Source organism: Priestia sp. TGN 0903 (genome assembly GCF_050846855.1).
Lineage (GTDB): Bacteria > Bacillota > Bacilli > Bacillales > Bacillaceae_H > Priestia > Priestia zanthoxyli.
Genome location: NZ_JBOZGL010000002.1, coordinates 459,809 through 685,638 on the forward strand (window position 1 = coordinate 459,809; position 225,830 = coordinate 685,638).

247 protein-coding genes, 10 pseudogenes and 2 riboswitches (1 of these 259 cut by a window edge) are annotated in these 225,830 nt (G+C 37.0%); of the genes and pseudogenes, 183 read left to right on the plus strand and 74 right to left on the minus strand.

The features are described from left to right. The 7 genes from ACRPLY_RS08735 to ACRPLY_RS08765 all read left to right on the plus strand — a co-directional run. Window positions 1-332, plus strand: the 3' portion of a protein-coding gene (locus ACRPLY_RS08735; RefSeq protein ID WP_274862864.1) for a DUF2642 domain-containing protein. The gene continues 16 nt to the left of window position 1, outside the view; 332 of the gene's 348 nt are visible here — the last part of the coding sequence; its start codon lies off the left edge, out of view; it ends in the stop codon at window positions 330-332. An 18-nt stretch (window positions 333-350) separates the two neighbouring features. Further along, window positions 351-551, plus strand: coding sequence for a hypothetical protein (locus ACRPLY_RS08740; protein ID WP_337050545.1), 201 nt, complete (start codon window positions 351-353; stop codon window positions 549-551). Between the two features lie 2 nt (window positions 552-553). Further along, window positions 554-2,080, plus strand: coding sequence for a glycosyltransferase family 2 protein (locus ACRPLY_RS08745; protein WP_337050888.1), 1,527 nt, complete (start codon window positions 554-556; stop codon window positions 2,078-2,080). Then, window positions 2,073-3,296, plus strand: a complete 1,224-nt coding sequence (locus ACRPLY_RS08750; protein ID WP_432231739.1) for a nucleotide sugar dehydrogenase — start codon at window positions 2,073-2,075, stop codon at window positions 3,294-3,296. The genes ACRPLY_RS08745 and ACRPLY_RS08750 overlap by 8 nt, the downstream gene beginning before the upstream one ends. Before the next feature lie 44 nt (window positions 3,297-3,340). Further along, complete coding sequence (locus tag ACRPLY_RS08755; RefSeq protein WP_165636152.1) at window positions 3,341-4,762, plus strand: glycosyltransferase; 1,422 nt, start codon at window positions 3,341-3,343, stop codon at window positions 4,760-4,762. Window positions 4,763-4,918: 156 nt separating this feature from the next. Next, complete coding sequence (locus ACRPLY_RS08760) at window positions 4,919-5,314, plus strand: DoxX family protein (RefSeq protein WP_013058570.1); 396 nt, start codon at window positions 4,919-4,921, stop codon at window positions 5,312-5,314. Window positions 5,315-5,482: 168 nt separating this feature from the next. After that, complete coding sequence (locus tag ACRPLY_RS08765; protein WP_165636153.1) at window positions 5,483-6,697, plus strand: cytochrome P450; 1,215 nt, start codon at window positions 5,483-5,485, stop codon at window positions 6,695-6,697. A 23-nt stretch (window positions 6,698-6,720) separates the two neighbouring features. Here ACRPLY_RS08765 and ACRPLY_RS08770 read toward each other — a convergent pair whose 3' ends face one another. Further along, a complete protein-coding gene (locus ACRPLY_RS08770; protein WP_013084552.1) occupies window positions 6,721-7,089 on the minus strand; it encodes a winged helix-turn-helix transcriptional regulator in 369 nt (122 codons plus the stop codon). Between the two features lie 242 nt (window positions 7,090-7,331). Between ACRPLY_RS08770 and ACRPLY_RS08775 the strand changes: the two genes are divergently transcribed. The 4 genes from ACRPLY_RS08775 to ACRPLY_RS08790 all read left to right on the plus strand — a co-directional run bounded on the left by ACRPLY_RS08775 (window position 7,332) and on the right by ACRPLY_RS08790 (window position 11,660). Next, window positions 7,332-7,847, plus strand: a complete 516-nt coding sequence (locus ACRPLY_RS08775; RefSeq protein WP_033579937.1) for an enoyl-CoA hydratase/isomerase family protein — start codon at window positions 7,332-7,334, stop codon at window positions 7,845-7,847. A gap of 139 nt (window positions 7,848-7,986) precedes the next feature. Then, window positions 7,987-8,112, plus strand: a complete 126-nt coding sequence (locus ACRPLY_RS08780; protein WP_016765178.1) for a hypothetical protein — start codon at window positions 7,987-7,989, stop codon at window positions 8,110-8,112. 243 nt (window positions 8,113-8,355) lie between these two features. After that, the gene (gene helD, locus ACRPLY_RS08785) at window positions 8,356-10,674 is read left to right on the plus strand and encodes an RNA polymerase recycling motor HelD (RefSeq protein ID WP_049166018.1); all 2,319 of its coding nucleotides are present in this window, start codon (window positions 8,356-8,358) and stop codon (window positions 10,672-10,674) included. A gap of 395 nt (window positions 10,675-11,069) precedes the next feature. Beyond that, window positions 11,070-11,660, plus strand: a complete 591-nt coding sequence (locus tag ACRPLY_RS08790; protein ID WP_028414990.1) for a CPBP family intramembrane glutamic endopeptidase — start codon at window positions 11,070-11,072, stop codon at window positions 11,658-11,660. A gap of 101 nt (window positions 11,661-11,761) precedes the next feature. Here the strand turns inward: ACRPLY_RS08790 and comJ are convergent, their stop codons facing one another. Together comJ and ACRPLY_RS08800 are read right to left on the minus strand one after the other, a co-directional pair. Then, window positions 11,762-12,169 carry a competence protein ComJ gene (comJ, locus tag ACRPLY_RS08795; RefSeq protein WP_224980481.1) on the minus strand — a complete coding sequence of 136 codons (408 nt, stop codon included), beginning with the start codon at window positions 12,167-12,169 and terminating at the stop codon, window positions 11,762-11,764. A gap of 35 nt (window positions 12,170-12,204) precedes the next feature. Continuing rightward, on the minus strand, window positions 12,205-12,645 hold the full coding sequence (locus ACRPLY_RS08800) for a NucA/NucB deoxyribonuclease domain-containing protein (RefSeq protein WP_028414988.1): 441 nt from the start codon (window positions 12,643-12,645) through the stop codon (window positions 12,205-12,207). A 378-nt stretch (window positions 12,646-13,023) separates the two neighbouring features. On the opposite strand from ACRPLY_RS08800, the gene ACRPLY_RS08805 reads away from it, so the two are divergent. Both ACRPLY_RS08805 and ACRPLY_RS08810 read left to right on the plus strand, forming a co-directional pair. Further along, the gene (locus ACRPLY_RS08805) at window positions 13,024-13,284 is read left to right on the plus strand and encodes a metal-sensitive transcriptional regulator (protein ID WP_013058561.1); all 261 of its coding nucleotides are present in this window, start codon (window positions 13,024-13,026) and stop codon (window positions 13,282-13,284) included. A 156-nt stretch (window positions 13,285-13,440) separates the two neighbouring features. Beyond that, window positions 13,441-15,390: an FUSC family protein gene (locus ACRPLY_RS08810; protein WP_432231740.1), complete on the plus strand. Its 1,950-nt coding sequence runs from the start codon at window positions 13,441-13,443 to the stop codon at window positions 15,388-15,390. A gap of 35 nt (window positions 15,391-15,425) precedes the next feature. On the opposite strand, the gene ACRPLY_RS08815 is transcribed toward ACRPLY_RS08810, so the two are convergent. Then, on the minus strand, window positions 15,426-16,244 hold the full coding sequence (locus ACRPLY_RS08815) for a squalene/phytoene synthase family protein (protein WP_028414986.1): 819 nt from the start codon (window positions 16,242-16,244) through the stop codon (window positions 15,426-15,428). 325 nt (window positions 16,245-16,569) lie between these two features. On the opposite strand from ACRPLY_RS08815, the gene ACRPLY_RS08820 reads away from it, so the two are divergent. From ACRPLY_RS08820 to ACRPLY_RS08845, 6 genes are all read left to right on the plus strand, one after another. Beyond that, window positions 16,570-17,241: a response regulator transcription factor gene (locus ACRPLY_RS08820; RefSeq protein WP_028414985.1), complete on the plus strand. Its 672-nt coding sequence runs from the start codon at window positions 16,570-16,572 to the stop codon at window positions 17,239-17,241. A gap of 1 nt (window position 17,242) precedes the next feature. Continuing rightward, window positions 17,243-18,277, plus strand: a complete 1,035-nt coding sequence (locus ACRPLY_RS08825) for a sensor histidine kinase (RefSeq protein ID WP_432231741.1) — start codon at window positions 17,243-17,245, stop codon at window positions 18,275-18,277. A gap of 87 nt (window positions 18,278-18,364) precedes the next feature. Then, on the plus strand, window positions 18,365-18,721 hold the full coding sequence (locus ACRPLY_RS08830) for a YxeA family protein (protein ID WP_028414983.1): 357 nt from the start codon (window positions 18,365-18,367) through the stop codon (window positions 18,719-18,721). After that, a complete protein-coding gene (locus ACRPLY_RS08835; protein WP_223546221.1) occupies window positions 18,718-19,485 on the plus strand; it encodes an ABC transporter ATP-binding protein in 768 nt (255 codons plus the stop codon). The genes ACRPLY_RS08830 and ACRPLY_RS08835 overlap by 4 nt, the downstream gene beginning before the upstream one ends. Continuing rightward, window positions 19,472-21,382, plus strand: coding sequence for an FtsX-like permease family protein (locus tag ACRPLY_RS08840; protein ID WP_432231742.1), 1,911 nt, complete (start codon window positions 19,472-19,474; stop codon window positions 21,380-21,382). The genes ACRPLY_RS08835 and ACRPLY_RS08840 overlap by 14 nt, the downstream gene beginning before the upstream one ends. A gap of 126 nt (window positions 21,383-21,508) precedes the next feature. Next, window positions 21,509-22,441 carry a patatin-like phospholipase family protein gene (locus tag ACRPLY_RS08845; RefSeq protein WP_028414980.1) on the plus strand — a complete coding sequence of 311 codons (933 nt, stop codon included), beginning with the start codon at window positions 21,509-21,511 and terminating at the stop codon, window positions 22,439-22,441. 11 nt (window positions 22,442-22,452) lie between these two features. On the opposite strand, the gene ACRPLY_RS08850 is transcribed toward ACRPLY_RS08845, so the two are convergent. Continuing rightward, window positions 22,453-22,818 (minus strand): DUF3221 domain-containing protein, encoded by a 366-nt coding sequence (locus ACRPLY_RS08850; protein ID WP_028414979.1) that lies wholly within the window; start codon window positions 22,816-22,818, stop codon window positions 22,453-22,455. A 173-nt stretch (window positions 22,819-22,991) separates the two neighbouring features. Between ACRPLY_RS08850 and ACRPLY_RS08855 the strand changes: the two genes are divergently transcribed. From ACRPLY_RS08855 to ACRPLY_RS08865, 3 genes are all read left to right on the plus strand, one after another. Beyond that, window positions 22,992-23,600, plus strand: coding sequence for a hypothetical protein (locus ACRPLY_RS08855; protein WP_047750010.1), 609 nt, complete (start codon window positions 22,992-22,994; stop codon window positions 23,598-23,600). Window positions 23,601-23,735: 135 nt separating this feature from the next. Then, window positions 23,736-23,996 (plus strand): hypothetical protein, encoded by a 261-nt coding sequence (locus ACRPLY_RS08860; protein WP_016765166.1) that lies wholly within the window; start codon window positions 23,736-23,738, stop codon window positions 23,994-23,996. Between the two features lie 290 nt (window positions 23,997-24,286). Beyond that, complete coding sequence (locus ACRPLY_RS08865; protein WP_432231743.1) at window positions 24,287-24,622, plus strand: hypothetical protein; 336 nt, start codon at window positions 24,287-24,289, stop codon at window positions 24,620-24,622. A 43-nt stretch (window positions 24,623-24,665) separates the two neighbouring features. Here ACRPLY_RS08865 and ACRPLY_RS08870 read toward each other — a convergent pair whose 3' ends face one another. Next, window positions 24,666-25,139 (minus strand): YtxH domain-containing protein, encoded by a 474-nt coding sequence (locus ACRPLY_RS08870; protein WP_013058548.1) that lies wholly within the window; start codon window positions 25,137-25,139, stop codon window positions 24,666-24,668. A gap of 327 nt (window positions 25,140-25,466) precedes the next feature. On the opposite strand from ACRPLY_RS08870, the gene ACRPLY_RS08875 reads away from it, so the two are divergent. Together ACRPLY_RS08875 and ACRPLY_RS08880 are read left to right on the plus strand one after the other, a co-directional pair. Beyond that, window positions 25,467-26,945 (plus strand): glycoside hydrolase family 32 protein, encoded by a 1,479-nt coding sequence (locus ACRPLY_RS08875; protein WP_154992279.1) that lies wholly within the window; start codon window positions 25,467-25,469, stop codon window positions 26,943-26,945. Between the two features lie 132 nt (window positions 26,946-27,077). After that, window positions 27,078-27,269: pseudogene (locus ACRPLY_RS08880) on the plus strand (hypothetical protein). Window positions 27,270-27,309: 40 nt separating this feature from the next. Here ACRPLY_RS08880 and ACRPLY_RS08885 read toward each other — a convergent pair. From ACRPLY_RS08885 to ACRPLY_RS08895, 3 genes are all read right to left on the minus strand, one after another. Continuing rightward, window positions 27,310-27,591, minus strand: coding sequence for a hypothetical protein (locus tag ACRPLY_RS08885; RefSeq protein WP_028414975.1), 282 nt, complete (start codon window positions 27,589-27,591; stop codon window positions 27,310-27,312). A 199-nt stretch (window positions 27,592-27,790) separates the two neighbouring features. Then, window positions 27,791-29,035 carry an MFS transporter gene (locus ACRPLY_RS08890; RefSeq protein ID WP_432231744.1) on the minus strand — a complete coding sequence of 415 codons (1,245 nt, stop codon included), beginning with the start codon at window positions 29,033-29,035 and terminating at the stop codon, window positions 27,791-27,793. Then, window positions 29,032-29,769: a MerR family transcriptional regulator gene (locus ACRPLY_RS08895; RefSeq protein WP_432231745.1), complete on the minus strand. Its 738-nt coding sequence runs from the start codon at window positions 29,767-29,769 to the stop codon at window positions 29,032-29,034. Before ACRPLY_RS08895 ends, ACRPLY_RS08890 begins: the two co-directional genes overlap by 4 nt. 83 nt (window positions 29,770-29,852) lie before the next feature. Between ACRPLY_RS08895 and ACRPLY_RS08900 the strand changes: the two genes are divergently transcribed. After that, window positions 29,853-30,533: a CPBP family intramembrane glutamic endopeptidase gene (locus tag ACRPLY_RS08900; protein WP_432231746.1), complete on the plus strand. Its 681-nt coding sequence runs from the start codon at window positions 29,853-29,855 to the stop codon at window positions 30,531-30,533. Between the two features lie 227 nt (window positions 30,534-30,760). Continuing rightward, window positions 30,761-31,723: pseudogene (locus ACRPLY_RS08905) on the plus strand (aldo/keto reductase). Window positions 31,724-31,759: 36 nt separating this feature from the next. Here ACRPLY_RS08905 and ACRPLY_RS08910 read toward each other — a convergent pair. After that, complete coding sequence (locus ACRPLY_RS08910; protein ID WP_432231747.1) at window positions 31,760-32,146, minus strand: MerR family transcriptional regulator; 387 nt, start codon at window positions 32,144-32,146, stop codon at window positions 31,760-31,762. A 187-nt stretch (window positions 32,147-32,333) separates the two neighbouring features. Between ACRPLY_RS08910 and ACRPLY_RS08915 the strand changes: the two genes are divergently transcribed. Then, complete coding sequence (locus ACRPLY_RS08915; RefSeq protein WP_432231748.1) at window positions 32,334-32,504, plus strand: hypothetical protein; 171 nt, start codon at window positions 32,334-32,336, stop codon at window positions 32,502-32,504. A 62-nt stretch (window positions 32,505-32,566) separates the two neighbouring features. Continuing rightward, the gene (locus ACRPLY_RS08920; RefSeq protein WP_432231749.1) at window positions 32,567-32,725 is read left to right on the plus strand and encodes a hypothetical protein; all 159 of its coding nucleotides are present in this window, start codon (window positions 32,567-32,569) and stop codon (window positions 32,723-32,725) included. 18 nt (window positions 32,726-32,743) lie between these two features. Here the strand turns inward: ACRPLY_RS08920 and ACRPLY_RS08925 are convergent, their stop codons facing one another. Next, entirely contained in the window at window positions 32,744-32,938 is a 195-nt protein-coding gene (locus tag ACRPLY_RS08925; RefSeq protein WP_048407606.1) for a hypothetical protein, read from the minus strand. Window positions 32,939-33,164: 226 nt separating this feature from the next. Here ACRPLY_RS08925 and ACRPLY_RS08930 point away from each other — a divergent pair, with 226 nt between their 5' ends. From ACRPLY_RS08930 to ACRPLY_RS08945, 4 genes are all read left to right on the plus strand, one after another. Then, window positions 33,165-33,686, plus strand: coding sequence for a hypothetical protein (locus tag ACRPLY_RS08930; protein ID WP_432231750.1), 522 nt, complete (start codon window positions 33,165-33,167; stop codon window positions 33,684-33,686). Window positions 33,687-33,750: 64 nt separating this feature from the next. Further along, a complete protein-coding gene (locus ACRPLY_RS08935; protein ID WP_154973229.1) occupies window positions 33,751-34,269 on the plus strand; it encodes a GNAT family N-acetyltransferase in 519 nt (172 codons plus the stop codon). A 2-nt stretch (window positions 34,270-34,271) separates the two neighbouring features. Next, window positions 34,272-34,754, plus strand: coding sequence for a DinB family protein (locus ACRPLY_RS08940; protein ID WP_432231751.1), 483 nt, complete (start codon window positions 34,272-34,274; stop codon window positions 34,752-34,754). After that, window positions 34,738-34,905, plus strand: a complete 168-nt coding sequence (locus tag ACRPLY_RS08945; RefSeq protein ID WP_167387332.1) for a hypothetical protein — start codon at window positions 34,738-34,740, stop codon at window positions 34,903-34,905. Before ACRPLY_RS08940 ends, ACRPLY_RS08945 begins: the two co-directional genes overlap by 17 nt. A gap of 11 nt (window positions 34,906-34,916) precedes the next feature. Here the strand turns inward: ACRPLY_RS08945 and ACRPLY_RS08950 are convergent, their stop codons facing one another. Continuing rightward, window positions 34,917-35,558 (minus strand): pyridoxamine 5'-phosphate oxidase family protein, encoded by a 642-nt coding sequence (locus ACRPLY_RS08950; RefSeq protein WP_028414967.1) that lies wholly within the window; start codon window positions 35,556-35,558, stop codon window positions 34,917-34,919. A 123-nt stretch (window positions 35,559-35,681) separates the two neighbouring features. Beyond that, window positions 35,682-35,927 (minus strand): hypothetical protein, encoded by a 246-nt coding sequence (locus ACRPLY_RS08955; protein WP_014458723.1) that lies wholly within the window; start codon window positions 35,925-35,927, stop codon window positions 35,682-35,684. A gap of 286 nt (window positions 35,928-36,213) precedes the next feature. Between ACRPLY_RS08955 and ACRPLY_RS08960 the strand changes: the two genes are divergently transcribed. Together ACRPLY_RS08960 and ACRPLY_RS08965 are read left to right on the plus strand one after the other, a co-directional pair. Next, window positions 36,214-37,224, plus strand: coding sequence for an aldo/keto reductase (locus tag ACRPLY_RS08960; RefSeq protein ID WP_028414966.1), 1,011 nt, complete (start codon window positions 36,214-36,216; stop codon window positions 37,222-37,224). Between the two features lie 485 nt (window positions 37,225-37,709). Further along, window positions 37,710-37,813, plus strand: a riboswitch (purine riboswitch). Window positions 37,814-37,969: 156 nt separating this feature from the next. Continuing rightward, on the plus strand, window positions 37,970-38,848 hold the full coding sequence (locus ACRPLY_RS08965) for a 5'-methylthioadenosine/S-adenosylhomocysteine nucleosidase (protein ID WP_098626193.1): 879 nt from the start codon (window positions 37,970-37,972) through the stop codon (window positions 38,846-38,848). A 139-nt stretch (window positions 38,849-38,987) separates the two neighbouring features. Here ACRPLY_RS08965 and ACRPLY_RS08970 read toward each other — a convergent pair whose 3' ends face one another. From ACRPLY_RS08970 to ACRPLY_RS08990, 5 genes are all read right to left on the minus strand, one after another. Beyond that, a complete protein-coding gene (locus ACRPLY_RS08970; RefSeq protein WP_432231752.1) occupies window positions 38,988-39,722 on the minus strand; it encodes a class I SAM-dependent DNA methyltransferase in 735 nt (244 codons plus the stop codon). A gap of 250 nt (window positions 39,723-39,972) precedes the next feature. Continuing rightward, window positions 39,973-40,698 carry an AbrB/MazE/SpoVT family DNA-binding domain-containing protein gene (locus ACRPLY_RS08975; RefSeq protein ID WP_221817758.1) on the minus strand — a complete coding sequence of 242 codons (726 nt, stop codon included), beginning with the start codon at window positions 40,696-40,698 and terminating at the stop codon, window positions 39,973-39,975. 481 nt (window positions 40,699-41,179) lie between these two features. After that, the gene (locus ACRPLY_RS08980) at window positions 41,180-41,335 is read right to left on the minus strand and encodes a hypothetical protein (protein WP_014458731.1); all 156 of its coding nucleotides are present in this window, start codon (window positions 41,333-41,335) and stop codon (window positions 41,180-41,182) included. 142 nt (window positions 41,336-41,477) lie between these two features. Next, complete coding sequence (locus tag ACRPLY_RS08985) at window positions 41,478-41,678, minus strand: hypothetical protein (RefSeq protein WP_014458732.1); 201 nt, start codon at window positions 41,676-41,678, stop codon at window positions 41,478-41,480. Window positions 41,679-41,700: 22 nt separating this feature from the next. Continuing rightward, window positions 41,701-42,222 carry a ferritin gene (locus ACRPLY_RS08990; RefSeq protein WP_432231753.1) on the minus strand — a complete coding sequence of 174 codons (522 nt, stop codon included), beginning with the start codon at window positions 42,220-42,222 and terminating at the stop codon, window positions 41,701-41,703. Window positions 42,223-42,515: 293 nt separating this feature from the next. Here ACRPLY_RS08990 and pgaC point away from each other — a divergent pair, with 293 nt between their 5' ends. From pgaC to ACRPLY_RS09010, 4 genes are all read left to right on the plus strand, one after another. After that, window positions 42,516-43,772 carry a poly-beta-1,6-N-acetyl-D-glucosamine synthase gene (pgaC, locus tag ACRPLY_RS08995; protein WP_034328181.1) on the plus strand — a complete coding sequence of 419 codons (1,257 nt, stop codon included), beginning with the start codon at window positions 42,516-42,518 and terminating at the stop codon, window positions 43,770-43,772. Further along, window positions 43,730-44,191, plus strand: a complete 462-nt coding sequence (gene pgaD, locus ACRPLY_RS09000; RefSeq protein ID WP_028414958.1) for a poly-beta-1,6-N-acetyl-D-glucosamine biosynthesis protein PgaD — start codon at window positions 43,730-43,732, stop codon at window positions 44,189-44,191. Before pgaC ends, pgaD begins: the two co-directional genes overlap by 43 nt. Further along, window positions 44,188-45,054: an intercellular adhesin biosynthesis polysaccharide N-deacetylase gene (icaB, locus tag ACRPLY_RS09005; protein WP_335576906.1), complete on the plus strand. Its 867-nt coding sequence runs from the start codon at window positions 44,188-44,190 to the stop codon at window positions 45,052-45,054. The genes pgaD and icaB overlap by 4 nt, the downstream gene beginning before the upstream one ends. Before the next feature lie 380 nt (window positions 45,055-45,434). Further along, window positions 45,435-47,150, plus strand: coding sequence for a putative bifunctional diguanylate cyclase/phosphodiesterase (locus ACRPLY_RS09010; RefSeq protein ID WP_432231754.1), 1,716 nt, complete (start codon window positions 45,435-45,437; stop codon window positions 47,148-47,150). Between the two features lie 256 nt (window positions 47,151-47,406). Here ACRPLY_RS09010 and spoIIP read toward each other — a convergent pair whose 3' ends face one another. Continuing rightward, window positions 47,407-48,591, minus strand: a complete 1,185-nt coding sequence (spoIIP, locus tag ACRPLY_RS09015; RefSeq protein ID WP_098113609.1) for a stage II sporulation protein P — start codon at window positions 48,589-48,591, stop codon at window positions 47,407-47,409. Between the two features lie 190 nt (window positions 48,592-48,781). Here spoIIP and ACRPLY_RS09020 point away from each other — a divergent pair, with 190 nt between their 5' ends. Next, complete coding sequence (locus ACRPLY_RS09020; protein ID WP_432231755.1) at window positions 48,782-48,928, plus strand: hypothetical protein; 147 nt, start codon at window positions 48,782-48,784, stop codon at window positions 48,926-48,928. 10 nt (window positions 48,929-48,938) lie between these two features. Here the strand turns inward: ACRPLY_RS09020 and ACRPLY_RS09025 are convergent, their stop codons facing one another. Further along, the gene (locus tag ACRPLY_RS09025; RefSeq protein ID WP_274862845.1) at window positions 48,939-49,118 is read right to left on the minus strand and encodes a hypothetical protein; all 180 of its coding nucleotides are present in this window, start codon (window positions 49,116-49,118) and stop codon (window positions 48,939-48,941) included. 123 nt (window positions 49,119-49,241) lie between these two features. After that, window positions 49,242-49,628: a glyoxalase gene (locus tag ACRPLY_RS09030; protein WP_274862844.1), complete on the minus strand. Its 387-nt coding sequence runs from the start codon at window positions 49,626-49,628 to the stop codon at window positions 49,242-49,244. A gap of 172 nt (window positions 49,629-49,800) precedes the next feature. On the opposite strand from ACRPLY_RS09030, the gene ACRPLY_RS09035 reads away from it, so the two are divergent. Next, window positions 49,801-50,328 carry a YcxB family protein gene (locus ACRPLY_RS09035; protein WP_034271281.1) on the plus strand — a complete coding sequence of 176 codons (528 nt, stop codon included), beginning with the start codon at window positions 49,801-49,803 and terminating at the stop codon, window positions 50,326-50,328. Window positions 50,329-50,390: 62 nt separating this feature from the next. Here the strand turns inward: ACRPLY_RS09035 and ACRPLY_RS09040 are convergent, their stop codons facing one another. The 3 genes from ACRPLY_RS09040 to pruA form a co-directional block, all read right to left on the minus strand. Then, on the minus strand, window positions 50,391-51,194 hold the full coding sequence (locus tag ACRPLY_RS09040) for a YwqG family protein (RefSeq protein ID WP_049165992.1): 804 nt from the start codon (window positions 51,192-51,194) through the stop codon (window positions 50,391-50,393). Between the two features lie 173 nt (window positions 51,195-51,367). Then, a complete protein-coding gene (locus tag ACRPLY_RS09045) occupies window positions 51,368-52,282 on the minus strand; it encodes a proline dehydrogenase family protein (protein ID WP_033579975.1) in 915 nt (304 codons plus the stop codon). A 72-nt stretch (window positions 52,283-52,354) separates the two neighbouring features. Next, window positions 52,355-53,923, minus strand: coding sequence for an L-glutamate gamma-semialdehyde dehydrogenase (gene pruA, locus ACRPLY_RS09050; RefSeq protein WP_028414951.1), 1,569 nt, complete (start codon window positions 53,921-53,923; stop codon window positions 52,355-52,357). 528 nt (window positions 53,924-54,451) lie between these two features. Here pruA and ACRPLY_RS09055 point away from each other — a divergent pair. From ACRPLY_RS09055 to ACRPLY_RS09065, 3 genes are all read left to right on the plus strand, one after another. After that, window positions 54,452-55,846, plus strand: a complete 1,395-nt coding sequence (locus tag ACRPLY_RS09055; protein WP_028414950.1) for an amino acid permease — start codon at window positions 54,452-54,454, stop codon at window positions 55,844-55,846. A 41-nt stretch (window positions 55,847-55,887) separates the two neighbouring features. After that, window positions 55,888-57,276 carry an amino acid permease gene (locus tag ACRPLY_RS09060; protein ID WP_432231756.1) on the plus strand — a complete coding sequence of 463 codons (1,389 nt, stop codon included), beginning with the start codon at window positions 55,888-55,890 and terminating at the stop codon, window positions 57,274-57,276. 189 nt (window positions 57,277-57,465) lie between these two features. Beyond that, window positions 57,466-57,579, plus strand: coding sequence for a YjcZ family sporulation protein (locus ACRPLY_RS09065; protein WP_080754474.1), 114 nt, complete (start codon window positions 57,466-57,468; stop codon window positions 57,577-57,579). A gap of 41 nt (window positions 57,580-57,620) precedes the next feature. Here the strand turns inward: ACRPLY_RS09065 and ACRPLY_RS09070 are convergent, their stop codons facing one another. Further along, window positions 57,621-58,295 (minus strand): hypothetical protein, encoded by a 675-nt coding sequence (locus ACRPLY_RS09070; RefSeq protein ID WP_165636177.1) that lies wholly within the window; start codon window positions 58,293-58,295, stop codon window positions 57,621-57,623. 99 nt (window positions 58,296-58,394) lie between these two features. Between ACRPLY_RS09070 and ACRPLY_RS09075 the strand changes: the two genes are divergently transcribed. The 5 genes from ACRPLY_RS09075 to ACRPLY_RS09095 all read left to right on the plus strand — a co-directional run bounded on the left by ACRPLY_RS09075 (window position 58,395) and on the right by ACRPLY_RS09095 (window position 61,279). Next, complete coding sequence (locus tag ACRPLY_RS09075; RefSeq protein WP_432231757.1) at window positions 58,395-58,955, plus strand: histidine phosphatase family protein; 561 nt, start codon at window positions 58,395-58,397, stop codon at window positions 58,953-58,955. A 327-nt stretch (window positions 58,956-59,282) separates the two neighbouring features. Next, a complete protein-coding gene (locus ACRPLY_RS09080) occupies window positions 59,283-59,483 on the plus strand; it encodes a cold-shock protein (protein WP_013058502.1) in 201 nt (66 codons plus the stop codon). Between the two features lie 77 nt (window positions 59,484-59,560). Further along, window positions 59,561-59,716: a DUF3934 family protein gene (locus tag ACRPLY_RS09085; RefSeq protein ID WP_162837669.1), complete on the plus strand. Its 156-nt coding sequence runs from the start codon at window positions 59,561-59,563 to the stop codon at window positions 59,714-59,716. A 385-nt stretch (window positions 59,717-60,101) separates the two neighbouring features. Next, a complete protein-coding gene (sigH, locus tag ACRPLY_RS09090) occupies window positions 60,102-60,752 on the plus strand; it encodes an RNA polymerase sporulation sigma factor SigH (protein ID WP_013058500.1) in 651 nt (216 codons plus the stop codon). Window positions 60,753-60,901: 149 nt separating this feature from the next. Then, window positions 60,902-61,279, plus strand: coding sequence for a hypothetical protein (locus ACRPLY_RS09095; protein WP_430078213.1), 378 nt, complete (start codon window positions 60,902-60,904; stop codon window positions 61,277-61,279). 14 nt (window positions 61,280-61,293) lie between these two features. Here ACRPLY_RS09095 and ACRPLY_RS09100 read toward each other — a convergent pair whose 3' ends face one another. Further along, entirely contained in the window at window positions 61,294-61,722 is a 429-nt protein-coding gene (locus tag ACRPLY_RS09100; protein WP_033579981.1) for a hypothetical protein, read from the minus strand. Window positions 61,723-61,975: 253 nt separating this feature from the next. Between ACRPLY_RS09100 and ACRPLY_RS09105 the strand changes: the two genes are divergently transcribed. The 3 genes from ACRPLY_RS09105 to ACRPLY_RS09115 all read left to right on the plus strand — a co-directional run bounded on the left by ACRPLY_RS09105 (window position 61,976) and on the right by ACRPLY_RS09115 (window position 65,026). After that, window positions 61,976-62,428, plus strand: coding sequence for a MarR family winged helix-turn-helix transcriptional regulator (locus ACRPLY_RS09105; protein WP_013058498.1), 453 nt, complete (start codon window positions 61,976-61,978; stop codon window positions 62,426-62,428). Then, window positions 62,397-63,596, plus strand: coding sequence for an MFS transporter (locus ACRPLY_RS09110; RefSeq protein WP_033579982.1), 1,200 nt, complete (start codon window positions 62,397-62,399; stop codon window positions 63,594-63,596). Before ACRPLY_RS09105 ends, ACRPLY_RS09110 begins: the two co-directional genes overlap by 32 nt. A gap of 179 nt (window positions 63,597-63,775) precedes the next feature. After that, a complete protein-coding gene (locus tag ACRPLY_RS09115; RefSeq protein ID WP_063247163.1) occupies window positions 63,776-65,026 on the plus strand; it encodes a C40 family peptidase in 1,251 nt (416 codons plus the stop codon). Between the two features lie 39 nt (window positions 65,027-65,065). Here the strand turns inward: ACRPLY_RS09115 and ACRPLY_RS09120 are convergent, their stop codons facing one another. Beyond that, window positions 65,066-65,605 (minus strand): DUF2199 domain-containing protein, encoded by a 540-nt coding sequence (locus tag ACRPLY_RS09120; RefSeq protein ID WP_098113615.1) that lies wholly within the window; start codon window positions 65,603-65,605, stop codon window positions 65,066-65,068. A 152-nt stretch (window positions 65,606-65,757) separates the two neighbouring features. Between ACRPLY_RS09120 and ACRPLY_RS09125 the strand changes: the two genes are divergently transcribed. From ACRPLY_RS09125 to ACRPLY_RS09140, 4 genes are all read left to right on the plus strand, one after another. Continuing rightward, window positions 65,758-66,423, plus strand: a complete 666-nt coding sequence (locus ACRPLY_RS09125; RefSeq protein WP_028414942.1) for a sigma-70 family RNA polymerase sigma factor — start codon at window positions 65,758-65,760, stop codon at window positions 66,421-66,423. Window positions 66,424-66,452: 29 nt separating this feature from the next. Then, window positions 66,453-67,034 (plus strand): ATP-dependent Clp endopeptidase proteolytic subunit ClpP, encoded by a 582-nt coding sequence (gene clpP, locus ACRPLY_RS09130; protein ID WP_028414941.1) that lies wholly within the window; start codon window positions 66,453-66,455, stop codon window positions 67,032-67,034. Window positions 67,035-67,179: 145 nt separating this feature from the next. Next, window positions 67,180-67,824: a Bax inhibitor-1/YccA family protein gene (locus tag ACRPLY_RS09135; protein WP_014458757.1), complete on the plus strand. Its 645-nt coding sequence runs from the start codon at window positions 67,180-67,182 to the stop codon at window positions 67,822-67,824. Window positions 67,825-67,963: 139 nt separating this feature from the next. Further along, window positions 67,964-68,098: a hypothetical protein gene (locus ACRPLY_RS09140; protein ID WP_255256922.1), complete on the plus strand. Its 135-nt coding sequence runs from the start codon at window positions 67,964-67,966 to the stop codon at window positions 68,096-68,098. An 85-nt stretch (window positions 68,099-68,183) separates the two neighbouring features. Here ACRPLY_RS09140 and ACRPLY_RS09145 read toward each other — a convergent pair whose 3' ends face one another. After that, window positions 68,184-68,426: a hypothetical protein gene (locus ACRPLY_RS09145; RefSeq protein WP_028414940.1), complete on the minus strand. Its 243-nt coding sequence runs from the start codon at window positions 68,424-68,426 to the stop codon at window positions 68,184-68,186. A 200-nt stretch (window positions 68,427-68,626) separates the two neighbouring features. Here ACRPLY_RS09145 and ACRPLY_RS09150 point away from each other — a divergent pair, with 200 nt between their 5' ends. Together ACRPLY_RS09150 and ACRPLY_RS09155 are read left to right on the plus strand one after the other, a co-directional pair. Then, window positions 68,627-69,079: a hypothetical protein gene (locus ACRPLY_RS09150; protein ID WP_028414939.1), complete on the plus strand. Its 453-nt coding sequence runs from the start codon at window positions 68,627-68,629 to the stop codon at window positions 69,077-69,079. 148 nt (window positions 69,080-69,227) lie between these two features. After that, window positions 69,228-69,905, plus strand: a complete 678-nt coding sequence (locus ACRPLY_RS09155) for a hypothetical protein (protein ID WP_028414938.1) — start codon at window positions 69,228-69,230, stop codon at window positions 69,903-69,905. A 333-nt stretch (window positions 69,906-70,238) separates the two neighbouring features. Here the strand turns inward: ACRPLY_RS09155 and ACRPLY_RS09160 are convergent, their stop codons facing one another. Together ACRPLY_RS09160 and ACRPLY_RS09165 are read right to left on the minus strand one after the other, a co-directional pair. Then, window positions 70,239-71,555 (minus strand): CitMHS family transporter, encoded by a 1,317-nt coding sequence (locus tag ACRPLY_RS09160; protein WP_432231758.1) that lies wholly within the window; start codon window positions 71,553-71,555, stop codon window positions 70,239-70,241. A gap of 295 nt (window positions 71,556-71,850) precedes the next feature. Further along, complete coding sequence (locus ACRPLY_RS09165) at window positions 71,851-72,711, minus strand: LysR family transcriptional regulator (protein ID WP_432231759.1); 861 nt, start codon at window positions 72,709-72,711, stop codon at window positions 71,851-71,853. 184 nt (window positions 72,712-72,895) lie between these two features. Here ACRPLY_RS09165 and ACRPLY_RS09170 point away from each other — a divergent pair, with 184 nt between their 5' ends. The 3 genes from ACRPLY_RS09170 (at window position 72,896) to ACRPLY_RS09180 (ending at window position 75,622) form a co-directional block, all read left to right on the plus strand. After that, entirely contained in the window at window positions 72,896-74,023 is a 1,128-nt protein-coding gene (locus ACRPLY_RS09170) for a 2-methylaconitate cis-trans isomerase PrpF family protein (RefSeq protein WP_432231838.1), read from the plus strand. Window positions 74,024-74,117: 94 nt separating this feature from the next. Next, window positions 74,118-74,783: a cyclase family protein gene (locus ACRPLY_RS09175; RefSeq protein ID WP_432231760.1), complete on the plus strand. Its 666-nt coding sequence runs from the start codon at window positions 74,118-74,120 to the stop codon at window positions 74,781-74,783. After that, entirely contained in the window at window positions 74,780-75,622 is an 843-nt protein-coding gene (locus ACRPLY_RS09180; RefSeq protein WP_432231761.1) for a GNAT family N-acetyltransferase, read from the plus strand. The genes ACRPLY_RS09175 and ACRPLY_RS09180 overlap by 4 nt, the downstream gene beginning before the upstream one ends. Window positions 75,623-75,649: 27 nt before the next feature. Here ACRPLY_RS09180 and ACRPLY_RS09185 read toward each other — a convergent pair whose 3' ends face one another. Continuing rightward, the gene (locus ACRPLY_RS09185; RefSeq protein ID WP_432231762.1) at window positions 75,650-76,234 is read right to left on the minus strand and encodes a YjgB family protein; all 585 of its coding nucleotides are present in this window, start codon (window positions 76,232-76,234) and stop codon (window positions 75,650-75,652) included. 334 nt (window positions 76,235-76,568) lie between these two features. On the opposite strand from ACRPLY_RS09185, the gene ACRPLY_RS09190 reads away from it, so the two are divergent. Both ACRPLY_RS09190 and ACRPLY_RS09195 read left to right on the plus strand, forming a co-directional pair. Further along, a complete protein-coding gene (locus tag ACRPLY_RS09190) occupies window positions 76,569-78,179 on the plus strand; it encodes a putative polysaccharide biosynthesis protein (RefSeq protein ID WP_028414931.1) in 1,611 nt (536 codons plus the stop codon). A 19-nt stretch (window positions 78,180-78,198) separates the two neighbouring features. Continuing rightward, window positions 78,199-78,567, plus strand: a complete 369-nt coding sequence (locus ACRPLY_RS09195; RefSeq protein WP_028414930.1) for a hypothetical protein — start codon at window positions 78,199-78,201, stop codon at window positions 78,565-78,567. Between the two features lie 90 nt (window positions 78,568-78,657). Here the strand turns inward: ACRPLY_RS09195 and ACRPLY_RS09200 are convergent, their stop codons facing one another. Then, entirely contained in the window at window positions 78,658-78,819 is a 162-nt protein-coding gene (locus ACRPLY_RS09200; protein WP_155017469.1) for a hypothetical protein, read from the minus strand. 333 nt (window positions 78,820-79,152) lie between these two features. Continuing rightward, window positions 79,153-79,259, plus strand: a riboswitch (SAM riboswitch). Between the two features lie 75 nt (window positions 79,260-79,334). Between ACRPLY_RS09200 and ACRPLY_RS09205 the strand changes: the two genes are divergently transcribed. From ACRPLY_RS09205 to ACRPLY_RS09225, 5 genes are all read left to right on the plus strand, one after another. Then, entirely contained in the window at window positions 79,335-80,345 is a 1,011-nt protein-coding gene (locus tag ACRPLY_RS09205) for a BMP family lipoprotein (protein WP_098113621.1), read from the plus strand. 81 nt (window positions 80,346-80,426) lie between these two features. After that, window positions 80,427-81,959, plus strand: a complete 1,533-nt coding sequence (locus ACRPLY_RS09210) for an ABC transporter ATP-binding protein (protein WP_028414928.1) — start codon at window positions 80,427-80,429, stop codon at window positions 81,957-81,959. Next, window positions 81,934-83,001, plus strand: a complete 1,068-nt coding sequence (locus ACRPLY_RS09215; RefSeq protein WP_028414927.1) for an ABC transporter permease — start codon at window positions 81,934-81,936, stop codon at window positions 82,999-83,001. The genes ACRPLY_RS09210 and ACRPLY_RS09215 overlap by 26 nt, the downstream gene beginning before the upstream one ends. Next, window positions 82,988-83,905: an ABC transporter permease gene (locus tag ACRPLY_RS09220; protein ID WP_028414926.1), complete on the plus strand. Its 918-nt coding sequence runs from the start codon at window positions 82,988-82,990 to the stop codon at window positions 83,903-83,905. Before ACRPLY_RS09215 ends, ACRPLY_RS09220 begins: the two co-directional genes overlap by 14 nt. A 24-nt stretch (window positions 83,906-83,929) precedes the next feature. Then, the gene (locus ACRPLY_RS09225) at window positions 83,930-84,592 is read left to right on the plus strand and encodes a sulfite oxidase-like oxidoreductase (protein WP_028414925.1); all 663 of its coding nucleotides are present in this window, start codon (window positions 83,930-83,932) and stop codon (window positions 84,590-84,592) included. A 33-nt stretch (window positions 84,593-84,625) separates the two neighbouring features. Here ACRPLY_RS09225 and ACRPLY_RS09230 read toward each other — a convergent pair whose 3' ends face one another. Then, window positions 84,626-85,138, minus strand: coding sequence for a MogA/MoaB family molybdenum cofactor biosynthesis protein (locus ACRPLY_RS09230; protein ID WP_047750056.1), 513 nt, complete (start codon window positions 85,136-85,138; stop codon window positions 84,626-84,628). Between the two features lie 12 nt (window positions 85,139-85,150). Then, a complete protein-coding gene (gene moaC, locus ACRPLY_RS09235) occupies window positions 85,151-85,639 on the minus strand; it encodes a cyclic pyranopterin monophosphate synthase MoaC (RefSeq protein ID WP_033580001.1) in 489 nt (162 codons plus the stop codon). 114 nt (window positions 85,640-85,753) lie between these two features. Between moaC and ACRPLY_RS09240 the strand changes: the two genes are divergently transcribed. Then, window positions 85,754-87,019 (plus strand): molybdopterin molybdotransferase MoeA, encoded by a 1,266-nt coding sequence (locus ACRPLY_RS09240; RefSeq protein WP_432231763.1) that lies wholly within the window; start codon window positions 85,754-85,756, stop codon window positions 87,017-87,019. A gap of 14 nt (window positions 87,020-87,033) precedes the next feature. Here ACRPLY_RS09240 and ACRPLY_RS09245 read toward each other — a convergent pair whose 3' ends face one another. Then, window positions 87,034-87,165 (minus strand): YvrJ family protein, encoded by a 132-nt coding sequence (locus tag ACRPLY_RS09245; RefSeq protein ID WP_205689793.1) that lies wholly within the window; start codon window positions 87,163-87,165, stop codon window positions 87,034-87,036. Window positions 87,166-87,594: 429 nt separating this feature from the next. Then, entirely contained in the window at window positions 87,595-88,026 is a 432-nt protein-coding gene (locus ACRPLY_RS09250; protein ID WP_165636185.1) for a terpene synthase, read from the minus strand. Window positions 88,027-88,175: 149 nt separating this feature from the next. Here ACRPLY_RS09250 and ACRPLY_RS09255 point away from each other — a divergent pair, with 149 nt between their 5' ends. Further along, window positions 88,176-88,958 carry a GNAT family N-acetyltransferase gene (locus tag ACRPLY_RS09255; protein WP_165636186.1) on the plus strand — a complete coding sequence of 261 codons (783 nt, stop codon included), beginning with the start codon at window positions 88,176-88,178 and terminating at the stop codon, window positions 88,956-88,958. Between the two features lie 255 nt (window positions 88,959-89,213). Beyond that, complete coding sequence (locus tag ACRPLY_RS09260) at window positions 89,214-89,399, plus strand: hypothetical protein (RefSeq protein WP_033580005.1); 186 nt, start codon at window positions 89,214-89,216, stop codon at window positions 89,397-89,399. A 124-nt stretch (window positions 89,400-89,523) separates the two neighbouring features. Here ACRPLY_RS09260 and ACRPLY_RS09265 read toward each other — a convergent pair. Next, window positions 89,524-89,718, minus strand: a pseudogene (locus ACRPLY_RS09265) (winged helix-turn-helix transcriptional regulator); the annotation flags it as partial. Between the two features lie 326 nt (window positions 89,719-90,044). Here ACRPLY_RS09265 and ACRPLY_RS09270 point away from each other — a divergent pair. Further along, window positions 90,045-90,614, plus strand: coding sequence for an MEDS domain-containing protein (locus ACRPLY_RS09270; RefSeq protein ID WP_028414918.1), 570 nt, complete (start codon window positions 90,045-90,047; stop codon window positions 90,612-90,614). 249 nt (window positions 90,615-90,863) lie between these two features. Next, window positions 90,864-91,736 carry an AraC family transcriptional regulator gene (locus ACRPLY_RS09275; protein WP_049165969.1) on the plus strand — a complete coding sequence of 291 codons (873 nt, stop codon included), beginning with the start codon at window positions 90,864-90,866 and terminating at the stop codon, window positions 91,734-91,736. 240 nt (window positions 91,737-91,976) lie between these two features. Here ACRPLY_RS09275 and ACRPLY_RS09280 read toward each other — a convergent pair whose 3' ends face one another. After that, window positions 91,977-92,321, minus strand: a complete 345-nt coding sequence (locus ACRPLY_RS09280) for an SPW repeat domain-containing protein (protein WP_335577273.1) — start codon at window positions 92,319-92,321, stop codon at window positions 91,977-91,979. 189 nt (window positions 92,322-92,510) lie between these two features. Here ACRPLY_RS09280 and ACRPLY_RS09285 point away from each other — a divergent pair, with 189 nt between their 5' ends. Beyond that, window positions 92,511-92,783: a DUF3973 domain-containing protein gene (locus ACRPLY_RS09285; RefSeq protein WP_049165968.1), complete on the plus strand. Its 273-nt coding sequence runs from the start codon at window positions 92,511-92,513 to the stop codon at window positions 92,781-92,783. Window positions 92,784-92,826: 43 nt separating this feature from the next. Here the strand turns inward: ACRPLY_RS09285 and ACRPLY_RS09290 are convergent, their stop codons facing one another. Next, window positions 92,827-93,468: a DUF1232 domain-containing protein gene (locus ACRPLY_RS09290; protein ID WP_028414916.1), complete on the minus strand. Its 642-nt coding sequence runs from the start codon at window positions 93,466-93,468 to the stop codon at window positions 92,827-92,829. Window positions 93,469-93,587: 119 nt separating this feature from the next. Here ACRPLY_RS09290 and ACRPLY_RS09295 point away from each other — a divergent pair, with 119 nt between their 5' ends. The 10 genes from ACRPLY_RS09295 (at window position 93,588) to ACRPLY_RS09340 (ending at window position 99,547) form a co-directional block, all read left to right on the plus strand. Beyond that, window positions 93,588-94,169 carry a manganese efflux pump gene (locus ACRPLY_RS09295; RefSeq protein WP_165636189.1) on the plus strand — a complete coding sequence of 194 codons (582 nt, stop codon included), beginning with the start codon at window positions 93,588-93,590 and terminating at the stop codon, window positions 94,167-94,169. 324 nt (window positions 94,170-94,493) lie between these two features. Continuing rightward, window positions 94,494-94,988, plus strand: coding sequence for a DUF3267 domain-containing protein (locus ACRPLY_RS09300; RefSeq protein WP_432231839.1), 495 nt, complete (start codon window positions 94,494-94,496; stop codon window positions 94,986-94,988). A gap of 489 nt (window positions 94,989-95,477) precedes the next feature. Beyond that, window positions 95,478-95,882 (plus strand): hypothetical protein, encoded by a 405-nt coding sequence (locus ACRPLY_RS09305; protein ID WP_047750070.1) that lies wholly within the window; start codon window positions 95,478-95,480, stop codon window positions 95,880-95,882. Between the two features lie 621 nt (window positions 95,883-96,503). Then, window positions 96,504-96,689, plus strand: a complete 186-nt coding sequence (locus ACRPLY_RS09310; protein WP_367076895.1) for a hypothetical protein — start codon at window positions 96,504-96,506, stop codon at window positions 96,687-96,689. Window positions 96,690-96,770: 81 nt separating this feature from the next. Beyond that, window positions 96,771-97,052: a DNA-binding protein gene (locus ACRPLY_RS09315; protein WP_432231764.1), complete on the plus strand. Its 282-nt coding sequence runs from the start codon at window positions 96,771-96,773 to the stop codon at window positions 97,050-97,052. 210 nt (window positions 97,053-97,262) lie between these two features. Further along, window positions 97,263-97,562, plus strand: a complete 300-nt coding sequence (locus ACRPLY_RS09320; protein WP_251469557.1) for a DUF2089 family protein — start codon at window positions 97,263-97,265, stop codon at window positions 97,560-97,562. After that, the gene (locus ACRPLY_RS09325; RefSeq protein WP_432231765.1) at window positions 97,562-97,852 is read left to right on the plus strand and encodes a hypothetical protein; all 291 of its coding nucleotides are present in this window, start codon (window positions 97,562-97,564) and stop codon (window positions 97,850-97,852) included. Before ACRPLY_RS09320 ends, ACRPLY_RS09325 begins: the two co-directional genes overlap by 1 nt. Window positions 97,853-97,879: 27 nt before the next feature. Further along, window positions 97,880-98,155, plus strand: a complete 276-nt coding sequence (locus ACRPLY_RS09330; protein WP_063247136.1) for a hypothetical protein — start codon at window positions 97,880-97,882, stop codon at window positions 98,153-98,155. Between the two features lie 218 nt (window positions 98,156-98,373). Then, the gene (locus ACRPLY_RS09335) at window positions 98,374-98,907 is read left to right on the plus strand and encodes a hypothetical protein (protein WP_367076896.1); all 534 of its coding nucleotides are present in this window, start codon (window positions 98,374-98,376) and stop codon (window positions 98,905-98,907) included. A gap of 121 nt (window positions 98,908-99,028) precedes the next feature. Further along, on the plus strand, window positions 99,029-99,547 hold the full coding sequence (locus ACRPLY_RS09340; protein ID WP_098999659.1) for a YfiT family bacillithiol transferase: 519 nt from the start codon (window positions 99,029-99,031) through the stop codon (window positions 99,545-99,547). Between the two features lie 204 nt (window positions 99,548-99,751). On the opposite strand, the gene ACRPLY_RS09345 is transcribed toward ACRPLY_RS09340, so the two are convergent. Both ACRPLY_RS09345 and ACRPLY_RS09350 read right to left on the minus strand, forming a co-directional pair. Next, entirely contained in the window at window positions 99,752-100,222 is a 471-nt protein-coding gene (locus tag ACRPLY_RS09345; RefSeq protein ID WP_028414910.1) for a hypothetical protein, read from the minus strand. 4 nt (window positions 100,223-100,226) lie between these two features. Then, the gene (locus ACRPLY_RS09350) at window positions 100,227-101,015 is read right to left on the minus strand and encodes a hypothetical protein (protein ID WP_224980457.1); all 789 of its coding nucleotides are present in this window, start codon (window positions 101,013-101,015) and stop codon (window positions 100,227-100,229) included. Between the two features lie 265 nt (window positions 101,016-101,280). Between ACRPLY_RS09350 and ACRPLY_RS09355 the strand changes: the two are divergent. Further along, window positions 101,281-101,382, plus strand: a pseudogene (locus ACRPLY_RS09355) (esterase); the annotation flags it as partial. Between the two features lie 221 nt (window positions 101,383-101,603). Here ACRPLY_RS09355 and ACRPLY_RS09360 read toward each other — a convergent pair. Then, window positions 101,604-101,762, minus strand: a complete 159-nt coding sequence (locus ACRPLY_RS09360) for a hypothetical protein (protein ID WP_165636196.1) — start codon at window positions 101,760-101,762, stop codon at window positions 101,604-101,606. Window positions 101,763-101,845: 83 nt separating this feature from the next. Continuing rightward, a complete protein-coding gene (locus ACRPLY_RS09365; RefSeq protein ID WP_047750082.1) occupies window positions 101,846-102,055 on the minus strand; it encodes an alpha/beta-type small acid-soluble spore protein in 210 nt (69 codons plus the stop codon). Window positions 102,056-102,568: 513 nt separating this feature from the next. Between ACRPLY_RS09365 and ACRPLY_RS09370 the strand changes: the two genes are divergently transcribed. From ACRPLY_RS09370 to ACRPLY_RS09415, 10 genes are all read left to right on the plus strand, one after another. Beyond that, entirely contained in the window at window positions 102,569-102,775 is a 207-nt protein-coding gene (locus ACRPLY_RS09370; protein WP_028414907.1) for a hypothetical protein, read from the plus strand. A gap of 132 nt (window positions 102,776-102,907) precedes the next feature. Further along, entirely contained in the window at window positions 102,908-103,090 is a 183-nt protein-coding gene (locus ACRPLY_RS09375; RefSeq protein WP_028414906.1) for a hypothetical protein, read from the plus strand. A 223-nt stretch (window positions 103,091-103,313) separates the two neighbouring features. Next, window positions 103,314-104,057 carry an HAD family hydrolase gene (locus ACRPLY_RS09380; protein ID WP_432231766.1) on the plus strand — a complete coding sequence of 248 codons (744 nt, stop codon included), beginning with the start codon at window positions 103,314-103,316 and terminating at the stop codon, window positions 104,055-104,057. A 158-nt stretch (window positions 104,058-104,215) separates the two neighbouring features. Next, the gene (locus ACRPLY_RS09385; protein WP_432231767.1) at window positions 104,216-104,374 is read left to right on the plus strand and encodes a hypothetical protein; all 159 of its coding nucleotides are present in this window, start codon (window positions 104,216-104,218) and stop codon (window positions 104,372-104,374) included. A 183-nt stretch (window positions 104,375-104,557) separates the two neighbouring features. Next, entirely contained in the window at window positions 104,558-104,896 is a 339-nt protein-coding gene (locus ACRPLY_RS09390) for a CotD family spore coat protein (RefSeq protein ID WP_028414903.1), read from the plus strand. 201 nt (window positions 104,897-105,097) lie between these two features. After that, entirely contained in the window at window positions 105,098-105,205 is a 108-nt protein-coding gene (locus ACRPLY_RS09395) for a YjcZ family sporulation protein (RefSeq protein ID WP_081213975.1), read from the plus strand. Window positions 105,206-105,489: 284 nt separating this feature from the next. Further along, complete coding sequence (locus tag ACRPLY_RS09400; protein ID WP_013058439.1) at window positions 105,490-105,642, plus strand: YjcZ family sporulation protein; 153 nt, start codon at window positions 105,490-105,492, stop codon at window positions 105,640-105,642. A gap of 191 nt (window positions 105,643-105,833) precedes the next feature. Further along, a complete protein-coding gene (locus ACRPLY_RS09405) occupies window positions 105,834-106,247 on the plus strand; it encodes a helix-turn-helix domain-containing protein (protein WP_033580018.1) in 414 nt (137 codons plus the stop codon). Between the two features lie 1,398 nt (window positions 106,248-107,645). Beyond that, window positions 107,646-109,004, plus strand: a complete 1,359-nt coding sequence (locus ACRPLY_RS09410) for an SLC45 family MFS transporter (protein WP_367077840.1) — start codon at window positions 107,646-107,648, stop codon at window positions 109,002-109,004. A gap of 166 nt (window positions 109,005-109,170) precedes the next feature. Next, window positions 109,171-109,728 (plus strand): sugar O-acetyltransferase, encoded by a 558-nt coding sequence (locus ACRPLY_RS09415; RefSeq protein ID WP_098112455.1) that lies wholly within the window; start codon window positions 109,171-109,173, stop codon window positions 109,726-109,728. Window positions 109,729-109,859: 131 nt separating this feature from the next. Here the strand turns inward: ACRPLY_RS09415 and ACRPLY_RS09420 are convergent, their stop codons facing one another. Further along, window positions 109,860-111,029 (minus strand): MFS transporter, encoded by a 1,170-nt coding sequence (locus tag ACRPLY_RS09420; RefSeq protein WP_432231768.1) that lies wholly within the window; start codon window positions 111,027-111,029, stop codon window positions 109,860-109,862. An 81-nt stretch (window positions 111,030-111,110) separates the two neighbouring features. Then, complete coding sequence (locus ACRPLY_RS09425) at window positions 111,111-111,620, minus strand: cyclophilin-like fold protein (protein ID WP_432231769.1); 510 nt, start codon at window positions 111,618-111,620, stop codon at window positions 111,111-111,113. A gap of 178 nt (window positions 111,621-111,798) precedes the next feature. Between ACRPLY_RS09425 and ACRPLY_RS09430 the strand changes: the two genes are divergently transcribed. Next, window positions 111,799-112,701 (plus strand): LysR family transcriptional regulator, encoded by a 903-nt coding sequence (locus ACRPLY_RS09430; protein ID WP_432231840.1) that lies wholly within the window; start codon window positions 111,799-111,801, stop codon window positions 112,699-112,701. 969 nt (window positions 112,702-113,670) lie between these two features. Here ACRPLY_RS09430 and ACRPLY_RS09435 read toward each other — a convergent pair. Next, window positions 113,671-113,829 (minus strand): hypothetical protein, encoded by a 159-nt coding sequence (locus ACRPLY_RS09435; protein WP_156830711.1) that lies wholly within the window; start codon window positions 113,827-113,829, stop codon window positions 113,671-113,673. A 113-nt stretch (window positions 113,830-113,942) separates the two neighbouring features. Beyond that, window positions 113,943-114,707: a COG4705 family protein gene (locus tag ACRPLY_RS09440; protein WP_228123018.1), complete on the minus strand. Its 765-nt coding sequence runs from the start codon at window positions 114,705-114,707 to the stop codon at window positions 113,943-113,945. 497 nt (window positions 114,708-115,204) lie between these two features. Between ACRPLY_RS09440 and mreC the strand changes: the two genes are divergently transcribed. The 12 genes from mreC (at window position 115,205) to ACRPLY_RS09500 (ending at window position 126,422) form a co-directional block, all read left to right on the plus strand. Next, window positions 115,205-115,996, plus strand: a complete 792-nt coding sequence (gene mreC, locus ACRPLY_RS09445; RefSeq protein WP_221817746.1) for a rod shape-determining protein MreC — start codon at window positions 115,205-115,207, stop codon at window positions 115,994-115,996. Between the two features lie 181 nt (window positions 115,997-116,177). After that, window positions 116,178-116,873 (plus strand): response regulator transcription factor, encoded by a 696-nt coding sequence (locus tag ACRPLY_RS09450; protein ID WP_028414892.1) that lies wholly within the window; start codon window positions 116,178-116,180, stop codon window positions 116,871-116,873. A 261-nt stretch (window positions 116,874-117,134) separates the two neighbouring features. After that, a complete protein-coding gene (locus ACRPLY_RS09455) occupies window positions 117,135-117,818 on the plus strand; it encodes a response regulator transcription factor (RefSeq protein WP_154989921.1) in 684 nt (227 codons plus the stop codon). Then, on the plus strand, window positions 117,819-119,237 hold the full coding sequence (locus ACRPLY_RS09460) for a HAMP domain-containing sensor histidine kinase (RefSeq protein WP_432231770.1): 1,419 nt from the start codon (window positions 117,819-117,821) through the stop codon (window positions 119,235-119,237). It begins immediately after the preceding gene. Window positions 119,238-119,377: 140 nt separating this feature from the next. Beyond that, window positions 119,378-120,046 carry a phosphatase PAP2 family protein gene (locus ACRPLY_RS09465; RefSeq protein ID WP_155007743.1) on the plus strand — a complete coding sequence of 223 codons (669 nt, stop codon included), beginning with the start codon at window positions 119,378-119,380 and terminating at the stop codon, window positions 120,044-120,046. Between the two features lie 492 nt (window positions 120,047-120,538). Beyond that, window positions 120,539-120,694 (plus strand): hypothetical protein, encoded by a 156-nt coding sequence (locus ACRPLY_RS09470; protein WP_432231771.1) that lies wholly within the window; start codon window positions 120,539-120,541, stop codon window positions 120,692-120,694. A 281-nt stretch (window positions 120,695-120,975) separates the two neighbouring features. Then, complete coding sequence (locus ACRPLY_RS09475) at window positions 120,976-121,305, plus strand: PadR family transcriptional regulator (RefSeq protein WP_034267458.1); 330 nt, start codon at window positions 120,976-120,978, stop codon at window positions 121,303-121,305. Then, the gene (locus ACRPLY_RS09480) at window positions 121,292-121,855 is read left to right on the plus strand and encodes an HAAS signaling domain-containing protein (protein ID WP_432231772.1); all 564 of its coding nucleotides are present in this window, start codon (window positions 121,292-121,294) and stop codon (window positions 121,853-121,855) included. Before ACRPLY_RS09475 ends, ACRPLY_RS09480 begins: the two co-directional genes overlap by 14 nt. Continuing rightward, entirely contained in the window at window positions 121,845-122,708 is an 864-nt protein-coding gene (locus ACRPLY_RS09485; RefSeq protein ID WP_432231773.1) for a DUF4097 family beta strand repeat-containing protein, read from the plus strand. Before ACRPLY_RS09480 ends, ACRPLY_RS09485 begins: the two co-directional genes overlap by 11 nt. 334 nt (window positions 122,709-123,042) lie before the next feature. Continuing rightward, window positions 123,043-124,209: an alanine dehydrogenase gene (locus ACRPLY_RS09490; protein ID WP_432231774.1), complete on the plus strand. Its 1,167-nt coding sequence runs from the start codon at window positions 123,043-123,045 to the stop codon at window positions 124,207-124,209. 21 nt (window positions 124,210-124,230) lie between these two features. Continuing rightward, window positions 124,231-125,649 (plus strand): sodium/glutamate symporter, encoded by a 1,419-nt coding sequence (locus ACRPLY_RS09495; protein ID WP_033580029.1) that lies wholly within the window; start codon window positions 124,231-124,233, stop codon window positions 125,647-125,649. A gap of 386 nt (window positions 125,650-126,035) precedes the next feature. Further along, window positions 126,036-126,422, plus strand: coding sequence for a hypothetical protein (locus ACRPLY_RS09500; RefSeq protein WP_325075075.1), 387 nt, complete (start codon window positions 126,036-126,038; stop codon window positions 126,420-126,422). A gap of 131 nt (window positions 126,423-126,553) precedes the next feature. Here the strand turns inward: ACRPLY_RS09500 and ACRPLY_RS09505 are convergent, their stop codons facing one another. Continuing rightward, the gene (locus tag ACRPLY_RS09505) at window positions 126,554-127,666 is read right to left on the minus strand and encodes a type II asparaginase (RefSeq protein ID WP_432231775.1); all 1,113 of its coding nucleotides are present in this window, start codon (window positions 127,664-127,666) and stop codon (window positions 126,554-126,556) included. A 448-nt stretch (window positions 127,667-128,114) separates the two neighbouring features. Here ACRPLY_RS09505 and murQ point away from each other — a divergent pair, with 448 nt between their 5' ends. The 3 genes and pseudogenes from murQ to ACRPLY_RS09520 all read left to right on the plus strand — a co-directional run. Then, complete coding sequence (gene murQ / locus ACRPLY_RS09510; RefSeq protein ID WP_432231776.1) at window positions 128,115-129,005, plus strand: N-acetylmuramic acid 6-phosphate etherase; 891 nt, start codon at window positions 128,115-128,117, stop codon at window positions 129,003-129,005. A gap of 32 nt (window positions 129,006-129,037) precedes the next feature. After that, window positions 129,038-130,444 (plus strand): annotated as a pseudogene (locus tag ACRPLY_RS09515) (PTS transporter subunit EIIC); the annotation flags it as partial. Window positions 130,445-130,564: 120 nt separating this feature from the next. Continuing rightward, a pseudogene (locus tag ACRPLY_RS09520) lies at window positions 130,565-131,005 on the plus strand (PTS sugar transporter subunit IIA); the annotation flags it as partial. 111 nt (window positions 131,006-131,116) lie between these two features. On the opposite strand, the gene bioC reads toward ACRPLY_RS09520, so the two are convergent. The 3 genes from bioC to bioF are packed head-to-tail and all read right to left on the minus strand — an operon-like array spanning window position 131,117 to window position 133,852. Continuing rightward, the gene (gene bioC, locus ACRPLY_RS09525) at window positions 131,117-131,938 is read right to left on the minus strand and encodes a malonyl-ACP O-methyltransferase BioC (protein WP_432231777.1); all 822 of its coding nucleotides are present in this window, start codon (window positions 131,936-131,938) and stop codon (window positions 131,117-131,119) included. Then, on the minus strand, window positions 131,931-132,677 hold the full coding sequence (locus ACRPLY_RS09530) for an alpha/beta fold hydrolase (protein ID WP_165636215.1): 747 nt from the start codon (window positions 132,675-132,677) through the stop codon (window positions 131,931-131,933). Before ACRPLY_RS09530 ends, bioC begins: the two co-directional genes overlap by 8 nt. Continuing rightward, entirely contained in the window at window positions 132,674-133,852 is a 1,179-nt protein-coding gene (gene bioF / locus ACRPLY_RS09535; RefSeq protein WP_432231778.1) for an 8-amino-7-oxononanoate synthase, read from the minus strand. Before bioF ends, ACRPLY_RS09530 begins: the two co-directional genes overlap by 4 nt. Before the next feature lie 855 nt (window positions 133,853-134,707). Between bioF and ACRPLY_RS09540 the strand changes: the two genes are divergently transcribed. Together ACRPLY_RS09540 and ACRPLY_RS09545 are read left to right on the plus strand one after the other, a co-directional pair. Then, a complete protein-coding gene (locus tag ACRPLY_RS09540) occupies window positions 134,708-135,628 on the plus strand; it encodes a type II CAAX endopeptidase family protein (RefSeq protein WP_028414875.1) in 921 nt (306 codons plus the stop codon). Between the two features lie 43 nt (window positions 135,629-135,671). Next, window positions 135,672-135,818: a hypothetical protein gene (locus tag ACRPLY_RS09545; RefSeq protein WP_014458831.1), complete on the plus strand. Its 147-nt coding sequence runs from the start codon at window positions 135,672-135,674 to the stop codon at window positions 135,816-135,818. Window positions 135,819-135,871: 53 nt separating this feature from the next. On the opposite strand, the gene ACRPLY_RS09550 is transcribed toward ACRPLY_RS09545, so the two are convergent. Continuing rightward, window positions 135,872-136,585 (minus strand): hypothetical protein, encoded by a 714-nt coding sequence (locus ACRPLY_RS09550; protein ID WP_014458832.1) that lies wholly within the window; start codon window positions 136,583-136,585, stop codon window positions 135,872-135,874. A gap of 608 nt (window positions 136,586-137,193) precedes the next feature. Here ACRPLY_RS09550 and ACRPLY_RS09555 point away from each other — a divergent pair. Both ACRPLY_RS09555 and ACRPLY_RS09560 read left to right on the plus strand, forming a co-directional pair. Next, the gene (locus ACRPLY_RS09555; protein WP_028414874.1) at window positions 137,194-137,577 is read left to right on the plus strand and encodes a hypothetical protein; all 384 of its coding nucleotides are present in this window, start codon (window positions 137,194-137,196) and stop codon (window positions 137,575-137,577) included. Window positions 137,578-137,773: 196 nt separating this feature from the next. Next, on the plus strand, window positions 137,774-137,941 hold the full coding sequence (locus ACRPLY_RS09560) for a hypothetical protein (RefSeq protein ID WP_165573610.1): 168 nt from the start codon (window positions 137,774-137,776) through the stop codon (window positions 137,939-137,941). Window positions 137,942-138,343: 402 nt separating this feature from the next. Here ACRPLY_RS09560 and ACRPLY_RS09565 read toward each other — a convergent pair whose 3' ends face one another. After that, the gene (locus tag ACRPLY_RS09565; protein WP_034267423.1) at window positions 138,344-138,535 is read right to left on the minus strand and encodes a hypothetical protein; all 192 of its coding nucleotides are present in this window, start codon (window positions 138,533-138,535) and stop codon (window positions 138,344-138,346) included. Between the two features lie 411 nt (window positions 138,536-138,946). Between ACRPLY_RS09565 and ACRPLY_RS09570 the strand changes: the two genes are divergently transcribed. Next, the gene (locus ACRPLY_RS09570) at window positions 138,947-139,456 is read left to right on the plus strand and encodes a GNAT family N-acetyltransferase (RefSeq protein ID WP_432231779.1); all 510 of its coding nucleotides are present in this window, start codon (window positions 138,947-138,949) and stop codon (window positions 139,454-139,456) included. 80 nt (window positions 139,457-139,536) lie between these two features. Continuing rightward, complete coding sequence (locus ACRPLY_RS09575; protein ID WP_432231780.1) at window positions 139,537-140,739, plus strand: iron-containing alcohol dehydrogenase; 1,203 nt, start codon at window positions 139,537-139,539, stop codon at window positions 140,737-140,739. 79 nt (window positions 140,740-140,818) lie between these two features. Here ACRPLY_RS09575 and ACRPLY_RS09580 read toward each other — a convergent pair whose 3' ends face one another. From ACRPLY_RS09580 to ACRPLY_RS09595, 4 genes are all read right to left on the minus strand, one after another. Continuing rightward, a complete protein-coding gene (locus ACRPLY_RS09580) occupies window positions 140,819-141,412 on the minus strand; it encodes a hypothetical protein (protein WP_432231781.1) in 594 nt (197 codons plus the stop codon). A gap of 111 nt (window positions 141,413-141,523) precedes the next feature. Further along, entirely contained in the window at window positions 141,524-141,757 is a 234-nt protein-coding gene (locus tag ACRPLY_RS09585) for a hypothetical protein (RefSeq protein ID WP_028414869.1), read from the minus strand. A gap of 150 nt (window positions 141,758-141,907) precedes the next feature. Continuing rightward, window positions 141,908-142,168, minus strand: coding sequence for a hypothetical protein (locus tag ACRPLY_RS09590; RefSeq protein WP_115654627.1), 261 nt, complete (start codon window positions 142,166-142,168; stop codon window positions 141,908-141,910). Between the two features lie 1,060 nt (window positions 142,169-143,228). Further along, window positions 143,229-144,458 carry an MFS transporter gene (locus tag ACRPLY_RS09595; protein WP_289578226.1) on the minus strand — a complete coding sequence of 410 codons (1,230 nt, stop codon included), beginning with the start codon at window positions 144,456-144,458 and terminating at the stop codon, window positions 143,229-143,231. 390 nt (window positions 144,459-144,848) lie between these two features. Here ACRPLY_RS09595 and ACRPLY_RS09600 point away from each other — a divergent pair, with 390 nt between their 5' ends. From ACRPLY_RS09600 to ACRPLY_RS09615, 4 genes are all read left to right on the plus strand, one after another. After that, window positions 144,849-145,841: a LacI family DNA-binding transcriptional regulator gene (locus tag ACRPLY_RS09600; protein WP_325077540.1), complete on the plus strand. Its 993-nt coding sequence runs from the start codon at window positions 144,849-144,851 to the stop codon at window positions 145,839-145,841. A gap of 319 nt (window positions 145,842-146,160) precedes the next feature. Continuing rightward, window positions 146,161-147,870 (plus strand): glycoside hydrolase family 13 protein, encoded by a 1,710-nt coding sequence (locus tag ACRPLY_RS09605; protein WP_394508720.1) that lies wholly within the window; start codon window positions 146,161-146,163, stop codon window positions 147,868-147,870. A 54-nt stretch (window positions 147,871-147,924) separates the two neighbouring features. Further along, window positions 147,925-149,439 (plus strand): glycoside hydrolase family 32 protein, encoded by a 1,515-nt coding sequence (locus ACRPLY_RS09610; RefSeq protein WP_028414865.1) that lies wholly within the window; start codon window positions 147,925-147,927, stop codon window positions 149,437-149,439. A gap of 152 nt (window positions 149,440-149,591) precedes the next feature. After that, window positions 149,592-149,789 (plus strand): ChaB family protein, encoded by a 198-nt coding sequence (locus ACRPLY_RS09615; protein WP_033580050.1) that lies wholly within the window; start codon window positions 149,592-149,594, stop codon window positions 149,787-149,789. Between the two features lie 231 nt (window positions 149,790-150,020). Here the strand turns inward: ACRPLY_RS09615 and ACRPLY_RS09620 are convergent, their stop codons facing one another. Then, the gene (locus ACRPLY_RS09620) at window positions 150,021-150,215 is read right to left on the minus strand and encodes a hypothetical protein (RefSeq protein ID WP_028414863.1); all 195 of its coding nucleotides are present in this window, start codon (window positions 150,213-150,215) and stop codon (window positions 150,021-150,023) included. 286 nt (window positions 150,216-150,501) lie between these two features. On the opposite strand from ACRPLY_RS09620, the gene ACRPLY_RS09625 reads away from it, so the two are divergent. From ACRPLY_RS09625 to ACRPLY_RS09700, 16 genes are all read left to right on the plus strand, one after another. Continuing rightward, window positions 150,502-151,128, plus strand: a complete 627-nt coding sequence (locus tag ACRPLY_RS09625; RefSeq protein WP_325077543.1) for a TetR/AcrR family transcriptional regulator — start codon at window positions 150,502-150,504, stop codon at window positions 151,126-151,128. Window positions 151,129-151,196: 68 nt separating this feature from the next. Next, on the plus strand, window positions 151,197-152,894 hold the full coding sequence (locus tag ACRPLY_RS09630; RefSeq protein ID WP_325077544.1) for an MFS transporter: 1,698 nt from the start codon (window positions 151,197-151,199) through the stop codon (window positions 152,892-152,894). Between the two features lie 201 nt (window positions 152,895-153,095). Next, window positions 153,096-153,602 carry a DinB family protein gene (locus ACRPLY_RS09635; protein ID WP_028414860.1) on the plus strand — a complete coding sequence of 169 codons (507 nt, stop codon included), beginning with the start codon at window positions 153,096-153,098 and terminating at the stop codon, window positions 153,600-153,602. A gap of 473 nt (window positions 153,603-154,075) precedes the next feature. After that, window positions 154,076-155,521, plus strand: a complete 1,446-nt coding sequence (locus ACRPLY_RS09640) for a DHA2 family efflux MFS transporter permease subunit (RefSeq protein ID WP_432231782.1) — start codon at window positions 154,076-154,078, stop codon at window positions 155,519-155,521. Between the two features lie 280 nt (window positions 155,522-155,801). Further along, complete coding sequence (locus ACRPLY_RS09645) at window positions 155,802-156,167, plus strand: DUF2089 domain-containing protein (RefSeq protein WP_028409887.1); 366 nt, start codon at window positions 155,802-155,804, stop codon at window positions 156,165-156,167. Between the two features lie 11 nt (window positions 156,168-156,178). Beyond that, entirely contained in the window at window positions 156,179-156,568 is a 390-nt protein-coding gene (locus tag ACRPLY_RS09650; RefSeq protein ID WP_165636226.1) for an SHOCT-like domain-containing protein, read from the plus strand. A 10-nt stretch (window positions 156,569-156,578) separates the two neighbouring features. Further along, window positions 156,579-156,860 (plus strand): hypothetical protein, encoded by a 282-nt coding sequence (locus ACRPLY_RS09655; RefSeq protein ID WP_028409889.1) that lies wholly within the window; start codon window positions 156,579-156,581, stop codon window positions 156,858-156,860. Between the two features lie 455 nt (window positions 156,861-157,315). Continuing rightward, window positions 157,316-157,549 carry a hypothetical protein gene (locus ACRPLY_RS09660; protein ID WP_165636227.1) on the plus strand — a complete coding sequence of 78 codons (234 nt, stop codon included), beginning with the start codon at window positions 157,316-157,318 and terminating at the stop codon, window positions 157,547-157,549. Between the two features lie 730 nt (window positions 157,550-158,279). Beyond that, window positions 158,280-158,960, plus strand: coding sequence for a transaldolase family protein (locus ACRPLY_RS09665; RefSeq protein ID WP_165636228.1), 681 nt, complete (start codon window positions 158,280-158,282; stop codon window positions 158,958-158,960). Between the two features lie 90 nt (window positions 158,961-159,050). Next, window positions 159,051-159,722, plus strand: a complete 672-nt coding sequence (locus ACRPLY_RS09670; protein ID WP_165636229.1) for a DUF4867 family protein — start codon at window positions 159,051-159,053, stop codon at window positions 159,720-159,722. A 38-nt stretch (window positions 159,723-159,760) separates the two neighbouring features. Beyond that, on the plus strand, window positions 159,761-161,542 hold the full coding sequence (locus tag ACRPLY_RS09675; protein WP_165636230.1) for a solute:sodium symporter family transporter: 1,782 nt from the start codon (window positions 159,761-159,763) through the stop codon (window positions 161,540-161,542). A gap of 29 nt (window positions 161,543-161,571) precedes the next feature. Next, window positions 161,572-163,611, plus strand: coding sequence for an alpha-glucosidase (locus ACRPLY_RS09680; RefSeq protein WP_432231783.1), 2,040 nt, complete (start codon window positions 161,572-161,574; stop codon window positions 163,609-163,611). Between the two features lie 123 nt (window positions 163,612-163,734). After that, the gene (gene sftI / locus ACRPLY_RS09685; protein WP_325078029.1) at window positions 163,735-165,075 is read left to right on the plus strand and encodes a sulfoquinovose isomerase; all 1,341 of its coding nucleotides are present in this window, start codon (window positions 163,735-163,737) and stop codon (window positions 165,073-165,075) included. A gap of 84 nt (window positions 165,076-165,159) precedes the next feature. After that, window positions 165,160-165,894 (plus strand): GntR family transcriptional regulator, encoded by a 735-nt coding sequence (locus tag ACRPLY_RS09690; RefSeq protein ID WP_325078028.1) that lies wholly within the window; start codon window positions 165,160-165,162, stop codon window positions 165,892-165,894. 30 nt (window positions 165,895-165,924) lie between these two features. Next, window positions 165,925-167,358, plus strand: a complete 1,434-nt coding sequence (locus tag ACRPLY_RS09695; protein ID WP_325078027.1) for an aldehyde dehydrogenase family protein — start codon at window positions 165,925-165,927, stop codon at window positions 167,356-167,358. A 91-nt stretch (window positions 167,359-167,449) separates the two neighbouring features. Next, the gene (locus ACRPLY_RS09700; RefSeq protein ID WP_325078026.1) at window positions 167,450-168,352 is read left to right on the plus strand and encodes an AEC family transporter; all 903 of its coding nucleotides are present in this window, start codon (window positions 167,450-167,452) and stop codon (window positions 168,350-168,352) included. Between the two features lie 375 nt (window positions 168,353-168,727). Here the strand turns inward: ACRPLY_RS09700 and ACRPLY_RS09705 are convergent, their stop codons facing one another. The 3 genes from ACRPLY_RS09705 to ACRPLY_RS09715 all read right to left on the minus strand — a co-directional run bounded on the left by ACRPLY_RS09705 (window position 168,728) and on the right by ACRPLY_RS09715 (window position 172,172). Beyond that, on the minus strand, window positions 168,728-168,937 hold the full coding sequence (locus ACRPLY_RS09705) for a hypothetical protein (RefSeq protein WP_165636234.1): 210 nt from the start codon (window positions 168,935-168,937) through the stop codon (window positions 168,728-168,730). A 139-nt stretch (window positions 168,938-169,076) separates the two neighbouring features. After that, window positions 169,077-170,258 (minus strand): cation:proton antiporter, encoded by a 1,182-nt coding sequence (locus ACRPLY_RS09710; protein WP_325078024.1) that lies wholly within the window; start codon window positions 170,256-170,258, stop codon window positions 169,077-169,079. A gap of 411 nt (window positions 170,259-170,669) precedes the next feature. Beyond that, window positions 170,670-172,172 (minus strand): BCCT family transporter, encoded by a 1,503-nt coding sequence (locus ACRPLY_RS09715; RefSeq protein ID WP_325078023.1) that lies wholly within the window; start codon window positions 172,170-172,172, stop codon window positions 170,670-170,672. Between the two features lie 545 nt (window positions 172,173-172,717). On the opposite strand from ACRPLY_RS09715, the gene ACRPLY_RS09720 reads away from it, so the two are divergent. Further along, window positions 172,718-173,317, plus strand: coding sequence for a MurR/RpiR family transcriptional regulator (locus ACRPLY_RS09720; RefSeq protein ID WP_432231784.1), 600 nt, complete (start codon window positions 172,718-172,720; stop codon window positions 173,315-173,317). Between the two features lie 586 nt (window positions 173,318-173,903). On the opposite strand, the gene ACRPLY_RS09725 is transcribed toward ACRPLY_RS09720, so the two are convergent. After that, window positions 173,904-175,286: a TrkH family potassium uptake protein gene (locus ACRPLY_RS09725; protein ID WP_430078100.1), complete on the minus strand. Its 1,383-nt coding sequence runs from the start codon at window positions 175,284-175,286 to the stop codon at window positions 173,904-173,906. Window positions 175,287-175,549: 263 nt separating this feature from the next. Here ACRPLY_RS09725 and ACRPLY_RS09730 point away from each other — a divergent pair, with 263 nt between their 5' ends. From ACRPLY_RS09730 to ACRPLY_RS09780, 11 genes are all read left to right on the plus strand, one after another. Next, window positions 175,550-176,818 (plus strand): glycosyltransferase, encoded by a 1,269-nt coding sequence (locus tag ACRPLY_RS09730; RefSeq protein WP_432231785.1) that lies wholly within the window; start codon window positions 175,550-175,552, stop codon window positions 176,816-176,818. A 184-nt stretch (window positions 176,819-177,002) separates the two neighbouring features. Continuing rightward, window positions 177,003-178,043 (plus strand): FUSC family protein, encoded by a 1,041-nt coding sequence (locus tag ACRPLY_RS09735; protein ID WP_432231786.1) that lies wholly within the window; start codon window positions 177,003-177,005, stop codon window positions 178,041-178,043. Window positions 178,044-178,391: 348 nt separating this feature from the next. Continuing rightward, on the plus strand, window positions 178,392-178,790 hold the full coding sequence (locus tag ACRPLY_RS09740) for a DoxX family protein (RefSeq protein WP_028414851.1): 399 nt from the start codon (window positions 178,392-178,394) through the stop codon (window positions 178,788-178,790). A gap of 142 nt (window positions 178,791-178,932) precedes the next feature. Beyond that, on the plus strand, window positions 178,933-179,871 hold the full coding sequence (locus tag ACRPLY_RS09745; RefSeq protein WP_432231787.1) for a ring-cleaving dioxygenase: 939 nt from the start codon (window positions 178,933-178,935) through the stop codon (window positions 179,869-179,871). Between the two features lie 155 nt (window positions 179,872-180,026). After that, window positions 180,027-180,593, plus strand: a complete 567-nt coding sequence (locus tag ACRPLY_RS09750; protein WP_034267358.1) for an NADPH-dependent FMN reductase — start codon at window positions 180,027-180,029, stop codon at window positions 180,591-180,593. A 172-nt stretch (window positions 180,594-180,765) separates the two neighbouring features. Continuing rightward, window positions 180,766-181,410 (plus strand): isochorismate family cysteine hydrolase YcaC, encoded by a 645-nt coding sequence (ycaC, locus tag ACRPLY_RS09755; protein ID WP_033580062.1) that lies wholly within the window; start codon window positions 180,766-180,768, stop codon window positions 181,408-181,410. A gap of 256 nt (window positions 181,411-181,666) precedes the next feature. Beyond that, window positions 181,667-182,758, plus strand: coding sequence for a low temperature requirement protein A (locus ACRPLY_RS09760; RefSeq protein ID WP_432231788.1), 1,092 nt, complete (start codon window positions 181,667-181,669; stop codon window positions 182,756-182,758). A 36-nt stretch (window positions 182,759-182,794) separates the two neighbouring features. Continuing rightward, entirely contained in the window at window positions 182,795-183,631 is an 837-nt protein-coding gene (locus ACRPLY_RS09765) for an alpha/beta fold hydrolase (RefSeq protein WP_432231789.1), read from the plus strand. 336 nt (window positions 183,632-183,967) lie between these two features. Beyond that, the gene (locus ACRPLY_RS09770; protein ID WP_432231790.1) at window positions 183,968-186,010 is read left to right on the plus strand and encodes a BglG family transcription antiterminator; all 2,043 of its coding nucleotides are present in this window, start codon (window positions 183,968-183,970) and stop codon (window positions 186,008-186,010) included. Beyond that, window positions 186,010-186,291, plus strand: coding sequence for a PTS sugar transporter subunit IIB (locus ACRPLY_RS09775; RefSeq protein ID WP_025753109.1), 282 nt, complete (start codon window positions 186,010-186,012; stop codon window positions 186,289-186,291). The genes ACRPLY_RS09770 and ACRPLY_RS09775 overlap by 1 nt, the downstream gene beginning before the upstream one ends. A gap of 21 nt (window positions 186,292-186,312) precedes the next feature. Next, window positions 186,313-187,692, plus strand: a complete 1,380-nt coding sequence (locus tag ACRPLY_RS09780) for a PTS ascorbate transporter subunit IIC (RefSeq protein WP_432231791.1) — start codon at window positions 186,313-186,315, stop codon at window positions 187,690-187,692. 234 nt (window positions 187,693-187,926) lie between these two features. Here the strand turns inward: ACRPLY_RS09780 and ACRPLY_RS09785 are convergent, their stop codons facing one another. Further along, window positions 187,927-188,826 (minus strand): alpha/beta hydrolase family protein, encoded by a 900-nt coding sequence (locus tag ACRPLY_RS09785; protein WP_432231792.1) that lies wholly within the window; start codon window positions 188,824-188,826, stop codon window positions 187,927-187,929. A 133-nt stretch (window positions 188,827-188,959) separates the two neighbouring features. Next, window positions 188,960-189,403 carry an Lrp/AsnC family transcriptional regulator gene (locus ACRPLY_RS09790; protein WP_257043017.1) on the minus strand — a complete coding sequence of 148 codons (444 nt, stop codon included), beginning with the start codon at window positions 189,401-189,403 and terminating at the stop codon, window positions 188,960-188,962. Window positions 189,404-189,540: 137 nt separating this feature from the next. Between ACRPLY_RS09790 and ACRPLY_RS09795 the strand changes: the two genes are divergently transcribed. The 7 genes and pseudogenes from ACRPLY_RS09795 to ACRPLY_RS09825 form a co-directional block, all read left to right on the plus strand. Beyond that, window positions 189,541-190,125 carry a DJ-1/PfpI family protein gene (locus ACRPLY_RS09795; protein ID WP_432231793.1) on the plus strand — a complete coding sequence of 195 codons (585 nt, stop codon included), beginning with the start codon at window positions 189,541-189,543 and terminating at the stop codon, window positions 190,123-190,125. A gap of 240 nt (window positions 190,126-190,365) precedes the next feature. Beyond that, window positions 190,366-190,593 (plus strand): helix-turn-helix transcriptional regulator, encoded by a 228-nt coding sequence (locus tag ACRPLY_RS09800; RefSeq protein ID WP_028414839.1) that lies wholly within the window; start codon window positions 190,366-190,368, stop codon window positions 190,591-190,593. A 1-nt stretch (window position 190,594) separates the two neighbouring features. Further along, window positions 190,595-190,945, plus strand: coding sequence for a DUF2178 domain-containing protein (locus tag ACRPLY_RS09805; RefSeq protein WP_014458864.1), 351 nt, complete (start codon window positions 190,595-190,597; stop codon window positions 190,943-190,945). A 1,016-nt stretch (window positions 190,946-191,961) separates the two neighbouring features. Next, window positions 191,962-192,513: an SF0329 family protein gene (locus ACRPLY_RS09810; protein WP_028414837.1), complete on the plus strand. Its 552-nt coding sequence runs from the start codon at window positions 191,962-191,964 to the stop codon at window positions 192,511-192,513. 19 nt (window positions 192,514-192,532) lie between these two features. Next, entirely contained in the window at window positions 192,533-193,159 is a 627-nt protein-coding gene (locus tag ACRPLY_RS09815; protein WP_028414836.1) for a hypothetical protein, read from the plus strand. A gap of 114 nt (window positions 193,160-193,273) precedes the next feature. Continuing rightward, window positions 193,274-193,465, plus strand: a pseudogene (locus tag ACRPLY_RS09820) (tautomerase family protein); the annotation flags it as partial. 66 nt (window positions 193,466-193,531) lie between these two features. Next, a pseudogene (locus ACRPLY_RS09825) lies at window positions 193,532-193,702 on the plus strand (carboxymuconolactone decarboxylase family protein); the annotation flags it as partial. An 85-nt stretch (window positions 193,703-193,787) separates the two neighbouring features. On the opposite strand, the gene lepB reads toward ACRPLY_RS09825, so the two are convergent. Then, the gene (gene lepB, locus ACRPLY_RS09830; protein WP_432231794.1) at window positions 193,788-194,342 is read right to left on the minus strand and encodes a signal peptidase I; all 555 of its coding nucleotides are present in this window, start codon (window positions 194,340-194,342) and stop codon (window positions 193,788-193,790) included. Window positions 194,343-194,746: 404 nt separating this feature from the next. Continuing rightward, complete coding sequence (locus ACRPLY_RS09835) at window positions 194,747-195,094, minus strand: DUF2834 domain-containing protein (protein WP_224980442.1); 348 nt, start codon at window positions 195,092-195,094, stop codon at window positions 194,747-194,749. 130 nt (window positions 195,095-195,224) lie between these two features. On the opposite strand from ACRPLY_RS09835, the gene ACRPLY_RS09840 reads away from it, so the two are divergent. The 10 genes from ACRPLY_RS09840 (at window position 195,225) to ACRPLY_RS09885 (ending at window position 204,350) form a co-directional block, all read left to right on the plus strand. Beyond that, the gene (locus ACRPLY_RS09840) at window positions 195,225-195,764 is read left to right on the plus strand and encodes a TetR/AcrR family transcriptional regulator (RefSeq protein WP_432231795.1); all 540 of its coding nucleotides are present in this window, start codon (window positions 195,225-195,227) and stop codon (window positions 195,762-195,764) included. A gap of 679 nt (window positions 195,765-196,443) precedes the next feature. After that, window positions 196,444-196,653: a hypothetical protein gene (locus ACRPLY_RS09845; RefSeq protein WP_432231796.1), complete on the plus strand. Its 210-nt coding sequence runs from the start codon at window positions 196,444-196,446 to the stop codon at window positions 196,651-196,653. A 342-nt stretch (window positions 196,654-196,995) separates the two neighbouring features. Then, on the plus strand, window positions 196,996-198,174 hold the full coding sequence (locus ACRPLY_RS09850) for a DUF418 domain-containing protein (protein ID WP_432231797.1): 1,179 nt from the start codon (window positions 196,996-196,998) through the stop codon (window positions 198,172-198,174). Window positions 198,175-198,305: 131 nt separating this feature from the next. Beyond that, window positions 198,306-198,593, plus strand: coding sequence for a 3-isopropylmalate dehydrogenase (locus tag ACRPLY_RS09855; protein ID WP_432231798.1), 288 nt, complete (start codon window positions 198,306-198,308; stop codon window positions 198,591-198,593). A 434-nt stretch (window positions 198,594-199,027) separates the two neighbouring features. Beyond that, window positions 199,028-199,951: an ABC transporter ATP-binding protein gene (locus ACRPLY_RS09860; RefSeq protein ID WP_165636256.1), complete on the plus strand. Its 924-nt coding sequence runs from the start codon at window positions 199,028-199,030 to the stop codon at window positions 199,949-199,951. Between the two features lie 95 nt (window positions 199,952-200,046). After that, window positions 200,047-200,751: an ABC transporter permease gene (locus ACRPLY_RS09865; protein WP_034267320.1), complete on the plus strand. Its 705-nt coding sequence runs from the start codon at window positions 200,047-200,049 to the stop codon at window positions 200,749-200,751. Window positions 200,752-200,788: 37 nt separating this feature from the next. Next, window positions 200,789-201,658, plus strand: coding sequence for a DUF4097 family beta strand repeat-containing protein (locus ACRPLY_RS09870; RefSeq protein ID WP_034267317.1), 870 nt, complete (start codon window positions 200,789-200,791; stop codon window positions 201,656-201,658). Window positions 201,659-201,936: 278 nt separating this feature from the next. Further along, on the plus strand, window positions 201,937-202,653 hold the full coding sequence (locus tag ACRPLY_RS09875; protein WP_034267314.1) for a response regulator transcription factor: 717 nt from the start codon (window positions 201,937-201,939) through the stop codon (window positions 202,651-202,653). A gap of 2 nt (window positions 202,654-202,655) precedes the next feature. Further along, window positions 202,656-203,591: a sensor histidine kinase gene (locus ACRPLY_RS09880; RefSeq protein WP_430053490.1), complete on the plus strand. Its 936-nt coding sequence runs from the start codon at window positions 202,656-202,658 to the stop codon at window positions 203,589-203,591. 345 nt (window positions 203,592-203,936) lie between these two features. Beyond that, the gene (locus ACRPLY_RS09885; protein WP_014458901.1) at window positions 203,937-204,350 is read left to right on the plus strand and encodes a DUF6892 domain-containing protein; all 414 of its coding nucleotides are present in this window, start codon (window positions 203,937-203,939) and stop codon (window positions 204,348-204,350) included. A 228-nt stretch (window positions 204,351-204,578) separates the two neighbouring features. Here ACRPLY_RS09885 and ACRPLY_RS09890 read toward each other — a convergent pair whose 3' ends face one another. After that, window positions 204,579-205,400 carry a MerR family transcriptional regulator gene (locus ACRPLY_RS09890; RefSeq protein ID WP_224980433.1) on the minus strand — a complete coding sequence of 274 codons (822 nt, stop codon included), beginning with the start codon at window positions 205,398-205,400 and terminating at the stop codon, window positions 204,579-204,581. A 198-nt stretch (window positions 205,401-205,598) separates the two neighbouring features. On the opposite strand from ACRPLY_RS09890, the gene ACRPLY_RS09895 reads away from it, so the two are divergent. Next, window positions 205,599-206,474, plus strand: a complete 876-nt coding sequence (locus ACRPLY_RS09895; protein ID WP_258524460.1) for an ABC transporter six-transmembrane domain-containing protein — start codon at window positions 205,599-205,601, stop codon at window positions 206,472-206,474. A 105-nt stretch (window positions 206,475-206,579) separates the two neighbouring features. After that, entirely contained in the window at window positions 206,580-207,149 is a 570-nt protein-coding gene (locus ACRPLY_RS09900) for a GNAT family N-acetyltransferase (RefSeq protein ID WP_033580100.1), read from the plus strand. Window positions 207,150-207,413: 264 nt separating this feature from the next. On the opposite strand, the gene ACRPLY_RS09905 is transcribed toward ACRPLY_RS09900, so the two are convergent. Further along, window positions 207,414-208,040: a DJ-1/PfpI family protein gene (locus tag ACRPLY_RS09905; RefSeq protein ID WP_165636262.1), complete on the minus strand. Its 627-nt coding sequence runs from the start codon at window positions 208,038-208,040 to the stop codon at window positions 207,414-207,416. Between the two features lie 70 nt (window positions 208,041-208,110). Here ACRPLY_RS09905 and ACRPLY_RS09910 point away from each other — a divergent pair, with 70 nt between their 5' ends. From ACRPLY_RS09910 to ACRPLY_RS09930, 5 genes and pseudogenes are all read left to right on the plus strand, one after another. After that, window positions 208,111-208,425, plus strand: a complete 315-nt coding sequence (locus ACRPLY_RS09910; protein WP_165636536.1) for an isochorismatase family protein — start codon at window positions 208,111-208,113, stop codon at window positions 208,423-208,425. 243 nt (window positions 208,426-208,668) lie between these two features. Further along, window positions 208,669-208,989: a PadR family transcriptional regulator gene (locus ACRPLY_RS09915; protein WP_028414817.1), complete on the plus strand. Its 321-nt coding sequence runs from the start codon at window positions 208,669-208,671 to the stop codon at window positions 208,987-208,989. 70 nt (window positions 208,990-209,059) lie between these two features. Beyond that, on the plus strand, window positions 209,060-209,413 hold the full coding sequence (locus ACRPLY_RS09920) for a DUF1048 domain-containing protein (protein ID WP_013058327.1): 354 nt from the start codon (window positions 209,060-209,062) through the stop codon (window positions 209,411-209,413). Between the two features lie 189 nt (window positions 209,414-209,602). Beyond that, window positions 209,603-210,363 (plus strand): annotated as a pseudogene (locus tag ACRPLY_RS09925) (ABC transporter ATP-binding protein). Further along, entirely contained in the window at window positions 210,364-211,113 is a 750-nt protein-coding gene (locus tag ACRPLY_RS09930; protein WP_310877666.1) for an ABC transporter permease, read from the plus strand. 305 nt (window positions 211,114-211,418) lie between these two features. On the opposite strand, the pseudogene ACRPLY_RS09935 reads toward ACRPLY_RS09930, so the two are convergent. After that, window positions 211,419-211,583 (minus strand): annotated as a pseudogene (locus tag ACRPLY_RS09935) (helix-turn-helix transcriptional regulator); the annotation flags it as partial. Window positions 211,584-211,718: 135 nt separating this feature from the next. Between ACRPLY_RS09935 and ACRPLY_RS09940 the strand changes: the two are divergent. The 6 genes from ACRPLY_RS09940 to ACRPLY_RS09965 all read left to right on the plus strand — a co-directional run bounded on the left by ACRPLY_RS09940 (window position 211,719) and on the right by ACRPLY_RS09965 (window position 217,020). After that, window positions 211,719-212,477, plus strand: a complete 759-nt coding sequence (locus ACRPLY_RS09940) for an IclR family transcriptional regulator (protein WP_224980436.1) — start codon at window positions 211,719-211,721, stop codon at window positions 212,475-212,477. Window positions 212,478-212,494: 17 nt separating this feature from the next. Continuing rightward, window positions 212,495-213,448, plus strand: a complete 954-nt coding sequence (locus ACRPLY_RS09945; RefSeq protein WP_432231799.1) for a sugar kinase — start codon at window positions 212,495-212,497, stop codon at window positions 213,446-213,448. Window positions 213,449-213,465: 17 nt separating this feature from the next. Continuing rightward, the gene (locus tag ACRPLY_RS09950) at window positions 213,466-214,128 is read left to right on the plus strand and encodes a bifunctional 4-hydroxy-2-oxoglutarate aldolase/2-dehydro-3-deoxy-phosphogluconate aldolase (RefSeq protein WP_432231800.1); all 663 of its coding nucleotides are present in this window, start codon (window positions 213,466-213,468) and stop codon (window positions 214,126-214,128) included. Continuing rightward, window positions 214,115-215,263 carry a galactonate dehydratase gene (gene dgoD, locus ACRPLY_RS09955; protein WP_013058319.1) on the plus strand — a complete coding sequence of 383 codons (1,149 nt, stop codon included), beginning with the start codon at window positions 214,115-214,117 and terminating at the stop codon, window positions 215,261-215,263. The genes ACRPLY_RS09950 and dgoD overlap by 14 nt, the downstream gene beginning before the upstream one ends. A 93-nt stretch (window positions 215,264-215,356) precedes the next feature. After that, complete coding sequence (locus tag ACRPLY_RS09960; RefSeq protein ID WP_432231801.1) at window positions 215,357-216,676, plus strand: MFS transporter; 1,320 nt, start codon at window positions 215,357-215,359, stop codon at window positions 216,674-216,676. 107 nt (window positions 216,677-216,783) lie between these two features. Further along, a complete protein-coding gene (locus tag ACRPLY_RS09965) occupies window positions 216,784-217,020 on the plus strand; it encodes a hypothetical protein (protein WP_432231802.1) in 237 nt (78 codons plus the stop codon). A gap of 271 nt (window positions 217,021-217,291) precedes the next feature. Here the strand turns inward: ACRPLY_RS09965 and ACRPLY_RS09970 are convergent, their stop codons facing one another. From ACRPLY_RS09970 to ACRPLY_RS09980, 3 genes are all read right to left on the minus strand, one after another. After that, window positions 217,292-217,723, minus strand: a complete 432-nt coding sequence (locus ACRPLY_RS09970) for a branched-chain amino acid ABC transporter substrate-binding protein (protein ID WP_432231803.1) — start codon at window positions 217,721-217,723, stop codon at window positions 217,292-217,294. After that, window positions 217,724-217,927 (minus strand): helix-turn-helix transcriptional regulator, encoded by a 204-nt coding sequence (locus ACRPLY_RS09975; RefSeq protein WP_098315342.1) that lies wholly within the window; start codon window positions 217,925-217,927, stop codon window positions 217,724-217,726. A gap of 1,067 nt (window positions 217,928-218,994) precedes the next feature. Beyond that, entirely contained in the window at window positions 218,995-219,330 is a 336-nt protein-coding gene (locus tag ACRPLY_RS09980) for a winged helix-turn-helix transcriptional regulator (protein ID WP_432231804.1), read from the minus strand. A gap of 143 nt (window positions 219,331-219,473) precedes the next feature. Between ACRPLY_RS09980 and ACRPLY_RS09985 the strand changes: the two genes are divergently transcribed. Together ACRPLY_RS09985 and ACRPLY_RS09990 are read left to right on the plus strand one after the other, a co-directional pair. Beyond that, a complete protein-coding gene (locus tag ACRPLY_RS09985) occupies window positions 219,474-219,968 on the plus strand; it encodes a lactoylglutathione lyase family protein (protein WP_047750190.1) in 495 nt (164 codons plus the stop codon). A gap of 298 nt (window positions 219,969-220,266) precedes the next feature. After that, window positions 220,267-221,307: a zinc-binding dehydrogenase gene (locus ACRPLY_RS09990; RefSeq protein ID WP_367076932.1), complete on the plus strand. Its 1,041-nt coding sequence runs from the start codon at window positions 220,267-220,269 to the stop codon at window positions 221,305-221,307. Between the two features lie 51 nt (window positions 221,308-221,358). Here ACRPLY_RS09990 and ACRPLY_RS09995 read toward each other — a convergent pair whose 3' ends face one another. After that, a complete protein-coding gene (locus ACRPLY_RS09995; RefSeq protein ID WP_154973990.1) occupies window positions 221,359-221,526 on the minus strand; it encodes a gamma-type small acid-soluble spore protein in 168 nt (55 codons plus the stop codon). A gap of 259 nt (window positions 221,527-221,785) precedes the next feature. On the opposite strand from ACRPLY_RS09995, the gene ACRPLY_RS10000 reads away from it, so the two are divergent. From ACRPLY_RS10000 to ACRPLY_RS10010, 3 genes are all read left to right on the plus strand, one after another. Further along, window positions 221,786-222,277 (plus strand): hypothetical protein, encoded by a 492-nt coding sequence (locus ACRPLY_RS10000; protein ID WP_053001464.1) that lies wholly within the window; start codon window positions 221,786-221,788, stop codon window positions 222,275-222,277. A gap of 437 nt (window positions 222,278-222,714) precedes the next feature. Next, complete coding sequence (locus tag ACRPLY_RS10005; protein ID WP_432231805.1) at window positions 222,715-223,902, plus strand: CynX/NimT family MFS transporter; 1,188 nt, start codon at window positions 222,715-222,717, stop codon at window positions 223,900-223,902. A 235-nt stretch (window positions 223,903-224,137) separates the two neighbouring features. Continuing rightward, entirely contained in the window at window positions 224,138-224,557 is a 420-nt protein-coding gene (locus ACRPLY_RS10010; RefSeq protein ID WP_302892949.1) for a MarR family winged helix-turn-helix transcriptional regulator, read from the plus strand. Window positions 224,558-224,736: 179 nt separating this feature from the next. Here ACRPLY_RS10010 and ACRPLY_RS10015 read toward each other — a convergent pair whose 3' ends face one another. Next, a complete protein-coding gene (locus ACRPLY_RS10015; RefSeq protein WP_186807059.1) occupies window positions 224,737-225,615 on the minus strand; it encodes a LysR family transcriptional regulator in 879 nt (292 codons plus the stop codon). Window positions 225,616-225,830 lie beyond the last annotated feature (215 nt).

Below are 225,830 nucleotides of genomic sequence, written 5' to 3' on the forward strand. Positions count from 1 at the left end.
ACCGTCGCTATGTAGAAAAGATAAAACACCTGTTGTTTTCAAATCGATTTGCTGAATTTATTCAGGAAAACACAAAAAAAGCAGTAGAAGACGTTGTTTATTCCGACACGTTTAAAGAATATGTGATCAGTATTATTAAAGAAGCTCAAGAATCACCTTTTAAAGAAATTGCCAATCAGTATATCGGACAAGAAGTTGTAATTGAAACAACGGCTGGTCCGCTTGAGGGCGTCGTGACGTTTGTTGGGGATAACTATTTAGAATTGATAGAGTCTTCCACATCAACGGTATTACTGCCATTTACAAGCATCGTCACCATTCAAAGTGCTTAAACGAAAGGAGAGAAAAGTATGTTTCAAGATGCATTAAGAGAAAATGTGGGTTCATTTGTGCAAATCATCACAGCTATTGACGTTATTAATGGAACACTGCTTGCTGTTACGGACGCATCGGCTGTTGTACGTACATCAAGCTCATATGGTGAGCCAACGGATGTAACCATTCCACTAGTATCCATTACGTATGTTCGAATTTTTAGCGGAGTTGAGTGAGTTTGAAAGTATCAGTGATTATTCCAGCCTGTAACGAGGCCGATTCTTTGTTACCTGTCATTAAAGAAGTTCAAAAAATGAAGCCGTTTGAGATTATTGTCGTCGTAAATGGATCCAGTGATACAACAAAGGAAATAGCCGAGGATGTAGGCTGCCGCGTTGTTTATTATGAAGAAGCTCTTGGTATTAATATTGGAAGAGCCATTGGGGCTAAAAAAGCAAAAGGAGATATTTTGCTTTTTTTGGACGGAGATATAGCGGTTCCTCATGAGGAGCTGATGAAATATACTCAAGCTATAGAAACCGGTCATGATATCGCTTTAAATAATCTAACATGGATTATGAAACGAAAGGTGCGTCCTCATCCTGTTTCTGTTGCAAAATATATGCTGAACTTGTGCTTACAGCGTGAAGATTTATCTGTTCAAGCCTTAACAGCTATTCCTCATGCCATCAAAAAAACATCAGCAGCTAAAATCGGATACGAGAATTTAGCTCATCCGCCCCTCGCTCATACGATTGCTCTTTTAAAAGGAATGTCAATTGTTGCACCGTGTTCTTCAGACGTTATTTATACAAACAAGATTCGAAACACTCATAAAACCATTCCTACCAATTCCCCTTTTCCTATTTCCACTAACTATATCATTGGAGATCACATTAAAGCGTTAGCTCATCTTATTGAAGAAAAAGGAATAAGAGGCGGATTAACAGACGGCAATCGAAACCGAGAAGTTGTTTCCGCTTATACACCAAGCGTGAAGCGGAAAGCAGGCGTTAAGTACAGTGCCGTTATTCCAGTAGGTGAAGAAAAAGAAACGATTGCAAGCGTGATCCAAGAAGTGAAAAAAGCAGGAGTGGAAGAAATCATCGTGGTTGCTAACGGAGCCGATGAAGTGACGGTTAAGCGAGCAATTGAAGCGGGTGCTACTGTTCTTCATTACAAGCAGCGGCTTGGACATAATGTACCTCGAGCAATCGGTGCCATGTACAGCAGCGGTGAAGTTTGCTTGTTCGTAGATGGGGATATCGTCATTTCTGCAGAAAATTTACGTCCGTATCTAGAAGCAGCTGATCAAGGAATTGATGTAGCGCTTAATAATTTAGAGTGTCTGCTGGATGAAGTGCATCCTATTCACTCTGTAAGTGCGGCGAAATATTTTCTTAATATCATTTGCAAACGTCCCGATTTGACAATCAATACAACGACGGCGATTCCGCATGCAATTAAACGGGATGTAATGGAGAAAGTTGGCTACGAATCTCTTATTATTCCACCTTTATTTCAATTAAAAAGTATTATGTACGGCTTTATGGTTCAGCCCGTTCATTTTGTTGATGTGGCGCGAACGAACCGGATTCGAAAGGAGCACATGAAAGTCAAAGGTTTGGCGGCATCAACGCAGCGCATTCTAGGAGATTATGTTGAGGCCCTTGCATACTATATTAGCCAAACAAGTGAAAGAGGCGAGTTTCTTCCGGACATACGAAGACATGATATCTTGTTTGAGGTGTTGAAGAATGAATAAAAAAGTTGCTGTTATTGGTCTTGGCTATGTTGGATTGCCGCTTGCTCTTTTATTTGCAAAGAAAAACTATAGCGTCGTTGGTCTTGATATTGACGCACGAAAAATTGACGCGCTAAAACAAGGGAAAAGCTATATTCCAGATGTACGTAATGATGTGATTCAAACCCAGAAAAATTTTCAAGCATATGAATTACAAAAAGGTATCTCTGCATTTCAAGCATGCGATTATGTAGTTGTGACCGTGCCAACTCCTATTACAGAAAATCATAACCCCGATCTAGGACCAGTCATTAGCGCATCTAAATTTTTGAAAGAACATATGGTAAAAGGGCAAACCGTTATTTATGAAAGCTCTACTTACCCAGGCACGCTTGAAGAAGTCGTTTTGCCTATTTTGAAAGATTCCAACTTACAGGCAGGTAAAGATTTTTATCTAGCTTATTCTCCAGAACGAGTTGATCCGGCAAACAAATCATACGATATTGAGCATATTCCAAAAGTGATTAGCGGCTACAGCAAAGACTGCCTTTATCACGTGCAGACGTTTTATGAAAGTATTTTTCAGCAGGTGGTGCCTGTTTCTTCTCCAAAAGTAGCGGAAATGTGCAAGCTGTTTGAAAACATTCAGCGCCTTGTTAATATTTCGTTGGTGAATGAAACAAATGAATTGTGCGAGGAATTAGGGATTGATTTTCATGAGGTATTACAGGCGGCATCTACTAAGCCGTTTGGGTTCACACCGTATTATCCAGGACCCGGAATTGGAGGGCACTGCATACCCGTTGATCCGCTTTATTTTTTATGGAAACTAAAGCAAAATGGGTTAACGAGCGAACTTATTGAAGCTGCTCATCATATTAATGAAGAAATGCCAAATAAAGTAATTAGACGTGTTGAAAAGCAGCTCGCAGCAAATGAGAAACGCGTGTTTGTTGTAGGCATCGCGTATAAAAAAGACGTAAATGATATGCGTGAATCGCCGGCGCTGACGGTATGTGAAGGTCTTTTAGCCAAAGGATATGAGCTGACGTATCATGACCCTTACATTGACTCCGCTATATTAAATAAGCAAACGTATTTCTCTGTCCCGCTGACAAAAGAAGAAGTTAAAAAAAGCGATGTTGTACTTGTGTTAACCGATCACAGTCAAATCGATTGGTCGATTGTAAAATACGCAAAAAAAGTTGTCGATACAAGAGGTATTTTAAACAAATGAAGCCGCTGAATTGTTCAGTGGTTCTTTTTTTAGGGGTGATATCAATGAAAACTCTTTCTGTCGTGCTGCCCGTTTACAATGAAGAAGAAACGCTAAAAAGCGTGCTTAAACAAATTAAAAAAGTGAACGTGCTTGAGATTATCATAGTTGCAAACGGCTGTACCGATGCTTCAGTTAAAATAGCGAAAGAAGAAGGGTGCACGGTAAAAGTAATAGAAAAGCGTATGTCTCCACATGAAGCGAGAATGGAAGGGGCAAAGGCTGCTAAAGGAGATGCCGTCTTATTTGTAGACGGAGACATTATCCTTTCGTCTTCTGAGATTGAGCGTTTTGTGCAGGCGCTGTTATTTGGGCATAGCGATGTGGTGCTAAACAAGTGGGAAAAAACAAAGATGAATACTTTTAACCGCAGCGAGCTTACGTGGAGTACGGTTTTGCATCATGCACTTGGAAAGCCTCATCGTGCCAACGCTTGTTTAAAAGCGCCTTACGGTGTGCTAGTAAGCGTATTAAAGAACCACTGGGAGTTGCCGCCTCTTTCTTTATTTGTGACGTTCTTAACACAGTATCGTGTAAGCTCGCATATTACGATTGAAACGCAGGGAAAGGGAAGCTTTCGTCCGTTTGATCGCCCGCTGCGTAGCAGAGAACGAATTCAATCCTACCAGCAGCTTCTTCAAGCATACTATACGCTTGCGTCAAATCGTAAAAGGCGAGTGGATATGCTCGCACAGCCTCTTCCAGTTGTGGAGCACGGCTGGGGGAAATTATCTTCTTTTTATGGAGGCAAACAGCTTTCTGTTATTGTTCCGGTTTGCAACGAAGAAGGAACAATCAAACAAGTGATTGCAGAAGCAAGAAAACTCGAGCCATTAGAAATTATTGTCGTGATTAATGGTTCTACTGATCAGTCCGAGGCGTATGCCAAAGAACAGGGTGTTAAAACCCTCGTCTACGATGAGCGGTTAGGGCATGATTGCGGAAGAGCTGCGGGGGCCCTTGCAGCAACGGGAGATATTCTTCTCTTTATAGACGGGGATTTTGTTCTTTCAGCTCAAGATTTGTATCCATTTGCTTCAGCGGTAGCGAGCGGTGTTGATGTAGCTTTAAACGTATGTGAAGATGAAGCCAAGCTCACGCATGTTGTGCAGGGGTGGAAGTACGTGTTAAATGAGACAGTAGGAAGAAAAGATTTATTAATGAGCTCGATGACAGCTGTTCCTCATGCCATAAGCAGAGAGTGCCTGCAAAAAATTGGAGCTGAATCTCTTGTGATGCCGCCTTTTGCTCAAGTAAAAGCAATAATAGAAAATTTTCATGTGCAGGCCGTTCATCATGTTGACGTAAATAAATTCAATCGGTTTCGATATTCTGAACACCTATCATTGAAGAACCATTCTCCTACAGCAGAACTCATTGTTCACGATCATATTTTTGCTTTTCTCTCTTATCTTCAGCGTGACTGAGCAGGGAGTAATGCCTTATTCTCAAAAAAAAACGTTTAAAATGAGATAAGAAAATTTGCTGATATCTTGTTTTTCTGTTCTAACCCCTTGAATTTGTTCACAGTTGTAACTAAAATTGTTACATGTGCAGACAAAAGTAAAAAAGGAGGAAAAGAAATGAAAAGCTATCAGCTTGGAACGTTTTTACTTCGTCTTATGTTAGGGCTAACGTTTTTTATTCATGGTCTTGGCAAATTCCAAAGCGGTATTGATAATACGGTCGGTTTTTTCCACAGCATGGGCATTCCTGCGTTTTTCGCTTATGCGGTTGCGGTTATTGAATTCGTAGGGGGAGCCGCTATGATTCTTGGGTTTCAAACGCGTTTAATAGGTGTTCTGTTTGCGATTGTGATGATTGGCGCTATTTTTACAGCGAAAAGCGGTGCTGGTTTTACAGGTGGCTATGAGCTTGAGGTTGCCCTTTTTGTCGTTTCGCTTCATATGATTCTAGCAGGAAGCGGCGCGTACGCGTTAGACAACCGATTACAAAAACCAGAAGAACATTATTCTTAAAAGGTAGGCGCTATGCGCCTACCCTTTTTTGTAAAATATATCCTTCTATCGATTCATTTTTACTAAAATATACAGCTATCCTTTTTAAGAAAATTCGTATATATGGTACTATTTGGTCATAGATGACTATACAGTCATTCTATTTGAACGATACGGGGAGGTTTTAACATGAAAACCGAAAGAGAAAACGGAATCGTCCGTCAAGTGAATACGATTCAAACAAAAGAAGAGCGCTTTAATCCTTTTTCATGGTATGAAGAGATGAGAAACAGCGCGCCTGTGCAATGGGATGAAGAAAGGCAGGTATGGGATGTTTTTCACTATGACGGGGTCAAAGAAGTGCTGGAACAAAAAAATATTTTTTCTTCTGATCGAAGACCTCCACAAAACCAAAGACAAACTGCTCTAGGAACGAGCCTAATTAATATTGATCCGCCTAAGCATGCTGAAATGAGAGCGCTTGTTAATAAAGCTTTTACGCCTAAAGCAATGAAAGCATGGGAGCCTAAAATTGCGCGCATTACCGCTGAATTATTACAAGAAGTTGAGCATCTTGAAGATATTGATATAGTCGAGCATCTTTCCTATCCGCTTCCGGTTATGGTAATTGCCGATATTTTAGGCGTCCCGATAGAAGATCAGCGCCAGTTTAAAGACTGGTCGGATATTATCGTAGCGGGTCCATCGAATAATGAACGTGAAACGCTCGAAAAATTGCAGCAAGAGAAAATGAAAGCAAACGATGAGTTAGAAACTTACTTTTATCGAATCATTGAAGAAAAGCGCACGCAGCCAGGAGATGATATTATTTCCGTACTTCTTCAGGCAAAAGAAGAAGGGAAGCAGCTAACGGATGAAGAAATCGTCGGGTTTTCCATTTTGCTGCTGATTGCAGGAAACGAAACAACTACGAACTTAATTTCAAATACAATTTATTGTTTAATGGAAGATAAGGCTTCTTTTGAACACCTCAAACGTGAGAAAGAGCTTTTGCCTTCTGCGATCGAAGAAGTTCTTCGCTATCGTTCACCCGTTCAGGCTCTTCACCGAATCGTAAAAAAAGATGTGACTCTTGCAGGTCAAAAACTAAAAGCGGGCGAACACGTTATTCCATGGATGGGATCCGCGCACCGAGACGCGCAGTACTTTGAAGACCCGGATGTATTTAAAATCGACCGAAAGCCAAATATGCATATGGCATTTGGAAGAGGGATTCATTTTTGCTTAGGAGCACCGCTTGCTCGAATCGAAGCAAAGATTATGCTGGCTGAGCTGATTGACCGCTATCCGCATATGGACTGGAGCCCGGCATTTGAGTTAAAGCCGATTGAAAGCACGTTTGTATACGGGTTAGAAGAATTATTGATTCGTAAACATGTATAAAAAAAGCACGCTTTGCGTGCTTTTTACTCTTTCTCTGCCTGAATTCTCGCTTCAGCAATTTTATCCGTATGATCATATCCCCATTTAAACATCAGCTCGATAATAGGAATGAGAGTTTCTCCAAAAGGCGTTAAATAATATTCTACTTTAGGCGGAACTTGTTTGTAGACTTCGCGGTGGATAATTCCGTCGCGCTCAAGTTCGCGAAGCTGCAGCGTGAGCATTCGCTGCGTCACGCCTGGAATGAGTCTGCGCAGTTCATTAAAGCGCCGGCGTTCCTTCGATAATTGATATAAAATGACGCTTTTCCATTTGCCTCCGACTACATCAACGGCTGCTTCCACAGGGCAAGAATAGCCGTGAGGCTCCCATTTTGTTAAGTCGTATTTCATAGTGATTACTCCTTTTATCCGTGAGTTCAGCTGCATTTGTGCTGTTTATACTATAGCACGTCTTATTTGATAAAAACATGGAAATGATTCATGGAATTATTGACGGAAAATTAAAAAAGTAATGGAAATAATTATGAGTTTGTTGTATGATGAAACTATGAAAATAACTTTTCTATTAAAAAGCGAAATATTTTGAAAGCGCTTTATTTATAAAGAACGACAGGGGAAAGGGCGGAGGAACGATGAAAAGATTTATCAAAGTAGAAAAAAGAAATCACGTGGCGGTTGTACGAATGAATCAGTCGATGCTTAATCGTTTGAACAGTGAAGTTATGTATGAGCTGCAAGAAACGATGAATGAGCTGCAGCACGATGCGTCGGTTGGATCTATTGTATTTATGGGAGAGTACTATAAAATGAACGGCGATCATAGAACAACTTCTTTCCTACGTGAAGAAACAGGAAGGCTTTATCAGCCGATTCATGCAGTAACAGCTCGAGCGATTTTTCAGCGCATTTCATGCAGCTCCAAACAAACGATTGCGCTTCTTACAAACTTTACGTTTGGCGGAGGGTATGAGCTAGCTTTAGCATGCGACGTACGAATTGCAGAAGAACCTGTGCAGCTGAAGTTAACAAACGGCATGACCGTTAGTGCGCAAGAAGCATGCAACATGGGTAAAGTGCAGCATATTGTGCAAAAAGGAAAAGGGTTGGACTATTCGCTTGCGCTGAACGCATTAGAAAAGGAAGCTTAAAAAACGCTTTCACTTTATTTTTATAAAGTGAAAGCGTTTTTATTTTATTTTGTTGATAAAAAGGTATTGAAAATTCTGAAAAAAGGAGTAGAATGATAACAAATCTACTTATTTTAAATAAGCAAAGGAGCTGGTATCAATGCCATTCATTTTTAAAGAAGCGGTAGTCGGATTGTTTACAGCGGCAGCAGCAGGTTTACTGGCGTTTCAAGGGGTAGAAGTGGTGTCAGCCATCATTCATCTGCTAACTTTTTGGAAACAGTAATAGCTAATAAGTAGAGAAACAACTTATAAAGATAAGGGGCTTGAGACTTTCTCAGCCCTTTTTGTTTTGGAGCTCATTATTTTTCAGTATACTAACGGTGGAAATTAAGACATAATATGGTTACATAGCAGGGATTTACGAACTCAGTAGGGAAGTATGTAGACTCTGAAAAAATAAACAATGATCGCTTTTACCCGGTAACAAGTTTTGTTATCGGGTAACGTGTGTAAGGGGTGTGGATAAGTGAAAGATAAAAATTTAACAGAAGAACAGCAGCGAGTTGATTGGGTAGTCGAAGAAATCAGCCAAAAAGCTGAAAAAATAGGCAAAAGCGTAGGAAGCGTAAAAGGCGAAATTGTCGATTTGCGAAGCACGTTTTGGGACGATGTCACGGTTAATATGGATGAGCCGGATGACGTGATTGAGACATTTACGAGCATTAAGCAGCAGGCAGAACTTTTAGCTGAACGTGAAATTACCCATAGACAAGCGTATGATCAATTAAAAACATTAAAAAAGCTAACGCAATCCCCTTATTTTGGACGTTTTGATTTTATAGAGAATGGTGAAAAAGAAGCGGAAGCTATTTATGTGGGCGTAGGCTCTTTAATGGATCAAAAAGATGAAGAGTTTTTAATTTATGATTGGCGTGCGCCTATTTCGAGTCTTTATTATGATTATTCACCGGGAAAAGCGCAGTACGAAACGCCAGGTGAAGCGATAAAAGGCGAGATGAAGCTAAAGCGTCAGTTTATTATCGAAAATAGCGTAATTAAAAGCATGTTTGATACAGGAATTACCATTCGAGACGAGCTGCTTCAAGAAGTGCTCGGACATAACGCAAGCAGTCAAATGAAAAGTATTGTAGCGACCATTCAAAAAGAACAAAACCAAATTATTCGAAATGAAAAAAATAAAGTGCTGATCGTCCAAGGAGTAGCAGGGAGCGGTAAAACGTCTGCAGCTCTTCAGCGGGTGGCTTATCTTCTCTATCATCATCGAAAGCAGCTGACTGCAGAAAACATGATGCTGTTTTCGCCAAATCCGCTTTTTAACAGCTACGTCTCAACTGTTCTTCCGGAGCTTGGAGAAGACAATATGAAACAAACAACGTTTCAGCAATATGCCGACGGACGGTTAGGAAACGAGTTTGACGTGGAGGATTTGTTCGTTCAAATTGAATATTTACTAACGGAAAAAGATGCTGCGGCAAAAAAACAAAAAATGCAGGAAATCCGCTACAAAGCAAGCCGTGAATTTAAAAAGCAGGTAGATGCGTATATCGAAGAGCTGTCTACTAAAGACATCATTTTTAAAAATATTAAGTTTCGCGGCGAAATCGTGTTATCTGCTCGGCGTTTGTTATCTTATTTCTATTCGCTTGATAAGGGAATTTCCATTCCTAACAGAATGCAGCTCGTAGCCGAGTGGGCGCTTAAGCTCATCAACCAGCTTGAAAAACTTGAACGTAAAAAAGATTGGGTTCAAGAAGAAATTCAGCTTTTAGAAAAAGAAGATTATGTCGAGGCCTATCAGCATCTGCAGAAAAAGGAAGGCTATACGGAAAGCTCATTTGATGACTTTGACCGGGAACAAGCGTATTTAGCCAAAGCCGTTGTAGCTAAGAAAATGAAATTTATTAAGCAGGCCATCAAACAGCTTAAATTTATCGATATTCGCCGTATCTATATGCAGCTGTTTGAAAGACATCACCTTTTTTCACATGTAGAAGGATGGGACGAAACAGCTAAAAACACGGTGGAAAGAGTTATGAACATGAGGCTGTCTTATGAAGATGTAACGCCTTACTTGTATATAAAAGATCAAATTGAAGGGCGAAAAGCCAATCCTGTCATTCGCTATTTGTTTATTGATGAAGCACAAGATTATTCACCGTTTCAGCTAGCGTTTTTAAAAGAGCTGTTTCCGCATGCTAGAATGACGCTGCTTGGAGACTTGAATCAAGCGATTTATGCGCACGCCTTGAACGCACCGACCATTCTTTCAAGCGAACTGTACGAAGAGAAAGAAGCAGAAACGCTGACTCTTACAAGAAGCTATCGATCAACGCGTCAAATTGTCGAGTTTTCAAGGGATATGGTGGCAAACGGCCATTTAATCGATCCGTTTAATCGAGACGGAGCGAAGCCGACCGTGACGGCTGCAGGTAACGTCAAAGATCTGCATGAGGCAATTATACACAAAATTAATGAATTGAAGCAGCAAAACTATAAAACAATTGCTGTGATTGCCAAAACTGCTGAAGAAAGCCGAGAAGCATTCAAAGCACTGCCTGATTCGATGTCTGCAAGGCTGCTGACAAAAGAAACAAGTTCATTTGAAAAAGGCATGCTTGTCCTGCCAGCCTACTTAGCAAAAGGAATTGAGTTTGATGCAGTCATCATTTACAATGCCTCGAGTGAATGTTATCAGGATGAATATGAGAGAAATTTATTTTATACAGCATGTACAAGAGCGATGCATGAGCTGCACTTGTTCTCACTTGGTGAAATCAGCCCGTTTATATCAAATAAAGAAACTTATGAATACCAAGCACAATAAAAAGAGAACGGCCAGTGGCTTGAGTATCTGAGAAAGTGGAGAAGTAGTAGTACGGAAAATCGAGGGTGAAATCGCAAAGGTTTTCCCCTCGATTTTTTATTTATATGGATTCAGCTCCTGTTCATTGCCAAAATAAAAATTGTTTGATTAAGTTTCCACTACTATAAAACGAATTAGAAAGACAGTGAAAGGAGGATTTTTATATCCAATATTTACGAATAAATGTATTACTCATCTTTATAATAAGTTTATTTTTCTCGGGTATTATTCTTTTTTCTTATAAGTTATTTGCTGCGGGACTGTTGCCTATCATAGGCTTGCTTTTTATCTATGCTTTAACCTTTAAATATCGTTCAACGGTTTCTCTGTTTCTATTCTTTTTAGTAGGGACATGTATGTTTCAAGTAGGAAGCAATTATTTCATTGAATGGGATCTATCTAAAGAGATGAAAATCATTGTAAACAGAGTTTTACTTTTGTTTATCATAGGTGGACTATTGCTTTCAATTTTATTGTCCAAGCAAAAGGTATTTCTTTTTGCATCATTACCAGACTGGCAGAAACGTATAGTGATGCCACATCATTCAATTAAGCTAACGTATTTTTTACTGTTTGGTCTAATTGGTTCGGCTACAATTTTTGTACCTTTACTATTCGCTGAAGATATAAGCTATACAAAATCATTCGTCATATACGGTATAGTATTCTCAATCATAAACGCTATTTTAGAAGAGGTGCTTTGGAGAGGGATCATGTTATCTCAATTAAAAAGTAATCTATCAACTTTTTACGCTGTTTTTATTACGAGTATTGGATTTGGTCTCTTGCACATATCAATAGGAATTCCTGTGGTAACAAGTTTACTTTTTTCTTTTGGTGGACTTTTCTATGCATTTGTCGTTTTAAAGACGAAAAGCATATACCCAGCCGTAGTTTTTCATTTTATTATTAATTTAGGCATGGTCTTTAACGGATGGATATTTTAGTATCTTGCACCAAAAAGCTCAGAGCTATATATCGCTCTGAGCTTTTTATGAGTTATTAGTATTGTATATTACCTGAACTGTCTACAGTAGGTCGTCTTTTTTTATTGACTTTCAAAATGCAGCAAATACTTCACTAAGTAAAGGCCTGAGTTTGTTTTTTCTTGAAGAGGAATGGTCAGGCATGTAACGTAATAATATCCTTTTGGAATATCATAGCTTAAGGCTTCAGATAGGACGCTTTTGATTTCAATCCCATCGCTTTCGACGTGAAAAGGAAGGCGAGTGGTCTTTTCAGCCTTTGATGCGTCTGGAGTTTCGTTTACCCACACTTCGACAATGGCTTTTGTGTTCGACACGGCTTCAAATGAAATAGCTTTATCGTCTGCGACATATCCTTTTTGAATATCTTCATCACTCCAGTCGTGATGGGGCTTTGGCTGTCCTTTTTGAAACAGCGTAAACTGATGATATGACATTGTTAGCTCTTGTTCTTTCCATTTTGTTTTCATGATTTCACCTCTTCAAAGTAAAGCTTGTTCAGCTATTATTGCACGATAAATTGTACGCGTGTACCATCTGGGTACTGTTCTAACTGATTTCCAACCCATGAGCCGGCTCCGCGGTTATCAGAAGGTGAAATATAGCGAATATCAGCTCCTGCTCCGCCTTCTTCGCACATAGCCATTGGCCATTCATCACGGTCATATCCTGTTTTTGTTGGGTATCCTTTCAGCGATTCTTCTCGGTTTGCTTCAGCACCATCGCGATCAATTGTGCAAACGGAAGAGTGACCAGCAGTAATTGCGTCGCGAATATGATCGCCGGTTTCAGGATATCGGTCCAGTGGAAAATAAAGCGTTGCATCATAGTTTGCTTCGGCTTCCGTTTTTTCAGGAGCTAAAAACGCCGCATGTCCTATAAACCCTAAAACGCATGCAATGATAATGAATAGACTTGCCATTAATTTTTTCCCGTATGTACTCATCTCAAACCTCCAGTGTAGTCGTTTTTACAGCTTAACTATACTCTCAGATTGCTAAGTTTAGATTACAGGACAATAAATACGGTGTAAACAAGTATTAACAATTATGTAAAAATGATCATTTTGTCTTATCTGTAAGATGTAAAAAGCCCCCATAATATTCTGAGAGTTATACTTTCTGATGTTTATCTACTTACGATTCAGATTAAATGGAGTGTGAAGTGTCTATTTGCATGTGGGTGAGTCCTAGGTGAAAAAAAGAGTCAATTTCCTTTACTTGACATCATACCCTAATAGGTATAAAGTTGTGTATACATTTACTTCTTGCGTATAGCTTAAAAGCAAGAAACGCAATCATGCATGAGCGGAGGTAGTAGTATGATGGAATATGATAAGCAAGTTAAAAATCGCTTGAAACGAATTGAAGGTCAGTTAAAAGGCGTCTTGAATATGATGGAACAAGGAAAAGACTGCCGCGACATCGTGACACAGCTCTCAGCAGCCAGAAGCGCAATTGATCGCACGATGGGTGTTATTGTCAGCACAAACCTTGAACAATGCGTAAGAGAAAGCATTGAAAAAGGCGAGAATACCGAAAACTTAGTAAAAGAAGCAGTAGAGCTGTTAGTAAAAAGCAGATGAGACATTCGTTTCATCTGCTTTTTGTTTTTTCTGTACGCTGCTTAAAAGGATAAAAAGCGCTGTTCCTAAACACAATACGGATAGGAACAGCGGTTTTTTAGGTTTATCTCGTTTTAAGAACAGGAAAGATATATGAAGAGAAAGGAGGAGGGCAAGGTGAATGATGACAAAAAGTCACCAACATATAATCATACGGAAATTCATCATAAAATTGAAGCTTCTCCAAAAGCGCCGGGAATCAAAGCTGCTTTTCGCTTTAACCACGCTTCTTCTCCGTGGGTAAGAGGAATCAGCTCGGGCTTGTCTTCAAGTTTGCCGATTTTAATAGGCATTTTGTTTGGTCATTTGCAGTACGGACTCATTGCAAGTATTGGCGGCTTTACATATTTGTATACAAAAGATGAACCTTACGCGCAGCGTGCCGTTAAGTTATTTTTAGCTTTGCTTGGCGTTACGCTGTGCTTTACACTCGGCTCTTTATTTGCTGACGTGGAGTGGATGAAAACTATTTTATTTGGTGTGATTGGAGCCGTATCGGTTTATATCTTCGGAGCTTTAAAAATTCCGGGACCTTCCGCGATGTTTTTTGTCCTTTCATTTGCAGTGAGTACAAGCATTCCAGCTCCGAATTTACAGGCAGTTTTTTTGCATGCAGGCCTCGTTTTTTTAGGAGGAGCACTATCTTGGTGTATTAGCATGAGCGGCTGGCTTATTAATCCGCGAGGGCCTGAAACGGCCGCTGTGGCGAAAGCTTATAGGCAGCTAGCTTCATTTGTTGGATCACTTGGCACGGAATCGTTTCACGCTGAGCAGCACAAAACGGTTGTAGAGCTTCGGGCAGCGGAAACAGCGATGAAGCAAGCGAAAATTAATCGAAAAAAATCATCGTTTTCTCACCGGCTGTTTTTATTAAACCAAAAAGCTGAAGGGCTGTTTATTTTTGTGATGGCCGCTGCGAATGATTTTAATCCGGCTGTTTCGAAAAAAGCACAAGCGGTAATTGAAACGTTCGCATCCGAAATGGCCACGTTAAAAAAACATAAAAAAATTCGAGACGTGCGAGAAGAAATTGAAGAGCTGTCCATCAAAGAAGAGCTGCGCACATTATTACTAGATGTAAACGACGTTCTTCAAATGAAGGAATTAAAAGAAACGGAGTATATTCAATTTTCACAAGGCAGCGTAAAAGCACGGTTAAAAGCTGCTTTTCACAAACGTTCGTATGTACTTAAAAACGCTTTGCGCTACGGAATTATTATGATTATCGCCGCAGCTGTTGCCTACACGACAGACATTCCAAGGTCTTACTGGGTTCCTCTCACGTGTGCAGGAGTGATGCTTGGGGCAACCGTTCGTGCAACGGTTCAGCGAGGTATTCAACGCTCTGTCGGAACCATTTTAGGTATTTTAATTGGAACCGGGATTCTCATGCTTGAACCAACGGGAATTGTCATTGCGCTCATTGTCTTTGTGCTTCAGTCAACGATTGAAATTGTGATTGTTAAAAACTACGCGCTCGGTACGCTTTTTATCACACCGAATGCTCTTTTAATTGCTGAAAGCGGTCATCCGGACAAAGCGATTAGCTATTTTACGTCCGCTCGGGTGATTGATATTGTTATTGGTTCTGTTATTGGAGTGGTCGGTACGGTATTAGTTTTTAAACGAGCTTCTTCGCTTCGTCTGCCGTATTTACTTGGAGATGTCATTCGAAAAGAAGGACAATTTTTAGAAATGCTAAGCACTGAACAAGATGAAGAAAGAATTAAACAAGAAAGAAATAAGCTTCAAGGGGAACTAGTTAATCTTCGGGCGCTTTATGATAATGTGATTGGAGAATATTCTAAAACGGCCGTCAAGCTTGAAGGACTGTGGCCGGCAGTTGTCGCTACGCAGCAGTTAGGTTATATGCTTCTTGCGTCGTATGAAGGATATGAGCTGTCAGAAACGGAAAAGCGAGAGCTTCAAGAAACGTTTGCTCAGCTAGCCGTAGCAGCAGAGCAAAAGCGAGCGCCAAAGCTTTCAAGTGTTCCGACCCTGAAACGCTACCCCATTATTCAAGGGGAAATCACTGCTTTATATGAAAGTCTGCAGGTAGAAATATAAAAAGCACGGAACCAATGGGCTCCGTGCTTTTGCTTTTACATATCCACAACTTCACTTACCGTTTTATTTACATCGTCACGCGTCATTTTTTCTTTTCCTTTCATTAAGGCGTTTAACGTTCCATCGGCAAGCGCTAACGGAATTTTACAGAAATGAAGAATCGGAAGCGATTTGACATCTTCTAAATATTTCTTTCCTAGTGACAGATTGCGGCGAGCATAGGCAAACATATCTTCTCTGCTCCAGTTGTTAGGGAAGAAGCTGACTCCACGCTCTGAATCTTCCGAGGTATTGCGCAGAATATTTACAGACTGCAAGCCGCGTCCAAATGCAATGGCTAATTCTTTGTCTGTATCCGTGCCGTCATACCATTTCCAAATGTCGTTAAGCATCACGCCTACTAGACCAGCTACATAGAACGTATAGTCATCTAAATCCGCTTCATTTTGAATATGCCAGTCTTTTTCTACCCAATCGGCCATTCCTTTGGCCATAATAGAAGTTGCATCTAATACTTGATCTGCAACTCCAGTCGGACAAAGCGCAATCCAGTTGCCGAGCTGAAGCGTTACGTCAGGTAAATCAGCTTGATAAGGACCTACTAATGCCATGTAGTCGTCTTCGTTAAAAGACTTTTTTAACAGGTCACTAATGGCGTAAAGCAAGCGGCTTTTTACACCGGCTTCTAGCTCAGGGTGATCTTCAATTTCATCAATTGCCCTCATACATAAGTAAGCAGATCCTACTGCATCTTGCAATTCTGCCGGCAAGTGGCTAATTGGAATAAAAAATGTTCGGCTTGTCTCTTTTAACATCACCATTGCGTTGTCGCGTAATTTGTTGGGTACACTCATTGATAACTAGCTCCTTTTTACATATCCACATGTCAAATTAGTTTAAGTTTTCATCTTATATACTATAGTAACAAAAAATGAGCATTTAATGGAGTTTAAAGATTACTTATTAACGATATTGTCATTATTTTGTAGTATTTAAACAGAGATACTTGTATCATGCACAAGTTTACACTACGATAATACTCGTTCATTCTTCATTTTACAGACATAAAAAGTTTATTTTTAAGAAAATTGCCGTCATGCTAATGGGTTAGATGAACTTTTAAGAAAACCCTCAACAGTCGGGTATACATAATACATAGGAGAATACAGAGGTGAAGGTATGAAAATTTTAATTGTAGAAGACGATAGCAAAATATATGAATTAGTGAAAGAAAAATTCGAACAGTGGTCATTTGAAGTGGCTGGAGTAGAAGATTTTCAAAAGGTGATGGAAGTATTTATTGCAGAAAGCCCAGAATTGGTCATTTTAGACGTGAATTTACCTGTATATGACGGGTTTTACTGGTGTCAGCAAATACGTACAGTTTCAAAAACTCCTATCGTATTTCTGTCGTCTCGTGAACATCCAATGGACATTGTTATGGCAATGAATGTTGGGGCGGATGACTATATCCAAAAGCCGTTTAACTTGGATGTTCTTATTGCTAAAGTGCAGGCACTTCTGCGCAGAACGTATTCGTATGGAGACACGATTTCAGACGTTATCGAGTGGAACGGCGCGGTGCTAGACTTAAAAAAAGGAAGTTTGCATTATAACGATCGAGAAGTTCATTTAACGAAAAATGAATTTTTTATTTTACGGCTTCTTTTGGAAGAGCGAGGCAAGATTGTATCGCGAGAAGAGCTTATGCGAAGATTATGGGAAGATGAGAAATTTGTAAGTGACAATACGCTTTCAGTCAACATCACACGCATTCGTACCAAGCTGGAAGAAATCGGGCTGAATGATCAAATCGTGACCAAAAAAGGTCAAGGATATCTGGTGAATTAAAATGTGGAAAAGTTTTTTAAGAGAAAGGCTAAGCTGGATTCTATTCGTTCTTCTATGGCTGAGTGTAATCGATGCTCTGCTGCTTCTCGAGTATGATATTAAGGTATCGTCTACTTCGTTTTGGTACTTGAATCTTTTAACGCTGTGTATGCTAATTCTGTTTCTTTTATGGAGAGGAGTAAAAGAAAGAAGATTTATAAAAAGATTAAGTTTAATGCTGCAGAATGACGCGTACGATTTACAAGAAATGCATTCATACGTGCGAACGAAAGCAGATGAAGACATGCTGAGTCTGCTGCAGCGTATAGATCGTGTCTATCGCAGACAAACTCACTCTCTTCACGTACAGCAGCGAGAACAGCAGGAATATATAACGACGTGGGTTCATGAAATCAAAACGCCGCTTACTGCTATGAAGCTGCTTATTAACGCTCGTCGTACAGAGCTTTATAAATGGCCTTGGCTTAAGGATATTGAAGATGAATGGATGAAAATTGATGGGTTAGTAGATCAGAATTTATATGCCGCACGTCTGCGTCACTTAGAAAAAGATTACCAGGTGCAGGCAGTGTCGCTAAGCGAACTTGTTTTTCCAAACGTTGCGTATTTCTCGAAATGGTGTATTGAGAAAAGACTGTATATTGATGAAAAGAATCTAGATACGTTAGTGCACACTGACCCAAAGTGGATGCAGTTTGTTGTGAAGCAAGTGTTATCCAATGCAATTAAATATAGCCCTCTAGAAGGAAAGCTTTCTTTTTTTAGTGAAGAAACGCCGAAGTATGTGAAGTTATTTATCGTTGACCAAGGGGAGGGCATTCCACCACAAGACCTTCCGCGCATATTTGAAAAAGGATTTACAGGAAATGTCGGAAGAAAATCGAAAGGAGCTACGGGGCTAGGGCTGTATTTTTCAAAAAAAATTACAGATGCTCTTGGCCATCGAATAGAGGTACATTCACTTTTACACGAGGGAACCACGGTAATTTTGACCTTCTACAAACCGAATTCTTTTGATAACCTTTCAAAAATGTAAGGTTGAAAGCCGAGATTGTCATCTGCTTCAAACGAATCTTTCCTTGTTAAGAAGTAAGATAGAGCTATACACAAGGAGGGAACGTACATGAAGCGAAAGTGGATTAGTCTTTTAGCCCTGATTTTTATTGTGGGAGCATGTATAGGAGGAGTAAAGATTTATCAAAACGCCGCAACGGAGCATCAATACGGGATCATCCCAAAAGAAGCAAAAAAAGTGGACGACTATGGACGAGTTCAATATACCATTTCAGTAATAAACGAAAAAGGACAAACAACGTTTCAAACGTTTACGACGATTAAACAGTTAAAAGAAGGAACGGTTATTGACCTTTTTGTTCGAGGTAACGAAGTTCGGAAATATGACATTATAACAAAAAATGAGCTGCCGCAGCGGGTGAAAAGCGTGTGGCCTACAAAAGAACGAAAGGAGGAAGGGAAATGAGTATTGTCCTTGAAGGGAAAAATGTAACCAAAACGTTTGGATCAAGAGGAAACGTATACGAAGCGCTACAAGGAATTGATTTTACAATCGAAGAAGGAGAGTTTGTCGGTATTATGGGACCATCTGGAGCGGGAAAAACGACGCTGATGAACATTCTTTCAACGATTGACCGTCCCACAGATGGCGAGGTATGGATTCAAGGAGAAAACGTAGCGCTCATGAAAGATAAGAAGCTGTCTGCTTTCAGACGCAATCATCTAGGATTTATTTTTCAAGATTATAATTTACTGGATACGTTAACAGTAAAAGAAAATATTCTTCTGCCGCTTACGGTTACAAAAATGTCTAAGAAAGAAATGGAAGCGAAGCTGAAAGACACCGCAACGCGACTAGGCATCTATGAGCTGGCGGGTAAGTACCCGTATGAGATTTCTGGTGGACAAAAACAGCGCGTTGCAGCAGCGAGAGCAATGATTACGAATCCAGCCGTTATTTTCGCCGATGAACCTACCGGAGCTCTTGATTCCAAGGCCGCTTCAAGCCTGCTTGAAAAGATGTCCCAGTTAAATCAAGAAGACCGTGCCACCATTATTATGGTGACGCATGATCCGCTGGCTTCAAGCTACTGCAGCCGCGTGCTGTTTATTAAAGACGGACAAATTTACACGGAGCTGTTTAAAGGCGAACAAACGAGACAAGAATTTTTCAAACGAATTATGAACATTCAAGGCGCATTAGGCGGTGAAGGCTATGACCGTATTTGATCTTGTTAAAAAGAATATGCGCAAAAATATTAGTCGGTACAGCCTTTATTTCTTTTCAATGATTTTTAGTATTGTTGTGTACTATGTGTTTGCTACGCTTCAGTACGACCAATCGATTTCAAAAGTGATTGGAGAAGAGATGAGGCTGCAGGGCATTTTTAATGCTTCAAATTACGTTTTGCTTACTTTTATTGTTGTCTTTATTTGGTACACAAACTCATTTTTTATCAGACAGCGTAAGAGAGAGCTCGGACTGTATCATTTAGTCGGTATTGAAAAACGTACGATTGGGAAAATGATTTTCTACGAGAATATGCTGCTGGGGATTTTTTCTTTGGTGGTCGGTATTTTACTAGGTACCGTGTTTTCAAGGCTGTTTGTGCTGTTTTTACTAAAGCTTATGGGACTGTCGTTTTCTATTACGCTCACATTTTCTCTTCAAGCGGTTTTGAAAACAGCCGTAGTGTTTTTGATTGTTACCATTTTTATCTCGTTTCAAGGCTATTTTATTATGTACCGCTATACGCTATTAGATTTGTTTCAAGCAGAAAGCAAAAGTGAACGCGTAAATAAAATGAATTCGAAACGCTCAATTGCAGTGGGAGGACTGGGTATCTTACTCGTTGGCTATGGGTACTACCTTTCATCGGGAAACATTGTGACGCCTAATTTTTTTCTAATTGTAGCCGTTGTACTGTTCTCGGTCATTTTCGGTACATTTTTACTTTTTAAAGCCACAATTGAGTGGCTGATGGGACTTTACCGAGAGCATGCAAGCCGATATTATTCGTTTGCAAATATGCTAAGCGTTTCTACGATGATGTATCGCATTAAAGCAAATGCACGAGTGTTAACCCTAATTACGATTTTGTCGGCTACTACACTTGTAGCAGTTGGTGTGACGTATTCCTCGTACTATAACACAAAAGCCGATGCCAGAAGCATGCAGCCTTATGACTATACGCTGCACAGTAAAAACGCAGCGCAAGGCTTTATAGATGTACTGCGTGAGTTAGATATCCAATCAAATCAGTATGTCTATCATATCGTGAAGCATTCCGCTGATTTATCGGATTTTCGATTTATTACATCGGGCTACTATAAAGATAGGGAACAAATCAGCTTTTTAGATGAAGAAGAAGTGCGGAAAAATGGCGTTTCGGTTCCTGCGCTAAGCGCAAATGAAACCGTTATTTTTGATTCAATGGCAAAAGGAAAAGTGTTTAAGCCTAGTACAGGTAAAACCGCAGCTGTGCAGCTGAACAAATCAGAAGAGCTTGCTTTAAAAGTCGTTAAATCCGAGCCTTTGCTCATTCTTGATTCTGACAGTGCCGGCTATCAGTTTGTAGTCAATCACGACACGTTTATCAAACTTTCAAAGGCTGGAAAAAAGCAAGCGGTGTACGTATTTAATACCGATGATGGAAACAAACAAAACGAACTTACTAAGAACTATCATCAAATCGCAAAAGAAGCTGGAGAAAGCCGTACTTCATACTATGATGTGTTTCAGGCAGGCTTAATGAGTAAAGGATTGTTTATTTTTATTGGAGGATTTTTAGGGCTCGTCTTTTTGATGGCAACGGGCAGTATTATTTATTTTAAGCAAATCTCCGAAGCCGAACAAGAGCGCAAAAGATTTGAAGTACTGCGCAAGCTTGGGTTTTCAGTGTCTCAAATGATGAGCGCCGTTCGAAAGCAGCAGCTGTTTACGTTTGGTTTGCCTTTAGTAATTGGCATCTTGCACAGTCTATTTGCGCTGAAGGTCATTACGAATCTAACCGGTGAAAGTCTGATCGTTCCTGTTTTAATAGCGGATGCAGTATACGGGGTTATTTATTTCATTTTCTACTGGCTGACAATGAATTACTATCGAATGGTAATAAAGCGACTGTAAAGAAAAGACTGTTTCGATCAAAGAAACAGTCTTTTTTTGTTAAAAAATAAAAGGTATGGAGTAGCGAAAACCTGAATATAAAAAAGGGTATATAAAAACTAGAGAGTTGTATAGGAGGGGAAAGATGTGAAAGCAGATGCTGTGTTTGAAGGGGGAGGAGTTCGAGGAATCGCATTCACCGGTGCGATTGAAGCGATGGAAGAAAGCAATGTAGAATGGCAGCGTCTAGCAGGTACGTCAGCCGGAGCGTTGATTGCGGCACTTTTGGCGAGCGGCTATAAAAGCGGGGAAATTCGCAAGGAGCTTCAAAACATGGACTATGCCAAGTTTCGCGGAAAAACGATCATTAACCGAATTCCTCTCATTGGCAACTTGATTGAACTGATGGTTCATTTAGGTTTTTATAAAAATGATTATTTGGAAAAATGGGTGTACGGTCTGCTGCGTGAAAAAGGAATCGAAACGTTTGCAGATTTGCCTGCAGATAAGCTGAAAATTATTGCCTCAGATATTTCGAACGGACAGATGCTTGTGCTCCCTGACGATTTGCCCCGATACGGAATGCAGCCAAGCGATATGAAGATTTCACAAGCCGTGATGATGAGTGCGTCCATTCCTTTTTTCTTTCGTCCCGTCATTTGGAAATCCAAAGGGTTCAAGAGGTCATACATTGTCGATGGAGCGCTTTTAAGCAATTTTCCGATTTGGCTGTTTGATACCGAGCATCCGCGTTTCCCGACGTTTGGTTTTCGATTTGTAAAAGAAGAAATTGATACAGCTGCTATTATTCCAACACCTGTCCATTTATTTAAAAGCATGTTTACAACGATGCTGCAAGCTCACGATTTGCGGTATTTGAACGCGGAGACAAAAGAACGAACCGTACAAATTCCAACGGGTGTGATTACGGCAACGGATTTTGCATTAAAAGAAGAAGAAATCGAGTTTTTATATGAATCTGGTTATATATCAGCAAAGCGCTTTTTAGAAAAGTGGGATTTTGAACAGCATAAAATGAATCGGACCGAACGTCCGCTGACGCGAAGGAAGCTCCTGTAACAGGAGCTTTTCTACGGCTGTTTTAAAATGTTGACTTCCACAGCCTCGCCTTTTGCGGGAACAGAATACTGAACGCTTTTGTCTTTTTTGAGCCATGCTTTAACGAGCTGTCCTTTTTTGTATGTTTGATCATCTGCAACTTTTACATAAATAGGCTGTACATCGCTAGAACCAAGTATTTCTTTGGTTGTATAGTCAAGCGCGGTATCTCGCGGAATGACGTTTGCAATGAGAATTTCATTCTGTTTCACTTGTAAAATTCGCCCTTGAACTAAATAGCCGGCTGGCTTTTTTGACTGCTCGGCGTTATCCGAACAGCCGCTTAAACAAATAAAAAAGAGAAGAAAAAGTGCAGCTGATTGAACGGTAAACTTCATAAAATCTCCTTTCCGTTTTAACATGACTACCATTATAGCGCGTTTGACCATTTCTTTTCCAGTTTTCGGAGAAAGCAAGAGGTAATCATTGACGTTATTTCAGCGCGCGTGATATGTTTTAACTCATAAACGCTATATTACTAGAAGCTATGCTTAGTACGGGAGGTCCTTGTATGGATGTTACCTTTTTAACCAATGTTATTCGACATATATTAGAACGAGATAATTTTGTCATAGACTTTGAAGAATCAGACGAACAGAATATTCATTTTTGGCATCGAGACGAGCCGTTTCGCCTTTTTATTTCAGAGCAAACGGAGGATTATTTAGTATGGACCGTGTTTGAAAATGAAAAAGAACAGTGGAGCGGCAAGACATTTCTTCAAGAAGTGACGAATACGTGTAAAGACTGCAGTGAGCCAATCGCACACTGGATTTATAAAGATGGAGGCAAAGCAGGTTATTGCGATCGTTGTCTTCAAACGTTTGGAAATGCGTATTTTACCAATGCTGATGATATCAAGCAAAACCTTCATTTAATTGACGGTTCTATTTGTTTTATTACCGATGAAACCGGAAGCGACTGGTGGATTGCATATGAAGGATTCAAACGAGTAATTGCAAGATTAGAAGAAAATCCCAATCAGAAAGTCGAAATGTACAAGCCTGAATATCCCGTCTTTAAATGGGAAATACATTTTCTAGAGGAAAACAATTCTGCTAGCTTTAAGTTCAAAGATGACTTTGCATCTGGAATTGTACCGAAGGGAAGAATACTCTAACATCCTTGTTATAAGGGTGTTTTTCTTATAATGGGAAGTTTTTTTGAAAAAAATAATTAATTTAGGTTAAAAAGAAGGAATTAAAGGGTAAAGAGTAGAAGATATATCACTATAGGAAGAATGGGGGAAATAATTATGACAACTACAACAAATTTAACACTGGGGTACAAAATGTACACGATTGATTTTAGCCGTCCAACGCAGTCTAACGAGGCACTGCTTGATTTCTTTAAAGATGTGCAGCACAGACAGGGAAATAATGCAGAAAGCTTTTCTAAAACATTAATGGAAATTGAAGAAATCAAAACAAAATATGTAGATCATGAAATTGTCCTGCTGGCTAAATCGCTTGAACAGCAAATAAGCCGCTCAAATGCAGAAAAACTTGAGGTCTGATAATCACCAGAAATGGTCGATTTATCAGACCTTTTTTATTTTTATCGATGTAGCTCTGTCTCCGTGGCTAAAGAGCAGCCAAGGAGACAGAGCTAGACCTAAGCGGAAGTTGTCCTCCCTTGCGGGCTGCCAACTTCCGCATAGGTGGACCTTTTTGGGGGAATTCAAGGGGTCAGGGAATCTGGTAGCGTAGGTTTTTGATCGACGATAAAATGCTGTACATTTCTCAGGACGTTTGATTTCATCAAAAGTTGTAGATGAATAGACTATTAAGTCGTTGGAGGCGTTATATGGTTGGAATTTGCAGCTGGAAGTGTGCAGTGAGTGGAATAAGTATTGCGAGTGTCTACAGTAAGCAGCCGTCGTGGCAGCGGGAGTGTTATTTGGTGACACCTGGTAAAGTTTATTATGAGTCGTGCTATCAAGGGTACGGAGAATTTGCGGGAATGGATATTTTTTGTTTGATGAGAGAACGCGGAGCGGAGCAAGAAGACAGTGAAGGGATAGCGGTTTTGAAGCCTAAGATTGTGCTGGCGAAGTATTACAGTGGACAGCGTTATGAAGAACTGCCGGAATCAGAGCCGTGTCCGTATGGAGGCTATTTTTTTGAAGGGTGGGAAGGATAGCGAATATACATAAAAGCTGTAGAGATATCTCTACAGCTCGTTATTAACGTCTTGTTTCATCGACAGATTGTTCTAAGTCACTTACTTCTTGCGTAATTGTATTTAATTCTTCTTGCACCGCTTCAGCTTCAAGAACAGGATCTTGAACGATTTCTGTCGTTTCAAGCTCTTCTGCTGCAGCCGTTTCTGCAAGCGGCTGTTCTTTAGCAGTGCGTAGAGATTTCACTTTGTTGACAACTTGCGAAGATTGTTCGGAGACTTTTTGTGAAAGACGAGCCGTGCGCTGTTTGAGATCTTGGCCTTTTGCATATACCGTTTCTTTCACTTGACCTGTTTTAGCAAGTGCTTGATTCGCTCCGTCTTGAATAGAAGCACGCAGCTCTTTTCCTGACTTTGGCGCTACTAGTAAAGCTGTTGTTACACCCACTACGCTGCCTACTAAAGTGCCGACTAATAACTCTTTGCTTCCACCTTTTGTTTCTTTACCCACTGTTTCTTTTACGTTTTCTTTTGTCATGACATTTCCTCCTTTTATAATATGTAATATGAAGGGTTTACCATTTTGTTGAATACTTCCTGCAAAACGCAAATGATTCGCTAAAAAACTCTGCAAGTGCCGTCGGACGCTCGTACAGGCTGGTGAAATTTGATTGTATATAGTATTCAACCACCTGACAGAAAAACCTTCTTTTCTGCTATAAAAACAGAAAAAAACTTATCTATAAAATCCGACACAAGAAAACGACAACATTCGTTCTTTGGTAGCATTTTCACTTGAAATTTTATATCATAGAGTGCAAGGAGAATACGTTCTCTTTTTTTAGATGCTGGAGGGATTGAAGAAATGGCTGAATCGAAGTACAGAACGATTTTAGAAGCAAAATCTGGAGAGTTAGAAGCATTAAAAGACAAAGCAATCAAAGACAGCTGGCAGCCGATTTATCATATTCATCCACAGTACGGACTGATGAATGATCCAAACGGATTGATTCAATTAAACGGTGAATATCACGTGTTTTATCAGTGGTATCCGTACGGTGCGATGCATGGAATGAAGCACTGGGCTCATGTGAAATCTACGGATTTAGTAACGTGGGAACGCCTTCCGGTTGCCCTAACACCAACGGAAGAATATGAATCGCACGGCGCATACTCAGGCGGCGCTATCAAAAAAGATGGTCAAGGGCTGCTGTTTTATACGGGGAATGTAAAATACGAAGACGGCTCACGCTCAGCTAATCAATGTATCGCGATGCTAAAAAGGGATGGAAGTGTAGAAAAATACACGCACAATCCAGCGGTACGAGGCGTTCCTGATGGGTATACAGGACATGTGCGCGATCCGAAAGTATGGAAAGAAAATGATACATATTATATGCTGCTGGGCGCTCAGCGTGAAAACGAAACGGGCGCATTAATTGTGTATGAATCAAGCGATGCGCTTCAGTGGTCATTTAAAGGCGAAGTTCAAACATCGCTTCCTGACTTTGGCTATATGTGGGAGTGCCCGGATTACTTTAAACTGGACGGAAAAGATGTGTTTGTCTTTTCACCGCAGGGAATTAAAGCGGACAGCCACGATTTTCATAATATTTATAATGTGATTTACGCGGTGGGAACCTTTGATGTGGAAAGTTTAACGTTTGAAATGGAGTATTACCGTGAAATTGATAAAGGATTTGACTTTTATGCACCGCAAACGTTTCAAGATGAAAGCGGACGTCGCTTGCTATTTGCATGGATTGGAAACCCGGACGTTGACTATCCATCAGACGAATACGGATGGGCCCATGCATTAACGCTTCCTCGTGAGCTTTCCCTTGAAGGTAATGAACTTGTTCAAAAGCCTGTAGAAGAGTTAAATAAGCTTCGAGATCAAGCGGTTCATTTTAGAGGAACGCTAAAAAATGAAGAAGTGATTATTGATGAAGCAACAAACAATGCCTATGAAATCAATATGACGTTCCGCGAGATAGGGGCCAAACAGTTTGGTTTAGAGCTGTTTAATAGTAAAGAAGAAGAGCTTCGCCTTGTGTTTGATACAGAAAAGCAAGAAGTGAGACTCGACCGCTCTTCATTCCACCATCAATATGCAACGGAATACGGTGTCGTTCGCTCTGAAAAATGGACGGCGTCAAATGAAGTCGATGTTCGCGTATTTGTCGACAAAAGCATTGTCGAAATTTATATAAACGGCGGTAAAATTGTCTTCACTTCCCGCGTATTCCCGAAAAAAGATTCTAAATCAGCTGTAAATGTATTTGCAGAGGGATCTGTGGACTACCGTATTGATTATTACGGTATGTCGCGCGGCATTTCGTAAATGAGAAAAGAAGCTTTGACAAAAGTACTTTAGCGCAAGTGAAAAACGAACCACTAATTAACATGTTTGATTAGTGGTTCGTTTTTTTTACGATGGTGAATATAGTTTTATCTGTTTCGTTCCTTCTAGCAGTTGATTGGAGGGCAAGGCGAAGACTCCTGCGGAACAAGCGGAACAAGCGGAACAAGCGGAAGAGGTGAGACCCCGCAGGAGCCAAGCGACGAGGAGGCTCAGCAGCCGCCCGCGGAAAGCGAAGCCTTGTACGGAAATCAACTGCGGTGTAACAAGCGGTTCAGCTCATGTATCTCATTTATTCGTCTTTAGGTTAGCTTCATTTCGTTATGTTTTAACCTTTTTTTGAGCTCTATAAAAATAAAATACAAATACAAGAAGCAACTAAATGAGGAACAGCTGCAATAATAAAACGTTTCATCCATTCTGTATCCTCTCGCTGCCGGACCGGGGTAAAGTAAGGTCCTCTTGTTTCAAATCGAAATGTATCCAGTAAGGTTACGAGTGCAATTGCCGTAAGTAATATGCCAAGAGGGCCTGAAATATAGTAAATATACTGCCAGTTGCCTGCTGTAATAGAAATGATAATCACAATAATTAAAGATATAATGCCAGATATTAATCCCGTTTTCAAACTAAAAATCTCCTTACATCCAGTTTTTGCTTATCTATTTTACCATAACCGAATGAAGGTTTGTATATACGGCTCCGGACTGATATTTACTTTTTGGCTGTTCTTCTATGTAAGTATCTTCTCGTATAAAAAGAGTTTCCTAGCAAAAGCAGTGTCCCTAAAATCCAGCCGGCTGCAGGGGAATAAGGAAAGATATTTTTTATGCGTCAATCTGAACGTTTCTTTCCGGTTTATCACGCAGCGGCATCACCATACTCACAAATCCAACGACTACTACGATGATTGCCGCCGTTAAAAAAGTCGTCTGAGCACCTGCAAGCTTTACGACCATGCCTCCAAGAACAGGAGCAGTAAGTAAAACGGCGCTCGTTAAGGTGTTAATGAATCCGTACACTTTCCCTAGGTGCTCTTTGTCACTGTACTTTTGAACGATATAGTTAAACAGCAGCAAATTAAGTCCAACTCCGGCGCCACCGATAGGTGCAGCAATCAAAATAAAATAGCGTGACATAACGGCTGGGTTAAAGCAGCTAATGAAAAATAAAGCCCCTCCAAATAGAAGCAGTCCAAGTGATAAAAGCCTAAATGGATGATGAACGTGTTTTTTTCGATTAAGATACACTCCTGTTGCTAGCGCTCCTATCCCAATTCCAGAAAGCAGCCAGCCGAGCATTTCCGGGTTATGAGGGAGCACATCTCGAAGAAAGATGCTAATTTGAGCGTCAACAAGCATGACGACAAAGTATGAAACGTGAAACAAAACAACGACACGTAAAAGAATTGGGTGCTGAAAAACGAGTTTCCAGCCGTTTGAGTACGCTTCTTTCGCTTGATGGGAAGAACGAGCAGCTTGCCCTTGAATATTTTTACCTGCTTTTTTAAGTGAAAACAGCACGCCGATAGAAATCATACAAGCTGCGGCGTTAACTAAAATACATGCTTTAGGTGTTGTAAACGTCAGCGCGGCGGCTCCGAGAAACGGTCCCACAACTTTGGCAATTTGAAACATAATGTTTTGTAAAGCAGAGGCCTGCAGCAGCTGATCTTCTTTGACCACTTCTCGAACGTAAGCGAGCTGTGCGGGCACTTTCATAACAGAACTCATAGAGCGCAGCGTCAGCACCCCTAGTGCCAAAAGCGGTTCATTTGTGAAAAATAACAGACATGTAAACAGAAGACGGACTAGTTCAGACAGAAACATCAGCTGTACTTTATTGTAGCGGTCTGCTAAATTTCCAGCTGCTTGACTTAGCAGGATGCTAGGCAAAGCGTACGCGACAGGAATAAGCGTAATCCAGAGGGAATTTGCGTGCCACACGTATGTAAAAAGCGTCATCACCGCAAACATATCAAATAAATCTCCGAAGCTTGCCGCAGTACTTGAAATAAATAATTTTTTATAAGAAGAATTAGCAAACAGCTTTTCTTTTTTCAATACTTTCATTCCTTTATGTGTTGTTCGTAAAAAATAATCGCATCTTCAATAAATTGAAGGACTTCGCTGTCAATAGGATAGAGATTAAGTGAACTGGATGCCTCAGGAGATTTGCGAATATCCCAAAAGGCTTTCTCTAAATCGGTATGAGGGCCAAATAGCTCACTTGATAAAAGCAGTATATCCGCCGCAATCAGCTGGCCATCTTCAGACTGTGGTGAACGCTGATGCTTTAAACACAGCTGAATTCGTTTAATGATACTGATCCATTTATCAGCACTCTCATTCTCCAGTTTAGGCATATCACGCTGCAGAATCTCACTTTCTTCTATTGAAAGTAGATCAGTCCAGCTGCTTTGTGTAGTAGGCTGATTGTGAACTAAAGGAAGGAGCTGCTTCCAGTTTAGTTCACCTTCTATTTTTATACTGTTGCGAAGAGTGTGGGTATGTTCTAAAGCTCGATGAATTTCTGAAGCTTTTTGCTGAAGTTTTTGCTGATGAATCGCTAAAAGTTCATCAATACTTACTTGATGAAGAATAAGTTCAATATCTCGCAAAGGAACGGCTAAGTTTTTTAACAGGGTAATTTTCTCTAGTGTGACTAAGTCCGTTTCTGAGTAGGAGCGTTTTCCATTTTCGGCTTTTGACGATGGATGAAGCAATCCGATTTGATCGTAGTAACGAAGCGTACGCACCGTGAGCCCTAATTTTTTAGCGGCTTGCCCCGTAGAAAAATAAATCATGTTTAATCCCTCCAAAAAAATGCTTGCAGGTAACGTTACGTCACCTTTTACACTGAATATAGGTAAAAGGGAGGCGAAGTAAATTGAAACAACAAAATCAAGGATTATGGACAATAAAATCATTTGTAATTATGCTAGTCGTTACGTTTATTGGTGTTCCTGTTTTCATTGAAGGAGCATTGCAGCACGTTTTACAGTCGCTATTTAAAAGTGAGCTCTATGCTGGAACAGCTACTGGATTTGTTATGGCAACTGTGTTTTTATCAGCTCTGTATTGGCTGATGGTGCAGGATGGTGATAGAAAAATTGGTTTTCAATCGTTTTCAAAACGTCACTGGCCGCTCATTCTTTTTTGGCTTTTTGTGCTGATCTTAGGAAGTGTGGCAATTGTTGTACTCATGGAATGGTTTGGTATGACGTATGAAAATAAAAAAACAGCCAGTTTACAGCATGACCTGTCGCTGTTTTCATTTATACTTGCTTTTGTTTCAGCCGCTGTGATCTCACCTTTTTATGAAGAGATTATTTACCGAGGTTTTTTTTATACGTGGCTGAAACGTAAAGGAGGGATTGTATTTGGATTGGCGGGAAGTTCGTTTATCTTTATGCTGGTGCATATTCCAACGTACAATACCTTGCCCGTTAACTTTTTTTCAGGTCTCGTATTCGCTTGGGTGTACGAAAAAACAAAGTCGTTGCTTCCTAGTATAATCATTCACGCTTGTTTTAATGGAATTGCCGTGATTTTAACGGCGGCAGCTTAATGTAGTTTCGATAATGGGTAAGCTATGATTTATCTTACCATATTATGTCTAATGAAGAAGCGAATTGTAAAAAAATAAGCGGGAAATGAACCAAAAAACTGCTAGAAGCACTGCCTGTTCCTAACAGTTTTTTGTATATGCACGCACGCTCAAGGCTTGTCTTAAAGTGCACATTAAGGTGTATGATAATAGTGACTATAAACAGAAATAAAAAGGAGAGGGTATCGATGCAATATCGAAAGCTTGGAACAACAGGTCTGGAAGTATCAAATTTATGTCTAGGTACCATGGCGTTTGGACGATGGATTGACGAAAAAGCGTCGGCAGCTATTTTACATAGCGCCATTGAAAACGGAATTAACTTCATTGACACAGCCAACTATTACGGAAAAGGGCAGGATGAAGAGTTTAGATAAGGCACAGGGGAATCTGAAGAAATTATTGGACGCGCGTTAAAAGGAAAACGAGATGATGTTGTGCTTGCAACAAAAGTCGGCATTGCCGTAGGAAAAGGCAAAAATGATAAAGGTCTTTCACGCACACATATTATGAGAGAAGTTGATAATCAGCTGCGACGACTGCAGACGGACTACATCGATCTTTATCAAGTTCATCTTTTTGATCACCATACACCTATGGAAGAAACGCTTCGCACGCTAGATGATTTAGTTCGTCAAGGCAAAGTTCGTTATATTGGCTGCTCCAATTATGCCGCGTGGCAAATCGCAAAGTCTCATCATATTAGTGACAACATGAATCTTGAAAAATTTATTTCCGTTCAGCCTCAGTACAATCTTCTCTCTCGTGAAATTGAACAAGAGCTGCTGCCGTTTAGTCAATCCGAAGGTGTAGGCGTTATGGTATACAGTCCGTTAGCGCGCGGCATGCTTTCAGGCAAATATAAAACACCAAATGACGTGCCGCCAGAAAGCCGTGCTGCACATGGTGAAAAGCTGCTGCGAAACTACTTTACTGACCGAAACTTTCAGCTGGTGGAGCAGTATCGCAAGTTAGCAGAACAACATGAAGTAAGCTTGTCTCAGTTTGCTCTTTCATGGGTGCTAAATCAGCCCGCTGTGACATCAAGCATTATCGGAGCTAGTAAATTGCACCACGTAACAGATGCAGTTGAAATCAGCGATTGGACATGGTCAGAAGAACTGCTAAACACCGTAAATTCACTGTATTAATAAAAAGTCCGCAGGTGCACCTGCGGACTTTTGTGTTTATATTTTAATTTCTTTTTGCTCTAACCTTGCTTCTAGTGAGTCGTACAAAGCTAACTTGTAGTTAATTTGCTCGAGGTATTTAAAAGTTTTGGCCATTTCTTCTTCTACCGCTTCTTTGTGCTGAAGCATCATGTTTTTTCGTTCTTTAATCGTGCTTTCTCCTTGTTTATAGAGCTCTACATAGCGCTTTATTTCTGCAAGCGGCATGCCAGTTGAGCGCAGAGCTAAGATAAAACGGATCCACTCAATATTCGTATCGTTATAGAGGCGCTTTTCATTCTCATCACGTTCTACAAAAGGAAGGATTCCTTCTTTTTCATAATAGCGCAAAGTCGGTGCGGAAAGCCCGGTTTTTTCATTCATTTCTTTCATGCTATAAGACAAGATTGTTCACTCCCACTTATGAATCGTAAAGCTTACTTTAAGGTATATGATAATCGATAGTTGAACGTTTTATCAAATTCTTTTTCGGTTATTTTTTAAAAAAATGGAACTTTTATACATTTCGTCCGTAATAACAAGTAGACAATAAGAAACTTACTGTAAAAGGTTAAGTAAAGGGGATAGAGTAATGAAAAAAATAAAATGGATTAGTTTTATACTGCTGCTGATTTCAAGCGGAGTGTTTTTTATCAATCATCAGTACGCCATTTTACTAGCGGCTTGGACCACTTACGGAATGGCTTTATCAGTCCTGGTTTATTTCTTTTCATACGGCATGAGTGATTCAAATCAAGAATAAAAACCGTATGCGCGTTTCTTATTGTCTTCAAAATAAAAGCAAAAAATGAAAGGGTGGAAGAAATGGGAGAACTTTTTTGGATGATTTTTTTCGGAGCGTGTATTTGGGTTCCACTAATTTGGAATAAAATTACGATTGGCAAGCGCATCGCTTACGAAGAAAAGAAAGCAGGACGTGATTTAACAGGGGAAATCAATCCGTTTACTGGAGGAAGAATGTAAATAGAGATTAAGACATCTCTAAATTACTCCCATTGAAAGACGAACAAATAGGATAAATGAGCTCATATGAATTGTTTGTGACACCGCTGTTAATTTCCGTGCAAGGCTTCGCTTTCCGCGGGCGGCCGGTGAGCCTCCTCGTCGCTTACGCTTCTGCGGGGTCTCACCTGTTCCGCTTTTCCCGCAGGAGTCTTCGCCTTGCCCTCCAATCAACAGCTAGAAGCAGCTACCTACATAAAACTTACATTCAGCCTATCCATAAAAAATCCGAACGAATTTAATTCTCTACCAAGAATCTCAATGCATCGTTCAAATTTCCCTACCACTAATAAAATACGTTTGTCTCAGCCTCTTCATTAGTAAAGAAAACAATAGTTTAATTTTGTTATTAATTGTATAATTAACCATATTTACTTTAAATAGAAAGGTTGATGAAAAAGTGTCAACATTCTTTTTGGCCGGCATGGTACTTGTGCTGGTGATGATTATTTTTTCGCGTACGCTGTGGGTTCCCAGCGGAGTGGTAGAACGTCTCAGCAAGAAAAAGTGGTTTCAAAACCACTGGCTGAGCGGAGGCTATTTATTTGGCATTAATGCTTTATATTTTGGCACTACGATATTTTTACTCTATCTTCTTATGTTTACAGATATCCCTTATTTACATCTTGTTCTTATGTTTTTAGCGACGATTGTAAGTATTCTCACGTGGAGCGCTTTTAGTACAGCGTGGACAGGGTCATTTAAAAACCGTCTTAAAATGGCTTTAACAGGAAGCAGCTTTTACTTGATCGTAGCATTGATTATGGTGATCCAGTGGCTAAGCGTTAAGCCTCTGTATCCCAATGAAGATACGTTTATGCGAGCTTTAGGGTGGATGCTTGGCTTTTTCGTTTCAGCCGTCGCTTTTAGTATATGTTTTATCTTCACTGCTTTTCTTGGAAAACGTTCAGCACGTGTGTAAGGATATCATCCGTTTATTAACGTTCTTTTCTAGTTAACTACTATTGACGAAAGCAGGGGTAAACGTGATTCGAGAAATTTCAGCTTCCGATGCAGCCGCTTTTTTAGCGTTAAATAAAGAGCTTGATCGAGAAACAGCCTATATGCTGTACGAGGAAAATGAGCGTGCGACTACGCTTGAACAGCAGAAAAAAATGATTACAACTTTTTTAAAGATGCCGAACTCGACCATTTTAGTGGCGGAACAAGACGGCCAGCTTGTCGGACATTTATCTGTGATTGGCGGAAGCGTTAACCGAAAAAAACACAGCGCATACTTAGCTGTTGGCGTGCTTCAATCTTATGGAAACCGGGGCATCGGCACTTCGTTGTTTAAGGAATTGGAGAGATGGGCAGCGCAGAGCGGCATTAAACGAGTGGAGCTAACGGTTATGACCCACAATGAACCGGCCATTTCGCTGTATAAAAAGATGGGTTTTGAAATAGAAGGGAAAAAAGTATGTTCGCTCGTTGTAGATGAAAAATCAGTCGATGAATATTATATGGGAAAGGTTTTTGAAAAAACGTGCTTAAAGGAGAAATGAACATGGAAACGACGATTGCTCAGTTAGATGAATGGGTGATAAAGCTCCCTAAAAAGCTTGAAGTATTCTCTGAAGCAGCGGCGTCAAACCGTCCTGCTCCTAAGAAATGGTCACCTAAAGAAATTGTGGGGCACTTATGTGACTCAGCCATTCACAATTTGCAGCGCTTTATCAATGTGCAGCATGAAAAAAATCCTTGTGTACTGACGCCTTACAAACAAGATGAATGGGTAGAACTGCAGCACTATCAAGATACGTCCATGAAAGAAGTAGTTGCTCTATGGAGCAGCTTAAATAAGCAAATTGCTTCCGTTCTTTTGCATATACCAATAGAAAAGCATACGTATCAATTCGAACTAGGAGATGGAAAGTTCGTTTCGCTTGAATGGTTGGCTAAAGATTATATCGCTCATTTGGAGCATCATATCAAGCAAATCGACGCTCAAATGCCGCTAGGAGGCAAAGAGGATGAAAAAAGAACATAAAAAAGAAGAATCTCAGGTGAAAGTCGATTTGAGAGCAGGCCGCGCCTATGGTGACCATGAATACATAGGAGCTTCGAAAAAGGGCGTGCTTCTTGCTTTGTTACCCGTTCTGATCATTGCTGGAGGTATATTTTTTTTGATGGTAAAATGATAAAAGCCGCATTATAGCGGCTTTTTTTCATAAAGGTGCTGGGTTTTGCTTCCTTCGGGATTGTTGAGGCTTTCTAGGGTGGAAAAGCCTGCGTGTTCTGCGACTATTTTAGCTGCAGAAGGAAGCGTTTCGACTCTTTCCCAAGATTCTGGGTTCCACAGTTTTGATCGCTTGAACGCTTTGCTGCAGTGGAGAAAGCACTCTTGTACTTCGACGCCGATAGCGAGCAGCGGAGGTTTATTTTGAACCGCCATTGTTTCAAGCAGCGCTTTTTCTTTTACAATGCAAGCTTTGCCGTTAATACGCAGCGTTTCTTCTATGCCTGGAATTAAAAAAAGTAGCCCTATTTGAGGATTAGATAAAATATTTTCCAATGAATCTACTTTTTGATTGCCGCGCCTCTCTGGAATCAACAGCCTTTTCTCATCGACGACTTGTACAAAACCAGGGTGATCACCCCGCGGAGAGCTGTCGCAAATTCCTTTATAATCAGCTGTAGCAATGATAACAAAAGGGGAATGTTTAATAAATTCCCGGCAGTGTCGATCTAAATAAGGAATTATTTTTTGATGCGCCAATTTGTTAGGCGTGCCGACTATACGGCGAAGCTCTTCTTTCGTTTTTACTTGTTCTTTAAAGTGACTGTTTTTCATTCCTCTTTTCACTCCTACTGTATGCGTATACTGAAAATACCATTTTTATATATGAAATACTATATTTTTATATTAAAAAACAGAAAAATCAGTATATTTAAATGAAGTAGAAGTGTTATAACGCTAGCTTCGGTCTTTTTTTAAATTTTTGATTGCGTTATCAAATATGTCATTAACCGTTCTCATATGTTCGCTGACAAGATGATTCGAGTCTTTTTCTCGCTGGCGCATGTCTTTTAACAAATCATCCATATCATCTAGCAAACTTTGAAAATACTCATCTTTTTGTTCTTCTTTCATTGTGGAATCGTCCATTTCATCGAGCTTATCGAGCTTATCTTCAATTTTTTTGAAGTATTCATCTCTCAAGAGTCTCACCTCATTTATAAAGTAGCTTTCTGCTTATTGTATGCAAAATGTTTGTTTGCATGAGTAAGAAGTAGAAAGGGTATAAAGAAAAAAGAGTCTAAAAAGCTCATTTGCATCTTAGTAGGTTACTTTTTAGTTCCCATATTACTTTAAAGTGCGTACTTTTTTTTCGTGTTTCCATGCTTCATAATAAATTTTGTCAGGGAATAATAAGACATTTAATAAATTGATTATACGAATCAAATTCTAAAATAGAGGTATAAAAATTTCAGGAGGTTTTATTCATATGAGAGAGATACTGCAAGGAAAACTAGGTTTTGGAACAGCACCACTAGGCAATATGTATCGCAATATTCCAGAAGAAGAGGCCATCGCAACGGTTGATGCTGCTTGGGAAAGCGGCATCCGCTACTTTGACGCAGCCCCTCTTTACGGAGCTGGCTTAGCAGAAATGCGCCTTGGTGAAGCACTATCAAAAAGAAACCGCGATGAGTATGTGCTAAGTACAAAGGTAGGTCGCGTCATTTCAGATGAATTGGAAGATACATCTTCACGTGATATGGGAGAAAAAGGCGGGCTTTTTGAATTCGGCCGTAAAAATAAAATTATTAATGACTATAGCGCTGATGCAACTCTTCGTTCAATTGAACAAAGCTTAAACCGTTTAAAAACAGATCGCTTAGACTTTGTGTATATTCATGATGTTGCGCAAGATTTTTATGGAGATGAGTGGGTAGGACAATTTGAATCTGCTCGAACGGGCGCATTTCGTGTGCTTACACGTTTGCGCGAAGAAGGAGTTATAAAAGGATGGGGACTTGGAGTAAACCGAGTGGAACCAATCGAAATTATGCTGGAGCTAGAAGAAGCAAAGCCTGATGTATCGCTGCTCGCTGGCCGATACACGCTGTTAGATCATGAACGTGCGCTGCAGCGAGTGATGCCCGAAGCTGTAAAGCATAATATGGACATCGTTGTCGGCGGACCATACAGCTCAGGCGTTCTTGCTGGAGGTACACACTTTGAATATCAAAAAGCGTCTTCAGACATTATGGCAAAAGTAGAAAAAATCAAAGCCATTGCAGATCGTCATCAGATCAGCATTAAGGCTGCTGCTGTACAGTTCTCGCTTGCTAATCCAGCGGTTGCTGCCGTTATTCCTGGCGCCAGTCGTCCAGAGCGTATTGCAGAAGACAAAGCGGCATTAAACACGGTAATTCCGGCAGCCTTCTGGGAAGAAATGCGTGAACAGCAGCTTGTAGCGTCTCATGCACCGCTGCCAATAAACGTTAAATGAAGGTAGAACGGTAAATAGTAAGTAGAAAAAGAGGCTGGAACAAAAGTATTTTAGACGAAGTGAAAAACGAACCATTGATCAAAATTTTTGATTAGTGGTTCGTTTTTTTATTAGGGTGAACGTAGGTTTCACCTGTTTAGATCTTTCTAGCAGGTGATTGGAGGGCAAGACGAAGACTCCTGCGGGAAAAGCGTAACAGGTGAGACCCCGCAGGAACGCAAGTGACGAGGATTCTCATCGACCGCCCGCGGAAAGCGAAGTCTTGCACGGAAATAAACTGCGGTGTCACAAGCGGTTCAGCTCATGTATGCCATTTGTGCGTCTTTAAATTGGATTCATCTCGTTATGTCTCAGCCTCTTTTTTTGTTTTGAGATAGGGGTTTGTCATATATTTATTAAGAAATGGTTAAATACGAACGATTTATATGAATAATATTAAAATATTCGCTTTTTATATTGAATAACCATTTTGTATTTGATACATTTAGAAAGTGAAAAATATTGCTCGTATATGCTTGGAAATATGGTCTAAGTGTCTCTACCTGGTTCCCATTCAAAGAACTGGACTACGAGTTAAAGTATAAAAATGTTCGGTTTACCCAGACAGAAGCTGTATTCCGTACTTAATTTCTTATACTTTGACTCTAAAAAACGTAGACCATGAAACATGCTCTAGGTTTTTTTCTTTTGTCCAATCATCGAGTGTATGAAACAGCAAAACGAAATGGAGTGAAAGTAACGATCTATGAAAAACAAGATGTTAAAAACAGGGGCTTTATTTACTATTGGTATGGTTTTACTGCTATCTATACTTGCCGGGTGTAATTCAGCTTCAAAAAAAGAAGCCGGAGATAAACAGAAGCAGAAGCCTATTATTGTGCAAGGGCCGATGCCGATAGAAGCGCAGAAATTCGCTAAAAAATTAGAAAATGTAAAAGAAGAAAAGTCAGGGAATTTTGTTTTTTACAAAGGAACTGTCGACAATTATCCGGTCATTGTGGTTAAAACGGGAAAAGGAATGGAAAACACGGCAGCTGCTACAGCGATAGCTATAGAAAAATACCATCCTAAAGCAATTATCAACCAAGGAACATCGGGCGGGCATGATGAAAACCTGAACGTGTTTGATATTGTATTAGGAAAGCGAACAACGAATATAGGCTCTTTAAAAACAGAAGATAAAAAAGAAGGCGAAGGAATGGATCCTACTGCTTGGAAGCCGATGGATTTAATGGCTTCTGAAGGAAGCGCTGGAGAAGATCCTGATGCTGAAAAAGCTCGTTATTATGAAGGAGATAAGAAGTTACTTGCGGCTGCAAATGCAGTAAAAGATACATATAAAAAAGGTAAAGTGGTTGAAGGAACGATAGGATCAGCAGACACGTGGAATAACGAAGTGGATCGAATTAAGTGGTTCCATACTAAATATGGGACGTCTGTAGAAGAAATGGAAGGCGCAGCGGCAGCACAAATTGCGGGAAGCTATGACGTTCCATTCTTAGGTATCAGAGTGTTATCTAACAACAAAGTAAACAATGGAAAATATAATCCAAATACAGCAGCCGCTTGCCAAGACTATGTTTATGAAGTAATTAAACATTATATCAGCACAAACGCTAAGTAAATCTTTATTTAAAAAAGCACCAGACCCTTTGTTTCCTTAACAAAGGGTCTGGTGCTTTTTTGGTCAAATAATTGAAAACGACTACGCATGGATTCTACCTATAGAAAGACTAGTTAAGATCTTTTTTAGCATTTTTAGTTTATCTATTTTTCACACCGCTCATTAGTAAAAACAAAGGAATACGCATTCGACGCTCGTAAGTTTCAGCGCTGTCGAAATGTTCTTTTTGAGGACATGCTTCTGTTAAATTTGTAACGGTGAATCCGCTTTGCTGCATCAAAGAAAAGTACTCTTCAAGGGTGCGATGATACTTTTGAACGTATCCACCCATCCAGTGCTGCTGACGGAATCCCGTGAAGAAGTAGTTATCCACCGTCCAGTTTGTGCGTAGAGCGGAAGGCTGAAGAGTAGAAGTAATGACTGGATGTTCAACGGAAAAAACAAATCTTCCTTCAGGTTTGAGTGCTTGATTCACTTTAATGAAAATGGAAGCTAAGTCTTCGATATAGTGAAGAGACAGTCTTGCGGTAACTAAATCGTATTTGTCACGCGGTGGAGTATAGTGCTCCATCGATTCGTGAATCACTCCTGCATTTGGATAGGTTGAAAGCTGTTTGTGAGCTGCGTTTATCATATTGATAGAGCCGTCTACTCCGGTATAAGAAAAACAGCCTTGTGCAAGAAGCTCTGCGCCAAATCCAGCGTTTCCACACCCTAAGTCTAAAACGTTTGCATTTGTAACATCACCTAGAAGCTGCAGAATGGACGGTTTTTCAATCGTATCGTTGGCATTTTCTTTTTGCTGCCTGCGTTTTGTATAAGCCAAAAACGTCTCGTCATTATCGTAAAATTCAGCTCCTGTTGAGATCTTCAACTAAATCAGCCTCCTCTATGCAAAGTATCTTATTATAATCATATATTCAAATTATTTACAATGATTTAAATAGATATGGAAATGGTGTTTTATTTTGGAGATAGTGCTATCATGTGGAGTAACCGGCTTGTACACGTTTATGGAAGATAAGTCTAAAAGCTAAGAGTTGAGTATAGAAAAGGCCAGTCTATGCGTAACTCTTAGCTTTTGCTTTGAAGTCGTAAGGAACCATTTGTTTTTGGCGTCGGTCTTATTTGGGTAACTTTTCAACAATTGCTGCGTCTATTTGCTGAGATAATGCGCTGCTAATCTCTTTTTCATGCTCTACTTTTTCTAAAATGAGCTGCTTATTACCTGTCTTGATTTTTAACATCGTACCTGAGTGGATGGAGAAATCATCTCGCAGCTTTTTAGGAATGGTAAGTCGAAAACGTTCATCAATTTTTCGAGATTGAGCCGTAAATATTAAAGTCGTTTTTTCACCGAAATTCATTTCGTATTTTTGAATCACAATGTTATTTTTTTGGTTAATAAAAAATTGAACCTCCATGTTTGCATCCAATTCGACTGACGTTAAAAGTTCAGAAGTGAGCTGAATCTGCCGTCCGGTTAATGTTGCATAATAAGGAGGAGGCGCCCCAGGTTTTTGTGAAAGCGTTATCGTTTTTTCGTCTCTTTTTTTCATAACAATTTGCTGTTCTACTACGTATAGTTCTACATAATCAAAGGGCGTAAGTTCATAGTCATCTCGCAGGGATCTTGGAATGACTATTCTACCCATATGGTCAATTGTTCGAATGAAGATATGAGAAGGAACGGGGACATTTTCATCATGATGATCAATAATAATCCAATCATCACAGCTCCGTAAAAGAACTTTGTCGTTCGTCTCGAGTTTCGTTAGTTGCATAAACAAAGAAGGAAGGGATACTCTTCCCATTTCGTCAATTATACACTCTTCTTTTTTTGTACGCATCTTGCTACTTAATCCTTTCTAAAAACATTTTAGATGGGGTATGTTACTTAAATTACACAGCATTTATTTCTTTGTCAAATGAAGCAAATGAGTATTTATTCATCCTACAGATTGAGAAATACAGGAAGTTTGACCTCATTCAGTAGATGCACAGCTTTCCAGTGTAAATGGTAATCATCTGAAGAAAATAAGTTAATCTATAATTGAAAAAGCATAGAATAAAAGCGTTATTCTTTCTTTTGGTTTTATTGCAAGAAGAGAAAGAAAAAAAGGCTTAAAAAGGGCCAATACCCTATTTCTAAAGAGTAGATGTAGGTTTTTAATCAAAAAATGCCGCGGAACTCAGTCTGAATGATGAATAGATTTATGCATATTAAGCCTAGAAAAAAATTTCATGCAGTGCTTTTTTTACTTGTTTCGGAGAGCAGTTATAGTTGAAGAATAAAGAAAAAAGCTCAATGTAATGAGCTTTGAGCTAATTTTATCGTTTTTCAACCAGCAGTAAGATGAAGGTAGCAAGCGGTCCTAAAGCAAGAGATAATAAGAACCAGTTCAGACCGGTTCGATTTTTACCTTGCGCTAATCCGGCATTAATTAGAGCCAGCGTTCCCCATCCTACAACGTATTGATTATCCATATGACACCCCGCTAATATTATTTCTTTATATGATTAACAAATTTTATATTAGCATAAATATCCATATTTTTGATTGGAATTCCTGAATTAGGTGGAAAAGCAGTGAATTTCTTCATGAAACAAAATTCCTGTTTTCCTCCACTCAGTGAAGGTAGTAGTGAATAAGAGAAGGGTGCACGTAGTACACGTGAACGTACTGAGGGCGATGATAGTGAAGCTGATGCATATATTGATTCATAAGCCTTTGAATGGCATCGTACACATTGGGCGGATAGCCGTAATAGCCGTGATGAATCCCAACTCGAAGCAAGGAAACGGGAGGCGTGTTATTGTTTTTGTACATTGTTCGGCAATCTTCTGCGCGTTTAACCTTGCGCAGCTGCTCCGCCCGCTGCCGGCGCAGCTTTTCGCTGTCCTAGTTCTTGATCGAGTATAAAAATAGCTGCAGGGTTATTTTGAGCAATTTTTAAGCGGTCTACGATTGTCTGAGCCTGAGCTTCTTCATCGACTTGTTCTCTCAAAAAGTCCTGCACGATGACTAGGGTTTGAGGATCGTTCGCTTGGCTGATAAATTGAAACGCTTGACGATAAGAATTTGTGACGAACTTTTCATGCTCCAATACTTTTTGAAACGTTTCTAACGGTGTCCCAAACTCACTTGTCTGAGCAGGTAAAGAACTTAATTCAACCGTTCCGCCGCGGTCAACTAAGTAGTCAATAAGTTTTAGCATATGAGTGCGTTCTTCTTCAGACTGCAGGCGTAGCCAGCTGCCCATTCCTTTATAGTTTAATCGATTCATATAGTTAGACATAGCTAGGTACAAAGTTGAAGAGACGTGTTCAAGTTGAATTAAGTTATTGAGCAGTTTTTGAATTTGTTCGTTCATATTTGTTATTCCTCCTTAGGGAAAGAATTTCTTTCATATACTAGCTGCAACCCTCACGTTTTTTATGGTGAAAGAAATCTATAGTGATACTATATGTCACTTCTTTAAGTAGGTAACTTGCCCATCCTTTATTGGTGCTTCTTACTTACATAAAGGGGTTGTATAATATAGGAATAAACGTAGTTTAAAAGACTCTTTTTTTAGATGGTTAAAATTACTATGTTCTATTTAACCAATTTAATGATAAAATTGTCACTCTGTGCAATTTTAATTGGTATGAAGGAGTCAGAAAAATGAATATGCAACACGTATTAATACCTGGATTTGAAAAGCTCGCGAGCTTTGTTTTCTGGTATCCATTTATTATGTCTTTATTTTGGATTGCGGGCACGCTTATTTACATACGCTATCGCGACCGAGATCCTAAAGTTGATTTTTCAACAGTTGATTGGCCGTTAGTGAGCTTTTTAGTGCCTTGCTATAATGAAGAAGAAACGATTGAAGAAACGCTTAAGCACCTTTTGGCGTTAGATTATCCGTCTAAAGAAATCATCCTTATTAACGATGGAAGCACCGATGGAACAGCTGATATTTTAAAGGAAATCAGCAGGAATCACCCTGAAGTTCGTGTGATTCAGCTTTATGAAAATAAAGGAAAAGCCAACGCGTTGCATTTAGGTGCGCACGCATCTAAAGCTGAGTTTTTAATCTGCTTAGATTCAGACGCTATTTTAGATCAAGACGCTCCGTATTATCTAATCCATCATTTTCTTCATAAAGGGGAACGGCTGGGAGCCGTTACCGGAAATCCGCGCATTCGAAACCGTAATACGCTGCTGAGTCGCATTCAGCTAGTTGAGTATTCTTCTATTATCGGTTCTATTAAACGAACACAGCGAATTTTAGGAAAAGTAATGACGGTCTCAGGCGTAGTAGTGGCTTTTCGAAAGAAAGCACTTGTGGACGTCGGGCTGTGGGATCGTGACATGATTACGGAAGATATCGCCGTAAGCTGGAAGCTGCAGCAGCGCTTTTGGGATATCCGCTATGAACCGCGGGCATTGTGCTGGATGCTTGTGCCCGAAACCTTAAAAGGAATTTGGAAGCAGCGAGTACGTTGGGCTCAAGGTGGGCAAGAGGTAATGCTTCGCCACTGGAAAGTGTTATTAAAATGGAAGCAGCGCAGAATTTGGATTGTATACCTAGAGCAGTGGATCAGTACTCTTTGGTCATTCGCATGGCTTTTTGTGACGATCATGCTGCTTGTTACCGCGAACAGTCCTCAAGACATACTGTTTTGGTTTACGTTTACGTCATTTTCCCTTGTATTTATGAGCTTAATTCAGCTGTTTATTGCGCTGAAAATTGATTCGAAATACGACAACGTGAAGCGGTATTACGTCTGGGCTGCATGGTACCCAGCGCTTTACTGGATTGTCAATACGATTGTGGTAGTGGGCGCATTTCCTCGTGCTATCAGATCTAGAGTGAAAGGAGGCTATGCCACATGGAGCAGTCCAGACCGCGGCTTAACGAAGAGCAAATCATGATTCAAGCTAAGCAGCCTCTTGCTCGATTCGTGATAAGCATCATTGTTTCATCTGTTTTTTGGATGTATTGTGCCATTGTTCTTTGGTTTTTCCTTTCAGCTGTTATCGGCGTAAATGACCGTTACAGCGGGGTATTAAAAATTGCGTTCAAAACGACGAACGGCGAAATTCGAACGTTTTTAGTAATTGGACTCGCTATTTTTTGCTTCTTTTTCCTGGCTCTGTTTTTATGGAGATTCTACAACAAAAAGAGATTTGGAAGCTTAAACCGACGAAAAGAGCCGGCGTATACGAGTATTAAAGATTTAGAGCGTCTTGAGCTTTTATCGAAGGATCAAATTCAAGAGCTTCAGCGTGCACAGTACATCGAGTTTGATGTTAATCCGTTAAAACATACTGAGGAGAGGAAGCACGCATGAAGAAATATGTATTCTTTCTTTTAATTGCGGCAGCGGTAGTTGGCTTTATTTTCTTTAAAGTAGTGAACTGGGAAGATAAGGCGAAAGCAACAACGACCGTGGAGCCAGCGCTTGAGACGAACGGATGCTTAGGCTTAAATTATCATCGCGTGCGCAAGCATAATTGGTTTAATCGAATTGTCAGCTCAGTTACAAAGTCTGACGAACTGACAGAGTACAGCGTCTACAGCAATGATTTTGAACAACAGTTAAAAAAGCTGAAGGAACTTGACGCTACGTTTGTTACGCCAAAAGATATTGAAACGTATCAGCAAAAAGGCACGTTTCCAAAACGCTGCGTATGGATTTCATTTGACGATATTGACCGTACCGTGTATCAAAACGCTTTTCCAATTTTGAAAAAGGAAAACATTCCGTTTACGCTATATGTAATCGCAGGACAAGTGGGAGCAGAGGACTTTCAAAATTTAAATATGGCTTCATGGAGTCAGCTAAAAGAAATGAAAGACAGCGGCCTTGCGACAATCGGTTCGCATACATATGATATGCACCGTTTAGAAGAAGACAAGCCTTTATTTCTGACGCCTGCTAAATACAGCGCGTTTGCTCGTGATTTACGAAAAAGCAAAGAAACGATTAAGAACCATTTAGGAATAGACTCCGTTTACTTTGCCTATCCATACGGCAATACGAATGATGACGTAGCTAAGATTGTGAAAGATGCTGGTTTTCACCAAGCAGCTATTTTAGCTCCTCATGTTATTACAAAAGACAACGATCCGTATTATCTTAACCGGATTGTTGTGTACAACAAAACCTTTCAATATCTTATTCTTCCGTGGCTGACGCGTACGAGCTCATGAGAAGAAAGTGAAAAAAGCCTCTGTCTAAAGCAGAGGCTTTTTTCTGTTTACCATCAAAAGGTATGTCAATTACGTGAAGAAAGTACACTTTCATTTCTATAAAAATCATTTTAATGTTACCATAGAAAAGTTGTGATAACAGATATGGATAAACGAAACTATCTATCAATCCTTTTACAAACTGCGTGTAAGAAGTTTGTAAAGGTGTAAAGAGGAAAAGCGGCAATTGTACGCTTACTATTTTACGAATGTAAGGCAATCGGACAAACTAATTCGCTGTCCATTGCTAATTAAATTGTATTCATTATTCACGATTCCTCTCTATCATTTCGTCATGGGTTTTGTTTTATCGTTAAAATTTTGATAAAGGTGTATAGGATATGGAAAACAGGCATTTTGAATATAAATTTAAAGAAGCGCTGAAAAAACTAAATGATATTGAACTTGCGTTAAATGAATCATCGATTGTAGCGATTACAGATAGTCGCGGATTCATCAATCACGTGAACGATAAATTCTGTGAAATTTCTAAATATGAAAGACATGAGCTTCTCGGTCAAGATCATCGTATTATTAATTCGAAACATCACTCAAAACGGTTTTTTAAAGAGTTATGGAGTACAATCAGCTCAGGTAAGGTCTGGCACGGAGAAATAAAAAACAAGGCAAAAGACGGTTCGTATTACTGGGTGGATACAACCATTGTTCCATTTTTAGATGAACGAGGAAAACCGTATCAGTACGTATCAATTCGCAATGATATTACAAAGCGAAAAGCATATGAAGAAAAAATTAAGCAAATGGCTTATTATGATCCGTTAACTAATTTACCTAACCGCTACTGGTTAAACAAACAGCTAAAAAAACTGTTTTTAGATGAAGAATCTCCAGAACTGCTGGCTATTTTATTTTTAGATTTAGACCGCTTCAAATCAATAAATGATACGCTTGGCCATCATCACGGCGATGTGCTGCTGAGGCGCGTAGCAGAAAGATTAAAAAAATGTATTCCGTCCTCTGATTTTATCTCGCGGCACGGGGGCGATGAGTTTATTTTAGTGCTTCATACACTAAAAACTGTTGAGGAAATTGAAGAAATGACCGAGCAGATTGTAAAAGAAATGTCGCTTCCTTTTTATATAGACGGAGATAAAGTGCTAACCTCTACAAGCGTTGGCATCAGCCTATTTTCAAAGGAATGTCAGCGGCATATTATTCCAAAAGACGCAGATGAACTAATTGACAGGTTAATTAAGCAAGCAGATATTGCGATGTATGTAGCAAAACGAAATGGGCGAAACACATATGAAATGAGTTCTTCTTCATCAAATGAAAAAATCATTAAAACGATTAGCATGGAGAATGAGTTAAAGTATGCGTTAGAAAGAAATGAGTTTCAGCTCGTTTATCAGCCGTTAATCGATTTGAAAACGTCTGATGTCATAGGGGCAGAAGCGCTTATCCGCTGGAATAGCGCAAAATTTGGTACTGTCTATCCAAATGAATTTTTGCCCATTTTAGAAGAAGTTGGTTTGATTGTACCGGTTGGCAAATGGGTATTAGAAGAAGCATGTCAGCAAATGAAAGCATGGACGGAGATAAATTTAAAAGCGAGTAAAATAGGGGTGAACGTGTCACCTATTCAGCTGAAGTCCTCACGATTTGTAACGGACATGGAACAAATTTTGAAGAAAACGGGCCTTGATCCGCACTTTCTAGAACTTGAAATCACCGAAAGCGTTATTCAAAACAGTCAAGAATCGAAAAAAGTGCTAAACCGCCTGCGGAGTCTAGGGATAAAAGTGGCGATGGATGATTTCGGAACGTGCTACTCTTCTCTCAGCTATCTTAAACACTTGCCAATCAATACGTTAAAAATTGATAAATCATTTATTGATGACTTAGATGAAGTTGGAAAAGTGCTGGTGGAAACGATTATTCAAATGGGGAAAAAACTTAATTTTGCCCTAACCGCAGAAGGAATCGAAAACGAAGAACAGCTGCAGTTTGTGACGGAACAAGGCTGTCATATCGGTCAAGGCTATCTATTTGATAAGCCGCTTTCTCCTGAGGAAATGAGCCGTTTGTTGAAATGAAGGAAAATCCTATGTACGGAAAGAAGCTCTTTAATAGAGCTTTTTTTATGGTTTTTAATCGTATGTAAGGAGTGAGAAAGTCGTGAAAGAGTACGTTGGAATCTGCACGATATGTCAAAAGAACGTGTACTGTTTAGAGGGATTTTTGAACGGTGTGGTTGTTGAAGGGAAGCTTGTCTGCTTTGCGTGTGAAGAAAAGGAGAAGCGTGACTCTCATAAAAACAAAAACTAGCTACCTGGGGTAGCTAGTTTTTGTTTACTGCGCATTCACTTTTTCAGCTTGCCAGTAATACTCGCTGAACACATCAGAAAAGGCTTTGACGGTATTTGTGAGTTCTTCCATATTGTTATCGACGCCGCCTACTTCAATTAAAATGGAGCGGTCGGATAAGTCTTGATTATACAGGCCGTTATTGCCGCTTGTTTTCTTTTTGCTTAATACTCCGCGGCTAAGGCCTGGATATTTTTCCTCTAGCTTTTCATGAATCGCTTTGGCCATTTTTACATTTTCATCAAATTTCGGGTTGGCTTCACCTAATACAATCATTATTTTAGCGTACGATTTGCCGTTGATAGTAGCCGTTGTTTTTTCTTGGCGCAGTGAATCTCGATGAATATCAATTAAATAATCGACGTCTTTGTTTTGCTGAAGAGCCGTTTCCACCACGCTGCGAGACATCGCATAGGCTCGTCCTGTACCCCAGCCTTTTTCATTCAGCTTTTGCGTCATATTAGTTGTATCTACTTCCGAACCGATTCCGTCTGCTTTTAATTCCATTCCTAGCATTTGACCAACGAGCGTGATGTTGGTTTTGTTATCAACTGCTTTATTTTCGTTCGCTTCACCTTGCATACCAAGTAGAGGGAAATAAGATTCCCAGCTGTGCGTGTGGTAGATGTATACAACTTTTCTGTCTCCCGTACTTTGCTTGGCCTGTGTTTGAGACTGTTTTTTATTTTCTTCGTACGTTTTGCTTTCAGCAGGATCTAAATCACGTTCTCCTGAAATGCTTTCGAGCGGAGGAGCTGATTCATGAGGAATGGTTGTATAATCCGTTCCTTCACCGGCTAATAGAATATGAGAATCAAAAATAGAAAAGCCGGGCAGTTCTGATCCAAATAGACTTCTTGTATCTGCCACGCGAATGTTCGTCGCCAGCTGCAGAGCGACAGAAGAGAGAGGAGGCGGAGAGAAATCTTCTTCAAAGGCATGAGAGAAATGATGGTTTTCCGTATGCATGAAGTAGAACAAGCTTTGGGCTTTATAATTTGATAGTGCTTGATAGACAACGTTCGAGCGCAGCGTATGCTGAAGAGTTGAATACGTGACGGTAAAAATAGCGGCAGATGTTAAGAGAACAAATAGTATAGCGATAATTAATGATTTATAAGAAAGAATCCAAAAAAGCTTTTTAGGCTTTTCAGTGAACTTGTTTTTCATAGAGTAAGCCTCCTCTAATAAAATTTTGAAATCAGCGGATGAAAACTCTAAGAGGAGAATGTTATGTATCTACTATTTACTCTATTAAAAAGAAATAGAAATATGATAGAAACCACGATATTTAACACAACATAAAAAAGTTTATATTAGGGCATACTGTAAAAAAACGGTGCGTATTGGAGCTGGTTAGATGAACGACTCATGGGTTTATCATCATTTTATTAATACACTTTTATTTCCTTTAGCAATGTTTGGCGTGGCATTTTGTTTGCTGGGGCTGTTGCTGTACATGCTGTGGAAAGAAAAGCAAAAAGAAGGGCGAAAACAACGAGATTGAGGCATTTAATCTAAAGACGAACAAATGAGGTAAAGGAGCTAGTATGGAACGCTTTTGACACCGCGGTTGATTTCCGTGCAAGACTTCGCTTTCCGCGGACGGCAGGTGAGCCTCCTCGTCGCGCACGCTCCTGCGGGGGCTCACCTGTTCCGCTTTCCCCGCAGGAGTCTTCGTCTTGCCCTCCAGTCAACCGCTAGAAGCCGCTACATACACGAAACCTACGTTCACCATACCAATAAAAAAATCCGAACGAATAATCGTTCGGATCTTCCTTCAACTAAAATACGTTTGTCACAGTCTTTTTGTCCGAATTTCAGCTGGGAAAAGGAAGGTTTTTTCTTTCTAAGAACTCCATACGGTTCCCAAATGGATCATCCACGTAAATTCTTTCAGTACCGGGAATGTTTTTGTCTTCTATAAAAGAAATACCGAAGCTACTCAGATGATTTTTGAACGCAGGGAGGTTTTTAACATAAAAGCCTGGATGCGCTTTTTTGGCAGGTGAAAAGGTAGGTTCAACACCAATATGCAGCTGATAAGAACCAAATTCAAACCACACGCCGCCGCGTTTTTTAAGACTTTCCGGCTTTTCAATTTCTGTTAAGCCAAGAATGGTTCCAAAAAAGTGTCGTGCTTTGCTTTCTGAATGCGGTGGTGCAGCTAGCTGAATATGATCAATATGCGTTAGTGTAAAAGTCATAAACATTCCCCCTTAACTAGTAGAGTACTAGTTAAGTTTACGTGATGTATCACTGTAAATAAATGATAAAAAGTTGATGTGTTTCATAAGAAAAACTTATTATTTTATATACATATAACACCAAATGAGGTATATTTTATTTTGTTGTTATTTAGAAGAATTGGAGATTAATATGGAATATCACTATACGTTAACAAAAGATGATTATGTGGCTTTTAATATGCATCATGCTCAACATTCGGAAAGAGTACAAAAAGTGCTGAAAGTTCAGCGATGGATGTCGCTTATTTTTCTTCTTATTCCTTTGCTTGTTTCGTGGGTTGAAGGAGAGTTTTTACTTGGCATGTTCGTAGCATTTGCGCTGCTTGCGGTTCTTTGGTTTTTATTTTATCCGAAGTATTTTTACGGAAGTATTAAAAAGAACATTATAAAGGTAATAAATGAAGGAGATAACAGCAGTCTGACAGGTGAGCATACTATGATGGTTACGGAAGATGGCTTGGTAGAGAAAAGCTTAAAAGGAGAAGTGAAGACTCCTTGGTCAAGCATCACTCAAATTAGAGAAACCGATGAACATATCTTTATTCTTGTTAGTGCAATGAGCGGATACGTTATTCCTACAAGCGCATTTGCAGATGTAAAAGCGCTACAGCAGTTTAAAGAAACGCTGAATGCTGCAAGGGCTGGAAAAACAGGCTGAGTAGTAAATAATAATAATGTAAAAAAACGCCCTCCTAGATACTTTTCTAAGAGGGTGTTTTTTTAACAGCAGTCCCAGTTGTACAAAACATCTTTAAAGTTACGGTTGCGAAGGTCTTCTTCTTTAATGAAGAAATTGGCCACTCCCGCATCACCAAACATAATATCCGCTTCGTCGTCCATGGCGAATTGAAGAAGCAGAACGTTATATGCGCGCAGCGCTTCATCGTAGTCTCGAGGATCGCTTTGAGTGAAAAAAGCGTATCCGCCCATTTTATGATACTCGCCCGTAAGCTCATCCCAGTAGATCTCTTCCATTTCTTCATCATCAAATAAATCTGATTCCATATCATTATATCGATAGTCAGTAGGAGACACGGGTTCGCTTTTTATTTCAAACTGTAGGCCTACTTCTTGAGGAATAGGGAACATATCTCGGTCAACGTCTTCTAGATACGTAAAATCGGTTATTAACTTGTTTTCGTCGGTTGTTATGTCTTCATAAAAAACGACGCGAAAGTCTTTTTGAGACGTGGGTTGGTCAAAATCCAGACCATACACATCACCGGTGTTTTTGTTATCAGCTCCGCAAATGAAAAATTGAAGCATGCCTTGAGAAGGCATATTTTCATAGGGAGGCACGTCAGAAAAATTGATTTGTGCCATCATTAACATAGGTTTGCCCTCGGAGTCGAGAGGATGATTTGCTTCTAGAGGCAGGTAAGGGTTGCCGCCGAACTTGCTGTCATATAATTTGGGACTATTCCTGACCGTATGGATGTGGATATAAGGTTTACATGTTTTTTCGATTTCTTTTCGGTAAGGTTCTAGCTTGAGAGGCAGTGCTAATTTTGATAGAGGATTCATATGTACTCTCCTTTTTGTTTGTAATAAAAAGAACGTTTGTTCGTACTTGTATTTTATCGTAATACATACGAAAAGGGAAGAGAAATCGTATAAAAAACCCCTTTGCAGAAGCATCCGCAAAGGGCACAAAGAAATGATAGCGTTTTCATTACGAACCTTACTAAACGAACTGCTTATTTAGAAAAGAATCCTTTTAAAGCAAATGCGACGTTTTGCGGTCTTTCCGCTAAGCGGCGCATAAAGTAGCCAAACCAGTCGTTGCCAAAGGGAACGTATACGCGCATTGTATAGCCTTCTTTTGCAAGGCTAAGCTGCATATCTGTTCGGAATCCGTACAGCATTTGAAATTCAAACTGCGTGCGCGGGATGTTATTTTTGTGAGCGAACTCTTTTACTTTTGCAATAATATTGTGGTCGTGAGATGCAATAGCCGTGTATGTTCCACTGAGCAAATGCTCTTCGATAATTCGCATATAGTTCTCATCAATTTGGGCTTTGTCTTGAAACGCCACGGTTGGTGATTCTTGATACGCGCCTTTTACCAATCGAAGAGGAATGCCTTTTAGCTCTTTTACATCTTGTTCAGCGCGGAATAGGTAAGCTTGAATAACCGTTCCAACATTATCAAACGTCTCGCGAAGCTCTCGTAAAATATCTAGCGTCATTTGACAGTGAGCATAGTCTTCCATGTCGATTCGAACAAAGTTATCGTATTTTTTCGCCGTTTCAAGAATGCGGCGCATGTTCTCAACGCAAAAGCTGCGGTCAATATCCAAACCAAGCTGCGTCATTTTGACAGATAAGTTGCACGTTACACCGGCTTGGCCCATAGCTTCTAGTGTTCTGATGTTATATTGAGTTGCTTCGATAGCTTCTTCTCTGCTTGAAACAAATTCCCCTAAATGATCAAGCGTACAAACAAGCCCTTTTTCATTCAATTCCCGTACTTTTTTGATCGCATGTTCAATTGTGTCGCCAGCTACCACTTGAGCTGCACCAAAGCGAAGACCCCATTTTTTCGCCGCTTTGTTTAGCGCTTTATTTTGGGAAGCGTGAAGAAACACATTTTTAGATACCTCTGCTAACATAAATATCTCCCCCTATAGAAAAAATCCCTTGTTGTTTTAAGATAGAGCAGCCTAGGGCTGCTCTACTGAGTATTAAAGCGTTGTGCTTGTTGTTTTTGCTTGCAGGTGCAGAATCAAGTAATCAGGACCGCCAGCTTTTGAATCTGTTCCTGACATATTAAATCCGCCAAACGGCTGGTACCCAACGATGGCACCTGTACAACCGCGGTTGAAATAAAGGTTTCCAACGTGGAACTCTTCTTTCGCACGCTCAATGTGTTCAGGCGTATTTGAAAGAAGGGCACCTGTTAAACCGTAGTCAGTGTTGTTCGCAATTTCCATCATATGATCGAAGTCGCGCGCTTTGCAGAATGCTACGACTGGGCCGAAGATTTCTTCTTGCATTAAACGTGCTTTTTCATCTACATCTGCAATAATCGTAGGCTGGATGAAGTAGCCTTTTGAATCATCTGCTTCTCCGCCCGTCATTAAACGGCCTTCTTCTTTACCGATTTCAATGTACTTTGTAATTTTGTTGAAAGAAGCTTGATCAATAACAGGTCCCATATACGTGTTTACATCTTCAGGGCTGCCCATTGTTAATGTTTTTGTCAGCGCAACTGCTTTTTCAAGAACGATATCGTATACGTCTTGATGAACAACTGCACGAGAGCCCGCTGAACACTTTTGTCCAGAGAAGCCAAACGCTGAATACACAATAGAAGAAGCAGCTAAATCTAAATCAGCATCTTTATCTACAACAACCGTGTCTTTTCCGCCCATTTCAGCAATAACGCGTTTTAGCCAGATTTGACCAGGCTGTACTTTTGCTGCGCGTTCATAGATGCGGCATCCTACTTCACGAGAACCTGTAAATGAAACGAATCGTGTTTTTGGATGATCTACTAAATAGTCGCCAATTTCGCTTCCGCTTCCCGGCACGTAGTTCAGTACACCGTCTGGAAGGCCAGCTTCTTTCATTACTTCTACAAATTTTGCTGCGATAACCGGTGTGTTGTTAGCAGGTTTTAATAGAACCGTATTTCCTGCTACGATTGCTGCTGCTGCTGTTCCAGCCATGATCGCTAGCGGGAAGTTAAACGGTGAAATAATAACGCCGACACCAAGCGGAATGTAGTTAAATTTATTTTCTTCACCTTCGCGGCTCTCAACAGGCGCGCCGTCTTTTAGCTGCACCATTTGGCGAGCGTAATATTCAAGGAAGTCAATTGCTTCTGCTGTATCAGCATCTGCTTCATTCCACGGCTTTCCTGCTTCTTTTACAAGGTAAGCTGAAAATTCATGTTTGCGGCGGCGAATGATGTCCGCTGCGCGGAAAAGAATGTCAGCGCGAGCTTCCGGCGCTTCTTTTTTCCATGTATTAAATGTAGAAAGTGCTGCTTGCATTGCTTTTTCAGCCAGGTCTTGATCTGCTTTTGACACACGTCCGATAACTTCTGCTTTATTTGCTGGGTTAATGGACTGAATTTGATCTTCTGTTGTAATGAATTCTCCGCCAATTACAAGAGGATAGTCCTTTCCAAGCTCTGATTGTACAAGTTCTAATGCAGATTCAAACGCATCTTTGTTTTCAGCAACCGTAAAGTCCGTGAAAGGCTCGTGTTTGTATTGTTTGATTTCGTTAATATTCATTGTGTTCATTTTCATTACCCCTTTTTTAGAAAATTTACAACATAATTAATATTCCAACACCCTATACCTGTATTATAATCACCTTATTCTCGTTTTGTACATAGTTTTTTAACAAAAATGTTCAAAAATTTTTAAAATAAACACTTTTGTTTAAAAAGCCAATAAAACGATGTTTTTTATAGTGATTTTGAACAAAAAGAAAAGAAAGGGATATGAGTAAGTAGATGAAAAGATATTTTGAAGTGAAGAATTACGATAAAAGAAAGAGTTTATCGATAGTAAGGTAAAATACTTTTTCGATCAAAAAACAATAGACAAAGTTGTTCAAAATAAATTATCATATAATTCGAAAAGTAATTTTGTCGAATGAAGCTGACTTTTGCGTTAAGTGAAAGTTTCATTTGCATGCACAGATAGAAGGAGGGTAGGAAAACGGCAGTTATTTGTCCACGATATTGTAAGGGCTTACATATTTAACGCGCGATGCGAAGAACGTGTAATTCTTTAAATGACGGTTTCTATGAGGAGGATTTTAATATGAGTCATCAACCGCCTGAGTTAAAAAAAGAATTAAAAATTCGACACATAACCATGATTTCTTTAGGAGGAATCATTGGTGCCGGTTTGTTCATTGGAAGCGGATCGCTTATTAACGCAGCAGGTCCTGGTTCCATCTTTTCGTACGCGTTTGCCGGTTTGCTGGTGATCTTAGTTATGCGAATGCTGGGGGAAATGTCTACGGCTAATCCTTCAAGCGGTTCGTTCGCGACCTATGCCAGAGAAGCGCTTGGACCGTGGGCTGGCTACACAATCGGCTGGCTGTACTGGTTTTTCTGGGTAATTGTTATTGCTGTTGAAGCGATTGCTGGTTCAACGATTATTCAATACTGGTTTCCATCTCTACCGTCTTGGGGTGTGAGTCTGCTCCTGACATTTTTATTAACGTTAACGAACTTATACTCTGTTAAATCATTTGGTGAATTTGAATACTGGTTTTCGCTTATTAAAGTAGTTAGTTTAGTGCTGTTTTTACTTTTAGGAGGAGCGATCATCCTCGGTTTAATACCGGGAGTAGAGTCTCCGGGAGCGTCGAACCTTCTTCATAGAGGCGGATTTCTTCCAAATGGAATCAGCTCCGTCTTTTTAGGAGTGGCGATTGTCATGTTTTCCTTTATGGGAACAGAAATTGTCGCAACAGCGGCTGGAGAATCGGCTCAGCCTGAGCGAGCGATCACCATCGCAACAAATACCGTTATTTATCGTATTTTAATTTTTTATCTTGGGTCTATTTTAATCTTAGTAACGATCCTTCCTTGGGATTCTTCAAGCTTGATGAAAAGTCCGTTTGTTTCGATATTAGAGCTGGTAAACGTTCCGGCAGCTGCTCAAATCATGAACTTTATCGTACTGACTGCCGTTCTTTCTTGCTTAAATTCAGGTCTATATACGAGTTCTCGTATGCTGTACTCAATGGCGCAAAAAGGAGACGCGCCGCGTATGTTTTTGAAAGTGAATAAAAAAGGCATTCCGTTTAATGCCATTGTAGGATGTACCGTGATTTCTTACATCAGCGTTGGGTTTAACTATCTTTCACCTGATAAAATCTTTTTATTTTTAGTAAATGCATCTGGAGGCGTAGCGCTTCTTGTGTACCTTGTTATTGCTTTTTCACAGCTTCGCATGAGAAAGAAATACGAAAAAGAAAAGCCAGAAGCTTTAAAAATCAGAATGTGGCTGTTTCCTTATTTAACGTATGGAACAATTGCGGCGATCACAAGCATCTTTATTGCGATGGCATTTATTGATTCGCTTCGCACTCAGTTTTATCTCACGCTGCTGATTGCTGTATTTGTGGTATGTTCGTACTTCTTTATGAAAAAGAAAAAAGATGATCATTCCCTATCAGGACAGGGAAATAAAAGAATCTCTTAAATAGAAGAGAAAATCATCACGAGGGGCTAGGGGGAAGTAAATTGGCAAACAAAGAGTTAAAAAGAGGGCTTGAATCTCGTCATATTCAAATGATTGCTCTTGGAGGAACGATCGGGGTAGGGTTATTTATGGGTTCAGCAAGCACCATTGAATGGACGGGGCCATCCGTCCTGATTGCGTATGCTATTTGCGGCGTTTTTATTTTCTTTATTATGCGTGCAATGGGTGAAATGCTTTACTTAGAGCCAAGTACGGGTTCATTTGCGACATTTGGTCATAAATATATTCACCCGTTAGCTGGTTACATTACGGCTTGGAGCAACTGGTTTCAGTGGGTGATTGTCGGCATGGCAGAAATTATTGCCGTCGGAGCTTATATGCAGTACTGGTTCCCGCATTTGCCGGCGTGGGTTCCGGGAATTGTCGCCATGATCATTCTCGGTGCGGCAAATTTAATCTCAGTGAAATCTTTTGGAGAGTTTGAATTTTGGTTTGCAATGATTAAAATCGTGACGATTGTGCTCATGATTATTGCCGGTCTTGGCCTTGTTTTCTTCGGTCTTGGAAACGGGGGAGAAGCGCTTGGACTATCGAATTTGTGGGCAAACGGAGGTTTCTTTACAGGCGGATGGTCCGGCTTTTTCTTTGCGCTGTCGCTTGTGATTGCTGCCTATCAAGGAGTAGAGCTTATTGGAATTACAGCAGGAGAAGCCAAAGATCCTAAAAAAACGTTAACAAGCGCGATTCAAAGCTTGATTTGGCGTATATTAATCTTTTATATCGGTGCCATCTTTATCATTGTAACGGTATATCCGTGGAACGAGCTGGACTCACTCGGCAGTCCGTTTGTTTCTACATTTGCGAAAGTAGGGATTACGGCAGCTGCGGGAATCATTAACTTTGTGGTCATTACAGCGGCAATGTCTGGATGTAACAGCGGAATTTTCAGCGCAGGACGCATGCTTTATACGTTAGGCGTAAACGGACAGGCTCCAGCGTTTTTTACAAAGGTTTCTCGAAACGGTGTACCTATTTATAGTACCGTTGCGGTAATGATTGGGTTAGCTGCGGGCGTTGTCTTAAATTATATTGCTCCGCCAAATGTTTTTGTGTACGTGTACAGCGCGAGCGTGCTTCCAGGTATGATTCCATGGTTTGTCATTCTTATTAGTCAAATTCGTTTTCGAAAAGCAAAAGGAGCGGCGATGGATCAGCATCCATTTAAAATGCCTTTTGCTCCTGTGACGAACTACGTAACCATCGCGTTTTTACTTATGGTGCTTGTAGGCATGTGGTTTAATGATGAAACGCGCATATCGCTGATTGTCGGGCTTATCTTTTTAGCTATTGTCGTGCTGAGCTACTATGTACTAGGTATCGGTAAACGCACGGAAGTACGGTCTTCTGAAAGACGTAAGCTAGTGAAATAAATGATTTTGTAAGAGGGGCTGAAAAGCATTTTCTTTTTTTACTAATGAGGTGCATGGCAAGAAGGAAAAAGAAAAAAGAAAAAACCAGAGTCAAATCGGCGTGTTCAGGCATAAGATAATCCAACTCAAGCGAAATGCAAGCGGCGTTTTTCTTGAGGAAAGAGTAACTAAAGAAAAGGAAGTGTTCGTATGTCTGGAAACGCTGGATGTGGATATGGATCTGGTTTTGCTTTATTAGTTGTATTATTTATTTTATTAGTAATCATCGGCTGCAGCTGCTACGGCGGAGGCCTTGGCTGGTAATTCACTCATTTAAAAAGCCCTATAAGGGCTTTTTTCAATGCTTATAAATAACGTTTTTTCCCGTTTTGATAAATGTTTACGTGAAAGCCGTTTACTTCATCCATAAAGATTTTAGAAGGAAAGTCGGCTGTTTTGACAGATGAAGTGATTTCGACAGTTTGATACGCCTTTGGTTCCAACGTAACAGTATGAAGCCTAGGCTTATTCATCATAAGTAAAAAAGGGGTATCTTCTTTAAAATAGAAGCGTTCATCCAGTGCTACTTCAAACGTAACGGGTTTTGAACTGTGATTTTCAAATGAAAGGTCACAGGTACCCGTTAATACGGTTTCTTTTTTATTTCTCTCAAATGTACAAATGCTGTTTTCCACATCGTAAGAAATGGCATACATACCTGGTAATACGGTCTTTTGCATCGCTTCAACTATATGACCAGGACCCGATATGACAATAAACGCAGCTAAAATCGTTAATTTTAAACGGTGACGATTTAAACTTTTGTAAAGTGCAAAAAGACCAAGTAAAAGTATAATTCCCCACGCATTGCTGGCATATTGAATTCCTGTCATTGTTTCTTCATCTCCATAGAGGGGAAGACCTAAAAAAGAAAAGACAGAATGACTGAGCGGTGTTGAATTAGGGAAAGGGATGTTTAAAATAAAAACAATCAGTAAAAAAATGAGTCCCTTTGTAAAAAGTGATCGTTCACGAATCATGTTGTTCCTCCTTAGCTATAAATCACGTATCATTATATACTATTATTATCTTTTTTTTTGTAATTAATGGTTATTTTTCCATGTGTGGAGGGAAGATGAATGAAAACTTTGTTATTAGTTAGGCATTGTGAAGCAGAAGGGCAAGAAGCAAAAGCATCATTGACGGAACAAGGCATACAGCAGGCCCAGCAGTTAATAGGTTATTTGAACAAGCTGAGTTATCCCATTGATAAAATTATTTCAAGTCCGTACAAACGAGCCGTTCAAACAATTGAACCTTATGCAAAAGATACTGGTCTCCCTCTTCATATAGATACAAGGCTAGAAGAAAGGCGTTTAAGCGGACAGCCTCTGTTCAACTGGATAGAAGTATTGAAAAGAACTTTTGATGACATAGACTTTAAGGTAGACGGAGGAGAATCGACGAAAGAAGCCACGGTACGTTCTTTAGAGCTGTTTCAAGAAGTAATGAATGAAAAACAGAAAACGACTCTGTTTGTTACGCATGGCAATTTGATGACGTTAATTCTTAGATATTTTGATCCGAAGTTTGGGTTTAGCGAATGGTCGCGTCTAACAAATCCAGATATATATCAAATCGATCTCGAAAAGAAGAGCGTTTCCATTACAAGGCTTTGGAATGAGCAGAAAACAAATTGATGAAATAAAAGATTTTTTGTGCATTTGTGCAGACGATAAGTTTAGCTCAATATAAAAACCTTCTGCCGCATCACAATTCAGAAATGTTGGTAACCTCAAAGCTGCCCCGTAGGCTTTTAGCAGATACATAATTAGGATAAAGCCTGTCTTAGAACAGAGACTTGCTATTTCTAAATTGATATGTTACACTAAGTTTAATTATTTTTGTTCGGTATGAAATTGAAAGAAGAGAAATATTCTTCAATAGAAATTTTTATCTGGAAATAGTACGATTGAGCAAGGGTAGTAATATATGTGTGGAGTAATTCCACCACTGGAGGAAATAGTATGACTGAAGGTACAGTAAAATGGTTTAATGCAGAAAAAGGTTTCGGTTTCATCGAAATTGAAGGCGGAGAAGATGTATTCGTACATTTCAGCGCAATTCAAGGCGACGGATTCAAATCTTTAGACGAAGGTCAAAAAGTGACTTTCGACATCGAGCAAGGTCAACGCGGTGCACAAGCTGCTAACGTTGTAAAAGCATAATTTTATGCAATCCAAAAAAGACTCCGACTTTGGACGGGGTCTTTTTTTATTGTAGCAAACACGCAGGTAACGGAGGAATACGTATGAGTAAAGCAAAAGGTAAAGGCGGCACGGGGCGAGGCACCGGCAAAAAAGGATGGAACCGCTGGCAGGCGAGTGCAAAAAAGAAGAAAAATGCAAAGCCTTATAAAAGTAAGGGAACAAAAAATGCTGATAAGCCGGAAGGCAACTAATCCTATATGCGCAGTATCATCTGCAACTTCGACTTACTCTGCTTGAGTAAGTTTATTTCATATGGAAGTATTTTTTTATTGCTTTTTTGACAGATTGCTGTCACTATATGAAATAATAAAGTGATTTGTGTGAATTTTCTATAAAAATTGATTTTTTTTGCAAACACTTTCATATTTCGACAACCTTTTTGATTTTTATCGGTTATACTTCTTTATAATAGATTATAGAAAGATGCAGGGGAGCATAAAGTGAGAGAGGAAAGCGACAGTTTACTCTGTACGCTTTTTACGTTTCTGGACCGTATTGCAGTAGCGTCGTAACAAGTAGATCATGCATCAGTTTAGAACACATCAAAACTCAACTAAGTGTAACGGGGGGATATGAGTGAGCGTAGGCATCGTAATTGAAAAAGTTCAAAATTATGCTATGTTAGAAGATCATGTTTTGGTTGAAATGGTTCACAGCGGAGACGAAAAATCATTAGAGTATTTAATTAATAAGTATCAAAATCTTGTAAGGGGAAAAGCAAGAAAATACTTTTTGATTGGTGCTGAAAAAGAAGACATCGTCCAAGAAGGAATGATTGGACTGTACAAAGCAATTCGCGACTTTAACGAAGACAAGCTAACATCTTTTAAAGGGTTTGCGGAGTTATGTATCACAAGACAAATTATTACGGCGATTAAAACGGCTACTCGTCAAAAGCACGGTCCGTTAAATTCGTACATTTCATTGGACAAGCCTCTGTATGATGAAGAATCAAACTATACGCTGATGGATATGATTCCTGGCGATCAAATTGCTAATCCGGAAGCGGTGCTGATTCATCAAGAAAAAGTGGAAGACCGCGAGTTAAAAATTGCGGAAACACTTAGTGAATTGGAAAGAAAAGCATTGACGCTGTATATGGACGGCCATTCATACGCTGAAATTTCGAAAGAATTAAACACGCACGTTAAGTCAATTGACAACGCGCTGCAGCGTATCAAAAGAAAGTTAGGTCGAGACGTAGAAAGCAGACAAGCTATTTCATAATAGGTAAAGAGGACCTTATTGGATAATAAGGTTCTTTTTTTATTGAATAGGTGTCTATTCTGCACTGAAATATTTAACAAATTTAGGTTTTTACCATAATTTCCTTTATGTGTTAAATTAATAGCACGTTAATTTCGAAGGAGGATTTTATGTTTTTCTTTCTAGACAAGCATCATGACAAGCTAACGTGGATGATTGTAGGAATCGGACTTATTCTTTTTTTCGTAAGGCGAGATATGCTTACATTTGTATTGGCCCTCTACATATGCTTACAGGAAATTCAACATCGCAGGCTTATTAAAAAGAAAATAAAAGCTACCTCTTGGGGTAAGCGTATTTTATACGTACTGTGTTTTTTACTATTAATTATTGTATTGGCTTATTCTACGACTCATATGCTTGCTTGGGCACATACGCATCATGTGTTCATTGTTTTTCAATTCATTATGATTTACCTGCTGATTCTTTTAGGTAGGTTTTTACTGTCTCACGTCATTCCAAAAGTGATGAATAAGCTACATGAATAGAAAAGGGCCGGACCTCAAAGGGGTTTCGGCTCTTTTTCACGATCTTTTAAAATGTCTTGAATAATTTCAATATGAACAGAAGCCCACGATTGTTCACGGAAATGAAGAAACACGCTTGGAATGAGAATAAAAACATACAGCACGACAAAAATAATCCAAAGCCAGCTGCCGTCTTTAAATAAAAATTGCTGCAGCCGCTGCGAAAATAAAAAAAAGAGCCAAGGCAAGGCAGAAACAAGGATAGGGATGACGCCGGAGCCGTTTTTTTCTTTGGTCATTCGGTAATACACTTTTCGCAAAGTAGCGCTTTCTAGCGTAAGGTAAAGCTGCCGGATTTCTTCCATTTCCGCTAATTCATCAATATCTGCTGCGTTTTGATTTTGATGAGCCGCTTTTTTCAGTTTAAGGTAGACTTTATGAGCATCGCCGCGCAGTGAAAACATATACCAGCCTCCCGCATATTGTTTCGTCTTCTTTAACAGAGTTTGCAGGTGCATGTAAATCTATACAAAAAGTTTCGTGATACGAAAGAATAAGAAAACAGAAGTGTAAGCGTAAATCATTAGTAGAAAATAAGAGAAAACAGCTGATTTTTACTCTTTTTGGCCGCCTTTACACATCAACTAGCAGCACATATACTAATAAAAGAGCAATTAGTTACCTAGGTAAATAAAATGAAAAGGTGAGGTGAGAAAAGTGAATAACTTGGTGTTTCATGAGCTTCATCAAAAGTCGAGATTGTCTATTAAAGAAGTAAATGAAGTATTAAAAGCGTACGGGCTATACAGCTCACAGTATTCGATTTTATTTTGTTTAAAGCGATTCGGCTCGATGACGCAAACGGAGATTTGGCAGTATTTAAATGTCGAAGCGCCAACGGTTACCCGCACGTTAACAAGGCTTGAAAAAAGCGGATGGATCGTTCGAAAAGCAGGCAGTGATAAACGAGAGCGCATCGTTTATTTGTCTCCTCAAGCGAAGAAAAAGCTTCCAGAAATTCAGCAAGAAATTGAACGTTTAGAAGAAAATTTGCTGATTGCTTTATCCGACAGCGAACAGGATCAGCTTATTTCGTTATTAAAGAAAATTTGTAAATCTACAGAAAAGGGTGAAATGAATGACGAACCAGCAGGAGCCAATCTGGACTAAAAGCTTTATCAGCATTGCGATTACCAACTTTTTTATTTTTGTCGTGTTTTATGCATTGCTGACGCTGCTGCCGATTTATGTATTAGACGCCTTGGACGGCACGAGTACGCAGGCAGGGCTTGTTGTTACCATCTTTTTATTATCTGCGATTATTGTTAGACCGTTTTCAGGGAAAGTCATTGAAAACATTGGAAAGAAAAAAACGCTTGTATTTAGTACCCTCATTTTTGCGCTTTCTTCCTTCTTATATATGTTTATCCACCATTTTAACGTGCTTTTATTACTGCGCTTCTTTCAAGGAATTTCATTCAGCTTAGCGACAACCGTCACCGGAGCGATTGCAGCGGATTTAGTTCCCGCTAAACGACGAGGAGAAGGGCTTGGCTACTTCGGAATGTCAATGAACTTAGCTGTAGTTGCAGGGCCGTTTTTAGCATTAACGCTTCATCAATACATGGCATACAACATTATTTTCCTTGTATTTGGCGTGATTATGCTCGTTGGCTGGCTGTGTGGAATGATGGTCAAAAATCTTCAAGAAAACGCTGCTTCGCCAGTGAAGAAATCATTTTCACTGAGCGACTTGTTTGAAAAGAAATCCATGCCGATTTCATCTGTAGGTATTCTCGTTTCTTTTTCGTATGCAAGTATTATTTCTTTTATTTCTGTGTACGCACAGTCGCTTGGATTAATTAAAACAGCAAGCTTTTTCTTTGTCGTATTCGCAGCTGCGATGCTGATTTCACGACCGTTTACCGGAAGACTATTCGATAAATCTGGTCCAAACATCGTGATTATTCCATCATGCGTTGTCTTTGCGATTGGTCTATTTAGCTTAAGCTTTACGCATTCTTCTTGGATGCTGCTGTTTTCAGGTGCATTAGTAGGACTAGGCTACGGAACGCTGCTTCCTAGCTTCCAAACGCTGGCGATTCAAGCAGCGCCTGCTCACCGAAGCGCATATGCAACTGCCACGTTCTTTACGTTTTATGATAGCGGAATTGCAGTTGGTTCGTTTGTATTAGGAATTGCAGCAGGTGCTTTAGGCTATTCAAAATTGTACTTTGCGCTTGGTATTTTTGTTCTTTTGATTACACTTTACTACAAGTGGATTGCAAATTTACGTCAAAAACAAAAAGCAGCAAATATCCAGGTGGGCATGAAATAAAAAAGCTCGGCGTAATATGCGCCGAGTTTTTTTATGGATTTTTTACAGGACTTTGGAAGGGAAGCATATTTAAGTCAAAAGGTACTAGCCAATTCCTATCCATCTGCACCATACTTTAACAGGGGAACCATTTACATATAAAACTTCTTGGATGAAATAAAAAACAAAGGAGAACAAACATGAAAGTAATGAAACCTCTTATGGTCACAGCGTTAGGGCTTAGTCTTGCCACTTTTTATGAAGGCGCTTTTCCTGCAGAAAAAGTTGTGCAAGTACAGGCTGCTACAGATGAAAACGTGATTGCTGATAAAGCAAAAACGTACGAAGGAGCCGATTATACATCTGGAGGAGAGACGCTAAGCGAAGGGTTTGACAGCTCTGGCTTCGTTCAATATGTGTTTAAGCAAGCGCTGGATACAACGCTGCCTCGTTCCGTGAAAGAACAGTCAGAGCTTGGGACAGACGTTGATAAAAACGAGCTGCAAGCGGGTGATGTATTGTTTTTTGACACTAATGAAAACGGTGAAGTGAACGTAGCCGCTATTTATATCGGAGACGATGAGATGATTTATGCATCTTCTTCAGACGGAAAAGTCGTGGTGAAAAACATTTCAAGCAGTGCCTATTGGTCATCACATTTCGCCAAAGCAAAGCACATTACAGGAGCACCGGAAATTGCAAAAGATAATGAAGTCATTGCAGAAGCATTAAAACATCTCGGCACGCCATATGTATTTGGAGGCGAGTCGCCAACAGACGGTTTTGACTGTTCCGCATTTGTTGCCTATGTATTTCAACATGCATCGGACGTCTACCTTCCGCGATCTACCGATCAGCAGTGGCAAGTTGGAGAAGAAGTTGCACGGGCAGATTTAAAGCCAGGAGACGTTATCTTTTTTAAAGACACGTATCGTGAAGGGATTTCACACGTAGGCATTTACGCAGGCGGCAATCAGTTTATTCACGCCAAGCGCAGCGAAAATGTGACGGTTGATTACCTAACAAGCAGCTACTGGACGTCTAAGTACGCCGGAGCAAGGCGCTACGATGACTTATCGCTGTCAAAAGACAATCCATTTGTGACGGAATCTCTTAAATATGTAGGAGAAGTACCTTACGCACAAGGTGGGACAAGTCCTTCTACAGGCTTTGATACAGCTGGTTTTGTTCAATACATTTATAAAGAAGCAGCTGGAAAAGACATTCCGCGCTATGCAAGTCAGCAGTGGGAAGCAGGAGAAACCATTTCACAATCTGACTTGAAGCCGGGAGATCTCGTCTTTTTTGAAGGAAGTTCACTTATTCCATCTATCTATATTGGAAATGACTATGTCGTTCACGTATCCACATCTGAGGGCGTGAAAATTACAAACTATAAAGTAGACAGCTACTGGGCGCCTAAATACTACGGAGCAAAGCGCATGCCATAAAGGTAAAAAACTAAGACAGTCTGGGGCTGTCTTGGTTTTTTAATAGGTAGCCAATTGTTTTTGTATATCTTTGATTCGCTCTAGAGTTATCCCTTCCCGCTGCTCGATGGCTAAAGGATGATCGGTTGGTTCTAATTCAATGAGAGGTCTCGTTCCAACAGGTCTTGTATGCACATTTGTTTTTAAATTTAACGTTTCAGGATAGCCTGGAATTGAAACTGAAAACCAGCCGAAATAAGGCGGTTCATGTTCTCTTTCGTCACTTTCCCATAAATTTATCATTCGATGAAAATTTTCTTCGCTTAAAGAAACCCAAATGTTCCAAATGAAAGGGTCTTCTTCATTAAGAACGGGAATTTCAACGCAGCCTTTGACGAAAAAATGTTCTTGATTCATGATACAAATCTCTGAATATAGTTCAAAGTCGTTTTGTTTTTCGTCTTCTGACGCCTCATAATAGTAAAAAGGAGCTTCACTTGTATAACTCATAGGCAAAGCGGGCAGAGGGTGTTCACAAGTTAAGTCTTTATAGTGAAGTTTGTTCGTTTTCTTTTTGCCGTATAATCGTCTTCTTCGCATATCATTTTAGACTCCTTAGATAAAAGTATCTTCATTATAATACAAAAAAATGGATGCTTAAGCGTATAATGTATAAAAAAGTTTGATTCCCCGTATCTTTTGAATTTCCTTTAATCGTTTAGTAAATAGAGAGTGCAAAAGGAGTGAAAACCATGTCACATTCAAAAAAAATTGAAAAACAAACAGAAAGCTTTGATGAGGCTTGCTGGAACGAGCATTACCCAAAACTGCAGCAGTACTGCCGCTTTTTAGCACAAAATGTGTGGGACGGAGATGATATCGCGCAAGAAACGTTTTTAAAAGCTCAGCGATATAAAGGCGAAGAGCACAATTTGTCTTCTGCGCTGTTAAATAAAATTGCGTACCACCACTGGATTGACCTGCTGCGAAAACGAAAGCGTGAAGGAATAGTCGAAGAAAAAGCTTTGGAACAACAAGCCGATAAGCATGCGTTTGATAGTAAGGGACACTCGGTCGAACTGCTGCTTAGTCAATTTACGCCGAAGCAAGCGGTTATCTTTTTCTTAAAAGAAGGCTTTCGCTATCAGCTGAAAGAGATCGCTTCGATTTTACAAACGTCAGAAACAGCGGTGAAAAGCAATTTACATCGTGCTAAGCAGCGATTAGAAAAAGACAGTGAGCCGTTTTCTACAGATTCTTTTTGGGATGAAAGAGAGCGTAAAAAGCTGTCAGAACTGTTTTATAAAACGTTAGAAGCGCAGGACCCAGCACTTTTGATTCGGGAGTTGCCTTCCTTAAAAAGCGTCATTCAAAAACCAACGTATACTCCGACATGCACTCTCTGCATGGCTGCATAGCCATATTACGCGTGACAAGGAGGATATATATGAGTACCATTCCATATGTAATTGAACAAAGCAACCGCGGTGAACGTTCGTATGATATTTATTCGAGGCTGTTAAAAGACCGGATTATTTTAATTGGTGATGAAATCAATGATCATATTGCTAACAGCGTGGTCGCGCAGCTCTTATTTCTTGCGGCAGATGATCCTAAAAAAGATATTTCACTGTATATTAACAGCCCCGGAGGTTCGACTTCCGCAGGGTTTGCGATTTATGATACGATGCAGTACATTGAGCCGGACGTTCAAACAATTTGCACGGGCATGGCCGCTTCTTTTGGCGCACTGCTTCTCCTAGCAGGAGCAAAAGGAAAGCGCTATGCACTTCCAAATAGTGAAGTTATGATTCATCAGCCGCTAGGAGGAGCTAGAGGGCAGGCGACTGAAATTGAAATTAGCGCTCGGCGGATTTTAAAATTGAAGCAGCATATTAATGAAATCATATCAACACGAACGGGACAGCCGGTTGAAAAAGTGGCAAACGATACGGAACGAGATTATTTCATGAGTGCTGAAGAAGCAAGGGAGTACGGAATTATCGATGGTATTCTGTTGCCGAAATAAAGAGGTGACAAGAAAGCATAGACGGCAGCGTCTATGCTTTCTTGTCTATAGAAATAAGAAAAAAGACCTTAGTATTATCTTTATTTTTCTTGAAAAGGTAGGTATTATATAAAATATAACAGATTTTAGAAAGAAGGTTTTACACATGCAAGAAGTGATTGGAGTAGAGCAGCGGTCTCTGTTTCAAAAAGTATTAGTCACATTTATTTTTTCGTTATTTATTTCAACAGTTGGCTTATACGTAGGTCAATATGTGCCGCCGGCTTATTTCCTTCCGTTAGCGATTGCTGAAATTGTGATGCTGGTTGCCGCATTTATGTTACGAAAGAAAAAAAGCGTAGGATATGGCTTTACATATGCTTTTTCATTTATATCAGGCATCACGCTGTTTCCGATTGTCAGCTACTATGCATCAGTAGCGGGAGCGCAAGTCGTTCTTTATGCGTTTGGAAGCACGTTCGTTATTTTTACGGTGATGGGTGTAATTGGCGCAAAAACAAAAAAAGATTTAGGGTTTTTAGGTAGCTTTTTATTAGTGGCGCTGTTAGCATTAGTGTGCATCAGCATTTTCTCGCTGTTTAGTCCATTAACAACGCCTGGACTTATGGCATTCTCAGTGATTGGTACCATCGTTTTCTCACTTTACGTACTATATGATTTTAACAAAATGAAGCATGGTGAAATTACAGAAGAGCTTGTTCCACTGCTGGCACTATCTCTTTATTTAGACTTTATTAATCTATTCATCAACTTGCTTCGCTTTTTTGGTATTTTAGGCAGCGATGATTAATAAGAAATAGGCTGGGACAAAAGTGTTCTAACTGAAGGGCGATCCGAACGATGAAGATTCTTGATGGAGAATCAACTTCGTTCGGATTTTTTATTGGTAGGATGAGCGTAGGTGTCATCCATTTAGATGCTTCTAGCTGTTGATTGGAGGGCAAGGCGGAGACTCCTGCGGGAGAAGCGGAATAGGTGAGACCCCGCAGGAGCGGAAGCGACGAGGAGGCTCAGCGGCCGCCCGCGGAAAGCGAAGCCTTGCACGGAAATCAACAGCGGTATAATAAGCAGTCCACCTCATGTATCCAATCTGTTGATCTTTAGATGGGATTGATGTAGTTATATCACAATCTCTTTTTTTTGTTTTAGTTATTCTCCGCCATCCCCATCTTCATCCTCGCTAACGTCATCCTCTGTTTTTTCATAGTTTGGTCCGGTAGCGTAAGGTTCTTTCAAAAACTTTTCAAGCCACGTAAAGCCTGTAGCGACCGCGCCGTTTTTAGCATGAATAAATTCACTGATTGTATATATTTCAACGACTTGCTTTCGATATTTACGAAATAAAAATGCGCTGGCAGCAACGCCAATACTGATGATTATATACGTATTCATGGAATCCTCCTTATAAAAGGGTTAGTGTTACGTATGCCGCATAGTAAAAGAATATGCATAAGGGGTTGTAACCAAACAGATTGATGTAAATCATAATTGTGACGATTTTTCATGGTTTCTCTTATGGATATTTTTGGTATTATATATTTGTGATGAAAAATAAGATGAGGAGAAGAGCGAGTCTTAAGAGGAGGGAAAGTATGAATAAAGTAGTTCTTACATCGTTATTCTTTTTCTTACTAGTTGGTTGCAACCAAGAAAAGGTCAATGTATCTACACCTAATGATGAACAAGTTCCAGTGTCAGGAAGCATTGTGGTTAATGACAAAGAGTATGAAATGCGAGTAGGAGAATATGAATGGAACGGTGACGATGGTGCGCACATAACCAAAACGGATTCTTACTCACCAAAAGAGGTTGCTAAAGAATTTGATGACCTCACGCTAGAGAAAGATACCAAAGTTACAATTCTACTAAAAAACAATCCAAAACTTACAATTTATCAACTAAACAAAAATAATCAAAAAGAAAAAATTAAAATAACGGATAATCATATTGAAGTGTCTTCAAAGAGCGGTTACTATCTTTACGAAGTATCGGGTAAATGGCCTCATGGAAAGGCAACTTATTTATTTGATGTGAATGTGAAATAGCGAACTGATCGGATATTTGGGAGTTATAGTGAACTGCTATACATGCATGAATTTAAAAGAAGTTCGTTTAGTGGTGCGAGCCTTTGAAAAAATGGTAGTATAGAGCAGGTACATAGAGAACGCAAATTTTTTGGAAGGATGCATGCTAGTGGTGAATTTTAACGAGTTTTTTACCATTTCTTCGTATGAAGTAATGGAGCATTCGAGTCGAAAAGAAAACGGAAAGAATATAGATGAATATGAAGTGATGTTGTATAACGAAAACGTTAGTCAAACAGAAAATGTGATGATCAAATTTAAAAAGGTGAGCGATGAAATAGCAGTGGAAAAGGTACAAACTCTCTCTTACTTTGATCAACAGCGTCCTAAACACCCCTGTAAGATTTGCGGCAGTGAAGTGATGGTAAAAGAGAACAGCACTGAAGAACTGAATGTTTACGCACATAATTGTTCATTTAACGACGAAGAAATAGAGGATTGTTTAAGAGCACTAGTACAAAATGAACTTTTGCAGGATGGGTTTACTCAAGAAGAATTTGAACGGAACTATGGAGTTAACTACCGTGATGACAGTAATAAAGAATATGGCTTTTACGACGCACAGCAACGAAATACTTTTTATACCATCTTTAACGATAGTGTTTATCACACCTCATACGCAGGACCACAAGAGCTCCGCTGCAAGTTTTGCGGGATGGACGAAGAGCTGCTTGTTGTAGACGGAGCCTTCTATCAAAAATGTACAGCATTAACTCCACATACTAATCGAATTATTCATATGATTGAAGCAAGGAAACAAAACGAACCAGACGTAACAAAACGTTGATGAGAGAAAAGGGCCGGAGCTTGAGAAGAACATAAAAAAGAAGCTTCCTTTTGAGCGAAAGGAAGCTTATCAAATTTGTACCTATAGGGTTGAGTGGTGCATAATTAAATAGCTATCGGAATAACCGATGAATCATTAAAGTAAGCAACTTCTGAAAGAATACTGCAGCCTTTCAGCTTTTTGAGCTGAGAAAGCGCTTCTTCTTTACTATCAAACTCGTACATTTTCATTTCACCTTTTCTGACATAACACGTAATCACATACATTTTAGAAGTACCTCCACCTATCATGTAGAATTTATTAATAAAAAGCTATAGCAGCTTTTATTCCCTATTAAAATAGCGTAAGTGCGCCTGTGACAATAGCAAGGACAATGAGAACAAGAGACGTTAAAACGGCCCATTTAAATGCAAAGCGCTGATGTTCACCAAGATCAACACCTACCATACCTACAAGTAAGAAAGTAGAGGCAACGAGTGGACTTAATAGATGAACAGGTTGTCCGAGTACTGAAGCTCGCGCAATTTCCATTGGATCAATTCCGTAAGAAGCAGCAGTTTCAGCGAAGATTGGTAAAACACCAAAGTAATAGGCGTCGTTACTCATCACAAATGTAAACGGCATGCTTGTTAAAGCAACGATTGTTGGTAAAAACGAACCGAGTGAATCAGGAACTAAATGAATTAACAGGCTTGCCATTTCGTCCACCATTTTAGTGCCGGAGAGTATTCCTGTAAAAATACCAGCTGCAAAGACAAGGGCTGCAACGGTTAACGCGTTGCCTGCATGAGCCATTAAACGTTCTTTTTGATCCTCAAGTTTTGGATAGTTAACCATAAGAGCAAGCGCAAAACCAATCATAAATAAAACAGAAACGGACCAAATACCAGAAACTAATACGACCATAAGTGCAATGGTTAAGGCTAAGTTAATCCAGATTTTTTTAGGCTGCGTAATATCTTCTTGAGAAGTTAAAGACGCGTCTTCAGCAAAAGCAAGCGAGCTTTTTAATTCAAACTGCTCGATGTCAATAGCACCAAGTCGTCTGCGCTCTTTTTTTCCAAGAATATAGCCTGTAAAAATCACCCACAAAGCTCCGCCAATTAACGTTGGAAGAAGTGGAATAAAGAACTCTGATGCATCGAGGTTAAGAGCAACAATCGCGCGAGTAGCCGGGCCTCCCCAAGGCGTCATGCTGCTCATAATACTAAGAGAAAGCATCGCAACCGTCGTTAACACTAACGGGCTCATATTCAAACGTTTATACAGTGGAAGAAGAGCAGAAACCGTAATCATATAAGTAGTTGTACCGTCTCCGTCTAGTGCAACTAAAAGCGATAGAAGAGCGGTTCCAATCACGATTTTGAGCGGATCGCCTTTTACGATTTTTAACAGCTGCTTAATTAATGGATCAAACAGGCCGGCATCAATCATAACGCCGAAGTATAAAATGGCAAACAGCAGCATCGCAGCTGACGGAGCTACTTGTTTTAACCCTTCTAGCATCATGTCTCCGACGCCTTTGCCAAACCCTCCAATCACCGCAAAAAGAAGCGGAATAACCATTAAAGCTACGATAGGAGACATCCTTTTTGACATAATGAGATACGTAAAGACAATAATCATTGTAAAACCTAGTAGTGCTAGCATTCAAACAACCTCCTTTATTTTCCCTCTTTTTTTGAAAGCGTTTACTTTTAGAGTAAAAAAACGTGACTAACATCTCTCATCCCCATGTATGAGCCGTAGTTTGATTATTAAGAATTTTTAAAGCCGCTCTTTACCCCCGCTGATGTTTCTTGTTTTCATGTTAGTACATTTTGAAAAATAAAGGAAATATAGGTTTTTTTAGAAAGTTCATAAAAATTTTTTATAATGGCAGTCCAGAAAAAAGCTTGGTCTAAAAGAAAGTTTCTTCCAAGACCCAAACTTTTTAGCTTTTGCTTTATTTTTCACTTAGCTTTAAAAAGTCAATAAATGCTTTTACGACCGCTAGATTCAAATAAGAAGGATCATACATGAGCCACGTGTTTCGAAGCAAAGGTGATTCATCTCGGTATGAAAGTCCGTATGTATATAAATTGTCGCTGGAGTGAAGGCAAATTTCTGGTAAAATCGCAAAGCCTAAATCATTTTTAACCATTTCTTTGGCCGTTTCTTGCCGGTCAACTTCCATCGCTACAAACGGAGGCTCTGAAAACTTGTCATGCCACCAGTCTTGAATGAGATCTTTTAGCGACGTATCCGTTTTATAATTAATATAAGGCAGGCTTGGCAAGTCATCAATCACAATTTCTTTTTTTGAAATTAAGCAAAGCCGCTCTTTCGTCAGCAGTGATTTTTCTCCGTTCCACGGGTAATTGCCTCGCAAAATACCAACGTGCACACGCGAAGAGTCTAATAGATTCATAACTTGCGTACTCCAGCCTGTATTGACACTGAACTGTACGTTTGGATAGTGAAGAGAAAACTGTTTTAAAATCTTTGGAAGCTTATGCTGTGCGAAGTTACTCGATACCCCTAAGCGAAGCGTGCCTGTAACGGTTTCGCTCATATTACGCATGCTGTCTTTTGTTTCTTGCAGCTGCTTCCACATGTTTTCTGCATAGCGAACAAGATGCTCACCTTCAGATGTAAACTCAATTCCTTTTTTCGTTTTAAAAAACAGCGTCACGCCAAATTCTTCTTCAAGATTTTTAAGCCGGTAGCTTAAAGAAGGCTGCGATACGTAGAGCCTTTCAGCCGTTCGCGTAATGTTCTTTTCTTCGTGAAGCGTTTTAATTAATATCCAATCTTTTTGATCCATCCCAATTCCCCCTTGTATTTAGATTATAAAATTTTTTTTAAAAAGACAATAAATTTTATGTATTTTACTTATGACCACCTCTATTATACGATAAATGGCAAATGAACCGGTTCTAAATAGTAAAAAAATAAAATGGTTTGATGAACGCCTGGGCGTTTGTTAGTAGGGGAGAAAGGTGATTAAGATGACGCGTATTCCTGTAACGGTTATGAGAGGTGGAACGAGTAAAGGGGTCTTTATCAATCATGAAGAAATGCCTGTGAACAAATCGGATTGGGAACCGTTTTTGCTAGATATAATGGGAAGTCCGGATCAACGTCAAATTGACGGGTTGGGCGGAGCTAATTCGCTGACAAGTAAAATTGCGATTATTAAAAAATCAGATTTAGAGAAAGCTGACGTAGATTACACGTTTGCGCAGGTCAGCATCAGCGAATCTCTCGTTGATTTTAAAGGAAACTGCGGCAATATCTCCTCAGCAGTGGGGCCTTACGCAATTGAACAAGGACTTGTACAAGCTGTGGAACCGGTGACCAAAGTGCGGATTTATAATACGAATACTAAAAAAGTAATCGTAGCGGAAGTAGAAGTAGAAAACGGGAAAGTGAAAACAGAAGGGGAATGTATGATTCCTGGAGTGCCAGGTACGGGTTCACCTATTTATCTTTCGTTTGAAAACGGAGAAGGAGCCGTTACCGGAAAACTGCTTCCGACCGGGAACGCTATTGATCTTCTGCAAACATCCATCGGAACAGTAAAAGCATCAATTGTTGATGTAGGAAATCCGCTTGTATTTGTTAAAGCAGCGGATATTGGCCTAAAAGGAACAGAACTTCCGCATGAATACACGGACAAACAGCTGAAGCTATTTGAAGAAATTCGCTCCATTGCAGCGGAAAAAGCGGGGCTCGCACCTCAAGGCAAAGCAACTAAACTATCACCAGCGGTTCCAAAAATGACGATTATTGCTCCTCCGATGGACCACCGCGACGGGACTGGCAGAGAAAAAGCTGCTTCTCAAATGGACGTATTAATTCGCATGATGTCGATGCAAAAACCGCATCAAACGCTTGCGATTACAGGAGCAATTTGTACAACGGCGGCTATCTATACAAAAGGCACGCTTCTGTCAGAAATGGTTCAACTAAAAGGCGATACGGTTCGACTTGCTCATCCAATGGGAATTATGGAAACCAGTGTAGATCTAAAAGAAGGACAGGTTAATGGAATCAAAGTAGTGCGTACGGCCCGTCTTATTTTTGAAGGATTTGTTTATACAAAGCATACGTACGATGTATGTTTATCAAGTTGATAACGTTCTCAAAAAAACTCTTTCTAGGAAACTAGGAAGAGCTTTTTTATGTTAGACTATTTTTACTGAATATTGAAAAAAAGTAGGTGGTAGTATGAAAAAAAGAACGTATATTGATTTAAGCCACGTCATTGAAGACGGAGTTATCACGCATAAAGGCTTGCCGGCACCGATTATTTGCGACTATTTAAGCCGAGAAGAGTCTAAAAAGCTGTATGAACCAGGGACTGAATTTCAAATCGGTAAAATTGAAATGGTCACGAATACCGGTACGTATATTGACGTGCCGTTTCACAGATATAAAAACGGAGCGGATTTAGCTCAAACGGCTATTGATAAAACAGCCGGACTGGAAGGAATAGTAGTTTCAATCGACCCGACTTTAAAAGCTATTGATGAATCTCATTTTCACCATATAGACGTAAAAGGCAAAGCGGTATTAATTCACACGGGATGGGATCGCTACTGGAATACAGACGATTATTTAGAAAACCATCCATACTTAACAGAAAGCGCGGCAGCTTATTTAGTGTCTCAACAGCCCGCTCTTGTAGGAATTGATTCGATGAATATTGACGACACAAAAGGAAAAGCAAGACCAGCTCATACGCTGCTGTTAGGAGCGGACATTGTAATTGCTGAACACTTATGTCACTTAAATCAACTAACGCAGTCCTTTTTATTTTACGCCGTGCCTCCTAAAATAAAAGGAGCCGGAACGTTTCCGGTAAGAGCATTTGCGGAGGTAGAAAGAAAATGATCCAATTACATAGATATAGAGAAGTGCAGGAATTTAAAAACCAAGTAGAACCGCTTTTATCAAAGAATGAAGTTCTTCATAACTTAGCGCTTGGAATTTTACACAGCTTAAATGAAAGCAGCAAACCAAATTTCATGGGTGTTATTTTAAAAGACAGTCGTGCTGCGCTTGTGTTACTGCAAACGCATCCTAAGCAAATCATCCTGTCTCAAATACAGAAGCTAACGGAGGGTGAACTAAGCGAAGCGGCAGAGCTATTACAAGAAATCGACGTACCGGGCTTAGTTGGAGAAAGGCAAACGGCTTTATATCTTTCTCAAAAACTAGCAGCGCTAAAAAATCAAGAAGCTTCTTTGAAAATGGATCAGCGCATTTATCAGTTAGACAAAGTAAAAAAAGCTGTGGACGCGAACGGAGTGCTGGTAAAAGCAAGGTTGGAGCACCTTCCGCTCGTGACAGAATGGATTTGGGAGTTTATGGGGACTATTGGAGAGCCTGTGTCAAAAGAACAAGCTGTCAAAACAGGCGAAGCTTTTATTAAAGCAGAACGGTTATTTTTATGGGAAGTGAACGGGAAGTATGTGTCGATTGCCAATGCTACGCGTCCAACGACTCATAACATTACAATTAACTTTGTATACACGCCGCGGGAAGAACGTAAAAAAGGCTATGCCTCAAGCTGTGTGTCCACGCTTTCTCAGCTTATGCTAGACAGCGGTTTTCAAACAACAAGTCTATACACGGACATGACAAACCCTACGCCTAACAAGATTTATATGGAGATTGGGTATGAACACGTAGCTGATTCAGTACTAGTTTTATTTCATGAAAAAAAGTAGCAGGCTGTCTGCTACTTTTTCTATTACTTAAGGTTTTTTAACTAAATTAACGTGATTTAACGTTTTGCTATCATCAAAAATAAATTCAAGATCATAGGCGCCGGCATGATACGTGTATCTCGTTTGAGTCGTACCATCACCTTTTACTTTACCTGTAAAGTTTGGCTGACCTAATTCTTTCTTTAAGTTAGCTTGCGTGATGGACCCTAAGTTTGTTTGACGCTCTATATTCGTACCAAAATAGCGAATTTCATTGATGACGTTATTTTGGTCATAGCCGAATGCATACCCAGGATGGCCCATTTCCGCATGATAGTAGTCAAAGCTATTTGATGAACCTTCAGGCGGCGGACCGAACTGATCGCGAACGTCTTGACGCAGGGTTTTGCCAATTTTAAAGTCTGCTGTTAATCGTGGTACTTCACCTTTTACTGCGGCGTTATAAATTTCGTTAATGTTCTTTACAGCTGTTTGACTTTGACTGCTTGTTTCTTGAGATGTAGCTGCATGTGCTGGTGTATCAAGCTGAGCGACAGGAGCAAATCCAAACGCAGCAATTCCTGTAATCGTCGCAGCAGCAGCCGCTTTTGATAGTCGTTGTTTCATTTTCATGATTTTTTCCTCCTATATATAACGATTTAGCAACCTCAGTCTACCTAAAAGAGAAGGTAGGCCAGAATAGTCAAGGAGTCTTAGTTGAGTTGGTAACTGATATATATATAATGTAACACGTCTTTTAGAATGTAAACGTCAGGTAAAGCAAAAAGCAAAAAACGATTCATTTATCATAGGTGAAAAGAGTGGTTTATATTCCTTTATTAGGTAAAAAAACGCAATATGAAGAAGGTTCTAATGCTTTATAAAAAACTGGATAATAATTGTAATTATGATACAATAAATCAAGTATTTGTTAAAAATATAACATTTATTGCTGGAGTTTTGATGTATGGAAAAAAATTTGATGAGAGGTACGCTTTTATTAACAGCGTCTTCTTTGTTAACAAAGATTTTAGGCTTTATTTATATTATTCCTTTCACAGCCTTAGTGGGAACGTCAGGTTATGCACTTTATAAGTATGCATACGGTCCATATACATTGATGCTAAGCTTTTCGACAATGGGTCTTCCGCTTGCTGTTTCTAAGTATGTATCGAAATATAACGGTCTTGGAAACTACCGTGCGGGACAAGATCTGTTAAAAGCAGGACTTCTATTAATGACGATAACGGGCATAATAGGTTTCTTAGTCCTCTATACGATGGCACCGTGGCTCGCTGAACTAGTTATTAACGGAAAAGATTCCTCAGGAAATAGTCAAAAAGACGTAGTGTACGTCATCCGAATGGTAAGCTTTGCTTTAATTATTATCCCGCCTATGAGTCTATTACGAGGCTACTTTCAAGGTAACCAGTCTATGGGACCGTCCGCGCTAAGTACAATTATTGAACAAATAGTGCGAGTGTTGTTCATTTTAGTAGGAGCATACGCTGTTATTCACCTTTTTCATAGCACAATGACAAAAGCTGTTGGAATCGGTACGTTTGGAGCGTTTATTGGAGGCGTAGGGGGAATTGGGATTCTTGGAGCGGTTTATTTGAAGCGCAAGCGGTTGATTATAAAAGAAGTGAACAGCGGAAAGAATAATAAATTCGTTCCGTTCTCTTTAATGTTCAAAGAGCTTGTGACGTACGCTGTTCCGTTTGTATTAGTTGGTTTAGCTATTCCTATCTATCAAAATATTGATACGTTTACGATTAACATGCTTTTTCAATCAATAGGATATGGACAAGCTAAGGCTGAAACGATTAACTCCGTCATTGGATTAGCGCAAATTTTGGTGATGGTGCCGGTATCGTTAGCGACTGCCTTCAGCATGTCGCTAATTCCGGGCATTACATCTTCTTTTGTGCAAAGAAATTTACGGGAAGTAAAAGGAAAGATTACAAAAACGCTGCAGCTGCTGTTGTTTTTTACTCTTCCTGCTGCGGTAGGGCTTTGTTTATTGGGTAAGCCGGTATATATGATGATTTTTGGAGCGAAAAACAGTCCTGAAATCGGTGGAGTTGTTTTACAATGGTATGCGCCTGCTGCGATTCTTTTTGCTCTTTTTACCGTAACAGCCGCAATTCTCCAAGGAATTAATCAACAAAAGAAGCTAATTTTAGGCTTGGGCTTAGGAATTGTTGTGAAGATAGTATTAAACGTACTGTTGGTTTCAAGCTTAAAAGAAATTGGACCGGTTGTCGCGACTTACGGAGGGTATGGTGTATCGGTTATATATAACTTCTATTTAATTGAAAAATCTATTTCTTACCGAGTTCAATCACTGGGACAAGCTGCGTTGACACCTGTTTTATTAGTAAGTGTGATGTCAGCCGCTGTGATTATCGGCAATTATACTTCTCACTATTTTTTAGAAAATAAGCTGTCTGCATCTTCACTTGCGATTAGCACATCTTGTATTTCAATTGCTTTAGGTGCTGCTGTGTATCTAGGGCTTGGCGTAAAAACAAGTTTAGGGCAATCTGTTGTATTAAATAGAAGAAAAAGAATGTAAATGTAAAGGAGAGAAAGGTGTGTCAAAACGATTTTTACTAACCGTAGCGGCTGGAGGATGTATCATAATTTTCGGCGCGCTGCTGCTATTAAATTGGGAAAGAGTGTTTGGAGACTACCGTCCCATTCAAACGGCAAAAGCTGTTTTCAAATTAGAAGTGGGAAGTCAAGGTGTAGCAGAGACTACGGATTCAGATGATGCTCTTTACTATATGGTGAAAAAAGGACATTTAGATGAATATATTCAACTGATGAATGAAAAAGGCTATGTGTTAAAAGAGAAAGATATTGATCATAACCGACTTGTTTTTAACGATGGGCAAGAGGATGAGCAAATTTACTACAAGCGCTTTGCAAGGAAGTATACGATGATTGATGGAGAAGGGTAAAGGCCTTCACTTAGAATTACTACATACTAAAATCATTAAAAGAAAACACCACCTTGCGAATAAAAGGTGGTGTTTTTTTGTTAGATTATCTCATCTTAGTTTTGCTCTTGCTACCCCTGTTACGACCATACTCGTAATAAAAATAACTACGATTCCAATGTTGGTCGGGGTATCAAAAAATATTTTTGAAACGGCTAAAGCGATAATAAGCCCAATGGCTATGCCAGATAATTCTTTCATTAATTTCAACATTAACACCTCTTAACAATATCGCTAAGGAAAAGTCTAACATTATTGGTAAAGTGGTTTCAATTAATAACACATTAACCGAAGAAGCATAATAGAATTTATTTGCTACCACTAAATCCTTTCGACAGTCAACAAATTCAGTATAAGCGCTTTGTGAAGAAGTATAGAATGATTCAAGAAATGAGGTAAAGGCTTTAACTTCTATTTTAGTAGACTAAAACCATATAATCCTATCTGTTTTTAAAGTTTTTTTGTATGAAAAAGAAAAATAATATTGACAATTATTAAAAAACTATTAATATTGACTATATTACATAAAACAAATAGCTATTGTTTTCCTTATCAAGAGAGGTGGAGGGACTGGCCCTGTGAAACCCGGCAACCGCTGTCTATGACAGAATGGTGCCAAATCCTTAAGAACAGTATGTTCTTGAAGATGAGGAAGAGACGTTTGGTTAACGAGCTCTTCCTTTATATAAAGGAAGAGCTTTTTTTATATTATAGGGGGAGTAAGTTAAATGAAGAGATTTCTTATTTTAGCAGTTGCGCTTGTACTACTCGTAACTGGCTGTCAGTCAAAAAGCACAAAAAGCAGTGGAAGTGAAGAGAAAGGAAAGAAGCGAATTGCTCTTGTTTTGCCTGAAAAGATTGGGGTTAACCCGTTTTTTCAGCAAATGGATGAGGGAGCAAAACGAGCTGGGAAGAAGTATAACATTGATGTAAAGACAATTGAATCTACAGATCAAGCAGCCATTGAAAGTAATTTGCGTGCTGCCGTAGCAGAAAATTATGACTTGATTATTACATCTTCTTTTGAATCCGAAGATGCGTTGAAAAAAGTAGCTCAAGAAAATCCGCAGCGTCAATTTGCGATTATTGATACAGTGGTTGATTTACCAAATGTAAGAAGCGTTGTATTCCGTGAACAAGAAGCTTCATATTTATTAGGAGCAGCCGCAGGATTGATTACGAAAACGAATAAAGTAGGAATGGTTGCAGCTGATGATATTCCATTATTAAAAAAATGGACGGTAAGCTTTAAAGAAGGACTAGAATCAACAAATCCAAAAGCAGAGTTTTTAGTAAACTATGTTGGAAGCTTCTCTGATCCAGCTAAAGCAAAAGAACTTGCTATTTTACAGGCTTCAAAAGGCGCTGATTTTATCGCTGGAGCATCAGCTGTAGGCGACTTGGGTGTATTTGAAGCAGCAAAAGAAAAAGGTTTTTATACGGCAGGCCAAGATATTGACCGTACGGAAGTAGATCCTGAGCATATCATTTTATCGCAGTTAAAAGGATCTGATGCGGCTGCTTATGAAACGGTAGAAGCACTAGCAAATGACAAATTTAAATCGGGCGTAGTGACATACGGCTTAAAAGAAAAAGGTGTTGGGTTAACGTATGTGACTCAAGACAGCAAGACACCTCTTAATGACTTTGTAGGACAAGATGTAATTGATCAATTAAAAGAAATTAAAGATTCGATTATTGATGGAAAAACAGTGGTAAAAGATCCGTTAGCAAAGTGAGTTGAGAAGAGAAGTCGAGTAAGGCTGGCTTCTCTTTCTTATTTTTGAAAAAAACCTAAAGGGAAAGGAGCAATGAATGGAATGAGTGAGCTGTTGCAGTTAACGAATTTGACGAAGAAATACGGTTCATTTTTAGCAAACGATAACGTGTCTTTTACGCTGAAAAAAGGGGAGGTTCACGCGCTGGTCGGAGAAAACGGTGCTGGTAAAACAACGTTGATGAGGATGCTTTACGGAATGGAAAAGCCGAGTTCAGGAAGTGTTCAGCTGCACGGGAAACCTGTTTCGTTTTCATCTCCTGCGGATGCGATTAAAAACGGAATAGGCATGGTGCATCAGCATTTTATGGTTTTTCCTCATTTTTCAGTGGCTGAAAATATTGTCTTGGGGCATGAGCCAAAGAAAGGTCTCTTTTTCAACAGAAAGCAGGCGAAAGCAGATGTACAGCAATTAACCCAAACTTATCAAATTTCAGTGGATGTTCATAAAAAAGTAAAGCATTGCTCAATTGGGGAACAGCAAAAGATTGAAATTTTAAAAGTGCTGTATCAAGGAGCAGAAATTATTATTTTAGACGAGCCTACCGCCGTTCTTACTCCTCATGAAGTAAAGGAACTATTAAAAACAATCCGGTTTTTGGCTTCTCAAGGAAAAAGCATCATTATTATTACACATAAGCTGCAAGAAGTGATGGAAGTAGCGGACCGAATTACAGTTCTTCGAAATGGTAAAGTAGCCGGCGTCACAAGTAAAGAAGATACCAATGCTCACCATTTAGCGAGACTAATGGTAGGGAGAGAATTAAAAGAGCGTCCTGCAAGAGTGCCATCACAAAGCACTTCTCATTTAAGCGTACAAAATCTCTTTTTAAAAGGAAAAGGACAAAAAAACGTATTGCAAAATGTGTCTCTTCACGTTTCTGCAGGCGAAATTGTCGGTATTGCAGGGGTTTCAGGAAATGGGCAGTCAGAGCTGCTTCAAGCAATTGCTGGATTAGTAGAAACAGACACCGGAAGTATCAAACTTGGAGATGAAGATCTTACAGGGCGATCTGTGCGTGAAAGAAGAGAGGCAGGAATTGCTCATATTCCAGAAGACCGCTATATGTGGGGAGCCTCTAAAGACGATACGATCGAGGAAAATGCGCTGATGGGCTATCAGTATAAAGCTTCTTACTCGAAGATGGGCTGGCTGAAAAGAAAGATATTCAAGTCGAGCGTGGAGGAATGGATAAATGAATTTTCGATTAAAGCCACTTCATCTAAGCAAAAAGCAGGAGAACTGTCTGGGGGAAATCTGCAAAAATTAATTGTTGCAAGAGAGCTTGGCCAAAACACCTCTTTTCTACTTGCTGCCGAACCAACGCGAGGAGTGGATATTGGGGCAATGGAACGTATTCATGATGCCTTGATTCAAAAAAGGAATAATGGCTCTGCTATTTTACTTGTATCGTCTGAGCTGTCGGAGATTATCTCACTATCAGATCGAATTTTAGTGATGTACGAAGGCAGTATTGTCGGAGAGCTTACAAGAGAAGAAGCGACGGAAGAGAAACTAAGCATATTAATGGCAGGAGGAACGGTAGAAGGTGATACAGTTGCAGAAACTTCTTAAATCATTAATCCAACCGATTATTGCGGTCATTTTTGGCTTAGCGATAGGAGGCATTATTATCTCCTTAACAGGTGGTTCGGTTTTCCAAACATATACAGAGCTCTGGAATGGAGCGTTTGGTAATTTTTATTTCTTCACCACTACGCTGGCTCGCGCTACGCCTATTCTGTTAATTGCGTTAGGTGTGGGATTTGCTTTTAGAGCAGGTGTGTTTAATTTAGGGGGAGAAGGACAAATGGTCGTTGGAGCGATTAGTGCAGCGATTGTTGCTTATTACCTGCCGGCTCCAGGGATAGTCAAGCTGATAGCAGCCATTGCCGCTGCTGTTGTGGCAGGGGGATTGCTTTCCGTTTTAGCAGGATGGATGGAAGCCGCGTTTAAAATTCAGCTTGTCATTTCGACCCTTTTATTAAATTATATCGCTGTTTTATTTGCAAGTTATTTAGCAGGTCACCCTTTTCAAGATAAAACAGGCTCAGCTGCTCTCGCTCAGACGCCTATGATTGAGCAATCAGCATGGCTTGGAAAAGTGTTTCAAGGAATGCCTCTTCATGTCGGATTTATCATTGCTCTAGTGGGTGCGCTGCTGCTATGGACGGTGCTTCGCTACTCTGTGTTTGGCTATGAAGTAAACGCATCCGGGAAAAATCCGTTGTTCGGAGCGTATGGAGGCATTCATCAGGTAAAAGTCATGCTGTTTAGCATGTTTATTAGCGGAAGCTTGGCTGGATTAGCAGGAGGATTTGAAGTGCTTGGTTCACAGTACCGATTTGTAGACGGTGCGCTCACCGTTCCTGGATATGCATGGACTGGAGTGATGGCTGCTCTGTTAGCAAATTCAAATCCAATCGGCATTGTTTTTACGTCTCTTTTACTTGCCGCTTTGCAAACAGGAGCGATGGGGCTAGAGCGTAATACAGAAATTCCGTTAGAAATTGCGAGTATTATGCAAGCTGTTCTTATTCTATTTATCTCAGCGAAATTTACAAAGCAGTGGTGGAAAGCCAAAAAGAAAGGAGCTGATATTCGTGGAGCTGCTTGATTGGTCACTGTTAAATGCAACGCTGCGAATGGTTGCACCGATTTTATTAGCGGCGCTAGGCGGAATGCTTTGCGCGCGCGTAGGCATATTTAATGTAGGGCTAGAAGGTCTAATTTTGATTGGAGCTTTTAGCGGGATTGCGGGCAACTATTATACTCATAATGTCTTTTTTGCGATCGTGATTGCGGCTGGAGCAAGCTTACTTTTTGCTTTGCTTTTTGGAATGATGGTCGTGATGTTTAAAGCAAATGAAATTGTCGTTGGGGTGTCTATTAATTTTTTAGCACTGGGCTTAACGACATTTTTACTCCGGACTATTTTTCATACAAAAGGTGCCTATTACGATAAAAACATGCACGGGATAGGTACATGGGATATTCCTTTAATTAAAGACATACCTATAATCGGCGACATTGTTTCCGGGCAGTCACCGCTTGTCTATTTTGCTTTTTTAGCAGCTATTGCTTTTTATATCTTCTTTTATCGAACGATTTTTGGTTTTCGTCTTCTAGCAGTAGGCTACAATAAAGTAGCAGCAAGTACGCTTGGGTTGAAAGCAATAAGATATCAGCTGTTTGCGATTGCAGCATGCGGAATCCTGTGCGGGATCGCGGGAGCACAGCTTTCGTTAGGGCAAGTCACGATGTTCTCAGAAGGCATGACTTCAGGGCGTGGATTTATCGCACTTGTTGCGATGATGCTCGGTCAGTCTCATCCGCTCGGTATTTTAGCGTCAAGTATCCTTTTCGGCTTAATGGATGCCATGAGCACACGACTGCAAGGTTTTTCAATACCGACTGAGTTTACGATGATGGTCCCTTACGTACTTACATTAGCCGCGATGTTTTTCTTACGAGATAAAGGTGTCGAAACGAATCAAACAAGTCAGCAAAGTGCACGCTGATAAAAAAATAAAGAGGTGGTACCTATGAACAAAGCAGACCGTATTAAACGAATGAAAACACCAGAAATTGATCCAAAGTATGAAGGACGAGTGCCTCCGGGGCAAGTAGTGACAGAGCGCTTTCCTATTTTACATGAAGGCGACGTGCCGGAGTATAACTTAGAGGAGTGGACGCTTCGCGTGTTTGGGTTGGTAGACAAAGAAGTGACGCTTTCGTATCAAGATATATTGAACATGCCTCAAACAACGGTGAAATGTGATATTCATTGTGTAACGAGATGGACAAGACTTGATAATGAATTTACGGGCGTGCTGTTTACAGACTTTTTAAAAGCAGTTGGCGTGGAGTTGAAAAGTAAATACATCATGCTGCACGGAGATAATGACTATACGTCAAACATTGAAGTAAAAGATTTACTGAGAGACGATATTCTTCTCGCTCATTCCTTTAACGGAGAGCCGCTTACACCTAAGCATGGATATCCGCTGCGATTGGTTGTGCCGCATTTGTACTTTTGGAAAAGTGTCAAATGGCTTCGAGGCTTTGAAGCTATTGATGAAAACCATCCGGGCTTCTGGGAGCAAAACGGCTTTCATCTTAGAGGAGATCCGTTTAAAGAAGAGCGTTTTTCTGGAGAAGATTTAGGCATTCCAGAAGATGAGTGGGTACATAAAGACTATGATTAATGAAAATGCCTATGCGCAAGCATAGGCATTTTGTTAGCGCTGGCGGTTTAATTCCCACACAACGTGGCGAAGTTCAGGCAAAATCAGTTTGGTCATAGCTAGGCGAACAGCACCGCTTGATCCTGGTGTAGAAAAAACGGCTTTTTCGTTAATCGTCCCGGCAATTGCCCGGCTCATAATCGCTGCGCTGCCAATGTCTTCGGTGTAGCTCAGCATGCGAAACAGCTCGCCAAACCCGACGATTTCTTTATGAATCAGCGCTTGAACGGCTTCAATTGTGACGTCACGTTTTGTAATGCCGGTTCCGCCGTTTGTGAGAACAACGTCAATGTCCTCAGCACTGCATCCGGCAAGTATCGCTTGTTGAATCGACGTTTGATCGTCTTTTACAATTTCATAGGAAGCGACCTGCATCTCGTGTTCTTTCAGAAGTTGGATCATCAGCGCGCCGCTTTTATCGGTTTCTTTTGTGCGTGTATCGGATACGGTAATGACTTTGCAGCGAACGGGCTGAGTTGCTTTGGATTTATGTTCATGTACGCTCATTATGTACCTCCTTTACGCTTCCGTACGCTTGTAGTCACCGTTTTTGCCGCCTGATTTTTCAAGCAGATATGTTTCGCCGATAATCATGCCTTTATCAATGGCTTTGCACATATCATAAACGGTTAGAGCGCAGGCAGAAGCGGCAGTTAAAGCTTCCATTTCAACGCCCGTTGAGCCTTCCGTTTTAACAGTTGCTTCTATTAATAAACGATACTTGTCATTGCTTGTATCCCAGTCAAATGAAAGGTTTACGCCTTTTAATAAAAGAGGGTGACACATCGGAATAATGTCAGACGTGCGTTTTGCTGCCATAATCCCTGCTACTTGTGCGACAGCAAGCACATCGCCTTTTCCGATTTTATGTTCTACAATGGCTTCGTGAATTTCTTTGTTAACGAGTATGCTTGAACGAGCTGTTGCAACGCGGCGAGTGATAGATTTTTCGCTAATATCGACCATATTGGCACGGCCTTGGTCATTAAAATGTGTAAAAGAAGACATCGGTGTTTTCATCCTTTTTCAGTAAATTTTGTTGTATGATAGAAATAGTGAGATATGCTATGATTTTACACCATAGCGTAAAAAGTGAACAGACATAAAGGAAGTGAAGAATGTATGTTAGAAAGCAGAACACCTATTTCAATTCCTGAAGCAATTGAAAAAGTTATGACATATAAAAGAAAAGGCAGCATCGAACGCGTATCGATCACCGAAAGCTACGGGCGCTATTTAGGAGAAGATATTATTGCCGACCAAAACGTGCCTCATTTTAATAAATCGCTTTATGACGGCTTTGCGGTTCGAGCACAAGACTGCGTAGAAGTATCAAATGAACATTCTGTAGAGTTCGAAGTTGTAGGTGAAATCGGCGCTGGTTCTGTTTTTGAAGAAGAAGTAAAGCCGTTTCAAGCAGTGCGTATTATGACAGGAGCACAAGTGCCTCATTCATGTGATGCGGTTGTGATGCTTGAAGTAACGAAGTCGTATGAAAAAGAAGGCAAAACGTATATGGCGTTAAGCAGGCGGGCTTCAAAGTGGGAACACATTGCGTTAAAAGGAGAAGAAACAAAAAAAGGAGACGTGCTCGTTTCAAAAGGAACGCGCATCAATCCGGGCGTCACCGCTTTTTTAGCTACGTTTGGCTATGCGGATGTAGCCGTGGTGAAGCAGCCGATTGTTGGCGTGTTAACAACAGGAAGCGAACTGCTTGATGTGAACGAGCCGCTAGAACCAGGGAAAATCCGCAACAGCAACTCTTATATGGCACTTGCACAAATCGTAAGAAGCGGGGGAATTCCGAAATATTTAGGGAAGCTTGAAGATGATTTTGACCGCTGCTATGAAGCGGTAGAAAAAGCGCTTGAAGAAGTGGATATTTTACTGACAACCGGCGGAGTATCCGTTGGCGACTATGATTATTTACCGGCTATTTATGAAAAGCTTGGCGCCAATGTGCTGTTTAACAAAATTGCGATGCGACCGGGAAGCGTCACAACAGTCGCAGAACGAAACGGACAGCTGCTGTTTGGATTATCAGGAAACCCATCTGCTTGCTATGTCGGGTTTGAACTGTTTGTACGTCCGATTGTTCGCAGCTTTTTACATTCACCGGCGCCTCATTTACATAAAACAAAAGCGGTGTTAAACGGCCGTTTTAAAGAGCCTAATGCATTCACAAGAATGGTACGGGGAGAAATGACAGACGAAGGCGGAAGGCTCTTAGTAACGCCTGTTGGCATGGACAAGTCAGGCGCTATTTCGTCATTAGCTGCAGCAAACGCACTGATTGTTCTTCCAGGCGGAGAGCATGGATATGATAAAGGAATAGAAGTGGACGTGCTGCATCTTGAAGACGAAGGTACGAGCTCGCTTTGGGTATAAAAACAGAAGTCTGCTTATTGCTTGTCCTTTTTTTCAATAAGAATTTGAATCAGCTCTGTAATTCGATCTAATTTGCTTTCAATGCGAACAAGTAAATAAAAAGATAGCGCAACTGGAAAGCCTAAATCTTTAATATAACTAACCAAGTTTTCTATAATAGCATACCTCCTTCACGTAGAAGATATATTATCATATGTGATTTCTAAGTATTTGTTCGCAGGGTATACGTCCATTTTTAAGACAAAAGTCCTTGAAAAATAAGAAAAAGCAGCCTCGGCATTGGCAAGCGAGGCTGCTTTTTTGTAAGGGTTCATTTATACGTATTCGAGTATAAATGACTACTGGATTTTAACATGTTTTTGAATATAAATACTACTTTGGATGTGTTCTAACATATGAATAAAAGGTGCACTTTTAATTCATCGATTATGTTGGTCCTCCTAATCAAAAGCCAACTAAATGAAGGGTGTATAAAAAGCGGCATATTCTATAAAAGTGACTCTTTCAGAACCCTTACTTCCCTAGGGGTTCTCTTTTTTTCTATGTGCCTAAGAGGGTGGTTTGTGTACACGGTCTTAATCCTGAGATAAATAAATCCAGTTGATTTCATCAAATTCCTCAATACTATAATTTGAGCCTATGTTTTTTAATATTTTATTGAAGAATTTTAGATTAACTTCATGATTATACAAATCTTCTTGAATGTATTCTTTTATAATAAAGTTTGTTAAATTTGTATTGTTAACAAAGTCTGAAAAGAACGATGTTATAAGGTCTGAATCTTCTGCATTTAATTTTTCATCATTAATGATTGAAATCTTAAAGACGTTTAAAATTGCGTTAATATCTTCTTCATCCATGTAACATAATGGATCTAGTTTTTTATCTTCTTCTGTAAATGGACTTCGAGTGTCTTCAATGACTACATATGATATGATTCTTCCATTTCTTGTTACATGGAAAATCTCTAAATCACGCAATTTTAAAATTCTATGAAGCGATATCATAAGTTCCTCCTGCTAACATGTTGATGTACGATATTTTTATAAATTAGATATTGTTAAATCTGTAGTATTCAGTTTACAGTAAAATAGTCTTGTGTGGTATTAATTAACACATATATAAACATATACTTTGTTAAGGAGGAGTAGATAAAATGTATTATTTAGAACCAAAAGATTATGATAAGATACATAACATTTTAAAAGCGTCATTTAAGACTCCTACATTTGCTTTTTCTGTCGTTAATCATGTTATTGAAGGATCTGTGTATGTAAATGATCGTATGAGGCCAACGTCAGGATTTCTTAGAATACCTGCAGGTGACTATTATGTATTTGGTAAAGGAAATGATGGGGTGTTTAATAAATCTCTCTATCGTTACTTTGTTGAGAATGTTTATGGTAAGGAAAAACGTTTTACTGTTTTTACTCCATCGACCGACTGGGAGGCTTTTTTTGACGAGACTTTCGAACCGTACGTAAAGAAAATGATGCGTTCTAAGTATAGATTTGTTGCTTCAAAAGTTCCTTCTAAGTATAATCTTCCCGATCTTTATGAGTTAAAAGATTTTAACTCCGACGCTTTAAGAAAAAGTAAGAATTTTAATGAATCATATATAGTGGATTACTGGGGATCAGAAAGTCATTTTCTGAAAAGCGGATTAGGCGTTTGTGTTATCCATAAAGAAAATATTGTCGCTGAATGTGTGTCGATCTTTCATAGTGGAACAATAGCTGAAATCGATATTGTGACTAATCCTAGCTATAGAGGACGGGGACTGGGAAAGATAGTAGGTCAAGAGTTTATAAAAAAGTGTTTAGAAAAGAACGTTATGCCTGCTTGGGATTGCGATAATAATAATGAAGCGTCAAAAGTATTAGCTAGTAAACTTGGATTTTCTAATGAAGAGAGTTACGCTCTATATGTATTAAAATGAAAAGCCCTAGAAATATGGTTTTTTTCTTTGTACCAACAACATATTTTAAGTTAACTAAGTCTAATTATGATAGGTATGTTTAAATACTGTTCTAAAGGTATGTTACAATGTAATTATAAGGAAGAAGAGGTGGATATAGGGATGTTGACGGCAGTAGTTGTAACTGTTTCAATTTTATCTTTAGCTTGGATTGTAGGGAAAAAAGAGCAGCCGAGGAAACAATGATTAGAAGAAAAAGCATCTGAGGTGGTATATATGCAAAGACAGCAAGGCATTACTGTCCTTTTATTAATGTTAGGAATGGCAGCTATTTCTTTAGGGATGGCTTTGAAAAATGTATTTGAGTACTCTCCTACGGTGGGATGGCTTCTAGGAACCGCAATATTAACAGGTAATTCTATTTATACAGGTGTACAAATTAAAAAGAAAAGTCATACATAATTAATTTCAAAAGTGCTTGGATAAACATTATCCAAGCACTTTTTTAGCTTATTACATTACAGTAACTACTCGTGTATAGGCTACATCTAAAGTACACGAATCTATTAATAAATATAATTTATATTTAAATTTCTTCTTTTTCCATTGCTCTCGCATTAATAATTCTGTTCTTATGCGTTTCTCCCCAGTCTTTCATAAGTAAAATGATTGGTTCGAGAGATCTTCCGAATTCGGTTAGGGAGTACTCTACTTTTGGGGGGATTTCTTTATAGATTTCACGGTGAACAATCCCGTCTTTTTCTAACTCTTTTAATTGAAGGTTTTGAGAGGACATAAGTGAATATAGAAGAAACGTTGGAGCTTCTCTTTTAAGTTTAATTCCATAATTACTTCTTGTTAGGTTTTAATCGTATTTGAAAAGGGTATAGTATCCTTTAGTCAAGCTGCTAGAATAATTGTCGCAAACGTTTGCAATCAATATAGATACACTGTTCTAAAAACAGCTGTCCACCCCAAAACAAAGGGAAGAACATCCAATTTTGACATGCAGGAACGCAAAGCGTAGAATCTTTCTAACAGATAAACAAATTACTATTTTAAGAGGCTTAAAATTTAGGTTGATTTTATATAAGGGAGCGTACATATTTGAAAAATCAGTTTGCTCAATTAATACAGAATAATGAAAGCGTTCATATTTACTACAACATTGACGATATGAAAAGTTACTTAGACAATCTTGTGTCTTATATTGTTTCGGGTATTGAACAGAAGAGACATACTTTAGTTATAGAAAGTGAAAGATTAATTCCATTAATTTTTGAAAAATTAGAGGGAATTCTAACTAAAGATCAATTAACCTATATACATACTATTAATAATTTTGATTATTACTGTTCAAGTGGAAGTTTTCAGCCTGCCATAATCTTTGAACACCTTTCTAGACACTTAGATCCTTTCTATAAAAACAATACATCTTTTCAAATATGGGCTCATGTAGAATGGGGACAGCAAGAAGGAATTATACCTATTCTAGAAGAGTTTGAAAATGAAGCCGATAAATTAGTAAATAAAGGCGGATTGTATTTAGTATGCGCTTATGATGAAGAGAGAGTACCAGAAGTTCTTAAGCTCGCTTTAATGAAATGCCATCCATACGTAATTTTAGAAAATAAAATTGCGCCATCCCATTTATATGTAATGACAGATGCAGTGTAATTGCTATTTTGGTTGGGATTTGCTCATAAAAACACAGGTGAATAGAGAACAAATAAAGAGCCTTATACTTTAAGGCTCTTTATTTGTTGTTTTCGAAAGTTATTATGTTAACTAAAATTGCATCTTGAATAGCTTGTTTAAGTTTGTGAAAACTTATGAACAGAAGAAAAAAGCCTGCATAACTGTGCATGAAATGTCGGATAGCTCTATTCAAATCCTGCTATTCTGATAATAAGGGAGGTCATATAAATGGATTTGCTTAGAAATATGAATAGAGCTTTAGACTATATTGAGGAGAATTTAACCAATGATATCGATTTTAGAGAAGTAGCAAGACTGGCTCTTTGCTCTGAGTATCACTTTAAAAGAATGTTTTCTTTTCTTGCAGGTATTACTTTATCAGAATATATTCGCCGAAGACGACTTACACTTGCAGCATTTGAACTTAAAGATAGTAACATCAAAGTCATTGATGTTGCGATCAAGTACAATTACAGCTCACCGGATTCGTTTACAAGAGCTTTTCAAAATTTGCATGGTATAACTCCTTCCGAAGCTAAAAAGAGCGGCAGTTCACTTAAAGCATTTCCAAAAATGACCTTTCAGTTATCAATTAAAGGGGGAAATGAGATGAATTATCGCATTGAGGAAAAAGAGGCCTTTCATATAGTCGGTATTAAAGAAAGAGTTCCAATAATCTTTCATGGAGTCAATCCAAAGATTGCTGCTATGTGGGAAAGCTTGAACGATGAAACAATACGTGAATTAAAAGAACTTTCTAATGTTACACCATTAGGTTTGCTTAGTGCATCTGTGAACTTTTCTGAAGGGAGAATGGAGGAAAAAGGGCAGCTGGACCATTATATCGGTGTAGCCACAACTAAGGATTGTCCCGATCATTTAGTACAACTTGAAGTGCCAGCTGGAACATGGGCTGTATTCGAAGCAGTCGGACCATTTCCTGACACATTACAAGATGTATGGGGACGAATTTATTCAGAATGGTTTCCGGCCTCAACTTATGAACAAGTAGAAGGACCGGAAATCTTATGGAATGAACATAAAAATGTAACGTCGCCAACCTTTAAAAGTGAAATATGGATACCCGTGTTAAAAAAGTAATGATGACTCCGTAATGGAGAGCAAAGGTAGATCGCAAATGTGATCTACCTTTGCTACTTTATAGCTTTCTATCAACTACATTACGTTGACTAAATAAATATGTACCGTCCTTACATAAAAAGCAGAAAAAGCTCCCTATTTCCGTAGGGAGCTTTTCTGCTAGGAGAATTATTTCTCACATAGTCGATACGTTGCGGTATCTTGAGTAGTTTAAGCAAACACTGGAATATTATTCGCTTTTTAACTTACAGCTTTTAATTTTAATCTTGCTTTAGAGTTCAAGCTCCATAAACTAAGTAATACGGTCATTAACCCAAGTATGACGCTAGACCAAAACACACCGTCTGTTAATGAATAAATAAAGGGAAAAAGAATAAACCATAATCCGGTAATGAGCGAAATCCAATGTTGCCATGAATTCCATCCGGGTTTAGTAACTCCCCAAAAAGACATAATCACTTGAAGGGTTCCAAATACAATACTTGCTGACGTAGCCCCTGCATCGTATGAAAACCCAAGCATCCACGGGGCCATAACAAACCAAATACCGATTAAAGCGTTAGCAATTCCTCTTGCTTTCATCATTATCTCTCCTCAAATTATGACACTCGTAGTGATGTCATGATTAAACTATATGTTTGTAAGTAACGTGTGTTGAGTATTCATCAACGCCTGTTGAGATTTTTTCAACTTTTCATGTAGGAACAAGCACTTCTGTTGATGAGTTCTCATAAGATGTTTCAAAATCAAGTATAAGAAAGAGAGTGAAAACAAATGTACTATTGTGTTAATTGCTGCAGATTGCAAAATGAACATCTTATTAAGAGTAAGTTATTTGAAAATGGAGTCTATATAGATCCATTTGTAGGAGAGAAAATCCCTTTAGGTATGTGTGCACATAGATGCAACCATGAGTCATGCGAGCCATGTAAAAAAGAAAAAATTATTAAAAAGATTGTGCCAAAGGAATTATCTAAATTAAAGAAGGCAATAGAGTATTTACCTGCTCATCGTCATGGTTCAGAAAAAGTTCCATTTTCACAATAAATAGCGGAATGCCGCGTTCAGTTCCCTTAATAAAACTCAGTTTTTATTCCGTAAGTTGATTCATCACTAGTTGTACAGCTATTGCATCGTCTAAATAACCGATTGGAAAGACGTAGTCTGGAATAATATCGGTAGGCAAAATAAAATACAATAGCGCACTTCCCAATATAGAGCGCTTGGCGGCTGAGGTTTCTTCGCTACAATATTCAAGATACATTTGCTTTAATTGGTCGATGAAAGTACCAACGCTTCCTACTTGCTCTATTTTGGATTGAAAGTTATTTATGATCATGCTGTGTCCTTCGTCTGTCTGTGCATATTGCTTATATTTTGTTAGTTCTTGTTTTACACGTTCAATCGTAAAGTTGGTATCTGCTATATTAAAAGATTTAAGTATTTCTTGAATTTTATCGATGGAGTAATGAATGCCTGTTTCTAGTTCATTTTCTGTATGGTTTGAAGCAGCTTCAGCAGGATCAATCAATGCTTCAAGAGGCGTATTTAAATAGTGTGCAAATTGCTTTAAATGATGTAGATTTGCTTGCTGCTTTCCATTTATAATCCGTGAAATAGTTGCCGTATCAATCCCCGTAAGTGAGCTTAGTTTCCGCATAGATAAAGCATTTTCCTTTAATAAAGACCGTAATAACAGACCAAGGCTTTGTTCATTTTGGATGTTAGACATTGCGATTCACCTCTTTATATTTTTCAACGCGCAGTAATCATTTTATTGAAGGTTTATCAACAATATATGCAACAAGTAAGCAAATTTCCTCAATATTATCATCAAAAGGAGAATACAAAATGGAATGGTTATTCATTTTAGGTTTTGCCCTATCATCAAGTATAGATAACTTTGGTGTAGGAATATCTTATGGAGTACGAAAAATCAGGATCAAATGGCTTTCAAATTTACTAATAGCAGCTATTTGTTTCCTCTTTAGCATGGTGGGAATTATGTTTGGCAGGTGGATTTCAACAATCTTACCGGGAGTGTTCCATGTTATTGTAGCCGTCGTATTATTAACGCTAATTGGAATTCGAATTATTTTATTAGCTGGTTCCCAAAAAAATAATGGAATTGATGAACTAGATAGTAGTGGTCAAGAAAACGTACGATATATTGGCTGGGTTGAAAGCAGTGTGCTAGGTGTTGCACTTTCAGCCAATGCACTTACAAACGGTCTAGGAGCGGGTTTACTTGGTTTATCACCTTTAGCTATTTCGCTTACATCAGCATTTGGTAGTTTTATAACGGTATGGCTAGGAGTAATGGTGGGGCAAAAAGCAGCAAATGTTCAAATCGGCAGCTTTACATTAGGTCAATGCGGAACGTTGATAAGCGGGATTACGATTTTAATTGTAGCTTTTACTCAAATATTTTAAAAGAAGACACGCCATTTAAAGCAAGTGGCGTCTCTTCCTTATGTTTTAAGTTAGTACATTATGTTGATCAAGTTCGTATATCGTGTTCATCCACTAACCTATGATAAAATGGAAATATAATCAATATATTCTTTATATTAGGGGGGAGGGACATATTGATCAACTCACAAATGCTGCAGTGTATTTACTTACTCAATATTTAAATAATAAAGCGTAATATATATTAGGAGATTTTACGTTAAAACAAACGCATAATTAGTGGAAGTTTGGACAAGGGAGGGAACGCTTATCATCAGTTGGTTTCGTCACTTGCCACAAATAAGCATGGACTTTTCTGAATGGACACCTTTTATCCAGAATACGTGGTATCGAAAACACTATATGAAGTTTGTATATTTGCTTCAGATTATTATTCTATCAATACCTTATTTCTTTGGAGCAGGCTTTACTCACATCAATCTCTTTTATCTTATTATAATGGGTATGATTGTCTTTGCTATTCATGAATGTCTGCACGTTTTAGTCGTATATAAAAAAGGTGATGTGAGCTTGACATTTAGCGGAATATTTTTCTGGCTCAATACAAATGCAACTCTATCTAAAACGAGATATTGGATCTTTATGAGCTTGCCTTTTCTTGTATTATCGATAGTTCCTGCTATTACGTCGTTCTATGTATCAGGAAACATTAGATCCATCCTATTATTTGTATGTTGGATAAATACATTCATTTCTGGCTCAGATATCTATAACTCATTTTTAATTGCTATTAAACCGAAGAACTCGTTTTTTTGCAGAGGTTATTATCACGTAAAATAGTAGTAGATTGGTTTATTTGTATTCACATCTAGAAAAGGAGCACCTGTAGTAATTAGGTGCTTTTTTTGTGCTGATAAAACGAGCCGGTATTCCAAGATAAAAGTAAGGATTGTAGTGTTTACTGTAATAGGTAAACTAGACGATGTTTTCTAAAGGTACTGTCTTTGGAGTTACTAATACCATAAAGTAATTCAATAATTTTGTAAAAGGTGTTTGACATTATGAAATTTTTACCATAAACTATATATGTAAAAGATGTTTTACATGTTGGTGTAGAGGGATATAAATGCACCACCGAATGAAAGAACCTTAGGAAACCAAAGAAATTATCCTCGGAGGGGCTAGTGAATGCGTGCTAAGTTTCCAGGCAAATGATTAATACTGTTGAAATTATTAAGTATGATTCAAGTTAGTTCTAGCGTTTCTAGTAGTACAGAATTTTAATGTAAGTGATGACGAATTATTTTTGTATAGAAGCAGGAGGGATTTATGGTGAATAAGGAGAGAAGAAACAATGTAGTTGGAGGTATTATATTAGGTATTATTACTTTAGGGCTGCTTACTTTATACATAACGGATTTTATAAATGACAAGAAATTAAATCTAAATAGTATTCTAGGAATTGTCCTTTTATTAATTGCCTGGTTGCAATTTAGTACATGGGGATCTGATAAAAAAGTACAAAAAGATGAAATGGGAAAGAAAATTGCTGCTATCAGTGCAAAGACAAGCTATCATATCCTAACAATAGCTCTTTTTGTTCTTTGGGTACTAGATCGAATTATTTTCGTCAGAAGAAATGATTTTGGCAACATATCTTTATTTGCAGCGATATGTCTTTCTTTAATTATTTTTCCGATTGTCCAATTCTTTTCGGCAAGGCGATATAGATAAAAATCAAAAAATTTAGAACCACTGTGGTTCTAAACTTTTTGATTTTTATAAGAAGCTAGAAGGATGTACACTATTTATTTACTAAAAAAATTCTTTTTTACTCTAAATTTCAACAAGGTAGAGCAGATTCCAAACGGCACTGAACAACTAAGAGAAAAAAAGAGGAATGGTTTAACTAAACTCAAGTTTATAAAAAACTTACGATCATCTATTGAGATAAGTAGTGAAATAAGTACGGAGCTAATGAATGCAGTTATAACACCGAACACAACATACCATACTAGCTCAACTATATATTTATGCCTCGTTTGATTCTTTACAATAGCATCGATTATGAAAGAAGAAGGAATTCCTAATACAATTACAAATAGTGCAATATACATAAATCCAAACATTATTTGGTCTAGAAAATGGTTTAAGCTCATTTGCTCGTAACCATTAGAAAAAGATAGTCCAGAAAGAACTAAGCTACCGCACAAGGTAGAAATTAAAAACGATATAACTTTTTTCATGATCCTATAATCTCCCCGCTCATCAATAAGCCTATTTTAACATTTAAAAGTAAAATAAGTATAATTATGTTAAAATATAACTATATTTATTTTTTTGGTGGTGAAATAGATGGATAATCGAAGCTTGGGTTTACTTTTAGTCGGCTCAGGAACAGTCTTTTTGATTTTAGCTTTAACATTACATATAGCTGGATTATTATATGGTGTTATTTTAGGAAGCAGCATATTATTAAATGTTTCAGGGGCAGGTATACTTATGAAGTTTATAGCTGATGAAAAACTGGCTAATTTGTAGAGATCTTATAAAGTAAGATCTCTTTGTTATGAATCTTACGCTAGAATGTATTTATTAGAAATGTTTGGGGGGTATCCTGTTTTGGAAATGAACTTTTTTTGGTTAGCGTTAGGATTAGCTGCCCTTGGTTATTTTATAGGCGATGGTTTAAAAAATTTTAGTAAACCTCAAAGGAAATCAAAATATCCTTATTTGATTAAAGAAAAAGATCTACACTACCACTTTCATTTGAGTAAGGGTGAAATTGAAGAACTGTTAACTAAATGTCCTGGAGCTCCAAAAATAGAGCTGAAAGGGACTACATATTATCCGTATCATAAATTCGTTGACTGGCTGTCGTCTAATGAAATCTATAAGGTGTAAAGGAGGGGAAGCATTTAGTCTTTAAAGACTAGATGCTTCTTTTTTTGAAGATTGGATTTTAATGCCATTGCCACTAGAAATAAACGCTATATAAACTACAAACACTAATAAAACGAAACTTTAATTTATTAGTGTTTTTAATTTTATTAAAAAAAACTTTAACTTTATTTAAGTTCATGGTATATTAAAAAAAGGAAGAGGTGGTTATATATGGATAATAAGGATGTTCCTTCATGGATACTGTCGTTAGAAAGTGATGATGTAGAGTTTATAAGAAAATTTGTATTAAATTCAGGCTCTTTAAAACAGCTTGCAAAAGACTACGAAGTGTCCTATCCAACTGTTCGTATACGTTTGGATCGTTTAATACAAAAGATTGAGATAAATGAAGAACATGATAAAGAAGAATTAATTAGTCTTGTTAAAAAGCTTGCCATTGAAGAGCGCATTAGCTTAGAAGATGCCAAGCTGATTATAGAGAAATATAAAGATGAAAAGGGGATTAAGTAATGTCTGATTGGAGTACAATTGCAGCTATTTCTATTGCAATTTTAAGTCATCATTTTTTATCTACTAGAGCAAACATGTATTGGGGAGCTATCGTTCCAACGGCTTTTCTATCCTATTGTGGATGGAGATTGTTTAAAAATCATCAAATACTAATGGATCATCCTGTAAAAGCTCCTTTAGCAATCCTTTTTGTACTGTTTATATTTATTGTGGATTGGGGAACAGGGAGAGATTCTTATAAACAGAAGCAGCAAAATGAATTAAATAAGATGAAAACTCAGGATATATAAAGGAAACTTTGAAAGGGAGATTAAATCATGCCTCATCATTTGTTATTTTTTGTACTGATATGTGCCGTTCATTACTTTTTATCTACTCGAGCAAGTGTATACTGGGGAGCGATTATGCCAACAGCTTACTTAGTATACTGCGGATGGATATTTACAGCTCACCAAATAAATCACCCAATCAAATTAATTTTATTGCTTTTATTTGGTTTAAGTATATTTCTCATCGAATGGGAAGAAGGAAGAAAGATTTTTAAAAAGAAGCAGCAAGATGAATTAAATAAGATGAAAACTCAGGATATATAAAGTAGCATAAAGGCAAAAAAGCAAAGAGAACATTCTCTTTGCTTTCTTTATCACGATTCACCATTATAAAGTGCAAAGGTAGAAACGCCTAGAAATATAAAAATATACGTATGTCATGGTTATCTAGGTTATCTTTGCCTAGAATCGTTGTGCATGTTACATAACCTTTCAATTTTAGGTAATAATATTTTGGAAAATATAGTTTGAGGAGACAATTCATGCGTAAGTATAAAAGAAAATTGATCATTTCTTTAAGCGTGCTAATCTTTCCATGGTTAACCGTGCCTTTTATAGGAACAAAATCATTTGTCCGTTTTTTGCCTGTAGCTACTTTCGCTAACTTATTCATCATTGTGTTTACCGTCATTGCCAATCAGAAAAAATGGTTTAGAAATAACAATCCTTTATTTCCTAAAGCACCTATAGATTTTACTTATATTTTAGGTCCGCACTTAATAGGAACACTTTGGATATTTAAGCTAACGTACGGCTCTTTTCTAAAATACTTACTTGCCAATACGGTGTTAGACTGGTTTAATATTTTCCCTTTTGGCGGTGCTTTGAAAAAAGTGGGCATCTTTAAAATGAAAAAGATGTCGCCAAGCATGTACTGGGGGATGACTACGGTTTTAGCCGTTGTTTTATATGGATATCAGTACATTGTGGAAAAAGTAATTAGGCAAACCAATGATTCTCAGTCAAGATTACAAGTGCTTAAAGCAACTATCCAAAAAGGATCTTCCAATAGCTGAAGATCTTTTTTTATTTATTTTTAACACTTTATCCGTCTGTTGTTTATTCTGAATATTCAAGTTTATTTTCATATAGAGTGTTATACTAGATATTAACAAAATTAGAAAGGGAGGAAGAAGTATGTTTAATCAATATCCCATTGGAAAATTTACCGTGAAGAAAAATATTCAAAAAGAAGATATTCAAGGTTGGATTCATGACATTGGAGATGCACCAAAGCAATTAGCTTATGCTGTAGAAGGGCTGACAAACGAGCAGTTAGCTACGCCTTATCGAGAAGGCGGTTGGAAATTAAGTCAAGTTGTCCATCATTTGGCTGACTCACATATGAATGCTTATACTCGTTTTAAATTAGGCTTAACAGAGCAAGCACCTACTATTAAGGCCTATGATGAAGTAGCTTGGTCGACTCTGCCTGATAATGATTTACCGATAGAAGTTTCTCTTCAACTTTTTTCAGCTTTACATAAGCGTCTTCATAAAGTTTTAAACTCACTTGATGAAAAAGATTTGAAGAAAATGATCCACCATCCTGAAAATGGGGAAGTGACGATTGAGCAATTAATAGCCACTTACGCTTGGCATGGAAAGCATCATATTGCTCATATTACCACATTAAGAAATCAAAGAGGATGGTAGAATGGCATTTAACATATGTTAGAACTAAAAAAGCTCTTTTTAAGAGCTTTTTTGGTTCTAATAAATGACATTATGCTAATTAAAGAGTATACAGCTTAAAAACAGAAAAACTCCCTCAATCCGTCAAGGAAGTTATCTCTAATCCTGAATAGTAATTCATTCATCCTGCATCTCGCTATTATATTGTACGGTGATGACTTATTTTTATAAGCCATCAGATCTAACTTTTGAAACACCTAAGGCAAGGTTTTTCCACAAAGTTTGTTCAACCATTTCGGCATCCACCGTACGACAATCCACAATGAGTATGACTTCTGAATGTTTGCCACGCAGAAGTCGTTGATTTTTCCTGATTACTTTAAATATAAATAGTTTAATTCCCAATCCTAAGCTAAATCCGATAAAAGCACTAATAATTCCCCAATAAATAGGGCCCCAGCTTAGTTTAAAGCCAATGCTTGCACCAATGACGGAAAAGGCTGTGGCTAAAGCCATTCCTAAATCAATAAGAGAAACTCCATCTGCTCGATGAAGGCTATCAAAAATCCGGCGATTTTCTGTTCGATTATTAAGAGGAACAATAAATATATCCCTTTTCTTTATCCCTTTTCTCTCTAGCTCCGAAACAGCTAACTCTATGTAACTGGAGTATTCAAATGTAGAAAAGATCTGCATGTTTTCACTCCACCTTTTTTCCTTTCACAATACAAAAGCTTGGATGTTGATACGTTTTCTCGAAGAAGTTTTTTTGCTCTCTTTCCACAAGTTTATTGTTCTCAACAGTATTCATGTAGGAATCAAAAGTAGCAAAACCATATAGGGAAGGGAAAAATAACAGCCATTCTTTATTTAAAGCGGAAGTAGCCTGTTTTATTTCTCCTAAAAATAGCAGAGAAATCCCTTCAAGTAGATGGGAATAATAAAAGAAAATGACTGCCCAAATGATAACAAAGAAAGCACCAATGATCCGATGAATATAAAGTTGTCCTAGACCTGGCATCAGCAAGGACCAAAAAACGGACAAGATGGGATTCCGTTTATCTAAATAGTTTATTTCCATGGCTCCTATACTAAAGGAGTTGAACCGATGATTTTCTCTTTCAGCTAACACGTATATTTTATTTAAATCAACGGTTGTTCGGTAACTATCCCATATAGCAAAAATATAAACGGGAATATAAATAAGAAGCCATCTTGTATTAAGCACGTCTTTGGCCATATCAATGTTTCCTTGAAAAGAATAAATCATTGCTAAATTTACATGAGATTTAAGGTTTATGACGACCTCCCATATAAATAACACAAAGCCGCGAAGGTATTTAGACAGTAGCAAGTGTCCAAACCCAGGAAAAGCTGCTGACCACCAAGCGATAATATAGGGGTTTCTTAAATGGATTTGCGTCGTTCCAAATACACTTACATGAGCAATATAGCGTCTTGCAGTATTGTCATTTTTATAATTATTCATTTACGATCTCCTATGGTTTGGAAGGAAATATATTTTTTATACCTATCATTCATATTTAATATGGTCTTGTTTACTTATTTTATGCAATCCATTGATATACACTTAATCTTTGTCAAAATAGAGAATTCGTTGATAAGAAAAAGCTCTTTATTTTTCGATAGAGACCTTTTTTACATGTTGTTTCTAACAATTGGTATTATGTTAATAAAGAGGTGGTTAGATGCTTCATGGCGTCTTGATTCGTTTGTTCAAGATATAGAAATATATTCAACTTTATGGCATTGGACATATTGGGTTGCTTTCAAATAGTCAGGTTAACGGGTACATAAAAGAAGGGATGAATGGCGACGGACAAAATACAAACTAATTATTTTTCAGGGGGACAAGGCAGGCTCGCCTTTTATATATTGGGGATTAGACCGTTTGCCTTTGTGTTTCACCAGTATGGACCTGATGAAACACACCCGAAGTCACAGTATCTCCCCCGTCGAAATAGAGTAGACTGCTAAAAGTACCTCGGTTAATTGAGGTACTTTTATAGGTTCTTATACAAAGAGTCCGTGATTAAAAACTGCTTAAAGTGTTTTTTTAATCGCGCATTGCGCCTGCTTCTCGAGAAGTCATTGCACCTTGCCCTTCATTTATGTCTCTTTGGATTTCTTGTTTTACTTTTTGAGCATTTGTTGCAGAAGCTGCTGATTTTTCAGTAAAGCCCGCATTTTCTTTAGCCGGTTGATTTTGCTGCATATAATCTCTCCTTCCTTTTTTATTCGTACAAAAAGGAAGAATGGAGATCCATTCTTCCTTCAGCCATCAATTATAAAGTTGTCTTAGAAGCGTCCGCCGCCAAGTTGTTGCTGAGCTAATTGCACAAGACGTTTTGTGATTTCGCCGCCTACTGATCCGTTTGCACGTGCAGTTGTATCAGCACCAAGGTTTACACCAAATTCGCTAGCGATTTCATATTTCATTTGATCGATTGCTTGTTCAGCACCGTATACTAATAATTCGTTGTTGTTGCTGCTTTTGTTGTTTGCCATGTTGTGTCACCTCCTTGTTTTCCTTAAGTTTCCTAGAGGGCAAGAAGTATATACATGGTAATTTGTGGGTGTTTAGACCTTATCATTTAATGATACTAAAGAGTAGAAACAAGTTACGCTGTGAAAAGTGGAATTACATGTTTCATTTCCTTGTGAAGAAAACTATACGCTTGCCATGTGTAGGAGAAAGAATGACAGTTCATTTGTCATTCTTTTTTCATGTTCAAGAGTATACTAATTGAATGACAAAGGACTAATTCTTTAAAGAATTAGTCTTTGGATTAATAAAAATGATTGCTTTTTATAGCTATTTTAAGAAGTGTGTTTAGTTATTCTTCCTCTGTAAATTCAGTTTTGACGTTTTAGTTTCCCTATTTCGTAAAACAATTAAGCATGTTGTACATATCTCTTAGCAACAAGTATCTAATTAATTCTGGGGAAATAAAAATATAACTTAACCTTCCACTTATTTTATCTTCAAATTTTCAAACAATAGGGCTAGGAGGTGTTTTTATGCCAAAGAAAGACTTTAAAGACGTTGATAATTCAGGAATTGCAGAAAGAGTTGATTATAACAACTATAAAAATAAAGATAGCAATAATGACCCTACGCTTAACCGTATTGTCGAAGAAGACGGACGTGCTCTTGACCCAAGGGAATCTTTAGAAAATTTCTTTACTGACCTTGAAGGCGAAGAGCCACAAGAAATTACAACGTAATAAAAAAAGTAGAAAACGGCGGATCTTTTTTAGCGAAAAGACCTATGAAACGTAGCTATTTTTATTAGACGATCTGCTGTAAACGAGTTAACATGATTTAAAAAAATGAGGCTATTAATAGAGGTGAAGTTAATGTCGCATACAGAAACTGAACGAACAACGTATATGTATGATCCTTTCACTATACAAGGTCTTGAAATGAATATACCTAAAGAAAACGAAGGCAGCCAACCGCTAATAAATCGTTCAGGACTGAGTACCTCTACGTTCAAAACAAATATGAATAGAGAACATTTTGAACGTTATATTTATTAGCAGGAATATTCTGCAGCGTTTTATTTTATAAAAAAGATCCTTCTATTTTATATGTTAGAAGGATCTTTCCACTAAATATTCTCATTTCAGTATAGTAATCAATTGCTCGTGCCTAAGGTATTGAAAAATTCATCTTGGTTTTAGGTGTGGATAGGTAATAAAAGCGGTTAGTGTTTTTTTATATATACTGTCTGTACATCCATTGTAGAAAGGATTTCACGAAATGCAGAAGCAAACCTTACTTTTTAATTTAGACGATACGCTTGTTCACTGTAATAAATATTTTAGAGACACCATAAATGCTTTTGTGGCTCAATTGCAGGAATGGTTTGAGAAGCTGACTAAGGAAGAAATAAAACAAAAGCAGTTAGAGATAGATTTAAAAAGCATCGAAAAGTACGGCCTTCACTCTTCCCGTTTTCCAGAATCATTAGTAGCTACTTATTTGTTTTTTAGTGAACAAAATCATCAAGATATTCATGAAGATAGAGTCGAAAGAGTCAAAAAAATTGGCCAAAGTGTATTTGAAGTACCGATAGAGCCTTTGCCAAATATGTATGAAGTATTAGATGAACTTAAAAAACAAGGTCATAGCCTATACTTACACACAGGGGGAGACGAGAAAAATCAAGGAAGAAAAATTGTGCAGCTAGAGCTAGCTAAATACTTTGAAAAAAGAGTGTTCATTTCTGAACATAAAGATACACCTGCGTTAAAAGAAATACTAAACCAAATTAAGTACGACCCCAAAAAGACTTGGATGATTGGCAATTCATTAAAAACCGATATAAGACCGGCAGTAGAAGCTGGAATACATGCGATTCACGTGCCTTCTGAACTGGAGTGGAGCTATAACCAAGTTGAAATTGATATTGAGCCAAAAGGTAAATTGATAACCGCTCATTCACTGCTGGAAGTTCCAGAAATCATTCAAAAGCACGCTCAAGAAACGGTGGTGTCTACCTAAATAAGGCCATATATAAACAAAATATACAGAAACAGCTAACCGTTGATTAAACCTTACCTAACAGTAGCCAGATAAAGCTCTTATGTTTTTTCCAATCAACTCACATACTATACAGAGGAGGTGGCTGACATGGAAGATAAATCCAAAAAACAGAAAAGATGATATGTGAAGATCATAATTCTCCAGTTGATGAAAGAAGCTACGATTTGTATGAAGCGACGCGTAATTCACTTTTACGTAATGAATTAGACGATAAAAACAAAACCATTTTAAATAATATTGATAACGGAGCGATGGATGTTAATCTTGAGGAATAATGGGCATTAAAAAACCTTTTATTTCTTAGTATCATAGCTATGTTACTAAGGATACACATTTTTTCTCTTAGTAAAAAAGACCCTAACTATTTAGGGTCTTTTTTAGGTATTTGTCCAAACATTTTATGGTTGTTTTACATACAGTAATAAGAGTCTACTAACAGAAAGGAGAAGGTTTTTAATATGAGAAACAACTATCCTTATCAGCACTCTAATTACGGTGGTTATCACGGGGCTATGTATCCTCAGCAAGGTAACTGCGGTTATCCTCAAGCTAAACCTTGTGGTCAATTGCCTCCTCAAACCATGCCTGCTCAGTATGACCCAGTTAAACAAAATACATCTTTTACTGGTCAAGATGTGTTTGTACCAGTGGTGCATCCGAGTCATACTACAAATGTTTATCAAAAAAATTATAAATATATGCACTCATTCCCGCATACAGAATCCGTTGTATGTCAGGAAACGCACCAACATTTTTGTGCTCCAAGCTGTCCTCCTAGACCTCGTCCTTGGTGCTGATAGCCAAAAAAGCCCCTTCATTTTAACAATGAAGGGTTTTTACTATGTGAAACTTAGGATGTTATTTAGCTATCGTTAAACAAAATAGCCCATTTTAGACCAAAATCCAATCGATATGAGCTATGTCTACATATAATACCTTAACCCATGTAAGTTTAAAGTTTTTTCCTTTAGTTAAATATCACGAAAGGAAGTGTTTATATGTCTAGTTATGGTGGAGCTGGTTCTGGTTTTGCTTTATTAGTTGTTCTGTTTATTCTTCTTGTCATTATTGGATGCAGCTGTTACGGTCGCGGATTTGGCTGTTAATAACAATAAAAAAGTCTTTCTCTAATTTGAGAAAGACTTTTTTATTCGAGGTTGTGAGGGAGTGCTTTTATACGCAATAGAACTGATTGGGCGGAATTCAAGCAATCTATTGCAGAGGGTGTACCACTCATATATGGGATCTGAGGATGCTTCATTGTATGTAAAAGAAACTAAAAGGTTATTGTTTTTTTTATAGTGATATAAAACGTAGTTTATCCACTTCGTGGAGCACATTTCGTTTTTCATCATATGCTAAATGTATGAAGAAGAAGGAGGTGGAGTTTATGTTCTTTGGCGGTTATGGCGGAGGTTGTGGCTATGGTTATGGCGGCGGCTGCGGTTACGGCGGTGGCAGTGGTTTTGCTTTAATTATCGTGCTGTTTATCTTATTAATCATTATTGGCTGTGCTTGTTGGGGAGGATTTGGCGGTTGCTAATTATTAGCCTGCCTTTATCTCTAACTTAAAAAAGTTAGCTTTATGCTAGCTTTTTTTCTGTGTTGAATTTGTACATGTCCAGTGATTACGCTTTATATTTGCCGCGTTAACCAATGGTTTACAGCTTGTTACTAAGCGTTTATGGAATTTTTTACATATTTATTGTAAGCTAAGCCTTAGAGGTGATGAGAGTGAATTTAGGGGAACAGCTGCAGAAGTTAAGGGAAGAAAAAAAGATGTCCAGGGAAGACCTAGCTGGGGAAATGAATGTATCTAGACAAGCCGTCTATAAGTGGGAAAATAATAAAGGGTATCCGGATATTGAGAACCTTATTAAGTTAAGTGAGCTTTATAATGTGACGCTGGATGAATTGATTAAGGGAGATCAGAAGTTTCAAAAGAAAATTGCAATAGATGAAGAGGAAGAGGAGCCAGCTACTCCAGGGTTCGTCATAGGGATTATCATTGTATTTATAGGAATATTTTTTGACTTAGGTAAATTTTCATTCTGTATTTCGATACTAGGGTTTGCAATTATGCTTTTTTATAACGAATTAAAACAAACGTTTTGGAATATAAAAAAAGATTTTAAGGAAGAAAGGTAAGTGGACAGGCTTTAAGGAACCTTAAAGCCTGTTTTTGTACTTGTAGTCATACAAACATTAACATTGGCTATTATTTTCTTTTAGAGGGTTTATTAAATATGAGTAATATAGATAAAGATGTTAGTAGTAAGGAAACGAAAGGTTTTTCACAAAATTTCGTAGTCTAATTCACAGTTTCGTCTGTAAACGAATGGTTTACGGGCGATTACCATACGTTTTCGACTCTATGGTTTTTTTGTATGATTTAGGTGTTTATGTTAAGTTATGGGTATCCTCTAATTGTTTTAGAAAGGAGTGAATTTATATCTTAAAAACAGCAGTTGCCTCAATCATTGCGGGGGTTTTATTTAGCCTATGTGCAAAAGTAATGATGCATACAAGATGGTCAAAGTATTTTCTAAAAGCAAATGAAGCTACTCATAGGCCAATAAACTTTGTTCTTCAGGGAGGTTTGTTTGCGATTATCATGTTTATTATGCTTTTAATTGTAAAACCTTTTACATAAGAAAGTAGTGTGATAGCTAAAGGTATCAACTCTTAAACATTCCTATTGGTTACCAAAATATTTGCCCGGGAAATGGGGGGATGTTGTTTTCTCTACTGAACCAGATATATACGGATATTAACAGTTTTTAGAAAGGAGTATTGGATGTTAGTTAAAGCACTAATTACAGCAATCATTGGAGGCATTCTGTTTCCATTGTTCTTCAAGCTATTTACCCGAAAATCCTTAGATAAAAAGACTACTAGCCCTGTCAGTCAAGGATTTTTCTTCGCGGTTATCTTCTTTATAATCCTTATGGTTACAAAAACCTTCAGTTAAAGTTATATTACAGATAATCTCTGTTCTATTATGGATTGCTCCAGAAGGAAATTAAGTGAATTAAAGGAACTCAAACTCAAGGAATACGTATATTCTTTGGGTTTTTTATAAGATTTCAAGAGTAAAGCCTCCTTTGACTTAGAAATATTAAAGCGATGATAATGAGTATGTACGCATAGTGTCACGAGATTCGAAGGTCTTTAAATATTTAAAAAATAATTTGTGCAAACGATTGCATTAAATTATTAGTTTAGTATATAATGTTCAAATAAAAGTATTCTAATGTTTTTAATAATTAGATTTTATGAAACTTTTAAGAAGGTATAAGCGATAGTCAGCAGCTTACGGATGAGCCGACAGTGAAAATTCTTACATACTCAAACAGCATTTTTAGACAGGACTATTAGTTATGCCGTATTCCTGAGGTAATCTAGCAAAATAGAAAACAGCCAGCCAAAGACACTAACATTTACAGTATTCATCGTTGTTTTGAAAACGTTCACAACGAATGTCGTAGCACTTTACATCAGAACATCTATCTTTTGCGGCTGTTAATTGAATCATAGGAGGCAGTTATGTTAGAAGAAAGAATCGTTGAAACCAATGAAAAAAGCGTTCAGCCAAACTTACCTTATCTACCGATCAGTACCATATGGTTAATTAGTTTTGGATTTTTAGGTGTACAAATGGCATTCTCATTACAGAGTTCAAATATGGGACGCATATTTCAAACAATCGGTGCTGATCCAACTACATTAGGCTTTTTCTTTATTTTACCGCCGTTGGCCGGTTTAGTGGTTCAGCCCTTAGTTGGTTATTTTTCAGATCGTACCTGGATGCCAAGGCTTGGCCGTCGTATCCCCTATCTACTGATTGGCGCAATTGTAGCCGTAATTGTTATGTGTTTGCTGCCAAACGCCGGCAGTTTTGGTTTTAGTGCGGTGGCTGCTATGACTTTTGGCGCCATCACTATTTTGTTTATGGATGTATCATCAAATGTAGCCATGCAGCCATTTAAGATGATGGTTGGAGACATGGTCAATGAAGAGCAAAAAGGTTTTGCCTATTCTATTCAAAGTTTTCTATCAAACAGCGGTGCTGTGCTAGCCTGTATTTTCCCTTTTGTTTTAACGGTATTAGGCGTATCAAATAGTGCACCAAAAGGGGTAGTACCACAATCAGTTGTTATTTCATTTTATGTTGGAGCCGTTGTGTTAATTATTTGTAGTTTATTTACAATACTTAAAGTAAAAGAATATTCACCTGCAGAATTTGCAGCATACCATGGTATTCCAGATGAAGCTACAAAAGAAAATGTAAACGTTTTTAAACTGCTTCGCAACGCTCCAAAGGTTTTTTGGACGGTCACACTTGTTCAATTTTTCTGCTGGATGGGCTTTCAATATTTATGGACATACGGTACAGGTGCAGTCGCTGAAAACGTTTGGTATACGAATCAGCCGTCTAGCTCCGGCTATCAAGCAGCTGGCAACTGGTTCGGCATTTTATCAGCTGTACAGTCGATTGCCGCAGTCATTTGGTCACTAGTTTTGTCACGCGTAGCCAACAACAAACGTAAGCCAGCGTATGCTTTTAGTTTACTGCTAGGCGGTATTGGTTTTGGATCTGTCTTTTTTATTCACAATCAATGGATGCTGATTGCTTCATTTATTTTAATTGGCATCGCTTGGGCTGCTATGATGACGTTTCCGTTCACGATGCTTACCAACGCCCTGTCAGGAAAGAATATGGGAACATATCTAGGGTTATTTAATGGAAGTATTTGTTTGCCGCAAATTATAGCTTCTTGCTTGAGTTTTGCTTTGTTCCCAATAATCGGATCTTCTATGCCGGGCATGATTTTAATCTCAGGTATTTTACTTGCTACGGGAGCAGCGTCTGTTTCGATTATTAAGGAAACATATACAAAGTAATTAGTAGCTGTCCATGGTACAAAAGCAGCGTGGTTTCTTAGTTTTTTTGTGTTCGAGCTATTGACCGGAATCTATAAACATCTTATTTTTGTATTGACTATCATGATAAAATGTAAACGAATTCAATCTAGTGGGAAATTTGATAACAAGAATGGAGAATGAATCAATGAAAACTGAAAAAGAAAAAATGGTGGATGGCGAGCTGTATTTTCCAGCAGACCAAGAATTAGTAAAGGACCGGGAAGATGCAAGAAGGCTTGTTCGTTCGTTTAACGGTACAGATGAGACGAATTATGAAAAGCGTACCGAGTTACTAAAGGAACTATTTGGTTCAACAGGAGAACGCATTTACCTTGAATCTAACTTTCGATGCGACTACGGATACAATATCCACGTAGGAGAAAATTTTTATGCGAACTTTGACTGCACACTTTTAGATGGGGGACGAATTACAATAGGTAAGAACTGCATGATGGCACCGGGCGTACATATTTATACGAATACTCATCCTGTGAATGCAGAACAGCGAATTACAGAAGTTGAATATACCAAGCCCGTCACGATTGGAGATAATGTATGGATTGGGGGACGAGCTGTCATCAATCCAGGCGTTACAATTGGACATAATGCTGTAATCGCTTCCGGAGCTGTTGTAATAAAAGATGTTCCAGATCATGTAGTAGTGGGAGGGAACCCCGCAAAGATTATAAAGAAGTTGGATTAATTTCTAATATGCTACAAAAGCCTATTTGTGTTAAAAAAATCCGAACGAGTTAGGGTCTTGGTATGAAATCTAACTCGTTCGGATTTTTCATTTGTATGATAAACGTAGCGAAAGAAAGTTGCGTTAATGTCTTATTTTGAAAGTTGACTTACAGGACGTTTCATATAACTTCTTGGTAAAATAAATAGTGCGCTTAATACTAATGACAAGATGCCTACTAGTACAACGTATTGTATACCCATTCCTGATATAAATAGTCCACCTACGGCTGTACCAATGGTTGTTCCTAAGTTAACGGATGCTAAAAATAATCCATTCGCGAAATCAGGGGCTTCTGGAGCTGCTGATGAAATCCAATATTGATTAATATTCGTTCCTATACCAGCAAATATTCCCCAAACTAAAGTCATGATAGCCATTGGCCAAGTAAATTGTCCGATAAAGAATAAAATGATGTAAACGACTCCCAATGCGAAAGGGAAAACGACTACAGTTTTAATGGCATTTTTCGTAAGTAATTTCCCTGCGATAATGTTTCCGATAATATTTGCCACACCGTACAGAACCAGCATGAAACTAATTAATTGTCCAGAGAGGTTCGTAACGCTTTTAAGATACTCAGCAAGATAGCTATATACCCCAAATACTGCTGAATTCAGTAAAAGGACGGCAATAATAGAAAGCCAAGTAACGGGTTTTTTTAATACGCTGAGCTGTTCTCCGTATGAAAGTCTTTCTGTAACAGGCATAGAAGGGAAGAATGCCCACGTAGCAATAAATACTATCGCGTTAATAACAGCAAAAAACGTCATTGATAGTTGAAACGAGACTGTACTTGCAAGAAAACTTGCAATCGGCACACCAAGTACCATACCTGCAGATACGCCAATAAAGACTTTTGAAACAGCTTTTGGAGCCTCTTCCTTGCTAACTGAGTTCGCTGCCATTGTAAAAGCTGCTGAAAAATAAATTGGATGAAAAATAGCTGGAATCACACGCGCAATGATGGCAATAGCAAAATTAGAAGTAAAGATAGAGATAATGTTACCTAAAATGAAAATACCAAGTACAAGCAGCATTGCCTTCTTGCGATTGACTCCCGAAAATAATAACGGCATCGTTGGACCGGATATTGACACGGTAAGCGCAAAGAGACTCACCAGCCATCCTGCTTTTGATACACTGATATGAAAGTGATCCGCAATGTAGGGTAATATCCCTATAACGCCCATTTCGGTATTTATAATACCGAAAGCTCCTAAAGTTAAGACAAATATAAGTAGCTTAGTTTGTTTAGACATAAAATAAAGATCCTTCTTTCTAAAAAATGTTGTGTTCTAGTGGCTGTAAATCGGGTTGTTTAAAGGTGTATTGTCATGTTTTTACTTAGTCACTTTTTCAATTCTACCTGTAAAATCACCATCAACATTTTCAACATTTTCTTTTCCTGATTCAATTTGACCTAGTATGATAAGGTCGTTTGTAGCATCCTCAAGACCTTTGTAAAAAATAGCTACATTTCCCCAAGGAGCGTAATAAGCAAAGTCTCCTTTTTTGGATAGGTCTTCGGCCTGTACATCATCTATAGATAATCTTTTTTGTAAAATACTAACTTTCTCTTTACCGATATAATCTTCAAACGTTACGGTTAAAGGCAGTTGAGCTAGAAAATCTTTACTTGCTGGGTTATCGTACATCCTAACAAACACTTCTTTGTTGTTGAACGTTAACTTTATTCTTGTATTTGAAATACTAACTTCTTCTGTTTGTTCTGGTACTCGGTTTAAATGCTTACTGGCATTATGGTGGGTTGCAGAAGAATGATTGTTGCCGCAAGCAGCGAGTGCAGCGCTTATTACTAAGATAGAAGGCAGATATAACATTTTTTTCATCTTAAGATCCTTTCCACATTGAATTATTAAAGATGTTGATGGTGTGGTATGAACTTCTTTGTTGTTTATTCTAACGGCTTCTTCCAAATATAAAAAATACTTATATCTTATATCATGATATGTTTGATAAGCATTTCTGGAGTGTATATACTAAAGCTTATGAAAGGAGGAGAGGGATATAGAAATTCGAGTTTTGCGGTATTTTCTTACGGTTGCAAGAGAAGGAAACATCACCAAGGCCGCTGATGTTTTGCATGTGACACAGCCAACACTGTCTAGACAATTAAAAGATCTTGAACAAGAGTTGGGCAAAAAATTGTTTATTCGCAGCAATCACAGTATTATTTTGACAGATGAAGGAATGCTTCTGCGAAACAGGGCAGAGGAAATTGTTAATATGGTCGATAAATTAGAGGCGGAGTTTAGTTCCATGGAAGAAACAATAGGTGGTGATATTTATATAGGGGGCGGGGAGACAGAAGCAATGAAACATATTGCACGAGTCGCAAAAGATGTGCAGGTACGTTATCCAAATATACGATATCACCTCTACAGCGGAAACGAAGAAGATATAACGGAACGGCTTGACAAGGGGCTGCTTGACTTTGGCATTTTAATTCAACCGGCTGATATTTCAAAATACAATTATCTTAATATCCCTGCCAAAGATGTTTGGGGCGTTGTGATGAGAAGAGACAGTCCTCTTGCCCTCAAAGAAAGCATTCAAGCTGCGGATTTATTAAACGCTCCACTAATCTGTTCACGACAGGCCATGAAGCAGACATTTTCAAAAAATGAATTTTCGGATTGGTTTGGCGAAGACTTTCATAAATTAAACATCGTTACTACATACAATCTTGCGTATAATGCTGCCATTATGGTTGAAGAAGGCATTGGGTATGCCATAACACTTGATAAAATAGTCAATACGTCTACTAATAGCAACCTTTGTTTCAGGCCGTTACAGCCAAGACTTGAATCAGGTTTAAATATTGTGTGGAAAAAGCATCATGTTCTTTCAGCTGCAGCTGATGCGTTTTTAAAAGAACTGCAGGGGGAATTTTCACAAACTCTAAACTGACAGCGCATCGGTCTAGTTCAAACAAATGGATTAAAAAGACTTATCTATACGGTATGGTAGATAAGTCTTTTTACTGCGGGTATGGAGGTGATGTTAAGAGCTTTAGGATGTATTAACTCCCATTCGCCAGGGTTAGTGTCATCTGGCGATAAACCGTTAATAATATCAAGATAATGATTAGCTTTTTCGTCCATATATTTTACAGTTCTTTTAGCTTCCTTTAATTGAGCTTTAGCGATCTCTTAAAAGTGACATCATTGATCATTTTACCGCCGATACGGCTAAGACTTTAAATGGATGGAAGATTCATGAATAACTAACGCTGAAAAATTTGCATAGCTGCATATCTAATACGGGGAGCGATTGAAGATAAAAGAGACGTACCTAAAAATAGCAGGCTTGAACGAGTAAGCGCTGATTAGAGACCGGTTAACTTTCATAGATCTTAATGGAATATAGATGTATAAAAGCGTAGCCTGTCACGAGTTCACGCTTTTATAGTGAGAGCTTAAAACGTAGACTTCATTTTTCAAAGAAGAAATTTTTAAAAAGATAAGTGAGACGAACATTTCACCAATTTTTCACTATTAGATGCTAGTATAAATATCAGTAATGCAATACAACATTTTCTATAGAACTCCCCTATTTAGGCTGACCTTTTAAGGTGAGCTTTTTTTGTGTCTGTAATTAATATGCTCCATAGAATATGGAAAAAAGTAAATATAGGCACTCCAATAAAAGCGATAAAAGCTGAAGCAATAAAAGAAGCAATCCAATAAAACTTCCATTTGCTAAAGAATTGGTAAACTAATGTAAGTATAACCGGGATAACTGCAAAATCAACGGAATTAAAACTATGAGTAAAGACCAATAATTGATGAGGGTAGCTCCATACGCCAAAGAACTTTCCGAGTTCATCCACAGTACCAACTAAAACAAAACTAATGAAAAATACTAAGAGAATAAATATTATTCGTTGTCGGTCAATGAGGAGATAAAAAACGAATAGAAAAGCGCACTTAAAATGATAATTAGCCACCATTGAGCACTAAATAAATCATGATGAAGCCAGTAATCGTATTGTTTATCATTAACACGCTGGGTAAGAAATTCTAACTGATTAACCATAAACACCACCTCCTTACGAGTATGTGCGAAAAAGAGGTGGTTCATGCAATTAGTCACTTCGTTAGATTTTTTCTTTTTATGGGTTTTGTAATGTATTAAATAAAAAAGGAAATCTACAGCGCTTGTTCTGAGCTTACGTTATTTTGTTTAAATGTCGTATGAATCATAAAGGCAATAAGAATGGAGGCTAGGACTAGAGAAGAGCCTGCCGTACCTAAGTCTAAACCACCTTTTTCATGTGGCTTTGTCAAAAGATCTCCAAATGTTGCTCCGAAAGGGCGAGTCAAAACGAATGCTACCCAAAATAAAAACACACGAGAAATCTTTGTATAGAAGGTACATATAACAATGAATGCTAGTAAGCTGCCAATTAAAATAGCTCCACCTATATATCCAAGGCCAGACGTATCAGACAAAAAATCTCCTAAAGCTGTACCTAATGTGTTTGAGAAAAGGATGGCAATCCAATAAAGTATTTCAGCCTTGCGGTTTCTAATATAGTTGATATTTAATGAACGCTCGCTAAAATACCAGTATGCAAATATCGACAACAATATAGTGATTAATATCATCGAGCCTTTTGCGTAACCTAATGCCAGTGTACGATCCATAAAATCAGACATAGTTGTGCCAGCTACGCTAGTTGACAGAATAACAGTCCAATAAAGGGCCGGAATATACCTCTTAGAGCTTAGTTGAGCTACAAGTGTAATTAAAAATATGCTAAAAAAGATCAGCGTACTAACTGCATATCCAACTCCTAATGTTTGTGCTAACAAGTCACCTGCGGTTTCACCCAGTGTCGTAGCAGAAATCTTCATAATCCAAAAAACAAGGGTAATTTGTGCAATTTTATTCATTGGCGAAGATGCTTGCATTTTTAATTTTTCTCTCCTTCTTGTGCTAACTATTTATTCTCTTAAATAAACGGCACACTTGCCTAACGTTTTTCTTAAAGAAATTTTTTAAAAGCTTCATCGCTGCAATTCAAACTGTACAGTCTTTTTCTAAAATCAAAATGAAAAATAAATAAGAATTTAATGAAATTTTTATAAAAAACTTTTTATTAATGTTTTATCAACTCTGTTGCACCATGATGTTTTTATAAAAATAAAATATTTATTTTTTATCGAATTCTCATTTTAATTTCATTTAAATTTCATTACACAGTATTAAATTTAAATTATGTGAGCCAAGTTTTTTAAACATAACGTTATGCCTTCAGCTTTTGAAACTAGAAAATAAGTACAATTCATTAAAAGAAGGAGAACGTTGAACAGTTGTTAAGAGGTCAAAGATGATGATACTTAAGAAATTTTTAAGAAACAGCTAGTAAGATTATAAATAGCATGACTATTGGTAGGAAGGTGCCATTTTGATACGTTTTCAAAGAAAGAAGAAAAGACATACATATATTTTGATAGGAGGGATTCTTACTGTAGGAGGACTTATTTTTGTTGGAACCTTGTACAAAGGTAGCTTACTTTCTTTAGACAAGCTTTCTTGGAGTGAACCTCAACAAGTGAGTCAATTATTTTCCACTTACAAAGAAAACTCTATCTTAAAGAATAAGCTAGCCACTGAAAATCAGGAGGAAGCAAATGCTTATAAGTTGGAATATGAAAATAAAGTCTTAAAAAAAATTTTAAAAACAGAAGATCAGGTGAAAACCTATAATCCTGTAACAGCTACCGTAATTGGCCGCTCAACGAACAACTGGAACAATGAATTAACAATTGATAAAGGAAAGAAGCAGGGGTTAAAAATAGATATGAATGTGCTAGGTACAAATGGAGTCGTTGGGAAGGTATCCAAAGTTTTTTCGTCAACCTCTATCGTAGAACTAATTAGCTCAAACCTTAGGACAAATCGTATGGCGGTAATGTTAAAGGATAGGAAAAGCGTGAATGGAACATTAGAAGGCTACGATGATAAAAAAGGTAATTTAATTATTAGAAAAATCCCTAGTGAGGCTGAGGTTAATGTAGGAGATAAAGTTCAAACCTCTCCTATCAGTTCAATCTTTCAAAGGAAGTTAGCCTTAGGAAAAGTCATCAAAGTAAAGCCTGATGAATATGGATTAACGCAATTGGCCGTTGTAAAACCCTCATCCAACTTTAATGATATTAGTGAAGTAATTGTTATTAAAGCAAAGAACAATGGGTAGGGAATTTAATATCACATTCTAATAGAAGTCTTTTATCTTATGTTTTTATGTTCAGCACTTAAAACTTCTTATTGTCCACTGAGATGTTGGTTTGTGATAGCTATACACTTCTCTTTATTATTGGAAAGAGCGATCGATATGCAAAGCAAAAATATAGAGATTGAAAAGAGGGGTTAGTTAGATGAAAGAAAGTATTTTAATTGTGGAAGATGAAGTAGAAATAGGCAATATATTAAAAATGGAACTTGAACATGAAGGTTACCAAGTGAAAATTAAAAACAATGGAAGAGATGGTCTCGAAATGGCCTTATCAAATATGTTTGATTTAATTTTACTTGACATTATGCTACCGGAAATGAGTGGTATAGAGGTCTTGCGTAAAGTAAGAAAGAGAGAAAATTACGTGCCTATTATTCTTTTGACAGCTCGCAACTCAACTCTAGACAAAATACTGGGGTTAGATCATGGCGCAAACGATTATATAACTAAGCCATTTAAAACTGAAGAATTGCTGGCTCGGATACGTTCTTTACTACGTTATAAGCACCTTGTTATTAGGAATAAGGTAGAAAAAGACTCGTTATTATTAATTGAAGATATGGTTATAAATACTGAATCAAGAGAAGTAACTAGAGCTGGGCAAAAAATCAGCTTAACCCCTAAAGAGTATGATTTATTAATTTACTTAGTCATCCATAAAAATAAGACGGTTACTCGTGAAGGAATCTTACTAAATGTATGGGGATATGAATACGAAGGAGATACAAATATACTTGATGTTTATATAAGTTATTTGAGAAAGAAAATTGAAGAAGGATTTAGTCCCTCACTCATTGAGACTGTTCGAGGTATAGGATACACCATTAAAGAAAGTTAAAGAAACAAGGAAAGCAACTTTATATGATTCATTAAAGAAGATTAAGAAATAAATTCATTTATTCTTAATCTCTTTTTTATTCAAATCTAATTTTTATTTGATAAATTGAAGAAAAGCCTATAAAGAAGAAAGTCATAGAAAACTTATTTCATATTTCTTCTTATTATCTTTCAAAATTGAGGGATATAGTACTAGTACTCATATTCATTTGTAGAAGCAGTTTTTACGTTTTTAATTTTTAGACAAAGGAGAGTACTTTATATGCAAAAGGTACTAATTGTAGAGGATGAAGAAGGATTAGTAGAATTTTTAGAATTAGAACTAAAATATGAAGGATATTTAGTTGACGTAGCTTACGATGGTCGTACTGGTTTAGATAAAGCAACCAAGCAGAAGTACGATATTATATTATTGGATTTAATGATGCCTGGATTAAATGGAATTGAGGTATGCAGAAGACTAAGAACAACTAAGGATACTCCTGTTATTATGCTCACAGCTAAGGATAGTGTCATGGACAGGGTAATGGGGCTTGATAATGGAGCTGACGATTATTTGTCCAAACCATTTGCAATTGAAGAATTATTTGCAAGAATGCGAGTCATTTTTAGACGTCAAGAAAACAACAAGATGCTGAATCAGAAGCTACTATTAACATTTAAAGATATTGAACTTGATTTGGAATCAAGAACAGTGATAAAAGAAAAAAAACTAATTGAACTCACGAATAAAGAATTTGAACTCCTAGCCATTTTTATGCGTAACATTAACAAAGTATTAACGAGAGACATACTTTTAGAGCAAGTGTGGGGGTACGATTCAGTTGTTGAAACGAATGTTGTCGATGTATATGTTAGATATTTAAGAAATAAATTAAGTGCGCAGGACAAAGAGTTATATATTCAAACCATCAGAGGGGTTGGGTACGTGATGCGTGATGTTTAAATGAGAAAGTGGATAAAGTGTATAAAAGATTTGCCTATAAGATGGAAGATAACGTTATGGTCTTCCATGTTTTTATTTTTTCTTTTTCTCTCTTATAACCTCTTTCAATACATTGTGATTGATAACGGCATTTTAAATTATGAGAAGCAAAATGGTATTCATCAATTAAACGAGGTTCTCGCTTTTATTCAATCTGATGATGAACCTTTATCCTTAAAACAAATTGAAAACAGTGAAGGATACTTATCGAAAATTAATGAAAAGAATCAGTTGATTCGTGTTCTTGATAGGAAAGGGAACATTATAACCAGTACCTCAAACAATGTTTCACCAAACTTGCAGCAACCGAAAACGGTGAAGCACCAAGAGTATAAAGTGATTCGAAACCACGATGAACGTCTACTCGTTCTTCGTTCTCCAATTGTCACCGACAACTTCACTGGAACTGTTGAAATTGTAAGAAATATGGAGATGTCCGATGTTTTTATGAATAAAATTTTTTTATTAATGCTTGCTGCAGGAGTAGGCTCACTGATCTTTAGTATTCTAGGTGGAACTATTTTAGCAAAGAAAATACTATCTAATATTCAAGCGTTAACATTAACGATGAAAAAAATAAAAACAAATGGCCTTGAAGAACGGGTTCCAGTTAATGAAAAAAACGATGAATTTGCTCAATTAGGCAGTTTATTTAATGAATTAATGGATAGCCTCGAAGACTCCTTTTTACAGCAAAAACAGTTTGTAGAGGATGCTTCACATGAATTAAGAACTCCGTTAGCCATTATCCAAGGACATTTGACATTGTTAAATCGCTGGGGGAAAAATGATGTAGCAGTATTAGATAAATCCTTGAAATCCAGTCTGAAAGAAGTAGAGCGTTTAACGAATCTTGTGCAAGAATTATTGGAGCTATCCCGAGCTGAAAATAGTCTGATAAATCCTGTAGATGTTGAACCTATTAACGTATTGGCCACTGTTCAACATGTTGTAAGGAATTTTGAAGTACTGTATAACAACTATGAGTTTAAAATAAGACACTCACATGAAAATCTGTACGTGAATATTTCTTCTCGCCATCTAGAACAAATATTAATCATTTTGTTAGATAATGCAGTCAAATATTCTAAGAAGGAAGAGAAAGAGGTAGTTATAGACTGTTCTCTCATCAATGAAAAGGTATCCCTTAAAATAATGGATAAAGGAATTGGAATTCCAGAAGAGGATATACCTTATATTTTAAATAGATTTTACCGAGTGGATAAGGCAAGGAGCAGAAAACAAGGAGGACTTGGCTTAGGACTGGCTATAGCCAAACGATGGATTGAAAAGTACCACGGTACGATTAACATCGAGAGTAAAGAGGGCGAAGGAACAAATGTAACGGCTGTATTGCCTCTGTTTACTAACTCTCTATAAATGTGCATATAAAACAAGCTCTTTATTTTTAATACTCCTAACTTCAAAAGCAAAGAAGCATCAAAATCTAAAAGTAAAAAGACCTTATCACATTTCATCAAAAGTAGCTTGATAAAGCACAGAAAGTAGAGGTGTCTAGTATGAAGTTGAAGTTTCAATTTACACTTGCTTTTATATTAAGCTTGTTGTCCCTTATTTGTTTTAGTGGGATGGCTCTTTTAATTAATGGATCAAAAATTGTCGCATTTGATCGGTCTATTATATCGCTAATTCAAGGGTTCGAAACTCCTGGGCTAACGACTATTATGAAATGCTTTACTTTTATTGGCTCTACGCCATCTGTTGCAGTGATTTCTCTCTTTAGTTTGTTTTTTCTCTATAAGGTATTAAAACATCGAACGGAGCTTATTTTATTTATCGCGATTATTGTAGGTTCTCCAATCCTCAATGAGCTGCTAAAACTACTTTTTCATCGTGCACGTCCTGATTTCCATCGATTAATCGAAATCAATGGTTATAGCTTTCCAAGTGGGCATGCTATGAGTGCTTTTGCTGTTTACGGCGTCCTTTCATTTTTGCTCTGGCGCCATATTTCTACTCGCTGGGGACGTACACTTTTAATCGTTATTAGCACTACAATGATTCTAGCAATAGGTATTAGTCGTATTTACTTAGGCGTGCATTATCCTAGCGACGTTATTGGAGGCTATTTTGCTAGCGGCTGCTGGCTAGCTATTGCTATTTGGTTCTATCAACGCTATCAGGAGAAGAAGATTGAGCAAAGAAGATCTACTCAAAGTAAAGAATGAATACGATGATATATCAACGCGAAAATAACCATATAGGGTAAGGATGCAAGTGACTGGCTTCATAATTAAGTGTGGATTATTAAAAGTACTGATATGAACAGCCAGCATTGATTTATGGACGTTTTTTCAGTAGGGGGAATAAAAAACGAATCTATAAGAACTGCATTTTTTATAAAGATGATACACCACCTAGGAAATTAAATTTTTGATAGCATTCTACTTAAAACAGTCATAAAATTGACTGTTTTTATTATTAGAAAATGTAAAATAACGGTTACTTTTTTCTTGAACTTATTACAAAAAAATCAAATAAAATTGATCCATTTCTATCAATTGTGGCGGAAACTGTTAAAATTTATCTTAAAAAGTGATATTCTTACAGGAATTCAATCAATATACTTTCAAAGCTATTTGTGGATTTAATTTTTACAGTACAAAAAATATTGAGAGTCATGATTACTGTATTACTCTGAGACTAAGGATGAGCAATGTATGAACAAGCTTATAATACCAGCCGTATTAGTGATCTTCGCTTTATGGATTTTATTACAATTGGCTTTAGGAGGGGATATTTTCAAAAATCCTCTAAATTATTTTATTTTAATAACGGTTTTCTTTTTATTTATCAAGCAAGCAAAAGAAAAATAGCCTAGAATGTTCGCTGCTGAGTAGTCTATAGTTATAGGCTGCTTTTTCTTTTGGCCGCGTTAAAAATAATTCCATATATAAGCTAATTAGAAAAAGAAGGTTGAACCTTGCTTTATAAAAAATACCTTATGAATATAAAATGGTTAAAATTTTAAAAAATATTAAACAGTACCTTGCAATAAACAATAGCTGGTGATATATTGTAATTATTAGGAAGTTATTATAAATCAGTACTATACAATAAACAGTAGTGGACTGTGAAAAGAAAAGGGTGAAGAGCAGTGAACGTGCAATTTAAAAAAGGGGTTTTAGAGCTGTGTGTCCTTGTGTTACTTGATAAGAAAGACCGCTACGGATATGAATTAGTTCAAAAAATCTCCGATCAAATTGAAATATCAGAGGGGTCTGTATATCCTCTTCTGCGCCGATTAACAAAAGAAGAATATTTTACAACGTACTTAAAAGAATCTACAGAAGGTCCTTCAAGAAAATATTATCAGCTTACAGCTAAAGGAAGGGAGTATTTATACGAACTTATCGATGAATGGAACGAATTTTCAAGAGGTGTTAATCAATTAATTAAAGAAGGTGTGAACAATGTCGAAGAGTAAATTTTTACAGCAATTAAATGAATCCTTAAAACCATTGTCCTCAAAAGAACGAGCGGATATTTTACAAGATTATGAAGAACATTTTTCCATTGGGTTAGAAGAAGGAAAAACAGAAGAAGAAATTGTAGCGTCGCTAGGATCCCCGAATCAAATAGCCAAAGAATTACTGGCAGATTATCACGTTGAGCAAGCAACAGCTAAGGCAACAACTCAAAATATTTTGAGAGCCACTTGGGCCGTAATTGGTTTAGCTTTTTTTAATGTAGTAATTGTTCTTGGTCCGGCCGTTGTATTAGCTGGCTTTATTTTATCAGCTTGGGCCATAGGTCTATGTTTCTTGCTATCTCCTATTCTAGTTCTCGGTGAGGCTATTGTACATTCAAGCGGCTTTTTTCTCTTTAATTTATTTATGGCGTTAGCATTTTGCGGAATTGGATATTTTATTATGTTAGGTATGTTTGTTGTAACGAAGCTAGCTATAAAAGGCTTTGTACGTTATCTGAAATACAATGTATCACTGGTGAAAGGCGGTTTAAAACGTGTTGAATAAAAAGAAACTCTCCGTTCTTGCAGGCATTCTCATTCTTATTGGGGTTATAGGAAGTCTCCTTACTTATCGTGCTATTGATCCTGAACCTATTTCAAAAGAAAAAACGATTAACAGTAATCAAGTATCCAAGGTAAACATCGATACGGATAATACCCGGGTTCACGTGTACTCTATCAAAGGTGATAACATCAAAGTAACATTAAAAGGAGAAACATCTCCTAATATAAAAAGAGACTTCACTACTGACGTTAAAAATTCAACCCTTTTCATCTCCTATAATGAACAGCAGCGCAGCTGGGTCAATTTTGATATTGTTAGTGTATTAAAACCGCTATCCATCAATGTTTATTTACCTGAAAAGCAGTATAATTCATTAAAAGTTTCTAGCAGCAATGGGTACGTGTCTGTTAAAAAATTACGCGCAGCGGATGTTTCTGTCCGTGCAAACAATGGACGTGTAGAATTAGAGGACATTGATTCACAAAACCTGACCACCAGCGTACACAATGGACTTACAAGCATAAAAAATGCTGCAGCCAAAACAGTTCAAGCAAAAGGAAATAACGGAAAAATAACGCTGAGTAACGTGGAAGGTAGTTTAGAAGGTGAAACCCATAACGGAAGTATTGTTCTTGAAACAGCAGAACTTGATCGAGACATTGACTTTAAAACGCACAATGGAAAGGTTGAAATTACAACGGAAAAAGAACCAAGTAACGTTCAATTTAACGTTTCTGTTGATAATGGAAAAGTCGATATTCTGAATAAATATGATCGTAACGCTGTTATTGGAAATGGAAAGAATATCATTAAACTAGCTACTCACAATGGCAATATTTCAGTAATAAAGTAACCTATTAGCTATAACTAAATTAAAAAGGTTTCCCTCATTTAGCGTTAATGAGTGGAACCTTTTTTCTATGCAAGATTAATAAGCTAAAAGCTTGTTACTACACAAAAAATAGATAGTAATATTATATTATTTTGAATTTTTATTCATTTTAATTTATAATTTGGTAAGTGAATGCAGAATAAGGTTCTAATAGAACAATTATTCCAAAACTTGCGTGCTAGAAAAACAAGCTGTATTCATTTTAATCTGAATATTATTAATAGTTTAATTAACTTTGGTATCACGCAGGAATGAGAGGGGAAGCATTTAAAAAAACTACTTTAGGGGGAACAACATGATATTTGGTGTATTAAAAGATAATAAAGTGGGAGAGTACCGAGTAATTATGACGCCTGTGGAGGCTGCTGCTATTAAAGATGATGGTCATACGGTCCTTGTTCAAAAAGATGCGGGCGCATTAGCGGGATTTACGAATGAACAGTATGAAAAAGAAGGGGCCGAAATAGTAGAAACAACAGAAGAGATGTATGAAAGATGTGACTTTATCGCAAAAGTTAAAGAGATTGAAGAAAGTGAATATAAGTTGCTTAAGGAAAATCAAATTATCTATACGTGTATACATCCAGCTGCACATAAAGAGCAGGTACAGGCTATACTCGATAGCAAATGTATTGCGTTCACAGCAGAGGATTCTCATAGATTTGGTTCAGTTAACTGTGAAGCAGCGGGAAAACAAGGTGCATTAATGGGTCTGCAGGCTATGCTGACGATTAACGGCGGGAAAGGAAAATTTGTTAGTGGCTTAGCCGGAGCCCCTGGTATGAAGGTACTTATCCTTGGAGGAGGACTAGTAGGAAGGTCGGCGCTGCAGGTACTACATTCTTTAGGTGCGTGGTGTACGGTTATGGATGTAAATTACGGAACATTAAGAGATATTGGCAAAACGTATAATGAAAAAGTGAATACGCAGCTATCAACTAAGCAAAATATTAAAAAATTGCTTCCTGAAATTGATATGGTGATTAACTGTGTAAAATGGCCAAAGGAACGCAAAGATTATTTAATAGATTGTGATATGCTCAATTTAATGGAAAAAGGATCAGTTATTGTAGATATTAGCAATGATACTGATGGTGCAATTGAATCCTTCCGTGAAACAACTCATGAAAATCCTACATATATCGAAAATGGTGTCGTTCATTATTGTGTCAGCAATATTCCTGGAGCTATTGCTAATTCTACTTCTGTAGCTTATGCGGCATCTGTATTGCCACATATCCAATCCATCCTAAATTCAGGTGTGAAATCAGCCTGTATTAAAGACGGATTTTTAAGACGAAGCTTAACCGCTTATAAAGGATACCTTACACATGAAGAAACAAGTGCTATCCAAAATAGACCTTGGATCAAACCAGAAGACGTGTTACATATAAAAGAAGAAAAACTAGACCCAGCACCACCGGCTACATCAACAAGATCAACTAATTTTTTAAGCATGTAACGTTACGAAAGGAGGATATGAATGACTGTATATACGATACTAGTAGATTTTGCTTGTGCCAGCGTCCTGATTCTAATAGGCATGCTGCTTCGCGCAAAATTTAAATTTATTCAAAGAAGCTTCATTCCAGCAAGCTTATTGGCAGGTTTTTTGGGTTTAGCACTAGGACCTAGCTTTCTAAATGTTCTACCTTTTTCTGAAGATATTAGCTCCTATGCAGGAATCATCACCATCTTTGTGTTTGCGGCAGTTGGGATAAACGGGTTTTCTTTTTCACCAGGCAACATGAAAAAGGATATTAATCGAATGGGCGCATATGCCACTTATAAAATTCTTTGTATAGGTCTTCAAATGTCTATTCCAATTGTTTTTTCAATTTTAGTGATTTCAAAGTTTGCCCCGGAGATTAATAACGGATTTGGTTTACTTTTAGCAGCTGGATTTTATGGAGGTCATGGAACGGCGGCAGCGGTAGGCACAACCTTCGAAAATTTAGGCTGGGAAAATGCAACTGACTTGGGAATGACAGCTGCTACTGGCGGTATTTTAGCAGGTATTTTTGGCGGATTGATTTTTATAAAATGGGCAACTCGAAAAGGTTATACTCATTATGTAAAAGATTTTTCGGAAATTTCGGAGGATCTAAAAACAGGATTAGTTCAGCCTAAAAATAGAACGGCAATGGGGAATGACACGATTTCACCAATTGCCATGGATCCATTAGCCTTTCATTTAGCATTATTAGTTGTGCCGTCAGGTTTGGGCTATCTATTAAATAACTATATTGCTACTGCTTGGGGACTGGAATTTCCAACGTTTACAATAGCGTTTTTAATAGCGCTGCTTATGTACATATTGCTAGGCAAAGGAGAAAAAGGGGTTTACAAATACGTTGATAGTAAGATAGTCGATCGTTTAGGCAGTGCAGCAACTGATTTTCTTGTATTTTTCGGTGTAGCATCAATTAAATTACCGATTGTTGTTGAATATGCACTTCCGCTTGGTTTGTTAATGCTTTCAGGTATAGTAGTAGTGGTGGTGATGCTAGTCGTAATTGGGCCCGCTATGAACTATGAAAGCTGGTTTGAACGTTCTATATTTGTGTATGGCTACTCAACAGGTGTATTCGCTATCGGACTTACATTACTAAGAATTATTGATCCTAACAATAAATCAAAAACACTTACAGACACAGCGGTAGTTGGACCGCTTAATACGCCGTTAGAATTATTTGCATGGTCAGCGGGGCCTGTTATGCTGCTAAGCGGACAGCACTGGACGTTTGTTGGGATTTTTGCAGGCATATCAATTCTATGTTTCGTCATCGCTCGAATCTTCAAATGGTGGCACTGGAAGGTTCCTTTAGGCGAGCGTCCTCCTGTTCCATTAGATAGAAATGAAGGCTTTATTCGGATATCGGGAGAACATATTGAAAAATAACGTAGGTTAAATAAAATATGTATACTTGACTAATTATATTTATATCTTATGAACGAGAAACAAGAGCCCGTAAACATATGTTTACGGGCTCTTACAATCCGATGAGAAGTTTGTGATAGAGAACGATAAATTCGTCCGTTTTCTACCATGATTTATCTCTTGTTTTTCTTAATTAATGGATTGTTAGTGCTTGACCTATATTAAGCCGATTGTCTAGATATTTATAGTCTCCGTAGGTAGAAATCTTTAAAAATATACCCTTCTTTTACTCGGAAACCGGAATATTTTTCAGAGTTGTACGATACTATTTTCTGATACAACCTATTCTTACAACAGGTATTTTCTTTGTTTTACCTATAAAACCCTATTGAAAGGAGCAAAAGTAAATGAAACGAAATGTTGTGTATGGCTTATTACTAACAGTGTCTTTAATATTTGCGCTTTTTTTAATTGTTGATTGGCGTCAGTACGAAAATGGGTTAGAACACGCTATTAAACCTGCTGATCAAAACTATGAAAACAGCGAAAACTATATTTCTGATAAACGTATGATAGATGTAATTGTAAAGCTAACGGAAGAAAGTCCTGCAACATTTGGAACGAGATTAAAAAGTGCGCAAAGAATAGATGAGAACCGTGTCCATGTGAATACCAATAAGTTAGAAGGTATTATTGAGTTAAAAGATATAGAAGGTAAGACCTTGGTATGGCGTGTCCTAGATAACACATCCAATCATTTAATTATAGAAAGCAAGAACTGGGGAAATGAATAAGGGACCTGCTGATGCTTTTTCTTATGAAAACAGGCCGAGACAAAAGTATGCTAGTGGTGTCTCGGCCTGTTTATACTTTTGTTACCGATTGTTCTTAAAGCACCAAAATAGAGGAGGAAAGATATTTTTGATTAATACTCATTAAAATATTCTTGAATCTTTTTAGGGTCCTTTGTTTTCGTTAAAGCAAGCATTAAAAGAATACGGGCTTTTTGTGGATTTAATGAATCAGATGTAACAAACGTATCTTTATCATCTGATTCTTCATGTGTCACAGCCCCGCTTCCTACGCGGCTAGATCTAACAATAACTATGCCTTTTTTTACCGCATCTCTAGCACCTGTTAGGGCAACATCGGATAGCAGCCCATTTCCTGCTCCTGCGACGACTATTCCTTTAGCTCCAGCTTTTACGGCCGTGTCATAAAAGTTCCTAGAGTCGTTTTGATACCCATATATGATGTCTACTCGAGGAAGCTTATCTAATTTTGATACATCGAATATTGATTGCGTTGTATGCTTGCGAGTTGGTTTGTTATAAAATATTACCTGATCTCCAGCTATTTCTCCTACATATCCTTGTTCAGTGGATTTAAACGTATCTACTGCCGTTGTATGTGTTTTTGTTATATAACGAGCTGCACCAATTCGATCGTTTAGCGCTACTAAAACGCCGTTATTTCGTGCTTCTTTTTTAGAAGCAATTTTCACCGCATTATACAAGTTTAGCGGTCCATCTGCACTTATAGCGGTAGCTGGTCTCATTGAACCAACCACAACCACAGGCTTGTCACTCTTTACTACTAAGTTTAGAAAATAAGCTGTTTCCTCCATCGTATCAGATCCGTGTGTCACGACAATCCCGTCAACATCCTTAGACGCTAATAGTGTATTAATTCGTTTGGCTAACTTTAACAAAATGCTGTTATTTATATTTTGACTTCCGATATTTACGACCTGTTCTCCGCTTACATTCGCTAGTTTTTTTAACTGAGGAACAGCTTTAATGATGGTTTTAATATCAAGGGCTCCTGATTCATATCCAGTTGTGTCTGTGCTGCTTTCAGAAGAACCTGCAATCGTACCTCCAGTGGCCAAAATCTTTATATTGGGCAGCTCTTCTTTCACTGAATGTTTTACAGTCATTTTAGAATCATCTACTGATGCATTGACCAATGATAAAGGTCCCGAAAATAAGATAACGCTTGATAAACAGGTGATGCCTATTATTCTTTTCAGTTCCATTGTTACGTAGCTCCTTTTACGCCAAAGACATGTAACGGTATTATTAGTAATTTGAGTTTGAAATATCCAATCATTTGTCCGCACGAAGAATAAATAGATAAACGCATTATTTTTATGAGATCCTTTTCGCTTTTTTACCCATTTAACATAATGTAGTCTCTATATAGGGATGAAAATAATGATTTTAATAGGAACGTTTATAAAAAAAATCCTTACTACAGCAGGGAAGGAGTCATTATTGATATAAGACATGCTTGACATTTATACGGTGAGAGTTGTCTTATTTACTAAAATTCAGGTATATAATGCTTGTTCAAAGTCACATATTACTATAGTATTTGAAATTAAATTTTAAGATTTTAAAATAATTGTTGAAATTTAATTTCAAAGACGTTATTCTGTACTTGAGAACGATTTCATAATAAATGAATAGATAGGATGGTTAATAATGCTAGAACATTTAACTACTGAGGCTCGTAATGAAAAAACAATGAATCTGGATGAAATGTCCGTTTTAGATTTTCTTACAACCATGAATGAAGAAGATGAAAAAGTTGCGAGTGCGATAAAAAAAGAACTGCCTTCTATTGCGAAAGCTGTAGAAGCTATTATAGAAGCTAAGAAACAAGGGGGGCGCCTTATTTATATAGGTGCAGGAACCAGTGGCCGCATCGGCTTGCTGGATGCTGTTGAGTGTCCGCCCACATTTGGTACAAACCCAGATGAAGTAATAGGCTTAATTGCTGGCGGTGAAAAAGCTTTTATCAAAGCAGTAGAAGGAGCAGAAGATAGTAAAGAGTTAGGCATGGAAGACTTACAAAATATTCGACTTACTAAGATGGACATTGTTGTGGGGATTGCAGCAAGTGGTCGTACACCTTATGTCATTGGAGCATTAGAATATGCTAACTCAATTGAAGCTCAGACAGTAGCAGTTAGCTGCAATAAGGGTTCTGATATTGGAAAAGTAGCAAACATTGCAATTGAAGTAGTAAATGGTCCTGAAGTATTAACAGGTTCTACTCGCTTGAAAGCCGGAACAGCACAAAAATTGGTTTGTAACATGCTTTCGACAGCTTCTATGGTAGGTATCGGAAAAGTGTATGGAAATCTAATGGTAGACGTTCAGCTTACGAACGAAAAGCTTGTAGAGCGCGCAAAACGAATTGTGATGGAAGCAACTTCATGCACGTATGATACGGCAGAAGAGTACTTAGCAAAAGCAAATTGTAATTCTAAGCTTGCTATAGTCATGATTTTAACAGGACTTTCATATGAGGAATCTTTACATCGTTTAGAACAAACACAAGGGTTTATCCGTCAAGCAATCGTGAATTAAGTAGCGAAACTATAAGGGAGATGGGAACAGCTATGAGTAAACATCATCAAACAGCTAAAGAACTGCTTCAAGCTCTTGGAGGCAGTTCTAATATAGCGAATTATACACACTGTATGACAAGACTCCGTGTCACCCCAGTGAATCATAATAGAATCGATGAAGCGAGTATAAAACAAGTGAAAGGAGTGGTAGGGGTTGTCGATGATGATACGTATCAAATTATTCTAGGACCAGGAGTAGTTACGAAAGTTGCTGAACAATTTGGTATTGTACTTCAAGAAGATTCTGTAGCTCCTTCACAAGAAAAAGCTTCATCTGAAGGTTTGACGTCAAAAGGTGCAGGTATGAAATCTGAGCTAAAAAAGAAAAACAATACGCCATTTAAAAATTTTTTACGGAAAGTTGGAAGCATTTTCATCCCTCTCATTCCAGCTTTCGTAGGCGCAGGTTTAATAGCTGGTATTGCCTCTATTTTAGCAAATAGCATAACCGCGGGAGACCTTGATAAAGATAATTGGCAACAATACGTTACGATTCTTAATGTAATTAAAAATGCAATCTTCAGCTATTTAGTTATTTATGTAGGTATTAACGCAGCAAAAGAGTTTGGTGCTACTCCGGCCCTAGGTGGAGTTATCGGAGGTATCACCCTTTTAACGGGAGTTACAGAAGAATTCCCTATTATGAATATCTTTACCGATCAGCCTCTAACTGCTGGGCAAGGCGGGGTTATCGGAGTTTTGATTGCTGTATGGTTACTTTCATTTTTAGAAAAATTCTTACGTCGATTTATTCCTGATGCAATCGATATTATTGTTACACCTACAATTGCTCTTCTGATTGTCGGATTGCTAACGATTTTCTTTATTATGCCTTTTGCAGGTCTAATTTCTAGTAATTTAATTGGAGGCATAGATTGGACTCTTGAACGTGGAGGGGTTTTTGCAGGTTTTGTACTAGGAGTGGCATTTTTACCATTGGTGATGCTAGGTCTGCATCAAGTATTAATCCCTATTCATATTGAAATGATTAATACAGCTGGTATGACCATCTTGCTTCCGATTCTTGCCATGTCTGGTGCTGGACAAGTAGGTGCAACTTTAGCACTTTGGGCTCGTTGCCGTAAAAATAAATCACTTGTTACCATTATTAAAGGGGCTCTTCCTGTCGGAATATTAGGTATTGGAGAACCACTTATTTATGGAGTTATTCTTCCATTAGGACGCCCATTCATTACTGCTTGTATCGGTGGAGGAATTGGAGGAGCTGTAATTGGAATGTTCGGAAACGTTGGTTCCATTGCTATCGGTCCATCTGGCCTAGCTTTAATTCCATTAATTGCTCATGGTTTATGGCTGAAATATATCATCGGCTTACTTGCAGGATATGCTGGAGGATTCATCTGCACATATTTATTTGGCATACCAAAAGAGGCTATTACAGAAGGCTCTAATAACAAAGAAGTACCTGAAGCGAAGTCAAAAACTGAAGTTGCTGCAACAGGTGAGAAAAAAGAAATGAACGATACAACTTTAGGAAGCGTATTCAAACTTCCGTTTGATGGATATATTGTGCCTCTAGAAGGAGTCCCTGATGCCGTTTTTTCTTCAAAGATGATGGGAGACGGTTTTGCCATCGAACCAACTAATAATACTCTTGTTTCTCCTATCAACGGGGAGGTTGTTAGCATCTTTCCTACAAAACATGCCATAGGTCTAAAAACAGATCAAGGTCTAGAGTTATTAATTCACGTAGGGTTAGAAACAGTGAACTTGAATGGGAAAGGGTTTACATGTCTAATTAAAGAGGGAGAAAAGGTTACACAAGGAACCCCGCTTTTAAAAATAGACCTAAACTACATTAAAGAAAATGCTAAATCACTTGTTACACCAATCATTTTTACAAATTTATCTGAACATAATCAAATACAGTTATTAAAAACAGGGTACAATGAGCAAGGTATAACAAATATTATTGAGCTAGTTTCTAAAAAACAGTAAGTTAATTAAATCTAATTGATTATTTAAGGGTACTTTTCTAAATAGAAGAGTACCCTTTGTTACTGGCGGCAAGTCATCACTTCTAGAGAGTAGCCAGGGCTGGATTGGCTATTAGTTCGTTTTTGTAATATTAAACATTAAGCAATGATAGGTTACTTTTACGCCATTTTCGTCACGATGATTATTTTCGTATAGGTTGATTAATTCACGAAAAAAGGAAGGGCGCTGACAGTAGCTTTCCTCGTTACTGTTACTTGCTCCAATCTTTTTTATTGATGTAAAAAATGCCTTAACCGTCGGAAAGTATTGAACCTCTAGCTCCTCCGTTTTTGATAGTTTAAATGGATGCTCTCTCAATGGAACTAATGCTTGTTCACAAATTTGAGACAACTCTTCAAGAGAAAAAAACGATTGGCCAGGTGAACTGTTACTGAAAAGACCAAGCTTTTGTTTCACATGGCTGTAGCATGAATGAAGCTCTTGAAACGTACGGTTACCAAAGGTTGAAAATAGCAGGCTGCCTGTAGGCTTAAGTTGTTTATACAATTTTTTAATTGTCGTATGAAGACTATTAAACCACTGAAATGTTGCATTAGAAATAATAAGGTCATAATGTCTTTCTATACTTAGTTCCTCGATATCTCCGCATATGAAAGAAATTCGATCTTTCCTTACTTTTTCCTTTGCTAACTCAATCATTCCTGATGACAAATCAACTGCTGTAATAGCAGCCTTAGGAAATTTTTTGCACAATAATTGTGTTAAATAACCCGTGCCGCAGCCAATTTCAAGAATAGCTATTTCCTCGTTAAAGAAATTGGTGGAAAGCTGATCTATTAATTGGTTTGCCATGCTTTTTTGTACATCGGCATAAGCATCATAAGTTTTAGCATGATTATTGAACCTTTTCTTTAAAAGTTGCTTATTAATCATAAATGAGCTCCTTTTCGAGAAATTTTTCTATAAGTTGCGTACAGTGCTGAGGCTTTGTAAAAAAAGGAATATGGCCAGCTTTTTCTAGAATACACAGCTGCGCTTTTCCACCAATTCTTTCAGCTATGAAAGAAGAAGACTCAGGTAAACATATTTGATCATCTTTTCCATGGATCAACAAACAAGGAGTTTGAATTTGATTGAGTTGCATTCTAACATCTTTTTGGAGTAAATAATCTAGCCCTGTAAGGAGGGAGTACGTACTGTCTCCTTGATAATCACGCTGAACAACTTCCATAAATTGATGATGAAATTCTTCTTCTTTTTCAGATTTAGTGAACATAGCGTTATAAAATGAAGTAAGGGTTTCTTCTTTATTACGCTGTAGTTGTTTTTTCATACGTTCAACGATGCGTTGCTCCCATCCAAATGTATTATGCATATCGTTTGTAAAGCGACTAGTTCCGCCAATTAATATGAGTCCCTCTATCTTGTTAGGGTATAAATTTGCAAGTTCAAGCGTTACAAGAGAACCTAATGACCAACCCATTAAATAAACAGTACCTGGAGTAGAAGTAAGCAATTGGATTGCTCGTTCTCTAAAGTCACTTAGTTCTTTTACACCTCTCCAGTCTGTACACAAAACGTTACATATAGTAGACAATGATTTTATGATTGGTTGAAACGCTGCTTTTTCCATTCCCCATCCGGGAAATATTATAATAGTGGATGGTTTCATTGAATCATACTCATTTCTTTTCCAATTAGAGAAATTCTCTTTATGGCCGAATCTAAATCTTCTCGCGTATGATCGGCTGTTACAGTAAAACGAATTCTTGCTTTATTTTCAGGAACAGTAGGGGGCCTAACTGCAATAGCAGCAATTCCTTCTTTCTGTAAACGCTCTGCAAACTGCATTGTTCTTTTGTTTTCTCCCGTTAAAATTGGAATGATTTGAGATTGACTATTGCATGTGTTAAATCCTTCGTATGTAAGTGCCTTCCTAAAAAATAGTGCATGTTCTTGAAGAAGTGCGCGGCGCTCTGTGTCTTGTTGCACCTTTTCAATCGCAGCCGTTATTGCACCGAGTATAGCAGGGGGAAGAGCAGTTGAATAAATGAGTCCTCGCATTCTATTTTTCAAATAATCTATGAGCCACTGTTTTCCCGTAACATAAGCTCCAAATGACCCTAGCGCTTTACTAAACGTTCCCATTTGAATATCAATTTTATCTTGCAGATTAAGAAAATGTGCGTATCCTTCACCATTTTTTCCGTATACACCGCTTGCATGAGCCTCATCAACCATTAGTAGGGCGTTATATTGCTCTTTTAATTTAACAAGCTCCTTGAGCTTGGCGAAATCACCATCCATGCTGAAAACAGTATCTGTTACAATTAACTTCCGTGACTCCAAGGGAACTTTTTTAAATAAATTTTCTAGATGGTTCATATCGCTATGGCGATAGCGCTGAAGTTTTGCACGGCTCAGTAGGGCCCCATCAATGATGCTTGCATGATTTAACTTATCGCTGAAGATGAAGCCATTACGCGGAACCAAGGCTGAGATGATTCCTAGGTTTGCATTATAACCACTATTGATAATAAGTCCTGCCTCAGCTTTTTTCCAATTAACAAGTGCTCTTTCTGCTTTCTCGTAAAGAGAGTGATTTCCTACTATTAAGCGTGAAGCTGTTGCTCCTACTCCATACGTCATCACAGCATCACTCATTGTTTTCTTCAGTCCACTATCTCCTGCATAGCCTAAATAGTTATTAGAGGCAAGGTTTAACATTTTACGTCCATTGACTGTAAGCCATGGTTGTTCAGCAAATTCTGTAGTAACAAGGTGCCGTTTTTGAAAAATCTCATCTAAATAGGCAAGTTCTCTCTTAATATCTTCTTCCCAATACAATACACTCTCACCACCGACAATGAAATTAGTTAACTTTAATTTTTAAATAGTTAACATATATATCTAATCACTCCTTTAGAAGAGTGTCAAGATGAGAGAGGTTATAAAAACTCTTGAATAAAAGAAGCAAACTCCTAACGGTAGGGAGTTTGCTTTTTTTGTTCTTTAAATATTCCTGTTTAATAACAAACGTCTTTTCCAACATGTTTTGGATTTATTTACACACATCATATTAATCTAGCAATTTTATTTACTTTACTTAAACACTTCATATTGATTATCCTCATTTTCTTAGTTATAATGTAATTGTTACATTTGTAATAATAATGTAATATAATTGTAACTTATATACATTTTTGCGGTGTTAGATAGAATGGTAGCTAATTTTAAAAAATGAAAATCTGTTTATGGGTAAGCCCTTAGCGATTGTGGAAGCAGCCGCGAGGGGAAAACTTTAGATAAAAAGGTGAGGACGATGTTGAAAAAAATATTTATTTTAGTTGTTCTAGGATATATATTCTTGAGTAGCAAGTATTTTCTTCAAAATTATGTGTATGCGGGCACGTATGAGCAGGATATAAAGGTTAACGATGACTTAGTGTCGAGTCTTCTTTTAGAAGAAGCTGTTTTTTGACGGCTTTTAAGGCGCTAAATTTTATATAAAGAGGTAATGGGTAGAGTTGTAATTTCTTAATGTTGTCAGTCTCTTCCCTTATCTTCAAAGGTAAAAAGCAGGCGGTAGTTAACATAATTGCAGGACTTCGGGTCCTAATAGATTTTTACATTGCCTAGACAACAACGAAGTAGAGAAGAACGATGTAGTTGAGAAGAGAAGGCTGAGGGAATAAGAATAAAATGAAAAACTATTTAAATGTGGAAGAAGGAAAAAATAGCTGGAAGCGTTATGTAAGTACAACAGTCCTTGCTTCTGTGTTTATGCTGTTAGGATCCATTATTTATATTATTGCTGAAATGATAATGGTTGCAGCTGATGAAAGTGGAAAATCATATGTTGATTTTGATAGCGGATTAGCTGTAGGAATCAATGCTAATCTTGATTTTCTGTTGTCTCATATTATGTACATATGCTGGATTTTTGGTTTATGGATCGGGATTCGTTTTATTCACAAACGAAAAATGAAATCACTAATCACTGCTAACAAACGTGTGAACTGGAAGAAAGTAATATGGTCTTTTGGAGCTTTTAGTCTGTTACTAATCGTTTCACAGTTAATTGATGTCGTGTTTAACCACTCGGATTATTCATGGAATCATGTAAGTTTAAAAGAGTATGCCCTGTTAGTACTGATCACGCTTTTATTAGTACCTATTCAAACAACAACCGAGGAGCTGTTTTTTAGAGGTCTTCTTCTTCAATGGGTGGGTAAGAAAGTGAAGCGTCCAATTTTACTTGCGATTATTGTGGGACTAATGTTTTCAATAGGTCATTTTGCTAATCCCGAAATGAATAAATCCATTATATTGGTGGGACTAGATTATATTGTAGCTGGTTTTGCTCTTACATATATCGCGGTTAAAACAAAAAGCTTAGAAATTACCATTGGCGCACACGCAGCCAACAACATGTTTCTCGCTCTGTTCCTTACAACGGACGATTCTGTTTTCGGGTCTATACCGAGTTTGTTTAAGGTAGCTAACACTGAGCCAGGAGCTAACCTTATTTGGTCGATTGTTATGTTCAGTGTTTTCTATATCTTATGTAGAGGGAAGATAAAAAAGGAAGAAGCAGCTGACAAAGATCAGCTTATTGCTTAAATTAGTAGAACCAATACCTAAACAGGATAGGAGATGTAACAGAGTGAGTGGAAATCACGATGAAAATAAACCATTGACTCGTGCAGAAATGAAGCGGGGCCACTTAGCTACTCAACATCGCATTTTAAATGTGCTTATCGTTCTTGCATCGATTGCTGCAGTATATCTAGTAATAAAAACCATACTTTAAAAGAGCAGCCTTAAAGGCTGCTCTTTTTATTTTGTAAAAACACGCGCACGCAACTACCAATTGAAAAAAGCTTTTAACGAAATCATTGTAGCCGCGTAGACAAGAGATGAGATTAAAAAGGTTGGCAAATGCGCATGTTTTTCAAAAGGGAGCTCTTTACTGATGACGTTAAATAACATTGCACCTGAACTAAAAGCAATCATCGACTCAATAAGCAGGCCTGATGAGGGGCCAAAGACGCCCAAAATTGACCCAAGAAAAGTTGCTCCGGCAAGCATATAGCGACCTCTAGTTTTGTGTAAGCGCGGATGTTTTTTTCCTAGATGGTAAGACCACCCGATAAAATGAAGGCTGATAGCCAGTCCGTAGAATACTGATTCAACTCGCTTAACATCGGTTGAAAACACGACATAAGAAATGATAAAAGAATAAATCATAAAAAAACTAGCCTGTACCATATAAACGGTCAGTTCCGTTAGGTGAGTGGCTGCTTTTGTCTGAGCAAATGAATACACTGAAAAATAGACGAGTAAGCCGAGAAGACCAAGAAAATATAGTTCAGTATCAAGGGCTAGCGATCCTCCAAACTCTTCTTGTTTCTTATGAAGCGTCGGTAAGATATAAATAAATACATAAGCAATAGCTACACCGCCTGATAATGAGAGCAGCTTTTGCTCCCCGATTGGAGAACGTTCGACAATCGTTAATGCGTATAATTGAATGAGGATAAAAACAATACCTATTATAATTGATTCAATTGTAACCATGGTGGTCTCCTTTTAAGGTTCACTTTTAGGGTTTAATTCCCTTTAATAGAAGAAGAGAAACCATGATTTAGATAGAAACATTGCTCAATTATAGGTAGATGTTCGTAACCATCATACTTTTAAGAATGGTGTTAGTTTATAGTATATACATATTTTACTTACTTATTATTAGCTAGAGAAAGGGTATTTATTATAAAGGAAAGCTGTTGAGTTCGTGGATGAAGGCAAATTCATTCTGTATTTTGGTATAGCTAGAACGTTTAAATGGCGGCCCTGAAGGTTTTCTTTAAGAGAACACTTTCCTATTCCTTTTATTTATTATGTTAACTAAGAAACAACATTATGATATAAAATATAGAAAAAATGTTATTATATAGATATTGTTCTGAAAATAAAATGATGTATGGGGGATATCAGCTAATATGTTTTTTGTCATTATAGGATTTATAGCCGTCTTTATCACTTTATGTTCGTTAGAAGCTAAGCTAAGAACGATAGTGAAACAAAATGATAGATTAATTAAATTACTTGAAAAAAAGAACAGATACTAACAAAAAATCACCTAATAGGATAGTTGGGTGCTTTTTTATCGTGTAGGAGGATTTAAATTGAAAAGGAAGTTTTTGTTTTTAGGACTTATATCTATTTTTTTATTAGTATTGGGTAGCTGTGGCAGCAAAGAAGAAAGTGTGCGTTTCGAAGGTGAAGGAGATCATTGGAAAGCTTTATATCTTTTAAATAAAGGAGAGAATACTGAAAATGGGCAAGGCAGTATCATCTATAAAGGAAAAGACAAGGAGAAAGTAGGAAAAGTTTCTTATGTTGTTGAAGGGGAAACAAGCAAATTATCAGGTACGGATGACGAGACAGAAGGGAAAATTAATTTAAATGGAAGCTGCAGCGGGTGTTCGACTCAAAGCAGCAACGCTCCTTATCACGTGACAATAAAATGGAATGGGAAAGAAGATAAATTTGATTTAACATCAAAGTAGAACGATAAAACGTTGTATGTATATGAAACTAAAAATCTGGCCACGTTAATAACATATTTTTCCTATTCTAATCAAGTTAAAAATCCTTTGCCTACATCAGGGAAGGATTTTTTTAAAAAATTTTGCATTTATTGGTTGTTAATCTGAATAAAGGGGAATTACATCTAGTAAGAGCATACAAAGGGGATAAATAGTAGTGACAAATTATAGGTACTATACGGGATCCCTGTTCGTCAGGGAATTAGAACGTTTAAAAGAAGAATATATTCAACTTGATCTCGATGATATGAAAAGAATGGTTGAAGAAGATATTTTACTGTTGGAAAAAGCGGTTAATATGCTGTCTACGAATACCATTTCTTAAGTTAAGCAACTTACTCAAGAAGCAATAAAGCATTATTTAATGACTGCTGTTCATTCAATTTTTAAAAAAAGCTACCTCTTTTGACTGGGAAGAGGTGGTCTTTTTCAATTTCTAGACTGGATAGGGCATATGAAACAAAAAAAGCGTTGGAAAGAAGTTTTATAACATTTCCTAGTTTATAACAAATGTTGCCCAAACAAAAAAAGGACATTTCTTCTATGCCCTGTTCCCTCATATCAGCCCCGCCTACGCTAAATACTATGACAGCCACTCATGCCATCCAACCTATACTTAGTATAAACGAAAACGTTTACAAAGTAAATATATTAATGAAATATTCTGTCTATTTTTTAGATTAAACGTATCTATTTGGAATAATATCAAATATAATAGATGAAATTTTTAATGTCTAGAGATTAACTCACTCATTAATCTGTTTAAAGCAATGTGTAATATATCATGTTCTGTATACTCTTGTTCAAAGGCTAGACTTCTTTTTTCTTTTTTCCTCAACAACTTTCTAATTTCCTCACATAAGTAAATTTGAGAATCCAAAAGCTTTATTTCTTTTCTATCTTTTGTTTGTTTAGACATGAAATCAACTCCTTTATGATTCTTTAAGGAACTATTCTATCTTAAAAAGTAAAAATCCTTCTTCTATTACATCGGATTAACGTAATGGGGTTTATTAGAAGGACCAACCTTAGATTAGAGAAAATTGATTTAATAGCTCAAACCGATGAATTAACCCTAATTAAAGACAAAGATTAACTATACGTAAAATGTAAGAGAGGGTTTTTTTATTGATTCCAGAATTATATACAAAAGTGTTCTATTTAAACAGATTAATGGCTTCATTCAATTATGCACCTACTTATTTTAATTTGGCTGTTGTATATCGTAAGTAGAAATACACATTTACCTTTGTCAGCGATATTTATGGAATCAAGTATGGAATGAATTGTAATTTGTGGTTGCATTTCTTTAGAAGGAGAAGATAAATCAATGAGTACAAAAAGAATACATCTTACGCCATTTGAAACTACTCACATTCAATACTTACATAAATGGTTAAATGATGAACGGGCAATACGAATGATAGGCAGAACACCTTTAACTTATGAAGAGGTGGTACAAGAAGTAGAAAACAAAAGAATGAACAACGATTTAATTTTAGGAATTGAAAGCGATGAAAAAGAATTAGTCGGATGGGTATTTTTGAAGGATATAGACTATGCACATGGAAGAGCTAGTATAGGAATTCTCCTATCTTCAGAATCTAGAGGTCACGGATATGGTCGAATGGCTATGGAGCAAATGATTGATTTAGGGTTTAAACAGCTCCGTCTAAATAAAATCTATTTAACCACAAGAGGAATAAACGAACAAGCCATTGCACTATATGAAAAGATTGGTCTTGTTACCGAAGGAAAATTAAGAAACCATGCCTATGTGGATGGGAAATACGTAGATACATATTTTATGGGTATATTAGCTTCAGAGTGGAATAAGTAAGCTTACCGGCCATGATGAAATTTTTAAAAATAGTGCTTCTTAAGGTATGTATTTGATTTTAGACAACGGGAGGGGTATAAATGAAATCTTATAACTATTTTTGTTCTACTCAAATTGAGGTAGGAATGGGGAAAGCTAGAGAATTACCAGAAATGCTGACATCTTTAAATATTGGTTCATCAATTTTAGTCGTGAGTGACCCTGGTGTAGTTCGTGCAGGATTAGTTTCACCAATTGTAACTGCCCTGGAGAATTCTGGTTACCGGGTGCTGGTATTTGATTCAATTGAACAAAACCCTCGAGATACGAACTGCTTGGAAGGTGCTAAGTTATTTCGTGACTTTAGTGCGGAGGCAGTTGTGGCCATTGGTGGCGGGAGTGCAATGGATACAGGAAAAGCTATTGCGCTGTGCGGCCCAAACGGCGGGGAACCATCTGACTATGCAGACGGCCGACTTCTGTATTCAAACATTGCACCAGTTATTTGTATTCCAACTACTTCAGGTACTGGCTCAGAGGTTACTCGGTCTGCTGTAATTACGGAAGCATCTACACATCGAAAGATGACGCTCAAACATGCTTCATTAAGACCTGTCTTGGCGATTCTTGATGCTGAACTAACATTAAGTCTTCCTCCTTCTGTTACGGCTGCGACTGGCATTGATGCACTCGTTCATGCGATTGAAGGTTATACATGTAAAGTAACAAATCCTATTTCACAAGCGCTTGGGGCTCAAGCAATGAGAACGATTGTTTCAGCATTGCCTATCGTTTTCCGCGATGGTAAAAATGAAGCGGCTCGTCAAGATATGCTGGAAGGAAGTCTCTTAGCTGGCTTGTGTTTCGGATCTGCAGATGTTGCTTCGGTACACTGCTTAGCAGAAGCGCTTGGAGGGCTTTATGATACCCCGCATGGAGTTGCTAACGCAGTGTTTTTACCATACGTATTACGTTTTAATTCTATGGAGAATAAGCAGCTGCATGCTACATTAGCAAGGTATATGAATTTTGCCAAAGATTCAGATTCAGATGAAATAGCTGTTGAAAAATTAATTCAAGGAATTATAGAATTAACAGAATCATTAAATATTCCTAAATTAAAAGAGCTAGAGGGTGTAAAGAAAGAAGACTTTCCGAGCATTGTAAAGTTGGCTATGCAAAACAACTCAACGCCAAGTAACGTCCGCTTAATTACCGAGGCTGATTATATGCAAATTCTTGAACAAGCTTACTTTGACCGTGTAGATAAAAAACGGCATTCTGAAGTAGAGAGCTTGAATTAAAGAATGAAAATTAAAAACCGGCCCCAATTGTCAGACAGTGTCTAACGATTTGGGGCCAGTTTTTAAGTAGTATCTATTTTTAATAAGAAGATACGTAATACCAGTTCTTATGTACTTTTTCTATCTGTTTAAAATCTCCGTCAAAATCGCTTTTTGAAGGTTTATGATCATTTGGGTCATAAACAAATCCTGAGAAATTGTCTAGCATCCCGCGGTACGTAAAGAAAAGAATGGATGTCGACTTTCCTTTTGTTTCTACTTCAATGTCGCCTCCGCCTTTAGACAATTGAGTATACTCTTTTGGCAATTGAATAAGTGATGGACTATCGGGGACGTTAGGTTTAATCACGCCATTTTCTATTTTAGCCGCAGCTTCTTCTCTCTTCTCTTGATGGATTTTAAAGTTCAAATCCAAGTTGACTTGAGTAAAGGGAAAGAAGAACCATAATATAATAGTAATGAGCTGAATAACAAGCGGCTGCCACTTTCTATTTTTAAAAAGATGAATCAATGCCCATACAGTTATGATGATAAAAAAGGCATATACAAATAACCAAACAGGCAACATTAAAAATTCCGTTATCATATCCACCAGATCCCACTGGAACAATGATACTAGAATAACTAGCAAACTACTCATTAACGATAAAAGCAACAAACGACTACGTTTCACACATTTTCCTCTTCCTGAAATTCTTCTTTTTTAGTCTTAATTATATATTAAAATCCTTATAAAGACGTATGTATCATAATGTAATTTTTCGATAGAAATAAAAGCAGACCTTTAATTAAAGATCTGCTTCTTTTCTTTGGCAAAAACTAAATATGTTCCCACTATAAGCATAATGCCCAAGCCAATAAAACCTAACCAATATACCCAAGGGTAACTATACGAAACTGTCACTGCTCCCGTATTGTTATTCACTGTTGTAGTTGTATAAGGAGTATAAATCATATTAATAGTTAAGTACGTTAATAAAGCTTGAGCAATAAGAAATATTCCTATTGCACGTTTCATTACCTTGCCTCCAGACCCATCGATATTTCTATGTACAGTTTAACATAGGACTAGTGGATGTTGGTTCCTATAATACGCATTAGTCCCATTAAAAAAGGATCTTTCGTTAGAAGATCCTTTTATCTGCTTATTTATTTACTTAAAGTGTCTTTAGAAATGAAAGATAAAGGCCGATACAACCAAGTAAGCTAATGAGAATAAACTCAACAGAAAAACAAAAGATGCAAAGAGTAAAACCTTTGACTTTTTATTGATGGTTGTACCGTTTTTGAATAAGGTAGAGAACCCTAATAACAAACCTCCTAAAATCGATACTAACCCAAAAAATTGGTGAACCGTACTTGCCGTCCACATCCCTACAACAAGGACTATTAAAGCAAAAAATGGATTAAAAATCATATTTACAGCCATATGAATCTATCCCTTTCCAATAAGCTTTTCTTATCTTTTACAACTCAAATAACTCCTCTGGATTATTTCACAATAAAAACGATCCGAAAGTAAATTGCTAATGTCAAATAAATCGGTGGATTAGCTTTACCCAGCCCAAGTAGGAGATTCCTAAAATAAAAGCCCAAAGAAATGCTACACGAATATTTCTAGGTATAGAAATCCATAGCTTTAACATGTTCCAAAGTAAGTGATCTTTATTCGATTTTTTCATAGTTCGTCGATCCTTTCTTAACTAAGGCGTTCTAAACCATTCTTGCTTACGTAATAGACTAAGTTTCTTTTTAGCAGCCATTGTTTCCTTGGAAGGCAAAAAGGGTAGTGTTCCTCCAAATAAATCTTCTATCAACAAAATCACCTCTTATACAGTTAAAGGTAATTATATCATTAATTACCATAAGTGGAGTTCTTTTTTTATTAACTATCATATGAATTCCTTAAAATGTAGTATGTACAGCAACGACATAATAAAATTCTTGTTTTTTCACACATTGTTTACATATATACCTTACTAGAAGGGGATTCTTTCTATCTAAAATTGTATGACAACCTTTCAATTAATATGCTATAGTTATTTATAGACCTAATCTTTCTTAAACTTTTGCAATGCTTAAAATTCGAAAAAGCCATCTCACTTTTTAATATCAAAAGAATGAGGTGGCTTTTTATTTTATTTTATGATGTAGTTTATTCCTCTTCAGGAATCTTAATTAAAATAGTGATAGCAACTGTTGTCAGAAATATAACCCCTAAAATGATCAATAGATTTGTACTCATATGTCCCATCTGCCCTTCTGCTATAATCCCTATAATTTCATTGTAACAAAGGAAATGAGTTAATAGAATAAAAAAATGAAAGCGTTTTATTTTTTGTTTTTATCCATGAACTCTTTTGAAAAGATATATACTTTAGTTCCATATATTATTAATAGAAGAAATTCATCAAAAAGAAGCCCTTGCTACAATTAGCAAGGGCTTTCAAAATTACGAGAATCACATTTAATAAATATTTTTCCTTGTTCTAAGCAGTAAGCTTTGAATCATTATTATCTTTAGATGCTTGATTGTTGTTTCTTAAAAGAAATGCACCAAATAGAGTAAAGACAGTCACGATAACCCCCATGATTAAGTATGTGTGACGAAAGCCAATGGAATCGTATAGGTTTCCTACAATAGGGGAGAGTATAACCGCTCCTAGTTGCATTGCGAATTGGTATCCAACTAAATATAAGATGGAAGAGAATTTCGTATCAAAATGTGTAGCCAGATATTTAAATACAGAAACGATGATAATGGCAAACTCTGGTGCGTTAAGAAGCTTGATAAAGGAAATGCTGTATGGATCGGATACTAGCCCTGAACCTACTACGCGTAAAATCATAATGATTCCCGCTAAAATTAAACCGCCTTTAGGACCTACTTTGCGCACAATGAATGGAGCAACTAATAACATCCCGGATTCTAAAAAGACTTGACCTGCATTCAAGTAACCAAAGATTTGATTTCCTAATTGTTCTGTTGGGAACAGGGAGGCATAATATACAGGAAATTGCTGGTCAAAAACATTATAAATGCAGCCAGTCCCGAGCATAAAAATCATAAAAATCCAGAAGTCTTTTCGTTTAAATAAGCTACCTAAATCTTGAATAGAAAGGGACTTTGCTTTCTTTTCTTCAATAGTGGATACTTCTACTTTTGTAAGGAAAATAACAAGTAATAAGATAACGCCTGATCCCGATGCAATCCAAAAGTTGATATCAGGGTTAATATTAAGCATTCGTCCTCCAATAGCAGCAGCAACGGCAGCTCCTATTGATCCCCAAAGTCTTGCACGACCGAATTCAAACGCATACTTTCTGCCAACTTTTTCGATATATGACTCGATGACTGAGATTCCAGCTAAAAAGGTGATGGCAAGATAAGCTCCGCCTGTCAGAGCTCCTACCCAAAAATTCCAGTTTAAAAGAGGTTGATAGATGAAAATTAGAAACGGTCCAGATAAAATAACTAAAATTGAAATGAAGTATAATAAATTCTTTCGTAACCCCAATTTATCAGAGAGATATCCATAAAGAGGTTGAAAAAGCATAGTAAAGACAGCGTTTACAGAAAAAACAATACCTGTTTGTGCTCCGGAAAGGTTAAGGCTTTGTCCCAACCAGATAGCAAAAAAAGTAAAAATAGAGGCAATAGATAAGAAGAATAAGAAAAAGAAACTGCTTAGTTTCCAATAAAGTTTATTGTTTTCCATATTTAAATCCCCTTTGCTGTTTATGTATCTAAATATTATTTAGAAAGCGTTTTCGATTGATTGTATTATATATGGTACCGATTTCATATGTCAACAAGAAAATAATCAACAAAAATACCTTCCAGAAAAGGTTTGTTTAAGTGTAATGTGTTTTTTTAATATGGTACTGATTTCTTACATATAAAATAAACAATTTGATATGTACTGATTTATTAATCATGAAACATTTTATATAAAAAGGGCTGTTTCAAAGACCTATAGGGATTCTACTGTATTCTTATTGAACAGATGGTATAGAGTTGCAAACGAATTCATTCATTGCATTTTGCCTCTTTTTTAACGTAAAATAAGTATGAAACTGATTTCAGTTAGTGATGGAGTGATAAACACATGCCTACAATATACGACGTAGCCAAATTATCGGGGTTATCAAAAACAACGGTTTCCCGTGTTATAAACAATCATTCGTATGTTTCAGAAGAGAAAAAAAATCGTGTGCTAAAAGCAATGAAAGAGCTTAATTATACGCCAAATCCTTCGGCAAGAAAGTTAAGAGGACAGGTAACGACTACAATTGGTGTTATTGTACCAAGGATTATAAATCCATTTTTCTCTTATTTAGTCGATTCAATTGAACAAGTTGCTTATAAAAAGGGCTATCATGTATTAATCTTTCAAAGTAATGAAGATAAAGAGAAAGAATTAGCATTTTTAAATTTACTGAAAACAAAGCAAGTTGACGGAATTATTATGACGTCCATTGAAAATGACTGGAGTCTCATAGAGCCGTTTACTGAGTATGGTCCTATTTTGTTGTGCAACGAATATGTAAACAACGCAAATGTTCCAATCGTTCGATTAAATCAATATAAGGGTGCGTATATAGGCGTAAAGCATTTACTTGAAAAGGGACACCGGAAAATCGGGTACTGTACAGGTGGATTGTTCGCTGAGGAAGGTAAGGACAAGGACCGTAACCAAGGTTATCAAAAAGCACTTCAAGAGGCAGGAATTCAGCCGGATCCAAAATGGATTTTTGTTAATCAACATAGTATTGAAGACGGAAAACAAATAGTTAAAAAAATCCTGTCAATGGAGGATCGCCCAACGGCTATATTTACAGGAAGTGATGAAATTGCTGGAGGAATGATGATCGAAGCCAAAGAGTCTGGTCTAAGTATACCTAATGATTTGGCGATTATTGGATTTGATGACCAACCTCTTGCACAAATGTTAGATCCAAAGCTAACAACTATACGACAACCGATTGATCAAATGGGGATTAAAGCAATGGAAATCCTGATCGATATGCTGAATGATTCTGAATCGACAGTAGAAACGTTTGAACTCCCAATCGAGCTAGTTGTTCGAAGCTCAACGTGATAGGAGATAACAGATGAAGGTGAGAGCTAAATCTATTAGTTCTCACCTTTTTTGAAAAATTTTCAGAAAAGTAATTGAAACCGTTACCATAATATAATACAATAAATTTACCTTAAAGCAGAAGACAGTTCCTCTACATTCAGCTATTTATCGCATACTAGAACAAAGAGTTTGAGGTAAGTATAGAAGCGTGAGGTATAAAGGGTTATATCAGATTTTTTAATAACATAAATTTTTTTAATTACATATGGTATCGATACCATAAAAGCAGAAGAATATATACATCATTTTAATATAAATACATAGGAGCTGATAAGCAATGGTTCAACTAAGCGAAAGAAAGAATCCAGAAAGCGCTATAACGATGAATAAACAGTGGTGGAAAGAAGCAGTTGTATATCAAATTTATCCGAAAAGTTTTTACGATTCGAATGGTGATGGAATTGGCGACTTAAAAGGAGTTATTCAAAAATTAGATTACTTAAAAGAGTTAGGTATCGACGTTATTTGGCTAAGTCCAGTTTATCAATCTCCAATGGATGATAACGGATATGACATCTCTGATTATCAAGCCATTGCAGAAGAATTTGGCTCTATGGAAGATATGGATCTACTGATTGATGAAGCCAAAAAAAGAAATATAAAGATTATTATGGACCTAGTCGTTAACCATACTTCGGATGAACATGAGTGGTTCCTAGAATCAAAAAGTGATGTAAATCATCCGAAAAGAGATTGGTATATTTGGAAAGATGGAAAAGAAGATGGAAACCATCCTAATAATTGGGAATCTATTTTTGGCGGTTCATGCTGGGAGTATGATGAACAAACAGAACAGTATTATCTTCATGCATTTTCTAAAAAGCAGCCTGATCTTAATTGGGAAAACCCTGATCTTCGAAATGCTGTCTATAACATGGTCACATGGTGGTTAGAAAAAGGAATTAGCGGCTTTCGAGTAGATGCCATTACATTTATAAAAAAACGACAGGACTTTGCTAATTCGGATGGTGAAATGAATGTAATTGAAACAAATCAAGAAGGCATTCATGAATTTTTAAGTGAACTAAGTAAAGAAGCTTTTGCTTCACATGATATCTTAACTGTGGCGGAAGCTCCTGGAGTATCACACAAAGAACTGCCTATTTACGCGGGAGAAGAAGGACATTTTAGTATGCTTTTTGAATTCGATCATGTCGATTTAGACGTAGGAAAAAAAGGAAAATGGTATGAACCGCATAAGTGGAATCTGCTTGATTTCAAAAGAGCCATTTCTGATAGTCAAACGTTCTATAACAATACAGGGTGGGGAGCGCTTTATTTAGAGAACCATGACCAGCCTCGTTCTTTAAATAAATTTATTAAACCAGAAGATATAGGACCTACGTCAGCAAAAATGTTAGCTACGGTCTATTTTTTACTAAAAGGCACACCATTCATCTATCAAGGACAAGAAATCGGAATGACAAATGTAGAGTATCCGTCGATTGAGCATTACAATGACTTAGCTTCAATTGATCAATATCACTCTGCGCTGAAAGAAGGATTTTCAAAAGAAGAAGCATTAGCAGCAATTTGGAGACGCAGCCGTGATAATTCCCGAACACCTATGCAGTGGAATCATTCTCAATATGCAGGGTTTAGCCAAGGCACACCGTGGCTAGAGATAAATGCTAATTACTCTTCTATTAACGTTGAGAATGCTTTAAAAGATGATAATTCTTTATTTTATTTCTATAAAAATTTAATTAAATTAAGAAAAAGCAGTCCATATTCAGAGGTTATCGCTTTTGGTAAATACGAAGATTTGTTTGAAGATAGTCTACAAATCATGGCTTACGCAAGGGAGTTTAATAATAAAAAAATAGCGGTAATCGCTAACTTTGATCATAAAGAAGTAGCTTTAAACTTAGATTTTACTATGAAAGAAGTTATTTTATCGAACTACGATCATTTGGAATTACACCCAAATCAACTAAAATTGCGACCTTACGAATCCATTGTTTGTGAGATTGATTCATCGTTTTAATCTCTTTTTATCACACGTAACTCATTCACGTAGAGAAAGGCAGGGAGAAATCGGTTGAAAACATTAAAAAATCAACATCAAGAAAAAATCTCAAAGGCAATGAAGAGTGTGTTAAACGAGCAGGAGGCTGTTAATCAGAATTATTGGCGATTACAATACCATGTGTCTACACCGGCATATTGGATGAATGACCCGAACGGATTTTGCTTTTACAAAGGTGAGTATCATTTATTCTATCAGCATCATCCATATTCTCCCGAGTGGGGGCCAATGTTTTGGGGGCATATAAAAAGTAGAGATCTCACTCATTGGGAACATCTCCCTATTGCTCTTGCTCCGAGTGAAGAATATGACCAAGATGGATGCTTTTCAGGAAGTGCAGTTGAAAAAGATGGAAAGCTTTATGCCATGTATACAGGGAATGTGTGGACGGGAGCTAACTATGATACGGACTTACGACAAGTTCAGTGTCTTGCTGTAAGCGAAGACGGCGTTCATTTTAATAAAGCAGTTCAAAACCCAGTTATTGATTCAGTGCCTGAAGGGAATATTCACCCTGATCATTTTAGAGATCCAAAAGTATGGAAGAAAGATGACTATTATTATTGTGTTCTTGGATCACGCACGAAGGATCATGAGGGCCAAGTTCTTTTGTATCGTTCAAGAGATCTAATGGATTGGGAGTTTATAAATATAATGGCCAAAAGCCAAGGGAATCTTGGTTTTATGTGGGAATGTCCAGATCTTTTTAGTCTCGACGGACAGGACGTGCTTGTCATGTCGCCTCAAGGAGTAAAACCAGAAGGAGATCTCTATCATAACTTACATCAAGCTGGATATATAAAAGGAAAATTAGACTATAAAACGGGGCTGCTTCAACATGAAGATTTTCAACTTTTAGACTATGGGTTTGACTTTTATGCTCCTCAAACAACAGAAGATGAACATGGCAGACGAATTATGATAGCGTGGATGGCTATGTGGGAAAGCTGCATGCCTGAACAAAAATACAATTGGGCAGGAGCAATGACTATTCCACGTGAGCTTTCTATTAAACAAGGGAACATAATTAGTAAACCAATTCCAGAGCTTAAGCAGCTTCGTCAACATCACGTGCAGTATAAAAATATTATCGTTAGTGGAGAACAAGAACTTGCAGGTATTTCAGGTGATTGTTACGAACTTGAAGTGAAAATTAACGCAAAAGCCGCTTCAAAATTCGGAGTGAAATTGCGAACAGATAACGAAACTCACCAAGAAACGCTTTTAACCTATGATAGATTAGAAAGTTTGTTTATCTTTAATCGCGATAACTCAGGTGAAGGTGATGGAGGAGTAAGAAAAGCACCTGTTGGATTAAATGATAACCACCTGCATCTTCATCTCTTTGTCGATAAATCGTCCATTGAAGTTTTTATTAATGAAGGCGAGAAAGTGATGACGAGCAGAATCTATCCTGTAGAAAATGCAAAAGGTATTTGTTTCTTTGCTGATCAAGAAATTGAATTGATTACCTTAAGCAAATGGAACTTAAGTAAGGGCGTTTCCCCGCTGATGTTTAAAGGATAATTAGATTCACTTGAAGAACAGGCTTCCTAGAGAGGTGCTGTTCTTTTTTATAGAGTCAAAACTCCCATTCGTTTTCAGAGTTTATTAAATGTTTATACTCATTAAGAACAGGTAAATCAGTAGTAAAAGACGTTTTCAAGGAGGAATACTATATGCCTTACAATTCATTAAAAGAATTGCCTGATGGAGTAAAAGATAACCTTCCTCATCATGCTCAGGAAATTTATAAAGAAGCATTTAACTCAGCGAGTGACGAATACAAAGAAGAAGCTACGGCGCATAAAGTTGCGTGGAATGCAGTGAAAACAAAGTACAAAAAAGATAGTAATGATAACTGGGTGAAAAAATAGCGAGAAAAGAGCTTAAAAGTAGTTTAGTGGAAGGAAGATCCGAACGATAAACTGTTCGGATTTTTTTATTATGAGGGTGAATGTAGGTGCTTGTAGCCGTTAATTGGATAGCAAGGCGAAAGACTCCTGCAGACTCACTTGCCGCCTGCGAAAAGCGAAGCCTTGCATGGAAATTAACAGCGGTGTAACAAGCCATTCATACTCGATCATTTATCCCTTTTATATCATTACTTATTCTTTTTCAGCTACGGTAAAGTATTGAACGCTGCTTTTAACGAGTACCAAGTCATTTGCTAAGTCCAATACTTTACTTTTATCTTCAAATCTATATTGTATGTAGTTCTTTGCACGAATAAGTGATTTAGTTTCAACTATATGACTGATTTCACCATTGATTAAATGAAACGTTACTTCAAACTTTTTCATAAGAAAACACCTCCATAATATCAATTTTTACTATTCCTTCATTTCTAATACCATTTCTTTTGAACGTTTTTACAAAAGATTACACTCTTGAGTTCACTCAATCCATGTCTAACGAATGTTTTAACGCTACCCAATTTTTGATATTGACAGATTGGCAATACTTTGTGAGACTTAATATACATGATGTTCATTAGTTTACATTATGTATAAAATGTATGTTGACGATACAGGATAGTTTAAATAGTCCATCGTATGTCTTAATAAAAGTGATACAAGGAGATCAACTATGACTAAAAAAGTAGATCCTAGGATAAAAAGAACAAATAAATACTTAAGAGACGCTTTAGTCGAACTTCTTAAGGAGAAAGATGTCACGTCCATTACGATTCAAGAAATTACGGAAAAAGCGGAATTAACGCGAGGAACATTTTATTTACATTATCAAGATAAGCAAGACTTTCTTGTTCAGATTATGAATGAAGTTTTAGAAGAGCTAATAGAGCAAGTAAAGCCTAAACAAAATAACGAGGTTTCCTCAGAAGTGGAAGAAAAAGATGAGTCTGTTTCTTTTTTAAAGCTTTTTGAATTCATCTACGAACACGCGGATTATTTTAAAGTCATGCTAAGTGACCGAGGATTGCCTCAATTCAGAAGTCATATGACGGAAATTGTAAAGAAAAGAGTGTACGGAGAGCTAATCTCTTCGATTGGAGAAGAAGAGGATGGACTGGATATTCCTAAAGATATCCTGATTAGCTATATTACATCAGCTCATATAGGTGTCATTTGTTCTTGGTTAGAAAGCGATATGAAATTTAGCCCTGCATTTATGGCTGATAAATTAACCCGTTTAACTCTTCTAGGGCCAATTCGAGTGGCAGGTTTAGAAAATAAAATAAAGCTTCCTTACTGAAGCTTTATTTTTTAGTTTGTTCAAATAAAGATATTTTACAATCATGAAAGGCAGAAAGGAATTGTGGTATGAAAATAGAAAAACACTGGGGGATTTCCTTACTGGCAGTTTTAGCTATTGGTCCTGGTTTAATGTTAAACACGTCATTAAATTCTATACGTGACATTCTCCAACAAACGTTTCACAATCAATCTTATATTTCGATAACACCGGTTTTAATAGGGGTTATAAGCTTTGCATTTTGTATTCCGTTTGGACCTATCCTTCGACACAAGTTAGGGGAGAGAAGGAATTATGTTCTTTCGATGTGTTTGTTTCTTATAGGAGCTATCGTAAGTATTGCTTCTAACAGCTTCTTAGGAATGGGAATTGGTCGTTTTTTACAAGGGATAGGAACGGGTTTAGCACTTATGATGATGATTCCAATGCTGGTTCTTTCTTTTCCGATTCAGAAACGGAACTTGGCATTACTGATTCTTATTGGCGGATTTTATGGCTCTAGCGTTGTGGGTATTTTTCTCGGAATGTTAGTGAAAAGCTACGGACACTGGAGATGGTTATTTTATATAGCGGCCGTACTTTCCTTACTGGGAATAGGTTTTAGCTACAAATTTTTAACAAATGATCATGCCAAGCAACAGCAAAAACATCATGAACCATTTGACATCATCGGTGCAGCGTTAATGTTTATGGTTACTGTATTTATTACGTTTACATTACTTAATCTCCAAAAATCAGGATGGGCATCTACTTATGTATGGATAGGCATAGTAGGAAGCATCATTTTTTTATGTTTTTTATTTATAGCAGAATGGCATATTAAAAATCCTTTAATTCCCTTTCGATTAGTGGCTTCTCGAAAACCAGCTCTCGCTATCTTAATCGCTGTTATAGGAAATATTAGTATGAGTCTCACTCTTTTATCCCTACAAGGATTGCTTAAAAGTGAATCTGGTTTTGATAAAGGAGAGATGTCACTGATCTATATCGGGCTTTTTGCCGGGATAGTAATTGCAGCCATATTAAGTGCCGTATTATATGATAAAGTCGGGCCGGGCGTATTAGGTATTATAGGAGCCGTCATTATTATGGGAGTAAACATACAGTGGATGTATGTGGACGGTCATGCTTCAGCTTTTCTCTTTATTATCAGCTTTGCCGCTTTAATCGCAGGAGTAGGATTCACAGTCGCTGCAGGTCTGATGGGTGCTGCTTTAGGCGGACCACTACCAAGTTTAGTCCCTCGAATGGTCACGGTTCAATTTATAAGAGTTACAGTATCGGCAGTCATCCCTGTAATCAGCAGTATTGTTTTTGCAAAGGTGTATAAAGATCACCTGGCGACAGTAAGCGCAGAGAGCCAAGTTGCCAGTAAAGAAAATTTTACTCAGTCTCTACATGTAAAATCTGAAATCATTACGTATCATACCTTTTCTACGTTTTCGTGTGTATTAAGCATTGTGGTATTCATTCTCTCGTTTTTGATGTTTTTAACAGGTAAAGGACACAAGCTGGCTCACAAGCCGCATGATAAAGAAAAAAATAAAGAAAAGCTGAGTACTGAAGAGGTTCACAGTAAAAAAGCTACTCCCGTTTTTAAGCGTTCGCCTAAAGAGATTGTTTCGAATGGAGTCATTGGTGACAGCGAGTATAGAGAAGCTTTGAAAAAGTTTGGTCAGCCTAAACCTTCTCCTGATAAAATGCTGCATATGAGAGATCAAGAATATAGAAAAGCTCTCAAAAGGATGAAGGATATAGGACAATAAGTTAAACTGAAGAAATTGGAATAAAGAAGAGAAAGAGCAAACTCACGTGCAAGGAAGTTTGCTCTTTTCATTTCTACATGTACGCTTTACAGGTATGTTTTATGTAAATTAATAACTAATACAAAAAACACAGTGCAAATATAGGTGGATATATGTATAATTATTTATAAAATAGAATAAAAATCCAAAAGGAGAACCTAGATGAATTCCTTCATAAAAGAAAGCATTGAATCCCTTGATACACAATTGGATATAGTCCAAACTTGTATTAGTAGATTAACAGATGATGATATTTGGAAAAAGCTCCGTCAAGAAACGAATAGTATTGGAAACTTATGTTTACATCTTGCCGGCAGCGAATATGCATTTATCGCCAGCATAATTGGTGGTAAGCCTTTTATTAGACAGCGATCTAAAGAGTTTACTGACAACAGAGTAATGAATGCTGATCAGCTGATAGAAAATTTAATCCTTACACGACAACAAAGTAAAGAAGTTATCGGGAATTTTGATTTTAACGATTTAGAAAAATCCATACAAATGCCCTCTACAACAAGTACCTTAATTCCAGAACCAAGTAAAATACAGTCTTGCTTAAGTGTTATCTTATATGCCGTTGAACATTATGCCTATCATACGGGACAAATCGTTTATATGACGAAGCTGCTTCAAACGGAAAATGAACATATCTTAAAATGGAGACACTGAATTCAATCATTCTGTTCAGAACTATTAGTTATTCATAGGTATATAGATATCATTATTTAGTGTATTTTAGATAGAAACAGTGCTTATAGCTGTGTTACAATATTCCTGGATACAAAGTGGAAATTCATTTTTCCTTTGTGCAGGGGAATGGTATAAATATGTGCCTTTCCTCTTTTCATTTTTTGGTTCTATCTTGCTTATTGAAAAAGCATATACATAAATGGGAAACAGTTTACATACGTAATTTAGAAATGAAATGGAGAGAGAGGTATCTGTGGAAAGAAACGAATTTAGAAGACAAAAAGCAATCCGGTCAAAAGAGAAGAGAAGGAAAAAGCTTAATCAGCACAATGTCTTAAACTTATTACTAATCTTTATATCGGTATGTATCGTTTGTCTGCTAATCAACTTATCATTGAGATAGAAAAAAATTCACCAAAAAGAGTACGTAAAAGAGAGGAAGACAATTTAATATGAGTAATCAACAAACAGTAGCCGAAAGCTCTAACATCAAAGCGCTGCCGATTATTACATCGTTTCTTATTGCCGGGTTTATCGGTTTATTTAGTGAAACAGCGCTAAATATGGCGTTAAAAGAGCTAATTTCAGGCTTTGGTATTCACGAAACAACGGCACAATGGCTAACAACAGGGTATCTATTAACGTTAGGAATTTTGGTACCTATTTCAGGTTTTATTCTTCAGCGGTTTACGACGAGACAGCTTTTTATAGCATCGCTAATCTGCTCGATTATTGGAACATTTATTGCCGCTATCGCACCAACATTTGGGGTACTCATGATTGCCCGTGTCGTGCAAGCTGTGGGAACGGCCTTACTTTTACCGCTTATGTTTAACACCATTCTTGTTATTATTCCGCCGCATAAGCGTGGAAAGTCAATGGGAATCATCGGCCTCGTTATTATGTTTGCGCCAGCTGTTGGACCAACTGTATCAGGCTTAATCTTAAAAACATTAACGTGGCACTGGATTTTTTGGATTTCACTTCCGTTATTAGTGGTTGCCTTGGTGTTTGGAGCTTTCTTTATGCAGAACGTTACGACACCAACAAAGCCAAAAATCGATATGATTTCCGTTGTTCTTTCAACGATAGGTTTTGGAGGAATTGTATTTGGATTTAGCAGCGCTGGAGAAGGCGGGGGCTGGGGAAGTCTACAGGTTATTCTAACTCTTGTCATTGGAACGATCGCGTTAGTTGCATTCTCTATTCGTCAAACGAAGATGAAAGAGCCAATGTTAGACCTTAAAGCCTTTAAGTATCCAATGTTTACAATTGGTCTTTTATTAATTCTAGTCTGCATGATGGTACTACTGTCTGCCATGATGATTTTACCCCTGTACTTACAAACATCATTAGCTTTATCAACCTTTGCCGCTGGTCTAATGCTTCTTCCAGGAGGAGTGATTAACGGAATTCTTTCACCGGTTATGGGCGGATTATTTGACCGTTTTGGTCCCAAATGGCTAGTTATTCCTGGTCTTTTGATTGTAGTCGGCACCATGTATGGTTTTTCAACCGTAACGCTGGAAACGTCAACAGGGTTTATCATTGGGTTACACATTGCGCTTATGATTGCCATTTCGATGATTATGATGCCAGCTCAAACAAATGGTTTAAACCAGCTTCCACCAGAGCTGTACCCGCATGGAACAGCGATTATGAACACCTTGCAGCAGGTTTCTGGAGCAATCGGAACAGCTGTTGGAATCTCGATTCTGTCATCAGGTTCAAGAAGCTTCCTTGAGACGGTGTCAGATAAAATGGATCCATTAAACCAAGTTCTTGCCTTTACCAACGGTGTTCAACATGCATTCGTCTTTGCGATTATTGTTTCCATTGTTGGATTAGTGATCTCGTTCTTTATCAAGAGAGTTAATGTTGAACAAAAAGCGCATTAATAAAAAACACAGACCATTGTATGGTCTGTGTTTTTTTAGGTTTGGGGAAGGTTTTAAGGTACTCTTTTTTGTATAGCTGTATGTGTCTTTTTAAACCTCAAGCATCTAATTCAGCAAATATTTATTAGTTTTCATTGTGCGTGATTTAAAATGTTTTATTGATTTTTTTAAAGTATAAATTATTATATTTAATTTTTAATATAAAATTATTTAATTTTATTGTTTTTAATATTAAATAATTGTTGTATAATCAAATTAACTAAAAGAAGGGGATTTGATTATGGCTTATAAAGTACTTACAAATTGTCCTGTCTGCAGTGAAACGTTAAAAATTACAAAGCTACAGTGCAGCCATTGTCACACGACGATTGAAAATGAGTTTGAATTATCTAAGCTGGCATCTTTATCGAGTGATCAGCTTCATTTTGTAGAAGTGTTTCTAACGTGCAGAGGAAATATCAAAGAAGTTGAGAAAGAACTGGGCGTTTCATATCCAACGGTTCGAGGCAAGCTGACTGACATCATTTCATCTCTTGGGTATGTAGAAAAGAAGAAAAACGAAGTAGACGAGAAAAAAGTTGTGTCTATGTTAGAAAATGGTGAAATTACAGCAGAAGAAGCCATCAAGCTCTTAAAAGAAGAATAGGGGGGATTTTTGTGAAAGAGGAAATTACAAAAGTGTTAACAATGGTTCAAGAAGGAAAAATTGATGCAGAAAAGGGATCAGAACTGATTCAAGTGTTAAAAGAAAAAGAAGAAACAAGCAATAAGCTTTTGAAGAAACCGAATACGTATTTAGATAAAACGTTAAAAGTTCGAGTTGTTTCAACTGAAAATGATAATGTGAGGGTTAATTTGCCAATAAAGCTTGTCAAGCTGGTATTAATGGCTGGACACAGCATCGCAGCAAGTATTCCTCAATCAGAAAAATATGTAAAAGATATAGATATAAACCTGATTGTTGAAGCAATTGAAAACGAGTTAGATGGCCAGATTGTTGATATTAAATCGGCGAACGGAGATACCGTTTCAGTCATCATTGAGTAACGGTGCGCTTATGATTCATGTAAAAGTGAAAACCAAAGAAGCTCGGTTTAGTATCCCAATTCCATATGCTCTTTTAAACGTTGCTATTAGTGTTGCTTTTTCGAAATTTATCCAGAAGCATATAGATAAATGGACAAAAGAACATTTTAAAAGAAAAGAGCTGAACTTTACTTTTCCGCTAATAGATAAAAGTGTGCTAAAGCCTATCGTCAAGGAACTAAAGAAACATAAGGGAATGGTACTAGTAGATGTTAAAGCTACTGATGGTACGGAAGTTAGAGTGAAACTATAATTTAGCTTTGGAGAATTAAAGTGAAAATTGCTTCAGATGTCTACGCTTATGTAAGGATAAAGCCTTATTCGTCTATATAACTGTGAAAGAGCTGAAAAAAGAGACCATACAGCGCGCTGTCGTACTGTATGATTTCTTTTTTTATTTGCTTCTTTCCTTTTTTTGTTTAATCTATACCCGGAGTATGCGCCCCAAAAGATGGCGACAAACATAGCAATCCAAATTCCTATCCAAATCGACATCGTATCGAAGCTCCCCTTTGCTGCATGATTTTATTAAGTCTTTCTTTTTTAGCCTTACTACAGTTTAATACTATAAAAAATAATTAATTCCTTTTTATGTAAGCCGTGATGCGGTGTTTACTTTACGTGCCAACGAATGTATGGCCAAAGCTGTATTATCCGCACTGCATGACGCAGGATTTCGTTCAGGTTTTGTGATTGTGAGAAATGATAGTGGAGGACGTGCGTTGGCGCAAAGCTATGGGTATGGAAGGCGGTCCAGAAGAAGATGACTTATCCTTCACACCAAAGGTTATTGATGCGGCTGAGACCATCTTTGATGTAGTTGCACTCCCTCCAGAGACGCCTCGATCCGCTATGCAAGCAGGAAAGGGAAAAAAGTCATTACCGGAGCAGAAGTTTTCGCCATTCAAGCATGAGAACAGTTCGTCCTTTATACAGGTGTAAGGCCTAACGACGAACAGTTTGAACGAGCTGCAGCTTATGCTCGGGACGGTGCTGTTTCAAAGCCGGCTGCTAGTTTAAAGAAGTAATAGATCTGTAGAGGAATACTCCCTTTTTAAAGTTTATATAACGAAAGCAAAAGGGCAGCCAGTGATGCTAAATGGCTGCCTTTTGCGCTGACGAAGAGTGAGAGGTTTTGCTGCTAAAACAAATAGCAAGCTGTGAATTTCTAGCAAATTCCTTCATTTACTCTCAACTCTTAAAAGTGACTCTAGAACGAAAAGAGCTTACACTCACATCATCACCATTCTTTTTGTTATTACACAACAGGTAGATAAAGGTCTCAAAATAAAAGAAAGATAGTAGCAATAAAAAAGATTCTATTTTTTAAGAGTAATCCTATGTTGAATCATAGGGTTACTCTTTTTTATTATGGAGAAGGTTGTCATTTAAATGAAATTTTATAAGGGAACAAGTATTGCACGGGTAATAGTAACAAACTTCAAACATTGACTAGATAAAAAGGTTAATAGAAAAATCTCTTTTACTTCATATACTTTTAAAAGAATTTCTAAACTAAAGTTTTATTATACTAAATCATTTGTTTAGATAATTCTTAAAATTTTTTAAATAATTATAAAAAAAGTCTTGAAAAATTGTATCCGTTTTCATATTATATTAATAAAGGTACCTACTTTTAAAAAAAGATAGTTATGAATTAGGAGGAGTTAAAGTGAAATATTTTTTAGACAGTGCCATTATTAATGAAATTCGTTATGCATATGAAAATTGGTCAATTGATGGAGTAACAACTAATCCACGTCATATCATGAATAGCGGTAAGCCTTTTCTAACTGTATTGGACGAATTAGCAAGTGAGTTTAAAGGAGTAGAGAACTTTCCTATCTCAGCCGAAATTAACCCTCATCTAGACAATGCAAAAGAAATGGTAGAAGAGGGGAAAAAAATTGCAACATTATCTTCTAACTTTATCATTAAAATTCCTTGTACAGAACCTGGTTTAATTGCAGCTAAGGAGCTTGAGAAAGAAGGGATTCGTACAAATGTGACACTTGTATTCTCACCTTCTCAGGCATTACAACCCGCAAGAATTGGAGCGAAATTTGTTTCTCCTTTCGTTGGCTGGAAAGAGAATAGTGGAGAGGATACAAGTCAATATATCAAAGATATTGTAGATGTTTATAAAACATATAACTATGAAACTGAAATTATAGTCGCAGCATTACGAAATGGTAAACAAATCGTAGATGCAGCTAAAGCTGGGGCTCACATTGTAACATGTGGATTTGATGTATATAAAGAAAGCTTTTATCATGCGTTTACCGACTATGGTTTAGACAAGTTCCGTAAAGCTTGGGATAACACGGTAACAGAAGAACTTTTATTAAAATAATAGCCGGTTGTTAAATAGAAGGTGCCTCTTAGATTAAATAGTTATCATCTTTGAGGGGCCTTTTTTATAGAAAAAGGGAAGTGAAGGATAATGACCAATTTTAAATTGTTAAAGAGCTTAAATGAACATTTGTCTTTTTATCATATAGAAGATATCCAATTTAAACCATATGGAAAAATAATTAGCCACTACGATTTTAGCGAGTTACAATCATATATGGAGCAAACAACTGTACCTAAGGATCAAAACGTATATGTAGCTTCCGTTTCAGAAATGGAAAATACAAAGGTGAAAGAGCAAATTCAATTAGCTTTTTATGGTGATATGCCAGTTCAAGTTGGTTACTGTAATGGGCCAAACTCCACTTTAAATGGGTTTGAATACCACAAGAGCAGTGAGATTAATATAGCGCTAACGGACCTTGTTCTTCTTTTGGGGAAAGTACAAGATATTGATCAAAATGGCTATGACTCAAAAAATGTAGACGCTTTCTTTATTCCGGAAGGAACAGCTATTGAGCTATATGGAACAACACTCCATTTTGCTCCTTGTAAAGTAACAGATGAAGGCTTTAAAGCGATTGTTATTTTACCAAAGGGAACAAATGAACCGTTAGACCAAAGAGTGCCTACATTAACAAGTGAAGATGAGTTACTTTTTATGAAAAATAAATGGTTGCTTGCTCATCCAGAACGTAAAATGCTTATAGACAAAGGGGCACATGCTGGAATAAAAGGTGAAAACCTAGAAGTAAAATACTAAATAGTTCAAATATCCAGTAGGTATGAGGGGAGAATGCAATGGGAAATCACAATGTTTTATTTACTTTGCTTTCATGTGTATTTTTTATGGGGTTAATTGGATGGTGGACGTATAGAAAAACAAAAGGAACAAATACAACGACTGAAGGTTATTTTCTAGCAGGGCGTGGATTATCAGGAGGATTTATTGCAGGTGCATTAATTTTAACAAATCTATCTGCAGAACAGATGATTGGACTAAATGGCCAATCGTATGGGGCAAATATGACAAACATGGCCTGGGAAGTAACGGCAGTTCTGGCCATTGTTATTATGACATTAATCTTGTTGCCAAGGTACTTAGGCGGCGCATTTACAACGCTTCCGCAATTCCTGCGTGATCGTTATGATGAAGGAGTTAGACGTTTAGCAGTTCTTTTATTCATGTTGGGATATGTATTAGTGACAATTCCTTCGACCCTGTATTCAGGTGCATTAGCAGTCTTAAAACTATTTGATGTACCAGGTCTATTGGATCTTTCTTATACACAGTCAGTATGGCTAATGGTTTGGGTAATAGGCATTATTGGCGCTTTTTTTGCTATATTCGGTGGAATGAAGGCAATTGCGGTTTCTGATACACTTATTGGAGGCGGATTGATTATTGTTTGTTCCATAATTCCGTTAGTAGGTCTTTTCCAACTAGGAGATGGAAGCATTTCAGAAGGTTTGAAAACGATTACAACTGTGCATCCGGAAAAAATGAACGCAGTTGGTTCTAGCTCCGATTCTGTACCATTTCTTACTATATTTACAGGAATGATTTGGGCAAATTTATTTTATTGGGGGACAAACCAGTACGCAATTCAGCGAACATTAGGGGCGGCCAACTTAGCAGAAGGACAAAAAGGTGTTTTATACACAGGTTTCTTTAAGCTGTTAGTTCCAATCTTTATGATGATTCCAGGGATTATTGCCTTTCATTTGTATGGTGGAAAAATGAATCCAGTGGATTTAGCATTTCCGACTCTAGTATCTAATATATTGCCTTGGTATTTACAAGGGTTCTTTTTAGTTGTTTTATTAGGAGCCGTATTTAGTACGTTTAATGCATTAATCAATTCTGCAGCCACTATGTTTGCATTAGATGTTTATAAACCACTTAACCCTAACGTAACAGATCAAAAGCTTCTTAGATTAAGTAAGTGGTTCGGTGCAGTGTTAGCACTTGTCAGCTTCTTTGTATCACCATTATTAATGTATGCTCCAGACGGATTATGGGAGTTGATTCGACGCTTTACAGGATTCTTTAATATACCAGTTATTGCTGTAGTCCTTATCGGTATCTTTGCTAGAAGAGTTCCAGCGATCGCTGCTAAAGTCGCTATCTGTTTCCATGTAATTGCCTATTATATGTACCTTTGGGGTACAAAGCAGCTATTTGGAGTACAGTTAGAGATTAATTATATTCATGTATACGCAATTTTATTCTTTATAGAAATTGCCATGATGTTAATTATTGGGAAAGTCTCTCCGAGAAAAGAAACATGGAGATTCACTCCGAAACCAAGTGTTGATATGAAGCCTTGGAAATACTCACTATTAGTATCTGTTATTCTAATTGGCTTAATGTTTGCATTCTATATTGTATTCTCACCAATTGGATTAGCCTACAAAAATGGAGTAGTATCACCTTATTTTATACCTGCTCTCCTTGGTTTAGGGGCTATAACAGGTTTATTGGGATATCTGTCTGTTTCAAAATGGAATAAAAAGTATAGTAATTACGTTGAAAAGCAAACCGTGCCATCAGAAGAAGATAAGAAACAATTTCCTGCGTAATTATATAGATATTGAGGAGGAAAACTAAAGTGTTAGACACACTAGTGAAGAATGAAAAATTACATGTAGAAATATTTGATGAAGGATTCGAAGTACTTTTTAATAGTGTCCCCTTACTGCATCATACACTACAAAATCCGATGGTATTCGTAGGAAAAGGTGAAGAAACTATTGAGATGTATCGAGGCAACTTCGACATCAAGGATTATTTAACAGAACGCATACCACTTAAATATGCTAAGGTCGAAAAGAAGGAGAAAGAATATATAGTTAACCTTGCTAAATTTGAAGAAGGGAAAATACTACTCTCTCTAACAATTAAAGAAGAAGATAATCGTTTAAAAGTTGAATATAATCCAGTTGATGATAGTATCAATCGTTTTTGGATGAGAATTAAGGCGGATGAAAAAGAAAAAGTTTATGGATGCGGTGAACAACTTTCTTATTTCAACATGAGAGGGAAAAACTTCCCTCTCTGGACATCTGAACCTGGTGTAGGCAGAAACAAGAACACATATGTAACATGGCAAGCCGATGTAATTGATAAGGCTGGAGGAGATTACTATAATACCAACTTTCCTCAGCCTACATATGTATCTAGTAAAAAGTACTATTGTCATGTAGAAACAACGGCATACGCGGACTTTGACTTTCGCAATGAGACATTCCATGAACTGCAGGTTTGGGAAGTACCTAAATATATGCTGTTTGAAACGGCGGATACGTACCTTGAATTAGTTGAAAAAATTACGGGTTTATTCGGAAGACAGCCCGAGCTACCAGACTGGGTATATAACGGCGTGGTTTTAGGTATTCAAGGTGGTACAGATGTTGTTGAACAAAAATTAGAAAAAGTTTTAGCGAAAGGTATGAAGGTATCTGGAGTATGGTGCCAAGATTGGCAGGGCAAACGTATTACTTCTTTCGGCAAACGCTTAATGTGGAATTGGAAATGGAACGAGAGTGAATACCCGGAGTTAGATAAAAAAATTGAAGAGTGGAAAGAAAATGATATTCGTTTTCTAGGTTACATTAATCCATATGTAGCCATTGAAGGTGATTTATATAAGGAAGCTGAAGATAAAGGATACTTAGCATTAAATACGGAAGGAAATACGTATTTAGTGGATTTCGGTGAATTTTATTGCGGAGTTGTGGATTTTACCAACGAAGAGGCTACTGAATGGTATAAACAAGTTATTAAAGAGAACATGATTGATTTTGGATTAGACGGATGGATGGCCGACTTTGGCGAATACTTACCAACGGATGTTGTGCTCAAAAATGGAGTCGACGCTAAGATTATGCATAATGCTTGGCCGACAATGTGGGCAAAAGCGAACTATGAAGCGGTATCAGAAGCAGGAAAACTTGGTGAGATTGTATACTTTATGCGCGCCGGATATACGGGCATACAAAAATACTGTACGCTTCTTTGGGGCGGAGATCAAAGCGTAGATTGGTCGCTGGATGATGGTTTAGCTTCCGTTATTCCTGCAGCTTTATCATCAGGAATGAGTGGCTGTGGCTTACACCATAGTGATATTGGCGGATACACAAGTCTACATGGTAATAAACGTTCAAAAGAGCTGCTGATGAGATGGGCAGAAATGGGAGCCTTCACGCCTATGATGAGAACACATGAAGGAAATCGTCCGGATGATTGTTTCCAGTTTGACGGTGATGAGGAGACACTAGAGCATTTAGCAAGAATGTCTAATGTTTATGTAACGATGGCACCTTATATTAGATCACTTGTAGAAGAAAATGCGCGACGTGGAATTCCTGTTCAGCGACCTTTGTTTATGCACTATGAAGAAGACGAAAAAACATATGATATTCAATATCAATATTTATTTGGTGAAGATGTACTTGTTGCGCCGGTTCATCAAGAAAATCAAACAGAGTGGGAAGTATATTTACCAGAAGATCAGTGGGTCCATGTATGGAGCGGTGAAGAGTATACAGGAGGATCGGTTACTGTTCAAGCGCCATTAGGTTATCCACCTGTATTTTACCGTAAAAAATCTATATGGAGTGAGTTGTTTTCTAAAGTACTTCACATCTAATTTAAGAGCTATTTATATAAGAAATATAGTCAAACGGAAAAATTCAAACAATAGTGTTGATAAAGGTAATGATGTATTTTAAAATGGTTATAACAAATAGTTTTACGACAAGGGGAACTCTATATGCAAAATACAACAGTTTTATATGTGCCTATAGGTAGAAAAACATTTGATATTGAAGCAGCTGAAATGTATCGTCAAAAAAGTATGGAGTGGCTGAAAGGCAACTGCAGTACTCTTATCGCGCCAGAGCAAATTATAACTTCAGTTGAAGAACTACAGGGATTTCTTGATTCAATTAAAGGGGATAAGATTGATACCGTTCTATATCAAAGCGTTACGTTTGCCGACGGTGAATTTATGGTTAAGATATTGGAGTATTTTAAACAGCCTGTAATTGTTTGGTCCGTACGTGAGCCAAGTGTAGGGGGGCGTTTACGTTTAAACTCGTTAACAGGCGGAAATAGCACCAGTAATGTGCTGCGTAATCATCAGCATCCGTTTGCATTTGTATTTGGAAATCCAGATGAGAAAGCCTTGCAGGATCGCCTATTAAGACAAATTAACGTTATGCGCGTGCTAAAAGCATTAAATGAATTAAAAATTGGGGTAGTGGGAGATTATCCGCCGGGATTCTTCTTTTCACAAGCCAACGAAGAAGAATTAAAAAGCGCACTTGGCGTAACTCTTCATAAGATGGATTTACAAGAAGCGTTTAAAGAGTGCGTAAAGCTTCCAGAACACGAATGGATAGGGGAAGTGGAACGGGCAGAAAAGCAGGTGATTGGTTTAAATCGAAATGATGAAACGGTTGCTAAATTCGCTCAATTTTCCACTTATATTAAAAAGCACATTCAAAGTGAAAAGTTAGATGCATTAGCTATGCGATGTTGGCCCGATTTCTTTAATGATTTAGGAGCTGCTCCGTGCTCAACTCTGTCTCAGTTTACGGAAGACGGAATGGTGACATCCTGTGAGTCGGATATTCACGGATCGATCTCCATGTTTATCTTACGTGAGTTAGCGGGTGGAAATGCGCCTTACCTGGGAGATTTAGTTCACATAGACGAAGAAAAAAACTCAGTTGTTTTTTGGCATTGCGGTGCAGGAGCATATTCGCTCGCGAATCCTTCTACTGGAGCAACAGCAGGGGTGCATCCTAACAGAAAAATTGGTTTTGCAATGGATTTCGGATTAAAAGCAGGAGAAGTAACGATCTTCAGGGTAAGTCATACGCCTGATGGGTATCGCCTTCTAGTGATGAAAGGAGATGCCTTAGATGTAGAGCAGCCTTTTACAGGCACATCTGTAGAAGTTGAGTTAGCGACAAATGCATCAGACACCCTTTATGAACTTATGCATGCGGGGTATGAACCTCACTTTGCACTAGTTTATGGTGATGTGACAGAACATCTAATTGAACTAGGACGTATGCTTAATCTAGAAACAAAGGTCTATATCTAAGAAAATCGTACTTCTCTGCTACAGTAAAAGTTAGCCAATACTATATAATAATACCAAACGCTAACTTAAAAGGAGTTTGAGAATATGAAAGATACAATAGGTTCTAATAAAAATATCGCGCTTTATCTTCAAGTAAAAGATGTCTTAATTAAACGTATACAAGAGAAAACTTGGAAGCCGAATACGTTAATTCCAACAGAACAAGAATTAATGCAAGAATTTGATGTAAGTCGTACTACCTTAAGACAAGCTATTTCTATGCTAGTACAGGATGGACTGCTGGAAAAAAAACAAGGCAGGGGGACAATCGTAAAGCCTCAGCCACTGATCGGCGGCAGCTTAGGCAAGCTTAAAGGACTAGCAGAAGAAGTAGCGGAAAAAGGATTAACACCGAATTCAAAGCTGATTCGTACTGATTTTAAAAAAGATTTATATTATGAAACTTCCATGCTGGAACTGGATGCTGGAGAAGAAGTTTTAGTTATTGAACGAATTCGTTTTGCCGATGAAGTGCCTATTGCCATTGAACGTTCTTGCTGGCCTACGCATATTGGGAAAATACTAGTTGAACAAGATTTAAACCGTGCAAAATTTTATGAAGTACTAGAAGAGAATGAAATCTTCTTAAAACGAGCTAAAGAGAAGGTATCCGCTATTAATGCAACGATATATGAAGCCGATCTGTTAGGCATACGAGGCGGAGAAGCTTTACTTGAAATGACACGAGTAAGTTACGGTTTTGATGATAAGCCACTCGAATTTACGGTAACAAAATATCGCAGTGACAAATATCATTACAATATTGAGCTTACAAGATAAAACGCTAATACAATTAGGGATGTGGAGATAATGACAAGTTTAACTCAAGTCAAACAATATGGTTTATATGTAAACGGGGAATGGGAAACAACAGCAGAAAAAATGGAAGTCTTAAATAAATATACGCAGCAGCCTGCAGCTGAAATCTCAGTAGCTACAAAAGACGATGTAAATAAAGCTGTGGCCAGCGCGAAAGAGGCATTAAAAAATACTTTTTCACCTTACGAACGCTATCAAGTATTAATGAAGGCTGCTGAGCTACTACTAAGCCGTCAAGAAGAATTTGCTGAAATTTTGGCTGTTGAAGTTGGAAAGTCTATTCGTGAATCTCGCGGAGAAGTTGAGCGCGCGGCTACAACTTTACAAATTTCAGCGGAAGAGGCAAAGCGTATTCATGGAGAAGGTGTACCTGTTGAATCGGCTCAAGGCTCGGAGAATCGCATGGCTTTTACAGTAAAAGTCCCGGTTGGCGTTGTTGCAGCTATCACACCGTTTAATGTACCTATCAATCTAGTTTGTCATAAACTCGGACCTGCACTTGCAGCTGGGAACAGTGTAGTATTAAAACCTGCTGAAGTCACTCCAATTTGTGCGCTCAAGCTCGCTGAATTAATGGAAGAAGCAGGACTGCCAAAAGGGCGCCTTCAAGTATTGACTGGAGAGGGGGCAGAAATTGGTGAATGGTTATTAGAAAACCAGGATGTTAATATGTTTACTTTTACAGGAAGCCCAAGAGTAGGAGAGCTCATTCGATCTAAAGCAGGTTTGCGTAAAGTTTCACTTGAACTAGGAAATAATTCGGCTACTATCGTACATAAAGACGCTGACTTAGAAAAAGCTGCATCTTTAATTTCTCAAAAAAGCTTTAATAACGCGGGACAGGTTTGTATTTCCGTTCAACGAATTTATGTTCATACGAATATTTATACTGCATTTGTTAATAAGCTAAAAGAAAAAACAGAAAAGTTAGTAGTCGGTAATCCAATGGATGAGCAAACCGATATTGGACCTATGATTCGTCTTAAAGAAGCAGAGCGAGTGGAAGAATGGGTAAAAGAAGCGGTGGAAGAAGGGGCAAAAATTGAACTAGGAGGAAAGCGTGACGGTGCTTTTTATCTTCCTACAATTTTGACCAATGTAAATGATGAGATGAAAGTTTGTCGTCAAGAAGTATTCGGGCCAGTAGTAGCTATTGCTCAATATGATGAGATTGATGAAGTGATTTCAAAAGTAAACGATTCTGACTATGGGTTACAGGCAGGCCTTTTTACGAACGACTTACAGTTTGCTATGAAGGCAGCTCGCGAAATCGAAGTAGGCGGATTAATTGTAAATGATGCTTCAGCGTATCGTGTTGACCATATGCCATATGGCGGCGTGAAAAAGAGCGGTAACGGAAAAGAAGGGCCGAAGTATGCAATTGAAGAAATGACTGAAGAACGTATCATTGTTCTAAATTTATAATGTATCAGTTTAAATGAAAGACCTAGATTTTTAATTTTCTAGGTCTTTCATTTGGAAAATAACAAAGAAAACATGACGAAGGTGAACAAACATGGAGTTCCTAACAATCCTTCTTCCTATTTTTGGGATTTTTACACTTGGATTTATTGGGCAAAAGAAAATAGGATTTGATACCAAAACGATTTCAACAATGGCACTTTATTTGATGTCTCCAGTTCTAGTATTCAAAACATTTTACACAACCAAATTTACGATTGATTACTTATATCTTACGTTATACACATTTGCACTTTGCTTCGCATTAATTGCTGTCGTCTATATTATTGCTTATTTCCAGCGATATTCTACTTCAGAAACCTGTGGAATGATATTAGCGTCCTCATTTATGAATAATGGAAACTACGGTACGCCCGTTGTTTTATTACTTTTTGGCGTTACCGGCTTAGACTCTGCCATTATTCTAATGGTCATACAGCAATTGGTCATGTGTACAGTTGGAGTTTACTATGCCGCTAAAGGGAGTCCACAAGGAAATGGCATAAAATCAGCCGTTGACGCAGTCCGGCGGATACCAATTGTGTATGGGGGACTTTTAGGAGCTATATTTCAGTTTCTTCATATTCCATTAAGCAACTCTGTAAAAGAAGCGGTTGATTTAGTAGCGGGTGCAGCTATTCCCACCATCATGATTGTACTTGGAATGCAGCTAGCTAAAATATCAATTAGAAATTTAGCCAAAGCAAAAGTTTCATGGTCATTAGCCATCAAACTTGTGATTTCGCCATTTATCGCTTATATACTAACACTTCTGTTACCGGTGGATGAGATGGTCAAACAAATAATGATTATTATGGCTGCTATGCCCACAGCTGCGAATACAACTATGTACGCGCTTCAATTTAATACAGAGCCGGAGTTTGTATCAAGTGCAACGTTAATTAGTACCTCCTTAAGCCTTGCTACATTACCTATCATTTTTCTAATCGTTTTATAAAAGCATTCTAGATCATATAAGAGAGATTTCAATTTCAAATGATTGTAAAAGGAGTAGTTAATGTGAATTCTCCTCATAATTTAGTTTTGAAAGGCATTTTCTATTTTAGTTTTTTCCTTTTTTTATACTTTTATTTTGTATATGGATTTCAATATTCTCTGACTAAGTTTTGTTTTCTTAACTGTTTAATGACGGGAACCTCTTTTCTAATTCAAGATTCAAAAGGTGCTAAAGAAAAATTGGAAAAAGGATAATGTATGACTGAAACGGTAGGCATTCATTACTTTTACAAGCTTTATTTACATGTATATAAAAAGGATGGTATATAGATTAGAGAGGAATATTTTCATCACTAAAAAGCACTTAGTTATCCAACTAAGTGCTTTTTGGTGAATGAGGAGCAAGTTTCTTTTTCAACGGTAGAACAATCATAAAAACACCTATGATACTCAATATGCTCTCTAGAACGTAGAATTGATGCTCTTTTATATATCCTATAAAGCATTGACTACCAAAGATGAGAAATAAAACAGCTCCCAAATAAAACGAAGGATTTTTAATACACCAACTCATTCTTGATTCCATCTAATTCCTCCTTGTACGCTTTCTATAGCGTATTTATTGTATGTCGACTAAGAAAGGAGTAAGGTTGTTCCTTATGGATATACGAGTGGGTGTAAGAAAAGTTTCAAACATAACATCAACTCTCTTTTAGTGTAGGCGTTTATTTTACATTCAAAAATGAAACTAATTTTTTTAGTGTTGTTCCTTGAACAAGAAGAGAAAAGACTACATTACTAAATGTCATTGCTAATAACAGATTTTTCCCTTCAAATTCGGGTGTAATGCCTAAAACAAGCGCAATTGAAAGAGATCCCTTTAATCCTCCCCATGAAATAATAGGTTTCCATGAAGTTGGAATGGATTTATCAAAAGCTAAGCTTATATAGACAGCGAGAAAACGTGCTAAAAGAACAGTAAGAATACTTCCAACGATAAGCCATCCTTTATCTAAAAAATCAATACGACTCACTTCTAATCCTACTAGTAAGAAAATAAGCGCATTGGAGAGGAAGGCAATCGTTTCCCAAAAGGAATTTACTTTTTCATGTGTTAGATCTGACATACCTACGTTTCGTCCATAAGTTCCTAAGATTACGCCACCGACTACTACAGATATTACTCCAGAAACATCAAAGTGTTCAGCAAGCTGAAACGTACCATAAAATAGAACCATTGATAATCCAGTCTCCACTAAATAATGATCAATCTTAGATGTAATACGAGAAGCTAATAAACCAAATACTCCACCAATCAATATGCCTCCACTTACAACTTTCAGAAATTCAAGCAGCGCATTCAATGTACCCGTTAAGCTCAAGGCAGTAGTTACCACAGCAATTTGAAATAGTACAACAGCAACTCCATCATTTGCTAAACTTTCTCCTTCGACCACAATGGAGAGGCGCTTGTTTAGACCCATTGACTTAAAAATACTTAGAACGGATACAGGGTCAGTAGCTGCCATAAGTGCACCGAAAATTAAGGCTTCTTGTAAAGAAAGGTGCAAGAAAAAATAAGTAGAAGCAGCAACTAGTAAGAAGGTAAGAAATGTACCTAAAAAAGCTAATAAAGAAATCGATTGCTTATTACGTTTTAATTCATCAAAGGGCAGTTTAAGTGCTGCATCCCCTAACAAAGCTGATAAAAAGATAAAAATAACGGTCGTTTGGAAAACAGTATCATTTACTACATAACGTTTTATTTCTCCTAACCCAGGAATTGGAGTTAAACCAATGATTAATCCCATTACTACAAGGAAAGTGGGATAAGGTTGTTTCATTTTTTCTGCGATAAACACTACACCTACAGCAATAGCTAATAAAATAATCCAATATGTAACCATTTTTATGCTCCTTTGTCTCTTTAAACCTAAAATTATGCTTCATGTGCCAAGTATTGTTAAGGGTACATCCTTTTTATGGATAGGTTTCTGTTCACCTGGAGAGATATACGGCTTTTCTTATAACTTTGTTTATTATAGATAATATTTTCCTAAGGTATCATTAATAAGTAATAAATTACTTATATAATGCTAAATAATATAAATTTGAATTTGAATACAACTTCAATCATAGAAAAGTAAGTTTGTGCTTACAAACATGCATGAAGAGAAAGGTTGTTTCTTCACTAAGAGGAAACAACCTTTCTCATAGCTTACATACATGATGTTTAATATAAAGTTTCCCTCAAACAAAAATATAAATACTGGTTTGAAAATAAATCATAAACCTGTTAAAGCTTCATGTTGAATAAGTTAAGCAGTTTTTTTATTTTGCTTTTTATCTTCAGAAACTTCTTGTCGGAAGGACTTAATTAATGCATAGGACATAAATAGAAGAACAATCCCTAAGGGTAATGCACTGACAATAATAGCTGCTTGCATGCCTTGCAGGCCACCTGTACCTAATAAAATTGCTGAAATAGCAGCTAAAATAATTCCCCAAATAAATGTAACAAAGAAAGGTGGATTTAAATTCCCATTTGTAGTTTGCATCGCCAAAACAAAAGTGGCCGAATCTGCAGAAGTCACAAAGAACGTCAAAATAAGGACTACAGAGATGGTAGAAAGAAAACCTCCAAACGGCATTTGATCATACACAAAGAATAGAGACGTTTCTAAGCTTTGTTTTGCCACATCTAATCCTTTCACAAAATCAAAATAAATACCGGTACCTCCAAATACGCCAAACCATATTGAGCATACAAGTGTTGGAACGATTAATACAGCCATAATAAATTCACGAACCGTTCTTCCTTTAGATACGCGTGCAATGAAAGTTCCCACAAATGGAGTCCATGATATCCACCAAGCCCAGTAAAAAATGGTCCAATCTTTTACCCACTGGTTATTGTCAGAATTAAAGGGAGCAAATCGCAGCCCCATGCTTGGTAATTGTTGAACGTAGGAACCAAAGGTTGTAGAGAAAAGCTCTATTAAGTATTGTGTAGGTCCAAGAAAAAGAAAGGAAACAAATAGAATGACAGCTAAAACCATATTAGTGTTGCTCAAATATTTGATTCCTTTTGAAACACCAGTTCCTGCAGATGTAATAAATAAAATAGTCGTAATGGCAATAATAACGAGTTGAACTTTATAGCTAATAGGCATACCTGTTAGGTAATGGAATCCACTATTTATTTGTGAAGCTCCTAATCCTAAAGATGCCGCCACCCCAAATATAGTAGCAAACACAGCTATAATATCCACAGCGTATCCAATTGGTCCTTTGCTCTTATTTCCAATAAGAGGAGTTAGGGTTGCGCTCATTAGTCCAGGCATGTTTTTTCGGAATTTATAATAGGCTAAGGCAAGTGCTACTACAGCATAAATTGCCCAAGCATGAAATCCCCAGTGTAAATATGTATATTCTAGACTCAGTTTTGCAGATTCAGTAGTTTGAGGTTTCCCAAAAGGGGGCGTAGCATAGTGGGAGATCGGCTCAGAAATTCCGTAAAAAAGTAAACCAATTCCCATCCCAGCGCTAAATAACATCGCGAACCAAGTAGGGGTACTAAACTCAGGTTTTTCATGGGGTTTGCCAAGTTTTATTTTTCCAAATCGACTAAAAGCTAATACTAAGGCAAATATTAAAAAGAATGTGGCAGAAAATTGATAAAACCAGCCAAAACGATTAAGCAAATAACTTTCGGCGGTGGTCATGACGTGAAGTAGATTAGTTGGTTTTAATATACCCCAGCCTACAAATAAGACGCTAATGATTAAAGAGATCCAAAAAATAGGTGTTGTTTTCTTCACAATCTTCCTCCTTTATATTTTAAGTTAAAATTAAGTAGTTTCAGAAAGACTTAATTTTACTATTATAATTTTAAACATAAGTTTTGGAATATTTCAAATTGTTATTCTTGTTTTCCTATCTCAATCTCTCTATAGTTTTCTTTTTTGCTCATTTTTTTACATCTTGATTCTTTCTTTTTCCTAAATTTTTATTTTAATTCCCTTAATACGGAATAAAAAAAACGTCTTTTATAAAAAACATCTATTACTTTTTTCATATAGTACCAATACCAACCTTCTCAAAACAAAAAAGCTGTGGCTACTCTGCAGTTTGTTTTCTCTTTAAAATTAAATTTAGATAATGTTTCGTTATATCAAAACGAGTTAGATGGTCAAATTGTTGAGATTAATTCGGCAAATGGAGATATCTTTTCGGTCATCATTGAGTAATGGTTTGCTTATGATTTATGTGAAAATGAAAACAAAAGATGTTCGGTTTAGCATCCCGATTCCAAATGCTCTTTTAAACGTTGCTATTCGCATTGTATTTGACAACAACTGAGAGATTGAAAATTTCCAAAGAAGTATATAATGACCAGGATCAAAGCGTATACGATATCTTTTTAGATGATATTTCTAATATCAGATCTACTTTAGAAAGATTAGATGTAGATGTTTTTAAGCGCGCAGTAGAGAGCCTAATTAAAGCTAAAAGAGTGTATATTGTTGCAAATAGAAGTGCTACGGCTTTGGGTGTGTTTTTAGAGTACTATTTGCAATTTCTTCTAGAACAAGTCGAGCTTATTCATTCGATTGAGAACGTATCAGAACGTATATATGATTTAAATGAAGATGATGTAGTAATTGGAATTAGTTTTGCACGATATACGACAAGTACAATAAAAGTTCTTTCGTATGCACAGGAAAAAGAAGCAACAACTGTTGCCATAACAGATAATCTATTGTCTCCCCTAATTCCTTATGCAAATATCCCATTAACAGCATCCAGTCAAATGCCGACTTTTATTGATTCGTTTGTAGCGCCACTTAGTCTTATAAATGCACTAATTATATCTGTGGGAAAAGAAAAAGAGGAAAAATTCCATGATAAATTAGAGTCCCTCGAAGAACTATGGGACAAATTTAATATTTTTTATAAAAAATGATTCAGATAAAATTACATTTTTAAACAATAATGATTAATTTTAATTATGCTTCATTTGCAGCCGTAGAGAAAAAGAAACATATTTATTGCAAATAGCCGTTATGTATAGATGCTATGCAGGCTGTTAAACCTAGTAATTCTTCTCAAAATTTAAATATGTCTAATGAATTCTCAGATATATTTAAAGAAATCAATCAAAATAATAAACGAAATCCTACTCATCTTCAGTAGCCTATCTAAGGGTTTTTGGGGAAAACAACTGTTGAGAAGAGTAGTTTTTTTAGTATTTGTAAGGAAGAACTTATACTCTGAGCAAACTACACAAGATGGATGAATCATTATTCTGCATTAGCTCTCAATAAAACAGAAAAAGCTACTGAATTCCAGGGGCTGACCCACTCTTCAGTAGCTTTTTCTCATTTTAAGATGAATAGGATATAAACATTCTAGATAGCAAATTCTTATAGCTTTTAATAAAACTTTAAACGTCGACTCCATCACTATACTTATATCGACCTGGAAGAAAAAATAAAGGAGCAAATTATTAAAAAGAAAAGGAGAATTCAACCAAAGAGATCGAAAAGTTTTTATCCAATAATAATTCGTTCTTTTGGATAATGATATTTTTCTTCTTTAACTTTTCCTCTTATCAAGAATAAGCATGAAAAAATGCCAATTCGTCCTATAAACATCAATATGATAATCACTACCTTTCCCGAAGTACTCAGTTCGGGAGTTATTCCCATCGAAAGGCCTGTAGTTCCAAAGGCTGACGAAACTTCAAAAAGGATTTCTAATGCTGAAAAATGTGGTTCAAGATATGTAAGTATTATAACTGCAATTCCACAAATCATAACGGCTGTTGCAATAACCATGAAAGATTTTGTAATATCTTCATGTACTATTTCTCTTTTAAAAGCCTTTATTGTACTATTTCCTTTTGAATAAGAGTAAATGCTTAAAATCATAATTGCAAAAGTAGTCGTACGTATCCCTCCACCTACGCTACTTGGCGATGCTCCAATAAACATGAGAGTGCTTATTACAAGAAGTGTAGGGGTAGAAAACTTACTAATATCCATAGTGGCAAGTCCACCATTTCTAGTTGTAACCGATTGAAATAGTGAATAAAAGAAGGCTTCATGCCAAGTCTTTGTAGCAAAAAAATGATTGAATTCAAATAAATAAATAGCTAGTGTACCGAAAATAACTAACGCAAAAAATGTAAAGGTTGTTAGTTTAACGAATAAAGAAAAACGAAAGGGACGCTTACTCTTAGCACGACCTCTCATAAAATACCCTTTTTCTTTAAGGAAATATCTGCATTCTATTAATACGGGAAAGCCAATTGCTCCGACTATTAATAAAATCATATTCACTATTTGAACAAAATAATCGTGAGCAAAGGGGATTAAAGAAGACCCTGTTATATCAAACCCCGCATTTGTAGTAGCACTTACTGATGCAAAGAAGCCTTGTAAAAAAGCTTCTTCCCAGGTAGGAAAGTATTCTAAAAAATGTAGCCCTAATACAACGGCCCCTATAAATTCAATAGATAAAATTAAAAATAAAATTTGCCTCATTAACTGAACTAAACCAGAAAGAGTAAACTGGTTTTGATCCGTCATAATTAGTTTTCGTTCTCGCAAACCAATTTTTTTTCCTAGTAGCAACCAAAAAAATGTTCCAAGAGCCATTACACCAATTCCCCCAAATTGAAGGATAAAGGCAAAAATGAAAGTTCCCGGAACGCTAAGAACTTCATTCATAGGGATAGTAGAAAGACCCGTTACACTAATAGCACTAACAGAAGTAAACACTAAATCCACGATGCTGATGTGAGCAGAAGGTTTCACTGTTATAGGTAAAGCTAATAAAATGCTTGAAATCATAACAGCTGAAACATAATATAAAACAATTATTTGAACTGAGGATAGTCTCTTCGTTAGTCTATAAACCTTATTTCTCATACTTAACCTCTTTAAAACATAATATTTATTCACAATAACATTATACAAAAGAGATGATTAGATTTGAAAGACTATTACAGTCCACTTTTCTAGATTTTCACCTATTTCATTTGTGATAAAGTCCTGTAAGAAGATAGTAGTTAACGTTATTATTATTCTAGGCAGTTTAATTAACTCTTAAGAAATACATCACAGTACGGTGAGGGAAGAGAGAAGAGGTTTTGTACAAAGTATTGTTATTATTTATTATGGGGGTGGAAATTATGAAAGTGACAATTTTAACGTTAGGCAGTAGAGGAGATGTACAGCCTTATATTGCACTTGCTCGAGAAATGATTAAGATTGGACATGAAGTAGTCATTTGTACAGGTGGGACGTTTCAACATTTTATTGAAGAAAATAAGGTTTCCTTTCATCCCGCTGCTACTGATTTGATGGCGATAATGGAGAGCGAGGAAGGAAGAGATATACTTAATGGTAAGAAGTTTTCACCTTTTAAAATAATGAAATTTTCAAAAGAAAAAATTGCTCCATCCTACAGAAGAAGTATGGATGATTTTTATCTGGCTTCCCAAGGAGCCGATCTAATCATTTATCATCCTAAAGCTCTTGGTGCCGTTGATATTGCGCTGTACTATCATATTCCTTGCATTTGCTTACCGCCCGTTCCAATTATGTATCCAATTACAGAGTTCCCAAATTTCTCTTTATCGTCAAAACAAAGCTTTGGTCCTACATTAAATAGATTATCCTACAAGATAGTAAAGTTCAGTGAGTACCCTTTTATGAAAGAAATTAACGATTTTAGAGAAAAAACGTTAAAATTCCCGAAGAGAAAAGCCGGACTTTACACATATGACGTAAACGGTGCACCTATTCCTATAATTTATCCGATTAGTCCTTTTCTTTTCAAAGAAGTAGAGAGTTGGAAAGGTTCTGTATGTCTACCAGGTTTTTTCTTTTTAGAAGTAGAGGAAGAGGTGCTACCCAATGAAATAGAAAACTTTCTAGAAAAAGGAAAGAAGCCTATTGTAGTATCATTTAGTTCTATGCCTTTAAAGAGTCCATCAATTTTTAAACAAAAGTTAATTCAGGCATTAAAGGAGACGGACAATCGCGCAATAGTGCTAACAGGAACAAGCGGTATGAAGTTTAATCAACAAGAGAATATACTCGCCGTTAAAGGTGCATCCCATAGACTTTTATTTAAACGTGCTAAAGGCATTATTCATCATGGAGGTGTTGGAACAATGTCTGAAGCTTTACTGAGTGGCGTACCACAAATTATCATTCCGTTTACAGTGGATCAACCGTTTTGGGCAAATCTTCTCTATAAAAAAGGGTATTCACTAAAGCCGTTACAAGAAAAAAATCTCCAAGTATTCGAATTGGTTTACGCGTTAGAACAAGTAGAAAATAAAGAGTATATTGAAAATGCTCAACAAATAAAAAGCATCATTCAATCGGAAAATGGTGTATACCAAGCGGTGAAGCATATAGAAAGCGTAGTACACAAATTGCGGGATAAATAGATGGATTGAAGGATAGCTAAACAGCTAGTATGTGTTTTAAGAGAGGAGTTTTATCCAATCAACTCTTATATATGAAAACAGCTTTGTTTGTAATAAAGTTACGTTCTCCAGTTAATAGTAAGTAACGACAGGAAGTGACTGTAAGTCGACTTACATACATAGGTGTTTAAATAAAGGAGTTTTTATGGATATAAATAAGGGAAAGCAAAAGCTCGAACTAATAAAAGGATTACTACTTATAGCCAAAATATCTATAGCTTCTGGTGTATCGTGGGAACTGGCAAAAATGTTAGGCTCTAAGCATCCTTATTTGGCGCCTTTAACTGTGATTCTTTCTATTCAAGAAACCATCCAGCATTCTGCTGTGTATGCTTTTTATCGAATTATCGGCACTCTTTTTGGAATTGCTGCTACGATTTTTATCATTAAACATGTAGAAGTGAACGGATGGACGATAGGGTTATTATTAACAATGGGAATGGTGCTTCCTGTTGTATTAAGGCTACATAAGACGATCATTCATCAAATTGCGCTTACTATTTTATTAGTTTTTGTATTTGTTCATAAAACAAATTATTATGTCTCTGATCGAATAAGAGACACGATCATAGGAGCTCTTGTCGCTATTATTGTTCATATCATAATTGTTCCACCAAATTACGTAAAAGAAGCTCGTAGAACTTTAACTCAATTTGGAATAGACCTTGGACAATTATTTGAAAAGGTGGCTTACTGGGTAAATAATAACTGTACATTTGTTGAAGGAGAAAATTTAATAGATGATACAACCAACTTGCTTCAGGAACTTCACCAGGTCGAAAAGGAATTAAGGAAAGCAGAAAAGAGTTTAAGGTTGAACCCATTTGGCAGAAATAAAAAGCAGCAGTTAAAACAAAATGAACAATTCCTTTTTCAACTGAAGCATGGGTATACTTATATTTCGAGTGTACTCACTACATTTAACGACTGGTCCAAAACGAATTCTCTACCCACAGTTGATGGACAAAACTGGGCTGTTCAACTACAGGTATTAGGAGAATACATAACAGAACAAGCTAATAAAAACGTAGAAAATTACTCTATAAAGAAATCATCTTTGGATGTACTCGATCTTTCTTCGATACCTTTACAAATCCGTATCCCACCTGAACTAGAGTCCCAGAGATATCAATTAAGTCTATATAATGATACGCTTAAATTAATTGATAAATTAAAAGCAAAATGATACTAATTCAAGTGATCCAGATATCCCTTTTATAAGTGGGGTGATAACTTCAGTATCCAGTTATTGAACTATACATGCACAGTAGAAGAGGGAAAGAAGTTACCAAGGGGTGACTTCTTTTTTTTATTGAATAAATAATACAATTTAGCTTTTATATTTTCCGCTCCAGTGCTCATATCCACATAAAATCTAGAATATGTTTTTAATACGTCGCTAAGTGTTTCAACTAGCTACAAAAAAATATAAAAATTTATGTTGACAGTAGGAGCATATGATTTTATAATTATCCTTAATTCAAGATATTTTAATTCAAGATTTTAAAGTGATGAAAAACAGGAGGAATAAAAAATGGTGAGCATTGGTTTATTGTTAATACGTTTAGTCATTGGATTATCTTTTATGGCTCATGGAACTCAGAAGTTATTTGGATGGTTTGGCGGTCACGGCTTAAAAGGAACGGGCGGCTGGTTTGAATCCATCGGAATGAAGCCGGGTGTTAGAATGGCTTTAATGGCTGGTTTATCAGAGCTAGTAGGTGGAGCTTTATTTGCTGCAGGACTTCTTACACCGCTTGGAGCACTTTTGATTGCCGGAACAATGATCATGGCGATTGTGAAAGTACACGGTCCAAATGGATACTGGGCAACACAAAATGGGTATGAATATAACCTTACGCTTTTAGTTGTAGCGATCGGTGTAGCAATTGCAGGACCAGGTTATTACGCACTCGATACGTTTATTTTTTAAAAGAGAAAATGGGTTGGAATAAGAAAGGTGCTTTTATTTTTTGACTAATATCTCGAATTCGAGATATTTACGATAAATAGTTGTAATTTTAAGAGGGATAACGAAACATATGACGAAAAATGTATCGAAGGAGATGGTAGTAATGAGTAAAAAAACAACGGGTATTCATCATATCACGGCGATTGTAGGTCATCCTCAGGAAAATGTTGATTTCTATGCGGGCGTGTTAGGATTACGTTTGGTCAAACAAACAGTAAACTTTGATGATCCAGGAACGTATCACCTTTACTTTGGGAATGAAGGCGGAAAACCTGGAACGATTATCACATTCTTTCCGTGGGCAAATGCACGACAAGGAAAAATAGGTGACGGGCAAGTTGGGGTAACTTCCTATGTGGTTCCAAAAGGTGCGATGAGCTTTTGGGAACAGCGATTAGCTAAGTTTGGAGTTCCAGCTGCAAAGATGGAGCGATTTGGAGAGCAGTATTTAGAGTTTGACGATCCTCATGGTTTGCATCTAGAGATTGTGGAAAGAGAAGAAGGTGAAAAGAATACGTGGCAAGCTGGTGAAATTAATTCGGATGTTGCTATTAAAGGATTCGGAGGCGCTACGTTATTATCGGTTCGACCTGATGAAACAGCTCAATTATTAGAAGACGTAATGGGGCTACAAAAAGTAGGGCAAGAAGGAGATTTTATACGTTTTCAATCATCAGCTGACATTGGAAATATCATCGATTTAAAATTAACAACCATTGGACGCGGGCAAATGGGCGTTGGAACGGTTCACCATATTGCATGGCGAGCAAAAGATGATGAAGATCAGTTGGAATGGCAGAAATACGTAGCCGATAGCGGATACGGAGTGACGGCTGTTCGAGATCGAAATTACTTTAATGCGATTTACTTTAAAGAACACGGAGACATTCTATTTGAAATTGCAACAGACCCTCCAGGCTTTGCACATGATGAATCACTTGAAACTATGGGAGAAAAGCTTATGCTGCCTGAACAGTACGAAACCCATCGAGATCAAATTGAAAGAGCTTTGATTCCTTTTGAAGTGAGAGAATTAGACTGAATTTTACTGAAAGAATTCTTTTAGTAATAGTAAAACGCTAGTTTAACCCTAAATTAGGTACAAAGAAGGAATTAATTTATCTATATATAAAACTAATATCTATATTTGAAACACCGTGGTAATATGAAATTAATTCCAAGTGAGGAGGTGAATAGATGACAAAAACCATTGGTCTTATTTGTGGAAGTTTACGAAAGAATTCGTATAACCGAATGATTGCTGAGTCATTGACTACATTAGATGACTCAGCTCAATATCGCTGGATTGAAATAAGCAGCCTGCCTTTTTTTAATGAAGACTTAGAAGTTGACGGATCACCAGAATCTGTCGCATCCTTTAGAGCTGCGATTCAAGATGTTGACGGCGTTATCATTGTAAGTCCAGAGTACAATTCCGGAATTACAGGGGTATTAAAAAATGCTTTGGACTGGGCATCAAGGCCTCGGACTTCTTCTGTTTTAAACAGAAAACCAGTTGGTCTCATTGGAGCAACTCCAGGAGGCTTCGGTACGGCTTTTGCTCAAAAGCAAACGAGAGAAGTACTAGAAGCTATGCAAGTTCATGTTTTACCATTTCAAAAAATGCTGATTTCGCAAGTTCATGAAAAAGTTGATGCTCAACAAAAGATCCTAACTGATGAGTCAACGAAACGCTATCTTCAGCGCTACTTACAGCAGTTCATTCATTGGATTGATCAAGCGCCTGTTCCTGTTCTAGATTAAGAAAGAGAACACACCTCACGAACCTTCACCTCAGAAATAGCTTTTCTTTCTATAGATGTTTTACTCAACAGATCATAAATGAAATCCAAAAAACCGTTCAAATGATAGACCGCTTGTAAGGAACGGAAAAGGTACGTGTCCTTACTTGCTTTAATTTAAGGAGGATGATAAAATGTCTGATCTTTACTCTCGCCTTTCAAAAGATGATGCTGCCGTGCTTTTAGTTGACCACCAAACGGGGCTTATTTCCGGCCTTGTACGTGACTATGGTGTTGATGAATTTAAAAACAACGTATTGGCTCTTGGTGATACGGCTAAATTCTTTGATTTACCGGTTATTTTAACAACTAGCTTTGAAAATGGACCCAACGGCCCGCTAATGGGGGAACTCGTTGATTTGTTTCCTGACGCGCCAAAAATAGCTCGTCCTGGACAAATTAACGCGTGGGACAACGAAGAGTTTGTTAAAGCCATTAAAGCGACCGGGAAAAAACAGCTGATTATCGCCGGTGTAGTGACAGACGTCTGCGTTGCTTTTCCTGCGCTTTCTGCCATTAAAGCAGGCTACGAAGTGTTTGTTGTGACAGATGCTTCCGGGACGTTCAATAAGCAAGTCGCAGATGCAGCATTAACGCGTATGGCTCACGGCGGCGCGCAGCTTATGAACTGGTTTAGCGTAGCGTGCGAGCTGCAGCGTGACTGGCGCAACGACGTTGAAGGTTTTGGCAATTTAATTTCTAGTCATCTTCCTGGTTATCAAAACTTGATGGGCAGCTATAGAGGAGCTCAGCGCGATTTCAGCAAGCAGAGTGTCTAACGTAGCGGAGCTTATGTTTGGCATCGGTCGTTCTCTTTACATATAAGACACGAAAGTAGAATGGCATCTATGGATCATTTATGTGACTGGGAAAATGTAACAACATAAAAGTAATTGTTAGATAGGTGAGCCGACTAATGAACCGTTGGCTCACCTATCTTTTACTAAGCTGCCTTTCATGAAGTATGCGTCTCTTGTATATAAAATAAAGTACATTCATGACAGCCTGGTAAATGATAGGAAGGGATGCGGAGTAGTGGAAGAAAAAAAAGTTACGTGGCTGGAGCTTTTTTATGATTTGTTATTTGTGGCAGCCGTTGCTACTGCTACGCATGTTTTGCTTTACGTTGAACAAGGGTATATTCATGGGGAGTACTTGTTAAAGTTTGTCTTAATTTTTATTCCTATATGGTGGGCGTGGACCGGACAAACGATGTTTATCAACCGGTTTGGACAAGACTTTTTGCATCAGCGCATCTTTATGATTCTTCAAATGCTGTTTGTTCTTATCATGATCTCAAGTCTGTCTGTAGATTTTGATCAATATTACGTCTCTTTTCTGATTGGCTATATTGGACTAAGAGCGTTAACCGCTCTTCAGTATCTTATTGTTCAAAAATTTGAACAGAGTGAGAGAAAAAAAGTTGCTGTGTTTTTAGGCACATGCTTTGGGATTGGGATCTTTATCTCGCTTCTTTCGCTTTTTTTTGATTCATGGATTCGCTACGCCGTGTTGTATACAGGAATTGCAGTGGACATGATTTTACCTATTTTAGGGCATAATAGACTGGCAAAATTACCGACCAACACCGCTCATTTATTAGAGCGCTTTGCTTTATTAACATTAATCCTGTTTGGAGAATCCGTTGTCAGCATTCTTGCTGTGATACAGCCACAAGAAGGGGACTGGAATACCATTTTATTTTCGGTTATTTCATTTGTCCTGATTATTGCTATGTGGTGGCAGTACTTTGAGAATGTAGAAAAGAAAGTAAACAAGTCTATTCAAAGAGCCGGACAAACGATTATTTACGGACACTTACTTATCCTCATGTCTCTAAGCATGATTGCAGCATCAATTAAACTCATGTTTTTACATGAAGTTCACTATACATTCAGCTTATATTTTGTATTTGGCTCCGTGCTGCTTTATTTCATGGCAACCACTCTTGTTTTTCACCAATATAGATTTGAACAACATCGTTTGAAAGTGTATCACTTGGGAATGTTTTTAGGAATTTTAGCGGTATTTTTTATTGTTAACTTAATACTTATTGTTCCCAACACTGTTATTATAGGAGAATTAGCGATCTTTTTTATGATCTACGCTAGGTTTACGACCACTTAACCAAATAAAGAACGACTATATAATGGAGGTAGCAAAATGGCAAAAATTACGGTAGGAACAGAAAATGAAGCACCTATTGAACTATACTATGAGGATCACGGGACAGGAAAGCCGGTCGTCTTAATCCACGGCTGGCCACTAAGCGGACGGTCTTGGGAATATCAAGTTCCGGCTCTTATTGAGGCTGGACACAGAGTCATCACGTATGACCGCCGAGGATTCGGCAAGTCTTCTCAGCCATGGGACGGCTACGATTATGATACATTTGCTGCTGATCTACATCAGCTGCTAGAACATTTGGATTTAAAAAATGTGACACTAGTTGGGTTTTCAATGGGTGGCGGAGAAGTAGCCCGTTATGTAGGAACATACGGCACAGATAGAGTAGAAAAAGCCGTATTTGCAGGAGCCGTACCACCATTTCTTTACAAGTCAGAGGATCATCCTGAAGGAGCATTGGATGATGCAGGAATCCAAGAATTTGAAAACGGCGTAAAAAATGATCGTTTAGCTTTTCTTGATGATTTTACAAAAACATTTTTTGGAGCTGAAGACGGAAAGGGCTTAGTCAGCGAACCATTTCGACTGTACAACCGGGATATTGCAGCAGTTGCATCGCCCAAAGGAACATTAGACTGTATAGCTGCTTTCAGCAAAACGGATTTCAGAGACGATTTAGCTAAGTTTACAATACCGACTCTTATTATTCACGGTGATGCAGACGAGATCGTTCCATTTGAATATAGCGGAAAGCGAACGCATGAAGCCATTTCTAATTCCAAATTAGCCTTAATAAAAGGCGGTCCACACGGCTTAAATGCAACGCATGCACATGAATTTAACGAAGCGCTGCTTTCGTTTTTAAGAGACTGAATGTAAGTGAATGTTTTGTAGATGGCAATCTGATGTATAAATAGGAAAAACGGGAAGAAGTTGCCGAAGGGTTGCTTCTTTTTTGTTTTTTACGCCGATAGAAAAGCGTACTATAGTAAGGGAGGCCATTTAAATTGCTTTACTATAGCTTTAAAAGATAAAAATCAAATAATAAACGTTTGCCATTCTGTGGTGCGAGAGCTTATGTTAAACTTTTAAATGGGAAATATAACCTTCAGTCCAACAGCTATTCTAAAATGACAACAAAGATTGGATTGAACAGTTATGTAATCGCTAACACTTCTATTTTATAATAAACATGAGGAGGATAATAAGATGTTTGATCATAAATCATTGCAGCTGCTTGAGCAGATGATTAATTACCCGAAGTTATCAATTCCGGAGTTGAGACTTCAAATAAATTTATCACCTCGACAATTTGCTTATACGCTTGATAAGTTGAACAATGCATTAAGCAATTTAGATTTACCGGAAATTCAAGTGATTGATATAGAATTTAAGGTTGATGAAAGAATTAAAAATTATTGGAAACTAGAAGGCACATCGCTTAACCGTCAGCAGTCAGTTTTTCAAGAGACTGAGCGGATATACTTAATTTATTTATACACGTATATTCGAAAAGAGGCGATAGCAAATATACATTATCAGTCTTTTCTGCAGGTAAGCAGGAATACAGCACTAGCGGATATTAAAAAGCTTCGTTCGTATTGTGAGAAAGAAGGTATCCAGTTATCTTATAACCGGACAGATGGCTTTCACCTAGAGGGAGAAGAGAGGCTTAAGCGTCGATTTGCAACTATTTGTATTGGAACACTTTTGCAATTGCCAATGGGCATTTCAGGGATGAAGCAGGTTCTTAATAGTTGGAATTATGAAAATACAGGCTCAGCAATTAGAGAGAGCGTAAATGATTTAGCTAAAAAATATCGGATTGATTTTGTTAGTAACCGGCTAGATCAGCTAGTTTATGAACTCTTATTTCTACAGTGCAGGTCAGGGCATCATAAACTGATTCTACCAATCAAGCAAATTAAATTAATGAAAGAACAGCCCTTACTAAAAATGGGGGAAGAGCTATCAGCTTATTTATTTGATGAAGTGGCTGAAGCAGAGGTTATCTATCTAACGGTTCAATTGTTATCTGCTATGCAGAATATAGACGAGCTCCATATTGATGAAAAGCTTGACCTTGTATCGAGTACTATTATTTCAGAAGTAGAGCGCTTAATATTAGTACCATTTAAGGAAAGGCATATTTTAAAATCGCTCTTATATAAACATTTGGTACCAGCCTATTTTAGAATCATCTGTGAAGTGCCATTATCAAATCCGTTGATTGACACAATTAAAACAGAGCACGGTGTACTCTTTGAATTTGTTAAACAGGCGTTGAAGCCGCTTTCTGAATATACGGGAAAATGTATTTCAGATGAAGAGATAGGGTATTTTACGATTTTATTCGGTGGGCATGTTCGAAAACTGGAGGCTAAACCTAAAGTGTATAAAGCCACAATCGTTTGCCCAAACGGGATTAGTTCCTCTATGATGCTACGAACGCAATTACGACAACTGTTTCCAAAATTGCATTTTACAGAATCATATTCGGCTGCAGAAATCGAAAAACTGTCACCAGACAGTTACGATATGATTTTTTCAACTATTTATTTGGAATCATCCAAGCCTGTTTATCTAACACGTCCACTATTAACAGCGCTAGAGGAAAACTATTTGCAGCAGGCCGTGGCAGCTGATTTCAATTTGCCGGTTCAATCAACTATCCCAATGGATAAGTTAATGGCGACCGTACGAAAATATGCAACTATTAAAAATGAAAAAGCGCTTTATGAAGATTTAACGAAACATTTAAGACAAAGCCATACACGTGAAAGGAGTTACGCCCCTATGCTTTCTGAACTTTTAACAGAGGATAAGATTCAATTCTCTGACGATTCTCTAGAGTGGGAAGAAGCAATCCAATTGGCAGCAAAACCTTTGGAGGAACAGCATTATATTACCTTAGCCTATACTCAAGCAATGATTGATAGAGTTTTAGAAATGGGAGCTTTTATTCATATAGGGAAAGGAATTGCTATTCCTCATGCCCGGCCAGAACAAGGTGTACAAGAGCTTGGTATGTCCCTTCTACGAATGAAGAAACCAGTTTTGTTACTGAACCAAGAAGAACATGCAATTGACTTGTTTATTTGTCTAGCAGCCATTGATAACAAATTACATTTAAAAGCGCTGGCAGAATTGACCTCATTTTTAGTAAATGAAGACTCATTAAAACGTTTAAAAGAAGCTGAAACTTCAGCTGAAATTATAGCTATGATGCGAAAAAAAGGAGAAGATGAATAATGAAAATTTTAACAGTATGCGGATCAGGATTAGGAACAAGTTTTATGGTAGAAATGAATATTCAACAGTTGTTGAATGAGATGGGAGTAAGCGGGGTGGAAGTAAATCATTCTGATTTAGGTTCTGCAACACCAGAGGATGCAGACGTGTTCTTTCTTGCAAAAGATATTGCAGAGGGCGGGGCAAGCTTAGGCAACGTCGTAATTTTGGATAATATTATTGATTTAGAAGAATTACGCACCAAATTAACCGGGGTTCTGCAAGAAAAAAATCTACTGTAAAGAAATTGAGAGGTGATAGAGATGAATCAGGTGTTAAATGTATTAATTAACGTTCTGAGTGAACCCTCAGTTTTAGTAGCCATAATTGCTTTAGTAGGTCTACTGGCACAAAAGAAAAATCTTTCAGATACACTAAAAGGAACAACAAAAACGTTTGTTGGATTCCTGGTTATTACAGCAGGGGCAGGGATTCTTCAGCAAGCACTCGCACCATTTGGAGAAATGTTCAAAGCAGCATTTAACGTAAACGGTGTCGTTCCAAATAATGAAGCCATCGTTGCGATTGCACTGAGTAAATATGGTTCTTCAACCGCATTAATTATGTTTTTTGGTATGATTGTAAACCTGCTGATTGCTCGTTTTACACGATTTAAATATATTTTTCTGACAGGACATATCACTTTGTACATGTCCTGTATGATTGCCATCATTTTATCCGTAAGTGGTTTTACATCGTTTTCATTAATTCTTTTTGGTGCTTTAACAGTGGGAATTTTTATGACTCTTTCTCCAGCCCTCGTTCAGCCTTTTATCCGTAAACTAACAGGTAATGATAATGTGGCACTAGGACATTCTGGAGCAGTTGGTTTTGCAGTTGGTGGTCTCGTGGGGATGGCTGTAAAGGGAAAGAAAGAGATTGTATCAACAGAAAAAATTAACTTTCCAAAAGGTCTCGGCTTCTTACGAGACAGTACGGTTAGTATTGCATTAACTATGGCGATTTTCTACGTTATTGTCGCTCTTTTTGCGGGGCCTGGTTATGTCGAAGGTAAATTAAGTGACGGAAAAAACTATATTTTATTTGCGGTACTTCAAGCAGGAATGTTTTCTGCCGGCGTTTTCGTCATTTTAGCTGGTGTACGATTGGTATTAGCTGAAATTGTACCAGCATTTAAAGGGATATCTTCTAAAATTGTGCCAAATTCAAAGCCAGCATTAGATGTTCCAATCATCTATACTTATGCACCAAACGCTGTATTAATTGGTTTCTTTTCAAGTTTTTTAGGCGGCATTGTTAGTATGTTAATACTAGTTTTATCAGGAGGAATCATTATTTTGCCAGGTGTAGTACCTCACTTCTTTACGGGTGCAGCTGCAGGGGTGTTTGGAAATGCAATGGGTGGTGTACGCGGTGCGATTTTAGGATCATTTGTGAACGGCCTTTTAATCAGTTTCATGCCAATTCTATTAATACCCGTGTTGGGAGATTTGGGTCTATCAAATGCTACATTTTCAGATTCAGACTTCGGTATAGTGGGACTATTCTTGAGTGGGCTAGCTCATTTCGGTGGAAAAACTACCATTATGGTTGGTATTGGTTTAGTGTTGCTGATAATGATCTTGGGCAGTATAAGCAAGCAAGAAAGTCATGCAGTGCCTTACAAAAAAGTCGAGAAATAAAAAATGATAGACAAGAGCTTGAAGTAGTATCGTCAATCCATTTATTATCAGTTCATGCAATTAACAAAGGCATTCTGACCGCTTCAAGGATTCTTTAGGGTGCCGGCATCTGATTCGTAAGCATAAGGTTACAAATAAAATCCCTTAGAAGCTCATCAGTTTCTAAGGGATTTTAACTGCTCTTTTCTAGATATAATTGCTTCAAAAGAAAAGGTGGTACAACTGACTAATCTGTTAAAAAGAATGTAATAAAAAGTTCAATATAGTGTTTTGCAGGTTTTCATGAAACTCTTTGCGATTAAAGCCTTCCGGATCCTGAGAAGGGAGGAAGGTAGGAGATTTCATAAAGTCCGGAAATGGACTGAGAAATGAAAAATGTCCTCCATTTTCTACAACGATATGCTGAACTTTTTCCGCATCAGAAACCCCATTTAACACAAATTCCCCGTGAAAAGAAGGAGTAATCGTATCCTTTTCTCCTGTAATCATTAAAATAGGTATATTCACGTCTTCAAGAGCGCCTCTTTCTCTGAACCATCCGGCGGCTGGCGCTAAAAGAATAAGTGATTGAACCCGCTTATCATGATCAACAGATAAACAATAAGGCTTTTGATCAGGAGATTCAGAAGGAAAAGAAGTGGGAACTCCACCTGCTACGGCAAGAGCCGTATATCCTCCCATTGAATGGCCAATAAGAGAAATATTATTTGATTTAATGGACGGAGAAAAGGGACTTTCTTTTAAAAACCAATCGATTACAGTACGTATATGAGTAGGCCGATTTTTCAGGTTATCTATTGTTCCAGATAGCGTATTATTCTCTCGATTATTAAATGGATGCTGAGGTACCCCTACAATAAAACCATGACGTGCTAAAAACTGAGCAATGGTTCGATAAGCAAGAGGCGTGCTTCCATCTCCATGAGAAATAATGACCAAAGGAAATAATCCGTCTGAAAGCGGAGCATCTTGCGCAGCGCTTATCGTGTAAGGTCCGATCTTTTCAACTGTTTCTTCTTGGTATGTAGGATACATAATAAGTAAAGGCAAGACGTGTTCATTTCCTTGATCTTCTATATCTACGAATTGACATCCGGCATAAAATGCCTGTCTTTCATCTTTTTTTATTTGCACGTATATTCTCCTCCTTGCTTTTAAAAATCCCTATTACAACAGGCTCATATATGAAATTTGATTGATTTAGCTCTCTTGGAAAATCAATTTGGATACTGTTAACTAACAAATATATAAACATGCTTTTTTAAAGTTATTCATCGCTAGTATCTTGAGATAATTTAAGTTCCATATTCGTATGTGATGATAAAACGATGTTTGTTGAAGGTGTACCAAACTCCATAGCTTTATCAATAAATTCTTCTAAAGTATGTACGGACTCTGTACATATTTTTGCTATGTAACTTATTTTTCCTGCCACACGATAACATTCCATTACATCAGGATGAACGCTACAAAACGCGGCAAGATCCTTACATTTTGTCGTTTCAAATAAAACAAACGCAGTTATGTTTCTATTCAATTTTTCTGCATCAACAATTGTTTTATAGCCTTTTATAATCCCGTTTTCCTCTAACCTTCTCACTCGTTCAATGGTAGAAGGAGAAGATAAGTAAACTTTTTGAGCTAATTCTTTCATTGAAATCTTAGCATTTGCCTGCAGTTCATGAAGTATTTTTCTATCTATTACGTCCATTTTATCGTCAACCTTTTTTTATTAATTATTATCAAGTAATTACCTAATTTAGTAAAGCTATCTTTAGAAATAACCTAATTATTTGTATATAACATTGCATGAATATTTCATAAAATTTACTGAAAGGAGATGATTTAATGAAGAAAATATTATTACTTTTAGCAAATGGATTTGAAGCTGTAGAAGCAAGCGTTTTTACAGATGTGTTTGGATGGAATAAATTTGAGGGAGACGGCACGACTGAACTAATAACAGCGGGCTTACATCCAAAACTAACATGTACATGGAATTTTACTGTAATTCCAGAAATGCTAGTATCAGATATTAATGTAAAAGAATTTGATGCGCTTGCTATACCAGGTGGCTTTGAAGAAGCAAATTTTTACGAAGATGCTTACGATGAGAGATTCTTGCAGGTTATTCGAGAATTTCACTCAGCAGGAAAACCTATAGCCAGTGTCTCTGTTGCCGCTCTTTCACTTGGAAAAAGTGGAATTCTTGAAGGTAAAAAAGCTACTACCTATAATCACCCTAAAAGTATAAGAAGGGCACAGTTAAAAGAATTTGGTGTACTTGTTCAAGAAGATTATATTGTCGTAGACCACAATATAATTACTTCCTCAAACCCCAGCACCGGGTTTGATGTGGCCTTTTTACTATTAGAAAAATTAACTTCTTTAGAGAATGTTCAACAGGTGAAAAACTTAATGGGATTTAACTAATCAACAAATATTGTTTTTAGCGAAGAAACGAAAATGAACCGTTTTTAAACAGTAAAAGGAAATGAGTACTTTATTTTTTGATGTTGAAATAGAAAAAGAGTTAGACTCCTCGCTAAGAGTCTAACTCTTTTTATTTCCCTAAATTGTATAATAATATTTATCTTTTGTATAAGTTTACTTTACCTTTATCAAAGTTTGTTGTATTATATACTTGTAGTCGAAAAAAGGAAGGTGATTACATTGAAAGAAAAAAATGGTGACTACGTTGAAAATAAAGTGTATGAGCACCGAGTTTTAAACAGGATGTCTCAAAAAGAATTGGCTGACGCAGTTGGAGTATCTAAACAAACTATATATGTGATGGAGAAGAATAATTATTCGCCTTCTCTTGTTTTAGCTTTTCGAATAGCTGATTTCTTTAACGTAGATGTGAACGATATTTTTAGTTATGTGAAAGGAAGGGATTAAAATGATAACTGACAAAATAGAAAATGCCATTTTTACTCCTTTGAGAACCTGGACAGAACAATCAAATAGTAACTGGAATATGCTTATTTGTATTGGATTTATATCGCTTATAGTAGGAGCAGTTTTAATATATGTTTTTCAAAAGAAAATGGGCATGAGTGTGTCTGACGAAAGAACAAGTCAAATCGGTTTAAAAAGTGCCCTCGTTGTACTGTATGGAGTCATTTTGTGCGACTTGATTTTCCCAAAAGAATATATGTGGCAAATTTTCTTCTTATTTAAATATTCCATTGCATTCATTGCTTCAGGTATATATCTTGCTGTTCGATATAAAAGGGATTTTTTAAACTAGAGAATGACGCAGATTTGCCAGCAGTAAAAAAGCCATAGAAGGCTATACATTTCTTTGGCTTTAGTGTTTTAACTATAATTTTCTTACAACAACCTTATTAACTTCATGACAATCCTACTCTTATTTTTATGGTCGTCTTTAAACGAATAAGATTGATACATTTCTATAGACCAACCATCATTCATTCTCTTTCTTTAGTGCTCAACATTTCAGACATTCAATTATAGTAGACCATCGGTTACGCTTTATAAAATGAAATAGATGATGATCAATAACTAAATCATATTTATCATTAAATTTATAGTTAACTATATTCTCTACCTAGACGAGTGTGTCTCTACAGGAAAATATAGTGTTTACCGGAAAAGTATACTATAATTCATAGTAAAACAGATTCTATATTAAATTTCTCGTGAAAGCTGCCTTATCTGACAAACCGAGGCGGCTTTTACGTTTTTTATTTAAAAGGAGTATGACTATGAACAAGTATGATGAAATAGATTTTGAAAAGATCGCGCTTCACATGCAGAAGCAAGTGGAAGCAGACTCAAACAACGTACAGCTAAGAAAGGATGGGGTGATGGAAATAAGAGCATAAAAAAAGCTATTTCAATCGTATTGGCATCGGAGTGAAATAGCTTTTTCTATTTTACATTCAAGAGTTTGTTAGTTCATATGAAGATCCTTATATGTGAAGTATATCACAAATTATTTTTGTTGTGAAGGTAGCAAACGAAATTTGTATGACAAATTTTAAGGTACAAGAAGCAATCTCATTATTTGCGAGAGGCTGCTTCTTTATTGCGTTGATGGGGTTTGAATATTCGGTTTAGCATAACTCGTACGCAGATAGAAAAGAGTGCTTGACTTAGAAGAGAAAGAGCAGCAAGAAATAGATCTTGATAAGGTATATGGATATGCTGAATACATTAGGAAAAACAAATATCTTATATAATATAATGTTTCTATAAGCTGAAGCGTATAGTTTTAGGAAAGAATAGGGGTACAAGGATAGTATGAAATGGACAAAAGTAAAGAAAGATATGGGGAATTTAATCTGTGGTAAATTGAAGCATAGATTGAGTATTCATCTAACTAAATATAACGTTTCTCGTGGAGAGCAGACGCGTATTTGGATTACTTTAGATAAAAAGGAAGTTTTTAATGCTTCTTCAGCAGAATATTTAATGGAACATGATAACCTCTGGGAGGAAGTGAAGAGAAAAACAAGCAAACCTTTTCCCGAGTGTTTATATGAATGTTTCCCAGAATTCATTGGCCAGGTAGATGATATGGACTACACTGCAAGTATTCTAAAACATAGAGGCGTTTTTAACGCTGAACATGTTTATGGCGCTTTTATCCAGTATCCTCAGCTGACCATTCATCGAGCATTAAATTCTGAGAATATTATTCTTCAAGCTCTTGCATTAGTAGATAGAAGGTTAGGCAAGAGGACATTGGAAGCTTTAAGATATGATTCTAATGTCCCCCCCTTAATCATGCAATTTTATGAACTAAGGTGCGAGGTTGATAACATCACGCCGTTCAAACATACGCCCAGTTAATAAAAAAGGAGGCTAAACTGTGAAGCCCACAAATTTCTTCATTAAAGATATCCAAGAATTTCAATCCACTAATAAAAATTTAAAAAGTATCTTTAACACAAATAAGGAATTGCCTGACCAAGTATTTAACCAAAGGTGTGATTATTATTTATTTGAAGAGTTCTATTGGGTGATGTGTGATGATTTTTGGCCTACCGTACAATATTTAACAAAAATCTTTAGTGAAAAGGAAGTTACAGTTGCGGTTTTAGATCCACACCCCACAAACTATTTTTATAAAGAGTTTGGCTATTTTAATTACTTGAAGCTTCCTACTTCTTTATCAAGTGAAGAGTATAGAAATGCCTTAGAAATTGGACCGGAGGATTACCCTGCGGATGCCCCTTACTATAATTCAGAGAAGGTGGTATGGTTTTCTTCTTCTAAGCAGTGGGCGATATGGGGAGAAAGGAGCTTAGATATATGTGTCATAGGTTTTAATGAATCTGTTTTGTTAGACCATTTAATGACATCACCATCTAAATGGTCGTATTTAAATGAAGATGTTGAAGATTTAATTGGCTTAAATTTTAGAAATATGAAGCTTCCTCAAGACTTTAAAGACAGCTTATCAAAAAACTATGCTCATGATAGAGATAGTGGATGAGTATTATATTAATCTGTAAAAGGGACAAAGCTCTCTATAACTGCAAAAAAATTCTTTGCCCTGGAAGCAAAGGATTTTTTTATAGATAAATTCATTACGTTCAATAAGTTTCCTTCTATTACATGTGGGCAGGGGAGAACTATCGAGCAGAAAAAGAAGCTATATCAGTCCATTGCAGAGGGACTTCACACTGACTTAGACCTTTCTACAAACAATATCTTTATTACATTAAAAGAAACAACCCTTGAAAACTGGTCATTTGGGCAAGGGATCGCGCAAATGGTAAATCAAAAGGAGGAAAAATAAACATGGATAACCGCATTGAGTCTAAGCCGCTGAACGACATGAGAGATCTTGCTCCTAACTTTGTGACTTTCTGCTTTAATCAGTATTGGCAACACTGAACAAATGCCTTTTCATCTGCAGCTGGCAAAAAAGAATGGAGTGACTGAAAAAGAAATTATTGCACTAATAACTCATATGGCTTTTTACGTGGGGTGGCCAAAAGCAGCTGCAGCACTGAGTATAGTGGGGAAGCAATAATAGAGGCAAAATAGATAAATATTATTACTTTTTAGTTTGTTTTTAATAGAAAAAACTCCCTGTGGTGAGGGAGCTTTTAAATATGTTACTTCATCCATTGAAATTCTTTTAAAGGCCAATAAGCTAATTTTGCTTTTCCTACGATTTTGTCTACGGAGATTGTTCCTACTTGAGGTGATCTGCTATCTAAGCTATACATTCTATTATCTCCCATGACAAACAATTGACCTTCTGGAACTGTTTTGCTGCCTGTAAAATCCTCAAGTTTAAAATTCTCAGTTAACGGGCCTGTTACTATTTCTTTTTTGTATTGATCCAAATAAGGCTCTTCATATTTTTTTCCGTTTATATATAGCGTGTCATTGCGATATTCTATATGATCACCCGGTAAACCAATTACTCTTTTAATATAGTCTTTTTCCTTTGTAGCGTGAAAAACGATAATATCAAATCTTTTTATATTATCTGCGTTATTTTTGCCCACTTCATTAAGAATAATATGTTCACTATCTTTCAAAGTCGGCATCATCGATTCGCCGTCTACTACTATAGGCGTAAAGATATACTCTCTCACCACAAAAGCCAGGATACAAGCAATAACGATGGATTTGATCCACGAAAAAATCTCTTTTTGTTTCAATTTAAAACTCCTCTACAACGGTAATACATGTTTAAGAGTATAACACAATATATAGAAATAAACCTTTAATTTAACAATTAAAGGTTTACTTAGATGATTTTTTAACAAGTTCAATAAACTTCATTGCATGATTTTGATCCTGCTTTAGTATCTTTACTTTTTGGGGATCTAAAAGAATCTTTTTTATTTGGTTATCTTTCTAAATGATAGTGTTATAAGATGGAACCTTATATAAATCTCTAAACCACTCCTCGAAGGAAGAAACACGTACAGCAAAGATGCTCGCAAAGGCTATTAAAGTTGTACTAGAGGAAACAGCTGATTAACACTTAATTAGATAAAAAGAAAGCCTTGTTTTATTTTGCAAAAGGCTTTCTTTTTGCAATACAAAGTCTTTTAATATGCTAAATGCGTTTGCGCAGCAACAGATACAAAAGGGGACCGAACGAGCCAATTATTAGCGTGACTAGTGCCCATGGCCAAAAAGAACGATTTGTCTTTTTTGCATCATGCCACATCCATACAAGCACTAGAATTAGTGCTATCAACAAATCAAAGAATATTTGCATAGAAGCATAGTTGTTAAATGCCTGAGAAAAAATACCAAGGAAGCCATAATGATATACGGCCAAACCTGTTAAAACAGAAAAAGATACTAATACTAAAATAAGTAATGCTTTTGGTATTCGATCATTTCTAGAAAGTGTGTTGCTGTCCATTGCTTTGTGGTTTTTACTTATCAATTCAATCATCCCCCTTTCTTAAAATGTAGCACTCATTACATTTTTTATCAACAAAAAAATGAATGGGAATAATGCAAAGCAGCTAAGTTTCCTTCATAATTGTATCTATACGACAGAAAAAGACAGTAAGGAGCTTTATATGAAAAAAGGTGAAAAGAAAAAACAAGAAATTATAGAAAAAACGGCTGACTATATTTTATTAAATGGTCTGCAGGCCTCCAGCTTGCGAAATCTTGCGAAAGCAGCAGAAACCAGCGATAGAATGCTACTTCATTATTTTAATGACAAAGAGGAATTATTTACGGTTGTGCTATCCTTTATTTCTCAAAAGCTTATTTACATGCTGCATAATACAGAAATGGAAAAACATTCATTTCAGACGCTAGTTCCCCATTTGTATAACATGATGAGAGATCCTGAAGTTCGTCCATACATTAAGCTGTGGCTTGAATTAGTTGCGGTTGCATCAAAAGAGGGGGATCCCTTTTATTCTGTAGCAAAGGAAATCTGTGACAGCTTTTATCAGTTTTACATGGATATCATTCAAGTGGAAGAAGGAGAGGATAAAGAACAAGTAGCGGCACTAGCTCTTGTTACAATTGAGGGAATTGCTCTTTTAGATACAATAGGTGATGATGTTCGTATTACAAAAGCGATTGCGGCAATTAATAAGGGTTGATCTGCAATAAGCGGAAAATAGAACCCTCTCTATTTTTTGAGTGATAGGTTAGGAACATCAAACTCTAAAAGCAAGCGAGTAAGATAGATGTAACTACTTCTCCTAGAGAACTGTACAGAAGGCCATAGCAGCAGAAATGGTGGGGGTTCTCAAAATAAGAACATAAAAAAAGCTATTTCAATCGTATTGGCATCGGAGTGAAATAGCTTTTTCTACTTTACATTCAAGAGTTTGTTAGTTCGTTATGAACATCCTTACATGTGAAGTATATCACAAACTATTTTTGTTGTGAAGGTGGAAATCAAAATTTGTATGACAAATTTTATTGCGTTGAGAGATTTTGAATGGGTTATTTAGCGTAACTCTTACGCAGAGGCTATTTTAAAACCGCTGGGGGTCTAAATAAAAATTAACGCTAACTCTAAAAATTTCAGACGAACCTGCTTCTTTCAAATGAATCTTTTCAATTTTTATAGATAAAAAAACTATCTTATCAGGTATAGTGTTAGTAGAAGTCTCAAGTAGTAAGTTTGTGTTCACAGTATTTGGTATGATAAGTGCTTTTGGATTTTTACTCGTGTACAACATAAAAAATATAGATAACAGTAGCTCGAATGATAAACCATCTTTTTAAAGAAAGACATCTGACCGATAAAAATTATAAAAAGGAGAGATGTAAATGAAATTTGATGTGCCTGAATTAGTTGAAGCAAAACGTCAAATTGATTCAACTTTACATAAACTCAGACAGACAGTAAAAACGTTTGAAGCTAAAGAAAATGCTGATAGATATAAATCCCAAATAACCTTAGCTAAAAGAAGGATACAAGCATTCGAACTTTCAGCAGCTCTTATTGAAAGGGAGATAAACGAACTTTCTGAAAGCTAGGTGCCTACTTTTAGAAAGTGTGTATTTAACGACGTTATTTAATTTATCTCCAATTGTCGCTTAGAGTGGAATATCAGAAAGAAAGAAACCTTAAAAATACTAGGGTTTCTTTTTTTGTAATTAGTACTCTGCGTAAGCCAGTATATCTTTTGGATTTTGGCTAAACCTGTTTCCAAAGCAGGCAGCCTTCGCACTTCTCAAAACGTATCTACGCTCTCTTTATTGCACTAAAAATAATTCATTCATTCATTTAAAAATAAGGGTTGAAGGTGACGCAACGTAATCTAATATAGTTGAACTATGAGATATCAAGAAGGGGAGCAACGAAAGTAAAAGTAACGAATGGGGGCATGGGAAGTGGAGAATAAAAACCGAATTCGCTCGTTAGATATATTAAGAGGACTAGCGATTCTTGGAACGTTAGGAACCAACATTTGGCTGTTTGCTTATCTGGGAGATATAAATTATATATTTACTTTCACCCATAACAAATGGTGGTTATCAGGAGATGACTTTTTAAGAATCCTTTTTCTGTCCTTAATTAACGGAAAATTACTTGGCCTCTTAGCCATTATGTTTGGTGTTGGTTTAGAACTGAAATATCAGCAATCAAAACGGTTAAATCAGACGTGGCCAGGAAGATACATATGGCTGTCTTTGATTTTATTAATGGAAGGGCTTTTGCACTTTATTTTTGTTTTAGAGTACGACATTTTAATGTCTTATGCCGTAACTGCTATTGTCGTATCGTTTATCGTAAAAATGCGGAAGACGATGATACGAATAACAATGATTAGTGCAGCGGCAATTCATCTTTTTTTTATATTGCTCGTGTTCTTAGGTGTGCTAACTAACTCAATAGGAGATGAGCTAGTTGCTGTCCCAAAAGAAGTGGTGAACCTTTATCAACATGAATCATGGATAAATCAAATTCAGTATCGACTTTTTCATTTTTGGGAGCTGCGCACAGAAGCCATTTTCGTCATCCCATTTAATATATGTATGTTTTTAATTGGTGTTTTACTAGTGAGAATAGGGGCTTTTGACAATAACTCCAAGGGTATTAATATCAGAAAGAGGATGATGAAGGCAGGACTTTTAGTTGGGCTACCTCTAAACCTATTATTATTTGTTCCTGGAGGATACTTTGATTTTCCAGTAAGGTACGTATTTGCCCCTATTTTATCGATTGGATACATGGGAGCTATTAGTTTTCTAATTGAAAAATTTCAGACCTTTTCATTATGGAGCGTTTTAGAGAAAGTAGGTAAGATGTCTTTAAGTTGCTATGTGTTACAGAATGTTTTAAGCTCCATTTTATTTTATGGATGGGGCCTTGGGTGGGGTGGACACCCACGTTCATTCTTCGTCATCTTTGTTTGGGTATTAATCTGTTTGTTCCAAATGCTATTTGCTACTTTGTGGCTTCGTTATTTTAACATGGGTCCTATGGAATCAGCGCGTAAACGCTTAGCCAATTTAGCTATAAGGAAAAATATAAAGAAAGATCTTAAAACGTAAGTCAGCTTCTTTTTGATGAATATCAAACATGTTATAAGAAGCAAAATTTTCACATAGAATGTTATGTTAAAGTGATATTAGGTATTGGGTATTTTAACCAATTAATAATCCGTAGAGGAGAATTAAAGAAAATGGCTACCTTTTTCTTAATACTTATTGGCTTCTTTATTATCATTTCAAATGTCGTTGGATTTATCTCCTACAAAAAAAAGAAAAGTTTATACGCTGCTGCTTTCACAATACTAATACTGGCGGCTTTATTTGGGGCAGTAGGTGGTATATTAGCACTGTTGATCATTAGAGACGCTTTTGCAATATTTTATGGTTTACAAGTTGGATACTATTTACTTATAAATAGCGCAATTGTTCTGTTACTGGCAGTTATAGTCACAGTTATAAAACAATATAACGATAAATAAAAATTTGCCTAGTAAGATTTATACTTTGTAAGTTTGTAGTTACTATAATCTCAGTTATCCGTACAAAAAAGCCTTTAGATTCATAAATCTAAAGGCTTCAAATATGATTAACACTTTATTAGTTATATCATATAAAACGCTAGTTTACATAATCTCCAAAAGACAAGAAAAAAAGGAGCCCTTAATACTCAAGGGCTCCTTTGATTTTCCAATTTATCGTTTATACACCGCTGTTTTAGCAAACCTTTTAGCTTGCTAAAAAGACAAACAAGTGCTTAAACAGGCAGCTATTTATATATAAACTCTTTTTTTAGAGTAAAAGATAAACTTCCACTTTATATAAAAAGAAAATTAAGAAAAACGTAAGATTTAAGTAAGAGAAAAGAAAATTTCATTTTATACAATAACCATATAAATTGAAAAGGAGAAAATAAATGACATATATATTGAAAACTAACCAACTTACAAAGTCGTTTAAGGGAAAAGAGGTTGTTTCTGAAGTTAATATGCACGTGAGGAAAGGAGAGATTTATGGCTTCTTAGGTCCGAATGGTGCTGGTAAAACGACGATTATGAAAATGCTCACAAACTTAATCAAGCCAACGAGCGGTGAAATAGAGATTTTTGGCGAGAAATTAACGAACACATCATTTGAAGTATTAAAGCGGATGGGAACTATTATCGAATATCCAATTTTTTATGAGCAGCTCACTGCTAGGGAAAATTTATCTTTACACTGCGAGTATATGGGTTATTACGATAACGAAGCTATTACTCAAGCTCTAGAGCTTGTTAAGTTACATAATATTGAAGGCAAAAAAGTGAAGGATTTTTCATTGGGAATGAAACAAAGGTTAGGAATAGCTAGAGCTATTTCTACAAAGCCAGAGCTTCTAGTTTTAGATGAACCAATTAATGGACTCGATCCTATAGGTATAAAGGAATTAAGAGACCTTTTTAAAATACTCTGTAAAGATTATGGAATTACCTTATTAATATCTAGTCATATTTTAGCTGAAATGGAACAGATGTCAGATACAATCGGAATTATTCAAAATGGAAAATTAATAAAAGAAGTTTCTATGAAGAGTATCAACGGAAAACAAACTGAGTATATAGAAGTACAGGTTCAAAATATAAAAAAAGCTTTGTATATTTTAGAACAAAATTTAGGAATAAAAAACTTTAGAGTTATTGGTGAAGAGATGATACGTATATATGAGACAACATTAACTCAGCAAGAGATTTCTAAAGCATTCGTTATGAATGATGTTGGTATAGAAAGTATCAACAAAAAGAACAGTTCACTAGAAGAGTACTTTTTAAGTTCAATGAATAGTGAAGAAATTCACATTTAATCACGTATATCATCTTAACTTCCAATTCCTTATCACATCATTTAAAGAGCACTAAATTGAAACGTCTTAAATTCCATTGGGGGGAGCTTTTGAAAATGTTAAAACTAATGAAATTAGAATACAAAAAACATCGATTATCAAGGTATATAAAAAATGTAGTCATTTGCATTTTAGCTATCTTTTTTATAGCTGCACTTATGGGGTGGGGATCAAGAAATGAAATTGAACCTATGTATCCAGATTATGCGGACTTTATGTCGTTAGCTAATATTTTTATTAGAATTGTATTTATTTGTTTCTCTAGTGTCATTTTGTCTCGGCTAATAATTGATGAATATAAAAATAAAACAATTCAGTTGTTATTCACTTATCCATTAAAAAGAAAAAAGTTAATGCAAGCGAAACTGCTTATTGTTTTCGTATTCTGCTTTGTCAGTATTATTATTGCTACTTTTATTATCGATTTATTAATTTTTTGGATCAACCCGCACGTATATCTGGTTGAAAAACCTGTAAAGGTGAATGACATTATTTCTACAGTACCTTCAACTCTTATTGGTGCGCTTATGATGGCTGGCGTGAGTTTCATTCCTTTATTTTTTGGTATGAGGAAGAAATCAGTTGCTACTACAATAACTTCGTCTCTAGTAATTGGATTCTTAATTAATGCAACAATTTCTAGTGGAGGAGAGACGGTAAGTTTATATGAAATTGTAGCAATTCCTGGCGTACTTTGTCTTCTTGGACTTCTAATAGGTTATCTGGCAATAAGAAAAGTAGACAGTGTTGACATAGCATAATACATAATTTCTAAGAGTAGAAATAGGAGGAAAAGAGATGAAGAAGATTGTATCAACTTCTGTAGCTTTAGTTTTAATTTGTGGGTTCACTTTCAAAGTCAATATTGCCGAAGCAAAAAGCTTTGAGAAAAATAAGTCTTACAATATCGAGAGTGTTAATGCTTTAAAAGTGGATAGTGAGTCTTGGGATATAAGGTTGAAGAAAAGTCATTCAAATGAAGTGATTGTATCAGCTAAAGGGAAGAAAAAAGAAAAACAACGTGTCACTTTTAAACAAGGTGGAAAAACATTAATAATCAAGCAAAAGGATCAAAAGAAAAGTGGCTTTTTGGGAGGGTTTACTTTTGGAAAGAAAGGTACAATTTCTATTGCCATTCCAAGTTCAAAAATAAACAAAATTGACTTAAATAATAAATATGGTGATATCCAATTGAGTGAAATTTCTACTAATAATTTTATAGTTCACAACAACTCTGGTGATAAAAAAATAAAAGGCCTTTCAGCTAATACAGCAATGTTTGTATCCGAGGATGGAACGTTAAGTATGGAAGATAGTACTTTTGGAAATTTAAACATTTCCTCTACAAGTGGCGATAACTATATGGAAAATGTAAATGCTTCAAAGATTAAGGTTACTTCTAAAGATGGAGAGGTTTCAATTAAGGATATAAAAGAAGGAAAATCCTTAGCTGTAGAAAGTGATTCTGGGGACATCAGCGTTTCTTATAAACAAGCCCCAACTTCTCTGTCCGTGGCTGCTAAAAGTTATTCCTCCGATGTAAAACTTAAACTAGATACACTTAAGAAAAACACAGATACTGAAAAGCTTCAAAGAGGAAAAATTGGACAGGGATCCAATAAGTTAAATTTATTAAGTAACAACGGTGTTATTAATGTAACAAATTAATCATTATAATATGTTTGATAAGAATACTTGAACTAAACTAATAATCAATTACTTATTGAAAATGCTATCTTCCTCGAAATTAAGATAGCATTTTTTGATTAATATCTTAGAGAAACTATAGGCAAAGAATTCATATCGTTTATTTACTACTAACTTTTTTTAACGCTATATTAATTAGTTATAACATTTTGTATAAAAAGGATTATAATGTAATTAATTGTTATTTTTTATGATAATAGAATAGTAAGCATACTAAAAGGTTTTAGGAGTGGAAAGTATTGAGTCACAAGATACTAATTGTAGAAGACGATCCGTTTATAAGTGAGATGGTTAAAGAGGGGTTAGTAAAAGAAGGATATGAAGTCACCGCTGTTTTTGATGGCGAGGAAGCTTTAGAAATACTTAATGTACAAAATGTACAAACGTATGACGTTATTTTACTTGATCTTATGCTGCCCAAAGTGGATGGCATGGAATGTTTAAAAATAATTCGTTCTAAAAGTATGGTTCCTGTTCTTATTATGTCTGCAAAAGATGAAGACGTAGACAAAGCACTTGGACTAGGTTTTGGTGCTGATGATTATATTGCTAAACCGTTCTCTATGATTGAATTATTAGCGAGAATTAAAGCGATTATAAGAAGAGAATTACATTATATGCACTCATCGCAGTTAAAAAAAGAAAGTCAAAGCAAGGTCATAAAAATAGGAGATATAAGTATCGATATGGACAGCTTTTCTGTGAAGAAACTAGATAAGGATATTAGCCTCACAGCAAAAGAATTTAACATCCTAAAAGTATTTATTTCCAACCCTACTCATGTATACACGAAGTCACAACTGTATAAAGCCGTATGGGAAGATGAATATCATGGAGATGAAAACGTAATTAATGTTCACATTAGAAGACTTCGAGAAAAAATTGAAGACAATCCCTCTCATCCAACGTACATAAAGACTTTATGGGGAATAGGTTATAAATTGGGGGATTTATAAAAATGGTTTACCTGGTCGTCATCTTATTGGCCTGTTCTATTTGTATAAACCTATTTCTGATTCATAGGCGATTAAAACATAAAGCAGAAGTGAGATACATAGAAAGCAAGCTCAAAGCTATTATTGATGAAGAAACAAGTGAAAGACTATTATTATATACAGACAATAATCAGATAAAGTCTTTATTGAAACAAATAAACCGTCTTTTAGAACACAATCAAAAGACAGTGGCAGATTACCATAACGTAGAACGTTCAATAAGAAAAATGCTATCAAATATTTCTCACGATTTAAAAACCCCTCTAACAGTTATTTTAGGTTATATTGAAATTATAAATAATGATAAAAGTCTAAGTACAGAAAAAATGATGAGTTTGTTAAAAACCGTTAATTTAAAAACCTTAGAGGTGCTAGAGTTAATAAATCGTTTTTTCGAACTTGTAAAGCTTGAATCCGGAGACAAAAAATTAAGCTTTTCGAGAATTGATATATGCGAAATTAGCCGGAAAATAATATTGGATTACTACGAAATTTTAATCAATAAAGAATTTGAAGTAGCTATTGAAATACCAGAAGAATCACTCTTTGTTAGAGGAGATGAAAGTGCAATTGAAAGGGTTCTTAATAATTTAATTTCTAATGCAATTCAGTATGGTTCTGATGGTAAAATGATAGGTTTAAAGCTTAGAACAGATAAAGATAATATCTATATAGAAATATCAGATAGAGGAAAAGGAATAGATGAAGTACATAAAGAACGAGTTTTTGAGCGAATGTATACGCTAGAAGACTCAAGGAACAGTCGCTATCAAGGAAGTGGATTAGGGTTAACTATTACGAAGAGATTGATTGAACAAATGGGTGGAAGCATCTCTTTAGAAAGTATTCCGTTTAAACATACTACTTTTACAGTATGTTTAAAACGTATTAATTTTTAAAATTAGTAATACGTTGTTTTAGGTATTGCAAGAAAAACACCTATTTTTCTACCTTTTACTAACAGTAGTCAAAGAATAATAAGTAGAAAAGAATTAGTAGAGAGTTGAAGGTGCATGTATGAAAAAGGTTTTAGCAACTTCTGCTGTATTATTGCTAGCATTAGCAGCTTGCAGTAGTAATTAAACTAAGTAAATAAGAGCGGACCTTCATTTACAGGGGCTCTTATTTTTGGGGCTGTCAAAGTCAACAATATAAGTAGGTTTTATTTATAGATGATTGTTATAATACGAATAGTGCAGGGGCGATTACAAGCCTAATACAGAGATAAAATCGGAGGTAGCAAAATGGGGAAAAGTGGAATGTTTAAAGATTTTAATTTTAAATTAGTGGTTATTGAAGCTTTATTAGATCAAGAGCCATTATTTCTAAAAGAATTAACCGATTTAAAAGATAAGTATACCAATAATTTTGAATGGTATTCTGGTGCTGGCCCAATTGTTGAAATCAAAGATTATTTAGAAGAGTTAACTCTGGAAAAGAGTGATTTGGAAAAGGTTGAATGCCTTTGCTTTGATGGAGGTAATGAAATTTATCATATCCTAAAGCCAGATTGGGATGGCGAAGACAGTTTGTTTGATGTATTATCTGTTGAAGGATTTCAGAACTTAACGAATTTAAAAACAGTGGACTATATTTCAATGTGTGATCCACAAGTATTAGAACCATTTAAGCAAGCTGGAATTGAGATTGAGGATTAATGAGAAGGATGTTATTGTGCTAAAGGAAGCAATCCGTCTTTATGAAGAATAACGTTTCCTCATTATTGCCATCTAGAAAAATCAATAAGCAATTCTCCTATACTCCGTTTACAAAAACAGAAAACCCAACCTTTAGAGCTCACAGGTTGGGTTTTCTATTTTTAGTTTGTATACGCCACATATGTTTAGTAAATATGGTACCTCTTTGCAATACAAACTAAAAAAACGTTATTGGCTTTGAATTTGAAGTTGAATTCTTGTAATTGAATTCTCTATTCCATCCGCCATTACCTCATCAATCACGTATTCCTCATATGCATACTCCCCTATTTTTAACCCTTTTTCTCTAACGAATTGAATAATTCGATCGTAAGCATGTTCCGTTTCGGCACCTTTTTGATACCCAACAACATATAGTCCCTGGGGACGTGTATGACAATGAATTTTTTCTATCTCTTCTGGGATTTTGATATACAAATGTTCGTAATTGTAAAACTCTTTTTTTTGGATTTGGTCTCTCGCAAGCATTGCTCCAATTGGATATCCTCGGTCTAATTTATGAAGTTGAGTATAATGAATGAGCTCCGGAATAACTGTAGTATATTTTTGTTCGGCTTCTTCTAAAATATTTTCACTAATCATAAAGGTTTCTTCATCTAAATATTGCAATGAAATAGAAGAAAAATCAGTTTTTAAAGCATGTTCTGCTAACTGTAAACGCGTTTGAATAATTGCTTGTAAATGATTAAGGCTCTTAATTTTTTCTTCAATTTCAAGAGATTTTTCCTTTAAAAGAGTAATCATATTTATTGGTTTTTTATCTTTTAAAAGAACTTTTATCTCTTTTAATGGAACACCAAATTCTTTAAATAAGGCAATCACTTGAAAGACTTCAAATTGTTCATACGAATAGTATCTATATCCATTCTCTTTTTTTATTTGAGGTGAAAGTAACCCTATCTCGTCATAATGAAATAGAGTTTGCTTTTTTACACGACAGAGATTCGCGAATTCACCAGTACTAAAGTACTTTTCCAACTCTTCACTCATAAAATCCTCCTTGACTATACGGTAACCATATACTTTATGATGTTCATTGTACTGGAAAGGGGATATAAACAGCAATGACGAGTCCTTTATTTCATTAAAGTAAGTGAAAAGGCAAATTGATGATGAATTTGAAGATAAAGCAATGAATAGAATTAAAGTTTGTCTAATTAGAGAAAAGAAAGAGTAGATAAGATGCAAATGATAAAAAAGAAAAAATCCTCCGTAGGTCAACTCCTTCAAGGTATATGGTCAAAAAACCGTAAAGGAATTAGCCTTACCTATATGCTCACTCTTGTTGAAAATGTTTGCGATCTTCTTTACGCTGCAACAATTGGTTTTGCAATCGATGGGTTGCTTAAAGGGAATCCTGCTAGCCTTATACCACTTGCTCTACTATGGATCCTTCACCTAGGGGTTGGCTTGTTCAGACACGTTTACGATACCAAAGTATTCGTTGGAATTTATTCTAATGTTGCTGCAGAAATGGTAGAGCGCCAGCGTGCTGATGGAGTAAAAGGAACTCGAATTGTAGGGCGTGTCTCATTGTCTCGAGAGGTAGTAGATTTCTTTCAGATGGAGCTGCCAGCAGTTGTAACAACGGTTATTCGATTTTTAGGCGCTATTATCATGTTATTTCTTTATGACCAGTTTATTGGGTTCTTAAGTTTATTGGCACTAATTCCAATACTAATCATAAACCATTGGTTCGGTCGACGTTCTTATCGTTTGAATCACGCACTTAACAACCGGATTGAAGAAGAGGCAGATATAGTCGTTCATCGTCCACTTACCATTGTTCAAAAACATTTTGCACGATTACGTTTGTGGCGTGTTGCTATTTCTAACGCTGAGGCTAAAACATGGGGGATGATGGAGATTGTCGTCATTCTCTTAACCCTAGCTACACTACTTAGACTTACAGGTGTTCAGGGTACTACGCCTGGTGCTATTTATGCAGTTCTAGCTTATATTTGGATGTTTCAAGAGGCAGTAGTTGGTCTTCCTGAAATTGTGCAAAATATTTCGCGTGTACTTGATATTGGTGAACGAGTTGCTGAAGACGTTAACAGCTAAAACCACAAAAGCTTAGCCAACCATTATTGTTATGTTATCCCTTAAATTATTGTTGTTGTCTTTTCAGAGAAATAAGCCCGTAAATATAGGTTAGGAGGATTTTTAATGAAAAAGATTGAAACTGATCGATTACTATTGAGAAACTTTTCTAAAGCAGACTCTCAAGCTCTTTTGGAATACTTGGCTAATCCAAGGGTAAACTGCTTTCTTGAAGACAAAGTTCACACAATAGAGGAAGCTGCTTTAAAAGCTCAAAAAAGAAAAAAAGATGACTCTTTTGTTGCAGTCTGCTTAAAAGGCAGTGATTATCTAATAGGAGAAATATTCTACTTAAAGGAAGATCCAGATACTTATTCCATTGGTTGGCACTTTAATGCTCAATATGAGGGGAAAGGGTACGCAAGCGAGAGTGTGAAGGAGTTCCTTAGGTATCTGTTTACTCAATTGGATGCAAGAAGAATCTATGCATACGTTGAGGAGGATAACTATAAATCACAAAAACTATGTGAAAAATTAGGAATGCGTAAAGAAGGACGTTTTGTTGAGTTTATTTCGTTTACTAAATACGAAGATGGAACACCTAAGTATGAAAATACTCTTCAGTATGCATTATTGAAAAAAGAGTGGATAAAAAATACTTCTTTTAATGAACCTGAGGAAAAAGTATCTCCTTGATTCATTTAGATAAACAGAATCAGTGTTAAATGCATTGATATTTAATAATCTAAGACATAGGCAATTCGTAGAAAAGCTATGTATTTGTCGTTATTTAATGTGAATATTAAAACCTTTATAATAAAAAACCCCAGATATTTTGATTATCTGGGGTTTTAAGGAGGGTAGACAAAAGCTGTTTTTAATCATTTTTTTTATCTATTTTTACGTATACAAAAATAAAAAAGAAAATTATTGTAATCCACCTTGTATATAATTATGAATCTATATTGAGCTCATTAACTGAAAAAAGTATTCGGACTTCTGAGTTTTATTTAAGCTATACCATGAATCTAATGTATTTGATGCAAATACATCTAATTTTTTTAATACGTCCCTCGCGAATTCTAGAGGTGCTACTCCTGAAGCAGTAATCATGTTATTATCGGATACTACAGGTCCAACCTCATACAACTTCTCCCCTTTATAATTAGGACAGACCATTTTTGTATATTCTAAGTTATTAAGCGTATGCTTTCTAGAATCTAAGTATCCACTATTTGCAAGGGCATCAGTAGCACCACAAATTGCAGCTACAATAGTACCAAGCTCTAAAACTTCCCCAACTTTTTTCAATATAGGTTGATGAATCTCCTCACTCCATGTATTTCCTCCCGGTAGAATTAAAAGATCTTTATCCAGAAGAGTGCACTCATCAAGAGAAATATCCGGCTGTATATTCAGCCCCCCCATTGTTTTAATAATTTCTTTATTAACTCCTACCGTCATTACTTTTAAAGGGGCTAAACCTTGCCTAAAATATCTTCCTGAATTTAGTTCAGAAATTAAATATCCATACTCCCAATCTGACATTGTATTGAATACATACATATAAACTTTTTTGGTTTGCATATTAAGCCTCCCGAACTGACGTTCTCTATATTATACCATTTTAAAGACATATATCTATAAAAATGTTAAAATATTCAGAAAAAATAAGGAGGTTGAGAATCATTTGAAAGAAAACAAAATAGACAAAGTCGTAACAGTAGGATTAAAAACTCCACATTGTGTATCAACTGTTACTCGAATGAGTGATAATTTAGGATTTGAAACGTATCTCGTATCAGATGCCACAGCTGCATTTGCAGTAAAAGGAGCAGATCATGCATATTATCCAGCTGAACAAATACATACTGTGTCATTAGCAACTTTAGATAATGAGTTTGCCAAAATTTTAACAACTGAAGAATTGATCAAAAAGTTAAATTTGACTGAAGCAATACAATCATATTAATAAAAAAGGTATTGTACTAACAGAAATAACTCATTTTGATAAAAAATGGTTTTTCTATAATAAACAGCATAAAAAATTTTGAAAATCTTTTTAAAAATAGTTGAAATGCCCGGTACTAAGTATTACAATCTACATATACTAAGTATTACTTAATAGCTTAATTTTAAAAGTTATTAAGTAAAAATTGGTTTGGTACTAAGTAATACAGAATATAAGTCAGACGATATAGAGGAGGTTCTGAAGATCGAAAATTTAACTGAAATGCTGAAGGGTTCGCTGGAAGGCTGTGTGTTAGAAATTATCAGCCGCCATGAAACCTATGGCTATGAGATTACACGCCGCCTGAACGAGCTTGGATTTATCGAGGTCGTAGAAGGGACGGTCTACACTATTCTCGTACGATTAGAAAAGAAAAAACTTGTGAATATAGAAAAAAAACCATCGGATATGGGCCCACCCCGCAAATTTTACTCGCTTAATGAGGCGGGCTACAAGGAGCTTGAGTTGTTTTGGAAAAGGTGGGATTTTGTATCATCAAAAATCAACGTCTTGAAGTCAAACTAGCTTCATAGGATAGAACGCCGGATATTTTTAAAGCAGCTTATGAAGCTTTATAAAAAGGAGGAAAAATGACATGTTGGAAATATTCAAAAAAATGATTGGTGATAAAAAAGAGTATAAAATGATGATGGCACGGGTTGAAGCCTTGCCAGAAGACTATCAGTTTGTATTTAAAAAAATTCAAAACTACATGTGGAATTTCTCATCGGGCAACGGAATGGATATGCTACATATGCAGTATGAATTAATTGATTTATTCGAAGCAGGTGCTGCAGAAGGTAGACAGGTGCTCGAAATTACTGGAGACGATGTGGCTTCCTTTGCTGACGAATTAGTGGCAAATGCTAAAACTTATATGGTTAAGTATCGTGAAGATTTGAATCAGAGTATTAAGGAACGATTAGGAAAAAATAAATTTAATCAATAACATCGACTGAATAGCTAGTTGCTTTTGCTATTCAGTCATTTTTTAAACTCAGTACTAAGTGATACAGAATATCAGTCAGACTAAATAGTGAGATATCAAAAACCTAGCTCTACGAGATGCTCAGCTTAGTTATAGCATGACAGTTCTAGCAAGAAAGCTTGTGGAGCTTTTTAAAAGGAGGAAAAACGTATGAGAAATACAGCGATTTTTGTAAAAGAGTTAAAAAAGTCCTTTAAAGACAAAGAAGTTTTAAAAGGGGTGAATGTTGAGGTGCAGCGCGGTAAAATTTTTGCACTGCTGGGCTCAAATGGGGCAGGTAAGACGACGACAGTTAATATTCTTTCAACGCTGATGAAGGCTGATAGCGGCGAAGTGAGTATTTGCGGATTTGACGTCCAACGTCAACCGGCTGACGTCCGCCAAAACATCAGCCTAACGGGGCAGTTCGCAGCGTTAGACGGCATGCTTACTGGGAAGGAAAACCTGATAATGATCGCCAAATTGCGAGGGGTATCTAATCCTGATGAAGTAGCTGACAATCTTCTTGGAAGATTCAGCTTGACCGATGCAGCTAATCGCCGGGCGGATCAATATTCCGGTGGAATGAAGCGCCGACTTGATATAGCTATGAGTCTGATTGGGGGGCCAGCCGTTATTTTTCTCGACGAACCGACGACCGGACTTGATCCGGAAGCCCGGATTGAAGTCTGGAACACCATCAAAGAGCTTGCTGGCGGTGGTACAACCATCTTGCTCACGACTCAGTACCTAGAGGAAGCTGAACAACTGGCAGACCGTATAGCCATCCTACATGGCGGAAAAATCATCAAAACCGGTACCCTTACTGAACTTAAAGAGATGTTCCCCCAGCAAAAGTGGAATACATTGAGAAACAGCCAACATTGGAGGGAATCTTCCTCGCAATCATCGGTAAAAAGGAGGAAATGTAAATGAAAAACAATACAGGTGTATTACTAGGACGTTTGATGCGCACTATTATGCGCAGCCCGGATACGATTATTACGGTGGCGATTACGCCGATTATGATGATGCTACTGTTTGTCTACGTATTTGGTGGCGCTATAAATACAGGAACAGCCAATTACGTCAATTATTTATTACCGGGAATCCTGCTGATGGCTATCGCATCCGGCGTCGCTTACACTTCCGTGCGGCTATTTAATGATGTAAAAAGTGGACTGATGGCCCGTTTCATCACCATGCCCATTAAACGTTCTTCGGTATTATGGGCTCACGTGTTGACATCTTTTGTTTCCAATGCGCTTACTATCGTGATAGTTATCTTCGTCGCGCTTTTGATGGGTTTCCGTTCCAGTGCTGATATCCTAGATTGGTTCGCGGTAGCCGGGATACTTGGGCTGTTTACGCTAGCCCTGACATGGTTGGCCATTATTCCAGGACTGACAGCGAAATCTATGGAAGGAGCCACAGGCTACTCGTACCCACTAATCTTCCTACCTTTTATTAGTTCCGCCTTTGTTCCCACTGAAACGATGCCTAAAGCTGTTCGTGCATTCGCCGAAAACCAGCCCGTGACTTCAATCGTGAATACGATTCGTGCACTCTTGTATGAAGGATCTGTTGGCAATGATATTTGGAGTGCCCTTGCCTGGTGCCTAGGTATCATGGTCATTGCTTACTTCTTCGCTAGTAAAAAATTCAAACGCAAATTAGGGTGAATTTTATAGACTGAGCAAGCTACCCAAGGTATATGGAATCATCGGAATTTTAATGTAAAGTATTGATAGCATAAAACAGGGATTACTTCTAGTTGTCGTAATGTGAATTATCGGTAGAAATAAAGAAGACCTGGAACAAGGTCTTCTTTTATTCATCATCTTCCCATTCATTTTGTTGTTTTTTCTTAACCGGTACACATAGTTCATGGGTATAAGACCACATACAAAAATAATGCCTCCAAATATGTAATTTTAATATGCTGCAAATTTAAAAAGGTAAGCCTTTCATCAACTATCTTTTTCATTCAAAATAACTCCTTATCTATCCAAAATAATTCGTCCAATGTTTCTTCAATGACGTAGCAAATTTGCAAGCAAAGCTTTAACGACGGGTTATATTTGCCTTTTTCTATGAGGCTAACAGTCTGTCTTGTAATACCAACCTTATCTACAAGTTGCTGCTGAGTTAATCAGTTTCTGTCATAAGTATTTTTGTTTAATTTGTAAAAATATTTTGAATTAATGATCTGTCTATGATAGTATTTAAATCAGTAAATCATATATAAAATTCAAAATCACATATGTGATTTAGAGGGGATTTCTTCATGTCAGTAAAATCAGCAGAACGTGTATTAAGGGTATTTGAATTGATTGCTCAACATCCCGAGGGATTAACAGTAAAAGAGGTTAGTGACTTACTTTCGCTTCCGCAAAGCAGTACGTTTAATCTTGTGGGAACACTTCATAATGAAGGGTATTTGAATCAGGACTCATTAAAAAGGTATAAGCTAGGGCCAAAGCTAATTCAAATTGGAACAGCGGCTATGGAATCATTGGATATTTCTTCTGAGGGAAAACCGTATTTAAAGAAGCTGATGGAGGATGTTCAGGAAACTGTGTTTATGGCCTTGCTGTCAGATGGAGAATTGGTCTATGTTGTTAAGATTGATAATAACCGCTCTATTAGAACAACCGCTCAGCCTGGTAACCGAAAGCCGCTTTATTGTACAGGACTAGGAAAAACCTTTTTAGCTTTTCTTCCTAAAGATCAGCGAGAGCAGCTGCTTGAACATACGGAGCTGCTGCCTATTACGGACTATACAATTACAGATAAAAAAGTTCTTAATGACAATCTAGATTCTTTTGTTCAAATGGGCTATGCAATTGATGATGAAGAAAATGAAGAAGGGTTATTTTGCCTTGCTGCACCTGTATTTGGAGCAAAGGGAAGCATTCAAGCTGCTATTAGTGTAGCTGGTCCTAAGGAAAGAATGCTGAAGCATAAAGACTTTATTGTAGAAAGGCTGCTTCAAACAGCGACTAATATATCTTTTATTGCTGGATATGAAGAGGCGAAGAGATAAATGAAAAGAGGGGTAAAATGGATGTGATAAGCATGGGGGAAACAATGATTCTGTTTACCCCACACTCGAATGGAAAGATGCGATATGCTAAAGATTTTTCTTCGAAAATTGCTGGGGCAGAAAGCAACACGTTAATCGCCCTGTCAAAACTAGGTTATCAAACGGGATGGGTTAGCCGATTAGGAAAAGACGAGCTAGGAGAGCGGGTTCTTTCAAGTATTAAAGGAGAAGGAATAGATGTAAGACATGTAATATTTGATGATCATGCTCCTACAGGTCTTTTTTTAAAGCAAAAGACAAATGAAATGAACAGTAAAGTGTTTTATTACAGACAAGGGTCAGCAGCAAGCTTTATGAATCCGCATGATATGAATGAAGAGTACATCTCTTCTGCCAAATACTTATACGTGACAGGGATTACACCTGCGCTAAGCGATTCCTGCCACGAAGCTGTATTTCAAGCAATGAAAGCAGCTAAAAAAAATGGTGTAAAAATAGTGTTTGATCCAAATTTACGCAAGACGCTTTGGGATGAAGAAACTGCGCGTCAAACTCTCATTAAAATGGCTACATATGCAGATGTTATTTTACCAGGAGTGAATGAAGGTCAGTTTTTATTTGAGAAGGATAACCCTGAAGACATTGCATCAGCGTTTCATGAATTAGGTGCAGAGCTAGTTGTTATTAAGCTAGGTGAGGAAGGAGCTTATTATTCAACTAAAAATGAATCCGCTTACGTAGAAGGCTTTAAAGTTGCTAAAGTGATAGATCCAGTAGGAGCTGGTGATGGGTTCGCCGCTGGGGTACTATCGGGATTAATAGATAAATCCTCTTTAAAAGAAACAGTTAGAAGAGGGTGTGCTATAGGAGCTATGGTTGTAACCGTAGAGGGTGATATTGAAGGCTTGCCTGATAAGAAAGAGCTTTACGAATTTATGAATGCGATTACAAAAGAAGACGTTATACGATAAAAGAAAGGGGCTTACCCATGACGGATAGTTTATCACATTTATTAGAGCATAAAATCGTTGCGATTATTAGAGGAGCCAAACCGCAGGATGTAGTGAAAATTGCTTCTGCGCTTAATGACGGCGGTGTAAAAAATATCGAAATTACTCTAAATTCGCCGGACGCACTTTCAGCCATTAAAGAGGTTTCTACAGAGCTGGGTGATCAAGTGTTAGTAGGAGCAGGTACAGTGCTTGACCCTGAAACAGCACGTTCAGCTATTTTAGCAGGAGCAAAGTTTATCCTTTCTCCAACTGTTAACACGGAGACGATTAAACTAACAAAAAGATACGGTGCGGTTAGTATCCCTGGTGCTTTTTCACCTACTGAAATCCTAACGGCATTTGAAAATGGGGGAGATATTATCAAAGTATTTCCTGCTAGGCTGGGTGCTAGCTATATTAAAGATATTCGAGGGCCGCTTCCCCATATTCCACTTCTTCCAACAGGAGGAGTGAGCTTAGATAATATTCAAGAATTTGAAGAAGCAGGTGCTGTAGGGTTTGGGATTGGAAGTTCTTTAGTTGATACAAATCGTGAAATTACTCATGCATACCTGCAGGAGCTAAAACAAAAGGCTAAAGCATACGTAGCCGCAGTTAATGGTATAACGAAAGGGGAAAAAGTACATGAAAATTACTAATTATGAATTGTTTCAAGTGCCGCCACGCTGGTTATTTTTAAAAATAGAAACAGACGAAGGAATTGTTGGGTGGGGAGAACCTGTTATTGAAGGAAGAGCCTCTACCGTTAAAGCTGCAGTAGATGAGCTGATGGAGTATCTTATTGGCAAAGATCCACTAAATATTGAAGATCATTGGAACGTTATGTACCGAGGCGGCTTCTATCGAGGCGGACCTATTTTAATGAGCGCGATATCAGGAATTGATCAAGCATTGTGGGACATAAAAGGAAAATATTACGATGCTCCTGTACATCAACTGTTAGGCGGAAAAGCAAGAGAATCTATTAAAGTATATTCGTGGATTGGAGGAGACCGCCCTTCAGATGTAGGCGAAGCAGCAAGAGAAGTGGTTTCAAAAGGATTTACAGCGGTAAAAATGAATGGAACAGAAGAGCTTCAATACGTAGATTCATATGAAAAGATTGATCAAGTAGTAGAACGTATTGCTGCTGTCAGAGAAGCAGTGGGGCCTTATGTAGGAATAGGTATTGATTTTCACGGACGAGTACATAAGCCAATGGCAAAAATTTTAGCTAAAGAATTAGAGGTCTATCGTCCAATGTTTATCGAGGAGCCGGTTTTGCCCGAAAACAATGAGGCGCTAAGAGAAATTGCCAATCACGTATCCATTCCTATTGCCACAGGAGAAAGAATGTTTTCAAAATGGGAGTTTAAAAAGCTCTTAACGGACGGATACGTTGATATTATTCAGCCGGATTTATCACATGCAGGAGGAATTACAGAGTGTAAGAAAATTATTTCGATGGCTGAAGCCTTTGATGTAGCGGCTGCGCCTCATTGCCCGTTAGGACCAATTGCATTAGCGGCGTGTCTTCAAGTAGATGCAACGTGCCACAACGCATTTATTCAAGAGCAAAGCTTAGGCATTCACTACAACCAAGGCAGTGATTTACTAGATTATATTGTTGATAACCATGTATTTAAATATGAAGAAGGATTCGTAAAGATTCCTGATGGACCTGGCTTAGGTATTGAGATTAATGAAGACCATGTTAGAAAAATGGCTGATATCGGTCATAATTGGCGCAATCCAGTATGGCGTCATAAAGACGGTTCTGTAGCGGAATGGTAAAGGGGAAATCATTTTAGTACGGGAGATCTGATTGATAAATGACCGTTAGTCAGATCTTCTTTTTAAACTAGTTATATACAGGGGGATAAGGGAATGAAGGGGTATAGCGAAAAGCCGACTCGCGTTAGATTTCGTGTTTTAGCATTTATTTTCGTAAGCGTTGTCATCAACTATATGGATCGAAGTAATATTTCTGTAGCCGCCACAGCCATGTCCAAAGATTTAAAGCTATCATCAGTAGAACTGGGTCTCATATTTTCAGCCTTTGGATGGGCTTATGCTGCTTTACAAATACCAGGAGGGGTAATGGCTGACCGCTTTGGCGCTCGTGCTACGTATGCATTTAGTTTAATTACCTGGTCTATTGTTACGCTGCTGCAAGGATTTACTAAGGGATTTGTGAGTCTTTTTGGTCTGCGTCTAGCTACAGGAGCATTCGAAGCACCGGCTTTTCCGACCAATAATAAAGTAGTCACCAGCTGGTTCCCGAATCAGGAAAGAGCATCAGCTATTGCTTTTTATACTTCAGGACAGTTTGCAGGGCTAGCATTTTTAACACCTACATTGGTGACCATTCAGCACTTTTTAGGGTGGAGAGGTCTGTTTATTACTACAGGGGTTATTGGTATAGCATGGGGCATTATATGGTATATCTTTTATCGTGATCCTTCTCAGCATAGTAATGTAAATAAAGCAGAATTACAGCATATCGAAGAAGGTGGAGGCTTAGTTAAAGCTGCTGATACGAAAGGAGAAAGAGCAAAGTTCGAATGGGGAAATCTTAAAGAAGCCTTTTCTCACAGAAAGCTATGGGGCATCTACTTAGGACAGTTTGCCGTCAACTCTACTTTATGGTTCTTCCTTACCTGGTTTCCAACGTACCTTGTGGAATACAGAGGGTTAGATTTCTTAAAATCAGGATTCTTAGCATCAGCTCCATTTTTAGCAGCATTTGTAGGAGTATTATTATCTGGATTTGTATCTGACGCCTTAGTGAAAAAAGGAGTATCTTTAGGTATTGCAAGAAAAACACCGATTATCGTAGGTCTGCTTTTATCAACTTCAATTATCGGAGCCAATTATGTAAATAGCACATCTCTCATTATCATGTTTATGGCTATTGCGTTTTTTGGAAATGGTCTGGCTTCTATTACGTGGGTGTTTGTCTCGACGCTAGCACCTAAACATTTAGTGGGTCTGACAGGGGGAGTTTTTAACTTTATCGGAGGTTTAGCTTCTATCATCGTTCCAATTGTTATTGGTTTCTTAGCTAAAGGAGGAAACTTTGCTCCAGCGCTAGTATTCATAGCGGCATTGGCCCTTTTAGGAGCACTTTCGTACATCTTCCTTGTAGGAAAAGTGGAAAGAATTAAAGTGGTTAAAGATGAAAAATTAAATCGAGATATTGTTTAAGATTATTTATAATCTGATAGTTTTTATAGGAATCCTACATCTGGAATTATTTATGGCGGGATTAAAAGAGAATCCTTAAAAACCCTATTAAAGAAAGGGCATAAATTTTGAATGATGCATCTGATGTAAGAATTGAACTTTTTAGAGATGAAAAAAATTCTACTAGTAAATATGGAATTGTTCATTCAGAAAGAGAAACATTGGATAGAGACGATAAAGAACCTTTTTACTTTGCGAATTTCCCACTGTCTGAAAAAGCTAAGAAGCTAGAAGTAGTGATCACATGGAAAGAAAAAGGCAGCAATAGAAGCTATCAAGAGCGATTTACGTTTAGTCAAGATTAACAAATAAGCAAATCAAAGACCGTCCATAATTTTAGAAATTATGGACGGTCTTTTTTATAGATTGCTTCGTAAGTAACATATATGACGAATAGGGCTATAAAAGTAATGCCTATTTCTATAAACGATCCGCAAATTATCCCTTCAACGCATATTTGACCATTATAAAAAGATACGCCCATACTTAACACCTCTATATATACCGGTGTTAAAGTATATGTTTAAGTAGTCTTTTCTAGTTACCATAAAACCTCTTATAGGAAGTATTTATGATTTATTCTTCATCATCTTTAGACCGTTTTTTTATTAAAAAATAACCAAATGAAAAAGTTCCTAAAAAACATAAAAATATAACTGAACCAATTATTATACTATCAGCCAAGCTATTATCAGATGTTATCTTTGTTAGTAAGCCAAAAATAACTCCGACAGCTAAACAACATAGTACTAATAAGTAATAAGGCATTTTTCTAATTTGTTTCTCATTTTCATAGGAGTCAACAGAAATACTCAAGTTCAAATACCCTAATATAACGCTAGTAAGTATCAAGACTAGCCATATAGGATTGTTGGTAATATTATTGGATCCTTTCGTAATGCCGTCGTATATTACAATTCCCACAAGTGCCAAAGTTTGAAAAGCAAACGCAAAACGAATATTCTTTAAGTTTTTGATAACAAGTCTTTCGTCTGTTATTACTTTCATTTAAATCTCCTCCTGATCAATCCAAAAAATCTCATCTAAGGTTTTATTGACTGCATAACATATTTCTAAGCAAAGTTTTAATGTAGGATTATATTTTCCTTTTTCAATTAGACTAATGGTTTGACGAGTAACACCAACTTTTTCAGCTAATTGATGCTGAGTTAAATCAGCCTGTACACGAAATATTTTTACATTGTTTTTCAATATAAACCAATTCCTTCCTAATTCAAATGTAACATATATATTACATTATTCAATATATATGTTACATAAACCTCGAATTAAAGTTACATAATCCATATTCTAGAAAACAAATAAAGACAGCAGCCAATATAGAATTAGCTGCTGTCTTTATTTGTAGGTTTAGTTTTCATAAAAATCCCTGCTAATCCAATGAAAATAGCAGATACAAGTAATGCAGTTACTCCCTGCTTTAAAATAAAGCTAAAGACCATTACAGAAAGTAAGCTTAACAAAAACATTAATTTGACTAACATATTTCTCTTATTCATTTATAATCATCTCAATTCTGCGTACGGATAACATATAAAATTATTGTCGTTGCTCTCTTTGTCCAACAATCCAAGCTAAAACTAAAATAGAAGCTGTTACTACTGAAGCTGTAAACATAACTATATTCACCTCTTATTCCTTATAATTACATTTTAACACATTATAAAGAGAGAGAAATGAATGAATACGATATTCATTGCTAGTTTACATAAACACTCTTTCCGGAAAACACGAAAAAAGAGAACCCTTATGGGAGTAAGGGTTCTACAAGGGTCACTTTTATAGAATATTCAGCTTTTTATACATCCTTGATATGACGAATTTTTCCTTACAAGTAGTTGAAGAGATGATGCATAAAAAGCGCACCTTTTATTCATATGCAGCAACACGTTAAAAATATCCTTTAAATACATAAAATGGTAATATACTTATATTTCAATACTTCGGATACGTATGAACAAACCCTTATAAAAAAGCAACCTTGTTCATTGGCCACTCCATGCCGAGGTTGCTTTTTTATAACGTTATTCAAGTTCTAATCTTCACTCAAAGCTTTCGACCATCTCATTTTCTGATGCTCTTAACCACTTTTAAGGGTGAGTTAGATTTCCTAATACTGTATAACCCTTAGTACAACTTAATTTAATATGTACAAGATTACATTTTAACGGTATTGCTTCCTATATACCAGTTCTTAATTGATTCCCAAGATTTAGAGTATTTTACGATAGGCAAATATTTTTGTCAAAGCTCTCTAATCAAAAACCTTCTCCATGTTCTTTCCCCCATGTATGCATCAGGTCTAAGATGGGCATTAACGTTTTTCCCTTGCTGGTTAAGGAATAGTCCACTTTAGGTGGTACAATATTGTACTGAGTCCTATTAATTAAGCCATCTTGCTCAAGTTCTTTTAATTGTTTCGTCATTACTTTATGGCTCACACCAGGTAACAAATGACGTAATTCACTATACCTTAATGTCCCGTCTACGCCTAAATGCCATAGGATCACCGTTTTCCATTTGTTACCTATTTTTCCTAATGTATATTCAATAGAACATTTTAATTTTCCTGTATCGTCTATCGGAGTGCTCATTTCATTCTTCAGTCCTTTCTTACCTTTAGGTTAGTTTCTTACAAAAAAGTGCGTTCTTCCATAATTTAAAATTGTGAAATACACTATTTATGTGTTCGACAGCAAACACTAAAATTATTAAAAATATTGGAGGAATATAAATTATGTTCACATATCCTAAAACATTTTCTCATATCGGTCTTTCAGTACCTAACCTAGATGAGGCAATTAAATTCTATACTGATGTGTTTGGTTGGTACGTTATTATGGAACCTTCAGATGTAGAAAATGATGACACACCTATCGGTCAAATGTGTCGAGATGTATTTGGGAACGACTGGGATAAATTCAGAATTGCACATTTAGCTACGGGAGATAAAATTGGCGTAGAAATGTTTGAGTTCCCTGAAAATGAAAAACCTGAAAATAACTTTGAGTATTGGAAAACAGGAATTTTCCATTTCTGCATTCAGGATCCAGATATTGAAGGTCTTGTAGAGAAAATTAAGCAACATGGTGGTAAACAACGTATGCCTATCAGAGAATATTACCCAGGAGAAAAACCATATAAAATGGTTTATGTAGAAGATCCATTTGGAAATATTTTTGAAATTTATACGCATAGCTATGAGTTAACTTATTCACAAGGCGCTTACTAATAAATAATCTCTTTCCACCAGCAAAATCTTTTGCTGGTGTTTTTTATTATATGGTAGCGCCATGTTACAAAACAATAAAAAAGAGAGTTTATTAATATTTCTAAATTTAATGATCCAATGGTTTTTGACACTGCGAAACAGAAGTAAAAAGAAAAGGCCGTAAAAGTATACTGACTCCAAACTTGATGATAATAGAAAGAAGAGTGCATAATGAAATATGCATGTTTTTTTCTAAACTATAAGCAGCCGTATGAAATATATTAAAAACTATATTCGTAAAAAAGAAGGGGACTGTTCTATGAAAGCTGTACAAGTAACAGGGTATGGAGACGTAAGTAAATTAAGCCTAGTAGAAATTCCTATACCTGAACCGAAAGAAAATGAAGTTCTTATAAAAGTGAAGGCCTGTGCTATTAACAATACAGAAATTTGGATGAGAGAGGGTGCTTACGGTACTGACTCAAAATCTGGATGGCGACCGGAAGGAGTCCAGTTTCCACGTACACCAGGATCTGATATCACGGGAAAAGTAGTAAAAGCAGGAAAGTTAGTAGAGGAGTCTATAGTGGGAAAAGACGTTGTGTTATTCCCTTTTATATCTAGCGGAGAAGAAGGGTACGAACATATTGCTGATGATATGTCCTTTATAGGTTCAGAATACGATGGTGGTTATGCTGAATATGTGGTTTGGCCTGCTGAACTTTGCTTTGACATGCCCCTATCAAGCTATTCAGAAAGTGCTGTTTTTTCGGTGAGTGGGTTAACTGCTTGGCACATGGTCAACCAAATTCAAGCTCAACCAGGTGAGACAGTGATAGTAACTGGAGCAAATGGTGGTGTGGGATCATTAAATGTACAGATTGCCTCTAAAGTCTTTGGTGCTAAAGTTATTGCAATCACGGGGGACTTAGAGAATCAAGAAAGAATTAAGGAATTGGGAGCCACACACGTATTATCATATAAATCTGATACTCTTTCAGAAGACATTTTAGAACTGAACGGAGGTCCGGTCGATTCCGTTCTAGATGTTGTAGGAGATGCTTTGTTTTCCATATCTCTTCAAGTTTTAAAAAACGGAGGGAAATTTTGCATTTCAGGTTCTGCTGGTGGTCAGCATACAAATTTTGATTTTAGAACATTGTATCTAAAACATATTACAATGTATGGATCTGTGTTGGGAACGAGAGCAGAGTTTAAAGATATGCTTAAGGCAATTTCTGAGGGGAAAATTAAACCAGTTATTGATAAAATTTTCCCTTTAGACAAAGCAAAAGAAGCCCAAGTGTATTTTAAAAATAAAGGGAAGTTAGGGAAGATTTTATTACTTCCCGAAGAATAACTTTGTATCACAAAGGGTTCTTTCAACGAGCATGAAAGAACCCTTTTAACATTATTTTTGGTTTTTGTTTGCTTGAGCGTTTTGACGTTTAACGTGTTGTACGTCAGTCTCGCTAGCAAATTCCGTACCGTATTTGCCAGAAGATGCTTGAGCATTCTTTTGCTTCACGTGTTGTACATCTGTTCCTGAAGTTGTCTTGTTAGAGTATTTGTTTTCCATTACTATCACCTCCACAAGAATTAATATATCCAAGTGGAGAGACAGTATCCTTAGAAGTACCTGGTAAGAAAAAATTGAAAATTTCAGGAAATATTGGGCATATCACTATGAGGCAACATGTACAAGAAAACATCGTCAATAGGTTGTTCAAATTTTTACCGATTATATATTATAATCCTTAGGCAGCATGCTCTTAAGATAATTCGTTGTGTAATTTTAGAATAGATGTACACCTTAAAATAGAGAGGTGTATAAAATCATGAAAAAGAATAGACTATTTTTAATACTGTTAGTTATCACTTGTTGGTCCAGCTTTTCATTTATGAAAGGCAAAGATTTTAAACGTTTTCTTCCAGCGTCCATTGCTATTTGTATGGTAACTAAATACCTTAATTCTTATGCTAAGAGAAAGAATTTTTGGTCTTTTAAACAAAGTATACATCCGAAAATTCCTGGTGAAGATGTGTGGACATGGGGGCCCTTTTTTACTGTATCTATGTGGGTGCTTAAATCCACATACCGTAAATTGCCTCTGTATATAGCTGTAAACTTTATGATTCATACTACATTTACATTTGTAGTTGTACCTAAATTAAAAAAGGACAGCATCTTTAAGCTTAAGAAAATTAATCCTTTTCAGTACGTAACCATTTTGACTGTTAGACAACTTCTGTTATATGGTTTTCAACATATGAGTGAGTTTATAATGTCGAAGAAACTAGAGGTAAAGCCGGATAATGGTGAGCATTAATAGGAGCATTCCTTTATTGGGTAAGTGATAAAAATATCTAAGCATCTTCATCAGTACACAGGGCACGAGCCGTTTGGGTAAAGGCATCCGTTTCTTTTGATGTACCTTTCCTAGCACTGCTATATTAATTTTTCTGAACGTGTTGGGCTTTAACTCTCGAGAAACTACTTGTTCTGGCAGTGACAAGTAGTTTCTTTTCGTTGTAATCGTAATTCCTAATCCTTCTTGTACCATACTTAAGGCTGTGTCATATGTAGTTCTTCACCGCCTTTTGTAAAACTTCCGGTTTTCGATATCTGAACAATAAGTTGAATTTGTGATTTTGTCATATCAATTTTGTTATATTCCATATAATTAATATGCATTTTATTTATGTTGGAACCTAATGTACCATAAAAGAGAATTAAACTTCAAGAAATCAACCGGAGGTAATTAGTATGGTCAATCGTCATAAATTGTTTCTACTTGCACTTATACTAGCTGCATTTAACCTTAGGCCGGGTCTAACTTCAGTTAGCCCAGTATTGCATGGAATAACGAAGGATTTAGGTATGAGTTCAACTTTAGCTAGTTTGCTCACTTCCATTCCTTTGGTATGTTTTGGTTTTTGTTCGTTATTTGCTGGTCGTTTAGCAAATCGCTATCAACCAGAGAAGATGATTACTTTTGCTATAACTTGCATAGGTATTGCAACGTTTCTAAGGGCCTTTACAAATTCCTCAATTTACCTGTTAATAACGGCTTTATTAATTGGTGCAGGAATTGGTGTTGTAAGCCCTTTGCTTTCTGGTTTCATTAAAAGTCATTTTCCTGACAAGGCAGCATCGGTGATAGGCATATACTCTACTTCAATGGTAGTGGGTGCATCTATTTCTATTGGGTTAACAACACCACTTCAACACTGGTTCAATAACTCATGGAAAAATGGATTAGCATTCTGGAGTATTCTTGCGCTACTCGCTATTCCACTTTGGCTTATGGTAATAAAACCATCTCGTATTCCTGCGAGTAATTTTTCACAAAAGACGAAGGTTTCTTTACCGTTAAAAAATAAAAAAGCCTGGCTATTAACTTCTTTTGTTGGGATTATAACTCTGTTGTTTTATTGTTTTTCAGCATGGCTACCAGCCATTGTAGAGGAAAAAGGGTGGACACCAGCATTTGGTGGTCTTGTAGGGACAATCGCTATGATTGCACAGCTACCAGCTACTTTTTTATTACCTAATCTTTTAAAAGTGCTACCGAGCAGAAGGTTTTGGATTACAGCCTTTACCTTAAGTATAATAATTGGTTTATCCCTTTTATGTTTTACAAACGTAACACCTATTGTTTCAAGTATATGTTTAGGAGTTGGTGCCGGTGGTCTTGTGTCGCTAACTTTGTTGTTACCATTAGATATGGCATCTTCCCCTATGGAAGCAAGTACTTGGTCAGCAATGACTCAAGCAATTGGATATATGATCGGTGCAGTCGGCCCGTTCATAATTGGATTTCTGCGTGATTATCTAGGAAGTTTCGTTCCGACGTTATATCTTCTTATAATTTTAGGATTCATTGCCATCTTGTTAGGGTGGAAAATTACCAAACCAGCTAAGGGTAAAGCAGAGGGCCTACCTGTGAAATAAAAACCACGAAGTAAATCGTGGTTTTTATTTTAACTTTTGAGAAAGCTCATATAACAACTTTTAAAACGTAGAGTGATATTACTGTGTGTAAGAGGGGGAGATCCCATGAATGCATTTGATCAGATAAATAGTAGCGATTATATAGAATCACGCGTGGGTATCGCCTACTAATAAGACTTTATATTATTCGATTATTAGCTAAAGATATATTTTTCTATCTTTCTGAGGTGACGTTATGGATTTACATGATTTAACAAGCCATCTTATTCATCGTACAGATGTAAGAGCAATGAACTATTTCAAGAAAAAGCTCAAACCTTATGGCATGACTCCAGTACGATGGAGCATCATTAGTGTTCTAGACTCTCACAAAGGGATAACCCAAACAGAACTAGCAGAAGCAATTGATAAGAAACAAACAACTATTGTAGACATGATTTATGCGATGGAGGAAAAAGGACTCATAAAAAGAACGTACAGTGAACGAGATCGTCGCTTACACTATCTATTTCTTACAGAAAAGGGGGAAGAGTTAAAGAAAACTCTTTCACCTTTAGTTAAAGACGCTCACCTCTTCGTCACGCGTCAATTAAGTGATGAAGAAAATACTCAGTTAAAGACATTGTTAAACAAGGTATATAACGGTATACAATAAGCCGTGTTACTGAATATTCCTTTCTCTAATCAGGATCCTATAAGGATTCTTCCATCATCCTTTTGTTTGATCAACAACGATTAAAAATAGTAGAAAGAAAAAAGACAGCCACTTTTTGAATCAACCGGCTGTCTTTTTTATATGCACTAAATAGCAACACATGTTTCTTTAAGTGCTATTTAAGCATCTTCTTGAGCAAAAAGAGTGAGAGCTGTTTGAATAAAGGCATCTGTTGCTTTGGATGTATCTTTCATATCTAGCACTGCTATATTGATATCTCTAAACGTATCTGGTTTTAATTCACGAAAAACGACTTGGTCTGGCAACCACCAAATATTTTGTTTCGTTGTAATGGTAATTCCTAACCCTTCTTGTATCATACTTAATCCTGTCTCTATATAATCCATTTCAAACCGTACTTTAGGAGTCAAGTTATACTCGTTGAATAAAGCATGAATCTGTACCTCATAACCGCATTTTCCAATTAGTATATCTTCACCTTGTAGGTCAGGAATACTTATTGTTTCTTTCTGAGATAAAGGATTGCTTGAGTGCATAAGTACAATCAGTTGATCTTTTATCAAAGGTACGGTATCAAAATCTTTATCAGGAGGAATAATAATTCCTACATCAATGCATTTGGAACGTAACCACTCTTTTACTTGATCTACACTACCTTCCGAAAGCTTGATTTCTATACCAGGATACTGACTTTCCATTGTACGTATGATTTTAGGAATAAACCTAGTACAAGCAGTTCGGTAAGCGCCAATGTGTACCTTCCCAATTTCTAACCCCTGTTCAGCCACAATTAATTCATCTACTTTTTGTAATTCACTCAGGATTGTTCTAAAAGTAATTAATATGCGCTCTCCTACATCTGTAAAAGATAATCCATTCTTCTTATCTCTCTTGATTAACTTCGTTCCTAGTTGCGATTCTATTGTTGCTACAGCACGACTTACCGCAGGTTGTGTCATATGTAGTTCTTCACCGGCTTTTGTAAAACTTCCTGTTTCTGATATCCGGACAATAAGTTCAATTTGTGATTTATTCATATCAATTTTGTTATCTCCTGTATAATTAATATGCATTTCATTTGTATTAGAATCCAATGTATCATGAAAGAGAATTAAACTTCAAGAAATTAACCGAAGATAATTAGGATTAGCGATTGTAATAAATTATTTTCATTTGTGCTTATAGTACTGTTTTGAAAATTTTATTTTTAAAGTGCATTTGGCTTTAGTAAATGAGATCTCAATAGTGTATT

What these genes read in the sequence shown, in the direction of transcription:
- ACRPLY_RS08740 (WP_337050545.1), top strand. Translation starts at nt 351, where the DNA reads ATGTTTCAAGATGCATTAAGAGAAAATGTGGGTTCATTTGTGCAAATC.
- ACRPLY_RS08750 (WP_432231739.1), top strand. Translation starts at nt 2,073, where the DNA reads ATGAATAAAAAAGTTGCTGTTATTGGTCTTGGCTATGTTGGATTGCCG.
- ACRPLY_RS08755 (WP_165636152.1), top strand. Translation starts at nt 3,341, where the DNA reads ATGAAAACTCTTTCTGTCGTGCTGCCCGTTTACAATGAAGAAGAAACG.
- ACRPLY_RS08760 (WP_013058570.1), top strand. Translation starts at nt 4,919, where the DNA reads ATGAAAAGCTATCAGCTTGGAACGTTTTTACTTCGTCTTATGTTAGGG.
- ACRPLY_RS08765 (WP_165636153.1), top strand. Translation starts at nt 5,483, where the DNA reads ATGAAAACCGAAAGAGAAAACGGAATCGTCCGTCAAGTGAATACGATT.
- ACRPLY_RS08770 (WP_013084552.1), bottom strand. Translation starts at nt 7,089, where the DNA reads ATGAAATACGACTTAACAAAATGGGAGCCTCACGGCTATTCTTGCCCT.
- ACRPLY_RS08775 (WP_033579937.1), top strand. Translation starts at nt 7,332, where the DNA reads ATGAAAAGATTTATCAAAGTAGAAAAAAGAAATCACGTGGCGGTTGTA.
- ACRPLY_RS08780 (WP_016765178.1), top strand. Translation starts at nt 7,987, where the DNA reads ATGCCATTCATTTTTAAAGAAGCGGTAGTCGGATTGTTTACAGCGGCA.
- ACRPLY_RS08790 (WP_028414990.1), top strand. Translation starts at nt 11,070, where the DNA reads ATGTTTCAAGTAGGAAGCAATTATTTCATTGAATGGGATCTATCTAAA.
- comJ (WP_224980481.1), bottom strand. Translation starts at nt 12,169, where the DNA reads ATGAAAACAAAATGGAAAGAACAAGAGCTAACAATGTCATATCATCAG.
- ACRPLY_RS08800 (WP_028414988.1), bottom strand. Translation starts at nt 12,645, where the DNA reads ATGAGTACATACGGGAAAAAATTAATGGCAAGTCTATTCATTATCATT.
- ACRPLY_RS08805 (WP_013058561.1), top strand. Translation starts at nt 13,024, where the DNA reads ATGGAATATGATAAGCAAGTTAAAAATCGCTTGAAACGAATTGAAGGT.
- ACRPLY_RS08815 (WP_028414986.1), bottom strand. Translation starts at nt 16,244, where the DNA reads ATGAGTGTACCCAACAAATTACGCGACAACGCAATGGTGATGTTAAAA.
- ACRPLY_RS08820 (WP_028414985.1), top strand. Translation starts at nt 16,570, where the DNA reads ATGAAAATTTTAATTGTAGAAGACGATAGCAAAATATATGAATTAGTG.
- ACRPLY_RS08825 (WP_432231741.1), top strand. Translation starts at nt 17,243, where the DNA reads ATGTGGAAAAGTTTTTTAAGAGAAAGGCTAAGCTGGATTCTATTCGTT.
- ACRPLY_RS08830 (WP_028414983.1), top strand. Translation starts at nt 18,365, where the DNA reads ATGAAGCGAAAGTGGATTAGTCTTTTAGCCCTGATTTTTATTGTGGGA.
- ACRPLY_RS08835 (WP_223546221.1), top strand. Translation starts at nt 18,718, where the DNA reads ATGAGTATTGTCCTTGAAGGGAAAAATGTAACCAAAACGTTTGGATCA.
- ACRPLY_RS08840 (WP_432231742.1), top strand. Translation starts at nt 19,472, where the DNA reads ATGACCGTATTTGATCTTGTTAAAAAGAATATGCGCAAAAATATTAGT.
- ACRPLY_RS08850 (WP_028414979.1), bottom strand. Translation starts at nt 22,818, where the DNA reads ATGAAGTTTACCGTTCAATCAGCTGCACTTTTTCTTCTCTTTTTTATT.
- ACRPLY_RS08855 (WP_047750010.1), top strand. Translation starts at nt 22,992, where the DNA reads ATGGATGTTACCTTTTTAACCAATGTTATTCGACATATATTAGAACGA.
- ACRPLY_RS08860 (WP_016765166.1), top strand. Translation starts at nt 23,736, where the DNA reads ATGACAACTACAACAAATTTAACACTGGGGTACAAAATGTACACGATT.
- ACRPLY_RS08865 (WP_432231743.1), top strand. Translation starts at nt 24,287, where the DNA reads ATGGTTGGAATTTGCAGCTGGAAGTGTGCAGTGAGTGGAATAAGTATT.
- ACRPLY_RS08870 (WP_013058548.1), bottom strand. Translation starts at nt 25,139, where the DNA reads ATGACAAAAGAAAACGTAAAAGAAACAGTGGGTAAAGAAACAAAAGGT.
- ACRPLY_RS08875 (WP_154992279.1), top strand. Translation starts at nt 25,467, where the DNA reads ATGGCTGAATCGAAGTACAGAACGATTTTAGAAGCAAAATCTGGAGAG.
- ACRPLY_RS08890 (WP_432231744.1), bottom strand. Translation starts at nt 29,035, where the DNA reads ATGAAAGTATTGAAAAAAGAAAAGCTGTTTGCTAATTCTTCTTATAAA.
- ACRPLY_RS08895 (WP_432231745.1), bottom strand. Translation starts at nt 29,769, where the DNA reads ATGATTTATTTTTCTACGGGGCAAGCCGCTAAAAAATTAGGGCTCACG.
- ACRPLY_RS08915 (WP_432231748.1), top strand. Translation starts at nt 32,334, where the DNA reads ATGAAAAAAATAAAATGGATTAGTTTTATACTGCTGCTGATTTCAAGC.
- ACRPLY_RS08920 (WP_432231749.1), top strand. Translation starts at nt 32,567, where the DNA reads ATGGGAGAACTTTTTTGGATGATTTTTTTCGGAGCGTGTATTTGGGTT.
- ACRPLY_RS08940 (WP_432231751.1), top strand. Translation starts at nt 34,272, where the DNA reads ATGGAAACGACGATTGCTCAGTTAGATGAATGGGTGATAAAGCTCCCT.
- ACRPLY_RS08945 (WP_167387332.1), top strand. Translation starts at nt 34,738, where the DNA reads ATGAAAAAAGAACATAAAAAAGAAGAATCTCAGGTGAAAGTCGATTTG.
- ACRPLY_RS08950 (WP_028414967.1), bottom strand. Translation starts at nt 35,558, where the DNA reads ATGAAAAACAGTCACTTTAAAGAACAAGTAAAAACGAAAGAAGAGCTT.
- ACRPLY_RS08960 (WP_028414966.1), top strand. Translation starts at nt 36,214, where the DNA reads ATGAGAGAGATACTGCAAGGAAAACTAGGTTTTGGAACAGCACCACTA.
- ACRPLY_RS08965 (WP_098626193.1), top strand. Translation starts at nt 37,970, where the DNA reads ATGAAAAACAAGATGTTAAAAACAGGGGCTTTATTTACTATTGGTATG.
- ACRPLY_RS08975 (WP_221817758.1), bottom strand. Translation starts at nt 40,698, where the DNA reads ATGCGTACAAAAAAAGAAGAGTGTATAATTGACGAAATGGGAAGAGTA.
- ACRPLY_RS08980 (WP_014458731.1), bottom strand. Translation starts at nt 41,335, where the DNA reads ATGGATAATCAATACGTTGTAGGATGGGGAACGCTGGCTCTAATTAAT.
- ACRPLY_RS08985 (WP_014458732.1), bottom strand. Translation starts at nt 41,678, where the DNA reads ATGTACAAAAACAATAACACGCCTCCCGTTTCCTTGCTTCGAGTTGGG.
- ACRPLY_RS08990 (WP_432231753.1), bottom strand. Translation starts at nt 42,222, where the DNA reads ATGAACGAACAAATTCAAAAACTGCTCAATAACTTAATTCAACTTGAA.
- pgaC (WP_034328181.1), top strand. Translation starts at nt 42,516, where the DNA reads ATGAATATGCAACACGTATTAATACCTGGATTTGAAAAGCTCGCGAGC.
- pgaD (WP_028414958.1), top strand. Translation starts at nt 43,730, where the DNA reads ATGGAGCAGTCCAGACCGCGGCTTAACGAAGAGCAAATCATGATTCAA.
- icaB (WP_335576906.1), top strand. Translation starts at nt 44,188, where the DNA reads ATGAAGAAATATGTATTCTTTCTTTTAATTGCGGCAGCGGTAGTTGGC.
- ACRPLY_RS09010 (WP_432231754.1), top strand. Translation starts at nt 45,435, where the DNA reads ATGGAAAACAGGCATTTTGAATATAAATTTAAAGAAGCGCTGAAAAAA.
- spoIIP (WP_098113609.1), bottom strand. Translation starts at nt 48,591, where the DNA reads ATGAAAAACAAGTTCACTGAAAAGCCTAAAAAGCTTTTTTGGATTCTT.
- ACRPLY_RS09020 (WP_432231755.1), top strand. Translation starts at nt 48,782, where the DNA reads ATGAACGACTCATGGGTTTATCATCATTTTATTAATACACTTTTATTT.
- ACRPLY_RS09030 (WP_274862844.1), bottom strand. Translation starts at nt 49,628, where the DNA reads ATGACTTTTACACTAACGCATATTGATCATATTCAGCTAGCTGCACCA.
- ACRPLY_RS09035 (WP_034271281.1), top strand. Translation starts at nt 49,801, where the DNA reads ATGGAATATCACTATACGTTAACAAAAGATGATTATGTGGCTTTTAAT.
- ACRPLY_RS09040 (WP_049165992.1), bottom strand. Translation starts at nt 51,194, where the DNA reads ATGAATCCTCTATCAAAATTAGCACTGCCTCTCAAGCTAGAACCTTAC.
- ACRPLY_RS09045 (WP_033579975.1), bottom strand. Translation starts at nt 52,282, where the DNA reads ATGTTAGCAGAGGTATCTAAAAATGTGTTTCTTCACGCTTCCCAAAAT.
- pruA (WP_028414951.1), bottom strand. Translation starts at nt 53,923, where the DNA reads ATGAACACAATGAATATTAACGAAATCAAACAATACAAACACGAGCCT.
- ACRPLY_RS09055 (WP_028414950.1), top strand. Translation starts at nt 54,452, where the DNA reads ATGAGTCATCAACCGCCTGAGTTAAAAAAAGAATTAAAAATTCGACAC.
- ACRPLY_RS09065 (WP_080754474.1), top strand. Translation starts at nt 57,466, where the DNA reads ATGTCTGGAAACGCTGGATGTGGATATGGATCTGGTTTTGCTTTATTA.
- ACRPLY_RS09070 (WP_165636177.1), bottom strand. Translation starts at nt 58,295, where the DNA reads ATGATTCGTGAACGATCACTTTTTACAAAGGGACTCATTTTTTTACTG.
- ACRPLY_RS09075 (WP_432231757.1), top strand. Translation starts at nt 58,395, where the DNA reads ATGAAAACTTTGTTATTAGTTAGGCATTGTGAAGCAGAAGGGCAAGAA.
- ACRPLY_RS09080 (WP_013058502.1), top strand. Translation starts at nt 59,283, where the DNA reads ATGACTGAAGGTACAGTAAAATGGTTTAATGCAGAAAAAGGTTTCGGT.
- ACRPLY_RS09095 (WP_430078213.1), top strand. Translation starts at nt 60,902, where the DNA reads ATGTTTTTCTTTCTAGACAAGCATCATGACAAGCTAACGTGGATGATT.
- ACRPLY_RS09100 (WP_033579981.1), bottom strand. Translation starts at nt 61,722, where the DNA reads ATGTTTTCACTGCGCGGCGATGCTCATAAAGTCTACCTTAAACTGAAA.
- ACRPLY_RS09110 (WP_033579982.1), top strand. Translation starts at nt 62,397, where the DNA reads ATGACGAACCAGCAGGAGCCAATCTGGACTAAAAGCTTTATCAGCATT.
- ACRPLY_RS09115 (WP_063247163.1), top strand. Translation starts at nt 63,776, where the DNA reads ATGAAAGTAATGAAACCTCTTATGGTCACAGCGTTAGGGCTTAGTCTT.
- ACRPLY_RS09120 (WP_098113615.1), bottom strand. Translation starts at nt 65,605, where the DNA reads ATGCGAAGAAGACGATTATACGGCAAAAAGAAAACGAACAAACTTCAC.
- ACRPLY_RS09125 (WP_028414942.1), top strand. Translation starts at nt 65,758, where the DNA reads ATGTCACATTCAAAAAAAATTGAAAAACAAACAGAAAGCTTTGATGAG.
- clpP (WP_028414941.1), top strand. Translation starts at nt 66,453, where the DNA reads ATGAGTACCATTCCATATGTAATTGAACAAAGCAACCGCGGTGAACGT.
- ACRPLY_RS09135 (WP_014458757.1), top strand. Translation starts at nt 67,180, where the DNA reads ATGCAAGAAGTGATTGGAGTAGAGCAGCGGTCTCTGTTTCAAAAAGTA.
- ACRPLY_RS09145 (WP_028414940.1), bottom strand. Translation starts at nt 68,426, where the DNA reads ATGAATACGTATATAATCATCAGTATTGGCGTTGCTGCCAGCGCATTT.
- ACRPLY_RS09150 (WP_028414939.1), top strand. Translation starts at nt 68,627, where the DNA reads ATGAATAAAGTAGTTCTTACATCGTTATTCTTTTTCTTACTAGTTGGT.
- ACRPLY_RS09160 (WP_432231758.1), bottom strand. Translation starts at nt 71,555, where the DNA reads ATGCTAGCACTACTAGGTTTTACAATGATTATTGTCTTTACGTATCTC.
- ACRPLY_RS09165 (WP_432231759.1), bottom strand. Translation starts at nt 72,711, where the DNA reads ATGGATCAAAAAGATTGGATATTAATTAAAACGCTTCACGAAGAAAAG.
- ACRPLY_RS09170 (WP_432231838.1), top strand. Translation starts at nt 72,896, where the DNA reads ATGACGCGTATTCCTGTAACGGTTATGAGAGGTGGAACGAGTAAAGGG.
- ACRPLY_RS09175 (WP_432231760.1), top strand. Translation starts at nt 74,118, where the DNA reads ATGAAAAAAAGAACGTATATTGATTTAAGCCACGTCATTGAAGACGGA.
- ACRPLY_RS09180 (WP_432231761.1), top strand. Translation starts at nt 74,780, where the DNA reads ATGATCCAATTACATAGATATAGAGAAGTGCAGGAATTTAAAAACCAA.
- ACRPLY_RS09185 (WP_432231762.1), bottom strand. Translation starts at nt 76,234, where the DNA reads ATGAAAATGAAACAACGACTATCAAAAGCGGCTGCTGCTGCGACGATT.
- ACRPLY_RS09190 (WP_028414931.1), top strand. Translation starts at nt 76,569, where the DNA reads ATGGAAAAAAATTTGATGAGAGGTACGCTTTTATTAACAGCGTCTTCT.
- ACRPLY_RS09200 (WP_155017469.1), bottom strand. Translation starts at nt 78,819, where the DNA reads ATGTTGAAATTAATGAAAGAATTATCTGGCATAGCCATTGGGCTTATT.
- ACRPLY_RS09205 (WP_098113621.1), top strand. Translation starts at nt 79,335, where the DNA reads ATGAAGAGATTTCTTATTTTAGCAGTTGCGCTTGTACTACTCGTAACT.
- ACRPLY_RS09210 (WP_028414928.1), top strand. Translation starts at nt 80,427, where the DNA reads ATGAGTGAGCTGTTGCAGTTAACGAATTTGACGAAGAAATACGGTTCA.
- ACRPLY_RS09225 (WP_028414925.1), top strand. Translation starts at nt 83,930, where the DNA reads ATGAACAAAGCAGACCGTATTAAACGAATGAAAACACCAGAAATTGAT.
- ACRPLY_RS09230 (WP_047750056.1), bottom strand. Translation starts at nt 85,138, where the DNA reads ATGAGCGTACATGAACATAAATCCAAAGCAACTCAGCCCGTTCGCTGC.
- moaC (WP_033580001.1), bottom strand. Translation starts at nt 85,639, where the DNA reads ATGTCTTCTTTTACACATTTTAATGACCAAGGCCGTGCCAATATGGTC.
- ACRPLY_RS09240 (WP_432231763.1), top strand. Translation starts at nt 85,754, where the DNA reads ATGTTAGAAAGCAGAACACCTATTTCAATTCCTGAAGCAATTGAAAAA.
- ACRPLY_RS09250 (WP_165636185.1), bottom strand. Translation starts at nt 88,026, where the DNA reads ATGATATCGCTTCATAGAATTTTAAAATTGCGTGATTTAGAGATTTTC.
- ACRPLY_RS09255 (WP_165636186.1), top strand. Translation starts at nt 88,176, where the DNA reads ATGTATTATTTAGAACCAAAAGATTATGATAAGATACATAACATTTTA.
- ACRPLY_RS09260 (WP_033580005.1), top strand. Translation starts at nt 89,214, where the DNA reads ATGCAAAGACAGCAAGGCATTACTGTCCTTTTATTAATGTTAGGAATG.
- ACRPLY_RS09275 (WP_049165969.1), top strand. Translation starts at nt 90,864, where the DNA reads ATGGATTTGCTTAGAAATATGAATAGAGCTTTAGACTATATTGAGGAG.
- ACRPLY_RS09280 (WP_335577273.1), bottom strand. Translation starts at nt 92,321, where the DNA reads ATGATGAAAGCAAGAGGAATTGCTAACGCTTTAATCGGTATTTGGTTT.
- ACRPLY_RS09285 (WP_049165968.1), top strand. Translation starts at nt 92,511, where the DNA reads ATGTACTATTGTGTTAATTGCTGCAGATTGCAAAATGAACATCTTATT.
- ACRPLY_RS09290 (WP_028414916.1), bottom strand. Translation starts at nt 93,468, where the DNA reads ATGTCTAACATCCAAAATGAACAAAGCCTTGGTCTGTTATTACGGTCT.
- ACRPLY_RS09295 (WP_165636189.1), top strand. Translation starts at nt 93,588, where the DNA reads ATGGAATGGTTATTCATTTTAGGTTTTGCCCTATCATCAAGTATAGAT.
- ACRPLY_RS09300 (WP_432231839.1), top strand. Translation starts at nt 94,494, where the DNA reads ATGGACTTTTCTGAATGGACACCTTTTATCCAGAATACGTGGTATCGA.
- ACRPLY_RS09305 (WP_047750070.1), top strand. Translation starts at nt 95,478, where the DNA reads ATGGTGAATAAGGAGAGAAGAAACAATGTAGTTGGAGGTATTATATTA.
- ACRPLY_RS09310 (WP_367076895.1), top strand. Translation starts at nt 96,504, where the DNA reads ATGGATAATCGAAGCTTGGGTTTACTTTTAGTCGGCTCAGGAACAGTC.
- ACRPLY_RS09320 (WP_251469557.1), top strand. Translation starts at nt 97,263, where the DNA reads ATGGATAATAAGGATGTTCCTTCATGGATACTGTCGTTAGAAAGTGAT.
- ACRPLY_RS09325 (WP_432231765.1), top strand. Translation starts at nt 97,562, where the DNA reads ATGTCTGATTGGAGTACAATTGCAGCTATTTCTATTGCAATTTTAAGT.
- ACRPLY_RS09330 (WP_063247136.1), top strand. Translation starts at nt 97,880, where the DNA reads ATGCCTCATCATTTGTTATTTTTTGTACTGATATGTGCCGTTCATTAC.
- ACRPLY_RS09335 (WP_367076896.1), top strand. Translation starts at nt 98,374, where the DNA reads ATGCGTAAGTATAAAAGAAAATTGATCATTTCTTTAAGCGTGCTAATC.
- ACRPLY_RS09340 (WP_098999659.1), top strand. Translation starts at nt 99,029, where the DNA reads ATGTTTAATCAATATCCCATTGGAAAATTTACCGTGAAGAAAAATATT.
- ACRPLY_RS09345 (WP_028414910.1), bottom strand. Translation starts at nt 100,222, where the DNA reads ATGCAGATCTTTTCTACATTTGAATACTCCAGTTACATAGAGTTAGCT.
- ACRPLY_RS09350 (WP_224980457.1), bottom strand. Translation starts at nt 101,015, where the DNA reads ATGAATAATTATAAAAATGACAATACTGCAAGACGCTATATTGCTCAT.
- ACRPLY_RS09360 (WP_165636196.1), bottom strand. Translation starts at nt 101,762, where the DNA reads ATGCAGCAAAATCAACCGGCTAAAGAAAATGCGGGCTTTACTGAAAAA.
- ACRPLY_RS09365 (WP_047750082.1), bottom strand. Translation starts at nt 102,055, where the DNA reads ATGGCAAACAACAAAAGCAGCAACAACAACGAATTATTAGTATACGGT.
- ACRPLY_RS09370 (WP_028414907.1), top strand. Translation starts at nt 102,569, where the DNA reads ATGCCAAAGAAAGACTTTAAAGACGTTGATAATTCAGGAATTGCAGAA.
- ACRPLY_RS09375 (WP_028414906.1), top strand. Translation starts at nt 102,908, where the DNA reads ATGTCGCATACAGAAACTGAACGAACAACGTATATGTATGATCCTTTC.
- ACRPLY_RS09380 (WP_432231766.1), top strand. Translation starts at nt 103,314, where the DNA reads ATGCAGAAGCAAACCTTACTTTTTAATTTAGACGATACGCTTGTTCAC.
- ACRPLY_RS09385 (WP_432231767.1), top strand. Translation starts at nt 104,216, where the DNA reads ATGATATGTGAAGATCATAATTCTCCAGTTGATGAAAGAAGCTACGAT.
- ACRPLY_RS09390 (WP_028414903.1), top strand. Translation starts at nt 104,558, where the DNA reads ATGAGAAACAACTATCCTTATCAGCACTCTAATTACGGTGGTTATCAC.
- ACRPLY_RS09395 (WP_081213975.1), top strand. Translation starts at nt 105,098, where the DNA reads ATGTCTAGTTATGGTGGAGCTGGTTCTGGTTTTGCTTTATTAGTTGTT.
- ACRPLY_RS09400 (WP_013058439.1), top strand. Translation starts at nt 105,490, where the DNA reads ATGTTCTTTGGCGGTTATGGCGGAGGTTGTGGCTATGGTTATGGCGGC.
- ACRPLY_RS09410 (WP_367077840.1), top strand. Translation starts at nt 107,646, where the DNA reads ATGTTAGAAGAAAGAATCGTTGAAACCAATGAAAAAAGCGTTCAGCCA.
- ACRPLY_RS09415 (WP_098112455.1), top strand. Translation starts at nt 109,171, where the DNA reads ATGAAAACTGAAAAAGAAAAAATGGTGGATGGCGAGCTGTATTTTCCA.
- ACRPLY_RS09420 (WP_432231768.1), bottom strand. Translation starts at nt 111,029, where the DNA reads ATGTCTAAACAAACTAAGCTACTTATATTTGTCTTAACTTTAGGAGCT.
- ACRPLY_RS09425 (WP_432231769.1), bottom strand. Translation starts at nt 111,620, where the DNA reads ATGAAAAAAATGTTATATCTGCCTTCTATCTTAGTAATAAGCGCTGCA.
- ACRPLY_RS09435 (WP_156830711.1), bottom strand. Translation starts at nt 113,829, where the DNA reads ATGGTTAATCAGTTAGAATTTCTTACCCAGCGTGTTAATGATAAACAA.
- ACRPLY_RS09440 (WP_228123018.1), bottom strand. Translation starts at nt 114,707, where the DNA reads ATGCAAGCATCTTCGCCAATGAATAAAATTGCACAAATTACCCTTGTT.
- ACRPLY_RS09450 (WP_028414892.1), top strand. Translation starts at nt 116,178, where the DNA reads ATGAAAGAAAGTATTTTAATTGTGGAAGATGAAGTAGAAATAGGCAAT.
- ACRPLY_RS09455 (WP_154989921.1), top strand. Translation starts at nt 117,135, where the DNA reads ATGCAAAAGGTACTAATTGTAGAGGATGAAGAAGGATTAGTAGAATTT.
- ACRPLY_RS09460 (WP_432231770.1), top strand. Translation starts at nt 117,819, where the DNA reads ATGAGAAAGTGGATAAAGTGTATAAAAGATTTGCCTATAAGATGGAAG.
- ACRPLY_RS09465 (WP_155007743.1), top strand. Translation starts at nt 119,378, where the DNA reads ATGAAGTTGAAGTTTCAATTTACACTTGCTTTTATATTAAGCTTGTTG.
- ACRPLY_RS09470 (WP_432231771.1), top strand. Translation starts at nt 120,539, where the DNA reads ATGAACAAGCTTATAATACCAGCCGTATTAGTGATCTTCGCTTTATGG.
- ACRPLY_RS09480 (WP_432231772.1), top strand. Translation starts at nt 121,292, where the DNA reads ATGTCGAAGAGTAAATTTTTACAGCAATTAAATGAATCCTTAAAACCA.
- ACRPLY_RS09490 (WP_432231774.1), top strand. Translation starts at nt 123,043, where the DNA reads ATGATATTTGGTGTATTAAAAGATAATAAAGTGGGAGAGTACCGAGTA.
- ACRPLY_RS09495 (WP_033580029.1), top strand. Translation starts at nt 124,231, where the DNA reads ATGACTGTATATACGATACTAGTAGATTTTGCTTGTGCCAGCGTCCTG.
- ACRPLY_RS09500 (WP_325075075.1), top strand. Translation starts at nt 126,036, where the DNA reads ATGAAACGAAATGTTGTGTATGGCTTATTACTAACAGTGTCTTTAATA.
- ACRPLY_RS09505 (WP_432231775.1), bottom strand. Translation starts at nt 127,666, where the DNA reads ATGGAACTGAAAAGAATAATAGGCATCACCTGTTTATCAAGCGTTATC.
- murQ (WP_432231776.1), top strand. Translation starts at nt 128,115, where the DNA reads ATGCTAGAACATTTAACTACTGAGGCTCGTAATGAAAAAACAATGAAT.
- bioC (WP_432231777.1), bottom strand. Translation starts at nt 131,938, where the DNA reads ATGATTAATAAGCAACTTTTAAAGAAAAGGTTCAATAATCATGCTAAA.
- ACRPLY_RS09530 (WP_165636215.1), bottom strand. Translation starts at nt 132,677, where the DNA reads ATGAAACCATCCACTATTATAATATTTCCCGGATGGGGAATGGAAAAA.
- ACRPLY_RS09540 (WP_028414875.1), top strand. Translation starts at nt 134,708, where the DNA reads ATGAAAAACTATTTAAATGTGGAAGAAGGAAAAAATAGCTGGAAGCGT.
- ACRPLY_RS09550 (WP_014458832.1), bottom strand. Translation starts at nt 136,585, where the DNA reads ATGGTTACAATTGAATCAATTATAATAGGTATTGTTTTTATCCTCATT.
- ACRPLY_RS09565 (WP_034267423.1), bottom strand. Translation starts at nt 138,535, where the DNA reads ATGTCTAAACAAACAAAAGATAGAAAAGAAATAAAGCTTTTGGATTCT.
- ACRPLY_RS09570 (WP_432231779.1), top strand. Translation starts at nt 138,947, where the DNA reads ATGAGTACAAAAAGAATACATCTTACGCCATTTGAAACTACTCACATT.
- ACRPLY_RS09575 (WP_432231780.1), top strand. Translation starts at nt 139,537, where the DNA reads ATGAAATCTTATAACTATTTTTGTTCTACTCAAATTGAGGTAGGAATG.
- ACRPLY_RS09585 (WP_028414869.1), bottom strand. Translation starts at nt 141,757, where the DNA reads ATGAAACGTGCAATAGGAATATTTCTTATTGCTCAAGCTTTATTAACG.
- ACRPLY_RS09590 (WP_115654627.1), bottom strand. Translation starts at nt 142,168, where the DNA reads ATGGCTGTAAATATGATTTTTAATCCATTTTTTGCTTTAATAGTCCTT.
- ACRPLY_RS09595 (WP_289578226.1), bottom strand. Translation starts at nt 144,458, where the DNA reads ATGGAAAACAATAAACTTTATTGGAAACTAAGCAGTTTCTTTTTCTTA.
- ACRPLY_RS09600 (WP_325077540.1), top strand. Translation starts at nt 144,849, where the DNA reads ATGCCTACAATATACGACGTAGCCAAATTATCGGGGTTATCAAAAACA.
- ACRPLY_RS09605 (WP_394508720.1), top strand. Translation starts at nt 146,161, where the DNA reads ATGGTTCAACTAAGCGAAAGAAAGAATCCAGAAAGCGCTATAACGATG.
- ACRPLY_RS09615 (WP_033580050.1), top strand. Translation starts at nt 149,592, where the DNA reads ATGCCTTACAATTCATTAAAAGAATTGCCTGATGGAGTAAAAGATAAC.
- ACRPLY_RS09620 (WP_028414863.1), bottom strand. Translation starts at nt 150,215, where the DNA reads ATGAAAAAGTTTGAAGTAACGTTTCATTTAATCAATGGTGAAATCAGT.
- ACRPLY_RS09625 (WP_325077543.1), top strand. Translation starts at nt 150,502, where the DNA reads ATGACTAAAAAAGTAGATCCTAGGATAAAAAGAACAAATAAATACTTA.
- ACRPLY_RS09630 (WP_325077544.1), top strand. Translation starts at nt 151,197, where the DNA reads ATGAAAATAGAAAAACACTGGGGGATTTCCTTACTGGCAGTTTTAGCT.
- ACRPLY_RS09635 (WP_028414860.1), top strand. Translation starts at nt 153,096, where the DNA reads ATGAATTCCTTCATAAAAGAAAGCATTGAATCCCTTGATACACAATTG.
- ACRPLY_RS09640 (WP_432231782.1), top strand. Translation starts at nt 154,076, where the DNA reads ATGAGTAATCAACAAACAGTAGCCGAAAGCTCTAACATCAAAGCGCTG.
- ACRPLY_RS09645 (WP_028409887.1), top strand. Translation starts at nt 155,802, where the DNA reads ATGGCTTATAAAGTACTTACAAATTGTCCTGTCTGCAGTGAAACGTTA.
- ACRPLY_RS09655 (WP_028409889.1), top strand. Translation starts at nt 156,579, where the DNA reads ATGATTCATGTAAAAGTGAAAACCAAAGAAGCTCGGTTTAGTATCCCA.
- ACRPLY_RS09670 (WP_165636229.1), top strand. Translation starts at nt 159,051, where the DNA reads ATGACCAATTTTAAATTGTTAAAGAGCTTAAATGAACATTTGTCTTTT.
- ACRPLY_RS09675 (WP_165636230.1), top strand. Translation starts at nt 159,761, where the DNA reads ATGGGAAATCACAATGTTTTATTTACTTTGCTTTCATGTGTATTTTTT.
- sftI (WP_325078029.1), top strand. Translation starts at nt 163,735, where the DNA reads ATGCAAAATACAACAGTTTTATATGTGCCTATAGGTAGAAAAACATTT.
- ACRPLY_RS09690 (WP_325078028.1), top strand. Translation starts at nt 165,160, where the DNA reads ATGAAAGATACAATAGGTTCTAATAAAAATATCGCGCTTTATCTTCAA.
- ACRPLY_RS09695 (WP_325078027.1), top strand. Translation starts at nt 165,925, where the DNA reads ATGACAAGTTTAACTCAAGTCAAACAATATGGTTTATATGTAAACGGG.
- ACRPLY_RS09700 (WP_325078026.1), top strand. Translation starts at nt 167,450, where the DNA reads ATGGAGTTCCTAACAATCCTTCTTCCTATTTTTGGGATTTTTACACTT.
- ACRPLY_RS09705 (WP_165636234.1), bottom strand. Translation starts at nt 168,937, where the DNA reads ATGGAATCAAGAATGAGTTGGTGTATTAAAAATCCTTCGTTTTATTTG.
- ACRPLY_RS09710 (WP_325078024.1), bottom strand. Translation starts at nt 170,258, where the DNA reads ATGGTTACATATTGGATTATTTTATTAGCTATTGCTGTAGGTGTAGTG.
- ACRPLY_RS09725 (WP_430078100.1), bottom strand. Translation starts at nt 175,286, where the DNA reads ATGAGAAATAAGGTTTATAGACTAACGAAGAGACTATCCTCAGTTCAA.
- ACRPLY_RS09730 (WP_432231785.1), top strand. Translation starts at nt 175,550, where the DNA reads ATGAAAGTGACAATTTTAACGTTAGGCAGTAGAGGAGATGTACAGCCT.
- ACRPLY_RS09735 (WP_432231786.1), top strand. Translation starts at nt 177,003, where the DNA reads ATGGATATAAATAAGGGAAAGCAAAAGCTCGAACTAATAAAAGGATTA.
- ACRPLY_RS09740 (WP_028414851.1), top strand. Translation starts at nt 178,392, where the DNA reads ATGGTGAGCATTGGTTTATTGTTAATACGTTTAGTCATTGGATTATCT.
- ACRPLY_RS09745 (WP_432231787.1), top strand. Translation starts at nt 178,933, where the DNA reads ATGAGTAAAAAAACAACGGGTATTCATCATATCACGGCGATTGTAGGT.
- ACRPLY_RS09750 (WP_034267358.1), top strand. Translation starts at nt 180,027, where the DNA reads ATGACAAAAACCATTGGTCTTATTTGTGGAAGTTTACGAAAGAATTCG.
- ycaC (WP_033580062.1), top strand. Translation starts at nt 180,766, where the DNA reads ATGTCTGATCTTTACTCTCGCCTTTCAAAAGATGATGCTGCCGTGCTT.
- ACRPLY_RS09765 (WP_432231789.1), top strand. Translation starts at nt 182,795, where the DNA reads ATGGCAAAAATTACGGTAGGAACAGAAAATGAAGCACCTATTGAACTA.
- ACRPLY_RS09770 (WP_432231790.1), top strand. Translation starts at nt 183,968, where the DNA reads ATGTTTGATCATAAATCATTGCAGCTGCTTGAGCAGATGATTAATTAC.
- ACRPLY_RS09775 (WP_025753109.1), top strand. Translation starts at nt 186,010, where the DNA reads ATGAAAATTTTAACAGTATGCGGATCAGGATTAGGAACAAGTTTTATG.
- ACRPLY_RS09780 (WP_432231791.1), top strand. Translation starts at nt 186,313, where the DNA reads ATGAATCAGGTGTTAAATGTATTAATTAACGTTCTGAGTGAACCCTCA.
- ACRPLY_RS09790 (WP_257043017.1), bottom strand. Translation starts at nt 189,403, where the DNA reads ATGGACGTAATAGATAGAAAAATACTTCATGAACTGCAGGCAAATGCT.
- ACRPLY_RS09795 (WP_432231793.1), top strand. Translation starts at nt 189,541, where the DNA reads ATGAAGAAAATATTATTACTTTTAGCAAATGGATTTGAAGCTGTAGAA.
- ACRPLY_RS09805 (WP_014458864.1), top strand. Translation starts at nt 190,595, where the DNA reads ATGATAACTGACAAAATAGAAAATGCCATTTTTACTCCTTTGAGAACC.
- ACRPLY_RS09810 (WP_028414837.1), top strand. Translation starts at nt 191,962, where the DNA reads ATGAAATGGACAAAAGTAAAGAAAGATATGGGGAATTTAATCTGTGGT.
- ACRPLY_RS09835 (WP_224980442.1), bottom strand. Translation starts at nt 195,094, where the DNA reads ATGATTGAATTGATAAGTAAAAACCACAAAGCAATGGACAGCAACACA.
- ACRPLY_RS09840 (WP_432231795.1), top strand. Translation starts at nt 195,225, where the DNA reads ATGAAAAAAGGTGAAAAGAAAAAACAAGAAATTATAGAAAAAACGGCT.
- ACRPLY_RS09845 (WP_432231796.1), top strand. Translation starts at nt 196,444, where the DNA reads ATGAAATTTGATGTGCCTGAATTAGTTGAAGCAAAACGTCAAATTGAT.
- ACRPLY_RS09850 (WP_432231797.1), top strand. Translation starts at nt 196,996, where the DNA reads ATGGGGGCATGGGAAGTGGAGAATAAAAACCGAATTCGCTCGTTAGAT.
- ACRPLY_RS09855 (WP_432231798.1), top strand. Translation starts at nt 198,306, where the DNA reads ATGGCTACCTTTTTCTTAATACTTATTGGCTTCTTTATTATCATTTCA.
- ACRPLY_RS09860 (WP_165636256.1), top strand. Translation starts at nt 199,028, where the DNA reads ATGACATATATATTGAAAACTAACCAACTTACAAAGTCGTTTAAGGGA.
- ACRPLY_RS09865 (WP_034267320.1), top strand. Translation starts at nt 200,047, where the DNA reads ATGTTAAAACTAATGAAATTAGAATACAAAAAACATCGATTATCAAGG.
- ACRPLY_RS09870 (WP_034267317.1), top strand. Translation starts at nt 200,789, where the DNA reads ATGAAGAAGATTGTATCAACTTCTGTAGCTTTAGTTTTAATTTGTGGG.
- ACRPLY_RS09880 (WP_430053490.1), top strand. Translation starts at nt 202,656, where the DNA reads ATGGTTTACCTGGTCGTCATCTTATTGGCCTGTTCTATTTGTATAAAC.
- ACRPLY_RS09885 (WP_014458901.1), top strand. Translation starts at nt 203,937, where the DNA reads ATGGGGAAAAGTGGAATGTTTAAAGATTTTAATTTTAAATTAGTGGTT.
- ACRPLY_RS09890 (WP_224980433.1), bottom strand. Translation starts at nt 205,400, where the DNA reads ATGAGTGAAGAGTTGGAAAAGTACTTTAGTACTGGTGAATTCGCGAAT.
- ACRPLY_RS09895 (WP_258524460.1), top strand. Translation starts at nt 205,599, where the DNA reads ATGATAAAAAAGAAAAAATCCTCCGTAGGTCAACTCCTTCAAGGTATA.
- ACRPLY_RS09900 (WP_033580100.1), top strand. Translation starts at nt 206,580, where the DNA reads ATGAAAAAGATTGAAACTGATCGATTACTATTGAGAAACTTTTCTAAA.
- ACRPLY_RS09905 (WP_165636262.1), bottom strand. Translation starts at nt 208,040, where the DNA reads ATGCAAACCAAAAAAGTTTATATGTATGTATTCAATACAATGTCAGAT.
- ACRPLY_RS09920 (WP_013058327.1), top strand. Translation starts at nt 209,060, where the DNA reads ATGTTGGAAATATTCAAAAAAATGATTGGTGATAAAAAAGAGTATAAA.
- ACRPLY_RS09930 (WP_310877666.1), top strand. Translation starts at nt 210,364, where the DNA reads ATGAAAAACAATACAGGTGTATTACTAGGACGTTTGATGCGCACTATT.
- ACRPLY_RS09940 (WP_224980436.1), top strand. Translation starts at nt 211,719, where the DNA reads ATGTCAGTAAAATCAGCAGAACGTGTATTAAGGGTATTTGAATTGATT.
- ACRPLY_RS09945 (WP_432231799.1), top strand. Translation starts at nt 212,495, where the DNA reads ATGGATGTGATAAGCATGGGGGAAACAATGATTCTGTTTACCCCACAC.
- ACRPLY_RS09950 (WP_432231800.1), top strand. Translation starts at nt 213,466, where the DNA reads ATGACGGATAGTTTATCACATTTATTAGAGCATAAAATCGTTGCGATT.
- dgoD (WP_013058319.1), top strand. Translation starts at nt 214,115, where the DNA reads ATGAAAATTACTAATTATGAATTGTTTCAAGTGCCGCCACGCTGGTTA.
- ACRPLY_RS09960 (WP_432231801.1), top strand. Translation starts at nt 215,357, where the DNA reads ATGAAGGGGTATAGCGAAAAGCCGACTCGCGTTAGATTTCGTGTTTTA.
- ACRPLY_RS09970 (WP_432231803.1), bottom strand. Translation starts at nt 217,723, where the DNA reads ATGAAAGTAATAACAGACGAAAGACTTGTTATCAAAAACTTAAAGAAT.
- ACRPLY_RS09980 (WP_432231804.1), bottom strand. Translation starts at nt 219,330, where the DNA reads ATGAGCACTCCGATAGACGATACAGGAAAATTAAAATGTTCTATTGAA.
- ACRPLY_RS09985 (WP_047750190.1), top strand. Translation starts at nt 219,474, where the DNA reads ATGTTCACATATCCTAAAACATTTTCTCATATCGGTCTTTCAGTACCT.
- ACRPLY_RS09990 (WP_367076932.1), top strand. Translation starts at nt 220,267, where the DNA reads ATGAAAGCTGTACAAGTAACAGGGTATGGAGACGTAAGTAAATTAAGC.
- ACRPLY_RS09995 (WP_154973990.1), bottom strand. Translation starts at nt 221,526, where the DNA reads ATGGAAAACAAATACTCTAACAAGACAACTTCAGGAACAGATGTACAA.
- ACRPLY_RS10000 (WP_053001464.1), top strand. Translation starts at nt 221,786, where the DNA reads ATGAAAAAGAATAGACTATTTTTAATACTGTTAGTTATCACTTGTTGG.
- ACRPLY_RS10005 (WP_432231805.1), top strand. Translation starts at nt 222,715, where the DNA reads ATGGTCAATCGTCATAAATTGTTTCTACTTGCACTTATACTAGCTGCA.
- ACRPLY_RS10010 (WP_302892949.1), top strand. Translation starts at nt 224,138, where the DNA reads ATGGATTTACATGATTTAACAAGCCATCTTATTCATCGTACAGATGTA.
- ACRPLY_RS10015 (WP_186807059.1), bottom strand. Translation starts at nt 225,615, where the DNA reads ATGAATAAATCACAAATTGAACTTATTGTCCGGATATCAGAAACAGGA.